The sequence below is a fragment of the Bacteroides salyersiae genome (assembly GCF_031172035.1).
Classification (GTDB): Bacteria; Bacteroidota; Bacteroidia; order Bacteroidales; family Bacteroidaceae; genus Bacteroides; species Bacteroides salyersiae.
Genome location: NZ_CP133452.1, coordinates 5,075,085 through 5,305,770, shown reverse-complemented (window position 1 = coordinate 5,305,770; position 230,686 = coordinate 5,075,085). Strand labels below are relative to the sequence as shown.

The window sequence follows — 230,686 nt, the reverse complement described above, 5'->3', positions numbered from 1 at the left end:
TGTTATGGGATTTCCCGTTGAAGATATGTGGCGGATGTTGTGGTACGAATGAGCAGCATCTTCGGAATTTTGCAGAGATGCTGACTTTGAATAGTGTGCCGATATGCTAATGAAAGAATGAAGAAATGAATAATTAAAGAATGAAAAATTAAAGAATAATCTGTCAATTGGTTGTGTAGAAAAGATATTGGATATATTTCCTACGTTTTACACATTAACAATTATAGCTTCGTTTTCATTCTTTAATTATTCATTCTTTCATTTTTTTATAATCAAAGCGGCATATTGCCGTGTTTTTTCGGCGGATTGGTCTGCATCTTGTTTTCTGTCATGTCTAATGCTTGGATCAAGCGCTTACGGGTCTGTTTCGGCAAGATGATTTCATCGATAAAACCAAGTTCGGCGGCTTGATACGGAGTGGCAAATTTCTCTTTGTATGCTTCCAGTTCTTTGGCTTTGGTTTCTGCATCTGCTTTGCGGAACAGGATGTTTACAGCACCTTCGGCTCCCATTACGGCAATTTCTGCATTGGGATAGGCAAAATTTACATCAGCTCCGGTCTGTTTGGAGTTCATTACGATATAAGCGCCGCCATAAGCTTTGCGGGTGATTACTGTGATTTTGGGCACAGTGGCTTCTGCAAATGCATATACGATTTTTGCTCCGTGACGGATAATGCCGTTGTTCTCTTGAGTATATCCCGGCAGGAAGCCCGGAACGTCTTCAAATGTTATCAACGGTATGTTGAAACAATCGCAGAAACGGATAAAACGGCTTGCCTTGTCGCTGGCATCGATATCGAGCACTCCCGCCAGATAAGCCGGCTGATTGGCAACAATGCCTACCGAACGTCCACCCAGACGGGCGAATCCGATAATGATATTTTTGGCAAAGTAGGGCATTACTTCAAAGAAATATCCATTGTCTACCACGCGTTCGATGATCTCTTTCATGTCATAGGGAACATTCGGATCTGTAGGGACGATGGTATTCAGAGACTCGTCTTCACGATTGATTTCATCTGTACAAGGTTGCTTGCGTGTCTCGTCCATATTGTTTTGTGGCAGGAAAGAGAGCAATTCGCGGATGGACATCAGCAGTTCTTCTTCGCTATTGGCCATGAAGTGGGTCACACCGCTTTTGCTGCTATGCGTCATGGCACCGCCCAATTCTTCCTTGCTTACTTCTTCATGGATAACGGTTTTTACTACATCCGGTCCGGTAACGAACATATGACTTTTCTCTTTTACCATAAAGATGAAGTCTGTCAGTGCCGGAGAGTAGCAGGCACCTCCTGCACAAGGGCCGAGAATGGCGGAGATTTGCGGAATTACTCCACTTGCGATCGTATTCTGGTAGAATATATTGGCATAGCCTGAAAGACTCTCGATGCCTTCCTGAATACGTGCGCCTCCCGAATCATTCAAGGCAATGATCGGTGCACCGTTCTTGAGAGCCAACTGTTGCACCTTTACGATTTTTCTTGCGTTGGATGCCGACAGAGAACCGCCGTATACGGTGAAATCGTATGCATATACGAATACCTGGCGTCCGTCTATCTTTCCGTAGCCCGAAACAACTCCGTCTCCCGGAATCTTATTCTTGTCCATGCCATAGTTGGTACAACGGTGCACCATCAGTTTGTCCAGTTCCACAAACGTGCCTTTGTCCAGCAGCATGTCGATCCGTTCACGGGCGGTCATTTTCCCGCTTTCATGCTGTTTCTCTATCTTGTCGATGCCTCCACCGAGGGAAGCCATACGGTCACGCTCTTCGAACGTGGCATATGCTTTATTCATTTCCTCCATTATTCTATTGTTTCAAGGGTTATCAATGTCTGGTCACCGGTGATGTTGTCACCTTCTTGTACCAGAATTTCTTTAATGCGGCAATCTGAAGTCACTTTGTAATTGCTCTGCATTTTCATGGCTTCGATGACGATGGCTGTTTCGCCGGCTTTCATTTTTTGTCCTGCAGTAACAGGGATTTTTACCACCTTTCCCGGCATTGGCGAGGTGATGCGGTCATTTTGTTCCTCTTCCCCTTTTTTACGCATGCGCAGGTATTTGGCCTGGCTGTCTACGATGTCGATGTTGAAGCTGCTGTAGTGTGTATTCACTTTGTAGCTTTTTCCGTTATCGCTGCGAATCAGTTGGGCATTGGCACTGCGGCCGTCCATAAGGATGTTGCAGGTTCCGTTTTCCGCCATGACGACATCGGCTTCAAACGTTTTTCCGTCAATGGTGAGTACCACCTTGTTATCTTGTTTGCTGACCAGTTCTATTTCGGCCACGCGGTTTCCTATATGAATTTCCATAATTGATGTTATTTATATTCTGAGCACCCCTTTATGCAATCCGAACTCTTTCCACTTGCTGATCGGACGGTTGTCGGCTGCCAGTCCACTGTTGTTCTCTTCAAGGTTCATCAGATAGTCCATGTATGCGGCAATCATGGCAATGTTTTCGGCGCGTTCGCTGGTACGGGTGATGCTTTGTTGCAGCAATTCTCCGTTTTTTGCAATGAATCCCGTGTTGTAGTTTCCTTCTACAAAATCCGGGGTATCCATGATGGCACGCAGGTAGCTGATGTTGTTTTTTACGCCGGTCAGTTTATATTCGTGAAGCACACGGCGCATACGTTCGATGGCATATTCGCGTGTCGTAGCCCATACAATCAGTTTACCGATCATCGGGTCGTAATATATCGGAATCTCATAGCCTTCGTATACGTAACTGTCGATACGTACGCCGATGCCGTTCGGCTCGGTAATTTGCTTGATAACACCCGGACTGGGCATGAAATTCATTTCCGTGTCTTCTGCACAGATACGGCATTCGATGGCATGTCCGCGCTGTCTGATATCCTCTTGTTTTAATTGCATCACCTGTCCGTCGGCCACTTTAATCTGCTCTTTTACGAGGTCCACACCGATTACTTCTTCGGTAATCGGGTGCTCCACCTGCAGGCGGGTATTCATTTCCAGGAAATAATAATTGCGATGTTTATCGACAAGGAATTCAATAGTGCCCGCACCGATGTAGTTTACGGCTTTGGCGGCAGCTACTGCTTTTTCACCCATATCCTTACGGAGCTCCGGAGTAATGAACACCGAAGGGCTCTCTTCTACTATTTTCTGATTGCGGCGCTGAACCGAACATTCGCGTTCGCAGAGGTGAATTACATTGCCATGTTTGTCGCCCAATATTTGGAACTCGATATGATGCGGTTCTTCTACGAATTTCTCCAGATATACCGTATCGTCTCCGAATGAAGAAAGCGATTCGCTCTTTGCCGTGGTATAAGCTTCTTCCACTTCGCCGGCGTTATGAATGAGTCGCATGCCTTTGCCACCGCCACCCATCGATGCTTTCAGCATGACCGGATAACCGATCTTGTTACACAATTCTACGGCTTCTTCCACGCTTTTCAAGTTCTCCTGTGTTCCCGGAACTACCGGTACACCCGCTTCTGTCATTTTGATACGGGCGGATATTTTGTCTCCCATTGCTTCCATGGTTTCCGGTTCCGGACCGATGAAAATAATGCCTTCTTCGCGGCAGCGACGGGCAAATGTTGCATTCTCGGACAGGAAACCGTATCCGGGATGGATCGCGTCTGCATGGCATGATTTGGCCACTTCGATGATTTTTTCTATATTCAGATAACTCTCTTTGGATGCGGCCGGGCCGATGCAGTAAGCTTCATCGGCATAGAGCACATGCTTTGCGGTGCGGTCTGCCTCTGAGAAAACAGCGATACTCGTTATTTCCATCTCCCGGCAGGAGCGCATTACCCTCACGGCAATTTCTCCGCGATTGGCAACTAAGATTCTTTTTATCATATTCATTTCTCAATTAAATGCATATATTAGTGCTTTTCCACCCTGCGGATACACTCCACCCGATGAAACACAGTATTTTTACGATTTGGGGCTTAACAGCGATACTTTCCTTTCTAACCCACGAGACAGGAAAATATATATCCGAATGGCAGGTCTTCTGACTGACTCTCATCTTACAAGCCTTCCCGATGGATTTTTCACCTCCATCAGTGGCACGAATCCGGTTAATTTGTAAGATGTTTCACAGAGCTTCACAGCAGCGGGACTGTCCGGGAGTTACACCCGATTCCCTTTTAATCTTCCTCCGTTGACCACGGATTTCAAACCAATTCGGGCGCAAATATAGAAAATTATTGAATAAAGCGAATCTTTTTTGCACGAAAGTTTGCTTTTTGTGCAATCCGAACTGTGAAAGCATAAGGTCCGGACGTCTGAAATGCCATCTTTTCAATGGCAGGCTTCTATTGACTGATTATACCAGTCGTAAATCATATTTATGTTTAAAAACCTTACAATGCCGGTATTTGTTGGCTGAAGAAACTTTATAGAAAAAGGTTATTATTCTTAAAGTTGAGATTATACAGGTTCTGCTGTCGGATTGTGTATTGTCAATCCGCCGTCTGCTATAATTGTCTGGCCGGTGATGTAACGTGCATCATCTGAAGCAAGAAAGGCAATGGTTGCAGCGATGTCCTGCGGTTCTCCTAAATAGGGAGTTGCACATTGGCTGAGGAAAATGTTCCGTACATCTTCATTCAAATTGTTTAAAGCGGTAGGTGTGAGAACCAATCCCGGGGCTACAGCATTGCAACGGATATTTTTCTTGCCTGTCTGGGTTGCAATATATTTGGTAAGATTGATAACTCCTGCTTTGCTGGCACCGTAAAGCGTACCGTTTGAATCGGCTGTAATACCGCTGATGGAAGCCACATTGACAATGTTACCACCGCCATGTGTTTTCATTACGGGAATGACTAACTGTGAGAGATACATGGTACAGGAAAGGTTTAAATGAAAGGCTTCATCAAAATAGTCTATGTCCAGCTTTTCGATGCTTGTATCTCGTTTCGGGTCGGTTCCACCGACATTGTTTATCAGAATATCGATCTGCCCGTATTCTTTTATAGCAAAAGCAATCAGCTCTTTACAACTTTGTAATTCCGTGGCTGAGAAATAAACGGAACGTACATCTGCTCCTGAAAGAGTCAGTTCGGCAGCAAGTTTGTCTGCCCTTTCTTTTGAGTAATCTGCAATAACAACTTTACCGCCTTCGGAGACGATACGACGGGTGGTTGCTTCGCCTATACCACCGGCAGCACCGGTAATAACAGCTACTTTATTTTCAAATCTGTTCATATGGAATGTTTTTGGGTATTGTTACATTCAAAACAATATGGAAATGGAAAAGATTACTGCTTTAATTTCTCTTTAATATGATTTCCATTTTTTGTATTAAAATAAATATTTATATATTCGCACCATATACAACATCATAAAAGCAACACCGAAGATGAAACCTGCATACAAGAAACTTGAATTTGGAAGTTTTGCAGAAATAGAAGTCTATAAAGCATTTAGCAGTTTAATCGGTTCTGATGAAACGATAGAACGGGAGAAATTTATGTTTGCTGGGGGAACCAGAGGCTATTACGCTGACATTGTGCTCCCTCATGGATGTAAAAGACTGAAAATGCCTCCAAAAACAATTGTGGAAATCAAAGGTACTTTACTGTTTGACACGATACATCGATATCTGGAAATGTATAAGACGAATAAAACGGATTGGGGTGTTTCTGCTTTTTGTATCGTTTATATCAATAGCCATGTTCCAGATGAATTTATTGCAAAATATGACAACAAAGATTTTAGAATTATATCTTTAAATGAGATACTTTGTTCATCTGATACCAACGCTGATACGGTTGAAGAGTTCCATGAAGAATGGGAAGATGAACGTGATAATCTGATAACAAAAGCTCGTGATAAGTTTTCCATTGGAAAGAATACATTGTTTCTTGGAGCGGGAGTCAGCATTGATGCCGGCCTTCCGACATGGGATGAATTGTTGAAAAAGATGTTGCATAAATACAAAAGGCGGAAACACAATATAGGCAGAGGTGATTATAAACGTGTCGAAAAAGTGTGTGCAGGTTCATCTATAATAACTGCACGGTATATCAGAACAGGGTTGGGAGTTTCCACATCTGATAAAGAGTTTGATAACATGATTCATTCTATTTTGTATAAGAAGGTCAATCAATCACAGTTGATTAATGAGATAACTAATATGGTGGTGAGTAACAAAGTAGAAAGTGTTGTAACTTATAATTATGATGACTTGATAGAAATAGAATTATCAAAAAAAGGTGTTCCTAATTTTTCTGTTTTTGGGGGTAATAGGGCTTTGTATGGAGAACTTCCTGTATATCATGTGCACGGTATAGTCACGATGGATGCAAAAAGCGGAATATATTCTACTCCTGTTTTGTCCGAAGAAGATTATCATAATATTTACAAAGAAGCATTTCATTGGTCGAATATTGAGCAGTTACATGCGTTGGACAGGACAACGTACTTTTTTATAGGATTTTCCATGAGCGATCCGAACCTGCGAAGATTGTTGGAAATTTCGCAAAGTAAAGGAGACGGTGGAAAAAATCACTATGTTTTTCTTCGTAGAAGCAATTTTTCTAATGATAGTAATAGAGATATGGAAAATCTTACTATTCTAAAAAATATGATGAACGACTTAGGACTGAATGTAATTTGGTTTAAGGATTTTAATGAACTTCCTCAATTACTAAAAAGAATTTATTAATTCTGCCATTTGCTCGCTTTTCTGCAAAAAGTAGTACGGGGCATTCACTGGGCTTTCAATATGAAATGTGAATGATTATGTTAAATGTTAACTTTTGGAATGCAAAATGTTAATAGAAAGGTTGCAGCATTAAACCATGTTATAATATAGCTTGTATGGGCTCTTAAATTTGCTAATGATGGAAAAGGCAGTATCTTTGTACTGTGTTTTTTTCATAAGTATTAGATTTAAGGTTAACAAGGATTGGTTGCGCGTGATGCGTAGCCATTTTTTGTTTATCAGAATCTATATCCCAGTCCGATTCTGAATGTCGGGTATATTCCCGAATACCCATTGGATGACCTGAAGTAGCCGACTCCTCCTGCCAGGTCGAATAGAAAATGTTTCCACACCCGGCGGAATCCCCAGTACGGAGTGACATTATATATATGTGCAGCTTCCCAGCCACTTGTGATTGCTATTGGAAAAGAATATCCCAAGTTTACGGATAGGTATCCTCCGGAGTTTCCAAAAGTACGTTTGTTTTTCCGGTGTCTTTTTTGCAGGTTATAATAGAAACGCGGTTCGACAGATATATTTCCGCTTATCAGATGGTAGTCTTTGGTTGTGATGTAGATTTCGTTGAGTGAGTTTACGTCCAGACCTAACATCCACCCGTAGGTATACGAACTTCCTGCACTGAAAAGTACTGTTCCGCGAGGAGAGAAAGCATATTCGTAGCTATATGCCAATCCAATGCCGTTTAGCTCAATACTATGACCGGATGTGGTTTGGTTTTGGATGGATTTATCATTGATCTTTCCGTCGGAAGATTCTGCATACGTGGGGCGGCCAACCAGCGAGAAAAACAAGATAATGAAAGATACTTTGTAAAGCGCTTGGAGGCGATAGGGGAGAAACTTAATTTTTTTCATATATTTCTGTTTTCTGTTTATGAATTAAATGTTTTGTTTATAAAGACAGTTTTAAAGTGAGAAGTCCCTATGGCGGCTATTGATTATTTGTCGGAATATCATGATTATTTTCTGATTTATTAAAGAAATGGAAAGCAAAAAGCAATTTATATTGTTATTAGTGCGATGTCGGTCTGCTTTTGGCTGCCTATTTACAAATTTATTAAAAAAAGAATATGAGAAAGAATCTATTGTGTTTTGCAGCGCTGATAAGTGCTTTTTTGTTTGCTTCCTGTTCTGGAGGTAGTAAGAGTAAGTCTGTTTCTGCCACGACGGCAGATGTTGAAAATGCGGCTGAGGTAATTCAGTATTATAATACTTCGCTCAATGTTTTGAGCAATATGGTGAAAGAAAAAGATGTGAATGCAGTTTTGGGATATATGGAACAAAAGGGTAAGGTGCCCACAGTGCTCGCCATTGCTCCGCCTGCTGTTTCGGAAAAAGATACTCTCGCCTTGATGAATCCGGGCAGTTGCTTTAATGAGGCGACCCGGCAGAATTTGAAACAAAGTTATGTCGGGCTGTTCAATGCGCGGACGAAGTTTTATGCAAATTTTGACAGGTATCTGTCTTATCTGAAAGCAAAAGACTATTCTAAAGCCGATAAACTTTTGGATGTTAACTATCAGTTAAGTAAGGAGATGGCTGAATACAAACAGAATGTTTTTGATATTTTGAGCCCTTTCACCGAACAGGCAGAGCAGGTGGTTCTGGCAGATAATCCGTTGAAAGATCAGATAATGGCAGTTCGTAAAATGTCTTCTACAATGCAGAGTATAATCAATTTGTATGCTCGTAGGCCGGTTTTTGAAGGTGCTCGTATCGATTATAAATTAATTGAATTGAAAGATCAGTTAGAGGCTGCTAAGAAACTTCCGGCTATTACCGGAGATGAGAGTGCGATGAAATCTTATCAGGCTTTTCTGGATCAGGTTGAAATTTTTATCAGTAAAGTACAGAAAGTGAGCGAAAAAGCAGAGTATACCGATGCCGATTATGAGATGTTGACCAGTGCATACGAAACGTCTGTCATCTAAATCCTGAAAAAAATGTATCTTTGTACCGGTTTTATACTTTTAATAGATTAAGATTATGAATAAAGTGATTATTAATTCGTATGCGGATTTTGAGAAACTGGTAGGTCAGCAGATTGGAGTTTCTGATTATTTGGAAGTCCCTCAGGACCGTATTAGTCTTTTTGCAGATGCAACGCTGGACCATCAATGGATTCATGTAGATACAGAACGTGCTAAGACGGACAGTCCTTATCACAGTACTATTGCGCATGGTTATCTTACCTTGTCTCTTCTCCCATATTTGTGGAGCCAGATTATCGAGGTGAATAATCTGAAAATGATGATTAATTATGGAATGGATAAGATGAAGTTTGGACAAGCGGTATTGGCTGGGCAGAGTGTTCGTTTGGTTGCAAGTCTTCATTCATTGACTAATCTCCGTGGTGTGGCTAAAGCCGAGATTAAATTTGCTATTGAAATTAAGGATCAACCCAAGAAAGCACTTGAGGGTATTGCCATATTTTTGTACTACTTCAATTAACGAAGTGTGGGTGAGTCTGTGAAGTAATATATCGAAACACCTTGTTTGCTTCTTCGTGATTGGAAAAAAGGGGTACTGTTTACTATTTGAAGTGTGCCCCAAAAGTTTTATGTCTAACTTTTGGGGTGCACTTCATTTTTTGCCTTGTCCACTCTTTTGCCTTGTCCACTCTTTTGCCTTGTCCACTTTTTTGTGTAAATATCAAACTTCAGTATTCAAGTTTTATACTTGATTCCTGTTTTTTTCCTCATTCCATTTTTTCTTTTTAATCTGTGTTTTTTCTGTTCCCACAAAATAGTAGGCAGTAGCCACCAAATAGTGAGCATCCTCTTTTTAACATCGTTAATTTCTTTTTTTTATCCCCTCCTGTATCCGGCCTCCATTTCCCCTTCCTGTCAATATTTGTCACAAGGCTTCTTCCTTTCTCCATCCTGAAAGGCTCCTTTTCTCTATTGAAAAATAGATACATCCGTCTTCTTTCTTAATGTGCTGTTTACCAACCTCTTGTCTTTTCTTCTTTTTTCCCGTAGAGAATCTCCCCGTTCCTCTACGAGTCTCCCTTCCTTCCTCTACGGGTTTCCGTCCTTTTCCCGTAGAGTCTCCTTTCCCTTGTTTCTAATCCGTTACATCCCCCTCTTTCCTCCCTTCCTTTCCCTTTCTCCTTGTGTAATGATAAATGCTTCTCCATGCGGCAACGGATTCTTTTCCATAGACCTTCCCTCCCTTTCAATCCGTTTCTTTCTTCATCGTCCCCTTTTTTCCTTCATTTTTCCCTTTTCACGCGCGTATATATATTATAATGTGTAGCCCTTTTTCCCTTCCTTTCCCTTCCTCTGTTTTTATGTTCTACAACATGTTTCATAATCAGCCCCTTACATATTTATTTTCATTTTATTCAAAAATAAACATTGAAATCTTTTGCTTGTATCGTAAAAAGGCCTACTTTTGCATCCGCTTAGCTGAAGAGCCTGAGCCTGTTTCTTTGACATATTGAAAGCGCATTCTCCAAGTTAACGGTTTAAACAAAAAAACTCCCTGAAAGTTTTGGAAGTAAAACAATAAATTCGTTATCTTTGCAGTCCGGTTCGCAAAAAAAAAGGTCGGTTTGGTGTGTCGGTTCTTTCTTTCCCTTTCGCAAGAGAGTCTTAGAGTAGAAAATCCGCAACCCGAAAAAAAAACTTCCGAAATATTTGGCGGTTTAAAATAAACCCCTTACCTTTGCACCCGCTTTTGAAAACAAAGCAACCATAGTTCTTTGAAATATTGATAAACAATACAAGTAGTACGATTCTGTCTTATTAAGTTATGACAGATTAAAAATTTAGAACCGTCAATGCTTATTAATATAGGTATTTAGAATGACGTCAATAGATTTACGGTATCCTGAACAGAGCAATATACTGCCGCGTTTTAATTGTTGATTCATTAATGATTGATTCGTGCAGTCACAATACTTTTACAATGAAGAGTTTGATCCTGGCTCAGGATGAACGCTAGCTACAGGCTTAACACATGCAAGTCGAGGGGCATCAGGGTGTAGCAATACACCGCTGGCGACCGGCGCACGGGTGAGTAACACGTATCCAACCTGCCCTTTACTCGGGGATAGCCTTTCGAAAGAAAGATTAATACCCGATGGTATAACATGACCTCCTGGTTTTGTTATTAAAGAATTTCGGTAGAGGATGGGGATGCGTTCCATTAGGCAGTTGGCGGGGTAACGGCCCACCAAACCTTCGATGGATAGGGGTTCTGAGAGGAAGGTCCCCCACATTGGAACTGAGACACGGTCCAAACTCCTACGGGAGGCAGCAGTGAGGAATATTGGTCAATGGGCGAGAGCCTGAACCAGCCAAGTAGCGTGAAGGATGACCGCCCTATGGGTTGTAAACTTCTTTTATATGGGAATAAAGGGTGCCACGTGTGGCATTTTGTATGTACCATATGAATAAGGATCGGCTAACTCCGTGCCAGCAGCCGCGGTAATACGGAGGATCCGAGCGTTATCCGGATTTATTGGGTTTAAAGGGAGCGTAGGTGGACATGTAAGTCAGTTGTGAAAGTTTGCGGCTCAACCGTAAAATTGCAGTTGAAACTGCGTGTCTTGAGTACAGTAGAGGTGGGCGGAATTCGTGGTGTAGCGGTGAAATGCTTAGATATCACGAAGAACTCCGATTGCGAAGGCAGCTCACTGGACTGCAACTGACACTGATGCTCGAAAGTGTGGGTATCAAACAGGATTAGATACCCTGGTAGTCCACACAGTAAACGATGAATACTCGCTGTTTGCGATATACAGTAAGCGGCCAAGCGAAAGCATTAAGTATTCCACCTGGGGAGTACGCCGGCAACGGTGAAACTCAAAGGAATTGACGGGGGCCCGCACAAGCGGAGGAACATGTGGTTTAATTCGATGATACGCGAGGAACCTTACCCGGGCTTAAATTGCAAATGAATATGCCGGAAACGGCATAGCCGCAAGGCATTTGTGAAGGTGCTGCATGGTTGTCGTCAGCTCGTGCCGTGAGGTGTCGGCTTAAGTGCCATAACGAGCGCAACCCTTATCTTCAGTTACTAACAGGTCATGCTGAGGACTCTGGAGAGACTGCCGTCGTAAGATGTGAGGAAGGTGGGGATGACGTCAAATCAGCACGGCCCTTACGTCCGGGGCTACACACGTGTTACAATGGGGGGTACAGAAGGCCGCTACACAGCGATGTGATGCCAATCCCTAAAGCCCCTCTCAGTTCGGATCGAAGTCTGCAACCCGACTTCGTGAAGCTGGATTCGCTAGTAATCGCGCATCAGCCACGGCGCGGTGAATACGTTCCCGGGCCTTGTACACACCGCCCGTCAAGCCATGGGAGCCGGGGGTACCTGAAGTACGTAACCGCAAGGAGCGTCCTAGGGTAAAACTGGTGACTGGGGCTAAGTCGTAACAAGGTAGCCGTACCGGAAGGTGCGGCTGGAACACCTCCTTTCTGGAGCGATGCCGTAAAGGGCGTCCATTTCCGGTTCTGAATGTACTACTGGTACTTGTTTATTTATAGCATATAGATCGACCGTCTATATTATATTATAGATAGAGATAAACAAGAGAAAGAAGAAGCCGAGCCGCATGGCGAGGTTGAACTAGTCCTATAGCTCAGTTGGTTAGAGCGCTACACTGATAATGTAGAGGTCGGCAGTTCAACTCTGCCTGGGACTACTTCCGCAAGTCGACGCCTGGTGGATTGCGGGTTTGAAACTAAGTTTTCAACTCTCAACTTCCAACTTTCAACTTGTACGAAGGGGGATTAGCTCAGCTGGCTAGAGCATCTGCCTTGCACGCAGAGGGTCAACGGTTCGAATCCGTTATTCTCCACTCCGCTTCGGATTGCCGGTTGTCAAAGGACGACTGACAGTTTAGGGCAAACGATCTTTGACATGATGTACAAAAAGTAAATTTTAGTAAAGAGCTAAAAGTATATATCAAACCGTAGTGTTTCGATTTTGGATTCCTGATTATTGATTTTTAAATTCTTAATTATTGATTTCAAATCGATCCGGTGATATGAAGAAAGTAAGAAAGGGCGCATGGCGGATGCCTTGGCTCTCGGAGGCGATGAAGGACGTGATAAGCTGCGATAAGCTGCGGGTAGGTGCAAATAACCTTTGATCCGCGGATTTCCGAATGGGACAACCCAACCGGTTGAAGACCGGTTATCTATCCAATGATAGAGGCTAACGCAGGGAACTGAAACATCTTAGTACCTGCAGGAAAAGAAAATAAACAATGATTCCCCTAGTAGTGGCGAGCGAACGGGGATTAGCCCAAACCATGGATGTCACGGCATCCATGGGGTTGTAGGACCACGATGTCGCAAGACATCTGACGAATGGAATCCTCTGGAAAGAGGAGCCGTAGACGGTGATAGCCCGGTACATGAAGTCAGACGAAGCGTAGTGGTATCCTGAGTAGCGCGGAGCACGAGGAATTCTGCGTGAACCAGCCGGGACCATCCGGTAAGGCTAAATACTCCCGAGAGACCGATAGCGAACCAGTACTGTGAAGGAAAGGTGAAAAGCACTTCGAATAGAAGAGTGAAATAGTCCCTGAAACCGTGCGCCTACAAGCGGTCGGAGCTGTTTTAAACAGTGACGGCGTGCCTTTTGCATAATGAACCTACGAGTTACTTTTACTGGCAAGGTTAAGCATCTTGAGATGTGTATCCGAAGCGAAAGCGAGTCTGAACAGGGCGTATAGTCAGTAGGAGTAGACGCGAAACCAAGTGATCTACCCTTGGGCAGGTTGAAGGTTAGGTAACACTAACTGGAGGACCGAACCGATAAGCGTTGAAAAGCTTCCGGATGACCTGAGGGTGGGGGTGAAAGGCTAATCAAACTTGGAGATAGCTCGTACTCCCCGAAATGCATTTAGGTGCAGCCTTGTGAGTTACTAATGTGAGGTAGAGCGACTGATAAGATGCGAGGGCTTCGCCGCCTATCAAGTCTTGATAAACTCCGAATGCGCATTAGTCCTATCACAGGAGTGAGGGCATGGGTGCTAAGGTCCATGTCCGAAAGGAGAAGAATCCAGACCATCAGCTAAGGTCCCCAAATAAATGCTAAGTTGAACTAACGAAGTCAGATTGCTAAGACAGCTAGGATGTTGGCTTGGAAGCAGCCATTCATTTAAAGAGTGCGTAACAGCTCACTAGTCGAGGAGTTTGGCGTGGATAATAATCGGGCATCAAGCATTTTACCGAAGCTATGGGATACGTAAGTATCGGTAGGGGAGCATTCCACTCTGCGTCGAAGGTGAAGCGCGAGCTTTGCTGGAGCGTGTGGAAAAGCAAATGTAGGTATAAGTAACGATAAAGGGGGTGGGAAACCCCCTCGCCGAAAGACTAAGGTTTCCTGATCAACGCTAATCGGATCAGGGTTAGTCGGGTCCTAAGGCTCAGCCGAACGGTGATGCCGATGGCAGAACAGGTTAATATTCCTGTACTACCTTAAGGAGTGACGTGGAGACGGAGTCGTGACAGCGCCGCGGACTGACGGAATAGTCCGTTGAAGGGTGTAGATGTTGATTGCGGCAGGCAAATCCACCGCAAGAGTCGAACCTGATAGTATGGAGCGTTCTTCTGAACAATCCAATAGTGCGTGTAATCATACTCCCAAGAAAATCCGCTAAACTTAATCCTTGAGGTACCCGTACCGTAAACGGACACACGTAGTCGGGTTGAATATACTAAGGCGCTTGAGTGATTCACGGTTAAGGAACTAGGCAAATTGACCCTGTAACTTCGGGATAAAGGGTCCCTGCTGAGAGGTAGGGCGCAGAGAATAGGTCCAGGCAACTGTTTAACAAAAACACAGGGCTGTGCAAAATTGAAAGATCACGTATACAGCCTGACACCTGCCCGGTGCTGGAAGGTTAAGAGGAGATGTCATCGCAAGAGAAGCATTGAATTGAAGCCCCAGTAAACGGCGGCCGTAACTATAACGGTCCTAAGGTAGCGAAATTCCTTGTCGGGTAAGTTCCGACCTGCACGAATGGTGTAATGATCTGGACACTGTCTCAACCGTGAGCTCAGTGAAATTGTAGTATCGGTGAAGATGCCGATTACCCGCGATGGGACGAAAAGACCCCGTGAACCTTTACTATAGCTTAACATTGAATTTGGGTAATTGATGTGTAGGATAGGCCGGAGACTTTGAAGCGGGTACGCCAGTATCTGTGGAGTCGCTGTTGAAATACGGCCCTTTGATTATTTGAGTTCTAACTCGTTGTCACGAGGACACTGTTTGGTGGGTAGTTTGACTGGGGTGGTCGCCTCCAAAAGTGTAACGGAGGCTTCTAAAGGTGCCCTCAGGACGATTGGTAACCGTCCGCAGAGTGTAATGGCATAAGGGCGCTTGACTGGGAGACTCACAAGTCGATCAGGTAGGAAACTAGAGCATAGTGATCCGGTGTTTCCGCATGGAAGGGACATCGCTCAAAGGATAAAAGGTACTCCGGGGATAACAGGCTGATCCCTCCCAAGAGCTCATATCGACGGAGGGGTTTGGCACCTCGATGTCGGCTCGTCACATCCTGGGGCTGGAGAAGGTCCCAAGGGTTGGGCTGTTCGCCCATTAAAGTGGCACGCGAGCTGGGTTCAGAACGTCGTGAGACAGTTCGGTCTCTATCTATCGTGGGCGTATGAAATTTGCGTGGCTCTGACACTAGTACGAGAGGACCGTGTTGGACTGACCTCTGGTTTACCGGTTGTGCCGCCAGGTGCATTGCCGGGTATCTAAGTCGGGATTGGATAAGTGCTGAAAGCATCTAAGTACGAAGCCAGCCACAAGATTAGATTTCTCAGGGTCGTCAGAGACGATGACGTTGATAGGAGGCAGGTGTAAAGGTAGTAATATCAAAGCCGAGCCTTACTAATTGCCCGTTGACTTTCTTTTTGTCACGATGGTTTCATATATACGTTTAGCCTGCTGCTGCTGCGGCTTTTGAATTTACTTTTTTCCGTCATGTCTACCTTATTCAGGTGACTATAGCACCGGGGTTCCACCTCTTCCCATTCCGAACAGAGAAGTTAAGCCCGGTCACGCCGATGGTACTGCGTAACAGTGGGAGAGTAGGTAGTCGCCGTTTTTTTTCTGAAGGATCCCCTTGCAACCCGGAATACGGGGGCAAGGGGATTTTCGCGTTTATTTTGTATGTATCGCAGATTTTCTTATCTTTGCGGCATCAACTTTTATTAATTTAATGTTTAAAGCAAAATTTTTAAGTATGAAAACTAAATTATTTCTGGCTGCTCTTGCAGTTTCATTCTCTTTTGCATTGACTTCTTGTGGTAACAAACCTGCAAATTCAGAGGTGACTTCAGAAACGGTAGAAGTAGAAACGGTAGAAGCTGCTGCGACAGCTCCTTGTTGTAAAGCTGATTCTGCTGCTTGTGATTCGACGAAAGCATGCTGCAAGGACAAAGAAGCATGCTGCAAGGACAAAGCAGATTGCGAAAAGAAAGCAGATTGCGAAAAAAAATGTGACAAAAAGTAAGCTACGGTATTTAAACGTGTAAATGAATGGGAATAAGACATGTATATGTGTTTTATTCCCATTTTTTATTATAGAAATTCACAGGATTTTGTGATATATTTATTGATAAATAGCAATTATTCTTATGGAATGATATTTTTTTGAATAAAAAAGTAACGTTTTATTTGGTGGGAAAGAAATAATCTCTACCTTTGCATCGTCAAAATATAAAAGAAGACAATAACATGAATCAATCATTTATATATATTCTATTGTGTGGTATTATTATTCTACTGGCAGGGCTTAGTGGAAGTGAGTGTCGCGTATAGATGTGTATGATGAAAATATACGAAAGCCTTTCTCACTTCCCGGTGCGAAAGGCTTTTTTGATGATGTATAATCCGATAAAAACAATAAAAAACAATGAGTGACAGATTATTTATTTTCGACACCACGCTTAGGGATGGTGAACAGGTTCCGGGATGCCAGTTGAATACAGTAGAAAAAATTCAAGTAGCGAAGGCGCTGGAAATACTGGGTGTAGATGTGATTGAAGCGGGGTTTCCCATTTCCAGTCCGGGTGATTTTAATTCAGTAATCGAAATTTCTAAAGCGGTGACATGGCCCACGATTTGTGCTTTGACACGTGCGGTGCAAAAGGATATTGATGTGGCGGTGGATGCTTTGAAATTTGCCAAGCGTAAACGTATCCATACAGGAATCGGTACATCTGATTCTCATATCAAGTATAAATTTAATTCGAACCGTGAAGAGATTATCGAGCGTGCGGTAGCAGCAGTGAAATATGCCCGTCGCTTTGTGGATGATGTAGAGTTTTATGCGGAGGATGCCGGCCGTACGGATAATGAGTATTTGGCCCGTGTGGTTGAAGCCGTTATTAAGGCAGGGGCTACTGTAGTGAATATTCCGGATACAACCGGCTATTGCCTGCCCTCGGAATACGGTGCGAAAATCAAATATCTGATGCAACATGTGGCGGGTATTGAGAAAGCGATCTTGTCTACACATTGCCATAATGATTTGGGTATGGCCACTGCTAATACGATAGCCGGAGTTTTGAACGGTGCCCGTCAGGTGGAAGTGACCATTAATGGTATTGGTGAACGTGCCGGAAATACTGCACTTGAAGAGATAGCCATGATTATCAAGAGTCATCATGAAATCGATATTGAAACGAATATCAATACACATAAAATTTATCCGACGAGCCGGATGGTATCGAGCTTGATGAATATGCCTGTACAGCCTAACAAAGCGATTGTCGGACGAAATGCTTTTGCCCATTCATCGGGGATCCATCAGGATGGTGTGTTGAAGAATGTACAGACTTATGAAATTATCGACCCGAAAGATGTGGGCATTGATGATAACTCCATTGTATTGACGGCCCGCAGTGGACGTGCTGCTCTGAAGAATCGTCTTTCTGTGTTGGGAGTGACGCTTGATCAGGATAAATTGGATAAGGTATATGAAGAGTTCTTGAAGCTGGCTGATCGTAAAAAAGATATTCATGATGATGATATTCTTGTATTGGCAGGAGCCGATCGCAGTCAGAACCATCGTATTAAATTGGAATATCTTCAGGTGACGAGCGGAGTGGGAGTTCGTTCCGTTGCCAGTCTCGGATTGAATATAGCCGGTGAGAAGTTTGAAGCGGCCGCCAGTGGAAATGGGCCGGTAGATGCTGCTATTAAGGCGTTGAAACGAATAATAGACCGTCATATGACTTTGAAAGAGTTTACGATTCAAGCAATCAGTAAAGGTAGTGATGATGTAGGTAAAGTACACATGCAGGTAGAATATGATAACCAGATGTATTACGGCTTTGGTGCCAATACCGATATTATTGCCGCATCCGTAGAAGCCTATATCGACTGTATCAATAAGTTCAGCAAATAGACAACAGGAGTTAGAGTATTTCAATCGTAATTTGTAAATTGTAAAATCGTAAATAAACAAATGAATACATTATTTGATAAAATCTGGGATGCACACGTGGTAACTACGGTGGAAGATGGTCCTACACAACTTTATATCGACAGATTGTATTGTCATGAGGTAACCAGTCCGCAAGCTTTTGCAGGATTGCGTGCACGTGGAATTAAATGTTTCCGTCCGGAAAAGATATATTGTATGCCGGATCATAATACGCCGACGCATGATCAGGATAAGCCGATCGAAGATCCTGTTTCCAAAACACAGGTGGATACCTTGACAAAGAATGCGAAGGATTTCGGTCTGACTCATTTCGGGATGATGGATAAAAGGAACGGTATCATACATGTAGTCGGTCCGGAGCGTGGGTTGACTTTGCCGGGTATGACGATTGTCTGCGGAGATTCGCATACTTCTACTCATGGAGCAATGGGGGCAGTGGCTTTCGGTATCGGAACCAGTGAGGTAGAGATGGTATTGGCATCACAGTGTATTTTGCAGTCGCGTCCAAAAACGATGCGTATCACGGTGGATGGAAAACCGGGTGAAGGAGTTACTGCCAAAGACATTGCACTTTATATGATGTCGAAGATGACGACCAGTGGTGCAACCGGATATTTTGTGGAATATGCGGGGGAAGCGATTCGTAACTTGACGATGGAAGGTCGTCTGACACTTTGTAATCTTTCTATTGAGATGGGCGCACGCGGTGGCATGGTAGCTCCGGATGAAGTTACATTCGAATATATCAAAGGTCGTGAAAATGCACCGAAAGGTGAAGAGTGGGAGAAGGCGTTGGCTTATTGGAGAACGTTGAAGAGTGAAGAGAATGCCGTTTTCGATAAGGAGGTGCGCTTTGATGCTGCGGATATCGAACCGATGATTACTTACGGAACAAATCCGGGTATGGGTATGGGAATCACACAATTTATCCCGACTACAGATGATATGAATGAAACGACGAAGGCGTCTTTTATCAAATCTTTGGATTATATGGGTTTTCGGCCGGGAGAGTCTTTATTGGGTAAGAAGATTGACTATGTATTCCTGGGGGCTTGTACCAATGGGCGTATTGAGGATTTCCGGGCATTTGCTTCTCTGGTGAAAGGACGGAAGAAAGCCGATCATGTGATTGCATGGTTGGTTCCCGGTTCTTGGATGGTAGACGAGCAGATTCGGGAAGAGGGATTGGATAAAATTCTGGAAGAAGCCGGTTTTGCTATCCGCCAGCCGGGTTGTTCGGCTTGTCTGGCAATGAATGATGATAAAATACCGGCAGGCAAATATTCCGTATCTACCAGCAACCGTAACTTTGAAGGCCGTCAGGGACCGGGGGCGCGTACATTGCTGGCAAGTCCGCTTGTTGCTGCTGCGGCAGCGGTGACCGGGGTGATTACCGATCCGAGAGAAATGATGAGATAGGATTTTCGATTGGACGATTTACCGTTTACGGTCGAAGTAAGTTCGTAAATCGGGATCGTCTGTGTAAGTCAAAAGTAATATCAATCGTAAATAGTAAATCGTAAATAAAAAAGATGAAAGCAAAATTCAATATACTGACAAGTACATGTGTACCTCTGCCATTGGAAAATGTAGATACAGATCAGATTATACCGGCACGTTTTCTGAAAGCGACGACGAAAGAGGGGTTTGGAGAAAATCTGTTTCGCGACTGGCGTTATGACAAACAGGGAAATAAGATCGAATCATTTGTACTGAATGATCCTACTTATGGCGGTCAGATTCTGGTAGCCGGAAAGAATTTCGGTTCGGGTTCGAGCCGTGAGCATGCTGCGTGGGCCATTGCCGATTATGGCTTTCGGGTGGTGGTGAGTAGCTTTTTTGCCGATATTCATAAAAATAATGAGTTGAACAATTTTGTGTTGCCCGTGGTGGTAACCGAAGAATTCCTGGCAGAACTGTTTGATTCTATTTTCAAGAATCCGAAGACGGAAGTAGAGGTGAACTTGCCGGAGCAGACCATAACCAATAAAGCCACCGGGAAAAGCGAATCTTTTGAAATCAATGCGTATAAGAAGCATTGCCTTATGAATGGATTGGATGATATAGACTTCTTGCTGACAAACAAAGAAAAGATAGAACAATGGGAAAAGGCGTCAAAATAGAAATCATGGACACAACCCTCCGCGACGGTGAACAGACCAGTGGAGTGTCTTTTGTGCCCCATGAAAAACTAATGATAGCCCGACTGTTGCTGGAAGAACTGAAGGTAGACCGTGTGGAGGTGGCTTCGGCACGGGTGTCTGAAGGGGAATTCGACGCGGTAAAGATGATCTGTGACTGGGCGGCCCGTAGAAATCTGCTGCAAAAGGTAGAGGTCTTGGGATTTGTGGACGGTCGTACTTCGCTGGATTGGATTCATGCTACCGGATGCCGTGTCATCAATTTATTGTGTAAAGGCTCGCTGAAGCACTGTACTTATCAGTTGAAGAAAACTCCTGAAGAGCATATTGAAGATATTCTTGCCGTAGTGGATTATGCCAACGAATTGGATATCGAAGTCAATGTGTATCTTGAAGACTGGAGTAACGGTATGAAGGATTCTCCCGAATATGTGTTTCGGATTGTCGATGCATTGAAACAGACCAGTATCAAACGTTTCATGTTGCCTGATACGTTAGGTGTTCTGAATCCGTTGCAGGTGATCGAGTTCATGCGGAAGATGAAGAAGCGTTATCCGGATACCCACTTCGACTTCCATGCTCACAATGACTATGACTTGGCGGTGAGTAATGTGCTTGCTGCCGTGTTGAGTGGCGTGAAAGGGCTTCATACTACCATCAATGGTCTGGGCGAGCGTGCGGGCAATGCTCCTTTGGCAAGTGTGCAGGCTATCCTGAAAGACCATTTCAATGCTATTACCAATATTGATGAGAGCCGTCTGAACGATGTAAGCCGGGTAGTGGAATCTTATTCCGGTATTGTGATACCGGCCAATAAGCCGATTGTTGGTGAGAATGTATTCACACAGGTAGCCGGCGTGCATGCGGATGGCGACAATAAGAGTAACCTTTATTGCAATGATCTTTTGCCCGAACGTTTCGGGCGGATACGCGAGTATGCTTTAGGAAAAACTTCCGGCAAGGCGAACATACGTAAGAATCTCGAAAGCTTAGGACTCGAGTTGGATGAAGAATCTATGAGGAAAGTAACCGAACGTATCATCGAGCTGGGTGATAAGAAAGAACTCGTGACGCAGGAGGATCTTCCGTATATCATTTCTGATGTATTGAAGCACGATGGCATGAATAATAAGGTGAAACTCAAGAGCTATTTTGTGACGTTGGCAAGCGGATTGAAGCCTATGGCTACATTGAGTGTTGAAATAGACGGGCAGGTGTACGAAGAGAGTTCATCCGGTGACGGTCAGTACGATGCTTTTGTGCGTGCATTGCGCAAAATATACAAAGTGACCTTGGGACGTAAATTCCCGATGCTGATAAATTATGCCGTGAGTATTCCTCCCGGAGGCCGTACCGATGCTTTCGTGCAGACGGTCATCACTTGGAGTTTCGGTGAGAAAGTATTCCGTACCCGTGGATTGGACGCTGACCAGACAGAAGCAGCCATCAAGGCTACGATTAAGATGCTGAATATAATAGAAGAATATTAATAATAGTGATAAAAGTGGTTAGTGATAAGTGATTGGCGGAAAACAACCGGTAATTACTATCCGTTAACCGCTTGTCACTAATCACTAATTTACTAATTAACATGGATTTTAAAATTGCTGTATTAGCGGGAGACGGCATCGGGCCGGAGATTTCCGTACAAGGTGTGGAGGTGATGAGTGCCGTTTGTGAGAAGTTTGGACATAAAGTAGATTATGAATATGCTATTTGCGGTGCGGATGCGATAGATAAGGTAGGCGATCCTTTTCCGGAAGAGACTTTCCGGATATGCAAGGATGCTGATGCCGTGCTTTTTTCTGCCGTAGGTGATCCGAAGTTTGATAATGATCCTACTGCCAAGGTGCGTCCGGAGCAGGGATTGCTGGCTATGCGCAAGAAGTTGGGGCTTTTTGCAAATATACGTCCCGTCCAGACTTTTAAATGCTTGGTTCATAAGTCGCCTTTGCGTGCCGAACTGGTAGAAGGGGCTGATTTTCTTTGTATCCGCGAATTGACCGGTGGTATGTATTTCGGTGAAAAATACCAGGATAACGACAAGGCTTATGATACGAACATGTATACCCGTCCCGAGATAGAACGTATTTTGAAGACGGCTTTTGAATATGCGATGAAGCGCCGTAAGCACCTCACGGTGGTAGATAAGGCAAATGTGCTTGCTTCCAGCCGTTTGTGGCGTCAGATCGCACAGGAGATGGCACCTGCTTATCCTGAAGTGACCACAGATTATATGTTTGTGGATAATGCGGCTATGAAGATGATACAGGAACCGAAATTCTTTGATGTGATGGTGACGGAAAATACTTTCGGAGACATTCTTACGGATGAAGGTTCGGTTATCAGTGGTTCTATGGGATTGCTGCCTTCAGCTTCGACCGGTGAAAGTACTCCGGTATTCGAGCCGATTCACGGTTCATGGCCACAGGCGAAAGGATTGAATATTGCCAATCCGTTGGCGCAGATTCTTTCGGTAGCTATGCTTTTCGAGTATTTCGACTGTAAAGAAGAGGGAGCACTGATCCGCCGGGCGGTGGACGCTTCTTTGGATGCTAATGTACGTACTCCGGAGATACAGGTGACCGGTGGTGAAAAATATGGTACGAAAGAGGTAGGAGAGTGGATTGTCGATTATGTTCGAAAGGCAGCCTCTCCCCAGCCCTCTCCGTGGGAGAGGGAGCTAAGTTAGTCTTGAATCGATTCAGAAGACAGAAGAACAAAAGAACATATTTCCTGCATAGCTTTTATAGGTATCTTATTTGTTCTTCTGTCTGAAAAATAGTAATTAGCTCATGGTTAATCAGTTTTGAAGCCTCTCCCCAACCTTCTTCGTAAGAGAGAGCGTACAGATACTATTGTTTATCAATTAGTTACAAAACTAACTTAGCTCCCTCTCCCACGGAGAGGGCTGGGGAGAGGCTGCCGTTTTATATTGTATGTATCGCCGAATAGATCAGGATTCCCACAGTAGTCAATAGTCCGATATAAATGGGAACCTCTGTCTGCCGGGCATTTCTGAAATCTTCTTTTGTCACCTTTCGTAGCAGATAGTACATAAGTGCGGCACCGCACAAACCTACCAGCATCCCTACTATCAGGTCTCCCGGATAATGTAATCCTAAATAGATGCGGGTATAGCAATTGACAGTAGCCCATATACAGATGAACAGGCTGAGCCATCGTTTACGGAACAGGAATACGAGGAAAAAAGCCAAGCCGAACGAATTGGAAGCATGGCAGGACGGGAATCCGAAACCACCGCCCCGTCTTCCGTTGACGATATGTACCAGGTCGGCAATCGGACTTGCCGGATTGGAGGGTCGGGGACGTTCTACGATCGGACGGATAAGGGTGGCGCAAACTTGATCGGCGAATGTGATGGTAAGGGTGATTGCTATCAGGCAAAGCAGGGTAACTTTCCAGTTATAGTTTTTCAATAATACGTATAATATGCCGGCGTACATCGGTACCCATATCCACTTGCCGGTAAAGACCGGCATGAAATAATCACCGAATGTATTGTGCAGCCCGTTCAGATAAAGCAGCAGGCTCTGGTCTGCTTCGGTGAGTGATTGTAATAGTTGGTATGTCATCTTTGTGGTTTTTTAATGTTTATCTTTTAGCGAGGTCGTCGTATAGTTTCTGCAAGTATGCTTTTCCTTTATTCAGATTTTCACCTTGGTGTGTTCCTTCATCCATCGCAACTGTATTTGATTCACAGTTGAATACCACTTCATTATCGGCTGTAACCATTCCGAATATATTGGGGAAAGTGAAAAATGCGAAATGAGGTGAAGACGGATTAAGGATGTTTTTGCTGAAAGTAAAATCATCGTGAGGTAGTCCTAACTGTGCCAGTAAGGTGGCGGCTATGTCGATTTGTGAGCCGTAAGCTGTAATTCTCTGCGGTTCTTTTACCGCACCTCCGGTCAGGATTAGGGGAATGGTATAGCGCTCGGGCGAAAGATGGTCTATACTTTCGGGGTATACACCTAAATGATCGGGTACGAAAAGAACGACACTGTTTTTCCAAAGAGGGGTTTCTTTGAGTTGGCGTACAAAATCTCCGGCACAACTGTCGGTATAGGCGAAAGCATTCAGTTTGGCATTCGACAATTTGCTGTAAGGTACTTCGAATGGCTCGTGACTGCTGGACGTCTGTAAAATCTTGAAAAAAGGCTCCTGTTGCGGTTCGGTCTTTAAGTCTGTCAAGATCCGGTGGAACAGGATGTGATCGTGTACTCCCCATTTACTGAGACGTTCGGAGACGGGAAAATCATTTTGGGAAACGATCTTTTCAATCCCGGTAGATACCAGATACGAACGCATGTTGGTGAAATCGGCATCGCCTCCGTAGTAATATTGCAGGTCGTATCCTGCTTTCTTCAGACTGGCAGGAATGGAAGGAAGACTCTGTGTTTTACGGGTATATTTCATGATACTCGTAGTAGGCTGGGCGGGGTATCCGCTAATGATGGATACCAAGCCCCGGTCGGTGCGGAAGCTGTTGGCATAGAAATGGGTAAACAGGATACCTTCTTTGGCAAATTCGTCCATATTGACCGCTATACCGGGTTCACCACCGAGTGTTTCCATCAAATGTGAAGAAAAACTTTCGAGTATGATCATGATAATGTTAGGACGTTCCGTGTTGAACAAGCGGGGGATGGAATCTGTCACGGGCTTATCCGTCAATTCGGAAAATAAAATATCTGCCTCTTCAGCAGGCATAAAGCGATATTGTTTATCGAAATCCGCCTGTCTGGAAAAGGAATCCAACAGGCTGAAAGCCGGATTGATGGCGGCATGGTTCAACCGTTGGTCGGCACTGAAAAAAACTCTGCCTAAATTCATGGTTGATACGCTGAATCCTCCGCGTATTGGGATAAAAAGCAGACCGGTAGCCAACAGGAGTACTCCGGATACGCTCAAACGGCGATAAGGTATCTTTAACGGACGTTTTTCGTTAACCAGTATCCATGAGAAGACGAAATATAAAAGTGCTGCATAAACCGCCATCGCAAGAATGCCTCCGGCCACCACCCATAGGCTGACGCTGGCAAGAGCATCTTTGGGAGAAGAGAAGAAATAAAACAATGGTGTGGTATCGAGCCGGAAACCCCAATAACCATATAGGCCGAGGTCGCTTATAAATATGCAGGAGAGCAATATGGATATGATGGTGAAATAGATGCGGCGTATCAGTTGTAATATCCGTGAGTCTGTCCATGCGGATGCTATCAGCAGTAACCCGGGAAGAATGGTCAGATATCCTGCCAGTGACAGATCGAGTGGAAGCCCGTGTCCGATTACACTGAACCAGTCCGTCCATGACACCTTATTATATAAGGTATAATAATAAGCCATGAAAATGGGTTTTTGCAGAATAAAGATAAATACAAAAAGAAAATAGGTAGTAATGAATTGTATAAGTCTTCTCTTCATACGATATACTTAAAAAGATTGAACGCAGGCAAAGGTACTATACTTTTCTTTATCTTTGCACATTAACTGATGTAAAACAGTGATAATTATGAAAAAAGTAGCAAAGAATCTGATAGGATTGATCGGGCATACTCCATTGATGGAGCTGTCCGGATATAGCGCCAAGTATGGTTTGGAAGGAAATATTGTGGCCAAACTCGAAGCCTTTAATCCTGCCGGAAGTGTGAAGGACCGTGTTGCGCTTTCGATGATAGAAGATGCCGAGGAACGGGGACTTTTGAAGCCGGGAGCCACCATAATAGAGCCTACAAGCGGTAATACCAGTGTCGGGTTGGCGATGGTAGCTACCATCATTAAAGGTTATCGTCTGATACTGACCATGCCGGAGACAATGAGTCTTGAACGCCGGAATCTGCTGAAAGCGTTAGGAGCGCAGATTGTGTTGACGGATGGTATGGCCGGCATGTCCGGTTCTATTGCAAAAGCACAGGAACTGAAAGCTACGATTCCCGGTTCGGTCATATTACAGCAATTTGAGAACCCTGCCAATGCGGCTGTACACGAACGTACCACAGGAGAAGAAATATGGGAAGATACCGGAGGACAGATTGCTGCTTTCGTTGCCGGGGTAGGAACCGGTGGAACTATCTGTGGTGTGGCTCGTGCATTGAAAAAACACAATTCCGATGTTTATGTAATGGCTGTTGAACCTGCCGCTTCTCCGGTGTTGGCTGGCGGTGTGGCTGCCCCTCACCGGATACAGGGAATCGGTGCCAATTTTATTCCGAAGATTTATGATGCTTCCGTGGTAGATGAAGTAATGGGAGTACCCGATGATGAAGCGATACGTGCCGGGCGCGAACTTGCTGCTACGGAAGGATTATTGGCCGGTATTTCTTCCGGTGCAGCCGTTTATGCGGCGCGGAAGTTAGCGGAACGTCCGGAGTTTGCCGGCAAGATGATTGTAGCATTATTGCCCGATACGGGGGAGCGCTACTTGTCGACGGAGTTGTTTGCATTCGATGCGTATCCGTTGGACTGAATAATTGGCCAATGTGGCAATGTGCCAATATGCCAATTGGGGAATTGAAAGAATGAATTGGATAATTAATAAATTATTCATTGGACATTGGTATATTATATGCATTGGTATATTATTTAGCGCAGCCAATTGGCACATTGGCATATTTGCACATTATTAAATTATTAGTATGATGAAGTCAATCTTTGTTTTTTCCCTCCTCTTTTTCTCTTCTTTGACGGTTTCCGCTCAAACCTATCGTGAACTTTCTGAAAAGGCGATAGACTGTATAGAAAGAGACAGCTTAGCGCAGGCAGAAGATCTGCTGGTACAGGCTATGAAACTCGAACCGTCCAATCCTCATAATGCGTTGCTGTTTTCCAATCTCGGATTGGTGCAGCGTCGGTTAGGACGTTATGATGATGCGCTTCAATCGTATACTTATGCATTGAATATCGCTCCTAATGCCGTACCTATCTTATTGGATCGTGCTGCTATTTATATGGAGAAAGGAATGACCGATCGTGCTTTTCTGGACTATTCCGAAGCGCTCGAGTCCGATAAGGGCAATAAGGAAGCTTTATTGATGCGGGCCTATATCTATACTGTCCGGCGTGATTATAAAGCGGCGCGTCTCGACTATGACCGGTTGTTGGAACTGGATTCTAAGAGTTATGCCGGCCGTCTCGGGTTGGCTACTCTCGAACAGAAAGAAGGCAAATTCCGGGAAGCTCTTGAACTGGTAAATAAATTGCTGGTAGAAAATCCGGATGACGCTACTCTTTATGTGGCCCGTGCCGATATAGAACGGGAGATGGAACATTTGGAACTGGCTCTTGTCGATCTTGAAGAAGCGATTCGCTTGTCTTCATCATTGATGGATGCTTATTTGCTTCGTGGTGACATTTATCTGCTTCAGAAGAGGAAAGCACTTGCCAAAGCCGATTATGAAAAGGCGATTTCTCTCGGAGTACCGCCGTCTGATCTGTATGAGAAGCTGAAACAATGTAAATAAGTTGCTTGGATGCGGGGCGTTTCGTAATTGTGAGATGATCGTCTCATAACTGTGAGACGCACGTTTCTCAATTGAGTGACGATCGTCTCACAACTGTGAAACACTATATATTACCGTATCTTATTCGGTATTTTCCGTTATCTTTCATTTGAATTGACGTATCAGTTCGATGAACTCCTTACCGTACTTTTTCTTTTTATACTCTCCTATACCACTGATACTACCGAATTCCTCGATTGTTGTGGGTTGTGCCATACTGAGCAGGTGCAGTACTTTGTCCGATAAAACTATATAGGCGGGAATTGCTTCTTGTTCGGCTAATTGTTTGCGGAGTCCGCGTAAAGCTTCGAACAAATCTTTGTTCTCAGTTGTTGTTAGTCCCAAAGGCAGTTCTTTATTGACAACCACCTTTTTTCCCCTCCTTTTGGAGGTTGTGTTTTCTTCTCGTCGGATGGCCACTAATTTTGTCTTTTTTCGTCCAAATAGTATGTCATTTCCGATTTCCGTAATTTTCAAATGATTATTTTCATTATATGCAATTTCGAAAAAGCCCATTTGCAGAATTTGTAATAAATAGTCTTGCCAGTCTCTGGCTGAAATATCACGTCCGACTCCAAAAGTTTTTAGCTTTTCGTATCCTCTTTCTACGAGTTCGGAGGAAAATGATCCACGCAAAATGTCAATTAACATGCTTGTTCCTATCTGTTCTCCGGTACGCGCAATTGCACTGAGTGCTTTTTGCACAATTATCGTGCCATCGAACTGTTCCGGAGGGTTTCGGCAAACATCACAATTACCACAATCCTTTTCTACTTTCTCGCCGAAATAGCTCAGAAGAATCCGTCTCCTGCAAATGTTGGCTTCTGCATATTGCTGCATCCGTTGCAGCTTCTCCAGATTGATTGATTGCTGGTTGCTTTCAGTGGCAAATTTAGTGAGCAGGATCAAGTCTCCCAAAGAATAGAAAAGGAGGGTGTCGCTTGGCATTCCGTCTCGCCCGGCCCGGCCTATTTCCTGATAAAAGCTCTCGATACTTTTGGGAAGATTATAGTGGATCACCCAACGGACATTTGATTTGTCAATCCCCATTCCAAAGGCAATTGTGGCGCAGACCACCTGTATACGGTCATTGATGAAATCGTCCTGCGTTGCATCCCGTTGCTGGGTTGAAAGCCCCGCATGATAGACTCCGCAGCGTATTCCGTGTTTCTGTAACATCTGCGCTACGGTCTCTGTTTTACTGCGGCTCATGCAATATATGATGCCGCACTCACCGGCGTGCCGGTCGATAAATTCCAGTATGGTCCTGCTTTTTTCTTTCTGTTGGTATCCCCGTTTCACGGCCAGGCTAAGGTTGGGGCGGTCGAAAGAAGAGATAAACACTTTCGGATCGGTGAGATGCAGTTGGCGTATGATGTCTTCACGCGTGATCTTATCGGCTGTGGCTGTCAGTGCGATAATAGGTATATGCGGGAATACCTGATGTAATATGCCCATTTGAGCATACTCAGGGCGGAAATCATGCCCCCATTGCGAGATGCAGTGTGCTTCGTCGATGGCAAAGAGAGAAAGATGCATATCCCGCAGCAGATAGTCGATTTCGGTGATCAGTTTTTCGGGAGATATATAGAGGAGTTTCAGTTTGCCTTCGATGCAGGCACGCCGCAGATTGGCATTTTCGGTTTCGTCATTGCTACTGTTCAGTGCTCCTGCGGCTATTCCGTTGGCCCGGAGCGTTTCTACTTGGTCTTTCATCAATGATATAAGCGGAGATACCACGACGGCAGTACCTTCGCAAAGCAGCGCAGGGAGTTGGTAGCAGATCGATTTTCCTCCTCCGGTGGGCATTAATACCAGGCTGTCTTTCCGATCCAGTAAATTCTGGATAATCTCTTCTTGCAGGGGGCGGAAACTTTCATAACCGAAGTAGGTTTTCAGTGTTTGGATCATGGTTCGTATTTTGAAACTTTTTGCAAAGGTACTATTTTCTTCGGTCTATCATCTATATTGATAGATGATGGCAGGAAATTAAATAATCTGTGATCGAAAACACCCCCTCCGGAAGTTAAAGTTTCTTATTCTCTATGTTCTTTCTCACAAATTTCATCATTTTGATAGTTCAGTTATAAAAAATATATACTCAAAAGTTGCATATGTGAAAATAATGTCCGAAATTTGTGACATGGAAATATTGCTCCATTGTAGCAATAATTAAAAACAAACCCTAACCAGTTAATTTCAATGAGTAATTTAGAAAACAAAAAACAGGAAGAGACTCCGAAGAAGCGCCCTTATAACTTGAGGGAGAAGAAAGAGAAGAAAGCAGCGTATCGTTCTTTAATCAGACCGGAACTTGCAGATGAATTGTATGACAAGATATTGAATATCGTTGTCGTTCAGAAGAAGTACAGAGATCCTGACTATTCTGCAAAGGATTTGGCGAAAGAACTGAAAACGAATACGCGTTATTTATCCGCAGTAGTTAATTCTCGTTTCGGCCAGAATTATTCTTGCTTGCTGAACGAATACAGAGTGAAAGACGCTTTGCATTTGTTGACAGACAAGAGATATGCAGATAAGAATGTGGAAGAAATCAGTGCAATGGTTGGTTTTGCTAACCGTCAGTCTTTCTATGCCGCTTTCTATAAGAATGTAGGTAAGACTCCTAATGGTTATCGCAAAGAACACCTTGAGAGCAAGAAGTAACAACGTATTTAATATGTAGAATAGAAAAGGAAATATTCCGGGCTGAAAAATCCCGGGATACTTCCTTTTTGTGATTTGGGGCTTCTCCCCAGCCCTCTCCGTGGGAGAGGGGGTGTAGATACTATTTATTATTTATTAACCGGTAATCAAGCTAACTTAGCCCCCTCTCCCACGGGGAAGGCTGGGAAGAGGCTTTCCCCCTTTTTATGAAAAAGCATCTTATTATTTCGATGGCTGTAACCGCTACTGTGCTAACGTCATGCGGCGGTGCCAAAACAACGACTGCCCAGGCAGATAAATTTGATTATACAGTGGAACAATTTGCCGATTTACAGATATTGCGCTACCGGGTTCCCGGATTTGAGGACCTGTCGCTGAAACAGAAAGAATTGATTTATTATCTCACGGAGGCTGCACTCGAAGGACGTGATATCCTCTTTGATCAGAATGGAAAGTATAACTTGCGTATCCGGCGAATGCTGGAAGCCGTATACACTAACTACAAGGGAGACAAGAACAGCGCCGATTTTAAAAATATGGAGACGTATCTTAAACGGGTATGGTTCTCTAACGGCATTCACCATCATTATGGTTCGGAGAAGTTCGTACCTGGTTTCTCTCAGGATTTCCTTAAACAGGCGGTGACGGGCATCGATGCTTCCTTGCTTCCTCTCTCTGAAGGTCAGACAAAGGAGCAATTGTGCGAAGAAATATTCCCGGTGATTTTTGATCCGGCTATTCTGCCTAAACGGGTGAATCAAGCCGATGGTGAAGATCTGATACTGACCTCTGCCTGTAACTATTATGATGGAGTGACTCAGGCGGAAGCGGAAGCTTTCTACAATAAGATGAAAGATCCGAAAGATGAGACGCCGGTTTCATACGGCTTAAACAGTCGTTTGGTAAAAGAGAATGGTAAGATACAAGAGAAAGTATGGAAAGTTGGCGGACTTTATACGCAAGCCATTGAAAAGATCGTCTATTGGTTGAAGAAAGCCGAAGGGGTGGCCGAAGATGAGGCACAGAGAGCTGCCATCGGTAAGCTGATCGAGTTTTATGAGACGGGCGACTTAAAGACTTTTGACGAATACGCCATTTTGTGGGTGAAAGACTTGAACTCCCGTATTGATTTCGTAAATGGTTTTACCGAAAGCTATGGTGATCCGCTCGGCATGAAGGCCAGTTGGGAATCTCTTGTTAATTTCAAGGATTTGGAGGCTACACACCGTACGGAAGTGATTAGCAGCAATGCGCAATGGTTTGAAGATCATTCTCCGGTAGATCCCCGGTTCCGGAAAGATCAGGTGAAAGGAGTTTCTGCGAAAGTGATAACTGCAGCTATCCTTGCCGGTGATCTTTATCCTGCAACGGCTATCGGCATCAATCTGCCTAATGCGAACTGGATACGTGCGCACCATGGTTCCAAGTCCGTAACCATTGGAAATATCACGGATGCTTATAATAAAGCTGCCCACGGTAATGGCTTTAACGAAGAGTTTGTATACAGTGATGCGGAGATCGCACTGATAGACCGGTACTCGGACTTGACGGATGAACTGCATACCGACTTGCACGAATGTTTAGGGCATGGTTCCGGTAAATTGCTTCCGGGAGTCGATCCGGATGCCTTGAAGGCTTACGGTTCTACCATTGAAGAGGCGCGTGCCGATCTTTTCGGATTGTATTATGTGGCTGATCCGAAACTGGTCGAGTTGGGGCTGCTTCCCAGCAATGAAGCGTATAAAGCGCAGTATTACACTTATCTCATGAACGGGCTGATGACACAATTGGTACGTATCCAGCCGGGTAATACGGTGGAAGAGGCACATATGCGTAACCGTCAGCTTATCGCCCGTTGGGTATTTGAGAAAGGTGCTGCCGATAAAGTGGTAGAGTTGGTGAAGAAGGACGGTAAGACTTATGTGGCAGTGAATGATTATGAAAAAGTACGTCAACTTTTCGGCGAGTTGCTGGCGGAGATTCAGCGTATTAAATCTACCGGTGATTTTGCGGCTGCCCGTGCATTGGTAGAAGATTATGCCGTGAAAGTAGATCCTACTCTTCATGCAGAAGTCTTGGAACGCTATAAGAAACTTAATCTTGCCCCATACAAGGGATTTGTGAATCCTAAATATGAGGCGGTAACGGATGAGAACGGGGCAGTAACTGATGTTACCGTAACTTATGACGAGGGATATGCAGAGCAGATGTTACGTTATAGTAAGGACTACTCTCCATTGCCTTCTGTGAATTAGTTGCAAGCTACGAACTGTGAGTGGTACGCGTGGTTAATATGTTGTATATTAGTATTGTAACCTCTGCTTTGTGGTCTGTAACCTGTAACTTGTAACTAAAAAAACAATGGATATAAAAGAACAACTGAAAGATATCAAGACACAACTCCGGCTTTCGATGAACGGGGTTGTGTCTCAAAGTATGCGTGAGAAGGGCTTAAACTATAAACTTAATTTCGGGGTGGAGTTGCCTCGGATCAAAAGTATAGCAGCTGCATATGAGAAGAATCATGAACTGGCACAAACCCTATGGAAAGAGGATATTCGTGAGTGTAAAATTCTTGCAGGATTGTTACAGCCGGTAGAGACTTTCTTTCCGGAAATCGCAGATATATGGGTAGAGAACATGCCGAATATCGAGATAGCGGAGCTTACCTGTATGAATCTTTTTCAACACTTGCCTTATGCTCCGGCCAAATCATTCCATTGGATCGCTTCGGAAGAGGAGTATGCGCAGATTTGCGGTTTCCTTACTATTGCCCGTTTGCTGATGAAAAAAGGGGATATGGCCGAGCGTCCTGCCGGAGAATTTCTGGATCAGGCTGTTTGTGCTGTTCTTTCCGGCAGCTATCATGTGCGTAATGCCGCTTTGCTTGCCATCCGTAAATATATGCAGCACAGTGAAGAACACGCATTCCAGGTCTGCCGTCTGGTAGAAGGCATGAAAGATTCATCCGTAGAAGCCGAACAGGTATTATATAATACGGTGAAAGAAGAGGCCTCTCCCCACCCCTCTCCGTGGGAGAGGGAGCTAAGTTAGTTTTGTAACTAATAATAGACGATAGTATCTGTACTCCCTCTCCCACGGAGAGGGGTGGGGAGAGGCCACATCTTATTTTCATATTATTCTTCATATTATTTTTGCTTTCTATAAAAAAGGCTTAACTTTGTTGGCGCTAATTTCGTGCCGATATGGAAACTCAGAACGTAAAAGATACGGTAAGACAGATATTTACGGAATATCTTAATGCGAACGGGCATCGCAAGACCCCCGAACGTTATGCCATACTCGACACCATCTATTCTATAGACGGACATTTTGACATAGATATGCTCTATTCGCAGATGATGAATCATGAAAATTTCCGGGTCAGTCGTGCGACACTTTACAATACCATCATTCTGCTTATCAACGCCCGTCTGGTTATCAAGCATCAGTTCGGCACTTCTTCCCAATACGAGAAATCATACAATCGTGAAACGCATCATCATCAAATCTGTACCCAATGCGGTAAAGTGACCGAGTTTCAGAATGGAGCGTTGCAGAATGCGATTGAGAATACAAAATTGAGCAGGTTTCAGCTTTCACATTATTCGTTGTATATCTATGGGATATGCAGTAAATGCGATCGTGCCAATAAACGGAAAAAAGTAAGTAACAACAATAAAAAAGAGAAATGAAAGTAGATGTACTATTAGGATTACAATGGGGCGACGAAGGAAAAGGTAAAGTAGTCGACGTACTAACTCCGAGATATGATGTGGTTGCACGTTTTCAGGGCGGCCCGAATGCCGGTCATACACTTGAGTTCGAAGGACAGAAATATGTGCTCCGTTCCATTCCTTCCGGTATCTTTCAGGGAGATAAAGTGAACATTATCGGTAATGGAGTCGTGCTTGATCCGGCTTTATTCAAAGCGGAAGCCGAAGCTTTGGAAGCATCGGGGCATAACTTGAAAAACCGGCTGCATATTTCTAAAAAAGCACATCTTATCCTGCCGACACACCGTATTCTGGATGCTGCTTACGAAGCCGCCAAAGGGGATGCGAAAGTGGGTACTACCGGAAAGGGAATCGGTCCTACTTATACAGATAAGGTAAGCCGTAACGGAATCCGTGTAGGTGATATTCTCGATAATTTTGATCAAAAATATGCTGCCGCCAAAGCTCGTCATGAACAGATTCTGAAGGGTTTGAACTATGAGTATGATCTTACGGAAATGGAAAAGACTTGGATGGAAGGCATCGAATACCTCAAGCAATTCAATCTGGTAGACAGCGAACATGAGGTGAACAATTTGTTGAAGTCCGGCAAGAGTGTGCTTTGCGAAGGTGCACAGGGAACGATGCTGGATATCGATTTCGGTTCTTATCCGTTTGTTACCTCTTCGAACACGGTTTGTGCCGGTGCCTGTACCGGGCTTGGTGTGGCTCCCAATCGTATAGGTGAAGTGTATGGTATCTTCAAGGCGTATTGTACTCGGGTAGGTGCGGGTCCGTTCCCTACGGAACTGTTTGATGAGACTGGTGATAAGATATGTACATTGGGACATGAATTCGGTTCGGTTACCGGTCGTAAACGTCGTTGTGGTTGGATCGACCTTGTTGCATTGAAGTATTCCGTTATGATCAACGGTGTCACTAAGCTGATTATGATGAAGAGTGATGTGCTCGATACATTCGAGACAATCAGAGCTTGTGTAGCTTATAAAGTGAACGGAGAAGAAATTGACTACTTCCCCTATGAAATTAATGATAGTGTAGAGCCTGTATATGCCGAACTTCCGGGTTGGCAGACCGATATGACGAAAATGCAGAACGAAGATGAGTTCCCGGAGGAATTCAATGCGTATCTGTCTTTCCTTGAAGAACAATTAGGTGTGGAAATCAAAATTGTTTCTGTAGGGCCGGATAGAGAGCAGACAATTGAAAGATATACGGAAGAATAAACGGAATTTTAGATAATTCTTCATAAATAGGAAGGGAAACTCTTGTGATATACAAAGTTTCCCTTTATTTTTGGCAAACTATTTGTACAGATACTTGTAGTAATCATTAAAAAAAGAAAGTATATGATATCGTATTGGGTATTATTTATCGGCATTGCCGTAGTGAGTTGGTTGGTACAAATGAACTTGCAGAACAAGTTTAAGAAGTATTCGAAGATACCGACCGGAAATGGAATGACAGGACGCGACGTGGCTATTAAGATGTTACATGATAATGGAATTTATGATGTTCAGGTGACTCATACTCCTGGACAACTGACTGACCACTATAATCCTGCCAATAAGACAGTGAACCTGAGTGAAGGTGTATATGAAAGTAACAGTATCATGGCTGCTGCTGTGGCAGCTCATGAATGTGGACATGCTGTTCAGCACGCTCGTGCCTATGCTCCGCTAACCATGCGCAGCAAGTTGGTGCCTGTAGTGACTTTTGCATCCCAATGGATGACATGGCTGTTGCTTGCAGGTATTTTATTGATAAATACGTTCCCTCAACTTTTACTCGCAGGTATTATTTTGTTTGCCATGACAACGTTGTTTAGCTTTATCACCCTTCCGGTGGAAATCAATGCAAGTAAGCGTGCCTTGGTATGGTTGAGTTCATCCGGAATTACTAATTCCTATAATCATTCTCAGGCAGAAGATGCGCTTCGTTCGGCTGCTTACACTTATGTAGTTGCTGCATTGGGTTCTCTGGCTACATTGATCTATTATGTCATGATTTTCATGGGTAGAAGAGATTAAGCGGAATTTAGACAGGATCTAAGTTTGGAAATATGAATTCCCTCTTTCGGATAAGTTCCGGGAGAGGGAATTACTGTTTGTAGGCTTCCGACAAAAGTAAACCTTTTCATTGAATAATCAATTATTTCCTATAACTTTGCAATCCAAATACATAAAACTGTAAGAATTATGGCAGCAAAACCAAGCATACCTAAAGGAACGCGTGACTTTTCGCCTGTAGAGATGGCGAAACGCAATTATATTTTCAATACGATTCGTGAAGTTTATCACCTGTATGGGTTTCAGCAGATAGAAACCCCGTCTATGGAGATGCTTTCCACATTGATGGGAAAGTATGGTGAGGAAGGGGATAAACTCTTGTTTAAGATACAAAATTCCGGAGATTATTTTTCGGGAATAACGGATGAAGAGTTATTGGGCCGCAATGCTGTGAAGTTGGCCAGTAAGTTTTGTGAGAAGGGATTGCGGTATGATCTTACAGTGCCGTTTGCCCGTTATGTGGTGATGCACCGTGATGAAATTACTTTCCCGTTCAAACGTTATCAGATTCAGCCGGTATGGCGTGCAGACCGTCCGCAAAAGGGGCGTTATCGCGAGTTTTACCAATGTGATGCCGATGTGGTAGGTAGCGATTCGTTATTGAATGAGGTAGAATTGATGCAAATTGTGGATACAGTGTTCACTCGTTTCGGTATTCGCGTTTGTATTAAGATTAATAACCGTAAGATTTTGACAGGTATTGCCGAGATCATCGGTGAGGCTGATAAAATAGTAGATATAACGGTGGCTATCGATAAGCTGGATAAGATAGGTCTTGATAATGTGAATGCCGAGCTGAAAGAGAAGGGAATCAGTGATGAGGCGATTGCCAAATTACAACCGATTATTCTGTTGAGTGGAACCAATGCCGAAAAGTTGGCTACATTGAAGAATGTGCTGGCGGGCAGCGAGACCGGTATTAAGGGAGTGGAAGAGAGTGAATTCATATTGAATACACTTGCGGTTATGGGACTGAAGAATGAAATAGAACTCGACTTGACACTGGCGCGTGGTTTGAATTATTATACAGGTGCTATCTTTGAAGTGAAAGCGTTGGATGTGCAGATCGGTAGTATTACCGGTGGTGGCCGTTACGATAATCTGACCGGAGTATTCGGTATGGCAGGCGTTTCGGGAGTAGGCATTTCTTTTGGCGCCGACCGCATTTTTGATGTGTTGAATCAATTGGAACTTTACCCGAAGGAAGCGGTGAACGGCACGCAACTGTTGTTTGTAAACTTCGGTGAGAAGGAAGCGGCTTTCTCTATGGAGATATTGGCCAAAGCACGTTTGGCCGGTATACGTGCAGAGATTTTCCCGGATGCGGCAAAAATGAAGAAGCAGATGAGCTATGCCAATGCCAAGAATATTCCGTTTGTAGCTATTGTGGGCGAAAATGAGATGAATGAGGGCAAGGCGATGCTGAAAAATATGGAGACCGGTGAGCAGTCGTTGGTTTCAGGGGAAGAGTTGATCAAGGCTCTTTTGAAATAGTTTTTCTCCCCCGTTCTCCTCGGTGCCGGAGATATCTTTCTTCGGTGCCGGACCACTGTCTCCTCAGTGGTGAAGAAGATCCTCCCCGATGCCGGCAAGGTTGAACTGCAGTTCAATTCAGAAGCATCGGGGAGGATTTTTTTATTCCTTTTACCATTCTATTTTATCGAGTATTCCGTTGAGACAGGCGATGGCCACTCCGTAATTGGTCATTGGAATTTTTTGCAGCCTGGCTTGTGCTATCCGGCTGAGGACATACTTTCGGTTGAACATGCAGGCACCACACTGGATTATTAGATCATACTTCTTGAGATCTTTTGGAAAATCATTGCCGGATACGATGTCTATTTGTAATCCTTCTCCTGCTTTTTTGCGTAAAAGACGGGGAAGTTTTACACGGCCGATATCTTCTGACAATGGTGCATGAGTACATGCTTCGGCAATCAGCACATGAGATTTTTCAGTCAGTTTATCAATGGCCGACGCACTGGCGGTGTAGTATTCGATGTCCCCTTTATAAGCGGCGAATAGCACGGAAAAAGAGGTCAGCATGCTTTCTGCCGGTTTCTGTTCGTAGACAGTTTTGAATACCTGCGAATCGGTGATAATCAGTTTAGGAGGGCGTGATAGTGCTTGTAGGGTGGCTTTCAGCCGGTCAGTAGTGCAACTCATCACCGGGCATTTCCGGTCAAGCAATTCTCGGAGTGTCTGTACTTGCGGAAGGATGAGGCGCCCTTTGGGTGCTTGTATGTCTTGCGGCATGACGAGTAGAACGAGATCCCCTTCCGAAACCAGATTCCCCGTGATACTTTGTGTATCGAAATCTTCCGGCAGATGCCGTATGATGGCTTGCGAAATTTCTGCTATGCCTTGATGTGTCTTTGCGCTTACGATGAGAGGATACTGTCCGCTTTTATCTTTGATGCTTTGTGCTTCCTGTTCCGTATCATGCAGTATGTCCGCTTTGTTTAGTAGCAAAATTACCGGAATATTCTTTTCTTTGAGTATCTTGATCCAGTGAAGTTCTTCTTTCATATCCGGGTGGCAGAGCAACAGGGCAATGTCTGTTTTTTCAATAGCCTGCAAAGTACGGGTTATACGCATCTTCCCCAGTTCGCCTTCATCGTCATATCCGGGCGTGTCGATGAAAAGGCAGGGGCCGATGCCGTGAATCTCCATTGCTTTAAGCACCGGATCGGTCGTTGTGCCTGGAGTGTCGGATACAAGGGCGGTATTCTGTCCTGTCAGTGCATTGATCAAGGAGGACTTGCCACTGTTTCGCCGCCCGAAAAGAGCGATATGCAGTCGGTTGGAATTAGGAGTTTTCTGAAAGCTCATACTGATTGAATTATAAAATGATGATTGTCGGTCCGATGTATCTTTCCGTTCGGGAAATATTTCTTGCAAGGACAATACAGGGTAGCACCGGGTGCTACACTAAAACCGAAAGTCTCTTTTCCCATTAGCTATTTCGCTCAGGTTCCGGATGGCTATTTCTTTGATTTTCGGATTAGGTATTCCGGCAGCTTCGGCAGCTATCAACGATTCGCCTTTGATACGGGTGGCGGGAGAGGCATAATCCTCCAGATACTCTTTTAAAGTCATCAAGGCATTCGGTCCGCAGCAGTTGGCTATCTGGCCTGATTTAACCAGTGACATAAACCGGTCGCCTGTTCTTCCGGCCCGATAGCAGGCAGTGCAGAAACTGGGGATGTATCCTAAGTCGAGCAGCCAGCTCACGATTTCGTCCAGTGTACGGGTATCATTCAAATCAAACTGCGCTGAATTTTCGGATAAAGGTTCCGGCACCGCATAACCGCCTACGCTGGTGCGCGAGCCGCCACTGATTTGTGAAATACCTATGTCAAGAACCTGTTGCCGAGACTCTTGTGATTCACGGGTAGAAATAATCATTCCTGTATAAGGTACGGCAATGCGGATCACTGCTACGATGCGGCGGAATATATCATCGGACACGGCATTGGGGAAGTCGGCAGTATCGATGTCATCAGCCGGGCAAATGCGTGGAACACTGATCGTATGCGGTCCTACTCCGAATACGGCTTCAAGATGTTCGGCATGCATTAGCAGTCCGGTAAAGTCATATTTAAAAGTATTCAGTCCGAACAAGACCCCGATGCCCACATCGTCTATTCCTCCTTGCATGGCACGGTCCATAGCTTCCGTATGCCAGGCATAGTTGCTTTTGGGTCCGGTGGGGTGGAGCTTTTCGTAGTTCTCTTTATGGTAAGTCTCTTGAAAGAGGATATAGGTTCCGATACCTGCATCTTTCAGTTTTCTGTAGTTCTCCACCGTAGTGGCGGCTATGTTGACGTTCACCCGGCGGATTGCTCCGTTTTTGTGTTTGATGCTGTATATCGTTTCGATGGATTCGAGAATATACTCCAACGGGTTGAGTATCGGGTGTTCACCGGCTTCCAATGCCAAACGCTTATGGCCCATATCCTGTAGGGCGATTACTTCACGACGAATTTCTTCTTGTGTCAGTTTTTTACGGGCAATCGTTTTGTTTTTCAGATGATACGGGCAATAGGTACAGCCGTTTACGCAATAGTTGGAGAGATAGAGTGGCGCAAACATCACGATGCGGTTACCGTAGAGTTTCTGTTTAATCTCTTTGGCTAAGTGAAAGATACGTTCTGTCAGATCCGGCTGGTCACATTCCAGCAGGAGAGCGGCTTCCCGGTGGGTGAGTCCTTTGCACAGGGCGGCTTTGTCTATGAGTCGCTCTATCAGCGTCCGGTTATTTTTGTTTTCGCGGGCATACTCCAGTGTGTCCAATATCTCCTGATGATTGATGAATTCATCAGCTCGGGAGGAATGGGGGAGGTAAGGTATGGTTTCCATTGTTTTTTAATTATTTAAACGGGTTATCACCGTTTGGGGCATCTCCTCGTGTGGGAAGTACTTTGTAACCGATAGCCTGTAACTGCTTGTTCAGCATGGCAAGACCTTCGGCAGCTTCGGCACCGAGAGAAGCTTTGTTATTATATAATGCATATTTTATTCGTTCTTCGCAAGGCGAGAGGTTAGGCATCACCACGTTGGCACCTGCCAGTATACCTCGTTCGCGCCCGTCGGGTGCAAGGGTGGCCAAGGCCGTAGTAGCCGGAATGAGTGCATCGGGCAGCATCAGCCGGAAGATGGAGAGTAACCGTAAAGTCTGCTCTATGCTTCCCGGCGCGGATGTGCCGAAAGGTGTATCCTGATGAGGGATAAAAGGACCTATGCCGATCATCTGCGGGCGGAAACATTCGATGAACCTGATGTCTTCGATGAGATGATCGGTCGTCTGCCCGGGGCTGCCTACCATTATTCCTGTCCCTGTCTGGTAGCCTATCTCTTTTAACCAATGCAAACATTGTATCCGGTTTTGTTGTGACATTTCTGCCGGGTGCAACAGCTTGTAATGTTCTGCGTTAAATGTCTCGTGACGCAGGAGATAACGATTGGCTCCTGCACGGAAAAAACGCTCGTATTCTTCCCGGGTCTTTTCTCCCAAAGACAGGGTAATGGCACAATCGGGGAAGCGGTTTCTTATGGCGGCTACGGTCTCTTCTACCCATTCGGACGATTGTGCCGCATCTTCTCCTCCCTGCATTACAAAGGTACGGAATCCCAACTCGTATCCTTGCGTGCAACAGTCGAGGATCGTTTCACGGCTGAGGCGATATCGTTCTACTTGTGGATTTCCTTTTCGTATTCCACAGTAATAGCAATTGTTCCGGCAGCAATTGCTGATTTCAATCAGTCCACGGATATAGATATTATTACCAAAACGTGCCTGTGTTACTTTCTGTGCCTGTCGGTGCAGATATGTGGTGACATCGACATGGGTGCAGGTCAGTAGTGCCTTGTATCCCTCGGGCGGGAGGGTATGTTCTTGTTTGAGACGGTCAACCCATATTTTCATAAGATTCTTTGCGTTTAAGCAAGCTCTGTACCAATTGCCGGCGACCGGAAACAATATCGTTGTGCGTACTTGGTCCGGTGATACAACCGCCCTCACAAGCCATTACCTCGATGAATTGTCCGGCGGCTTTGCCCGTTTTGGCGCATGCCCGGAGCAAGGCGATATTCTTTTTGTTTATATCGGACACTTGGATGGCGTTGATCTTGTCGGCTTCTTCTTTCAGGTAAGCTTTTACCGCTCCCATTACACCACCTGCCTGGGCAAATCCGTGTGCTTCGCGCACGGAAGTGTATGCCAGAGAGAAAGGTTGAGCCTGTTCCAACCGGATATCCATACCGTCGAGGATGGAACCTATTTCTTCAAATGTCAGAATGAAATCTACTGCTTCATCACGACGTATCTCCTGACGTTTTGCCACGCAAGGACCGACGAATACGATTTTTGCATCCGGGTGCTTTTCTTTTGCAATACGGGCTGCATAGTACATGGGCGAGCCGGTGGTGGATACGTAAGGTTTCAAATCGGGAATGTGCTTTTCTACCAATTCGATATACGACGGACAGCAGGAAGTTGTCATAAATGCTTGTCCTTCTTCCAGCTTTTCCAGTAACTCATGGGCCTCATTGCTGGTGGTATCCATGGCCCCTTGTGCCACTTCGATCACATCTGTGAAACCGATCTCCTTGAAAGCGCCGTATACGTGTTCTATATCGGTTTTGAACTGTCCGAGGATGGAAGGAGCAATAATCGCTACCATCTTTTCTCCTTTACGTATGTGTTGCAGAACATCGAAGGCTTGTGAGATTTCGAAAATGGCACCGAACGGACAAGCGTTCATACACTTTCCGCAATAGATGCATTTGCTCTCGTCGATGTGTTCGATACCCCGTTCGTCTTTACTGATTGCCTTGACAGGACAAGCTTCTTCGCAAGGCACAGGAATATAGACGATGGCATGGTATGGGCAGCTTTTATGGCAGATGCCACAACTGACGCAAGTGTCATGGTCAATCATTGCTTGTCCGTTTTTCTTAAAACGGATGGCATCTTTGGGGCAGTTCATATAGCAACTGCGTGCCACGCACCCCCGGCAGAGATTGGTTATTTCATAATTGATTTGTACGCAGGAAGAACAGGCTTCATCTATTACGCACAGGATATTCTCTTTAGTACACGTTTCGCGGTCTAATGCCTGACGGGCGTATTCGGACAAGGTAGTCAACTCATCCTTTTCATCTGCCATGTCCAGTCCCAACAAGGGGAGGCATTTGTATTTCCATACAGCGCGCTCTTTATGGATGCAGCACCGTCCCAATGGTTTTGATTTACGGGGGCTCAATTCAATGGGAAGCCGGTCGATTTTGTCTGTTAATTCATCTTTCTTCCATAGTCTTACGAGGTCGGCCAGCAGTTTGTGGCGGACAATCATAACGTTGTTAGTAAATGCCATAATGTCTTTTTAGGGTTGTTAGGGACTGCAAAGATAATGAACAGTTTGCTGAAAAACTAATATTCGTTAAAGATGATTGTCATGCCAACTTCAAACAATTGTAATATCCCATGTGTTTCTTTGCACTCAACCGAATAAATTATTATGATAGGGCTTTTTAATGATTGTTTCCCTCCGATTATGGATGGGGTATCGCTTACTACACAGAATTATGCTTATTGGCTTCATAAAAAAGCCGGCAATGTTTGTGTTGTGACTCCTAAAACACCGGCTGCAAAAGATAAAGAGGCATATCCGGTGTATCGTTATTCTTCTGTTCCCATTCCTATGCGTAAACCGTATCGGTTGGGGTTTCCACGTATTGACTGGCCTTTTCACGAACGAATCAATAAACTCTCTTTTGAACTGGTGCACGCGCATTGTCCTTTTTCATCCGGTTCGCTTGCTCTGAAAATAGCCAAAACGCAGCATATTCCTTTGGTAGCTACATTTCATTCTAAGTACCGTTCTGATTTTGAGAGGGTCATTCCTTGCAAAGCTCTGGTTGACTATCTGATTCGAAGCATTATCCGTTTCTATGAAATGGCAGATGAAGTATGGATTCCACAGGCGGCGGTAGAAGAAACTTTGCGTGAATACGGGTATAAAGGTAAAGTGGAAGTCGTTGATAATGGCAGTGACTTTGCTGGGAATATCCCAGTGGAACAGTTACGGCGTTCGGCAAGGGATAAACTGCGGTTGCCTTCCGATGAATTTATGTTTTTATTCGTGGGACAGCATATCTGGGAAAAGAATCTGGAATTTTTGTTGGAGGCCTTGGCTGAAATCCGAACACTTCCTTTTCGGATGTATTTTATCGGTTCGGGATATGCTGCTTCCGAACTGCGGAGGAAAACAGAGGATTTGTATCTAACGGATAAGGTGATTTTCATGGGAAGTATCACAGAACGTGAGCGGTTGAAGTTGTATTATGCGGCAGCAGATTTGTTTCTTTTTCCTTCTTTATATGATAACGCTCCGTTAGTTGTTCGTGAAGCAGCCGCATTGCATACTCCTTCGTTACTGATCAAAGGTTCCACTTCGGCAGAGGTAATACATGATTCTGTCAATGGATTCTTGAGTGATAACAGTGTTACGGCATATGCATCCCGTATCAGTCAGTTATTAGAGACCCCACAATTGATAGCGGAAGCCGGAGAGGCGGCTTCACACAGTATAGCCCGCTCATGGGAAGATGTGGCAGAAGAGGTATACGATCGGTATGTTAACCTTATCCATCGCAGCGGAAATTGAAAGACGACGTGATGGGTAATACGATAAAAACCTTTAAAATCTCTTATGTGTTTCTGCCTGTTCTTATAGGATTGGTTGTTGTAAGTTGGCTTTTCTATAGGGATTTTAATCCGGAGTTGTTTTCCGGACTTCATTTTTCCTGGCGGATGTGTGGAGGAATCTTATTGGCTTTTTTATTTATATTCGGTAGAGATTTTGGGGCAATGGCACGTTTGCGTTGGCTTAGCGACGATACGCTTACCTGGCGTCAGGTTTTTAATGTGAACATGCTTTGTGAGTTTACTTCGGCTGTTACCCCTTCGGCTGTGGGCGGGGGAAGTCTCATTGTTTTATTTCTCAATAAAGAAGGGGTTGATGCCGGAAAAAGTACGGCATTGATGATTTCCTGTATTTTTTTAGATGAGTTGTTTTTTGTATTTGCTTGTCCTGTTGCATTGCTTTTGTTTTCTTTTGACGAACTTTTTGGCAGTATCGGTGTCATCTCTTCAGGAATTAAAGCATTGTTTTTTATCGTTTATTCTTTGATTGTTTTTTGGACGTTATTATTATATGTGGCTTTGTTTCACCGCCCTGAATGGGTGAAACGTTTGTTACTGGCGGTTTTCCGTATTCCACTGCTTTACCGTTGGAAAGGAGCTGTCGAGACGCTGACTGATAATCTTGTCATCAGCTCTCATGAGATGAGTCATCGTTCATTGCTTTTTTGGCTAAAGGTTTTTGGGATGACTTGCATTTCATGGATGTCACGCTATCTGGTGGTCAATGCATTGCTGGTTGCTTTCACGACAAACGGGCATCAATTATTGGCTTTTGTCAGGCAGCTTATTCTCTGGATTGTGATGACTGTCAGTCCCACACCGGGTGGTAGCGGTGTAAGCGAATATATGTTTCGGGTATATTATGCCGACTTTTTTACTATCGGTGGAATGGCTTTGCTTGTTGCTTTTATCTGGCGGATGATAACCTATTACATGTATCTTTTTATCGGAGTCTGTATATTACCCGGTTGGCTCAGAAAGTTGAAAATGTAAGCGAACTGTCACGTTTCTGTAAGGAAGATGTAAGATTCCGGCTTTATTTTTGTACTATGAATAATCAAAGAAAGAAATTACGATGGGTAAAAACGATTTGGTACGAAAAAGTCATTTTGCTATGGTGAGTACATTGATGGCCATTATAAGTTTGGTATTCCTTTTCTATATGGGTAGTTCGCTTATCGATTTTACAAAGAAGTACCAAAACCGGACGATAGAGATTGCAACTCGATAGAATATAATGGCTGTTACCTATGTGCTTCATATTTATAAAACGTATGTTTTCTCTTCGAAAGGTTTTCTCGGATTGCCCCGTTTTCTCGGATTAATTGATAAAAGGAGAAAGCATAGGATGTGTTTTTTATGCTTTCCCCTTTGTCGGTTGATATATATCGAGTATGTTGAATTGTAGTTAGAACATAAACATGGCTACTCCCACAACACGGTGATTGCTGATGGAATGGGTATCTTTGATTTTTCCGTTTGAAGTATCCATCGAACCATACCAGGCTGAACTGAATGTATATTCAAGTCCGAATTTCCAGTGAGCTACATTGTAAGTCAACTCAGCTCCCACGGTCGTGAGTTGATCGACATCAGTTCCTGTACCGTATAATTGGGTTACAGAATCCCCGGTCCCTAAATTCTTGATATATCCGAGGAAAACTCCCGGTTTCCACTTTTTGCCATATACCACATTCACCCATGAACTGGAGTTTAAGATAGATGCATACTCTTGTTTACCGGTCTTTGCGTCTTTGGATTTTATTCCGTAACCGCCTAACATGGAGGTTTGTGTCAGATTACTTCCTAATACGCTTTTTGCAGCAATAAGCCAGTTTGCATTGCTGTATTTCAGATGTGCTTCGTATGAGAGGGTGGTAATACGTTCGTTTACCTTATAAGTATTATAGTGTTTTTTTTCCGGTGTCGATTCCGGTGTCTCCACTTTTGATTCTGTTCTGGGCTTGATGGATAATAATTCGATACCTGCACCTACCAACCAGTTTTTTCCTTTGTAATCTGCTCCGGCATAAATCTCCGGGATGCAACTGTTTTTAATATAATTCTGGCTTTTTACATTATCCGGACCCACTGACAAGTATTGCGATTGCCAAATGGCAGCACCTGTCAATTGAAGATTCTTGTTAGTGTATTGATACCGTATTTGCGGTGCCCGGCTGAATGGCTGGAAAGGAGCCCCCACCGAGAGGTTTAATATTTGTGGGGAGACATCACCAAACAGGGGATGCCAGGTCTGTCCCATCAGGAGGGCCGACTTGCCCCAATCCAAATTTAGATAGGCATGGCGTACGCGTACAGTGGAAAAAGTGGTTCCCGAACCTCTGAAATCGACTTCCACTTTGGCGGATGTTTTGGCATTTCCCAATTTCGGCCCTGCCACGTCTACTCCCAAACGAGTATATAAAACATAGAAACTGCCGTTGGCTGTAGCATTCAAATCTTTTCCATCTGCATCCGGGAGTTTATCCAATGGATACATATAGAATAATCCGTCCACCGTTTCTTTATTGGCGCGGCTGTTGTAAAATAAATCCGTACGGATTTGCCCATAGAATTTGTATTTGAAATCTTTCTTTTGGGCAAAGCCGTTCATTGTTACCAAAAGGCAAATTGCGAGTAGTAATTTCTTTTTCATATGAATGTGTGCGTAAATGACGTGCAAAGGTACATAATTTATTCCTAATTCGTCAGCCACATCTGCGTCATTTTGTCAGTCTTTCGCTGACAAACAAACATATTTTGATTTTGGCACGGTTTTCGCAATCTGTTTTTCGTTCGTTTGAAACGGACAGATTAATAATATAATTATGTATAACATATAAAACAAAAAAGTAACTATGAACATTAAACCATTGGCAGACAGAGTGCTGATACTCCCTGCACCTGCAGAAGAAAAGACAATTGGCGGTATCATTATTCCTGATACAGCAAAAGAAAAACCTTTGAAAGGTGAAGTTGTGGCAGTAGGTCACGGTACAAAAGATGAAGAAATGGTATTGAAAGTAGGCGATACGGTTCTTTATGGAAAATATGCCGGAACAGAACTCGAGGTGGAAGGTAGCAAATACCTTATCATGCGTCAAAGCGATGTTCTCGCTGTTTTGGGTTAATTAAAATAGTAGATTGTAAATTATTAAATAGTAAATAGAGATGGCAAAAGAAATATTATTCAATATCGATGCCCGTGACCAATTGAAAAAAGGTGTCGATGCTTTGGCAAATGCAGTAAAAGTAACACTGGGTCCGAAAGGACGTAATGTCATTATTGAAAAGAAATTCGGAGCTCCTCACATCACTAAAGACGGTGTGACGGTGGCTAAAGAAATCGAATTGGCAGATGCTTATCAGAATACCGGTGCCCAACTGGTAAAAGAGGTAGCTTCTAAAACAGGTGATGATGCCGGTGACGGAACAACGACTGCAACAGTTTTGGCTCAGGCAATCGTAGCTGAAGGTTTGAAGAATGTAACAGCCGGTGCAAGTCCTATGGATATCAAACGCGGTATTGACAAAGCTGTTGCCAAGGTGGTTGAATCTATTAAGAATCAGGCCGAAAAGGTAGGTGACAACTATGACAAGATAGAGCAAGTAGCTACTGTTTCTGCTAATAATGATCCGGTAATCGGTAAACTGATTGCTGATGCAATGCGCAAGGTCTCTAAAGACGGTGTTATCACTATTGAAGAGGCGAAGGGTACTGACACTACTATCGGTGTGGTAGAAGGTATGCAGTTCGACCGTGGTTATTTATCTGCTTACTTTGTAACCAATACAGAGAAGATGGAATGTGAAATGGAGAAACCATACATTCTGATCTATGACAAGAAAATCTCTAATCTGAAAGATTTCTTGCCTATTTTGGAACCTGCTGTACAGACAGGACGTCCTTTATTGGTGATTGCAGAAGATGTTGACAGTGAAGCATTGACCACATTGGTTGTAAACCGTTTGCGTTCTCAGTTGAAGATTTGTGCAGTGAAAGCTCCGGGCTTCGGTGACCGCAGAAAAGAAATGCTGGAAGATATCGCTATCTTGACAGGCGGTGTGGTTATCAGCGAAGAAAAAGGATTGAAACTGGAACAGGCTACTATCGAAATGTTGGGTACAGCCGATAAGGTTACGGTTTCTAAAGATAATACGACTATCGTAAACGGTGCCGGTGCAAAAGAGAACATCAAGGAACGTTGCGATCAGATTAAGGCTCAGATTGCTGCTACTAAATCGGATTATGACCGTGAAAAATTACAGGAACGTCTGGCTAAATTGTCTGGTGGTGTAGCTGTTCTTTATGTAGGTGCTGCTTCTGAAGTAGAAATGAAAGAGAAGAAAGATCGCGTAGACGATGCCCTTCGTGCTACTCGTGCAGCTATCGAAGAAGGTATCATTCCGGGTGGTGGCGTAGCTTATATTCGTGCTATCGATGTTCTGGAAGGTATGAAGGGTGATAATGCCGACGAGACAACCGGTGTGGAAATCATCAAGCGTGCCATTGAAGAGCCGCTTCGTCAGATTGTAGCTAACGCAGGCAAGGAAGGTGCTGTAGTAGTTCAGAAAGTTCGTGAAGGCAAAGGTGACTTTGGTTATAATGCCCGTATGGATGTTTACGAGAATCTGCATGCTGCCGGTGTAGTCGATCCTGCTAAGGTTGCTCGTGTAGCTTTGGAGAATGCTGCTTCTATTGCCGGTATGTTCCTTACTACCGAATGTGTAATTGTAGAGAAAAAGGAAGATAAACCCGAAATGCCGATGGGCGCTCCCGGAATGGGAGGAATGGGTGGAATGATGTAATATTATCCCATAATTTTAAGAGGAAAGCCGCTTCAGTTTGTTTGAAGTGGCTTTCTTTTTTTTAGTAGTTACACTATTTCTTCAAGTTGTTTCTTATTGCCGTATAAACACGTTTTATACTAACTTTGGCTAACATATTATAATGAAAAAAAGTATCCCGTTTAACGTATGCTAAGAACAGTAATATATTGAGTTGTAAGACGGTCGTTATGTTAAAAATGCTGTGTGAAATAGAAGTTTATTGCTTTTGCAGTAACAATGTTTGCGCAATTTTGTTAACTTTAATCGATGAAATGGTAACCGATTGTATTACAACCTTTAAATTATTGTATTAAATTATGGATAAGATGGAAATTGGCTTGAATGCCGGGAAAGTTTGGCAGTTGCTAAGCAACAATGACAAATGGAGCTACGGGAGCCTTAAAAGGAAATCCGGGCTCAAAGATAAAGAGTTGGGGGCAGCTTTAGGTTGGTTAGCCAGAGAAGATAAAATTGAGTTTGAACAACAAGAAGACGAACTTTATGTTTTTCTTTGTGTAAATGTGTATATCGGCTAATTGATGCTTTTTAGATAGAAAATAAGAGGGTACAGAAAGTCTCTTTAAAAAGACTTTACCCCTGCTACCGATGTTGTGTTGTAGTAGGGGTAAGGTTCTTAGCGAAGAATTTTTTATATATTTTCCGATTCTTATCGGTCTTCTTTCTTTTTATTCATTTTGTTCTCGATGAGGAAAGCGGTAATCAGGCCGGCACCTCCAAAAAGCAGAACACTGGAGCCATAAACGATGCCGACTATTTGTCTCGCATTCCAACTGAGGTCACTGGTAGCAAGATAATCGGGTATGGCAGATGCACAAATAAAAAAGCCAATCAATAACCCCAATCCGATACCTAACATCAGGCAGCCTCCTTTCAATGTACTAAAAGAATAATGGTTGTAAATGGGTAGGGAAAACTTTCCTTTCCAATCGGCTGCTGAAATCTTATCGCCCAATTTTTCAATGATAGCCATGCGTTCTCGTCTGCATGCAAATAGTTCGAACAGTTTATAAATTCCTAATGTAATAATTCCCATGATGAGTGGAACCATAATAAAATCCATCATAATCGTATGTTTTTAAGTGAATAATTTCGTTCTTTGTACTGTTTGACGCGATACAGTGAAAAAGGTTACAGTAAAATTGAATTTATTTATCGGGATGATTCCTGTATCCTAAAAGGTATGGGTCCTGTTTTAATTTTGCTCAAAAGAAGCTGATAAAGCTTTTAAGGGAAAATTCAGACAGACTTTTAGGTTATTTCTGTAACCTTTTTCTGTAAACTGCGTCTAACCGGATATCATGGTACAAAACGAAGAGACACGGTATATTGCACGGATTTTGGATGGAGAAACGGAGTATTTTTCTGTTTTACTCGATCGTTACAGTCGTCCGCTCTATTCGTTGATCGTGCAAATAGTCGGTTGCTCTGAAGATGCGGAGGAGCTTGTACAGGATGTTTTCTTAAAAGCTTTCCGGAACCTGAGTAATTATAAAGGAGAGTGTTTGTTTTCTACGTGGATTTACCGGATTGCTTATAATACGGCCATATCCGCAACTCGTAAAAAGAAGCAGGAGTTTTTCTATGTGGATGAAAATACCATTAACAATGTGCCTGGCGATAAAGCAGACGATATACTTTGTCTGACGGATGATGAAGAACGGATAGCGAAACTAATACATGCGATTGATCGCTTGACTGCAGAAGAGAAAGCGTTAATTACCCTTTTTTATTATGAGGAAAGATCAATGGAAGAGATTAGTGAGATTTTAAAGTTGTCGTCTGGAAATGTAAAAGTGAAGTTGCATCGGACGCGTAAGAAAATCTATTTATTAATGAATGAGGAGAGCCGTTATGGAAACAAAAATCGATAATACATTGAAACAAGTGCTTGAAAAGAGAAAATCCGGAAGTCTGTCTTCCAATTTCACTTTTCGTATGATGGAACAGATACGCGTAGAGGCAGTAAAACAGGAAAGACGGAAAAAGAGGAATCTGCTTTTCTCTTTATTGGCTGCTTTGTTTGTGATGTTGGGTACTTTAGTCTACTATTTGTTTTTTTATTTAGATTTCAGTCCATCGGATTTTATGCTTCATTTGAAGCTGTCTTCAACCTCTTTCCCGTTAATAGCTTTCTATGCTTATATTGCGTTATTGGCTTTGGGGCTTTTAGGGATAGATTATTGGATCAGGAGAAAAAAATCAATATATAAATAGTATCGCATATGAAAGAGATAGACAGATTTGTTAGTAAGTTGGATTTTGACCAGCTTTTAGAAAAGATAAAAGATTGGGGGAAAACTCTTGGACGTACTTCCATGCGTCCTGTGCTTTCTCTTTATTATGTATTGAAGAGTCCTGATACACCCTTGTCAGATAAACTTTTGGTTGTTTCTGCACTCTCTTATTTAATATTACCTGTTGATTTGATATCTGCCCGGCGATTCCCTGTTTTGGGCTGGATAGATGAAATAACAGCTGTAACGATAGCATATAAGAAAGTGAAAAAGCACATAACCCCTGAAATAGAATCCAAAGTAGATAATATTCTGGAAAAATGGTTTCCTGAATTAAAATATGAAATATTACTTTAGTTTATCACCAATAAAGTAAAGAAAAGGCGGCACATGATTTTCTGATGAGATAGAAAATTTTGTGCTGCCTCTTTTTTATTGAGAGGAAAATTTAAACCGGCTCTTAATAGATGTTTGGATAAATAGGATTTATATTTTTCTTAAATGTATTGTTAATATCTTTTAAGGATATGGAAAAATCAAGATATGACACTACCCGTTTTTTCATATTGACTGTCTGATTGTTGGGGAGGTACCAATACCTTAAACAAATTATGTCCTATTATGAAAAACAATCGTAGTTACAGGAAACTATATATCGTTTTCTTTATCATCGTTTTGCAGGGTTATTCTCCTTTGACTTTCTGTCAGGATAATGTTATCGATAGTGGGTTCAAACAGCTTTTTAGCGGTTCACAATTACAGGATCCGGGTAATAAGCGGGATAGTATTGGGCAGTGTATGCAGATGATGTATGAGTATCATTATTATGTTTCATATATTGAGTTCTATGGGTGCGATCATTTTTCATGGTATCCGGCTTTTAATTATCCAGACTTTATGGATTGGCTTTTTAATCAGAAAAAGTAAATAATTAGACTTTTTGTTATTAGTATGATTGGATTTGTTTATCTTTGAAATACAACAATTAAATCTTTTACTTAATTTGACTAAATGACAGGTGTACCTGGAGATTAACTATGACTATGAGTAACAAAAATGATATTATTACGGATAATAATGTCATGATCTATTTGAGAGAAGGAAATGAATATGCCTTTCGTTTTATTTTTGATAAATACTATGATTTCTTATGTATGGTTGCTGACAGTTATCTAAGAGATGAATACATTTCGGAAACGATAGTGGGAGATATCATTTATAATTTGTGGGAAATAAAAGACAATATTGATATTAAGTATTCTCTGCGCTCTTATTTAGTGAGGAGCGTGAAGAATCGTTGTATTAATTATCTGCAGCAGGAATATATTCAACGGGAAATAAGTATTAATCAATATGAGGATAAAGCGGCAATAGAAGAATTATTTTTCATAGAGAACAAGCATCCGTTAGAAAGCTTGCTGGAACAGGAGTTGGAGAATAAAATAAATTCGATAATTAATGAATTGTCTCCCGAATGCCGGGCTGTATTTAAAATGAGCCGGTTTGACGGTATGAAATATGAAGAAATAGCGAGTGAACTGAATATTTCGGTTAATACAGTGAAATATCACATGAAGAATGCATTAGGGAAACTACGGTTAGAGTTGAAAGACTATATACTGTCAATTCTGGTGTTTTTAACGTTACTTTAATGATTTTGAAATAAAATCGTCATATTAGACTACACAAAAGTGCAAACGGATTGTCTTAAGTTATAGAATATGGAAAGAAATATAACAAATATAGATAGTTTGATACTCTCTTTTTTAGAGAGAACCATTTCTTCAGGAGATTTGCAGGTCTTGCGGAAATGGGTAAAGGAGTCTGCCGAAAATAAAGCATACTTTCAGCAGTATGAAGAAGCGTGGTTGCTTTCCGTTGCTTCTACCGATAAAAAGCGTTATCATAAAGAGCTTGCATATCAAAATTTTAAGGAAAAAGTGGATAGAGCTGTAAAAAGCAAGAATAAGATGATTCCTTTAAGGAGGATTCTTTATTATGCGGCATGTATTTGTCTGATTTTTATGGCAGGTATAGGAACTAATTATTTATTGAGTACCTCATCTTCTGAAAAATTGTTGACTTATTCATTGGAAACTCCCCGAAGGGCCAAGTTGAAATTTAATCTTCCGGATGGCAGTATCGTTTGGCTGAATGCTGCATCCACACTTTGCTATAATAATCAGTTTGGAATAACGAATCGGGATTTGTCATTGCAAGGTGAAGGGTATTTCGAAATCAGTAAGAATCCGGAGCTTCCGTTGGTGGTGGTTTCGGGTGAAGCGAAGGTAAAAGTATTGGGAACTAAATTCAATGTGCAGAATTATCAGGAAGATGATGAAATCCGGGTAGCTCTATTGGAAGGCTCCGTTGATTTTCGTGACAGTAGGTTTGATAAATCTATTTTGTTGAAACCCAATCAATTGATAACCTGTAATAAAAGGAGTGGAGTCTTGACCGTCAAAGATATCAATGCTGAATATATGAATGCGTGGATTGATAATAATGTATTCTTTAATGAGGAGAAATTAGGTAATATAGCTAAAATTTTGGAACGGGCATTTGATGTCACCATTCATTTTGACAATGATGATTTGAAGCATTTGATTTTTTATGGTGATATAACTATCGGAGCGGACAATATTGTGCAAATTATGGATATTATGTCTGCTACGAATAAATTTAATTATCATTACGATATGGACAAGAGTGAAATTCGCATTTTCCATTGATGCTTTTTCTCTGTCTGCCTTTATGCTGATTAATTAACACATAGATATTTGTTTATCCGGAATTTGTCGGGGCTGTATTGTTCTGATACAGTCGGTGTGCAATTTCCTAAATAGAATTATTCATGAAAGATCAGCGCAAATTCATTCATTTTCATTGTTTTGTATTTTTGTTTATAATCTATCCCTTTACTCTCTCGTCAACTGAATATCTGACGGTAGGAGGTGAAAAATACGGATGGGAGGTATCTGTTCATCCGGATAGAGGAACCATAAAACAGTTCCGACAATTGATGGGAGATGTTTGGGAAACGATTCCTTTCAGAGATGACAGCTTGGCAGGGCCGGCATGGAGTGGCATGCAATTGTGTCCTTCGAAAAAGCAGCTTTATGTGTTCGAAGCTCATCAGGGTGATATTTATTACACACTTCGATATAAGGCAGCATACGATCATTTGATTGTTGAATGTACTATATCTAATCGGGGAGATGATGTTTTTAGACCTGAATATTCCCGGCTTTTTATAGGAGTTGATTCGGAGATGAAAACATATCCGGATTGGGATACTAAGTTTTTCCCTACTTTGCTGCGTTGTGAGAAGGATTTTGCTTGGGGATATTTTATGTCTCCACGTCAGATCATTATGGGAATCGGGGTCGAAGAACCGGTAGCTTCTTATACATTGAATTATGTATATGAAGGATCGATGGAGTGGAAGTGGGGGCACCAGATAAAGACAGGGAGTCTCGATTTGTTGCACTGCCTGCCTTTGCCGGAGCGGCATCCCCAGAACAATCTTTCACTGAAACCACATGAAACAAGAAAATGGACATTACATTTGGGAGTGGTCGACCGGCTTGCCGGAGTGAAAGAAAAGCTATCTCAATGGATACAGGCTCCGATGATTGAATGTGAGAAATATACGATGGCCGGACACGAAACGAGTCGTTTACTTATCCATAGCCAGAGCGGTTTGGAAAAACTGATCGTAAAAGCACCCGATGGTACGCAGTCTGTTTTGCCGGTTGATGGTGTCGCTGATAATGTATATTCTGCTTTATTTTCTCCTTCTTCACAGAAAGGGCTTTATCGGATTACGGCTACGGCTATCAATGGAAAAACAGCAGAAGCCAGTATTTACATACGCAATCCCTGGTCTTGGTATATGAAGAATGCCCGTGATTTTGTGGCAAGGAATCCACCTCTTTTTTCAAATGGATGTGAAGCTTTTTATGGATATTATACAGCTTTTCTGGGTGCTCGCCATTTTCCGGAGACTTCTGTGGATAGTATACTTGAGAAACGTTTTAACCGTACGCTTCCTTTCTTTATCGATACGTTGACTTGGATTCCTAAATCTGAAGCCGCACCGGACAGGGTACAGAATTTCTCTACGCTCGTTGGAATGCTGGTTGATTTATGGGAGGCTACAGGCGATATCGGTTATCTTGAAAAGGCAGCTCATGTGGGCGATTATTTATGTTCGGAGAAAGTGCAGTCGGAGGACGGTGCGTACCGTTCCAAGGGGACCCATTATACGGCTGTTATTTATCCGGCCAAATCGATGCTTGAATTGGTGGCAGCCGAAAGAGGGCTTATCGGCTCCCCTTTGTGGAAAGAGCGTTATGTACGGCATAAAGAATCGGCAGAAAGGGCGATTGATGATTTATTGCTTCGACTCGATAATATTCAGACAGAAGGAGATATGACTTTTGAAGATGGAATGATAACCTGCAGTGCCTTGCAATTGGCGCTGCGGGCGTTGTTGGAAGGTGATTCTGCAAGACGGGAGCGATATACTTCTGCTGCTGCTTATCTGATGGGCAAGCATCAATGTCTGGAACAGCAGTTAATTCCGGATTGTCGTATGAGAGGGGGAACTTTGCGTTATTGGGAGGCCCTTGATGTTTATTTTGTACCGAATCAGGTAATGAATTCTCCTCACGGCTGGACGGCATGGAAGATCTATGCGTGTTATTACCTTTACCTGTTGACGGGAGAAGTCCGTTATCTATCCGATTTTATGGATACGTTAGGTGCATGTGCTCAATTTATGGAATTGAACGGGCATTTGCGGTGGGGATTTCTTCCCGATCCTTATATCAAAGGTAAGGTTTGTATGGAAAGGACCGACAGGCAACATGATTGGCATCCGGTGGATTCCATCGTCGGAGAACAGTATTTGGATATGATCAGTCCCTGGCTGAGACCGGATAATGAGAATGCCGTTTGTGCATTTGGTGAGCGGGGTGGTGCGGGTGATAACACCATACAGGAGATCTTTAAGGTAATGGAAGAATGTGCTTTGACCTCTGCTTATGTTGTGGCGGATGGAGCCGGCCGGGTTCGGTGTTGGAATTGTACAGCCGAATATGAAGAGGGGATTCTTTGCATTGCTCCCGATGAAGAAACGGTTGTGGGAATACATCTTAATTTATCCGGTGATGTGGAGGTAGAAGTTGTTTTACCGGGTAATCGTATTCGTAAAAGTTGTCCGGCAGGGATGAGATGGATTGGAAATATTCCTTCATTGATAAAATAGAGAAATCGTTGAGGTAGATGGTTTTATTGTTATCTATTCTAATTTTTATAAATGTACTGGAACCATAGTTAGAGAAATTCAAGGTAGCTGTTTGAAAAAAGTGTTACTAAAAAGCGGATTATACTATTCTTTTGATTTTATATTGTCTTTTTTCTGACATGCTATTCTGCAAATTTATTTCAAATAGAAAATGGATTGTATGATAATTCAATATATGACTCTCTCTTTTCTGCATATATTCACTTAATTTGAATGAATATGTTGTTTTCTACATACCTTGACCTTACTATCTTTATATAATAAGTACGGTTCCTCTACGAGAAAATATAAAAGACTCGTAGAGGAACGGCATAAGACTCTACGAGGAGCGACAAAAGCTCTGTAAAGTGGGTATATTGCTTCCTCAAAAATCATGTTTTTGCCCTATCTCCTATCTGATTTTGATTCGTTATTAAGTAGCAAAAAGTGTTATATAGTGCGAGATATGTGTTGATTTGTGTAGTAAATATCTGAAAGTGCAAGGAATGTATTCTGTAGTTGACTCTGAACCTGATAAATTGAAAAGAGACGATTGGAAAATAAAGACGTAATTGCCTCTCTATACATCATTTTTCCCAATAAAAGGATTGTACGGGATTGGAAATATCATTTTGCCAGATTGATATATTGAGGTTTTAAGAAAAAAAGTAAAAATCAGACTACACACATTTCTCTTTTACCTGTCTTTCATATAAACCGGAATATTTAATCTATGTATACAATGTTTTGAAATTCCTACTTAACTGATTTTATCCGTATTAATCTTATTTAATTCTTATGATGAAAAGAAAATTGAGACTGTTTACATTATTGTTGTTCTGTTGGTGCACTTTCATCCAGGCGCAAAATGTATCGCTTAACCTAAAGAATGTAACGGTTAAGGAAGCTCTTGAAGCTGTAAGAAAACAGACCGGAAAGTCTTTTTTCTTTAATGTAAATGATGTCAACATGAATCAGCGTATTACGTTGAACTTTAAAAACGAACCTTTGGAAAAGGCTGTCAAACTTATCCTTGAAGGACAAAAACTGAGCTATGAAATTAAAGACAATCACATCATTCTTTCTAAAGCGCAGGTTGTAAAACAGGTGGGAAACGACTTGGATGTGAGTGGCAAAGTGGTTGATAATGCCGGTGATCCTCTGATTGGTGTGAATGTCGCAGTAGACGGGGTAGGGGTCACAATAACCGATATTGATGGAATTTATCATGTAAAGGTACCGGTAGGCCATACCCTTACTTTTACGTATATCGGGTATAAGCCACAAACCGTAAAAGTGAAAGAAAAACAGAATATTAACATTAGGATGACTGAAGATAGCAAGGCACTGGAAGAAGTGGTAGTAATCGGCTATGGCACGCAGAAAAAAGTCAATCTGACAGGAGCGATCGGTTATACCGATTCGAAGGCGATTGAGAATCGTCCGGTAGCTAACTTAGGACAAGCCATTCAGGGGGCAATTCCGAATTTGAATATATCTTTTGGTTCCGGAAAGCCGGGTGAGACAACCAGTATGAATATTCGCGGTTTTGCATCTATCAATCAGGAGTCCAAACCATTAATATTGATCGATGGCATTGAGGGTAGCATTGATAATCTGAATCCACGTGATGTTGAGTCTATTTCTGTTTTGAAAGATGCTTCTTCTGCTGCCATATATGGTGCCAGAGCACCTTTTGGAGTAGTATTGGTGACTACGAAGAAAGGGAAAGCCGGAAAAATGCAGGTAAATTATAATGGCAGGTTCAGTTTCTCTACCGAAACAACGAAAACCGATTTTATAACTTCCGGATATGATGCGGCCAAGTTAGTGGATGGCTTTATGAGATCTTATAATGGAAACTCTTATACCCGGTATACGGAGGACGACTATAAAGAACTCGAGGCCCGTCGTTATGACAAAACCGAGAATCCGGAACGCCCGTGGACGGTTGTGCAGAATCGCGACGGTGTGGATAAGTATATGTATTATGCTAATTTCGACTGGTATAACTATTTGATAAAATCAAGTCGCCCTACATGGGACAATAATGTGAGTATATCGGGCGGAACTGATAAAATAAATTATCTGGTAAGTGGAAATTTCAATACACAGACCGGTATTTATGCACAAAATCCGGATAAATATAAGACTGGGAATCTGAGAGCCCGTTTGAATGCCGAGGTTAAGTCTTGGTTGTCATTGAATTTTGCAACCAGTTTCTTCTCTTCCAAATATTCGGCTCCGGGATTAGGCCACGGAAACAATTTACCTAATTATACTTTCCATGCAATGCCATTCCTGATGCCTTATAATCCGGACGGAACACACGTATTCAGTAACCCGATTATTGGCCAGCAGCCTACTGATGGAGTCCATATAATGACTGCTGATGGTAATTCTAAATCGGTGGAAGATAAAAAGCAGATGACTTATACCGTAGGTGCTACATTTAAAATATATAAAGGGCTATCTTTTAATGCCAACTACAGTTTTAAGTATAATACGGTTGATTATATGGAGCGTACGGCAAAATCCCAGTTCTCACAATATCCCGGAGTTCTTGAGGATGCCGATGGTTCATTGTTTAAAAATAAGTTGCGTCAGTTGAACGAGAAAGTTTACTATCATAGTGCAGATGCTTATTTCAATTACGAACAATCTTTTGGCGGACACAATTTGCGTGCCGTAGCCGGTTTCAACTATGAGCAGAATGCTTATAAGAGAATCTATGCAACAAAATTGAATATCCAGTCGGATAATTTGAACGACTTTAATTTAGGGGATATCTCGAAGGATGTAACTTTGGAAGGCGGCCAGAATGAATGGGCTTTACTTGGTTATTTCGGTCGTCTCGGTTATGACTGGAAGGGAAAATATCTGGCAGAGTTTAATGTTCGCTGGGATGCTTCTTCGCGTTTTCCGAAAGGACAGCGTTCCGGTACTTTCCCGTCGTTCTCCGCCGGATGGCGTGCAAGTGAAGAAAAGTTCTTTGAGCCGATTCGGAATGTGGTGTCTAATTTAAAAATAAGAGGTTCTATCGGCTCTTTGGGAAATCAGGCAGTAACGGATTGTTATCCTTATCTTCAGACACTGACTATGGCATATTATGACGGATATCTGCTGGATGGTGACAGATTGACCTATGCCAGTGTAACCCCTCCTCCGGCAGGAGACCAGACTTGGGAAACCATTATACATAAGAATGTGGGTATCGATTTGGGATTTTTCAATAACAGGTTGACTTATAGTGCAGATGTGTTTATCCGTGATACCAGGGATATGCTTATTGCAGGTAAAGCCTTGCCGGGTGTTTATGGGACTACTTCACCTAAAGAGAATGCTGCAGATCTTCGTACAAAAGGTTTTGAAATGACGTTGAGTTGGAATGACAGTTTCACCTTGTTGGATAAACCGTTTAGTTACAATGTGTCACTCAGTCTGGCAGACAGTCGTTCGCATATAACGAAATACGATAATCCGTTGAAAGAATTTAGCAAGTCCAACTATTATGTAGGCATGGAAATCGGAGAAATATGGGGATACCATGTTACCGGTTTATTCGGTACGGACGAGGAAGCAAAAGCTTATCAGGAAGCGATAGATCACAGCTATGTTTGTAAGAACATCTTAGAAACCGCTATTGGAGAAAATAAAGGTTTGAAAGCCGGTGATATGATTTTTGCCGATCTTGATGGAAGCGGAAGGATTGATGATGGTAAAAAAACAGCGGACGACCGTGGAGATATGCGCATTATAGGTAACTCAAGACCACGCTATACATACAGTGGAAATTTGGGCTTCAACTGGTACGGTTTCGACTGTTCTGCTTTCTTCCAGGGAGTAGGCCGGCAGAATCGTTATCCGGGAGGCAATGCCATGCTTTTTTGGGGAGGGTTTGCCCGTCCGTATGCCTCATTCACTCCAATTGATTGGGTCGATAATATCTGGACGGAAGAGAATCCGGATGCTTATTTCCCGAGAATGCGTGGATATGCGGCACAGGGCGACCGTTCATTAGCAAAAGTCAATGACCGTTATCTGCAGAATCTTGCTTATTGCCGTTTGAAAAATCTGACGTTGGGATATACGCTTCCTGCCCAATGGACTACGAAGGTAGGAATGGAGCGTGTGAGGTTCTACTTCAGTGGTGATAATTTGTTGACATGGACGAAATTGAAAACCAAATATATAGATCCGGAACAATTCTCGGCCGATGCCGATGCCCGGGTATATCCTTATGCTAAAACATTCTCTTTTGGCTTAGATGTAACTTTTTAATAACCTTCAGTAAGTATGAAAATGAAAAGAGTTAAATATATATATGTAGCAATGTTATTGTTGGGTACAACAAGTTGCGCTGATATGTTAGATAGATTTCCACTTGACTCTCTGGCTCCGGAAACTTATTATAATAATGAAATGGAGTTAAAGAGTGCGACGAATAATTTTTATGGAATGTTTCCGGGTGCTTCTTCCGGTTATGGGGAGAGCGATGATATTGTGTGCGTGTTTACTTTGCCGGAAGCGATCATCGGTTCACGAACGATCCCTACTACCGGTGGCGGATGGGATTGGGGATATTTGCGTAATATAAATTTTTATCTGGAACATTCTCAACGTTGCTCCAATACGACTGTTCGGGAACAGTATGACGGTATTGCACGTTTTTTCAGAGCGTACTTTTATTTTGAGAAAGTAAAGCGATTCGGTGATGTTCCCTGGTACGATAAAGCGATGGCATCGAATGATGAAGATTTGATGAAGCCCCGGGATACCAGAGAGTTTGTTATGGGAAAAATCATTGAAGATATAGATTATGCAATCAAGCATATTTCTGATGCGGCGGAACTCTACCGGGTGACCAAATGGACGGCAATGGCACTGAAATCGAGGATCTGTCTTTTTGAGGGTACATTTCGGAAATATCATGGCATAGCGGGTTATGAAACCTATCTGGATAAATGTATTTCTGTTTCAGAAGACTTTATAACAAACAGCCCTTACTCTATTTATAAAGATGGTGAGAAACCTTATCGTGACCTGTTCTCTTCCATGGATGCGATTTCTCAGGAAGTCATTCTGGCAAGAGACTATGACAAGGGAAAGGCGGTTATGCATGAAGCCAATTATAATACGATGGGGCCTACGTATGGACGTCCCGGTATGAATAAGAAAGTTGTCAACAGTTATTTGATGACCGATGGAAGCCGGTTTACTGATAAAGAAGGGTATCAGACTATGCAGTATTATGATGAAATGCAAAATCGTGACCCTCGTCTGACGCAGACGGTAGTAGGACCGGGCTACACGCGTATTAACAGTACTACGGTCGAATCTCCCAATTTTAGCTCGTCTACTACTGGATACCAGATCATAAAATGGGTGACAGATGCCAGTGGAGACGGCTATATGGGATCTTCCAATGATTATATTTTGTTTAGAGCTGCCGAGGTTTATCTGAACTTTGCCGAAGCAAAAGCCGAGCGTGGAACCTTAACACAAAGTGATCTGGATATTTCAATTAAGAAAATTCGTGATCGTGTAGGAATGCCTAACATCAATATGGCGGAAGCCAATGCGAATCCGGATCCTTATTTGAGTAATATAGAAACCGGATATGCTAATGTAACAGGTGTTAATAAAGGGGTTATTCTTGAAATTCGCCGTGAACGTACTGTGGAGTTGATTCTTGAGGGTTTCAGGTATTATGATGTCATGAGATGGAAAGAGGGGAAAATATTTGAACAACCTTATTTAGGAATGTATTTCCCCGGATTAGAACATGGCGAGGGTGACAATCGGTTTGGTGTGTTTGATATGAATGACGGGACACTGCGTGATAAGGATAAAGTGGATATCTGTATTTATACAGGAAAGAAACCTACGGGAACACTTGTTAAAAATATCCGGAAGTTCTATAAGTTAGGAGATGAATTCCGCTTCACAGACGGACTGAAAGGAAATATCATCGTTCATGATGTGAAAGACGAACCTCGAGTGTGGAGAGAGGACAGAGATTATCTGTATCCCATACCTGTTCAAGAACGGGTATTGACCAATGGAAATATTACTCAGAATCCAAATTGGGAAGACGGGCTTGACTTCTGAAATAAAGGGGGCTATTGATGCCCCTGCTATAAATATCTTACAAATGTTTAACACTTAATTATTTGAACTTATGAAAAGTATTACTTTGATCGGAAAGAGAGTATTTGCTATTGCAGTACTCGCATTTGCAAGTACTTTAGGTTTCGCACAAGAACAAAACTGGAATTTCAACGCGGATGAAACGGCGGATTATGCGGCGTTCTTCAAGCAACCTTCGGCTATTGAGGGAAAATGTAACGCCGAAGTTATGGGAATAGATATTCATAGAGACGGTTTCTCATGGAATGATATGAATACCTGGAAGAATGCGGAAGGCAAAATATGGCATACCTATTCGGCTACATATGCCGAAACGCTGTTTGGGGTATGTGTTAATGCTGCGGCTCCTTTTAATGGTAAAACCAGCAGCTTGTCCTGGACAAATACGGAGGGAGACAATAAGTGGTATCCGGTTTTACCGGTTGTTGAGAATTTAAAAGGAAAGTTGGTTCTGAGAGATTTCAAGGCGACAACCGTACACGTTTCGAATACCCAAATGGATACAGTAAAAATAGCAATGACCAATGCAGAGAATGATTGTTATCTTCATATCAGACGTAATCCTTTTGTGAAGCAAATTGATTTGAGCGGTTCTACCGGAAAGTGCCGTCAACTTGCCGGGTATAGGAATATTCTGTCAGATGAGACAGCTTTCGTCTGCAATGATTGTCGGCAAACAGAATTCCTGGACTGGCTATTAAATCTGGAGGACAACTGTTTCACATATTCCACATTGCCTTTGCATCCGGCTACAGGAAAAGTATTGGGTAGCGGTTATAAATCTCAGTGGAATACGTTGGGCGGCCTTCCTATAGGTTTGAAAAATGACGAGGGAGAATATGAGATAGAAGTGGATGAGGATATCGATCTGTCGGCAGAATACGATGTGCAGGGCAAGCTGACGGCTTATACCTGGAAGAATGAAGATGGCGATGTAATAACCCCGACCTCCGCCGATGCTACCGGTTGGTTTTGTTTTGGAAGCGAGTGTGTGGGAAAAGTATATCGTTGTGAAATGCAGAATGCTGCCTATCCGGCATTAGCTTTGAATACAGTCTGGGTGAAGGTGGTGGACAGCTATTCTACAGGTGTGAATAAAACGGAAAGTGTGAAGATAAAAGTCGGCCCGAACCCTGTTGTGAATGAACTTTCTGTTGTTGCTTCGGATGTTCGAAGCATCGATGTTTACTCAACTACCGGCGCTTGTGTGAAGAGAGCAAACGGTTCTCAGACAATAGTCAATGTGTCTGATTTGACTCCGGGACTGTATTTTGTAAAGGTAACCACTTCAACAAGCGAGGATATTGTCAAAATAATAAAGAAGTAATTACTTTTCAAGTATTCATTGTTTAATGGCCGGCAGGAATTATGCTTCCTGTTGGCTATTGAAAAACGAAAATGTGTTATGAGAAAATATATAATCTTTTGGGGATTCTTATGTTTATGTCTGGAATTGGCGGCTCAGACATACCCTAAAGAGGGGAATGTAATAAGGATTTTAACTTATAATACTCATTATTGTAAAGGCGGGACTGATCCCGGCAGTATTAATGATGCCAATACGAGACTGTTGGCTTCGGTCATTAAAACATTGGATGCCGATGTGGTTTCGTTGCAGGAACTTGACAGTGCGGCAAATAGCAGGGGAAAACGCTATTTACTGGAGCAAATAGGCAAAGCGACCGGACTGAATTACACACCCGTGTACGGCAGTGCGCTCAAGTGGGACGGTGGGAGTGTCGGTTGCGGAAGTCTTATAAAAACGATTTATCCCATAAGTAAAATAAAAAAGATCGCTTTGCCCGGCGACGAGCCACGCATAGCGGTGAGAACCGATTTGGATAAGTTTGTTTTCATAAGTGTTCATGGTGACCTTAATGACACAAAGCGGATACAAGGGGCGAATATAATCAATAACGAACTGGATTATATTCGTAAACCAGTTTTTCTGGCTGGTGATTTGAATGATTGCCACCGTTGGGGAAATGGCGGTATTGCTTTTCCCGTGTATATGGAAAAGTTTACGATAGCCAGTGATACGAAAGGTAATACGGTATGGAACGGCCCGCACGGTGAAGAAGGCGCTGACCAGGGGCTTATCGACTATGTCCTTTTCCATGACTATAATAATTCGAGGATTGAAGTGGTACAGACACATATAGTGAGATCCATAGAGATCAACGGCGCTATCGTCAATCTGCAGAATGTGTCGGATCATTATCCTGTATTTGTCGATATCAGGCTTCCGGGTTCTACGTCGATTGAAAATGTAGAAGGAGAACCGGATTTTAATGTTTATTTTGATGGCGTCAGAGAGAGATTCTGCATACAGGGAGAGATGCCGTTAGAGCAGATAGACGTGTATGCACTGACCGGACAGAAGATGGCGGGCATGAAAGGAGAAAATGTAACAGCAGTGGATGTATCCGGATTATCAAAAGGCGTGTATATCGTAAAAGGATTTTCTGCCGGTAAATCTTTGGTGAGGAAAGTGATAAAAGAATAACCAAGTGATAATAAACAACTAACGACGGTCATGTTTCAAAAAATATTTTTTACATTTGTAATGTCATTCCTTTGTTTTGGTGTGGTTGCTCAGGAATATGAAAAGAAAAGAGGTACCATACGTTTGTTAACTTATAATACGCACTATTGTAAGGGAGCCGCAGACCCGGGAACGATATCGGAAGAAAATGTACATAATCTGGCCCGGATAATTAAAGCTCTGGATGCCGATATTGTAGCATTGCAGGAGCTCGATAGCGCTTCGTTGCATCGGGGAGGGCGGTACCTGTTGAAAGATATTGCAGATGCGACAGGAAGTGAATATACACCGGTGTATGGAAATGCTGCCTCATTCGATCATGGCAGTATAGGCTGTGGAGTGCTGGTCAGGAAAAAGCGGTCTGTCAAAAACATTGAAGTAATTCCTTTGCCGGGAGATGAGGCCAGGGTTGCCGTGAAAATAAAATTCAAGAATTTTGTTTTTATCGGTACTCATTCCGACCTTAATGATGAAAAGCGTAAAGAAGGGGCTGTAACCGTATGTGATTTAGTGAAAGACGAAACAAAACCGGTTTTTCTTGCCGGTGATTTGAATGATTCTCATCGTTGGCCCAAAGGCGGAATATCATTTCCTGTGTGGATGAAACAGTTTAAAATCATAAGTGATACGATCGGTAACTCCATTCCGGGAAGAACGGATGGCGGAGCTTTGATCGATTATGTACTTTTACTTGATAATAAAAAGGCTTCGAAGGTTAAGGTTGGCCAGTCATACATAGTGCGCAGCCTTTCCATTGATGGTAAAAAAGTAGATACAAGTGCAGTTTCGGATCATTATCCGGTTTTTGTTGACGTAAAATTATAAATGTTTGATTTCTTATAGCATGGTCTCTTCCCCCTTGCGAATTTCTCTCTCTCGTAAGAGACATACTGTAAAAAGATTATTGGGATTGAATTCATAAAAAATGTTCTAATGCGGAAAGTACTATTATTCTTCACATCCATCCTGTTTTGTGGATGTTCGATTTCTAAACCCGACCAGCCGGTATATGGGTTGGCTGAACGTCTGTTACCGGCGAATAACTCCTCTTTTGTCTTTGAACAGCTCTCTTCCGATTCTGATTTTTTTGAGTTGGAGCAGACTACAGAAGATAAGATTATCATCAGAGGGAATAATGGCGTCTCGATGGCACGTGGGCTGAATCATTATCTTAGGAACTACTGTCACCGTTCTGTTTCGTGGTGCGGTAATAATTTGTCCGACTTGCCGGAGCCGTTGCCTCCGGTGAAAGAAAAGATCAGGATTGACGCTTCTTTTCCTTACCGCTATTATTTGAATTATTGTACTTATAGCTATTCCATGGCTTTCTGGGATTGGGAACGGTGGGAGGCAGAGATTGACCGGATGGCTCTTCAAGGGATCAACATGCCCTTGATGGCTGTGTACGGAGAATATGCCGTATGGCAGAATACGCTTAGAAGATTGAATTTCAGTGAAACGGATATAGCTGCGTTCCTTCCGGGAGCAGGCTATGAAGCATGGTGGCTCATGGGAAATCTGGAAGGATTCGGCGGGCCCGTGAGTCCGGAATTTATTGCAAGACAGACGGACCTGCAACAGAAAATGTTGAAGCGGATGAGGGAGTTAGGGATGAAACCGGTATTTCAAGGATTTTATGGAATGGTTCCCAATGTTTTGAAAAAGAAATATCCCGATGCCCGTATCAAAGAACAGGGGACGTGGCAAGCTTATCAGCGTCCGGCCTTTTTAGATCCGACAGACCCGCTTTTTGATAGAGTGGCAGCTATTTATTACGAAGAACAGAAAAAATTATTTGGAGATGCGGAATTTTTTGGCGGTGATCCTTTTCATGAGGGTGGCACTTCGGAAGGCATTCATGTAAAACTTGCCGCGCAGAAAATATTGCAGGCCATGCGGAAAGTAAACCCGAAAGCGGTCTGGGTCTTACAGGGATGGCAGCATAACCCGGTAAAAGACTTGATGGACGGGTTGAATCCCGGTGAGACAATCATATTGGATCTGATGGCCTGCGAACGTCCCCAGTGGGGAGGAGTCACTACTTCCATGTTTCATAAGCCGGAAGGGCATCAGGATCACCGGTGGATATGGTGCGCTTTACCTAACTTCGGAGGAAAAACCGGGCTGCATGGAAAAATGAGCAGTTATGCTTCGGGAGCCGTCTTTGCAAAAGAACATCCGATGGGGAGAAATATTTGCGGTATAGGGACTGCTCCTGAGGGTATCGGAACGGTTCCGGTAGTTTATGATATGGTGTATGATATGGCATGGAGAACGGATAGTATCCAGATTCCCCAGTGGTTGACCAATTATACTTATTATAGGTATGGCATGGAAGATACGAACTGTGATAAAGCGTGGAAAATATTATCCGAAACCGTCTATGAATGCCATAATGAGTTGGGCGGACCGGTAGAATCTTATATTTGCGCCCGTCCTGCAGATACGATCGATCATGTGTCTACGTGGGGCAATGCCAGGATATTTTACGAACCTGTAAAGATGGTAGAGGCATGGGAGTTTTTGTATCAGTCGAGAAACCGATTTAACCATTGCGATACCTATGAATATGATCTTGTCGATGTCACCCGGCAGGTTCTATCCGATTATGCCAAGTATCTGCATAAAGAAATGGTAGAGGCATTTCATCAAAAGAATAAGAATGGCTTTATGAAATATAGCACTGAATTTCTGGATGTCATAAAGGATGAAGACCGCCTGCTGTCCACCCGCAAGGAATTTATGCTTGGCACTTGGTTGACGGAAGCCGAAAATGCAGGTTGTACTCCTGAGGAAAAAAGACGCTTCGTTACGAATGCCAAAAGGCTGGTAACGACATGGACCGACAGGGATTCGGATCTGCATGATTATGCCAATAAGGAGTGGAGCGGGCTGTTGAGTGATTTTTATCTTCCCCGTTGGGAGGCTTATGTAACCTATAAAGCCAGTTTACTGTATGGTAAGAAACTTCCTTATCCGGATTTTGCAGAGATGGAAGAGAAGTGGGTTTTGGCAAACTCTACCTATCTTTCCAAAGTGAATCCGGAAGGGACGATACCGGTTGTCGAAGAACTTCATAAACGCTATTATAAAAAAATAGAACAGGCATATCTGAAATAACGAGAACAAATACATTATGATAAAAAGAAATCGATTGAAATTATTGCTTTCCGGTTTTTTACTTTTACCGGGAATGATATTTGCCCAGCAATTGCCTTATAGGCAAAGCTCTCTTCCGATATCGGAAAGGGTGGATGATTTGTTGGGACGCATGACTCTGGAAGAAAAAATAGCGCAAATCAGGCATATCCATTCATGGAATGTATTCAATGGTCAGGACTTGGATATGGAAAAGCTCGGGAAATTTACCGGCGGTGTGAGCTGGGGATTTGTAGAAGGATTTCCATTGACAGGAGTTAACTGTAAGAAGAATATGCAGTTGATACAGAAATTTATGGTTGAGAATACGCGTTTGGGGATACCGGTGTTTACCGTTGCGGAGTCATTGCATGGTTCGGTACACGAGGGATCTACTATTTATCCTCAGAATATAGCCATGGGGAGTACTTTCCGCCCTGAACTTGCTTACCGGAAAGCGGCAATGATCACGAAAGACCTTCATGCACAGGGAATGCATCAGGTATTGGCACCCTGCATCGACGTGGTAAGAGATTTGCGGTGGGGACGTGTGGAAGAATCTTTCGGAGAAGATCCTGTATTATGCGGGTTGTTTGGCATTGCCGAAGTAAAAGGGTATATGGACAACGGTATTTCTCCGATGCTGAAACATTATGGCCCTCATGGTAATCCGTTGAGCGGTTTGAATCTGGCTTCTGTAGAATGTGGGCTTCGGGATTTGCATGAGGTATATTTGAAACCGTTCGAGATGGTGATTCGTAATACTCCTGTGTTGGCGGTTATGTCTACTTATAATTCATGGAATCATGTGCCGAATTCTGCTTCGCATTATTTATTGACAGAGGTATTGCGCGGACAGTTCGGATTTAAAGGGTATGTATATTCGGATTGGGGAGCCATTGAAATGTTGAAGACTCTTCATCGCGTGGCGCATAATTCGGAAGAAGCGGCTATGCAGGCTTTCACTGCCGGGCTCGATGTAGAGGCTTCCAGTAATTGTTATCCTTTGTTGGCCGGCCTGATACAGAAGGGGAAGTTGGATGAGGAGGTTTTGAATGAGTCTGTTCGCCGGGTATTGTACGCCAAGTTTAAAATGGGACTTTTCGAAGACCCTTATGGCGAACAGTATTCTCATAGTGAGATGCATGGGGCAGAAAGCATACGGTTGTCGAAAGAGATAGCGGATGAATCGGTTGTCCTGTTGAAAAACGAGAATGGGCTTTTGCCTTTGAATGCCGATAAGTTGAAGTCTGTTGCGGTGATCGGCCCTAATGCAGACCAGGTACAATTCGGAGATTATACATGGAGTCGTAATAACAAAGACGGCGTTACCCCGTTGGAGGGAATCAGGCGATTATTGGGCGGTAAGGCTACTGTCCGTTATGCGAAAGGATGCGATCTCGTTTCATTGAATGCCGGTGGAATAAAGGAGGCCGTAGAAGCGGTACGGAAGAGTGAAGTGGCGATTCTGTTTTGTGGAAGCGCCAGTGCGGCCCTTGCACGTGATTATAAAAGTTCTACCTGTGGTGAAGGTTTTGATTTGAATGATCTGAACCTGACGGGAGTACAGGGGCAGTTGATTAAAGAAGTGTATGAGACCGGAACGCCGGTAGTGTTGGTATTGGTAACCGGAAAACCGTTTGCCATATCTTGGGAGAAGAAACATATTCCGGCTATTTTGACACAATGGTATGCAGGAGAACAAGCAGGAAATTCGATTGCGGATATTTTGTTTGGAAGCATTTCTCCATCAGGAAGACTGACTTTTTCTTATCCTCAGACTACGGGACATTTGCCGGTATATTATAATTATCTTCCTTCCGACAAGGGCTTTTACAAAAATCCCGGAAGCTATGAATCTCCGGGAAGAGATTATGTGTTTTCCTCTCCGGACGCTCTTTGGGCTTTTGGTCATGGGCTGACTTATACTTCTTTTGTATATAAGAATCTAAGGACAGACAAAGAACATTATGGACTCAATGATACGATATACATTGATGTCGATATTAAAAATACAGGAAAGAGAGAAGGGAAAGAGGTCGTGCAGTTGTATGTGAATGATAAGGTTAGTACCGTGGTAACTCCTGTAAAGCAACTGCGGGATTTTAAGAAAGTGGATGTTGAGGCTGGAAAAACAGAAACGGTGAAACTGAAAGTCGCAGTGAACGATCTTTATATTGTAAATGCCGGAAATAAAAGGGTAGTTGAACCGGGAGAGTTTGAGTTACAGGTGGGGGCTGCGTCAGACAATATTCTTCAATCGAAAGTAGTCTCCGTCGGTGAATTTGTATCCACCGCTTTGGTAGAAGAACAAAAAATACTAAAGAGCAGCAAGACGATTTCCGTTCATGGAGAAGTAAGGGATGTACAGGCCACTTTGATAGGGAAGGTAAATATTTATGCCAAGAGCACGGGAGAACTTCTTGGGAAGAGCGATGACAGGGGCTGCTATCGGATGGATGTAGGGAATAAGGAAGTATTGATATTTAGTAAAAAGGGATATCAGAATCTGGAAGTACCGGTCGATAATCAAGAGGTTGTAAATGTGCGTATGAACTATGGTGACAATTGAAACTGAAAAAATAATTATTAATTAAATCTGTGATATATGAGAATCAAGCCTTTTTGTCTGATACCACTCTTTTCTTTGGTGTTTTTTGCTTGTGGGGAGAAGATGGTTGTGAAACCTTATAATGAAGGTCTTCACATAATTCCCGAACCTGAGAGAATCACTCAACAGACGGGAGAATTTGTTTTAAATCCTAACACGCTTTTTATTATCGATAATGATACGCTCGATGCGGTTGCCGGTTATTTTAAATACAAGATAAAGCAATCTACCGGTTATCAACTTGCTGACGGACAGGAAGCAGAACGGAATTATATTCGTCTGGCTTTGGATACTACTTTAAACCTGAAAGAGGAAGGGTATAAATTAGCCGTGCTTCCTGAAGGAATTTGGGTACGGTCACAGTCCCCGCAAGGAATTTTTTATGGGATGCAGACGGTGATGCAACTTTTGCCTGCCGAGATAGAGAGTGGACAGGTTATAAATAATATTGTATGGGCTATGCCGTGTGTCGAGATAGAAGACGAACCGGCTTATTCCTATCGCGGGATGATGCTGGATGTCAGCCGGCATTTTCATGATGTGGCTTTTGTCAAGAAGCAGTTGGATATCATGGCTATGTTTAAGCTGAACCGTTTTCATTGGCATCTTACGAATGATCATCTGTGGACGATTGAAATAAAGAAATATCCCCGCCTTACCGAAGTGGGTTCAGTGCGTCGTAATGCTGACGGAAGTATACACAAAGGTTTTTATACACAGGAACAGATTAAGGAGGTGGTTGCTTATGCGGCAGAAAGGTTTATAACGGTCATTCCGGAAGTCGAATTACCCGGACATGCTTTGGCCGCTCTGACGGCTTATCCGGAATTGTCATGTACCGGTGGTCCTTTCCAGTTGAGAAACAAGTGGGGGGTGGAAGAGGATGTATATTGCGCAGGTAATGAACAGACCTTTAAATTTTTGGAAGATGTAATCAATGAGGTCGCATCTTTATTTCCAGGTAAATATTTTCATATAGGAGGAGACGAATGTCCCAAAGTGAGGTGGAATGCTTGTCCGAAGTGCCGGAAGCGCATGCGGGATGAAAAGTTGAAAGATGCCCATGAGTTACAGAGTTATTTTGTACACCGGATCGAGAAAGTAGTGTTGGCACATGGCAAGCGCATGGTAGGCTGGGATGAGATTCTTGAAGGCGGACTGGCACCTACGGCGACCGTAATGTCGTGGCGTGGGGAGGAAGGTGGTATCGAGGCCGCTTCCATGGGGCACGATGTGATAATGACACCTGCCAAATGGTTGTATTTGGATTTTGGGCAGGGGAATATCGAAGTGGAGCCTATTACAATTAATTTTAAGACTTTGCTGAGCAAAACCTATCATTACAATCCTGCGTCCGAAAAAATACCGGCGGAACAACGCTCACATGTGATAGGAGCACAGGGTAATATGTGGGCAGAATATGCCGTCAATCCGGATCATACGGAATACATGCTTTATCCGAGACTGTTGGCGGTAGCGGAACTTACCTGGACACCTGCCGATAGAAAAGATTATGCATCTTTTGAACGTCGTCTGGATAATCAATTGGTACGCTTGGACGAACATCATATTCATTATCACATTCCATTGCCCGAAGGGCCGATGGCCGATCGTGTGGCAATTGTCGGTCCGGATACGCTTAGTTTCTCGAATAGCCGCAATCTTCCGATGGTATATACACTGGATGGAAGCGAACCGGCGGTTCATTCCAAACGCTACAGCGCTCCCATTGTTGTAGACGGCAATCAGACTATACGTATTGCAACCCTTCTTTCTTCGGGCAAAATGAGCAGAGTGCGTACGATAGAAGTAGTGAAAGAACCCTTATGGCCGTCTTACAAAGAGAGGACTGAACCGGGAGTGTCTTTGATGTATGCAGAGGGTGATTTTTATTTTGTGAAAGATACGGAAAACGCTGCTTGGAAGGATGAAAAGATAGTAGACGATTTCAATTTGAAACCAGTTTTAGAAGATAAGGGGGCATTCTGCTATACCGGATATTTTGATGTGCCTCAAGACGGAGTCTATTATGTATCTACCGAGATGGACGAGTTGCAGATAGACGGTAAAGTGGTATTGAGTAATGACGGTAAATTGGTACGTCATTCACACACGCGTACATCTCTTGCTTTGGAGAAGGGCAAACACGCTTTCCGATTGTTGTTTATTAACAATAATATTGGCGGATATCCGCGTATTTGGAATAATAAAGGTTTTGTAATGGCCGGGAAAGGAGAAGATTTTCAAACTCCGGTAACTTTGTTTCATTAAGTTTTAGTATTCAGGATAACAAACAGGAGAGCCGATTCCATATGGATGTGGAAACCGGCTCTCTTTTTTTATAAATTTCTTTTCGGGTTGTTTCTTTTAAAAAGAATTCCGTTCCTTTGCATAGGAAAATCAATTGAAGGAAAATATGAGAAGTTTTGCATCCGATAATAATTCCGGTGTACATCCTTTGGTGATGGAAGCACTGGCTTTGGCGAATCAGAATCATGCATTGGGATATGGTGATGACCCTTGGACGGAAGGAGCTGTCCGGAAAATCAGAGAAACATTTACGGCCGACTGTGAGCCCCTGTTTGTTTTTAACGGTACGGGCAGCAATGTCGTTGCCTTGCAGTTGATGACGCGTCCTTATCAATCTATCCTATGTGCCGAGACTGCACATATATATGTGGATGAATGCGGCTCTCCCGTAAAGATGACCGGTTGTCAGATCCGGCCGGTGGCAACTCCGGACGGAAAGCTCACTCCGGAGTTGATTCGTCCATATCTTCATGGCTTTGGCGACCAACATCATTCCCAGCCGGGAGCTGTTTATCTGTCCCAGTGTACCGAATTAGGCACTGTGTATACTCCCGATGAGCTGAAAGCAATTACTTTGTTGGCCCATCAATACGGGATGCGTGTCCATATGGATGGTGCCCGTATTGCCAACGCTTGTGCCGCCCTTCGTCTTTCTCTGAAAGAGTTGACGGTAGATTGCGGGATCGATGTGCTTAGTTTCGGCGGTACCAAAAATGGACTGATGATGGGAGAGTGCGTGGTCATCTTTGATGATGCCTTGAAAGAGGAAGCGCGGTTTATCCGTAAGCAGTCGGCACAATTAGCTTCGAAGATGCGTTATCTCTCTTGCCAGTTCACCGCTTATCTCACGGATGATCTTTGGTTGAAAAATGCATCTCATGCCAATCGTATGGCGCGTAGGCTCTATGATGCTTTGAAAGATTATCCCGGTGTCTGTTTTACTCAAAAGGTGGAAAGTAATCAACTGTTTCTTACTATGCCCCGTTCTGTGATAGACAGAATGCTTGAATCTTATTTTTTCTATTTTTGGAATGAGGAGAACAATGAGATTCGCTTGGTTACTTCATTTGACACGACAGAGGATGATATCGACCGTTTTATTCTTTTGCTGAATTCCTGATATTTTTTTGTTTAAGGATAAAATAATAAAGGTTCGGACTTTCACAGGTGCGAACCTTTTTTTATGATAATTAATTTCGGATTGAAATCTTAAGTTTTGAAATACTTGGAAAATATAACTTGACGTTTTGGAAAATATTCTGAACTTAATGCATATATTTACCGCATAAATACGGCATTGATTTATGACTCACAATGTATCTTTGGGGAATGAGGCTGTGATGACTCATTTATGGCTTTATGGATTGCTGGTTCTAATGGGGGTAGTAATCGTATGTTTATTGTATAAACTTCATGAGTTGCGAAGTAAGGGGGTAAAAGAACGGGATTATCACCGTTTTCTGTTTGACATACTCGATAATCTTCCCTTTCCTGTGATGGTAAAGGATATTGAAAATGGATTCAAATATGCTTATTGGAACAAAGAATCCGAGTTACAGTCGGGCATTAAGTGTGAAGATGCTGTCGGACGTAGTGATTATGACATCTACGGCAAGGAGCGGGGACGGTATTACCGGGCTGTTGATGAAGATTTGGTCAAAATAGGTAAGCCTTATCGTGCAGAGGAACACTATGTCACTACCGATGGAGTCGATCATGATACGATTGTGATGAAATCCATATTTTCCCGTGGGGTGTCCGGTAAGTGGTTGTTGGTAACCCGATGGGAAATCAGTCAGTTAAAAAGATATGAAAGAGAGTTGCTGATTGCCAAAAACCAGTTGGAAAGTGCCATTAAAAAACAGAACTTGGCATTGAAGAGTATTGATTTCGGATTGATTTATATTGATAAAGATTATAGGGTACAATGGGAAGAGACGACGCATCTGAAAAATCTGGTTTCCGGACGGCATTACACCCCCGGAATGATCTGTTATCGGACCAGTGCTTTGCGAGACCAACCTTGTGAACATTGTGCTTTCAAAGAAGCGATCGAGCAGAAAAGAATTGTGCGCCACACCGTACGGGTGGAGGGTGTTGATTTTGAGGTAACGGGCACTCCTGTGTATGCTGATGATAATAAGGAGGTGATAGGCGGTTTGTTACGGTTTGAAGATATTACGGAGAAATTAAAGCTTGACCAGGCGTTGCGGGAAGCCAAGGAGAAAGCAGAAGAATCGAATCGGCTGAAGTCTGCTTTCCTTGCCAATATGAGTCATGAAATCCGTACCCCTCTGAATGCGATTGTGGGGTTTTCCGATATGATTTCCCAAATAGATGATCCGGAGGAGAAGCAGGAATACATGAAGATAATTGCAGTGAATAACGAACTGCTCTTGCAACTGATAGATGATATTCTCGATTTGTCGAAGATCGAGGCGGGTACTATGGACTTTTCTTATTCCACGACTGATGTAAATCAACTGTTAGACTCTATTTGTCAGCAGATGAATCAAAAAGAGCACTCGGCAGATGTGAAGATTGTGTTTACGGAAAGAGTACCGGAGTGTACAATAATGACGGATCGTCTTCGTCTGTCACAAGTGATGATTAATTTTATTAGCAATTCCATGAAGTTTACCGAACGGGGAACCATATCTATAGGCTATCGGTTGGATGAAATAAAAGATGAGATATACTTTTTTTGTAAAGACACCGGCATTGGTATTGCTGCTGATAAAATAGAACAGGTGTTTGAACGGTTTGTGAAGCTGAATACTTTTGTGAAGGGCACCGGATTGGGGCTGGCTATTTGTCGTGTCATTGTAGAGCGTTTGGGAGGAACGATCGGTGCCGAGTCGGAAGAGGGCAAAGGTTCCTGTTTTTGGTTTCGGATGCCGGTGGCTTTGCTTTAGGAATGGGAGTATGAAGATTTCTTAAAAATTGAACCTAAATACTATGTTGGCGTGTTATTTGTGAACGTTTATAGTAGTGAAACGTTTAAAATATAAAAGCATGGCCTATATAGATTATTACAAAATTTTAGGAGTTGACAAAAGTGCTTCTCAAGATGATATAAAGAAGGCTTTTCGTAAGTTGGCCCGTAAGTATCACCCGGATTTAAATCCGAACGACCCGAGCGCAAAGGATAAGTTTCAGGAGATAAACGAGGCTAATGAAGTGTTGAGCGATCCGGAAAAACGTAAGAAGTACGATGAATACGGTGAGCATTGGAAGCATGCCGATGAGTTTGAAGCGCAGAAGCGGGCGCGGCAGCAAGCAGGTGCCGGCGGTGGATTCTCCGGTTTCGGAGGAGGTGATGAGAACGGATATTGGTATTCGTCCGACGGGCAAGGCTTTTCCGGATCAGGTGGTGAAGGATTTTCTGATTTCTTTGAATCCATGTTTGGAGGGCGTGCCAGAGGAGGGCGTAGCAGTGCCGGTTTCCGTGGACAGGACTTTAACGCAGAACTGCATTTGTCTCTTCGTGATGCTGCCGAGACCCATAAACAGGTGTTGACAGTGAATGGGAAGAACGTCCGCATTACCATTCCGGCAGGTGTAGCCAATGGACAGGTGATCAAATTAAAAGGTTACGGTGGCGAAGGTATCAACGGAGGTCCTGCAGGAGACTTATACATCACGTTTGTGATTCCGGAAGATCCTGTGTTCAAACGTCTGGGTGACGACCTTTATATCGATGTTTCGTTGAATCTTTATACGGCCGTATTGGGAGGTGAACAGGAGGTAGATACGTTGAATGGCAAAGTGAAACTGAAAGTAAAACCGGAAACGCAGAACGGTACGAAAGTACGGTTGAAAGGAAAAGGTTTTCCTGTCTATAAGAAAGAAGGACAATTTGGCGATTTAATTGTGACTTATAATGTCAAAACGCCTACTAATCTGACAGATAGGCAGAAAGAGTTGTTCCGGGAATTACAGAGTATGAACTAAAAAAAGAATCAGCACTATGCAGACCGAATTAATTATAGTCAGTGAATATTGTCACAAGTGTCAAATCGAGCCCTCGTTTATTGATTTGTTGCAAGAAGAAGGGTTGATTGAAATCCGGACCGAAGGAGATGAACATTATCTGCTTGTGTCGCAACTTCCGGAGGTGGAACGCTACAGCCGGATGTATTACGATTTATCTATCAATATGGAAGGTATCGATGCTATCCATCATCTTCTGGAGAGAATGGAGGGGATGCGTCGGGAAATGAACTCGCTCCGTAACCAGCTTCTTGTTTATAGAAAGCATGAGCTGGAAGAAACGGAATGGTGAAAAGAAACAGGAAAGGCGGAATGATTACCTATTTAATATGAAAAATGCCCGGCTTGTTGATGAGGCCGGGCATTTTTATATTGGATAATATCGGTTTACCGCTTATTTTCTGTAGTAAGCCAGATCGTCTTTATCGAATTTACGGATAAAGTTGATATGCTTTTCTACTTCACTTTCGGCATAACGGACAAATACTTGTGCAGATGTACCGAACAGTTCTGCGTTTTTAGAAGCATCCTGTACCATCAAGTGTCCCATGATGGTGTAAGCAGCCATTTCTACAAGGCGGCGTGCACAGAAATCGAGTAATTCCTGATCTTTGGCTTCTGTAACTTGCGCTACACAAGCTGCATATTTGCTCGCCATACTCTTCAGGCGATTGTGCAAGCCTTCCATCTCCGGAGCTACTATTGCATTTTCATATTCTTTGATGCGGTTGAGGTAAGCACCGGTCGTTACGTAGCGGATTGCTGCTACTACCTGCAACTGGGTAGTTCCTTCGTAGATAGAAGTGATACGTGCATCCCGGTAGATACGTTCGCAGGCATAGTCTTTCATAAAACCGGAACCACCGTGTATCTGAATACAGTCGTAAGCATTCTGATTGGCAAATTCGCTACCCATACCTTTAGCTAATGGGGTAAAGCTGTCTGCCAGTTTGGCAAAGGTCTTTTGTTCGGCACGTTCTTCCGGAGTCAGTTTACGTTCTTTGGCAATATCATCCAATGCTTTGTAGATGTCGACAAAGCGGGAAGTCTCGTACAATAAAGCGCGCGTAGCATCCAGTTTGGCTTTCATCAAAGACAGGATTTCGGCTACGGCCGGGAACTCGATGATTGCTTTTCCAAACTGTTTACGATCTTTTGCATAGGCCAATGCTTCATTATAAGTGGCCTGCAGGATACCTACCGACTGTGCTGCGATGCCCAGACGGGCACCGTTCATCAGGGCCATTACATATTTGATAAGTCCTAATTTCCGGTCACCGCAAAGCTCTGCTTTGGCATTCTTATATACGAGTTCGCAAGTAGGAGAGCCCTTGATACCCATTTTGTTTTCGATACGGCGAACGCTAACACCACCGTTACGTTTGTCATAAATGAACATGGACAAGCCACGGCCGTCATGAGTTCCCTCTTCCGAGCGTGCCAGTACGAGGTGGATATCAGAGTCACCGTTCGTGATAAAACGTTTCACACCGTTCAGATACCAGCATTGGTCTTTCTCACTGTAGGTAGCTTTCAGCATGACAGCCTGAAGATCGGAACCGGCATCCGGTTCGGTCAAGTCCATAGACATGGTTTCACCTTGGCACACACGGGTGATGTAGCGTTTCTTCTGATCTTCGTTTGCGAATTCATAAATTGTTTCTGCACAATCCTGCAATCCCCAAAGGTTCTCGAATCCGGCATCACTGCGGCTTACGATGTCGGCAGCCATGATGTACGGAGTGATCGGGAAGTTCAGGCCGCCGAAACGGCGTGGCATAGCCATACCCATCAAACCGGCTTTGCGGCAGGCTTCCAGATTGGCAGCAGTACCGCTGGCATAGGTCACACGGTTATTGGCACATACCGGTCCTTCGTGATCAACGCCTTCGGCATTGGGAGCGATGATGTCGCCACATATTTCACCTACAATTTCCAACACTTTGTTGTAGCTGTCCATTGCATCTTCAAAATCTACCGGAGCGTAGTCGAAGTTATCTTTATCTGCATAGTTGCGCTCTTTCAGCTCAACGATTCTCTTCATCAGCGGATGGCTCAAGTGATGCTTGAGTTCCGGCGTATCTAAATAAAAGTTAGCCATTTCTTACTTACTATTTTGTTTATAATACTTGATCATCTTCGGCACGACTTCTTCGATGCTTCCGTTGATTACGTAATCCGCAATCGTATTGATCGGTGCTTCGGGATCGCTGTTGATGGAGATGATAATACCACTTTCCTGCATACCGGCGATGTGCTGGATTTGTCCTGAGATACCGCAAGCGATATACAGTTTCGGACGAACCGTAACACCGGTCTGACCGATCTGCCGGTCATGGTCGATGAAACCGGCATCCACTGCGGCACGGCTGGCACCTACTTCGGCATTCAGCACTTTGGCGAGTTCGAACAACAAGTCGAAATTTTCTTTGGATCCTACTCCGTAGCCACCGGCAATGATGATCGGCGAACCTTTCAAATTGTTCTTTGCCTTTTCTACGTGACGTTCGATTACTTTCACTACATAGTCCGTATCGGCTACATATTTCTTCACATCATGACGGATCACTTCTCCCTTATAATCGGCAGAAAGGATTGCTTTTTTCATCACACCTTCGCGGACAGTCGCCATTTGCGGACGGTGTTCCGGATTCACAATCGTAGCAACGATGTTACCGCCGAAAGCCGGACGGATCTGATATAACAGGTTCTTATAAACTTTTCCTGCTTTTTTGTCTTCATGGTCACCGATTTCGAGTGAAGTACAGTCGGCTGTCAAACCACTGGTCAGTGCGGAAGATACGCGTGGTCCGAGGTCGCGACCGATAACGGTAGCACCCATCAGGCAGATTTGCGGTTGTTCTTCTTTAAACAGATTTACGAGGACGGAAGTGTGTGGAAGAGAAGTATAAGGGTAAAGTCCTTCACCGTCGAATACGTGGAGTTTGTCTACGCCATACGGCAGGATTTGTTTTTCAATGTCTTTGAGACCGCTTCCCACAACTACGGCTTCGAGTGCGCAGTTCAGTTCGTTAGCTAACGAGCGGCCTTTGGTCAGAAGTTCGAGGCTTACATCCGCGATGATACCTTCTTCTATTTCGCAATATACAAATAAGTTATTCATATTTTTAAGTAGTTAGTAGTTGGAATATAGCAGCAAGTAGTAAAAACACTTCTACTGTATTCCGACTTCTTAGCCAATGGTGTGGTTAGCTAACAGTTCAACAATCAGGTTTTCTACATCATGGTCGCTGCCAGTGATCGTTTTACTCTCTTTTGCCTGGAACACGATGTTCTGGATGGTTTTCACCTTGGTCGGTGAACCACTGAGACCACATTGTTCAAGGTCACCGTTTACATCGGCTACACTCCATTCTACGAGATTCAGATAATCGCGTTTATCATAAAGGTCGGTGTAATCCAGATTGCCTTGTTGTTTCTCGGTGACTGTTTTGGCATGTTTGTACTTCTGTACGAGTTTGGCATTACGCGGACGGCAGGGAGCAGCACTTCCGTTAACGGTAATCACGATAGGCAACGGGCCTTCTACCGTTTCAATGCCACCGTCGATGTGACGTTTTACAGTAATGTGTCCGTCGGCTACTTTCAAGATTTCTTCAGCGTATGTAATCTGAGTCAGACCTAACTTTTCTGCCACCTGCGGACCTACCTGTGCGGTATCTCCATCGATAGCCTGACGACCACCGATGATAATGTCACATTCACCTATTTTTTTGATGGCAGTGGCCAGGGCATACGATGTGGCCAATGTATCGGCACCGGCAAATGCACGGTCGGTCAACAGATAACCGTTATCGGCACCACGGAAAAGTCCTTCACGAATAATATCGGCTGCACGGCCCGGTCCCATTGTAAGAATGGTAACGGTGGAGCCCGGATGGGCATCTTTCAATCGGAGAGCCTGCTCAAGGGCATTCAGGTCTTCGGGGTTGAAGATGGCAGGGAGTGCCGCACGGTTAATGGTTCCGTCGGCTTTCATGGCATCCTTCCCAACATTACGTGTGTCGGGAACTTGTTTTGCCAATACAACAATTTTCAAACTCATGTTATTAATTTTAGTATTAGTATTTCTACAAGTTAGTAGCCAGTAGTCGGTAGTAAGGATCTTGCTATCAAACTATCCGGTTAACTATCAGCGTGCAAATTTACGGAAACAGTTGGTTCTGACAAGAAAACCGTTAAGAAAATGCACATCATTAAGGTTTTTGAGCAATTATAGGCTGATTCCAAAGACGAAATAAGCGGTGCTTTCGTAGGGGTTGAAGCCTAACTTTCCGAAAATGGGGAAAGAAAAACGGTTGCTGACCTGTATTTCGCGGGAAATGCTGAGAGCGATATTATTCACATTGAACTTGTCGGCGTATTCGCCCTCCCACGAAGTGAATCCGGCTTCTACAGACAGGTCGAATCCTTTCAGGCTGAAGGGGTAGGAGAATTCGCAATAGCTGGACCAGGCGCGTTTACCGTCTTCGCGATAATCATTACCGGCAAAAACGGTATACCAGGAGGCGGTAAGAGGAAATTTTTCGCTGATGGTATATCCGGCTCCTGCTTCGAATGTATGCCCGCTGCTGTGTGCCGCATAGTTGAAGTAGTCGAATGGTTCCTCTTCGCTTTGCTCAAAATAGTTGGTGACGTTCAGAGTCAGTCTTTTGAACTGGTATTCCAGCGTAAGGTCTATCTCATTGTTTTCGTTACGGAATTCGGTAGAGCCCCATGCAGAGAGGGTGAAACCTCCCATTGTTATACCTAATGTGGGCTGTACGGCGGCATTGCCGCATTTCATACCGCGCCACATGTAGCTGCTCACAAAATCGGCATTGATAAAAATATCTTGTGTGTACGCTGTGAAAGAGTACATGAATAGTAGGAGGGAGAGTATATATTGTTTTTTCATTTTGTCAGAGTTATTTGTTTAGGCTGCAAAGATAGTGGTTTTTGGAAAGTAATTGTACATGTCGTTCTCATTCACTTGAAATATCTGTTTTTTTGTTTTGACCTTTCGAGTTTCGGTAACATGTGTCTTAATACGGTATTTATATTTCTATCCGATAGGACGCATTTGGTAAAACGATTGAAACACTTTTAGCTTGCGTGGAGTTCACAGATAAAAAAGGCCCGTTCGCTGATTCTTTTTTCCGGAGTTTTCCCTAATTCCTATTTTCGTAATATAAATGTAATATGGAGCCGGGACATGGATATACAAACTGCACTTTCCGCATTTTTACCTGTTTCTTTGGAAGAAATGAGCGGTATCCGTCTGATGAACCGTACGGATACGAAATTTGTCACTTCGTTGGATAAATTATCACTTATCCTACAATTTGCCGTTACGGATTATCGGGTACAGGAAGTGGAGGGTACACGAAACATTGCTTATCGTACTGTGTATTTGGATACTTCCGGCAGGGATATGTATATGGCTCATCAGAATGGGCATCGGGTACGTGAAAAGATTCGCGTGCGTACGTATGTATCTTCTGGTCTGACATTTCTGGAAGTGAAGAATAAAGATAATAAAGGAAGAACGGACAAACGGCGTATCCGGGTAGGAAATATACATTCTTTGTATGCCGACGGGGCAGAAGGGTTTTTGGAGAAGCATGCCTGGTATCATTTGTCGGAATTGAAACCATGGTTGGAAAATAATTTTTATCGGATTACATTGGTCAATAAAGCGATGACGGAACGACTCACTATTGATACAGACATCTGTTTCTGTAACCTTCAGACCGGGAAGGAGGCGGCATTGAACAGAATGGTAATCATTGAGTTGAAACGGGACGGAAGAACCTTTTCACCCATTCGTGAAGTTTTGCGTAACCTCCATATACAACCTTCCGGAATAAGTAAATATTGCATGGGCACAGTACTTACTTCTCCTACTGTTAAGCATAATAGGTTTAAGCAGAAGATAAGAGTAGTTGGGAGGATACAGGAAATCGTATTTTAAGATGGAACAACATCCCCATGTTTTACTTTAAAACATCCGGATGTTGTTCTGGAAAACATGGGGATGTTGTTATTCAGAACATGGGGATGTTTTGGAAACTGAATTCTGGAACTGAATTGACAGGTATGATAGATTGCTAACAATGAATATGATAGATTGCTAACAATGAATATGATAGATTGCTAACAATTAAAAATATAATATATGAATGAACTAAGTGAACTTTCTTTTATTGAAACGCCGTTGATGGATAGGATTGGTTTTCTACAACTGTTGTTACGTTTTTTATTCAATCTGTTGGTGGTTTCCGTTATCCTTCGTTGTTTTTACTATCCCAAAAGTAAGCGACGTGATTATTACTTCACTTTTACATTGATCAGTATCAGCATCTTCCTGATGATTTTCCTGTTGGGTAGCGTTAAGTTGAAGATCGGTTTTGCATTGGGACTTTTTGCCATTTTCGGTATTATCCGTTATCGTACAGAATCCATGCCGGTGCGTGAAATGACTTATCTTTTTGTCATTATAGCTATTTCAGTGATTAATGCGCTGGCGGTTGAAATCAGTTACGCCGAGTTGTTGGGTACGAATCTTCTTTTTGTATTCAGTATCTGGCTTTGTGAGAGTAGCCGGTATTTACGGCATGTTTCCTGTAAATTGGTGCAATATGACCGTATCGAATTGATTCGTCCGGATAAAAAAGATGAATTACTGAAAGATTTGCAGGGACGTACCGGACTCGATATTATCCGTGTGGAAGTGGGACATATCGATTTCTTACGCGACTCGGCCATATTGAAACTTTATTATGAACCGGTGAGTGATGAAGTCAATACGATTGATACGCTTATCAGAATACCACGTGAAGATGAATAAGTGGCAGAGTGCAGGAGTAATTATCGTTTTTTTGTGTATGGGGATGGGAAAATTGTGTGCACAGAGCGATGATCTCGGATTATGGGTGAGTGCGGAAGTCAAAAAGAAAATCTTTCCGGGGTTGGATGCTTTTCTTGAAGGAGAATTTCGTTTACGCGACAACCTGAGGGCAGTGGATCGTTGGGGAGGGACAGCAGGACTTTCTTATAGGCTGTTTCCTTTTCTGAAAGCAAGTGCGGGGTATACTTATATTTATTACAATCATCCGGATAAAACGACCAAGAAGGAAAACTATATTCCCGAATACGGATCGCCCAGGCATCGTGTAAATGTATCATTGACAGGAAGCTACAAATGGAACAGGTTTGAATTCTCACTGCGTGAACGGTATCAATATACCTATCGGGTGGGACTTTCCGTACCCAAGTATAATCTTGAAGAACAGATACGGAAAGAGAATGAAGAAATTCCGGCAAAGTCCGTTCATGTTCTTCGTTCCCGGTTGCAGGTGGAATATGATATAAGGAAGAGCCCTTTTAAACCCTATACTTCCTGTGAATGGTATCATTCGCTGAATGGTGAGGGGTTCAAGAAGATACGTTGGACGCTTGGGACATCTTACAAATTGAACAAGAAGAATACGTTTGATTTATGCTACCGTTATCAGAATGAGGCGGATGAAGATGAGGCCGACGGACATGTGATAGGAGTGGGATATTCGTTTAAGTTTTAAGGAGAAGTAACTATGATGATAGAAATGAAAAAGATAAAATTGTTCATTGGTATAGCTGCATGGTTGGCCGTATCTACCTGTTGCTCTACCGATCCGTTTGCCGACTGGGGGACTGAAACCGAAAGCGGTCAGCCGGTACTTCCGGATGGTACGGATACATCGGATGGGGGAAGTGGCTCCTTTGACGGGACGGGCACGTTATTTGATTTTGAGGTTGTCATTGACGATACGGATATGAGTGGTGATGATATAGATGAAACCATTGTAGCGGACAAGGATAATGAGAACTATGATGATTTCATTGAGAACTCGGAATTTTCTTCTACGGTCGAAATAGCTTATTCCGGCACATCAGCAACGGTGATAAGCAATGTTGAAGGGGTTGATATCTCTCAGGACGGGGCGCATGTGGTGGTAACTTCTACTGTGAAGAAAGTAGAATATATACTTTCCGGTGTAACCACCGATGGCTCATTTAAAGTATATAGCGACAATAAGTTCAAGTTGACTCTGAACGGGGTGAATATTGTGAATCCTTCCGGAGCTGCTATCAATATTCAGAGTGGAAAGAGAGTATTTGTGGTTTCTCCGGACGGGACGGAGAATACACTTGTTGATGGTTCTTCTTATGTGTTGACCGATGGCGAAGATATGAAAGGATGCTTCTTCAGCGAAGGACAGCTTATTTTTAGTGGAGGAGGCAAACTGCGTGTTACCGGTAATTATAAACATGGTATATGCAGTGACGATTATGTCAGGTTCCGGCAAGGGAGCCGTGTGACAGTTGTAGGAGCAGTGAAAGACGGTATACACGTCAACGATGCCGTCGTTATTGGGGGAGGAATATTGAATATTACGGCCACAGACGATGGTATTCAGTGTGAGAAAGGTCCGATAAGTGTCACTGGAGGACGGACTACGGTTATTACTACGGGTAATGCTGTTTATGAAGATAGTGATATTTCTTCCTCTTCCTGCATCAATGGCGGCACGACGTTTGCCATGACTGCCGGCACTGTGCTTCTGAAGAGTAGCGGATCGGCCGGGAAAGGCCTGAACTGCGATGGTGAGATATATCTTTATGGAGGTACGTTGCGAGTTGTCACTACCGGGAAACAATACGTATACGGGCGGCTCGACTCTTCGGCTAAAGGCATTAAAAGTAAAAGCAGTCTGACTATAGAAAGCGGTACCATATGGGTGAGAGCGACCGGTGGCGAAGGCAGCGAGGGCATCGAAAGTAAAAATGTGATGACTATTAATGGAGGTGACATAGCCGTATATGCCTATGACGATTGCTTAAATGCCAGCAACAATATTACCATAAACGGAGGAAGTGTCTATTGTTATAGCACTGGCAATGACGGTGTCGATTCCAATGGAACGTTAACCATCACCGGTGGAACGGTTGTTGCTTCCGGTACGGCCTCGCCCGAAGACGGGTTTGATTGTGATCAGAATACCTTTAAAATAACGGGTGGCACTGTTTTAGGTATTGGAGGAGGAACAAGCACGCCTACAGCCAATTCTTGTACCCAACGAAGTGTAATTTACGGTGGTTCCGGTTCGGCGGGGCAATATATCGGTATCCAGTCTTCGGATGGTACAAATCTGATGACTTACATGATTCCGCGTACTTATCAGCAGATGACATTGCTTTTTAGCAGTCCGCAGTTGGAAAACGGTAGTTATACCATTTATACGGGTGGTTCTGTGACCGATGGTTCTTCGTTTTACGGATTGTATACTGGAGCGATTTATGACGGTGGTACGCAAGCGGCAACTTTTACTGCTAATTCAATGGTTACTCAGATCGGTTCTGCTTCCGGTGGTGGTAATCCCGGTGGAGGCGGTGGGCCTGGTGGGGGACCCGGCGGTTGGGGATGGTAATAACAGCCGGATTAGCGATAAAAACATGCCCTTTGTCTATTCTCTTTGCAGAAAGCGGATAAAGGGCTTATATTTGTATCATTCTTATTTTATTAAGCGATGAGACGAATCAACAGACAGCATTTACCGGAGCAGGTTATTTATCTCGTAATCTGGCTTATTGTATTTCTTGTGCCGATTGTGGGTGACTACTATAATGCCGCAACCAGCACGAAGGTTACGTTTAACTGGAGTTTCGTTCGGGTGGCCTGGCTGATGATGCTTCCTTTCTTCTTACTTTTTGTAGCTAATAATTATCTTTTGGTTCCATATCTACTGTTTCGTAAAAAATATGTGGCATATGCATCTTCTTTGCTTGTCATTATTGTTTTACTTTTTGGTATTTATCCGCACCTTGCCCGTCCTCCTTATGACAATCGTTTCAAACAACAGAACCGTCCTCCTATGGAGCAGCGGATGCCGGAAGAACATTCATTTACGAAGCACCCTGCGATGCAGGAACCGTTTTTACAAGGGGAGGATTCTGCGTCTTCTATGCAGCATCCTTCGGAAAGAAATGATCGTGCGGACAAAGGGAGGGGACCGCGTGACAGAATGGAACGCCGGGCTCCCAATGATTTTGACTTACATGCTCCTTTTCCTTTGCCGGGACCTGCGCTTGTACGTATGGCTATGGCCGTCCTACTGGTCGGTTTCAATATCGCCATCAAATTGATGTTTAAATCTCTGCGCGATGAACAGACTTTGAAAGAACTGGAACATAAACGCCTGCAATCAGAACTGGAATATCTGAAATATCAGATAAACCCCCATTTTTTTATGAATACGCTCAATAACATCCATGCTCTGGTAGACATCGATGCAACGAAAGCGAAAAAAGCATTGGTAGAACTTTCTAAGCTGATGCGTTATGTACTGTATGAGACCAGTAATAAGACCATCTTGCTTTCTCGTGAGATACAGTTTTTGGATAATTATATCGAATTGATGAAACTCCGGTATATAAATAAGGTGGGTATTGAAGTTTCTTTACCGCATGAGGTGCCGGAAGTACAGATTCCGCCTTTACTTTTTATCTCTTTTATAGAGAATGCCTTCAAACACGGTGTCAGCTACCGTAAAGATTCGTTCATCCATATTTCTATGGAACTGGATGGAGACAAGCTCCTTTTCCGATGTAGCAACAGTAATCGGCGGAAAGAAGGTGGACAGTATCACGGTATCGGTCTTGAGAATATTCGTAAACGTCTCCGGTTACTTTTTGGAAACGATTATACACTTTCTATTGATGAGACGGACGACTGTTTTAGTGTTTTACTTATAATACCTCTTTTATGATGAAATGTCTGGCTATTGATGATGAACCGTTGGCGTTGGCACAATTATCGGAATATATTTCCCGGGTTCCTTTTTTGTCCTTAGTGAAGTCTTGCCACGATGCATTCGAAGCTATGGATGTATTGGCACGGGAAGAGGTCGATTTGATATTTGTGGATATAAATATGCCCGATCTTAATGGGCTTGATTTTGTCCGTTCGCTGGTGGTAAAACCACTGATTGTGTTTACTACTGCTTATTCGGAATATGCCGTTGAGGGGTTTAAGGCAGATGCGGTAGATTATTTGTTAAAACCTTTTGAGTTTCAGGATTTGCTGAAAGCTGCGGACAAGGCACGTAAGCAATATGAATATCGGCGGATGGATCAGGGTGATACGGAGACAACGTCTCAGGTTAGAAACGGGTCACTGTTTGTGAAATCCGAATACCGGGTGGTACGTATTGATATTGCGGAGATAAAATATATAGAAGGGATGAGCGAGTATGTACGTATTTTTGTAGAAGGGGAAGAAAAACCGATCGTTACTCTTATGAGTCTTCATAAGTTGGAAGAACGGTTACCTGCTCAACAATTTATGCGTGTACATCGCTCTTACATTGTCAACCTTCATAAAATTACGGAAATTTCCCGTTTGCGTATTATCTTTAATGGTAATACTTATATTCCGGTAGGGGAGAATTATAAAGAGCGGTTTACGCAGTATATTGAGAAGTTGATGTAAACGGTTATCGGTTAGTAGAATTGTATAGCTAAAGAAAGAGGGGTACAGAATCTGATGATTTTCTGTACCCCTTTGATGAATATATATGGGTAGGATATTATTTGATACCCAACTTTTTAGCGATATCTTTCGGAAGTGCATCCTTATGTACCAGGATGTTCATCGTCTTGTAAGCAACAAATGCCTTTGAAGCATACCAGATTCCTTTGTATTTACCACTGAGACCCCAAGAGTTCTTTACCATGAAGTATTCTTTGCCATTTTGGTCTTTGGCAATACCATAGATTACCATGCCGTGATCATCGGTGGTTTCCCAGTTGTCAAAAGCTTGTTGGCGCATTTCCTGTGTAACGTTCATTTCCGGCAAAGGGCGTGAAGTTAATTCTTTACGTTTATCGGCAGCTGTCAAACCGGTCCAACGGGCCATATCGGAACCTGTCAGTTCAGCACCTTTAGCAGCATCCGGCATTACAGCGATACCATCGCGGGTAAAGCCTTGTTCGCTTACATCACTCCCCCATGCAAAGGTGTATCCCTTTTTGACGGCATTGTCCATTACAGCCATGAATTCGTCCAGTGGCAGGTTCCATGACAGTCCGTTGCGCCAGTTATCTTGAATTTCAATAGCAAACTGGGTATAGAACGGATGATGGGTATAAGATGTCAGAGATACATAATCGTCCGGGTTTATACCCAATGATTCTGCAAAACTTTTCGGAGTATATTCTTTACCTTTATAAGTGAATTTTTCCGGGCATTGTCCCAGATAAGTATCGTAAATAGCGCTAAGGCCTTGTTGCCATACCGGAGTCAGCTTAGTAAGTTTACCTTTGGCAATGGCATTTGTATATGCTTCGGCCACAGCGTCCAGTTCATTGTGTACTGGTAATGAATCACCGTACATGATGCCCGGCATGGCTTCCTGCGGTACGAGTCCGTAATTTTTCAGACAGTACATGATGTCATAGAAACTTCCACCCGGTGAGAAAGAACTGTCCCCGTGATAGCGAACGTAGTTGCGTGCACGGTCGGTCATTGTATGGTGAACGACGAACATTTCCGAGAGGTCGTATTCGCCTTTTCCCATACGGAGCAGTTCCGATTCAAGAAAACCGAGGGCTGAGAAGCTCCAACAGGTACTCGAACGGTTCTGATTCTTGATAGAGGTAATCGGGTTTTCCTTGACCGTAGTGAAAACGAAGCCTTCTTCTTTTGTGGTGTCTTGAGCCTTCATGTTCATACTGCAAAAGCAGAGTGTTGCTGCAATAAGAATTGTCTTTTTCATTATTATGCTGTTTTTGTTATATTTATGCGACAAAGATACAGCAATATCTTTAAAAAAGAAATAATTATTGTAGTTTTGCCCGGTAGGTTCGTTCGGAAAAAGAGATGTTGAAGAAGAGACTGACTCCTTTTTCTCGCGGCAATCCCGAAGGAATCTTGAATTGGTCGCTGTATTTCAACCCGATAGAGATAATATTACTATTGCGGGTGGTAAAATTGGCTCCCGTACTGATATAGTAGTTTTTTGCTTTTCGTTTGTTAATGGCAACGTAAGGATTGCTTAATCCTGTTCCTAATAGCAATTTTATAGATTTTTTGTACGGATTGTTTATTGTATAGGCTATTCCGGCAGCCAAACGGTGTTGATTGGCAAAGCTGACAGATGATTTTGAAGATTTCATCCGGCTCCAATCAACGTATTTATAATCAGTGGTGGCCATCCAGCGTAAAGAATTATAAGAGAGTCCTACGCCGATAAATTGCGGTAGGTATTGGCTGTATACTTTGGGACTTTTTTCAATTGTTTCCGTACTTGAGGTGCTGCTTACGGTGAGATCATTGTCTTGGGTAAGATGTTGCGAGTAACCGTAGGTAACTCCCATCAGGAAATATTTGTCACGGGTTAAAGGTAGCTTGTATTGCATTCCGAAGTCGGCATAAAATGCATGTTTGGATGAACTTTCCTCTATAATGGTGCTTCCTTGAGTTTCACTTTGCGTGATAGTTCCTGTGATATAAGAGAGATTTACACCGATCGAAATATTTTTACCGATTAGAAAGGCATTGCTGAAGCCTATTTTGGATAGATATCCCGTACCTTCAAAGAAAGAGGAGATGGTAGAGCCGGATGCGCCCTCTATCTCTTGATCCAAAGTGATGGCATATCCTACACTGCTGACGGGAGTTAGGAAAACGGCACCATACCATCGAGGAATGATCCGGCAACCGATACTTAGATTATTCAGATTGCCCACAATAGAGTTGTTGGTGACACCGGTTTGTGTGTATGAATTATAAGCACCCATAAGACCGGCGTCAAATACAAAACGCTGTTCGGTGAGTTCTGTCAGAGATGCCGGATTGGAGGGGTTGATAAACGAACTGCCCCGTAGTGCGATGCCGGTACCGCCAAAACCTGCATATTGACCACCTTCTCCGGTAGAAAGTTCTCCCAAACCAAACATGGATCCGGGGGAATTTGTCATATTTTGTGCTATCAGCCATGCAGGATTGCAAAAGGCAAGGATAAAAAGAACTCTTTTCATGCTGGATTGATTTTTGGAATTAGTAATTATATACTTTATATCTGAGTGTAAGTTTTACCGGATTTGTTGTATGCTGCATATCTCCGAATACAACCCCTTTGAGAGTGGTAAAAAACAGATCGTCAGGCAACATAAGTTTCAGGTTTTTCCGGTTGTAACCGATAGCTCCCAGATTATTTTGCAGGAAAGAGGTGATATCGAAAGAGTAATAAGTATTTTCCGGAGCCATTTCATCGGTGACCAAACTACCGTTTTGTACGGAGGTTCCTAACAAATCGGTGATCACGTCTTCTGTCACATCATTCTCATTGGCGGTATAGAGTATGAGGGTTTCGGGTAATGGGTACTGATCCCCGTGAGTCCCTTTCACCGGATAAAGTTGGAGGGTTGCACTCTCGATGGTTACCAGGTCTCCTTCCCAAAGTAGATTGTTTAAGTGGGGAAATTCTATTTTTATATACAGACCGGTCATTCCTTGCAGATAGCTCTGGTTATCTGTTTTTTCACTTGACAGGGCATTATCCGTACCGCTTTGCAGTAGCGACAGTACCGTACCGTTTCGGTCATGTTTGATTTGAGTGAATTTCAGTGTATTGCTTGGGGTGAATGTCAAAGTCTGTTCGCTTGCCGTTTCTGTTATTATATGGTAGTGCAACCGAATGCAGAGGCTCGAATCATTTACCTGAAACCCATTGACGCAGGTTCCTCCGGCATCGGGTACGAAGGCGAGTCCTTTGAAATATAGCCGGAATTTCTCCTGTGAGCTCATATTATCGGAATTCTCTTGCAACAGGGTCAACCATTCTTTACCCAATTCATCGGGTAGGCGGAAGGATATTTCTTCTTTGTCTTGTCCCGGATGAGGAGTGAAACTGAAGGATGCGAGCGGGGTAGGATTGTAGGGTACGGTAGAGGTGCTATATAGATAGTTGTTGTTTAATTCCATATTTTCCGTGAGTTGATGCAGGTAGATGCGTTGTGCACCGGAGAGCGTGTCTCCCAGATAATTTCCCGAAGCATATAAACGGCAAGTGATGGAATCGAACTGATAAATAGCCTCGTCATCTATAGATAAAGTGTGGACATCGTATTCTACATAAAAAGAACTTCGGATGTCTCCCCAAAGAGAACTGTTATGGTGTCCTATCTGACATATACTATCGCCGGAGGTTGCGAGAGAATCGCTCAGAATCGTACTGAGGGATACAGTGCATGTGTCTGTTATGATGTTTCGTAATGCGCTTTCCACCCATTTGCTTCCTGCGGTGGACATTTCGTCACGACAGGAGAGGAGAATAAGCAGACACAATGAAAATGAAAAGAAAAGAATGAGTCGTCTCATAAGGTTTGTTATAAGTATGTTTATGATCAAATTCTTTTGCAAAACAAGGTCATTTGAAGCCCCTTCCCAAAAAGTATCGACTAATGTCCGGCATTTATCGACTTCATTTTTGTTAGTCGTCGAAATGGAGGTGTTGGTCGATAGTTTTTCTTCACTGTTACTTTCGCCTCTATATTTGCGGACTAATAATTAACGATTAAAACTTGATAGGAAATGAATGTTATGACTTGTTATTCAGTGAAGAACATAGTTGAAAAGCTGTTTTTACTTTTTATGATGGGCTTTGCTTTCTGTGCTTGTGGAGATGATGAATCTTATACGTTAGGCGTATGGCATCGTCGTTCCGATTTTGACGGACTGGCACGTGGCAGCGCTGCGGGTTTTACAATAGCTGACAAGGGATATGTTTGCGGTGGATATACCGGTACTACCTATAAGCGTGTGACCGATTTATGGGAATACGACATTCAGGGTGGTTACTGGACACAATGTGCCTCTATGCCCGATGCGGCAACAGCGCGAACCGGTGCTTCCGGTTTTGCCATAGGCGAGAAAGGATATATCACTTTAGGGCAGGACAATAGTTCGAATTATCTGGCTGATACCTGGGAATACGATCCGGCTACTGATACCTGGACGCAAAAAGATGACTATAAGGGAGGTGCGCGTATTAGTGCCATTGCATTCGGTATAGGCCAATACGGTTATGTGGGAACAGGGTATAATGGAAATTATCAGAAGGATTTTTATCGTTTCGATCCTCAGGCTGCTGCCGGACAACAGTGGGAGATTGTAAACGGTTTCGGTGGACAGAAGCGTCAGGGAGGTACTTCTTTCGTGATCGATGACAAAGCATATATTTGCTGTGGGGTGAATAACGGCTCTTATGTATATGATTTCTGGTGCTTCGATCCTTCAACGGGAGTTTTTACTCAACTGCGGGATATTGCTGATACGAGTGATGATGATTATGATGATGATTACACTTCTATTGTCCGGGCTAATGCTGTCAGTTTTGTAATTGACGGTAAAGGCTATTTGGTGACGGGAGAATATGGTTCTTTATTGAGTAACTATTGGATTTATGATCCTGCTACCGATCTTTGGGAAGGAGAAGATTTGACTGCCTTCGAGGGCTCTGTCCGTAAAAATGCAGTTGCTTTTTCTACCGGCACGCGAGGTTTTGTTGTAACCGGACAAGCCAGCAGTTCTTATTATGACGATACTTGGGAACTTTCTCCATATGAGTATGAAGAAGAATAAAAGACGCACATTGCTTTTTATCGGATTGGTTGTCATCTTGTTGTCAGGAATGTGGTGGTCTTATTATTATGCAGAGAAAAGAAATCGTTATTGTCTGGAAGTGATAAAACTTGATAAGGATCAGGGATATGGATATACAATCAAACAAGGGAAACAGACGGTTATCTATCAACCGTTTGTTCCTGTTTTGTCACAAAGAAAACCATTTAAGACTCCGGATGAGGCTGCTAAAGTTGGAGATTTAGTATTAGAGCGATTGGAATCGGGGCAAGATTTCAGTGTGACGGAAGAAGATTTAAAGAGTTTGGGAATAAAGAAATGATAGTTGTTTTTTCAGCAGGAAAGCGTATCTTTGAAGCGCAAAAGCATTAATCAAAAGAGGAAATAACTATGACTATTGATAATCAGACCGGGCTGGTACTTGAAGGTGGAGGGATGCGTGGAGTTTTCACATGTGGTGTACTCGACTATCTGATGGACCGGAATATTCGTTTCCCCTATACAATCGGTGTTTCTGCCGGAGCATGTAACGGACTCTCTTATATGTCACGGCAACGCGGACGTGCCAAATACAGTAATATCGATTTGTTGGAAAAGTACAATTACATCGGTTTGCGTCATTTGCTCAAGAAGCGAAACATTCTGGATTTCGATCTTCTTTTTACAGAGTTTCCCGAGCATATCCTTCCTTATGATTATGATGCTTATTTTTCGTCTCCCGAACGATTCGTAATGGTGACAACGAACTGCCTGACCGGAGAAGCCAATTACTTTGAAGAAAAACAGGATAAAAACCGGGTGATAGATATTGTCCGTGCTTCCAGTAGCTTGCCGATTGTTTGTCCGATAGCTTATGTGGATGGCATTCCGATGTTGGATGGCGGTATTGTGGATAGTATTCCTTTGCAGCATGCGATAGATGAAGGATATAAAAATAATGTGGTAGTATTGACTCGAAACCGGGGATACCGGAAAGAGAGCAAAGACATTAAAATTCCATCTTTTGTTTATCGTAAATATCCGAAAATACGTGAAGCGTTAAGTCATCGTTGTGCCGTTTACAATGCTCAGTTAGAGATGGTGGAACGAATGGAAGATGAAGGCAAAATTGTTGTAATCCGTCCGCAGAAGCCAGTAGTTGTGGATCGTATCGAACGGGATATTCAAAAACTGACTGACTTCTATCAGGAGGGATATGAATGTGCAAAAGCAATATTCTGACTATTCTTCAATTTGGATAACATATCCTCCTTTGAACACGGCGGCAGGTTGTAGATGCTGCATCCAATCTTTATCTTTATATTCTCCGTCATAATGAGCACGGTCACAACGTCCGTACCACGGTTCGATACAAATGAACGGGGCATTCTTGGCAGGCGGTGACCAAAGTCCTACCACCGGAGTTGTGAACCGCAGGCTTAAGTACGGTTGTTTCTCCTTATTATATAATGTAACTTTTTCCACCTGATTGTTTTCCAAGATCAAGGCATCGCGGTCAAAAGTGTGTGTATCCAATGGAAGGAGTCCGTCTGTCAGTCTTAGAGGATATTCATGTTCCGGGTCGGCACATCCTTTTTCAGAAATGAGTATGTATTTTAGATCTTCTGTTCGGTCGAATCCCAAGTATCCGCGTTCGTTACTTTTCATATCGAATGCCGGAAAATAAAATGCCGGATGTGCTCCTATCTGGAAATGCAACTCTTTGTCTCCTGTATTTTTTACTTCCCAAAGAACTTCTATCTGTTTTCCTTGTATCCGGTATCCTATTTCAAGACGAAAAGGGAAAGGATATCTCCTCCGGCTTTCTTCATTGTCTGCTAAACGATAGCGCAGTTCATCCGGTTGTTCCCGTATCAATTCGAAATTCATATCACGGGCAAAACCGTGTTGGGTCAGATTGTATGTGGCTCCGTCGATGCGGTATTCATTTTCCCATACGCTGCCTACAATGGGGAAGAGCACTGGAGAATGACGTTTCCAGAAAGAAGGATCGGCTTGCCATAGATATTCTTTACCGTTGCAGACGATATTGCAAAGTTCTGCACCATGGGGAGAAACCCGGATGGTGAGTTGTGAGTTGGAGATTGTTTTCATATGGACATTATTTTTATAAAATACAAAGTTAATGTTTTTTCTTTTTGCTTGTTCATGCTATAAGAAAAAGGAGCCGGTCGGTTATTCTTTCGAATCAACTTATGCGTATATGTATACATACCTTTTCTAATGATAAAAAGTTCTCTGTTACAGTGTTAATGTATCAATATTGATAAAGTATGAAACAAATGTAGCATGTCATTTGCTATCTTCGGCAATATCTTTGCCTCAGGATTTTTAGTAGGACAGTTTTATTTTTATATCTTTAATTCTAATATATATGAGTAGAAAAGAAAATTTTGTATTTCGGAGCTGTGTTGTCTATACTCTCCTTTTCATGCAAAAGACCATTTGCAAAATAAATAATAGTTGATGGCATTGTGATTTTTAAGAACGGGCGATGGTATGGTTGTCCGGTGTCTGTTTGTAGAGAAAATATGTTTGTACTATTTTCGGATACTGCTTAAAAGTTCTTTCTTAATTATAATACTTGAAGTGGTATTTCGTTTGGGTATAAGCTTATTACTTTATTTTTTAATATTAGTAAGAATAATTTATTACGTTGGTGTAATTTTTAAATCTATTAAAAAAACATGAAGAAACTTATCTTTAGAACGAAGCGAAGTATGGTAATCTTCCTTTTATTACTTTCTCCGGTTCTTGCCATTGCACAGGTTGTAACGGGAAAAGTGGTATTATTTGATGATAAAGAAGCTTTACCGGGTGTTAATGTACTTGAAAAAGGTACGACGAATGGTACGATCACTGATATTGATGGAAATTATTCTATTCATCTGAAAAATCCGAATTCTACATTGGTTTTCTCGATGGTGGGAATGATAACACAGGAAAAACGTGTTAGCGCAGGTGATAAGGTGGATGTTACATTACAATCCGATCATTATCAGTTGGATCAGGTGGTGGTGACAGGCTATTCGACTCAGAAAAAGTCGGATCTGACAGGTTCCGTAACAGTGGTTTCTGTGGATGATATGATGAAATCGGCAGAAAATAATCCTATTAAAAGTTTGCAGGGACGTGTTCCGGGTATGGAAGTTACCGCCAATGGTAATCCCAGTGGTTCTGCAACGGTACGCATCAGAGGTATCGGTACGTTAAATAATAATGATCCTTTGTTTGTGATCGATGGGGTACCTACCCGTGGCGGCATGCACGAATTGAACTCTAACGATATTGAGAATATCCAAGTGTTGAAAGATGCTTCTGCTGCAAGTATTTATGGTTCCCGTGCTGCTAACGGGGTTATTATTATCACAACGAAAAAAGGAAAAGAAGGCAAGATCAAACTTAATTTTGATGCCTATGTGACTCAGACTTTTTATAATAATAAGTTGGAGGTCATGAATGCGAAAGAGTATGGTCAGGCATTGTGGCAGGCTACGGTGAACAATTCGGAAGACCCCAATAAAAATAATATCGGATATACTTATAATTGGGGGTATGACGATAATGGAAATGCTACTTTGTATGATATGTATTTACCAAAGTATCTCGATACGGACAGGACGATGCTTACCTCTGATACGGATTGGTTTGATGCAGTATCTCAAAAAGGCTTACTGCAATCTTATAATCTCTCGGTGAGTAATGGCAGCGAAAGGGGAGACTATTTCTTTTCTTTGGGTTATCTAAGCAACGATGGTACGTTGAAATATACTTCTTTCGACCGTTTTTCTGCCCGTATGAATTCATCTTATCATATCATTAAAGATGTTTTGACTATAGGTGAGAATTTCTCGGTAAACCGGACATCGGAAGTTCAGATTCCGGACGATAATATTCTGGATATGGCTTTGAAAGCTTTGCCTTTGATTCCTGTACACACAGTGGACGGAACGGGTTGGGGAGGTCCTACAACCGGTATGAATGACCGCCATAATCCTGCACGTTTATTGTATGATAATAAAGATAATAAGTATGCCTATTGGCGCTTGTTCGGTAATGCTTATATTAATTTACAGCCTGTCAAGGGATTGAATCTCCGGAGTAGCTTTGGTCTTGATTATACGAATTATTATAAACGCAATATGGTTCATAGTTATACGACCGGTATGCTGAATAATGATTTGAGTTCCGTCACTTTAGGAGGAACCTATACTACCAAATGGACTTGGAGTAATACTGCGACTTACGCCAAACAAATCGGTGTTCACAGTTTCGATGTGTTGGCTGGTATGGAAATGTACAAAGAAGAGACGATTAACTTCTCGGCATATAAAGACGGTTTTTTGGTAGAGACTCCGGAGCAGATGTGGCCTGATATGGGAATCGGAACATCTAAAGTGACCGGCGGTGCAACAGCTTATGCGTTGCTTTCTTACTTCGGTAAAGCCAACTATGTTTATGACAATCGTTATCTTGCTTCTGTAACGCTTCGCTATGACGGTTCATCCCGTTTTGGAAAGAACAATCGGTTTGGTACTTTCCCGGCATTTTCTTTGGGATACCGAATCAGCGAGGAAGCCTTTATGGAGAAGACAAGAGATTGGTTGTCTGATTTAAAATTGCGTTTCGGATGGGGACAAACCGGTAATCAGGAAACTTCCAATACGGCTGTGCATACGCTTTATGTAACTGACTATGGTACGGGAGATCCTACCTGGACATCATTGAACGGTACTTCTTATGATTTGACCGGTAAAGGCGGGACTTCCCTTCCTTCCGGTTATAAGAAAACCCAACAGGGTAATCCGGACTTGAAATGGGAGACAACGACTCAGACCAATATCGGTTTGGATTTCGGCTTCTTCAATCAGAAGTTATATGGTACTGCTGAATATTACATCAAGAAAACAAAAGATATTTTGGTGCAACCTCCTTATTTGGGAATAATCGGCGAAGGCGGTTATTGCTGGTACAATGGAGCCTCCATGGAGAATAAAGGTTTTGAAGTGAGTTTGGGTTATCGTGATCAGACGCCTTTCGGACTCTCTTATGATATTTCCGGTAATATTTCCGGATATCGCAATAAGGTGACTGAACTGCCGGCAGATGTGGAAAATTCTTATGGAGGAAATGGTAAAGGAGATAATATTTTAGGGCGTCCTATCAATTCGTTTTATGGATATATTGCTGATGGCCTGTTCCGTACGGAAGAAGATATAGCGAAACATGCTACACAGAACGGTGGAGAAGGTCTGGGACGTATCCGCTATCGTGACTTGAACGAGGACGGGAAGATAGATGAAGATGACCGTACTTGGATCGGCTCACCTCATCCGGATTTCATGTATGGTTTGAATATTGAATTGAGTTACAAGAATTTTGATTTGAGTGCATTCTTTTATGGAGTAAACGGTATCGATGTGAATACCTATGCAGTGAAGAGTGAAACAGACTTTTGGAGTATCAATGATGTCCGTTCCAATAAAGGCACACGTCTGTTGGATGCTTGGAGTCCCACTAATCCTGATTCGAATATTCCTGCTATTACGGCATTAAATGCGAACGATGAAGGACGTATGTCTACTTATTTTGTAGAGAACGGTTCTTTCTTGAAACTGCGTAATTTACAATTGGGATATACTTTGCCGCGTAAAATCAGTGAGAAGGCATATATTGAAAAGTGCCGTATCTATGTCAGTGGTCAGAATCTGTTTACTATTAAAAGTAAGAATTTCTCAGGAGTAGACCCGGAGAATGCCGGATTCGGATATCCGATACCGACAACATTCACGGTCGGAATAAATATTGGTTTTTAAGTTCTAAGTATAATGCGAAAACAAACTAACGGAAAAATGAAAAAGATAAAATATATATTGGGTTGCATTGGGACGGCATTGATGTTTTCTGCTTGTTCCGATTTTCTGGACGTAGCCACTCAAAACGGCTTGGATCCTGATCAGGCAAATGATGCTGAAAGATTTTGTAATGCCGCTTACGCTTCATTGATGAATCAGCGTGATGTGAAATTATGGGCTTGGGGAGATGTTCGTTCCGATGATGCTTATAAAGGCGGTGGCGGGACAAACGACGGTTACACGGAGCACTGTTATGAAACGGGTACGCATATCGTAACCACTTTTAACGAGCCGGACGGATATTGGTTTGCGCAGTATTGCGGTATTTCCCGTGTGAATACAGCTCTTAATGCGTTGAACCTTGTATCTGAGAAAGAGTTCCCGAATAAGGTGACCCGACAGGCAGAAATGCGCTTTTTGAGAGGACATTTCTATTTCTTGTTGAAAATTCTTTTCAAGAATATTCCCTTTGTAGATGAAACCGTTCCCGAGCACCAATATCAGTATATATCCAATGTAGCTTTGACTGATGTGGAAATGTGGGATAAGATCATTGAAGATTTTAAGTTTGCATTCGATAATTTGCCCGAAAAGCAGGCTGATTTGGGAAGAGCGAACAAATATGCGGCAGCGGCTTATCTGGCTAAGGCGAATCTGTATAAGGCTTATCGTCAGAATGAGAAATATGAAGTGACTTCCATCGATGCCGGTGATCTGGAAGAAGTAGTGAAATATACAGGAGAGGTTTTGAAGTCGAGTTATGGCTTGGAAACGGACTTTGCCTACAATTTCATGCCGGAATTTGAGAATGGGAAAGAGAGTATTTTCGCCATTCAATTTTCGAAAGATGACGGAACGATGTTCGGTAATCTGAATTTCGCTGATTTCCTTTCTGTACCACAAGGATTGGGATGTTGCGATTTTCATAAACCGAGCCAGAACCTGGTAAATGCGTTTAAGACCAGTAAGGGACTTCCGATGTTTAAAATGACGAATGGCGTATATTCGGAAAACTATGATATTGCCAATTATTCAAAGAGTAAGGCAGCAGATCCCCGTTTGTTCAGTACAGTAGCAATGGATGGTTTCCCTTATAAATATAATGAGGATCTTCTTTTCCAGAATTCCTGGAATCGTAATCCGGAGGTATATGGCAATTTTGCATCTTTGAAAGAGAATGTAGATCCTTCTTGTGACTGTTTTGTCAATCTTTCGCCCTACTATGCCAATTCTATGAATAAGATTCTGATTCGTTTTGCGGATGTATTGTTGATGAGAGCCGAAGCGTTGATTGAATTGAACCGGGAATCGGAAGCGTTACCGTTGATAAATCAGATTCGCCAACGTGCGCAGGATAGTGCCAATGGAATGGTTAATTATAGTGATCCGGACTTGAAACCGGTTATGGAAGTCGCGCTTTATCAGGACGGTAGCAATTGTGTCTGGAATCAGGAGTTTGCACGTTATGCTTTGAGATGGGAACGCCGTTTGGAATTTGCAATGGAAAACATGCGCTTCTTTGATTTGGTTCGTTGGGGAATTTGCAGTGAGACCATGAATAAATATTTCCAATCGGAGAAAGCAAGACGCTCTTATCTGAAAGAGGCTGTATTTACAAAGAACAAAAATGAATATGCGCCCATACCTCAACAGCAAATAGGTTACAGTAAGGATGTATATAAACAAAATTACGGATGGAAATAATCTTAAACAGGCAACTTATGAAAAAGTATTTTAGTTTAATGGCAATAATGTTGTCTGCATGTTGTCTACTCTTGACAGCTTGTGACGACGACAATCGTGAGTCTCTGGATCTTTCACAGGATGTGACTATCCATGAATTTACAATAAACGGTACACAGGGAACAATCGATAATGAAAACATGACGGTTAAAGTGATGCTTCCGCCTAAATCGGAGGTGACTTCACTGACACCTGTTATCGAAATAGCAGACCAGGCTACGGTTACTCCTGCCAGTGGAGAACAACAGAATTTTTCCGGCAATGTGGAATATAAAGTGGTAAATGGCAATCTGTATAACATTTACAAGGTTTCAGTAGAGGTATTGAATGCCCGGATTACAAGGTTTATGCTTAATGGCAGATATCTTGGAACGATCGATGATGTCAATCATACGATTAGTGTGACGGTTCCTACTACTATCGATATTACTAAGTTGATCCCCACCATCGAATATACCGAAGGGGCAACTATATCTCCGGAAAGTTCGAAAATGCAGGACTTTACCAATCCTGTGGTTTATACGCTTACCTATATGAATGAAACCTTTACTTATGAAGTATCGGTCATACAAAGCGATCATGCTTATGCGTTCTTAGGTACGGCCGAAACAATCGAAGGATTAACTAACGCTGATGAAAAGACGGCTGCGGAATGGATGATGGAAAATATTCCGAACAGTAAATATGTTTCATTGGAATCATTGAAGGATGGTTCGACTTCGCTGAATCAGTTTACTGCGGTATGGTTCCATTATGAACAGACCAACACGTTACCTGCCATTGCTGCCAACAAGAATGTGACGAATGCCCTTAAGAATTATTATACCGGTGGTGGTAATGTATTCCTGTCGGGAACCGCTTGCCTTTACACAGGAAGCTTGGGTATCACGCCTTCCACTTATATACCGAATAATCCTTTCGGCAGTTTCGGTGATGCGGAACAAGTGAATGCTCCCGGTGAACTTTGGGGGATCGCCATTACCGGATGCGAAGACCATCCTATCTATAAAGGGGTAACGGTTGACAAAACAACTCAGACATGGCCCGTTGTCTGGCTTATCGGCAAGGAAATATCATGGCGTAGGAACATCGGATGTCCATGGGATCTGGTTGCTCCTTATACGCAGGACTGGTCTGACTGGTCGGCAAAAACAGGAGGTACTCCGTTAGCTTCTTTCAACTGGGATAATGATTGTAATGAGAAAGTGGCTGTTTCAGTCTTTGACGGTGTCGAGGGAGAAAAGGGAACTGCTGTCTGCATCGGAATGCCGTCTTATGACTGGTATTATGAAAAAGAAGACGTATCGGCAAATCCTTATTATTCGAATATAGAGAAGATTACGCAGAATGTTTTCGACTATCTCACAAAATAAATAACAAAATTCAGGGCGGATACATCGCCTGCAAAAGACGATGTATCCCTTTGAACAAACCAGAAACGAACGATTCAGTAATTTAAAATCATAATTATGAAAAGATATATCTATGTTTTGTTTATGTTCATCACTCTTAACCTGTGGGCTTGTAGTGACAGTGAACCGTCTACGGACGGAGGTGGAGAAGAGGTGGTGGATAAGACTACCGATTGTCAGTCGGCCAATGAAAAAGGAGCTTATACGACTTGGTATAAACCGGCAAACGGCTGGGTAGGTGACCCGATACCTTATTATGATAACGGTAAATTCTATATTTTCTATTTGCAGGACTGGCGTTCGGGATATCCTTTTCTGCATCCGTGGCACATGGTTTATTCAACGGATCTTTCCTCTTTTACCTTTGGTGGCGAAACGATACCCTGCGGAAAAGAAGATGAGCAGGATGTGGCTTTAGGCACTGGTGGGGTTATCAAAGATCGTACTACCGGAGAATATTGCGCTTTTTATACCGGGCATCAGTGGAAATGGCAAGAGATGGGAGTGCCTACACAGGCTATCTTGCTGACAACTTCCAAAGACATGAAAACATGGACAAAGAAAGGGGAACATAACTTCTATCTGTCTCTTCGCGGGCAAAGCGGTTATGTGGAAAACGACTGTCGTGACCCGCATGTCTTTTATGATGAGGAAGACGGATTGTATAAAATGGTAGTGACAACCCATACCGATGCCGGGGCAACACTGGCCTTATTTACTTCAAAGGAGTTGCAGAATGCCAAAGCGTGGACGTTGCAGGAACCACTTTACACAGATCCCAATATTTGGGTGATGGAGTGTGCCGATGTCTTTAAGGAAGGCGAGTATTGGTATTTGACGTACTCGGATGTTGCTGACCGTAAAGTACACTACCGTTATGCCAAGTCGCTGAAAGGACCGTGGACGAAACCTGCCAACGATATTTTCGATGGCATTGCCTTTTATGCCGGCAAGACGATGTCGAACGGTACAGAACGTTATCTGGCCGGATGGTGTCCTACACGTATCGGTGATGGCGATGAAGACCAGTGGGGCGGTTCTCTGGTTTGCCACCGCATGCTGTTCAATGCTGATGGAACGATTGATCTTAAACTGCCCGACGGCATTGACAAGAAATTCACGACATTGAAGAAGACAGTACTTATCGATAAATCGGGTAAGGCAGTGAAGAAAGAGGATTCCTATGTACTTTCGGATGTAGCTTCGGTTTCATTCCCGCGTTTAGACAAGACGTGCAAAATAGAGGCAACCGTCAAAGCGACAGGTAATGACGATGCTTTCGGTTTTGCTTTTGGAGCATGTGATGATAAAACGGAAGTTTATTCCATTCGCTTTGATTTGAAAAACAAGCAGTTGGTAATGTCAAAAGATGACTTGACACGTGGCACTACTCCGACACAAACCAATGTTGCACTGACTGTTCCTGCCGACAAGCTGTTTAAGGTGAAAATTGTAGCCGAAAAGTCTGTTTGTGTAATGTATGTGAACGACAAGATTGCATTTTCCAACCGTATCGATAAAATGCCGAAAAATCCGTGGGCAATCTTTACAGACAAAGGAACGGAGATCTCTTTCTCCGATATAAAAGTATATGAATAATCCTTTATTTAATAATTAAAAACATTAGTAACATGAAAAAGACATTTTTACTCATTTCTGCATTTGCAGCCACTACTACACTGTTGGCTCAGGATGATTTAGTGATTTATGGTGATGTGACTCCGGACATTGTATGGAATAATTTTGCCGGTCCTACCAATGTACAGGAGGTTGATAATCCGAGTCCGGACGCTGTGAACTCTACAGCTAAGTGTATCTCGATGAACCGTCCCAAAGAAACGGGAGGTTCCGATGAAATAGGCTGGCCTTGGGAAGGTGCTTTATCCGAAAGTTTCAATGTACCTAATATAGCAGAGTATAATTCGATTTCGATGCTGGTGAAGAAGCCTTATCCGGGTAAAGTATGCCTTGAATTGCAGAGTCCGTCGGGAGGAAGCAGTATGATTTACGCAGAGTATACGGCAACCGATGATTCCTGGCAGAAACTGACATTTCCAATTATCAATGTTTCCGGTCTCGGTGCAACCGGTCTTACTAAAATATTGGTTGAGATCCATCGTGAAGATGAGAACAATAATGATGATTTCGAAGATTGCATCATGTATGCCGATGAAATCACCTTGCATAAGGCAATGCCGGAATTCGGTTTTAACGGCGAAGATAAAATAGCCGGCGGATGGATTCCTTTCCCGGGAGATGAATTCAGCAGAAAGGCGGGAATTGTGGACAATCCGGATAAGACAGGCATTAACGCGACTGACAAATGCCTGTGGATCAAAAGAGAAAAAGGAGATGAAGTATTCTCCGGTGCCATCAATCGCAATCTGAAAGTGACAGATTTGAACAGCTTCAAATGTCTGACGATGATGGTGAAAAAGAGTGTGGCAGGACCGGTAAGCCTGGAACTGCAATCTCCGGGTGAAGAGAAAAAGCAGATTTTGACTGCCGAATATACAGAGGTGGGAAAATGGCAAAAACTCTATTTCACATTCCCGGACAATCTGTTGGAAGGTGCTCCGTTGCAGATCATTATTTTACAGGCACATGTTGTGGATACCAAAGAAGACGATACTTTTACCGAACCGATGGATGTTTATGTAGACGAACTCTATTTATCCAATGACGCAGTGTCTATTCCTCTTCTTTCAAAAGACCCGAACGAGATTGTAAAGACCGAGATCTATGATGTCAGAGGGATGCTTGTCAAAACATTCGGCATGGGAGAAGAAGTATCTGCCGATAATTTGGAACAAGGTATTTATGTTGTGCGCCAGATCGATCAGGACGGAAATGCGACAGTGACAAAATTAATGAATAAATAATCAGGATACACGGAAAGCGAAGGACCCGTATGAAAACCGGGTTCTTTACTTCCCTGTCCGGAACTTTAAGGAATACCGACATGAATTATACACGTTATTTATTATTGCTGTTTGGTGTGATGGCATTGGCGTCTTGCCGACAAGAGAAGCTGGATGTCACATTCAGTTCATTGCTGGAGGAGATGGTTGATTATGAAGAAGCGGCCCGTTTTCCGGCTCTGCCGTTCTCTTGCCGTCAGGAAAGTAGTTATGACCGTCGGTCGATTCATCCCGATTCTGCCGGTTGGTTTGCCAATAATGACGGTTTTGGAATCATCCGTGTGGATACCGTGAACGGGAGAAAAGAAAATGTTCTGTTCGATCAGGACGGTCCCGGCGTTATTACCCGGTTTTGGCTGACAACAATGGATAAACGGGGTGTAATGCGTTTTTACTTTAATCATGCTAAAGATGCCCAATGGGAAATCCCGGCATATGACTTGCTTCGCACAGGATTGCCGATCGGTAGAGAATTTGCCCAAGAACACCCCAACTATACTCCGGATGGAAAGGGAGGAAATACCCTGTTTTTACCGATCCCGTACAGCGACGGATGTAAAGTCACCTTTGAACTGCCGGATTCAATCGAACCGTCCCCCAAATATTATGGAATAAACTATCGTCGCTATCCGGTAGGAACCAAGGTTGAAACGTTCTCTGTTGAGGTAGTAGAAAAGAATAGAGACAAGATATTGTATGTGGACTCTTTGTTGCAGCATTATCCCTCTTATGAAAAGGGAACATTGTTGACCGAATCACAGGAACTGGCTTCAAAAGATTCACTGTCGGTCGTACTGCCGGAAGGTACAAATGCTGTCCGTCTTCTATCGGTGAATATCCAGGTAGATTCCGCCCATTATGAACAAGCCATGCGCGAACAGATTATTAAAATGGACTTTGACGGTGTAGAGACTGTTTTGGTTCCTTTGAGCGATTTCTCAGGAGCCGGTATGGGAGCGCGTAAGTCGGATAGTTGGTATGTATCTGCCGATGGTAAGGGACAAGTGGTCAGCCGTTGGGTAATGCCTTATCAGAAAAATGCAGTTTTCACATTGGTAAATCTTTCCTCCATTGCCGTAAAGGCAGCAGTTGAAATACGCGTGGACAGTTGGCAATGGGATGAGCGCAGCCTTTATTTCCACACTTCCTGGAAACAGGAAAAGGGCATTCATGTAGAAGCCGATCCGGATAATGACGCGGCATGCATAGACTGGAATTTTGCAACCCTGAACGGACGCGGAGTCTATAAAGGAGATGTCTTGTCGTTATTCAACCACACCTTAGCCTGGTATGGCGAGGGAGATGAAAAGATATGGGTAGATGATGATAAAAACTTCCCTTCCCATTTCGGGACGGGTACGGAAGATTATTACAACTGTTCCTGGGCGCCTGTGATTCCTTTCTATACTCCTTTTGGCGGAGCAACACGGGCGGATGCTGAAACGTCTATCGGATATAATACATTCTTCCGGACGCGGAATTTGGATCAGATACCTTTTAACAAGAACCTCCGTTTCGATATCGAGATGTTGAGCTGGATATCCGGCGAAGTGGATTATGCAACCACTGTATATTGGTACGGTGATTTAAATGCAAAGGCAGAAGGGTGCACACCGGTAGAGGTGGTGACGCAACCTTTGTTATCTCAACCGGCCGATCCTGCTGCTTATAAAATAGCAGAAAACGCCATTGAGTTTGAGAAACTGACTCCTGTGGCAAAATCCGGAGAACTGTTTACCGACGGGCAAGGCATGCTTACTTTTTCCGATGGGAAATGGAGCGGTAGCAAGCAGTTGATTTGTACACATGGAAAAGTCGGGAGTTTCATTGAGTATGTGTTTGATGTAACGGAGAATCAGCCATACGATATCATTATTCATGGCACCAAAGCACCCGATTATGGCATCATCGGCTTTTATGTGAATGACCGGAAGTCTCCGGTTGTATTCGATGGTTGCAGCGCTCCTGAATTCGATGTTGCCAATTCCGGCCCGATCCGTCTCGGACGTTATGTTCCGGAAAATGGAAAGATACGTTTAAAAATAGAATTGGTCGGTAAAAACGAAAAAGCTCATGGTACGGGTGGTATTTTCGGATTGGATTGCCTGATTTTGAATGCCGTAAAATAAACGGGGCAATACCATAACGATGATATTGCCATGTATCATTATTATAATTGGATGAATCAAATATTGTATATATCCGGTATCCGTCTTATGTTGGACGGATACCGATGTAACAAATATAACATAGTTTGCAATAAATGTGATAGGTACTCTACGCTATGGCGTCTATCTTTGCAGCAGTAGAATTTAAAATCTTAATACCAAAACAACATGTTTCACTTAAAAGACTCTTGGCGGAAAATCGGAAGAATGCTTTCCTTGTTTATAATAGGAACCACTGCTTCTATTTGTACTTGTCCGGCTATAAATCCTCCTTTCGTGATTAAACATTTAGGCGACGGACAGAGTATCGTCCAGATTGATGAACAAAAAAAATATTTACTTCTTCCGGTAGAAGAGGTTTCGCCCGAAGCGAAGTTGTATATGATAGCCGATAATGACGTGGTGCGCAATATGAATGTACGTCTTGCTATCAATAAAGTAGACTATTTCGTACCTGTTGATCTTACCGGATTTGAGAACAAACATCTTTCTTTCAACTTTCAGCTTATCCCGGATTCGGCTATCTGCTGGAAAGAGATGAAGCTTTCGGATGAATTCGATACTTCCAATCGCGAAGCATTTCGTCCGGTTTATCACTTCACTCCGGCTTACGGTTGGATGAACGATCCCAATGGAATGGTATATAAGGACGGTGTTTACCACCTGTTCTATCAGCATAATCCTTATGGCTCCATGTGGGGAAATATGCACTGGGGGCATGCTACCAGTACGGATCTTGTCAATTGGAAACATCAGGGAGATGCCATTTCTCCGGATGCATTAGGCACTATTTTCAGCGGTTCGTGTGTGGTGGATAAAGATAACACGGCCGGTTTTGGCGCAGGGGCTATCGTTGCTTTCTATACTTCGGCAAGCGACCGTCAGGTGCAAAGCATGGCATACAGTCTGGATAATGGAAAAACATTCAAGAAATATGCCCGTAATCCTATTCTGACATCTACTCAGCGTGATTTCCGCGATCCGAAGGTGATCTGGCATGAAGATACGAAAAAGTGGATTATGATTCTTGCCGTGGGGCAGGAAATGCAGATTTATTCTTCTTCTGATTTGAAAGACTGGACACTGGAGAGTAAATTCGGTGAAGGGCAAGGAGCTCACGGAGGTGTATGGGAATGCCCCGATCTGATAGAGTTGCCTATTGAAGGTACTGAGTTGAAAAAATGGGTGCTTATTTGTAACCTTAATCCGGGCGGCCCGTTCGGAGGTTCTGCTACGCAATACTTTGTCGGGACGTTCGATGGAAAGAAATTCGTAAATGAATCTCCCTCAAAAACGAAATGGATGGATTGGGGAAAGGATCATTACGCCGCAGTGACTTGGAGCAATGCTCCCGAAGGCCGGCACATTGCTCTGGCTTGGATGAGTAATTGGGAGTATGCCAATAATGTACCGACTCGGCAATATCGGAGTGGCAATTCTGTGCCCCGAGATCTTTCGCTTTATACCCATGAGGGAGAAACTTACGTAAAATGCACTCCTTCCCGGGAATTATTGAAATTGCGTGATAAAGGTACAAAGAAACGTACTTTCAAGGTAGACCGTACCTATAATCTGGATAAACTGATTGCCGACAACACAGGCACATACGAAATAGAGATGACCATTAAAAATAAAAATGCAGAGGTCATCGGTTTCCAGCTTTTCAATTCCAAAGGCGAAGAAGTGGAAATGTATTATAATCTCGTGGAAAAGAAATTCTTCATGGATCGCACCAAGAGTGGGGATGTGTCGTTCAGTAAAGAATTTCCGGCTGTGACATCGGCTCCCATAGAGGGGGGGGACGAAATCAAACTTCGTTTGTTCGTCGACAAATCGAGTATTGAAGCTTTTGGCAACGATGGGCGTTTCGCAATGACGAATCTCGTGTTTCCGTCAGAACCTTACAACCGTGTCAGTTTCTATGCCAAAGGCGGTAGTTATAATGTAACTTCATTCACTGTATTTAATTTAGTAGTCAAGTAGTTTAGTAGTCAAGTAGGTAAGTAGTTAAGTAGGTAAGTAGTAAGTAGCAGATACTACGTAAATGTAAGCAAGACATTTCTACTTACCTACTTACCTACTTGACTACTGAACTACTGAATCACTGAATTTCTTACTGCTTAAAAAAACATATCATGGAAAATAGTAAAAATGCTTCGTTATCGAAACTCGTCCCGGTGATGCTTTGTTTCTTTGTCATGGGATTTGTTGATCTTGTAGGGATTGCTTCTAACTATGTAAAGGCCGATTTGAACCTGACGGATTCTCAGGCAAATATCTTCCCTTCATTGGTGTTCTTTTGGTTCCTTATTTTCTCTGTGCCGACGGGCATGTTGATGAACCGTATCGGTCGTAAGAAAACCGTGTTACTTAGTTTGGTGATCACTTTTGCTTCTCTGCTTCTTCCGATTTTTGGAGACAGCTATCTGTTGATGCTTGTTTCATTTTCTCTGTTGGGCATTGGAAATGCCTTGATGCAGACTTCTCTGAATCCACTGCTTTCAACGATTGTCAGTGGTGAGAAATTGGCAAGCAGCCTTACTTTCGGGCAGTTTATAAAGGCTATCGCCTCTTTTCTTGCCCCTTATATTGCCATGTGGGGTGCTACACAAGTGATTCCATCGTTCGGTCTGGGGTGGCGTGTATTGTTCCCCATTTATCTGATTATTTCCATTGTTTCCATTCTGTTGCTGAATGGTACGAAGATCTCCGAAGAGATGGAGGAGGGAAAGCCGTCTACGTTCACTCAGTGTCTTGCTTTATTAGGGAAACCGTTCATTCTGCTTTCCTTTATCGGTATCATGTGTCATGTTGGTATTGATGTCGGTACGAATACTACCGCTCCAAAAATACTTATCGAGCGTTTAGGTATGACGTTGGCCGATGCCGGTTTTGCTACCAGTCTGTATTTTATCTTTCGTACTATCGGTTGTTTACTCGGTTCGTTTATTCTGCGCAAGATGTCTCCTAAAACGTTCTTTGCCATCAGCGTATTTTGTATGTTGGCGGCGATGGTGGGGCTGTTTGTTTTCCATGATCAGACCATGATTTATGTTTGCATTGCTCTTATCGGTTTCGGTAACTCGAATGTATTCTCCATTATTTTCTCTCAAGTATTACTTTACATGCCTAATAAGAAGAATGAAGTTTCCGGATTGATGATTATGGGACTTTTTGGCGGAACTATTTTCCCATTGGCAATGGGGCTTGCTTCCGATGCAGTGATGGGACAAAGCGGTGCGGTAGCGGTGATGACAGTCGGTGTTGTGTATCTTTTATACTATACCCTCCGCATCAAAAAGTAATTTCAATCGTAAATCGTAAATTGTTAAATCGTAAATAAAACAGGTATGAATAACATAATAGTAGGAATGGGTGAGGCACTTTGGGATGTGTTGCCCGAAGGAAAGAAAATAGGGGGGGCTCCGGCGAATTTCGCTTACCATGTATCACAATTCGGTTTCGACAGCCGTGTAGTGAGTGCTGTCGGTAATGATGATTTGGGTGATGAGATTCTGAAAGTATTTAAGGAAAAGCAGTTGAAACATCAGTTGCAGACAGTGAATTATCCTACCGGAACTGTGCAGGTGACATTGGATGACAACGGTATTCCCTGCTATGATATTAAGGAAGGGGTAGCTTGGGATAACATTCCATTTACAGATGATTTGAAACGGCTGGCATTAAGTACTCGTGCTGTATGCTTCGGTTCGTTGGCCCAGCGCAATGAAGTGAGCCGCACTTCGATCAATCGCTTTCTCGATACCATGCCCGATGGTGAAGGACAATTGAAAATATTCGATATCAATCTTCGGCAGGGATTCTTTACCAAAGACATTATCCGTGATTCCTGTCAGCGTTGCAATGTATTGAAAATTAATGATGAAGAATTGGTGGCTATCAGCCGATTGTTTGGTTATCCCGGCATTGATCTTCAAGACAAATGTTGGATTTTGCTGGCTAAGTATAATCTGAAAATGTTGATTCTCACCTGTGGAACAAACGGTAGTTATGTTTTTACTCCGGGAGTCGTTTCTTTCCAGGAAACCCCTAAAGTACCGGTAGCAGATACAGTAGGTGCAGGTGACTCTTTTACCGCGACCTTTACCGCAGCTTTATTAAAAGGGAAAAGTGTGCCCGAAGCTCATAAACTGGCGGTAGAAGTTTCTGCATATGTTTGTACTCAGAGTGGTGCCATGCCGGAACTTCCACAGGTTTTAAAAGATAAACTATAGGATAAGATATAAATGAATTGTGTCGTGATTTGAGAATGTTCGAATCTGACGAATGAAAGGAAGAAAGGTTGGTTTTGGTAAGGAAAAAGTAATACAAATTAGGTTGTTTGTAAAAGGTTGGTTTTCAATAGGTTGGTAAACTTGCTTTTTTCTCGTAGAGTTTCGGGTCGTTCCTCGTAGAGGAGGGTTCTGTTTCTCTACGAGGAACGGGGCAAGTCTCTACGAGAAAAATCCTGTTCGTTTATAATCTTTTACAGTAGTAGAAAGTTTATAGAAAAGAGAATTCTCTTATTATGAAAAATAAGCCAATAATGTATATCTTTTTCCCTTTTTAATTAGGAACATATACTATCTTCTTTTTTAGTCCAGATCCTCCTTAATTACTTCATCAATTTCCTTGATACGTTTCTCCCGTTCTTTTTTGGATTTTACTTTTTGATCTTTGTATCCGGTATCTGTACGTTCGGAAACCTCTTCACTCCATTCTTCGAATTTGTCTATTGCCGGTCGCCCGTTCGGGTCGATGTTTTCTTCGGCAATCGGGGCATTTCTGTTAATCATATCATCCATAACATTTTTGTTTTAATGGTTTGTATGATATACACACTGATGATGAAAAAGTTCCCGGTATCTGTTCTTTTTCATAATCATTCACAGAAAGCACGCAAAGATAAATTTCTTTTGCGATTCATTGTATTATTGCGCCTATACACCAATATTTGCCAGCTAAAAAATAAAAAGTACCAATTCGACTTCTTATAATACACTACTTTAGCATTTGATATTACTATTATCACCGGTGATTCCGGATTTATTTCCATTGGTGGTAAACAGTACGCTCTTTGTCAAGGAGATGTTGTTTTTTCAATACCGGGAGAGGTTCGGGCATGGGACAAAAGTCATCTTCCACAAGGCTATGCACTTATTTTTGAGGAAGAGTTTTTGATTTCATTCTTTAATGATCCTTCCTTCATGCAAAATCTCTCTTACTTTAATCGAAACAGGGCATCTGCTAAAATGGATATTATTGATATCTATACCCGGATTGATAGCTTGGTTCGTAATATTATTGTCGAAATTAATAATGAACAATCAAGAGATGAACATATTTTACGTGCTCTACTCTATGAAATGCTGATGTTTTTGAATCGGGAATATTTGAAAAGTAATGCAGGGATTGAGGAGAATTCACGTCACAGGCATATAGATCGTTTTATGAAATTGGTGGATGAGAATTTCAGAACCCACCATGATACGAAATATTATGCGGATAGATTGTGTATAACCCTTAATTATTTGAATGAAGTCGTTCAACAAGAAATGAAAATCAGTCCTAAGTGCTACATTCCTTTCTTTGATTCTTATTGTATGATTTCTCTTTCCTCTTCCTACTTTTGTGTTATCTATAAATTAAAAGAATAAAAAGATGAAAGAGGTAGAAAAAACGATTGGTAAGCTGATTGATCATCAGAAAATAGCTTTTATTGGTTCCGTCGATGTGGATGGTTATCCAAATATGAAAGCAATGTTGACACCCCGAAAACGTGAGGGGATACGCACCTTTTATTTTACGGCTAATACATCCTCCATGCGAGTCAGTCAATTTTTAAAGGACAATCGTTCCTGCCTTTATTTTTGCGACCATCGTTTTTTTCGAGGGGTGATGTTGAAAGGTACGATGGAAGTATTAACGGATAATGAGCCTAAAGAGTTGATATGGGAAGAGGGCGATACGATGTATTACAAAGAAGGAGTCACTGATCCGGATTATTGCGTTTTAAGGTTTACGGCAACCAGTGGGAGGTACTACAGCAGTTTTAAATCAGAAAACTTTGCTGTTGAGTAGTCTGGCGGTTTATGCTGTTTTTAATTGGTGGATGAATAGAACTTATAGGTAAATTGTTTGAGTGCGGTTTAGTTCTTTCATAAATTAGAGAAACTGTGCCAACAAAGTATATTATTCATATCTTCTATTGACACAGTTGTACTAATATGTTTGGAGAGAGAAGAAAATTATGCTCCTGCTACACGTGGCATTAACACAGGTTCTGCTTTCATTCTCGATTGTAATGCTTTAAGCAACAATTCTGTTTTTATGTCTTTGTATTTTTCGTCATTCCAAAGGTTTATTAATTCGTTTGGATCATTTTTCAGATCAAACAATTCTCCTTCGTTACTATTCATATCGAAAGCCAGCTTATAATGCTTGTCTATATAAGTACAAACATAGAATTTCGTCATTTGGAAACGGTTTTCCACAATTACATGATCCCGAATCTCTTTTTTATTTCCCATAAATACATCTGTTTGATCTATGCCTGTCATACATCTGGGAATTTTTTTACCTGCCATTCCTAAGATAGTAGGTGCAATATCCACTAATGAGATAAGTGCCTGGCTTCGTACACCTTGTGGCATTTTACCTTTATAGGAAGCTATAAATGGAATTTTGACTGCATCTTCGTAATCGAATACTCCTTTACCTACCAAACCGTGATGTCCGATAAATGCCCCATGATCTGTGGTGAATATGATTAAAGTATTGTCTATTTGTCCGTTTTCTTCCAGATGGTCCAGTATTTTTCCTATATAGTGATCCATCATGGAAACCATTCCATAATAAATCGCTTTGTTTTGCTGGAGTTTTTCTTTTGTCCATCGATGCTGTGCAATGCCATGTACCGGATAAGACGGGTTGCCTTCTGCCCAAATAGATTTGTCCGGATTCTCTTCCCGAGTCACCCTATAATGGAGTGGCATGTCAGAGATGTCGTCATTTACAGTTTCTGGAATATCCATATCTTCTGGTTTATACATAGATGCCCAGGGTTCAGGAATCAAATATGGGTTATGGGGATCAAAGAAACTGGCCCAAAGCATGAAGGGTTTATCCCCCTTTTTGTATTGGTCAAGAAGGGCAATGCAACGTTCTGCAATCCAAGCGTCGGTATGATATTTTTCTGGCATTTTCCACGCTCCGTATTGTCCTTTCGGGGCATTTCCCGTAGGAGTACGATACCAATCTCTCCATTTTTCTCCTACCTGATTTTGTAACCATATGGCATAATGTTGCCCTACATGAGGTTCATCAGCATGGTTTCTGGCCAATTCTACATGGTCGAATCCATAGAATGGACCATAAAATTCTTTCCAAAAGTCGAAATCTTGTAGAATCGGATACGCTTCGGCAGACGGATATTCGGCAGTTCCTCCGAGAGGTTGAAAATGGGCTTTTCCGATAAGCGCTGTTTCATATCCGCATTCGGATAAGCAATCGCCTATACATAATTCCGTTTCAGGCAGTTTTGTACCAAGAGCGTAAGCACCGTGTTGACTTGGATAACGCCCTGTGATAATTGAAGCCCGTGAAGGAGTGCTTACCGGATTGCAAGTGTAGGCTTTATCGAAAATGACTCCTTTACTTGCCAATCTGTCCAGATTAGGAGTTTTACATTTAGGATCATTATATCCCATTGCCATCCAGTGATGCTGATCACTGGTAATAAGAAGTATGTTTGGAGAATCTTTCGATATTTTACAATTTTCGTATTCGCCATAGTACTTTTTATACGCTTCATTAAGTTCGGCAGACTGAGCTACAACCAGTTGAGGGAGTAGGATAGTCGCATTTAAAAGCAACGTTTTTTTTGTCATGAGTTATCGTTTTAATTAATTATTTTTCCATTTGATTATTACAGTCTCTTCAGGTGATATCGTAAGCTTATTCGCTGTGGAATGGGCATTTTTATTCGCAAACAAGATGAATGCTTTTCCTTTTCCTCCGACTATATCGACGGTTTGTACAGATGCGGATTTGTTAATAATAAGAGAATACATCGTTCCGTTGCTCTTAAAACTTTTCATCATGACATCTTTATAATGCTTGTCGAAGTGAGGATTGTCATTAAGTATTTTATTGGGGAGTAAACTTACGGTGAGTTTTGATAATTCGGAGAAGTCCTTGGATTCACGTGCTCCTAATGCTATAGGTGAAGGAATCCAAAAGACCTTGCCTTTTCCATATTGATTGATACAAGCGATGCATTCTCCCTCCTTGTCCATTATAGGCGTAGCTTTTGAGGTTTCTATTGTTCCTTTCCACAAATGTGCAGGCAGTTTATAATTATCTTTCTCAAAATCCAGACTAAATAAGTTTTCTTTTATTTTGTATTCGATAGGATAAGATCCGAAAAGATTTTCTAAAGCAAATCCACTGACCACTGTACTATGTGCTTGATAATCATAATATCCCGTTAATCCATCCGCTATTAATGTTCCTCCTTTCTCAACAAATGATTCCAGTTGTTTAATGACCTTATTGTCCAATGCTATTTGGTGAGACAGAATGATGACTTGGTCGGTATAATCATTCAAAGAGAAATCAAACTCTTTGATCTCTTTGAAATTGGCTTGGAGGCCAGTTTCTGACAACGCTTCAAAATATGATAGAGGAGAACACATGACAGCTCCAATACTCCTGCCGTTTCCATTTAGTTTTCCTCTTGTTTGGGCCGCTTCAACCCACATTGATTCGTGATTGTATAGAATTGAAATTCCACTGTTCAAAGTTTTGATGTTCGACATCATTTTTACGTTTTCTGTGATAAATTTTCCTATCGTTGCTGCGGCAATAAGTCTGTCCGATGATTTATTTTTGAAATTTATCATCGCCCATTCTCCCGCTTCCGCAGCAGTACTTCGAGCATTGAAACTCCAAAATATACCACCTTTGGCTTCTGTTGCAAAATTTATCCAAAGCCATTGTATTATTTCTTCCGCAGTAGGACAGAGTGGATTAGCTCCGCTATACAAATTGTTTCCTCCTTGAAGTTCGGTCATCAGCCAAGGTAATTCTCCGGCACCGGAGCGAATTAACTCTGCGTTTGCCGACATCGCTACAGTATATGCTTTACGGGGGAAATATCCAAAATGCCAGCTTGCATGTGCCGACCCTCCTAAACTATTTAAGAAAGTACGCCATGTAGGAAAATCATATAGCCCGGATAACTTGAACACATTATGCGGATTAACATGCAAATCATGTTGTTTGTCATAAAGTCGTACTTGGTTCGCTAACCAATTCAGATACCAATTGTGATAATCGATAATGAAGTTTTCTTTTTCAAAATTTAATACAGGATATCCTTTTTCGTTGTATTCTGAAAAATTGTGTTCTTTTTTCCAGTCCGAGAAACGTTCTTTAGTAAACGGTTCGTTAAAAGGTAAATTGGGTGTACCTGGCTCATTGATTAAAACCCATGCAGCCAAATTTTTATATTGGGAGAAATGGGATACTACGTTTTTTATATAGTCTTCCACTTCTTTTTGGTGCTCGCGTGAATGTGGAAATTTGAATCCTCCCACATCAGTAAACTCTGTATCAGGAAATAAGGTAGCATATACCTTTATATGATATTTGTCCGCTAACTTAAAAGCCCTATCAAACAGTGTAAAATCGTATGTACCACTTGGGGTTTTCATATACTTTCCGAACATACGGATCCGACAAGTGGTCATATTGCTTTCCGCGAGCAATTTGAACCATTGTTCTATTTGTTCCTGAGTTTGTCCGGGTTCGATAAAAATCTGCGCTCCGACAAAAGGAGTACTTTGTTTGCTTATTCTTTCCCCATAAGAGTTAATATAGGGGAATAACATCAAAAATAGAATTAAAAACGCTTTCTTTTGCATACCTTGATTGATTATAATAATTATTTTATTTTTTGTAGGTTTGTTTTATAAATTCTGATGGAAGTATATTAAAATATTCCTTGAATGTTTTTGTAAAATACGAATTACTGTTTATACCCACTTGATACATTACTTCTGAAACAGTATAATCATTGTTCTTGAATAGTTCATAAGCTTTTTCCATTCTTAAATTACGTATTAACGTGGAGATTGGAATATCAGTAACAGCCTTTACTTTTCTGTATAATTGGGTTCTGCTGATATTTAATTCTTCGCAAATATTTGTTATCCCGAATTCGGAATTGCTAATATTGTCGTGGATTAAGCCAATCAGTTTTTCATAAAATTGATTACCGCCCTTATTGTAATCTGTATTTTCTATTTCATTACCGGAATCATATTCCATCAAACTGTTTTTCCTGTATTTGATGATGTTGTTTATTTTTTGAATTAAAATCTCCATGGAAAAAGGTTTGAGAATATAGTCTTCAGCACCACAGTCATATCCTAAAGCGATGTCCTGAGGCGTATCTTTGGCAGACAGCATCAAAATAGGTATGTGGTTGGTCATCATATTACTTTTTACTGCATTGCATAGATCATATCCTGTCTTATTGCCTTCCAAAACTATATCTAAAAGAATCAAATCAGGGATGAATTGTATAATTTCATCAATTGCATCGTCAACATTGTTTTTGCAAATTACATTGAATCTTTCAGCTAAGCAAACAGTTAAATATGTACTCATATCGAGATTGTCCTCTACGATGATTATTGTTGCTTTTGACTCTTGTTTGTTATCATTGATCTGTTCGCGAGTGATAGGTGATATATTCTCTTTTTTAATAAGTTCTTTATCATCATAGTATTCTTTACTGACAGGGATTCTTACAGTGAATAACGTTTGGCCTCCATCCGGATCACTCTTTACCGATATACTACCTTTATGTAGTCTTACCAATTGGTTCACCAATGAAAGACCGATTCCCATTCCTTGATTTTTTTGCCGATTATTTTGATAATAACGCTCAAAAATACGAGTTATGTCATCCGGGGAAATGCCCCATCCTGTATCTTCTACGGCAAATTCTATTTTATCATTGACTTGTGCTGCAAAAACGGTTACACGACCTCCTTTTGAGTTAAATTTTATAGCATTGGATACCAAATTTCCGATGATTTTAACCACTTTATCTTCATCCAAATATCCGATCATATCCGATGATTCACAAACTAAATGAAATTCTATTTGTTGATTTTCAGCAACAGGTCTGAACCGTTCACAGATATCTTCAAGTAGTAATGATATATTGGTTTCTTTTACACATAAAGGTACGACTCCCTCATCTATTTTTTGTAAATCGAGAAATTGGGATACTAAGTTATTCAGATGTTCGATGTTTCTACGCATGATACCCAACTTAGTGGTATTCACCGTTCCTCCTATATCGTTTATTATATCATTAAGCGGAGTTATTATCAAAGATAATGAAGTGCGGATTTCATGTGAAATATTAGCATGAAACTGTAGTTTGGTTTCACTTAACACTTGTTCATGTTCTCTTTGTATATGCTCTATTTGTAAGTCTCGCTTTAGTTTGTATTGTGTAAAATAATACTTAAGTACAAGCAATATGATCATTACCACAAATATCAGATACAATAGATAAGCCCACCAAGTATTCCAAGGAGCCTCTCCTACAGTCAGTTCAATACATCTTTCGTCAGTGTCCCAGATACCATTGATTTCTGTTGCTTTTACATGAAATTTATATTTGCCGGCATCTAAATTATTATAGCTTGCAATACGATTGTCTGATGATGTATAAACCCAATCTTCGTCAACTCCTTCTAATTTATAAGCATAATAGATTTTGTTGGGAGAGGTATAATTGGGGGCAATGAATTCGAAAGAAAAATTATTATTCAAATATGAAATATCGATTTGATCGGCATCAATGATATTGCATTTTAATGGTACACTGGAATTTATTTTTTGATTTGGCTTTACGGATTTATTATAAATCATAAAGCGTATAGTCTGTATTTGTGCATCATTTCTAATATCCTTAATGTCTAATGGGTTGAAATAATTAATCCCATTAATGGAACCGATGTACAAAGTTCCGTCAGCAGCCAGATATCCTGCTTCTGTTAAGCAATTGGAGCACAGGCCATCGCTATAATAATATTCTCGATAATGGCCTGTCTCCGGATTGTAATGTAATAAACCTTGGCTGGTGTTTAGCCAAATGGAATGATCGGAGACTTCAATTACACTTAGTATTTTATGATTGATAAGTTTCTCATGAGGAGCAACTGATATTACATTTGCTTCTAAAGATGAACAATCAAATGAGTTTATTCCTGAATCTGTTGCTACCCAGACATAATTACCGTTTTTAGAAAAACAAATGTCCCAGATATGATTACTTTTGATAGAACTGTTGGTTGTATTTATACTTTGATATTTGATTATGTCAGAAAATATATTCAAAGTGATAACAAATATCCCTTTGGATCGGGAGCCTAACCAAATACGCCCAAGTTTGTCTTTACCCAAGCAAAATATATCTTGCGTATAAGGAGCATTAAAATAATGTACAGAGACAGAAGAGGTAAACAAACCTCTTATTTGGGCTAATTTTCCGGTTCCGCCAATCCATATGGTTCCTTGGTCATCTTCTATAATCACACTCGCTGCAAGTATCTTATTATAGATATCCGTGGGAATACCACTGATTTCATTCAAATTATATAGTTTTTTCCCCTTGTAAATGTACACATTTTTGTTAGTCAATATCCATATGTTTTTCTTGGAATCTTCCATTATAGCATTGAAATTCTGTTTCGAATCTATTGGAAACTTGGTATAAACTCCGTCTTTTAACATATATAAGCCTCCTAATTTTATGCCGATCCATAAATTGTCTGAAGAGTCTTTAGTGATGACGCGTACCAATGGGCGTATTTCCTCTTTTGGCATCAATAGCTTATGAAATGGTAAGGGAGATAAATCAACGATGGCAACGCCATTATGGCCCGAACCTATCCATAGACAATTAGAACGGTCTATGAAAAAATTGCGAATCAAGTTTGATTGGAAGAATGTGGAATTGTTTAAATCTGTTGTTTTCCTAATTTTGAAACTACCTTTTTGATGAGATTCTAAAATGCGTATGCTACTGTTTTCTGTACCGGCAATGTATATTCCGCGTTTCAATTCCTTTATCGCAGTTAGCGGAGTGCTTACATTGGTTTTTACCACTGTTCCTTCATCAATGAGGTAAATTCCTTCATCATGAAGAATAAACAATTGTGAAGAGGAATCACAATAAATATCTCTGGCCTGTTTTATCAGTTGATTTTCATAGCACCCTTTTATGTTTTGATCGGTATCTAAATGATATATCTTATTATTTGTAAGTATCCATATACAGCTTTTGTCTGGAGATAATAGAATACGTTTTATGGTGGTATGCCACAGACTTTCAATTTTTGTTTTTTCATGTACAACCTTATGCAGGCTATCTATATGCAATAAATAAAGTCCGTCCGAGGTTCCGACCCATATTTTATGGTTGTTGTCTTCTATTAAACTTCGGCAATTCTTCCACTTTATGTCAGTAGGTACATGAAAATTGTCAGTATCCTTATTGTAAAAATTTACGCAGGATGTTCCTTCTGTACCTACAATGAGATTTCCTTTTGAATCTTCAAGTATAGCCAGTATTCTATTGTTGGATAAGGAAGTTGTATCATTATTGATGTGGTAGTAATTTTTATAGTTGGTACCATCATATTTACATAGACCATCGTAAGTTCCCATCCATACAAAACCGTTTTTATCTTGAACAATGGAAGTAACGGCTTGTTGCGGAAGCCCTTCATTGACAGAAATAACATGCAAACGCGACGAAAGAATGTCCGCGTTAGCAGTTTGTCCATACGTACTTATTGAGAATGCAGCTAATAGAAAAATGTATAAAATGTAGATCATAATATGATTCGTTCAGGTTCTTAATCTTTTCGCAAAAATATATGTTTTATTATTCTTATCCTATATTCCAAATTTATAATTGGCCCAATGGTTCATTCGAGCAAAAGAAAGACACTTTAGAGCAATGGTGCAGTATGTGAGATTTGTACATTTGCAGCAGTTATTAATCTTATATTATAATTCCATGAAAAAATTATTATTCGCTACCTTATTACTTTTATGTAATTTAATGGTAAATGCACAAATTAAGGTGACTGGTACCGTTTATTCTGAACAAAATCGTGAAACATTAATCGGTGCTACGATTATCATTGAAGGAACCGAAACCGGAACCATCACTGATCTTGATGGTAAATTCTCAATTGTTTGTAGTACTTTGCCTGCTAATATCAAAGTTTCTTATATGGGTATGGATTCTAAAGTCGTGACGGTTAAAAGTCAGAATGATTTACCTTTAAAAATTTATCTGGAAGAAACACAAAATGAAATTGACGAAGTAGTGGTAATTGGTTATGGAACTGTTAAAAAAAGCGATTTAACCGGATCTGTAACTTCCATGAAAGGATCGGATGTTAGTAATTCTCACATGTTATCATTAGACCAGGCAATGGCCGGAAAAATGGCTGGTGTAAATATTACAAACACGAGTGGAGAACCGGGAGCCGGTATTAGTATTCAAATTCGTGGTACTGGTTCTATCAATTCGGATAGCGAACCGTTATATGTCATTGATGGTGCCCCGATATCCAAGGATGCCGGTACCGGAGTTGGCGATCCGAAAGGATTAAGTTCGGCAGTGTTTAATCCTTTATCATCTTTAAATCCGAATGATATTCAATCAATCGAGATTTTGAAAGATGCATCGGCTACTGCAATATATGGTTCACGTGGAGCTAATGGCGTTGTTCTAATAACCACAAAATCCGGTATGGAAGGTAAGCCAGTTGTCTCTTTTTCAACCTATGTCGGTGTTGGAAGTGTGTCCAAGAAAATAGATGTACTGCAAGGGGAAGATTATTTGAATTATATGAAATATGAACGTGAAGATCCGGATTATATAGCAAAATATGATTCTTTACAAAACACTCCGTTCTATGATTGGCAAGATTATCTTTTTAAAAATTCTATTACTCAGGATTATAATATAGGTATACGAGGAGGAACAAAGACAACTAAATATTCAATGAGTGCAGCTTATACCGATCAGTCCGGATTGGTAGAAAATTCCGGATTTGACAGATTTACAATCCGCTCGAGAGTAGACCAAAATATAGGGAAGAGAGCCAAGACGGGTGTTAATATTAATTTTTCGAAGACTTCTCAGGATGGTGTGCCTTCCGGTGGCTCTAAGGATACAGGAGCGGATGTCTTTCAGCAGGTTTTAAGTTATCGTCCGGCAAATGTCCGTTTTAATAGTTCTGATTTTGACTGGGATGGAGAATTGACAGGTGATTATAATCTTCAAACGAATCCTCATGACTATGTAACTACTGTACAGAATAGGCTAAGTAGTGTGAGAACGACTGCTAACGCTTATATACAATATGATGTTATAAAAGATTTGCAGTTCAAAACTTCTTATAATGTTGATATGATTAATACCAACAAAGAGATTTTTTATGGTCCCTCTATTGCAGCTGGTGCTTCTGTGAACGGTCGTGGGGTAAACTCTTGGGCAAAACGCTTTAATTGGTCTTGGGAAAACATACTGACTTATAACAAAGTGTTTAAGAAGCATCATAGTCTTAATGCAATGGTGGGCTATACAATGGAAAAGAATAGTGGCAGGAATTTTTCTATTGAAACTACTGATTATCCAGCCGCTTATTCTGATTTGACAGGTGGCAATGTAGGGCTTGGATTGAATATAATGGCACCTGATGTTAAAGATTATGCCAGTACATTGCTTTCTTATTTGGGGCGTGTGAACTATTCTTATAAGAGTAAATACTTGTTTACGGCAAGTTTCCGTGCAGACGGTTCAAGTAAGTTTCCTAAAGGGAATAAGTTTTCCTATTTTCCTTCAGCTGCTATAGCTTGGAATATTCATCGTGAAAAGTTTATGCAATCCTTAAAAACAATTGATGAATTAAAGTTAAGATTCAGTTATGGGCGTACCGGTAATCAGGGAATACCTGCATATAGTAGTTTGTCTACTTATTCAAATGTGTATTATTCATTTAATGAAAGTGGTGGCATAAGACCTTCTTCTACATTAAAACCCGGTATTGCAGTGGGTTCTATAGCTAATCCTGATTTGACATGGGAAACCACTGAACAATATAATGTCGGATTTGATATGGCATTGTTCAATAATAGGTTATCGTTATCCGTAGATGCCTACTATAAAAAGACTTTTGATTTATTACTCGATAAACCTTTGGATTACACGACCGGTTTTAGCACCATGATGTATAACTCTGGTAGTTTGGAAAATAAGGGAATTGAATTTGTAGTGAATTCTGTCAATATCTCCAACAAGGATTTCTCTTGGACTTCTTCTTTGAATATGTCGTTTAATAGGAATAAAATTCTTGATTTAGGAGAGAATTCGGCTTTGACATTCAATGCAGGCAATATTTATAATGAAGCTTTTATCCTTGAACCGGGGCAGGCAGTAGGAACAATGTATGGGTTTATCTATGATGGAGTTTATCAGTACAAGGATTATAAGAATTTCTATAAAAACAACGATCCATCGCAAGGATTATTATCAATCGAACAATGTCGGGAAATTTATAATCGTGCCAAGAATGGTGAAGAGAAACTGGTGCTTATGGATGGACAACCTAAATATGCAGGGGATGTTCCATTGCCGGGAAGCGCAAAATTTAGAGATGTAGTGGGCGATGATAATAACATTACTACAGATGATAGAACTTATATTGGAAACAGCGAACCTAAATTTACAGGTGGATTTGTTAATAAATTCAATTATAAAGGATTTGATCTGAATATTTTCTTGTCATTCTCATATGGTGGTAAATTGTTTGTGACCAATTATTATCCGGTTTGTGGTTATAATAATCGTAATATATTGCAAAGTATTTATGATGAGGCGTGGAGACCATATAGAGATTCAAACGAATGGCCGGATTATACCATAGACTCATACAAAAACTTAGCATCGAGTTTGTTTGTAGAAAACGGTTCCTATCTTAAGATTAAAGATATTACTTTAGGTTATACTTTGCCAACGTCATGGCTTGAAAAAGTAAAGATAAGCAGAGCTCGTATCTATCTGACAGGCCAAAACTTATTTACATTTACAAAATTTAAGTGGTATGATCCCGAAGTCGCTTCTAATAATCCGATTACGGGTGGTATGTACCGTTTTGTTTATCCAAGTTCAAGAACCATTATTACAGGTCTTTCTATCGATTTTTAAACAACCCTAAATAAATACAAGATGAAAAAAATATATAAATCATTACTGTTTGCTGTAACTCTTACGGTGACTTCATGTGAGATTAATTTCCTGGACGAAAAAATGACGACACAGTTAGGTGGAGATCAAGTTTATACGAAAGTTAGTGATTATGAAATGGCATTGATTGGTATTTATGATATGCTCGGTACACGTAGCTTGCCAACATTAGGTAATGAAATTACCAATTATTTGACCAATTATAATGCCGGACTACCTTTGCTTAACGAGTTGGCGACCGATGAAATGGGGGCCATTACTGCCGGTGCTTCTAAACAATTGATGCTCGAAGAATTGGATAAATGCAAACCGACTCCTCAAAATGGCATTATTAAATCTTTCTATGCCGGTCAATATGCCATGATTAATAGGGCAAATGATTTAATTTTTAATGCAGAAAAGTCTGGCATTGAAAGTGTTATTGTCAACCGTTGTGTTGCTGAAGCTAAATTTTTGCGTGCTCTCTGCTATTACAACTTGACTTCTGTTTTTGGTGGATGTGTGCTTACTACATTGCCAGGGTCGGAACGAGTAGGTGAAAACATGCCGCGATCATCTACTGAGGCAGTATACGGACAAATATTCCAAGATTTGATAGATGCTTATTCTGTACTACCTGTCAGTTTTGCGGCAGAGAAAGAGATGGGACGTGCTACCAGAATTGCGGCTGCGGCTCTTTTGGCACGGGCAAGCTTAACTGCTGCTACGATGGGGAAATATGCTCACATTTCTCCGGATATGGCTTTGGAAGATGGAATAAATTCATATGAATGGGCTAAAAACAAATTTGCCGAATTAATTAGCCAAGCAAAAGACTATGCACAGAAAGTGATAGATGAGGGATATGGAGGTAATGAAGAGGTACTGCTATCTATGTCTTATGCAGATAGTTTTTATCCTTCGGAAAATACTCCTGAAGTTATTTTTGATGTACAGTTTAAAGATGCTTTATCGCAAGAAGAAGGTGGTTGGGTAGGTCAAATATATGGTCCCGGTTCATGGAACTGGGTACTTCCGACAGGCAATGTGGCCAATACTTATATGCCTTATGGAGGAGCTACCATTGCTGATAATTTTCCCAGTAAGCCCACGAAAGAGACGTGTGATATGAGAAAATACAAGAATATAACCAATTTTCAGTATAAAGGTGATGGAACCTTATGGCCTCCTACGGCGGCAAATAAAACTTATAATTTGGGGAAATTTGCGATGGAGAAAAAGCCTGATTATCCTAAACAACGTACACCGATCAATTATGTGGTACTTCGTCTGGCAGAGATGTACTTGGTTTTAGCGGAAATAGAAGCAGAACAGAATGGCGGACCTACTGACAGAGCTTTACGTTTGCTAAATTATGTCAGACGCCGTTCGGCTAATGAGACTATTTTACCGGAAATAACGAAGGAGAATATGGCTGATCCTTCCATTGTAAAACCGATAACAGGCATTACTCCAAAAGACCAGTTGGAAGAGTTCAGAATGGCACTTATGCAGGAACGAATGTTGGAATTTTTAGGAGAAAGCCTGCGCAGGGTCGATTTGATTCGTTCTGGTTGGATGAAAGAGTATCTGGAATATACCAATGTGGAAGATTATGATAAAAATAAATATATATATAAGAGAAGGCAATTTGAAGATTATTCGATTTTTCTTCCGATTCCTTCAAGAGAAATTACAATTACTAATAATGTCATAAAGCAGAATTTTGGATATGGTAATTAGAACTTTAAAAATGATGGTTTCACTTGTTACAAGTGGAACCGTCATACTCCCGTCGGTCGCTCAGGAAGCGGCTTCTAATAAAATTGAAGGTAATCCCAATATTTTATTAATCATGGTGGATGATTTGGGATTGGGTGATTTGTCGTGCCAATATGCTAAAGATGTACAGACTCCGAATATTGACCGGTTGTTTCATCAAGGCGTTCGTATGGACAACTTTTATGCAAATTCATCCGTATCTTCTCCAAGTAGGGCCGGGCTATTGACCGGTTGTTTTCCGGATATGGTCGGAGTACCGGGAGTAATCAGAACTGATCCTAAGGGGAGTTGGGGCTATCTTTCTCCGGATGCTACACTCCTTCCCGAAATGATGAAAAAAGCCGGTTATCAAACTGCAATTATCGGTAAATGGCATTTGGGACTTGAGAGTCCTAATTTACCCAATGAAAGAGGTTTTGATTTCTTCCATGGTTTCTTGGGAGACATGATGGATGATTACAATACGCACTTGCGTAGAGGTTTCAATTATATGCGACTCAATACTGAAGAAATCGATCCTCAGGGACATGCCACAGATTTGTTTACTGACTGGGCGTCCGATTATATATTTAAAGCGAGAAAGCAAGATAAACCATTTTTCCTATATCTGGCATATAATGCACCTCATTCACCGTTGCAACCACCTGTGGAATGGGAAAAAAAGGTTCGTAAACGCCATCCGAATATTTCTGAAACTCGTGGAAAGTTGGTTGCTCTCATTGAGCATATGGATGATGGAGTAGGTAGAGTAATCAACTCTTTAGAGAAAAGCGGACAGTTAGATAATACTCTTATTATTTTTTGTTCGGATAATGGGGGAGATCGGAAATCGGAAGCAAATAACGGCCCTGTAAGAGGAGACAAAGGCGATATGTATGATGGGGGGATAAAAGTGGCTTGTTCTCTATATTGGAAAGGCCATTTGGAACATAGAAGGGTCAATAATTTAGTAATGATGTCGGATATATTCCCTACCTTATGTGATTTAGTTCAACTTCCTGTAAATCATCGGATAGATGGGATATCAGTACTTCCGTTATTGCGTAACCAAGAACAAGTAACTGATGATCGTTATCTGTTTTGGGTACGTCGTGAACACGGTGATATAGGCGGGAAAACTCAAAATGCTGTTAGATACAAAGAATATAAATTACTGCAAAACAGACCTTTTGAACCTTTGCAGTATTTCAATATGAAACAGGATTCCAAAGAATCTCAACCCTTAGAGAAAGATGCCGTATATTCTAAATTGTATAAAGCAATGGTTGAACATTATAGAATATCGGGAGCAATACCTTGGCAAAGACCTTTAACTAAATAAAATCAATGAAGAATATAAATAAAATTGTATATTATTTGCTGATAGCTTCAGCGAATATATTTCTTACTACTGCTCAGCAATTTACCATCGATTTGAATAAGAAATCCTGTGCTAAAGAGGGAATTATTGAAGTTGAACTTAGTGGTGAAAATCCGGATAGTTTGGGCGTATTAAGATATTATCAACTTAATTTACCTAACTATGATAAGGCTGTTTATTATGCACAAGATACTTATTATGATTATTGGCAGGTAAACGGAAACAGAGTACTTCCTTGGATATTTACACCGAATACTATTGGAGATTTGTTTGTGAAACCTGCTTATGGGGTAGACGATCAACAAAACTTGGCATTTAAAAATGCCGGGTTTAAAAATAGGACCAGATATGTATCAAGAAGTGGTTGTTTCATGCAAACTTCACTCAAAGACGGTAATGTACTTGCGTTATTGCCATTGGCTAATTCTGAAACAATATCTGATTTATATGTGACCGATGATGGAAAATTGATTTTGCGTGTAGCAAATTATGGAACACAGTCGGTTTCGGGGAAAGTGCCTGTATTGGCATGGAGCTTTGGAAGTAATACTAATGAAGCATCTTATTTGCTTTTTAGCCGATTACTAAAACATGACGAATATAAAAAGACCATGCGTTTGCGCTATCAGAAAGATTATCCTGAAATGTTTAAGTACTTAGGGTGGTGTACTTGGGAGCAATATAAGAAAGATATTAATTCTGAGTTACTTAAAAATGAAATTATAAAGTTGAAAACTATCGATTTGCCAATCCGCTATGCCATTATTGACGATGGACATCTTTCTTCACGTTCTGCAAAAAATATAAAGAACCAGTTGACAAGTTTTCTTCCTAATGATAAGTTTCCTCAAGGATTTTCTCCTTTACTCTCACTTCGTGAGCCGGATGGTTTGGAATGGATGGGGCTATGGCAGAATTTCAATGGGTATTGGGGAGGTTTTTCACCCGTAAATAATTTCGGAAATGAAATCAATCAATGTTTGCAAACAATTGAAAAGACGGGTTATACGATGCCGCGAATCGATTCAGTGTGTATTTCCAAAGTGTATCATGCATTTTTGGGACAATCGGCATCCGATGGCTTTGATTTTCTGAAAGTAGATTGGCAAGCTGCTAATTTATACATGCAACGATATAGCGAGAATGCGGCAAGAGGTGCTTTTTTAGCATCAAGAATTGTAGATGACATTGCCGATCGCTATTTTTCTAATGGGCTTATCAATTGCATGGCTATGAATAATGCGGTTTTACAAAATACTTATCATACAAATGTTACAAGAACCAGTATTGATTATAAACTGAATAATATGTTCATGGCCAAAGAACATTTGTTGCAATCTTATCATAATGCTCTTTACATATGTCCTACAGTGTGGGGAGATCATGATATGTTCCACTCTTCTGATAAAGTATGTGGTGACATAATGGCTTTGTCTAAAGCCATGTCTGGCGGACCGGTTTATTTATCGGATGCTCCTGATCAAATATCTTTTTCTAAAGTATCACCTTTATGTTATGATGATGGCTTGATAATACGTCCTTTGGCACCTGCTACAGTTATGGAACGTTCGGTATTCACAGCTCCGTTGATTGAACAAGTGCCTTATTATGTTTCTGCACCATTGGAGAATGGAGTTGCTGCAGTTGTTATTTACAATTTGTGTGTGGATTCTGTGACGGTTTCAGGCACGATCGATTCTTCTGATTATTCTATGACAGGAACTTTATTGCAACCCTATTCGGGAAAATGGAAGTTACCCGAAGAAGGACTTTTTTTGTATGATTATGATGCGCATACAGGATATCCTATCGGTAAAAACAAACATAAATTTCAAATATCAGGATTTGATGATAAATTGTATTTCTTTATACCAATATATAAAGGATGGGCGGTAATTGGTCGGACAGATAAATATTTATCCCCAGCTACTGTATCTGATATCAAATATAAAAGAAACTCTTTAGAACTGATATTATCTGAGGCTGGTATTTTTGATTTTTGGATGAAAGAGGGTACCCCTTATGCAGAAAATATTACTTTTACCTCATTGGGAAATGGAATTTGGAGGGCGAATGCCGAGCATATTTCAAATAATAGAATAATAATATTAAAAAAATAATAGAGTGATGAAAAATTTATTATCGATAAGTTCTTGTGTTGCATTTGCCGGATTGACATCCTGTGCAGGAGGTTCAACTTCTGAAAAGCAGATAACTCCCAATATCATATATATTTTAGCCGATGATTTAGGGTATGGGGATATTGGTATTTTGGGTCAAAAAATTATCAAAACACCTAATATTGACAAACTGGCTTCTGATGGTATGATTTTTACTAACCACTATTCAGGAGCACCGGTTTCCGGACCATCCAGATGTATACTGATGACCGGAAAACATTCGGGACATAGCAGTATCCGTGGTAATAAAAGTATTGCCGGAGTGGGAGTGGCCCCCATCAACAATAATGATATTACTCTGCCGGAAGCTATCAAGAATCAGACAAATTATGTCACAGGTATGTGTGGACGTTGGCATTTAGGAGGTGAATTGACCAATCAAACTCCTTACCATCGTGGTTTTGATTATCATTTTGGCAAATTGAGTGCAGATTTTCCAAATCATTATGGGGTATTTATAGATTCTTTGTGGGACCAGAATGGAATACATATATCCTATGATAAGTATTCCAAAAAGAATATTGAGCCTATGTATGAAAATGGGAAATATTACAATCTTACTGAAGAAGAAAATAGTCATCGGCCAATAAATATGGATAGGTTGGTGACTGATAAGGCCAAGAATTTCATAAAGAGTAATAAAGATAATCCGTTCTTTTTATATGTGGCTTATTCTCTGATGCATGCTCCGATGGAATATCATGCTGATATGCCGATAGAGGCGAATGATTGGCCCAAAGAGGAAAGGGCTTTCGCTTCTATGTTGATGAGTCTTGATAAATATGTTGGGGAAATAGTAGCTCAGGTGGATGAACTTGGTTTAGGCGAGAATACGTTAATTGTATTTACCAGTGATAATGGGGCACACAATGAAGGTGGGCATGATTATCGCTTCTTCCACTCGACTGGTGACTATAGAGGATTTAAGCGTGATTTGTATGATGGAGGAATGCATACACCTATGCTCGTGCGCTGGACAGGAACTATTCCAGAGGGATCGCAGACGAATCTTTTGTCCGCTTTTTGGGATGTCATGCCTACTATTTGTGAATTGGCTGGTGCTCCTATTCCGGAACAAACAGATGGGATTTCTTTCGCTCCGACATTGTGTGGTAAAACTCAGGAAAAAGTTCATGATTATTTATATTGGGAATTTAACGAGCGTTCGGAACGTGTAAAACCGAGACATGAATATAAACAGGCTGTGGTATTTGATAATTGGAAAGTTGTCAAATATATTGATGCCGATAAGATTGAAGTGTACCAATTGGACAAAGACCGTTCGGAATCTAATGATGTGGCCAAAGAGCAACCTGAAATAATCGAGAAAGCTTTGCGTTATATGGAAGAGTCTCATCAACAAAATCCGATATTTCCATTGACTAAAGAAGAACGGAATATCAATTAAAAGAAGATGTCATGAAAAAGACAATATTTGCATTAATTATTTGCCTATGTTGCTTAAATAGCGTTTTTGCATTCAAGTATAGTAATACTCCTGCTGGAATGATTTATTTCGCCAGTCATGGTTATGTTGAGAATAATGAAGTTTTAAATAATCCATATATTATTGGGGGATTGTATACAATGCATTGGTCTGTGATAGAGTCGGAGCAAGGTAAGTATAATTGGAAAGAGGTGGATGATTTTGTGAATCGCTGGACAAAGGCTGGAAAAAAGGTCGCTTTGCGTATCATGTGGTCAAGTAGTGGCTATTGGAGAAATCCAGTGGCTGGAAAGCCTACTCCGGCATGGGTATGGAAAGCTGGTGCCAAGTACGCTTATCATAAAGAGAGTAATACTGAATTAGCTTTATTTTGGGATCCGATATTTAGAGAACATGCCATGAATTTTATGAAAGCTGTCAACAAACACTTTAAAAATAATAAGGAGATACTTTTTATCGATGTTACTCCAGGAGCAGAAACAAATCCATATCGTTTTGGAACAATCAATAGAAAAGATCCTCAATTTAAAGAATCTTTTTCAAAAGTTCCGGCCAGTGATGGCCGGACTTACACAGAAGATTTGTGGACAGAAACAATTAAAAGCTGGATAAAGCAAACTGCCAAAGTAATGACTGATATCCCTTGTTTGGTAACGTTGAATCAAGGAAGTCTTTTTGGACGGAATAATTTTCCGGTTTTCGGTCAAACAGCCGTGGATAATGGTATGTATGTCGGTCAAAACGGCATACACGAAAACAGCTATCAGGGAAATGATGCACTAAGAACTAAATTATTTAACCAATGGAAGAATAAGACTAAATTATTCTTTGAGATGGTTCATGCTGCAGAAACGCAAAACACAGGCTCTATGCAAGGAGTTATTGAAGCTGCCAAGCGCATAGATTGTGACTATTTGAATGTGTATCCTCAAGATGTACTTAAATCAACTGTAGGAACCTCCTGCTATAATACAAAATGGGATGAGGCTCTAAAAAATGGCTATAATTATTTCTCATCTAAAGCGAAAGACAAATGATAAGAATAATCCTTTTTTTATTATGTGTTGTTATGGGGAGTGTTTCATGTACCGGAAATACGCCACCTAAGACTTCTCCTTCTATTAAGAATCAGACAAATACGAATGGGGGACTGATTTATTTCGCATCGAAACAACATCGAGACGATTTGGCTATACAAAATCCTTATATTGTGGGGGCGCTTTACACTATTTATTGGAGTGAATTGGAAAAGAGTAAAGGAGAATATGATTGGAGCGAGTTGGATGAATTTTTCAAGAAATGGTCGGCCGGAGGTAAAAAAGTAGCTATACGGGTGATATGGATATCTACAGGACTGTGGCCACATGAAGTGGCGCGTCATCCATCTCCAGATTGGCTTTGGAAGGAAGGGGCCAAGTATTATTATGATGAAAAGACTCAAACGGAGATACCGTTATTTTGGGATCCTATATATAATAAACATGCTCTTCGTCTAATGCAAGCTATTTATGATCGTTATGGGAAAGATCCGAATTTGTTATTTGTATCGGCAACACCTGGATATGAAACATTTCCTTGTCATCCTAAGACCGGTAGTGTAAGCACTAATTTCTTTGAAGATTTTTCAAAAGTCAGAGATAGTCAAGGGCGGGCTTATTCACCGGAATTATGGAAAAGTACTGTCAAGAATTGGATATCATCTATTTCTGCGATGTATAGCGATGTACTTACTTTTGTTTCACTTAATCGGGGGGGGCTGTTTCCTGAAGAAGATTATTTTCAGTTATTTGGTGAATATTCTGTAGAGTGTCATGTGATGGTTGGGCAGAATGGAATAAAAGCTTCAAGTTACCAGAATCAAAATGGTGGGCGTTATAAGCTATTTAGACAATGGAAACAGCAGGTTCCTGTTTTCCAAGAGATGGCATTGGCTTCTGGTAATATAGAAAGACAGGTCGGTTCCTTAATGGGAGTAATGGAAGCGGCAGTAAGAATAGACGCAGACTATTTGAATGTTTATGCCGTCGACGTTCTTAAAGGGACAAAAGGATATAAAGATTATGATCCGTCTTATGAACAAGCTCTTAAGTTCGGATATGAAAAATTACAATTAAAAAAATGATAATTATGCAGGTAAAAAACATTTATCTATTACTGGCTCTTTTATTTTGCTTTTTTTTAAGAATGAACGCTCAAAAAACGGATTATAGCAAGGGACTGCTTTATTTTGCCAGCTATGAAAGCTCTGAGGATGATTTGGTAAAAAAGAATCCATATATCATAGGAGCTGTCAGAACTATAAAATGGGCAAATATAGAGAAAAAGGATGGTGTATATGATTGGAGTTCGATAGATCAGTTTATAGCATCGTGGGCGAAATACAAAAAGAAAGTAGTATTGAGAATGCAGTGGGTAACAAGTGGCTACTGGAAAGATCCGATGTCTAAAACACCGACTCCCGAATGGGTTTGGGAAAAAGGAGCTAAATATGCGTTTCATGCTCCCAGCCAGACGGAAATACCATTATTTTGGGATCCGATATACCAACATTATGCTTTACGATTTTTATCTAAAATAGCAGAACGATACGATAATAATCCAAATATTCTCTTTATTGACATCACTCCGGGAGCTGAAACTAATCCATACCGTTTTCGTTCTATCAATAAAAAGGATCCGGATTTTAAAAAGGTGTTCATGAATATCGAGTCGAGCAACGGATGTAAGTACAGTGAGGATTTGTGGAAAGAGACTGTTTTAGAATGGTTACCTAAAGCTTCTGGTCTATTTAAAAAATTACCGACTGAAGTGGCATTAAATAAGGGCTCTTTATTTGATAATAATAATTTTGAGCTGTTTGGAAATCGGGCTGTTGAATGTGGAATGTATATTGGACAAAATGGACTTTCGGGCAATCGATACTCCGAAAAGGAATCCGCTAAGGTACAGCTACTGTCATCGTGGGCAAAAAAAACAAAGATCTTTTTTGAGATGGTCGGTGCGACATCCAAAGATGTAGGATCCCTTAAAGAAGTAATGGATGCCGCATTCCGTGGAAAATGCTCTTATTTGAATGTCTATGCCAAAGACGTTTTAAAAGGTACTAAGGGATTTCCTGAATATGATAATACCTATGAGGAAGCTCTTGAATATGGAAACTCTTTATTAAAGGAATCTTATTAATATGAACGAACAATGAATAAATTTTTAACTTTGGCAGCCACTTCATTGGCTGCATTGCAAATGCAAGTTGTGGCGCAGGAAACACGCCCCAATATTATATATATCATGTCTGATGATCACGCTTTACAGGCTATAAGTGCTTATGGAAGCAGGCTGGCTAAAGTATTACCAACACCTAATCTCGATAGAATTGCAAATGAAGGGATTCGCATGGATAATTGTTGCGTTACCAATTCTATCAGTGCTCCGAGCCGGGCTTGTATTATGACTGGTCAATATAGTCATAAAAATGGTGTATATACATTGGATGACGGTCTGTTACCAACGCATGACAATTTTGCTAAAGAGATGCAAAAAGGTGGATATCAGACAGCTATTATCGGGAAGTGGCATCTGAAATACGAACCTGCAGGTTTTGATTACTATAATGTGTTACCAGGACAAGGTCGTTACAAGAATCCTGTTTTGATTTCCAAAGAAGAACGGAAAGGAAACACATGCCCTTTTGATAAAACTCCCGGCAAAATCTATCAAGGACATTCTACGGATGTGATAGCGTCTCAGGCTATAAATTGGATGAAAGAGCATAAAGATGATAATCAGCCATTTATGTTGATGTGTCATTTCAAGGCCCCTCATAGAAGTTGGGAATATGCAGAACGTTTTTCAGATTTATTGAAAGATGTGGAAATTCCGGAACCGGAAAATATGTTTGATACTTATGAAGGAAGGGCTTATTACACTAAGTTACAGACAATGAGTTTGGAAGACATGAATGAAAAGGACATGAAATGTGAATTACCGGCTAACTTGTCAAGAGATGAATTTCGAAAATGGGCATATCAACGTTATATGAAAGATTATTTACGGTGTATAGCAGGAATTGATGAGAATGTTGGGCGTATTTTGAAATTCTTAGACGAGAACGGACTTGCTCAAAATACCGTTATTGTTTATACTTCAGATCAGGGCTTTTATTTAGGAGAGCATGGATGGTTTGATAAACGATATATGCAAAAAGAGAGTTTAAATATGCCGTTGTTAATACGTTATCCCAATGAGATAAAGCCGGGTAGTACCAATAAGAGTATCATTATCAATGCCGATTTTGCTCCTACTTTATTGGATTATGCAGGAATTTCAAAACCGAGCTATATGCAGGGTGAAAGTTTCAGAAGTATTTTGAAAAACGGAAAAGAACCTAAAGGATGGCGTGATGCAATGTATTACCGATACTGGATGCATGGTGACCAACATCATCATACTGTAGCACATTATGGTATTTGCACTGAACGGTATAAACTTATTTATTATTATGGTAAGACATTGAACAAGAAAGGAACTCACGAAATGCCTTATACTCCCGATTGGGAACTTTTTGATATGAAACGCGATCCGCAAGAAATGAGAAACTTCTATAATGATAAACGTTATCGGAAAGTAGTCGCTGACTTAAAGGAGAAGCTATATCAATTGAAAAGTGCTTATCAAGATAATGAATAATATAAATCGATGAGAATGAAGAAATTATTTTTAATATTTTATCTTGTATCTTGCACATTAGCTCATGCACAGGTAGTAAAAAATAATTTGTCAATAAATACGGAGAATACTTGTATGGTATTTTCCGTTACTACTGACGATGAGGTAATTTACAGGTATTATGGTAATAAGCTTCGAAACTTGGATGCCTTTTCTTACGAGTTGCGTAAGAATCCTCATCAGCCATTTCCAGCTTTATATCCTACATTTGGGGGGACTACCTCTATAAATCCTGCACTTAAGCTTACTCATGGGGATGGAATAATGGCATCTGAATTGAAATTTTCCGGTATTCGGACAATTCCTGTTAGTTCGGATGTTGTCGAAACTATAATTGAGTTAAAGGATAAATTATATGATATAAATGTCTCTCTTCATTTTAAGGCATATCAAAAAGAGGATATTATAACTCAATATGTCACGATAAAGCATCACGAGAATAAAAGTATAAAAATTGAAAATATTGCTTCCGGCTATCTAAATCTTCATGCGGATCATTATTATCTAAGTCATTTTGCCGGTGCTTGGGCCAATGAAATGCTATTAGAAGAGGAATTACTAACCCATGGGATTAAATCCATAGAGAGTACTAAAGGAGTACGAACGGCACAGACTGAAAATTCGTCTTTTTTAATTAGCATAGATAAAAAGGCGGATGAGTATTCAGGTGAGGTGTATGCTGGTGCATTGGCATGGTCTGGGAATTATAAACTGTCTTTTCAAGTATCGGAAACTGGAAATTTGGATATAGTTGTAGGTATGAATCCATTTGCTTCCTCATTTATTTTAGAACCGGGAGAAGAAATTAAGACTCCTGAAATAATATGGTCTTATAGCTCTATTGGCAAAAATCGCATTTCTCAGAATTTCCATAATTGGAGTAGGCGTTATGCATTAGCACATGGTAACGATCTGCGTCCTATCGTTTTGAATAGTTGGGAAGGTGTATACATGAATTTTGATGAAAAGGATATTTTATCTTTAATAGATGATGCTGCGAATTTTGGGGTGGAGTTGTTTGTATTGGATGACGGTTGGTTTGGTGATAAGTATCCGCGGGATAAAGCTGATTCGGGATTGGGAGATTGGGTAGTAAATAAAAAGAAGTTACCTCATGGTATCGGTTATTTGGCTGATTATGCTGTCAATAAAGGTGTGCGGTTTGGAATTTGGATTGAACCCGAAATGGTGAATCCACGTAGTGTATTAGCAGAAAAGTATCCGGAGTGGATAGTCAAAACAGATAAATATACACCTTATGTGGAAAGGAACCAATGGCTTTTAGATCTAAGCAATCCTGATGTTCAACATTTTGTAGAAGAAACTTTTGATAAAGTCGTATCAATGTCACCTAACATTTCTTATATAAAATGGGATGCAAACAGACATGCAAACAATGTAGGATCTTCTTATCTTCCCTCTGATAAACAGTCTCATTTTTGGTATGAATACACGAAGGGACTTTATAAAGTTTATGAGAAAATAAGAGCTAAATATCCTGATTTATTGATTCAGTTATGTTCCTCTGGCGGAGGGCGTTTGGATTATGGTGCATTAAAGTATCATGATGAATTTTGGCCAAGTGATAACACAAATGCGGTTGATCGTATTTATATTCAGCACGGTACAAGCCATTTTTTTCCTGCTATAGCTACTGCATCACATATTTCTTCAAGTCCCAATCATCAAACAGGAATGTCATTACCTTTGAAATTCAGAGTCGATGTAGCTATGTCGGGGCGTCTGGGTATGGAGCTGCAACCTCGTGATATTACAGGGAAGGAGGTTGATTTTGTAAAACAATCTATTGATACCTATAAAAATATTCGCCTGATAATACAACATGGTGATTTATTCAGATTGTCGTCACCCTATGACAGTAAAAAATGGGCATCATTGATGTATGTGTCTCCCGCAAAAGACAGGGCTGTTTATTTTGTTTATAGTTTGGGCTATCATGTCAGAAATGAATTCTATTGTAAGAGTCTGAAAGGTTTAATGCCACATAAAAAATACAAAGTTAAAGAACTTAATAAACTCAATAAATCTTCTTGTTTTGCCGATGGTAAAATTTTCACAGGAGAGTATTTAATGAATGTCGGAATTCCATTTAATATTTCAAAACCGTATGAAAGTGGGGTTCTATTGCTGGAAGAGGTAAAATGATATTTATATATCATTCCGCCTCATTTGAAAATTTGTATTTGTAAAAAATATTATTCTAATACTGTCATAGATGACTATGAATAAACATTTATCTTTGATTTTTTCTTTATTTCCGATTAGCTGTGTTGTTGGACAAAATATTACTCATGCGACATCAATGCGTCCTAATATAGTCTATATTTTAGCGGACGATTTAGGAATTGGGGATTTAGGTTGTTATGGGCAAAAAATATTGAAAACTCCCAATATAGACCGATTAGCAATGAATGGTATGCGTTTTACCAACCATTATGCCGGTTCTACAGTTAGTGCGCCATCCCGTTGTGCTTTGTTGACAGGTAAGGATATGGGACATGCTTATATAAGGGGAAACAAACATTTACCTGATGCTACATCTATGGGTTACGATTTCCCTTTGGCAAGTAGTGAAAACACTGTTGCAGATTTACTTAAACAGTGCGAATATGTTACTGCATGTGTTGGAAAGTGGGGACTTGGAGGACCAAATAGTGAAGGAGATCCTCGCAAACATGGATTTGATTATTTTTTCGGATATTTAAGTCAGCGCAAGGCCCATCGTTACTATCCGGATTTTTTATGGGAAAATGATAAGCAACTAATGCTAAAAAATCAAGTGTATTCTCCTTATTTGATAACAGAAAAGGCGTTGGATTTCATTGATCGTAATGCTTCTAAATCATTTTTCCTTTATTTTACACCTACACTGCCTCATGCAGAACTAATAGTTCCCAAAGAATCTTTACAGGAGTTTGATGGAAAATTTGATGAAGTTCCATTTTATGGTAATCGCTATGCGGCACAAGCAAAGCCACGTGCTGCTTATGCTGCTATGGTGAGTTGCTTGGATCATGCGGTAGGTAAAATTGTAGGAAAGCTAAAAGAGAAAAATATATTGGAGAATACGATTATCATTTTTTCTTCGGATAACGGCGTACATCAAGAGGGAGGACATGATCCGGAGTATTTCAATAGCAATGGCATTTTTCGTGGAATCAAACGTGATTTGTACGAAGGGGGAATACATACTCCTTTTATTGTGCAGTGGGAAAATGTAATTGCAAAGGGGCAGACCAGTTCGCACATTTCTGCATTTTGGGATTTTCTGCCTACAGTAGCTGATATAGTAGGATGTGATAAACCTGAAAATTGTGACGGAATATCTTTTTTACCAACATTGACTGGAAAAGGAACACAAAGGGAACATGAATATATATATCATGAAACCTATGAGCGAGAAGGTAAACAGTCTATCATTAAAGATGGTTGGAAATTGGTAAGATTGAATATGAAACATCCCCAAAATATAGTAGAAGAACTGTATGATATGAACAAAGATCCGTCGGAGCAAAAAAACTTGATAGAACAGTACCCTAAAATCGCTGATGAACTTAGGAAGTTGGCTATTTCTGTTCATCAATTCAATCCGAATTTTTCATGGTAACATACTTTCTCTGAGTAATTGTAAAACAGTAAATAGAATTTTGTTGGGGGTATGTCAAGGTTCAACTTTAGAGAAAATGATTTTAATCTGAAACTTGATGCCTTTCATCAGTAATAAGAAGAGCTGTATCAACTTTACCTTTGAATAATGATACAGCTCTTTTATGTTTATCAGTTACAATCCTTATCCATCTTTTCGATTTGCTAATGAGGAGGCTTTTTAGAAAATAGATCGTTTTTGAAGCCGAAAAATAAATCTATATATTTGTAGCATAGAGGATATTTCTCGGCAAGACTTAACTAATTATTTTATTCAATTTACGGCTATCAATCAAATATGAAATTCACTGGTTCTGAACAAAAAGGAGTCGGCATGGAACTGGAACAGTACCGTACCCGGCTCGAACAGATGGTTGAAGAGAAATCCAAAGACTTAATTGCCATTCAAGAAAAACTGGAAACAACTAACCGAAGGAAGTTGTTGTTTATCAGTGTGTTGTAGATATTGCAATTGGAACCGGATATACTTACGGCTATGAATATGGCGCTTGCGGAAATTGGCTGCTATACCGGTGTCGATCGTTTGGCGACATGGGAAAACCATCTTGACGGTGTTACCTATGGCAGTACCTATGAATGGTGTAACGACGGTATCGAGCCGGCTATAGATTATCTGCGGAGTATGACTATTGAGGCGGGAAAGCCTTGGTTTGATATGTTCGAAGATAATAATATTATCTGTACATCTGATATTTATTCGCTCGATCCTTTTATTGCTCAGATGCTCGAAGTACAGGGTGTAAAGGCTATTGCTGTTTTTCCGCTTTCACAGTTAGGCGTACACTTCGGTTTTTTTTCTATTTATTTGTAATGCATCTAATTTTATCGTTTTGGGATAAGTAAACAAGGAGTTGTATTTTGTTTGTAATGGAAATGTGATATTCCGAAAGAAATCTTTATCTTTGAATCTCAATACACATTCTACTAACAACTATGAGATATAGGATGAAAATGTTGCGGGAGATGCGGTGGTGTAATTCAGCATTTATGGCCGGTTTATTTTCTTTATTGGTCTTTATAACCGGATGCAAGGAGGATACACCTCATTACGTAATCGGGATGTCACAATGTAGTGATGACAGTTGGCGTCATAAGATGAACGATGAGATATTGCGTGAGGCTATGTTTTATGACGGGGTTTCGGTCGAAATACGTTCGGCGCATGATGATAATAAGAAGCAGATAGAAGATATCCGCCATTTTATTGACAAGAAAGTAGATTTGTTAATTGTGGCTCCCAACGAAGCCGCGCCGATTACGCCGGTGGTGGAAGAGGCTTTTGATAAAGGGATTCCTGTTATTATGGTGGACCGGAAAATTTTGTCTGATAAGTATACCGCTTTTATGGGAGCGGATAATTATGAAATAGGACGGGAAGTCGGTAATTATCTGGCAGCGAAGCTCGGAGGTAAAGGAAATATCGTAGAGCTTACCGGCTTGAGCGGTTCGACTCCTGCTATGGAGCGGCATCAGGGATTTATGAGTGCCATCAGTCATTATCCGGACATTCACCTGTTGGCTAAAGCGGATGCTGCCTGGGAGCGTGAACCGGGACGAATCATAATGGATTCTCTTTTGAAAATTTATCCGAAGATAGATGCTGTCTATTCACACAATGACCGCATTGCACCGGGAGCTTTCGAAGCGGCACAAAAACAGGGGAGAGAAAAAGGGATTGTGTTTGTAGGGATCGATGCCTTGCCCGGAAAAGGAAACGGGGTGGAGTTGGTGTTGGATCATGTGTTGGATGCTACTTTTATCTATCCTACCAATGGAGACAAAGTGTTGGAGATGGCGATGAATATTCTTGAAAAGAAGCCTTTTCCGCGTGAAACTACTTTGGAAACAGCGATTGTCGATCCGATAAATGCTCCGGTGATGAAACTCCAGACGGCTCATATTGCCGATCTTGATGAGAAAATAGAAACGTTGAACGGCCGTATCAGTGGATATTTGTCCCGGTATGCCAATCAGCAGGTGGTACTTTATGGGAGTTTGTTTGTCCTGTTATTGGTAGCCGGACTTTTGTTGGTAGTCTATAAAGCTCTCCGAACTAAAAACAGACTGAATTCTGAACTTTCCAGACAAAAGGCGCAGTTGGAGGAACAACGTGATACTCTTTCGGAGCAACGGGACCAATTGGTTCAACTGTCTCATCAGTTGGAAGAGGCAACTCATGCTAAATTGGTGTTTTTTACCAATATATCCCATGATTTCCGCACCCCCTTGACATTGGTGGCAGATCCGGTAGAACAGTTGCTTGCAGATAAAACGCTTTCCGGCGATCAGCATAGACTGCTGCTTCTTGTTCAGCGCAATGTGAATATCTTGTTGCGCCTGGTCAATCAGATTCTTGATTTTCGTAAATATGAAAATGGTAAAATGGAGTATACTCCGGTTCCTGTCGATTTATTGCAATGCCTTGAAAACTGGAACGAATCTTTTCAGGCGGCAGCACGTAAGAAACATATTCGTTTTTCTTTCGATCATATGCCGGATACAAATTATCGTACCCAAGCTGATGTAGAGAAGCTGGAGCGTATCTATTTCAATCTTCTTTCCAATGCCTTTAAGTTTACTCCGGAGAATGGGAAGGTGACAGTCCGTCTTTTTGCTTTGGAAAAGGAAGGACAACCTTTTTTCCGTTTTACCGTAGCCAATACCGGTAGCCTGATTTCTGCGGAGCATATCCGTAGCATCTTCGACCGGTTTTATAAGATAGATATGCATCATGCCGGATCCGGCATCGGTCTTGCTCTGGTGAAAGCTTTTGTAGAAATGCATGGTGGAACTATACAAGTGGAAAGTGATGAGAAGCAGGGGACGATGTTTACCGTTGATCTTCCATTTTGTTGTTGTACGTCTTCTCCGGATACATCTTCTATGGGTACATCCGGTCATGAGTCTCCTGTCGAATTATTGGAAGGGGAGGAAGAGGAAGAACGGAATTATGATTCTTCCCGGATGTCTGTATTGGTGATCGATGACAACGCGGATATCCGTTCTTATATTCATGGATTGCTAAGTGCGGAATATTCTGTGATTGAGGCGGCTAACGGTTCGGAAGGTATCCGCAAAGCGATGAAATATGTGCCCGATTTGATTATTTCCGATGTGATGATGCCGGGAATAGATGGCATTGAGTGTTGCCGTCGTTTGAAGAGCGAATTGCAGACTTGCCATATTCCGGTAATCTTGCTGACGGCTTGTTCTCTTGATGAGCAGCGTATTCAAGGCTATGACGGCGGTGCAGATTCGTACATATCCAAGCCTTTCAGTTCACAGCTATTGTTGGCGCGTATTCATAATTTGATTGATTCGCACCAACGCCTGAAGCAATTCTTCGGAGATAGGCAAACGTTGGCGAAAGAGGATATTTGTGATCTGGATAAGGATTTTGTTGAAAAGTTCAAGGCTCTTATTGAAGAGAAAATGGGAGACTCTGAATTGAATGTGGAAGATCTGGGTAGAGAAATGGGGTTGAGCCGTGTGCAATTATACCGCAAAATAAAGTCACTGACCAATTATGCTCCTAATGAACTGTTGCGTATGTCCCGTTTGAAACGGGCGGCATCTTTGTTGGCCTCTTCCGGAATGACAGTGGCTGAGATTGCCTATGAGGTCGGATTTACTTCTCCTTCTTATTTTACAAAATGTTACAAGGAACAGTTCGGCGAGAGTCCGACGGAATTTTTGAAACGGAAAGGGACGTGAGGGGGAATGAAAAGAATGAAAGAATGAAAAAATGAGAGGATGAAGGAGTGAACGAAATGAAGGAATTGAGGAATGAAAGATTATAAAGTCAATAAAGAAAAAATGTCTGATGCTTTCTGCCGGGAAGTGTACGGTGTTGTTCGGGATGTGCCTGCCGGAAAGGTTATTTCTTACGGAGAAATAGCCTCTTTATTGGGAAAGCCGCAATGCTCGCGTATGGTAGGGAGAGCCTTGAAACAGGTTCCTTCCGAATTGAATCTGCCTTGTCATCGGGTAGTCAATGCACAGGGAAGGCTTGCTCCCGGATGGGAAGAACAGCGTCTGTTGTTGCAGGAGGAGGGCGTTTGTTTTAGAAAAAATGGAAATGTGGATATGACCCGATGCCTGTGGCATTATGATGAATAACATGAATTTTAAATAATAACAGATTAATCATGAAGAAATTACTATCTCTGCCGCCGAATTTGGTTCATTGCTTTCATGAGTTGGAAGGAGTGGATACTTCGGAATGGTTTTGTACTTCCGATCCCATAGGGGCTAAGTTGGGTTCGGGGGGGGGAACAACTTGGTTGCTGCAAGCCTGTCATGAAAATTATGCTTCCGGAGAGTCCTTCCCGGGGTGGCTGGAAAACGAAAAAAGAATATTGCTTCACGCCGGTGGACAAAGTCGCCGCCTTCCCGGATATGCTCCTTCCGGAAAGATACTGACTCCGATACCTGTTTTTAGTTGGGAACGGGGACAGCGGTTGGAACAGAACTTACTGTCTCTTCAATTGCCTCTTTACGAGAGAATCATGGGTATGGCACCTGAGAAAATACATACGTTGATAGCGAGCGGTGATGTATACATCCGTTCGGAAAAGCCATTGCAGGATATTCCCGATGCTGATGTCGTGTGTTACGGGCTTTGGGTAAACCCGTCGTTGGCTACTCATCATGGGGTATTTGTTTCTGACAGGAAGACGCCGGATATACTTGATTTTATGTTGCAGAAACCTTCTCTTGCAGAGTTGGAGGGGTTGGCCAAAACACATCTTTTCCTTATGGATATCGGGATATGGCTGTTGAGTGACCGTGCCGTAGAACTTTTGATGAAGCGTTCTTTAGATAAAGATACCGGCGAGATAACCTATTATGATCTCTATTCCGATTATGGGCTTGCTCTCGGTAGCCATCCGAAGACGATAGATGAAGAGCTGAATAGTCTTTCCGTTGCCATACTGCCTTTGCCCGGAGGAGAGTTTTATCATTACGGAACAAGTCGTGAGCTTATTTCTTCTACGTTGGCTGTACAGGATAAAGTTCGCGACCAGCGTCTTATCATGCATCGGAAGGTGAAACCGAACCCGGCAATCTTTGTGCAGAACTCTTCTACTGCCATCTCTTTTTCTGCTGGAAATGCGAATCTGTGGATTGAAAACAGTTACGTGGGCAAAGGGTGGAAATTGGGCTCTTGTCAGATAATAACGGGGATACCGGAGAATGATTGGGAGATTTCTTTGCCGGACGGTATTTGTCTGGATGTGGTTCCGATGGGGGAAAATGGTTTTGTAGCACGTCCTTATGGATTGGATGATGTATTTAAAGGAGCCTTGAACTCGCCGCATACGATGTTTACCGGCATTCCTTTTACGGAGTGGATGGAGCAACGTGGTCTGTCGACCGATGATTTCCGGGGACGCATCGATGATTTACAGGCCGCTCCTGTCTTTCCGTTGACCGAGTCGGTAGAGGAACTTGGGGTACTGCTACGCTGGATGACTACTGAGCCTGATCTGGCAGAAGGGCGTGCATTATGGCTGAATAGTAAAAAGTTCTCGGCTGATGAAATTTCTGCACGTGCCAATCTGCAACGGCTCTATGCCCAGCGTACAGCTTTTCGTAGGGGAAACTGGCAGGCGTTGTCGACTAATTACGAGAAGAGTGTTTTCTATCAACTTGATTTGGAAGATGCGGCTCATGGATTTGTAAAACTTGGACTTGAAACACCACGGGCTCTTCCGGACGATGCTGCACAGATGTTGCAAATGCACAACCGGATGTTACGGGCCCGTATTATGGAGTTGGAAGGCAAGCAAGACAGCCGTGAAGAAGAAAAGGCGGCATTCGGTTTGTTACGTAATGGTTTGTTGGGGCAGGTTTGCAAACAAAAGAGCCATCCTGTACTCAATGTTTATTCCGATCAGATTGTATGGGGACGCAGTCCTGTACGTGTCGATGTGGCAGGAGGTTGGACGGACACTCCTCCTTATTCGCTTTATTCCGGTGGAAATGTGGTGAACTTGTCTATTGAGTTGAACGGGCAGCCTCCTTTGCAAGTATACGTTAAGACTTGTAAGGAGCCTCATATCGTACTTCGCTCCATCGATATGGGAGCAATGGAAGTAGTGAATACTTATGAAGAGTTGCAGGATTATCGTAAGGTCGGTTCTCCTTTCTCTATACCCAAAGCTGCACTTGCACTGGCAGGTTTCATACCACAGTTTTCGGAAATCTGCTACGGTTCTTTGCAGGAACAATTGGAGGACTTTGGCGCTGGGATCGAAGTGACTTTGTTGGCTGCCATACCGGCAGGTTCCGGACTGGGAACCAGCTCCATTCTTGCTTCCACCGTGTTGGGGGCTCTTAATGATTTTTGCGGATTGGCCTGGGATAAAAATGAAATCTGCCGTTGTACATTGGTATTAGAACAGTTGCTTACGACCGGTGGAGGTTGGCAGGATCAATACGGTGGTGTATTCTCCGGTGTGAAGTTATTGCAGACGGAAGCTGGATTTGATCAGACTCCGTTGGTACGCTGGTTGCCCGATCAGCTTTTCACAAAACCGGAATACCGCGATTGTCATTTACTGTATTACACAGGCATTACCCGTACGGCAAAAGGAATATTGGGTGAGATTGTTCGTTCTATGTTTCTTAATTCCGGGAAGCATCTTGCGCTGTTGTCCGAAATGAAAGTTCATGCTTTGGATATGAATGAGGCTATCTTACGTGGCAATTTTATGAGTTATGGCAGGCTGGTAGGAAAGAGCTGGTTACAGAATAAAGCCCTTGATGCCGGTACTAATCCACCGGAAGTGGAAAAAATTATTCGTTTGATTGAAGATTACACGTTAGGACATAAATTACCGGGAGCCGGAGGCGGTGGTTATTTATATATGGTGGCAAAAGACCCGCAGGCGGCTGTACAGATTCGTCGGATATTGACAGAATATGCTCCGAACCCACGGGCTCGTTTTGTAGAGATGACCCTGTCCGACAAAGGATTGCAGGTATCCAGAAGTTAGTTATTATCAATTTCCCGTAGCATCTTCCACTTTAGATGCTGCGGGTTTTAAAAAAGATGCTATCTCTCTTGGAGGTGCATTTATTTCCGGATATAGTGAGGCATTTCTCCGGGGAGTTCCATTGATATTTCTACCAGTCCGCCTACTATTCCTTCATTAAACCAGGCAGTTTGATAAATCATCTTCTTGATGCCGTTTTTTTCTATTGTATAGGCATTACTGCCGCCGGTTTGTAGCATTTCATGTATTTTCTCCTGTGACTGTGCGTTGTGACAGGTAAGGAGATTTTTCCCAATTAGATTTCCGTATTTGGCAAACGTTTGGCATGCCTTGTCGTTCATGTAAAGGATGATTCCTTTGGTGTCGCATACGGTTACGGCACAATTCATTTCTTTAGCCCATTCGTACATAGATTCTTTTTATCTTGATTTATGGGCAAAGATACTCTTATTCATTTGAAAGACAAAAAGGGAGAAACTCTGAAATTGCTTCTCCCTATTCAAATATTCGAATAAAATTTATTATTGTACGATCACTTTGCCTGTACTGATGGATTTGCCATCGGATACGATATTATAGATATACATGCCTTTCATACGGTGGGTAGGAATTTTTACCTCTTTACTTGTGATTGCCTGGCGATGAATCATACGACCACTTTGATCACACAATTCAATGAAATTACTCGAAGTTATGTATTCTTCACCTACTTCGATTGTGAATGTTTCATTCTGGCGCACCGGATTGGGATAATTTTTGAAACTGGCGGTTTTGGTGAATTTTACCCCTGATCCCTCTGTGCTTTTATTAATTTTCCAGTAAGTAGTATTAAATACCATTTCTCCCGGATCAGTGGAGTTATTTGTTTCAAATTCATTTCTTATATAGTAATTTTTACCGAATTGAACCAGTTCGATGGTTATTTCCGCACTTCCATATCCAAAATAGGAGTTTATTGCTTCCACTGGGAGAGTACCGAGTACTGCTCCGTCTTCATTCATAACTTCTGCTTTTTGAAGAGAATAGGTAGATTGGTTACCTGTCTTCTCTTTATTGAAAGTACAAAATATATATTCTATTTTATCATCGTCATTGAATAGGTATTGACTCCATATAGAACCACTGTATGCATCATAACCGGTTAATTCATCCAAGTCAAAATCAGCGATGCCGTAAGCTACATCTGCTTCTCGGTCGTAAACGGCATTCTTGACTATAAATTGGTCGGATTTTTTTAATTCGTCATTATAAATATCAACGATGTAGTCTTTACTGCTTTCTGTAATCGTATATAAGAAAGGATTGGCTACGAAAAAGTGTGCTATTTCACTTTTAGCTGTTATGACTATCGGTTCTTCGGTTAAACTTTGTCCTTGTGCATTTATGGCAAGGATACTAAAAACTACAAGTAATAATTTTCTCATAATGATGTTTGTTTATATGATTAATATTTTGTGAATTTAGGCATTTATATTCGGAAAATAAAATGCACTAATTATCAATAGTGTTTATCGGGTATATTTGAGTGTTTATTAGCTCTTATATCGTAGTTATGTTGCAAAAAAAGATTATTTAATTATGTAATTTTTCTTTTTGGGGGAATAAAAGTTTGTGAACAAAGGGTATAAAGATATTGTTTTAAATGATGTGCCGTAACTTCGATACACTCTGATTTGATATTTTCTCGGATTTATGCTTGTGCGGGATTTCACCGATGCGCCAACCATTCTATGTAATTTATTAATCTTTATCGGACAGTAGACAAGCCGAAAATTTCTCGGAATGAGATTTTTGCTGTTGGATTACATGCAGTAATATACGATGTCTGTTTCAATGCAGGCATGGAACATCATTTTAATTATCTAAACCTATTTATGTATGAACAAAATAAACATTAAAGACTTGTATCTTATTTTTGGAAACGAAAAGCAGAAGGCACTTCGCCTGCTGAAAGAAGGTAAAAGTAAAAGTGAAATATTGAAAGCAGCCGGATGTACGATTGCTGTTAGAGACGCAAACCTTTCGATTGACGAAGGAGAAATATTCGTTATTATGGGATTGTCCGGAAGTGGAAAATCTACTTTGTTGCGCTGTATCAATCGATTGATAAAACCGACTTCAGGAGAAGTTATTATCAACGGGACGGATATCTCTAAGGTCTCCGATAAAGAACTGTTGCAGATACGGCGCAAAGAGTTGGCTATGGTTTTTCAGAACTTCGGTTTATTGCCACATCGTACGGTACTGCATAACATTGCTTTCGGACTCGAACTTCAAGGTGTAAAACGGGAGGAAAGAGAGCGAAAGGCTATGGAAAGTATGCAATTGGTAGGATTGAAAGGATACGAGAATCAGATGGTTGGTGAACTTTCCGGTGGTATGCAGCAGCGTGTTGGGCTGGCACGGGCATTGGCCAATGATCCGGAGGTACTGTTGATGGATGAGGCCTTTTCGGCTCTTGATCCGTTGATTCGTGTACAGATGCAGGATGAGTTGCTGGCTCTGCAAGCCAAGATGAAGAAAACCATTGTATTTATTACCCATGATTTGAGTGAAGCCATTAAGTTGGGGGATCGTATTGCTATCATGAAAGATGGAGAGATCGTACAGATCGGTACTTCGGAGGAAATCTTAACGGAACCGGCCAATGGATATGTGGAACGTTTTGTGGAAAACGTGGATCGCAGTAAGATTATTACAGCCGCTTCGGTTATGATCGATAAACCGTTGGTGGCACGTTTGAAGAAAGAGGGACCGGAAGTGTTGATCCGTAAAATGCGTGAACGCAATTTAACGGTACTGCCTGTAGTGGATAATGGGAATATATTGGTGGGAGAAGTCCGGTTGAATGATTTGTTGAAGTTAAGAAAGGAACAGGTGAAGTCGATCGATTCCATCGTACGCCATGAGGTACATTCTGTATTGGGCGATACGATTCTTGAAGATATTCTGCCGTTGATGACAAAAACAAACTCACCTATCTGGGTGGTAAATGAAGACAGGGAATTCGAAGGAGTCGTTCCTCTTTCCTCTCTTATTATCGAGGTGACCGGAAAAGATAAAGAAGAAATTAATGAAATCATCCAAAACGCAATAGACTTATGATAAATATCGGAAAATATATAGAAATGGCCATAAACTGGCTTACAGATCATTTTGCTTCCTTCTTTGATGCGTTGAGCATCGGTATCGGAGGATTTATCGACGGTTTTCAGCATGTACTGTTCGGGATACCGTTTTATATAACCATTCTTGCGCTTGCTATACTTGCGTGGTTTAAGGCTGGTAAAGGAGTGGCAGTATTCACTTTGTCGGGACTGCTTCTTGTTTACGGCATGGGATTCTGGGAAGAGACGATGCAGACACTTGCCTTGGTGCTTTCTTCTACCTGTCTGGCTTTGTTGTTGGGAGTACCGATGGGAATTTGGACGGCAAACAGTGACCGTTGTAATAAAATCATGCGGCCTGTTCTGGATTTTATGCAGACGATGCCTGCCTTTGTTTATCTGATTCCGGCAGTGCTTTTCTTTGGCTTGGGGACGGTACCCGGTGTTTTTGCTACAATTATTTTTGCTATGCCTCCGGTAGTTCGCCTTACAGGATTGGGAATACGGCAGGTTCCAAAAAATGTAGTAGAAGCTTCGCGTTCGTTCGGGGCTACTCCTTGGCAGTTGCTTTATAAAGTACAATTGCCATTGGCGTTGCCTACCATTCTTACAGGGGTAAACCAAACGATTATGATGTCTTTGTCTATGGTGGTGATTGCTGCCATGATTTCGGCTGGAGGACTGGGAGAAGTAGTGCTAAAGGGGATCACCCAAATGAAAATCGGTTTAGGATTTGAAGGTGGTATAGCGGTTGTTATACTGGCTATTATTCTGGATAGGATTACTCAGGGAATAGCCGGGAAAAAGAATAAAAAATAATATAATCAGTTGATGTATGAATAATAAAATAAGAATTATTACAATAGTATTGTTTGCCGTATTTTTGTTCATCTCTTGCGGAGGCGGAGGAGAGAATAAGAAAATAAAGATCGCTTATGCTAACTGGTCGGAGGGGATTGCCATGACTTATATGGTGAGAACCATCCTTCAGGAACAGGGATATGATGTCGAATTACTGAATGCCGACCTTGCCCCGATATTTACTTCACTTTCCCGGAAAAAGGCAGATGTCTTTATGGATGTCTGGTTGCCGGTGACGATGAATGATTATATAGCACAGTATGGAGATAAATTGGAAATTATCGGGGAGGTATATGATGAGGCCCGCATCGGGTTGGTAGTGCCGGAATATGTGACTGTTAATTCAATTGATGAGTTGAATGCACAGAAAGACCGGTTTGGATCAAAAATTATCGGTATTGATGCTGGAGCGGGTATTATGCGCGCTACAGACAGTGCGATAGAGAATTATGGTTTGGACTATAAACTGATGACTTCGAGTGGTCCTGCCATGACTGCCTCATTGAAGAAAGCTATCGACAGGAACGAGTGGATAGTTGTTACGGGTTGGACACCGCATTGGATGTTCGACCGTTTTAAATTGAAGATATTGGAGGATCCTAAAAAGGCTTATGGTGCTGCAGAAAAGATTTATACAGTTGCATGGAGAGGGTTTTCAGAGAAGAATCCGTTTGTGGCCAGGTTTTTCAAAAATATTCGTTTGACAGACGAAGAGATCAGCTCATTGATGACTGCTATGGAGGAAACAGAAAAGACAGAAAAGGAAGCAGCCCGGCAATGGGTTAGTGAACATCGGGAACTGGTGGACAGCTGGATACCGGTGCAGTCACAATAAAAGTGAAAGGCGGAAATCCACGAGGGACTTCCGCCTTTTCTTTATTTAATAAGTCGATTTATTCTAAGTCGATTTATTTATTCAGCAACACCCCAAGCTTGGTTAGCCAAACGCTTGTAGTTGTTGTAACGCCATTTAGCATTGTCTTCAGCAGCCTGGAAGAGTTCTTCTGCTTCTGCAGGATACTGCTTCATTACAGATGCATAACGAACTTCACCTTTCAGGAAGCCCTTGAAGTCGTCCCAGTTCGGTTCTTTGCTGTCCAGCATGAACGGATTTTTGCCTTCTGCTTCCAAAGCTGGGTTGTAACGCCACAAGTGCCAGTAACCACACTTAACAGCTTTTTCTTCCTCTTCCTGGCTCTTACCCATACCGGCTTTCAGACCGTGGTTGATACATGGAGCATAAGCGATGATAAGTGACGGACCGGGATATGCTTCAGCTTCACGGATTGCTTTCAGCGTCTGAGCTTGGTCAGCACCCATAGCGATCTGAGCAACATATACATAACCGTAGGTAGTGGCCATCAGACCGAGGTCTTTCTTGCGTACGCGCTTACCGGAAGCAGCGAACTTAGCGATAGCACCTACCGGAGTAGCTTTAGAAGACTGTCCGCCAGTATTTGAGTAAACCTCTGTGTCGAGAACGAGGATGTTAACGTCTTTGCCGGAAGCGATAACGTGGTCGAGACCACCGTAACCGATATCGTAAGATGCACCGTCACCACCGATGATCCACTGGCTGCGTTTTACCAAATATTGAGTCAGGCCTTTCAACTCTTTGCTAATCGGGCAACCGGCTGCAATACCTTGCTCGATGATAGCTTCGATTTGAGGTGCAAGCTCTTTGGTCTTGTCAGCATCGTACATATTTTCGATCCATGCTTTCAGCACTTCTTTTGCTTCGGCAGGAGCGTTTTCGCCTTCCAGAATCTGGTTGAACAATTTTACGATACGTGCGCGCATTTTCTCGTTAGCGAGTTCCATACCTAATCCGAATTCACAGAAGTCTTCGAACAGAGAGTTAGCCCATGCGGGACCGTGACCCTTTTCGTTGGTGGTATACGGAGTTGAAGGAACTGAGCCGGAGTAGATAGAAGAACATCCGGTAGCGTTAGCAACCATTTCACGGTCACCGAACAATTGAGAAATCAATTTCACGTACGGAGTTTCACCACAGCCGGAGCAAGCACCGGAGAATTCGAACAACGGAGTTGCGAACTGAGAATTCTTAACGTTGGCTTTGATGTCAACCAAATGCTGTTTGCTCTTCACGTTATCGGCACAGTAAGTCCAGTTAGCAGCTTCTGCCAATTGGCTTTCGAGGTGTTTCATGGTCAATGCCTTGCCACCCTTTTTCGGATTACCCGGACAGATGTCGGCACAGTTACCGCAACCTAAGCAGTCGAGAACGTCAACTTGGATACGGAATGTCATACCATCGAATACCTTACCCACAGCTTTTAATGTTTCGAAGTTAGCACCTTTCTGCTCTTCTGCATCGAGTACGAACGGACGGATAGAAGCGTGAGGACAAACGTAAGCACATTTGTTACATTGGATACAGTTTTCCGGATTCCATTCGGGTACGAATGCTGCTACACCGCGTTTTTCGTATTTAGCAGTTCCCTGATGCCAAGTTCCGTCTTCAATGCCTTTGAATGCAGATACCGGCAGCAAGTCGCCGTCCTGTGCATTGATAGGACGAACCACTTCGTTGATGAATGCAGGATCGTTGTTTTCTGCTTTGGCGTCATCGGCCAGGTTAGCCCATGCAGGATCAACCGGCAACTGTTTGTATTCGCCACCACGGTCAACGGCTGCATAGTTCTTATTAACGATATCTTCGCCCTTCTTGCCATAAGATTTAACGATGAATTTCTTCATCTGTTCTACGGCTTGTTCTACAGGGATAACGCCTGTGATACGGAAGAATGCAGACTGAAGGATAGTATTGGTACGGTTGCCCAAACCGATTTCCTGTGCAATCTGAGTAGCGTTGATGTAATATACGGAGATGTTGTTTTTTGCAAAATACTTCTTCACACGGTTAGGCAGATTCTTAGCCAGTTCTTCACCTTCCCAGATTGTGTTCAGCAAGAAAGAACCGTTTTTACGCAAACCGCGGGTTACGTCGTACATATGCAGGTAAGCCTGAACGTGGCAGGCCACAAAGTTCGGAGTGTTTACCAGATAAGTAGAACGGATCGGATTATCACCGAAACGCAGGTGAGAGCAAGTGAAACCTCCTGATTTTTTAGAGTCGTAAGAGAAATAAGCCTGACAGTGCTTATCAGTGTTGTCACCGATAATCTTAACAGAGTTCTTGTTTGCACCTACTGTACCGTCAGCACCCAGTCCATAGAATTTAGCTTCGAACATACCTTCACCGCCCAATGCGATTTCTTCTTCTTGAGGAAGAGAAGTGAAAGTAACGTCGTCTACGATACCGATAGTAAAGTGGTTCTTCGGCATTGGCATAGCCAAATTCTTGAATACAGCGATGATTTGAGCCGGAGTAGTATCTTTAGAACCCAGACCATAACGACCGCCAACGATAACCGGAGCATTTTCCGTGCCATAGAAGCAGTCTTTAACATCCAGATATAAAGGTTCACCGTTAGCACCCGGTTCTTTTGTACGGTCGAGAACTGCGATTGTCTTAGCAGTCTTAGGCACGGCAGCCAGGAAGTGCTTGGCAGAGAACGGACGGTACAGATGAACTGCAACCATACCTACTTTCTCGCCGTTAGCAACGAGGTGGTCGATTGCTTCACGGGCAGCTTCTGTTACAGAACCCATTGCGATGATTACGCGTTCTGCATCTTCTGCTCCGTAGTAATCGAACAAGCCGTATTTACGGCCGGTGATTTTAGAAATTTCATTCATGTACTCTTCTACGATAGCGGGTACTGCTTCATAGTAGTTGTTGCATGATTCACGGTGCTGGAAGAAGTGGTCGGGGTTTTCTGCCATACCACGGGCAACCGGAGACATCGGATTCAGTGCACGGGCACGGAACTCAGCCAAAGCTTCCTGATCGATCAACGGAGCGAGGTCTTCGTTTTCCAGCATTTCGATCTTCTGGATTTCGTGCGAGGTGCGGAAACCGTCGAAGAAGTTCATGAAAGGAACACGGGCTTTGATTGTAGCCAGGTGGGCAACACCAGCCAAGTCCATAACTTCCTGTACAGAACCTTCGGCCAGCATGGCGAAACCTGTCTGACGGGCAGACATTACGTCCTGGTGGTCACCGAAGATACACAGTGCGTGAGAAGCCAGTGTACGAGCCGATACGTGGAATACGCAAGGCAGGAATTCGCCGGCGATCTTATACATGTTCGGGATCATCAAAAGAAGACCCTGAGAAGCGGTATAGGTAGTAGTCAACGCACCTGCCTGAAGAGAACCGTGAACTGCACCGGCAGCACCACCTTCAGATTGCATTTCCTGTACCAATACTGTTTCGCCGAAGATGTTCTTACGTCCTGCGGCAGCCCATTCGTCTACATATTCAGCCATTGTAGAAGAGGGGGTGATGGGGTAGATAGCAGCTACTTCAGAAAACATATACGAGATATGTGCAGCAGCTTGGTTACCATCACAAGTGATGAATTTCTTCTGTTTAGTCATAACTAAAAATTAATATTTAAGTAAATAAATCATTTCAAAATACGGATAAGGGAGTAAATGCTTCTTATAGCTCATGGCGTTTTCATCAAGTATTAGTATAAAAAGCCGAACATCCAGAGAGGTATCTGATTGCCGCGGCCTATTTCCGCTTTTTGCAGGGCATACGTCACGTTAGGATTATTTTTTATTTTAGTCCCTTCGCAGCATATTCTGAACGGCATCACTTCATCCACCATGAACGAAATATTCTTGTCTCCCTTATGCACCTTGTGGTCTTTCCACATGGTATTCACAAAGAAAGTGTCGAGCACATCCTGTTCTTCCACTTTTACCGGATAAATGGAGTACATCAGATTGGAGTTGTGCATCATGATCTTTGACGGCTTCTTGGGAAATTCTTCTCCCTTCGGATAAACCAGATTGATGAGGCGGGCATCTGCCAGATACTTGATGTAATTCATTACCGTAGCGCGTGATGTCTGTATATCGGTTGCCAATTGGCTCACGTTGGGAGCTTTGGGACCGTCTACAGCCAACAAATATAGTAATTTTTTTATCTTTGAAAGATATTTCAGTTCAATTTGTTTGATAAGAAGAATATCTACCTCTACCATCATGTTCATTGTCTTGAGCAGGTTTTCCGAAAAATTACGTTTTTCGAGGAAAAAAGGGTAGAAGCCGTGATGCAGATAATCTTGGAAAAAGTCCAACGGGCGTACTTTGGAAAGTATTCCTTTGGCTATCTGCTCGTGGTTACTGAGTATTTCTTCAAGGGAGTAGGCACGGAATTTCATCCCTGTCTGCAGGTTGAGAAATTCACGGAAAGAGAATCCGCGTAGGTTGTAGCTCTTTACGATGTCGCGCAATTCGAGGTTTTCTTCCTTTAGCCGCATTACCGACGAACCGGTGAAGACAATCTTCAGATTCGGGAAACGGTCATAGCACATACGCAATTCTTTGCTCCAGTCCGGGTGTTTGAACACTTGGTCTATCAACAGCACTTTGCCGCCGCGCTTCTGAAACTCGTTGACGAAATCGACAAGACTATGGCCGGAGAAATAGAAATTGTTCATGTTAATAAAGAGGCAGGAACGGTCCGTTCCGAACTTCTCTTTGGCATACTGGAGGAGGAAAGTGGTTTTTCCTACGCCACGGGTCCCTTTGATACCGATCAGACGGTCACTCCAATCGATTTCGTCCATCAAATCACGACGAACAGGAGCGTTGGTGTGCTCAACAAGGTAAGCGTGTGTGCGGTAGAATGATTCCATTTCTTTTTAGGTTTTTCGGGTGGCAAATATAGTTCTTTTTCTGATAATTGCAAAGTAGAGATAGCAAAATTGTGTTTTTGTTTAGTAACTTTAGTGCTTCTTTCAAGAAGGAGTCATACCGGATGGTGGAACATTGCCGGAGTTTGTCGTTTTGTCAAATTGGTATTTCCATTACTTCAGGAGTGCATTTTATGCGGGTTACGGGACTGTCGAACGGAAATAATGCAGCCATTTCAATTAGCTGTTTGTGTTTTTGCTGCTCAACTTTGTTTATCGAGGGACAAATGTAGTAAAACTTTGCTTGTTTCTGATGATTTGTTTTAAAGAATATCTATTTAGCTTTCTTTTGGTTGTGGAAAATAGGATGTGTAAGCGAGATTGTTAGGCGGCAGATTCGAGAGAGTAAGCGAAATTTGAGGGTGAAAGGAGAATAAAAATAGGTGATGAGAATTGAACACGGTCTAAAATACAGTTCTTCTTGATGCAAAATGCAATTCTTCCCGGTAAAGAATACGATTCTTGTCGGTCTAAAATAGGATTCATCCCGGTACAAAATGCATTTTATTTCGGATCAGAGTGTACTTTTGTGTGTATATTTGCAAAATATTCTTCGGTGATCGGTCTGTTTGCACCTCTTTGTAGGAAGAAGGTGTCAGTAAGAACAGCGATTCAGAGAAAAAAGGATTGGAATATGAAGATAATAAGAACAAAATGACAAAACGGGAGCTTTATCTGTTTAACCCGGACAATGACTTGTCATTGGCAAGCGGAGAGGTGAATTATATGCCTCCTGCCACTGCCAGACGGATGGCGGAGGAGTTGGCTTTATTGCCGGCTTGGTATGCTTCGGCGGGAAGTGCCGTGCTGGCACCTTCAGCCTATAATCTTGCTTTTCTTCGTGAGATGCAGGAGTGTTTGTCTCTACCGGTGGAGTTGGTAACCGAACCGGAAGTAGCTTCGATATCAAATTTGAAGCCGGTGCCTTGGGGATGGAATCCGGCTTTGAAGAGACGGCTCCGGTGTTTGGGGATGCCGGAAACGGAATTGCCTGCTGAGCCGTATCTGGAAAAATTACGGCATTTGTCCCACAGAAGCCAGGCGGTAGAATTATTGCCCCGTTTACAATTGGATGAATCTTTTTGTGGGGAATCTTTTTATCTGACGCAACCGGAAGAATGGTGTCGTTTTGTTGAGAGCCGTGCTTCTTGTCTGCTGAAAGCACCGCTTTCGGGTAGCGGTAAGGGGCTGAACTGGTGTAAAGGGGCATACACTGCTTTTATAGCCGGCTGGTGTAAGCGTGTGGCGGCGCTGCAAGGCGGCGTAATAGCAGAGCCTGTATATAATAAGGTAATCGATTTTGCCATGGAATTCTTTTCGGATGGTGTAGGGAAGGTGGTTTTTGTAGGATATTCCATATTCTCTACCAATGCGAGTGGAGCTTATGATGGCAATCTGTTGTTGCCCGATGAGGAGATTGAACGACGTCTTTCTGCCTATGTGCCAAAGGTATCTTTTGATAGACTGAAACGTAAGTTGGAGGAAGAATTGTCCTCTCGTTTCGGTTCTGTCTATTCGGGCTATCTCGGTGTGGATATGATGGTTTGCCGGTTTCCTTCCGGAGAAGTTGAATATCGGATTCATCCCTGCGTGGAGATTAATCTACGGATGAATATGGGAGTGGTAGCACATTTTATTTATAAAAGGTATGTCATGTCCGGGGCTTCCGGTCGTTTTTTGATTACTTACCATCCGGTTTCCGGTGAAGCTATGCAGGCACACGAACAGATGAGGGCGGGGTATCCGCTTCAATTGAAGGAGGAGAAAGTGGTGGCTGGCTATATGCCGTTGGTGCCGGTCACTAATCGGAGTGCATACCGGGCATGGATCGAGGTGGGGTAGATGGTTATTTACTCTTGCACGGCTTTTCCTTCATTTCCATATCGGTCTACTGCTGTTATGGCAAAGTATACTTTTCTATTCCATGGCTGGAGAGGGGCATAGATGTATTCCGTTCCCCGTATGCCTTGTGCAATGATGTTTTCCGGCCGGGTAGTATCTACCGGATAGACATCCGAAGCATAAACCACATATCTCGGTGCGTTCATTTTGTCGTTGTCTGTGGCTGCTTGCCAAGTTAACGATGTATAGCCGTCTTTCCCGGAAATTACTTTTAGTCCGGACGGTGCACTGGGCGGGACATTGTCCAGCCATGGCATGGCCGGTTGCAGGGCAGGATGAGCATAAAAGTTTTCTGTCAGTTCGTCGTAGATGCCTTGTGTGTTATCCATCAGGTACTTTGCCCGATAATGGGCTTCTCCTGCCAGCTTGTGCTCACGGATAAAGTTGATTTGCCGGTCCACATCCTCCCGTATCCAATTTCCTTCGTCGGGATGCAGGAAGTAGATACCCAATCCCGGTATAATCTGCCGGCCGTTGCATTGTTCCTGCCAGTCGAGTACGAAAGGATAAAAATTGTTCTGTCGGAAATACATCATGGGGTAGATCTGGTCTTGTATACCTTCGCCCATCCATCCTTGCGGATCTTGATATACGGTATGGAAAGCATTCCAGCCACGTGAAGAGTACCGGGAGGTATCTTTGTATTTTCCTACCGGGCAAGTGCTTACCTTTACCCATGGTTTGATCTCTTTTACACCTTTATATATATAGCGCACTATGTCTGTCAGATTGTCTCGACGCCACTGGTCCAGTGTCCTGCCTTTGCCGTAACGGCGGAAGTCATAGCTATCCGGAAAACGGGGCGCATTTTCGGGGTAACGCAAGTAGTCGAAATGTACACCGTCTACATCATAACGGGTTACCACTTCCCGCACCAACTTCATCAGGTATTCTTTCGTAGACGGGTGTCCCGGATTGAGGAAATATTCATTTTTATAGGGAATACATATCTCTTTTCTTTTTTTCGTAACGGATTTATTTCCCAGTTTGGCCACATGCTTTTTGTTTCCCAACGGAAGGGCTACCATCCAGGCATGACATTCCATACCCCGCTTATGACATTCGCGCACAGCAAAAGCCAATGGATCATATCCCGGATCGCCATCTACTTTTCCGGTCAGGATGGAGTTATACGGTTCGATAGAAGATTTGTAGAGCACATCTCCCCGTGTTCGGGTCTGGAATAATACGGTATTGAAATTAGCGGCTTTCAGTTTATCGAGAATTTCTATCAACTCTTCCTGTTGGCGGCGGATACCTGCGGGTGTTGTTGCTTTTGTTTGCGGCCAGTCCAATCCATACACGGCTGTTACCCATGCGGCACGAACCTCATATTTCGGTTGTGCTCCTGCGGGAGTCAGTGACAGAGTGAGAAATAGAAAGAGAAGATAACGGCGCATTACTGTTTGTATTTTGTTATAAATGGCAGCAAAGTTAGTAAAAGTGTCGGTATTCTTGTGCGTTTCATGGGATTATGTTACATTTGCGTCTGTTAAACCAGAAACACGTCATGATTACATTTACGCTGTGCCTGTTGGCACTTATTGTCGGATATTTTACTTATGGACGCTTGATGGAACGGATTTTCGGACCCGACGACCGAAAGACCCCGGCCTTGACAAGGGCCGACGGAGTGGATTATATCCCGTTGCCTACGTGGAAGATTTTCATGATACAGTTTCTCAATATCGCAGGGCTCGGTCCTATTTTTGGGGCGATTATGGGAGCAAAATTTGGTACTTCTTCTTATTTATGGATCGTATTCGGAAGTATCTTTGCCGGTGCTGTTCATGATTATTTTGCCGGAATGCTTTCATTGAGAAACGGTGGAGAGAGTTTGCCGGAGATCGTCGGTCGCTATTTGGGATTGACAACCAAGCAGGTGATGCGTGGTTTTACGGTTATTCTAATGATTTTGGTAGGATCGGTGTTCGTTGCCGGACCGGCGGGATTATTGGCAAAACTGACACCGGAATCACTGGATACGACTTTTTGGATCATTGTGGTCTTTGCGTACTATATCCTTGCTACTTTGTTGCCGGTAGATAAGATTATCGGGAAAATATATCCTGTATTTGCCATCGCTTTGCTGTTTATGGCAGTCGGCATCGTTGTGATGCTTTATGTGTATCATCCGGCATTACCGGAACTGTGGGACGGGTTGCAAAACACGAATCCGGATGCTGCAGCATTACCTGTTTTCCCGATTATGTTTGTCAGCATTGCTTGTGGGGCTATCTCCGGATTTCATGCTACGCAAAGTCCGTTGATGGCGCGTTGTATGACTTCAGAGCGTTACGGACGTCCGGTATTTTACGGGGCAATGATTACCGAGGGTATTGTTGCATTGATTTGGGCGGCAGCTGCCACCTGTTTCTTTCATGAGAATGGAATGGAAGAGAATAATGCCTCGGTTATTGTAGATTCGATCACAAAAGGTTGGCTGGGGGCAGTCGGTGGGGTATTAGCTATTTTGGGAGTTATTGCCGCACCTATTACTTCGGGAGATACGGCTTTTCGTTCGGCCCGTCTCATTGTAGCCGATTTTCTGGGCTTGGAACAAAAAAGTATGCGCCGCCGTTTGTATATTTGTATCCCGATGTTTGTGGCAGCTATCGGTCTGTTGCTTTACAGCTTGAGTGATGCAAATGGGTTCAATATGATCTGGCGTTACTTTGCCTGGGCGAATCAGACGCTTGCCGTATTTACTCTGTGGGCCATTACGGTTTATCTGGTACGTTCAGGAAAACCTTATTGGATAACGTTGATACCGGCCTTATTTATGACGGCTGTCTGCTCCACTTATATTTGTATTGCTCCCGAAGGATTAGGACTTACGCATACCTTGTCGTATATCATCGGAGGAATTTGCACAGGGGTAGGGGTTGCTTGGTTTATCGTATGGAAAGGGCGATCGGCTCTTAAAAATAATAAATGATTAATTTAAACCTGATGAAGAAGTTAAAAAAGTCGACTTGGGTCACTCTGGCCCTTCTTATTTATGTTTCTGTGACGGCGGCTTATTTGTTGCCGCGCAATACGGAAGTTAGTGATACGGAGAAATATATTACTCTTGCGATTTCGTATGTCATTGTTTTTATTCTCTGGCTGGTATTGAGACAAAAGGAGAAGTTACAGCAACGTCGTCGTGAAGAAGAGCATTATACAAATCTAAAGAAATAAGTGTATGAAGAAATTAGTATTGGTTGTTTGTTTGCTGGTAGCCTCGTTAGCTGCCCGGGCACAGTTTGAACAGGGAAAGTGGATTATTAACCCGTCGCTTACCGGATTGAACTTTTCATATAGCAATAGTGAAAAAGCACAGTTTGGTATCGGGGCGAAAGCCGGTGCGTTCCTTGCCGAAGGAATAGCCTTGATGGTGGAAGCAAGTGCCGATTGGAGTAAGCCGATAGATGTTTATACGATAGGAACCGGCACTCGTTTTTATTTTAATAAAACAGGCGTTTTTCTGGGTGCCGGCCTTGACTTGAACCGTTATCGCATGAAAGGCGGTCACACTGGTACCGAATGGGGAGTGGGTATTGAAGCAGGATACGCTTATTTCCTTTCACGTACGGTTACTATCGAACCGGCGATATACTACAAATGGCGCTTCAACGACAGCGACCTGTCTAAATTCGGCCTCAAGGTAGGATTCGGATTCTACTTTTAGAAGAAGAAGCCGCTCCCCAACCCTCTTCGTGGGAGAGGGAGCTAAGTTAGTTTTGTAACTGATTAATAAACAATAGTATCTTTACCCCCTCTCCCACGGAGAGGGTGGGGGAGAGGCCTATAGTTTTTCTTGTAGAAACTGCCCCGTATAGCTGTTTTTGCAGGCTGCTATCTCTTCTGGGGTTCCTGTGGCTACGATATATCCTCCTTTATCTCCTCCTTCCGGTCCAAGATCGATGATATGGTCGGCACATTTTATCATATCCATATTGTGTTCAATGATGATAATGGTATGTCCCCGACGGATGAGGGCGTCGAATGCGTCCAGTAATTTTCGGATATCATGGAAGTGTAGCCCTGTAGTCGGTTCGTCGAAGATAAACAGAGTAGGATCTGCTTTTTCCTGGCTTAAGTAATAAGCAAGTTTCACACGTTGGTTCTCACCTCCCGATAGAGTAGAGGAAGACTGTCCGAGTTTGATATACCCCAATCCTACATCTTGCAATGGAGTCAGTTTTTTAACGATCTTCTTCTGTCCGTGTTCAGTGAAGAACTCAATGGCTTGGTTTACGGTCATCTCCAATACGTCGTAAATGTTCTTTTCGTGGAATTTGACTTCCAAGGTATCCGTTTTGAAGCGTTTTCCGTGACAGGATTCACATTCGAGCACCAAGTCGGCCATAAACTGCATTTCAACGGTAATGGTTCCGTCTCCTTTACACTCTTCGCAACGGCCTCCTTCGCTGTTGAAACTAAAGAATCCGGCTGAATATCCCATCTGCTTGGCTAAAGGCTGTTCAGCCCATAGTTTGCGTATTTCATCGTATGCTTTGATGTAAGTTACCGGATTCGAACGTGAGGATTTGCCAATGGGGTTTTGATCGACGAACTCGATGTTACGCAGGTTGCGGATGTCACCCCCGATCGAAGCAAATTCTCCCGGGCGATCACTGCATTCATCCAGTTCCCGTTTCAATGCCCGATAGAAGATATCGCGAACCAATGTACTCTTTCCCGAACCGGATACGCCGGTTACTACTGTCATTACATTCAATGGGAAACGTACATCAACCCCTTTCAGATTATTTTCCCGGGCTCCTTTTATTTCAATGTAATTATTCCAGGGACGGCGGTGATCGGGTACGGGAATTTGCTCTTCTCCCAACAGGTAGCGTACGGTATGACTGTTGCTGCCTTTTTGCAGATTTTTCATGTCACCTTGGTAGACTACTTCCCCTCCCAGGCGTCCGGCATTCGGACCGATATCGATAATATAGTCGGCTGCACGGATAATCTCTTCGTCGTGCTCTACTACCACTACCGTATTGCCCAATGCCTGTAACTCGCGCAATACATGAATCAAGCGGTCGGTGTCGCGGCTGTGTAATCCGATGCTCGGTTCATCGAGAATATAAAGACTGCCTACCAGACTGCTCCCCAAAGACGTGGCCAGATTGATACGTTGGCTTTCACCGCCGGATAACGAATTGCTAAGACGGTTTAGTGTCAGGTATCCCAATCCTACATCGATGAGAAAACGGATCCGGCTGTTGATCTCCAATAGGATACGGCGGGCGACTTCGGTGTCGTGCGGATCCAGTTGAAGGGTATCGAAAAACTTTTTTAATTCTGTGATCGGCAGGTCTACCAATTCCGATATGCTGTGTCCGCCTACACGAACGTATCCCGCTTCCGGTTTCAGTCGGGTGCCGTGGCACTTGGGGCAGAGTGTCTTTCCCCTATAGCGTGCAAGCATTACGCGGTATTGTATTTTATATTGGTTTTCTTCCAGCATCTTAAAGAAAGCATGGATACCTTCGAAATATTTAGTTCCTTCCCACAACATGCGGCGTTGTTCGTCCGTCAGTTCAAAATAGGGGGTGAATATCGGCAGACCGGCTTTTTCTGCATTATGGATTACCATATCTTTCCATTCCCCCATTTTTTCGCCACGCCAGCATACGATTGCTCCGTCATAAACGGAGAGTGACCGATTGGGCACTACCAGATGCTCGTCAATACCGATTACCTTGCCGAAGCCTTCGCATACGGGGCAAGCTCCTATAGGAGAATTGAATGAGAACATCTGATCGTTCGGTTCTTCGAACGTGATACCGTCGGCTTCGAATTTAGTGCTGAATGTATGTAATTGGGTTGTTCCGTCCGGCAGATAAAAACGCAACATGCACATGCCGTCTCCTTCATACATAGCGGTTTCGGCCGAATCCGTCAGACGGCTGATGGCATCTTTCGTGCCGGCCACCGCCATACGGTCTACCAATAAGTATACCGTGTCCTCTGTTCCCGGTTTGTATTCGTCGATACGGACCATTTCTCCGTTTACTTCGATCCGGTTGAATCCCTGTTTGAGGTCTATTTCTAATTGTTGTTCTATACTACGGTCTTCGCGTAGGAGTATTTGGGTGAGTACAGTATAGCGTGTTCCTTCCGGATAGGAAAGCATACAGTTTACAATATCTTCCGTAGAGTGTTTCTTTACTTCCTGACCGCTTATCGGGCTGTATGTTTTTCCTACACGTGCATACAGTAATCGCAGGTATTCGTAAATCTCGGTCGATGTACCTACGGTCGAGCGGGGATTGCGACTGTTTACTTTCTGTTCAATAGCAATCGCAGGAGGGATACCTTTGATGAAATCACATTCCGGCTTGCTCATTCGTCCCAAAAACTGCCGGGCATAACTGCTGAGACTTTCGACATAGCGTCTTTGCCCTTCGGCGTAAAGTGTATCGAATGCCAGTGATGATTTGCCCGAACCCGAAAGTCCGGTGATAACGACAAGTTTGTTTCGTGGAATATCTACATCAATGTTTTTCAGGTTGTTAACTCTGGCTCCTTTGATCGATATGAAGTTATTTTCTGACATATAATGTTCCTTTCTATAGATGGTCGGCAAAGTTAGCGATTTTATCGGCAGGACGTAGCAGGAAGCGACTTGTCCGACAGGTTAAGATATGTTATAATTTGAAATAAGTCATAACCGGTTGTTAATAAAAGCAGTAATTTAGTCACGACATTAAGTCTTGAAAATAAAAGAATTGGCTTATGAAACGTATTCGGGTTATTTCCTGTTTAGTCATTCTTCTTTTTGCATATAACCTCCCTATACGGAGCATAGACAAAACAAAGAATTTGGAAGTCTTGGCCGATAGTGCCCGGCATTTGTTAGGAAAAAGTGGATTTGTACCGGTGAATACCGCATGGATGCAGTTAGCACGGGATTTAAATGATTCTATTCAAATGGAAGCGGCTTATTCCGAACTGTTCGACCATTATTATCGGTTGGGCGAAGTGGATAGTTTGAGAATTGTGGGATATGAGTTGATGGACTGGTATACAAGGCGTAATAAAAAGGATGAACGTTATCAGTTGTGGCGTCATTACATTCAACGATTGACCGAAAATGGAAAACAAGACGAAGCGATAGCGGAAACAGAACTGCTGAGTAAAGATGCAGAGAAGAATAACAGCCGTTACGGGCAAGCCTGCGGTGAAATGTGTATCGGATATAATCATCGGGTATTCAGTAATAACGTCAAACTCTGTATTGAATATTATAACAATGCTCTTAAGATTTTTGAGGAAGCCAAATACTACGAAGATGCCTACGTGGTTTGCTTGAATATTGTGCAGACTTACCTTGCCCGGCAGGAGTATGAAAACGTGCATTCATACCTCGATCGGTTAGAAAAGATTGCCACGGAAATAAAGACATCGGGAAAAGAGTTGCGTGCTCCTCTTTATATGCGTTTTTTACAGTTTCGTGTCATCGCTACTCTTGCCGGTAAGGGAGAAAATGCTGCCGGAAAATACTTGCATGAGACTGATGAGTTTTATTTGAAACATCCGGATTGCACGGCAAAAGATGCATGGTTCGGATACAAAATCATGTGTTACCGAACCATGGGAAAGGTTGACGATGTTTTGTCTTATCTGGATTCTTTGCAAAACTACCACAAGTCTATCGGGGCCTGTTATCCTTCCAATTTGTTGTTTAAAGCACAATGTCTTGAGTCTATGAGACGGTTTAAGGAAGCCTGTAAAGCCTATACTTACTATAATCAGGTGAATGATTCTGTCCGTTCGGTAGAACTGGACGATAAATTAAGCAAATATACGATTCAGTTTGATGTAGACAAACTACAAATGGAGAAGTTGGAGTTGAGTGCCGAAGTCAACCGGAACCGTTTGATTGCCGTTCTTACGGGAAGTACTTGTATTCTGATTCTGTTGATCATCCTTTCCTATTTTTATATCCGGACATTGGCAATGAATAAGAAGCTCGATGCGGCCAATAAGGCTGTAGTAAAAGCCAGTCGGATAAAAAGCTCTTTTATACAGCATATTACACATGAAATTCGTACCCCTCTGAATTCTATTGTTGGTTTTTCTTCGTTAATAGCTGCCGGTGGTGTGAGCGAAGAGGAGAATAGGGAATATGCCGCACAGATAGAAAGCAGTAATGCTTATCTGCTCGATCTGGTAAATAATGTGGTGGATATAGCCGATATGGATTCTCTGACGGAGGACATGCCTAAGCGTTCTTTTGATGTGGATACCTGTTGCAAGGAGTGTGTTTCTGAAATACTTCCGTCCGTCAAAGAGGGGGTTGAATTGCAATACGTTCTTTCTTTGGCACCGGTAATGATGTTGGCTGTTTATCCGTGGGTGAAACGGGTACTCCTTGCTTTGCTTGCTAATGCCGGAAAATTTACGGAAACCGGTATCATCCGCCTGTCTTATACGGAGGATAAACAGAAACGGCTCGTCCGTTTTATAGTCGAAGATACCGGACCGGGCATTGACGCGCAGTATAAAGAATCCATTTTCGAACGGTTCGTCAAGGTTGATAATTTTACTCCGGGCACAGGGCTGGGGCTTGCCGTCGCCCGTCAGATTATGGATATTGTAGACGGAAAAATATATCTGGATACGACTTATCTGGATGGAGCACGTTTTGTAGTGGAATGGCCTGTCGGATAGTTGGAGATAATTCAGATTGTATTATCTTTGCGGTCATATACATAGATTGAGAATAAACATATGAATCTGAAAACCTTTACTATTTTGTTGGCCTTACTCCTTGCAGTAGGAGTGAAGGCACAGACGCCGGGCAATGCCCATCCGAAACGTGAGTTTCGCGCTGCGTGGATACAGACTGTCAACGGACAATTTAAAGGAATGTCTACTGAAAAAATAAAGCAGACGCTTGTTGGACAACTGAACTCTTTGCAGGGTGCCGGTATTAATGCGATTATCTTTCAAGTACGCCCGGAAGCCGATGCTTTGTATGCTTCACAATTGGAACCTTGGAGCCGTTTTCTGACAGGAATACAAGGTCAGGCGCCTTCTCCTTATTGGGATCCTATGCAGTTTATGATTGATGAATGTCATAAACGTGGGATGGAATTTCATGCATGGATTAATCCTTATCGGACGAAAACCAATCAGAATAACGATTTGGCTGCCAATCATGTTTATAACATTCATCCGGAGTGGTTTGTTACTTATGGCAATCAGTTGTATTTTGATCCGGCTTTGCCCGAAAGCCGTAAACACATTTGTATGGTGATTACCGATATTGTTTCCCGTTATGATGTGGATGCGATTCATATGGATGATTATTTTTATCCTTATCCGATTTCCGGTAAGGATTTTCCGGATGATGCCAGTTTTGCCCGTTATGGCGGTGGCTTTTCAAACAAGGCCGACTGGCGTCGCAGCAATGTCAATATTCTGATAAAGAAGATTCATGAGACGATCCGTGAGATAAAGCCGTGGGTGAAATTCGGTATCAGTCCTTTTGGTATTTACCGGAATGAAAGCAGTGACCCGCTTGGAAGTAAAACGAACGGTTTGCAGAATTATGACGATCTGTATGCAGATGTTCTTCTTTGGGCACGTCAAGGTTGGGTTGACTATAATATACCGCAGATTTATTGGGAAGTAGGACATCCGCGTGCCGATTATGAAACATTGGTCAAATGGTGGGCAAAGAATACGGAAAACCGGCCTCTGTTTATCGGGCAGTCTGTGATGAATACCGTTCAGCATGCCGATCCTGATAATTCTTCAATCAATCAGTTACCGCGTAAGATGGCTTTGCAACGTGCCTATCAGACGATTGGCGGAAGTTGCCAATGGCCGGCCAGTGCTGTAATAGAAAATGCCGGAAAATATCGTGATGCTTTGGTACAGGAATATCACAAATATCCCGCGCTTGTTCCTGTTTTTGATTTTATGGATAATAAAGCACCTGATAAAGTGCGTAAGGTAAAGAAGGTATGGACCGCCGACGGCTATCTGCTTTTCTGGACTGCTCCGAAAGCAGAGGATGAAATGGACAAAGCTGTTCAGTATGTGGTTTATCGCTTTGATAACAAAGAAGATGTTGATCTTGAAGATCCTTCCCATATTGTAGCTGTTACTCGTAATAATTTCTACAAGATGCCTTATGAAAACGGTAAGACTAAATATCGCTATGTCGTAACAGCACTCGACCGCTTGCATAACGAATCTAAATCGGTAAGCAAAAAAGTAAAACTCTAATAAAGGGAGATCGAAAAAGGGAGATGGGAGAATGGAGATGGGAGAAGTAGGCTGTGCTATCACGCTGTATAGTACTTCTTTCCTCTCCATTCTCCCATCTCCTCTCTTTTAATAAAGTATTAGTCCGGCAATTCCGCAAGCAATAATCATTAATATGGGGTTTGCTTTGTATTTTTTTGTTCCTACAAAGGCTATTAGGAAGATGATAACACTCACTACGAATGTATAAGTATCTTTAGTTGGCGAACCAAAGTTTTCTACATTCATAAGTACCAATGCTGCCGATGCAAGTAATCCTACGACTGCCGGCCGTAAGCCGCTAAATACAGATTCTACTACCGGATGTTTCTGATACTTCAGAAAGAATTTACTGATTGTCAACATTAAAATAAATGAAGGTAGTACTACTGCAAAGGTAGCGATAATTGATCCCCATACACTGCCCGTTGATGTAAATCCTACATAGGTTGCTGCATTGATACCGATAGGGCCCGGAGTCATTTGGCTGATAGCCACAATATCTGTAAATTCCTGAGAACTGACCCATCCGTAACGGGTCACCACCTCTCCCTGTATCATAGAGAGCATCGCATATCCACCTCCGAAACCAAAGAGTCCGATTTTGAAGAAAGTATAGAAGAGTTGTAAATAGATCATAAAGTTAGTGATTAATGATTAGACATGAACTGATTATTTTTTTTCAGACAGAAGAACAAATAAGCTGCCTGTAAAGGCTATACAAGAAATATGTTCTTTTGTTCTTCTGTCTTCTGAATCGATTCAAAACCAACTTAGCTCCCTCTCCCACGGAGAGGGCTGGGGGAGAGACTTCGAAACTGGTTAGTAATAAGCAATCAGTGATTAATGATAAGTAGTGATTAGCATTGGCCAATATTGCAGCGCAGCTTGCGTATCACTTATCGCTAATCACTGTTTTAATTTTCCCCATAAGAAACCTCCCACTCCTGCTGCAATGATAATCCAGATGGGGGAGAAGCCTAATAGCCAAATAAGCAATGCCGATACAATGGGAATCCATATTGTATAGCGATTGATTCGGGCGGACTTTGCCATGCTGAATGTTGGAACAGCGATTAGGGCAACTACCGCCGGACGGATTCCTTTGAATATACGTTCCACAATAACATTGTCCTTAAAATTATGAAAGAATAAGGCAATGGCCAGAATAATGATGAATGAGGGTAGTATGGTGCCTAATGCTGTTATTATACTTCCCCGTATCCCTCTTAATTTGTATCCGATGAATATAGAAATATTTACGGCCAGAATACCCGGTGCCGATTGTGAGATGGCTAATAAGTCGACAAAGTCTTCTTGAGCAATCCATTTTCGTTTGGTTACGATTTCGTTTTCTATAAGTGGCACCATCGCATAACCGCCACCGATTGTAAAGGCACCTATTTTAAAAAAGATACCGAATGATTCAAGATAAATGTTCATCTTCTTTATTGGTCTGTTCTTCTTCTTTTCTGGCATACTTGCTCGGGCTTACATTGAAATGCTTTTTGAATACTTCGCGGAAGTATTTGGCATCATTGAAACCTGTCATTTCTGCAATTTCAGTTATGGAATGTTTTCCTTCTCTCAGTAGTTGTGCAGCCCGTTTCAGACGGATTAGGCGGACATAATCTGCCGGAGCCTGATCTGTTAATGCTTTTATTTTGTTATAGAAACTGGTACGGCTCATATTCAGCAATGTGCAAAGCACATCTACGTTGAAAGCTTGATTATCCATATTTTCTTCTACGCTCTTTTTCACTGTGGCAATAAATTGCCAGTCGATATCATCGGAACACTTGAGGCATTTTCCTTCCTCTTCCTCGTCATTCAGTTCTAAGTTGGCATATCTGCTACGTAGCAGAGCACGGTTGGATAACAGATTGACTATGGTTGCCTTCAATATGCCTATGTTGAAAGGCTTCACAACATATTCGTCTGCGCCGATTTTGAGTCCTTCCAATATGTTCTTTTCATCGTTCAATGCAGTAAGCAGGATGATTGGAATGTGTGATGTCTCGATGTCGTTCTTGATTGCTGCACACAGTTCGTCTCCACGCATTTCCGGCATCATGATGTCGGAGATGATAAGTTCCGGCTTATATTCTTTTACGATGGTGAGTGCTTCTTTACCGTTGCTGCACATCTGTATGGTGTACATATCCGAGAGCGTATGTCCCAAATAGTTACGCAGTTCATCATTATCTTCGACAATCAGCAAACGCTGTTGGTTTTCATTATGCTCTTTTTTCGCCTTTTCGTAAATGTCCGGCGTGCCGCTGGTACTGTAGATAGCTTGTTCGTCTTGTACGATCTGGCGGGTTTTTGTTGTCAGATGTGCTTTACGGAATTGTTTATTGTCTTTAGGGAACGTTACTTTGATGATCGATCCTTGGTGTTCGATACTGCTTAGATGGATTTTTCCTTTGTGAAGGTGTACCAGTTTCCATACCAGCATGAGACCAATACCGCTACCTGTCACTTTCGAATTGATGGCATTGCTTCCCCGGAAATGTATTTTGAAAAGCTTCTTTTGTTCATTTGCCGGGATGCCGATACCTGTATCCTTTACTTCAACACTCCAAGTATCGTCATTTTCGCAGACAAATACATGTACACTACCACTTTCGGGAGTGTACTTCAAAGCGTTTGAAATGATATTTTTCAATATCGAATCCATTTTCTCTTTGTCGAACCATACGTTCAGGTAACGGAAATTACTTTCATACGTAAAGTTGATATGCTTCACTGTGGCATAGGGGCGGAATGCATTGAAGGTTTCTGCCATATAGGTATTCAGCTCGTATTCCGATATGTATAGTTCCGAGGAGTATACATCTGCCCGTTCGAAGTTGATCAGATTGGTGGTCAGGCGCAACAATGCGTTTACATTGCGTAGTGCCGTATTGGTATTGGCAATGCCGTCTTTGCTGAGTTGTTCTTTTTCCCGCAGCTCTTCCAATGGCGCTTTGATGAGAGTCAGTGGAGTACGGATATCATGTGCCGTATTGATGAAGAAGTGTATCTTTTCATCAGATACTTTCCTTTGTTTTCTCAGCATGATAAGCCGGATAGCGCTGATACCTATCAGACCCAAGACAACTGCATAAAGTAATAATGCCCACAGTGAAAGCCAGGCCGGTTGGGCTATGATGATTTTCATACTCCGTTCTTCCAGAACTATTTTCCTGTCCTCGTTGGATATGGCTCTCACGTGTAATACATATTCTCCCGGACTCAGATTTGTGAAACGGATTGTGTTTTCGTCATCTGGTTTACTCCATTCGTCGTAGAATCCTTCCATCTTATAAGAATAGAGAATATTAGAAGGATAGTCGTAATTGATGGACGATACTTTTACAGAAAATATGTTCTGGTTATATTTTAATTTAAGGACTTGAGTATCGTCGATATCCGTTTGAAGCGGGGAGTTTTTGTCTCCCGGATAGACGGTCTGATAAAACAGGTTAAAGTCACTGAAAACCATTTTGGAGGAGTAAGTTCTCGGTATCTTCATGTCTTTGTGAAATTCTACCGCTCCGTCTGAACTTCCGAATACAAAGAAACCGTTGCTCCGTAATGTACCTGATTCGGCATTGAAATGAATGGTCATCAAACCTTGTTCTCTGGTCCAGTTATGGAAAGTTCTCAGTTTTGGGACGAAACTGCTCAATCCGTTTTCCGTACTGATAAATATCTCACCATGGTGGTCGGATAGTATGGTGTAGATATTATTGGATATCAATGCACAGTTTTCCGTATGATAATGAGTGAAAAGTTTTACTTTCGGATCGTATATCAATAATCCCGAACCACTGGTTCCTATATAGAGGTTACCATCTTCTTGATACAGTGAGTATATGTAAGTTGACTCGACCGGTAATTTGATGCGTTCGAATCCGCCGGATTCTTTGTCTAACAGATACAATCCGGTGGCTGTGCCGATCCACATTTCGGCACTGTCTTTCTCTACAATGGAGGTGATAGAGTTCAAACCGCTATAAAGACGTATCGTTTTCTTGGTGATGTCGATCCGTTTCAAATTGTAATATCCCCCTGACCAGATATCATTCCGGGAATCTTTCATAATGGTCCGGATATATTTATCCGGGCGTATGTTCAGATGTGAGAACAGGGAAGGAGTGAAATATTCGACAGATAAACTTTTTTTGTTGATTTGATACATACCGGAATTGTATCCTCCTGCCCAGATTATGCCGGGGGCTACCTCACATAAAGTGGTAAAAATATGATTTTTATTGTTTGTGGATTCAAATGAACTGAGAAAAGAGTGCCACTGTTTAGTCTTGGAATAGTAGAGACTGATACCGTTAGTGGTGCCAAACCAAAGATCGCCTTCGGAATCTTCTATGACACTGTTTACCTGATCATTAATCAGTGATTGCTTGTTGCCAATGGAGTGTTTTATCCAGTTATAACCAGAATAGCGATTGTTGCGTACGGTAACCCCTATCGGGTAGTTGGCCAGCCAGATGCGGTCTTCTTCGTCTACATAAATATCGTTGATACTATTGCCGTTCATGGCATTGTTTTTATTATAATCGGCTACGATATAAGGGTTGGCCTGATAGGAGTCAATATTCATTTCGAATACCCCTGCACCATCGGTAGCTATCAGCAGTTCTTTGTTATTTAAGGGCTTGATGGCATTGATGCTGATGTCTGTCAGGGTTATCTGAGGCTGGAAACTTTGTTTGGTATTCATGTCATAGACATAAATACCCCGTTGAAAAGTTCCGATAAATAATTTTTTCGTTTTCTGATCGAAATACAATTCATTAATCTGTACTGCGATTTTATCCAATTTATCACAATGGATGAGTGAAAGCGTACCCTGTTTCAATTCTGCATAGTGTATCCCTTTTTCTGTACCTATAAAGAAGTGTGTTTCGTCTATTTGTGCGATATCCGTAATGGTTTCGTCTATTGCATTGGCTATTTCGGTGGTGTCTTGAGATTTTGTATCATACAGATAGATACTCTTTTCACAACACAACCAGATTGTATGACTGTTGTCGATGTAACTGTAGCTGACAGGTGCCGGCATGTCTTTGTTTTCCACAACGGGGAGTTTGTATACCAGTTCAAAGGTGTCGTGGGCTTTATCGTATCGGTATACTTTTCCTTTTTTCCCTATTTCCCATAATACACCTTCCGTGTCGATGTATAGCCAGTTCAGATTCAGTAAAGAGTTGACTTCTTCTTTGCCGTCCATTAGTTTGTATTGTTTGAACTCTTTACCGTTGTAACGGTCTATACCTTCATGAGTGAGAAACCACATATATCCTTTCCGGTCTTTTTGGATAGAATATACCCGCCTGTTGCTCAGCCCATCTTCTACACCTATGTATTTGTAGATTTGCGCTATACAAGAAAATGGAAATAGTAACAAAATAATAAGCCATTTCTTCATGTTAGTAAGACATTTAGAGTTACAAAACTTAGCTTTAAGGGGGGATGATTGTGTTACAAAATTAAGAAGTATTTTCGATATAACAAAATAAATCAGGAAGATAGGATTCTGTTTTATACTTCTACTTGATTAAAGTGTACAAGGTTTTGTATATTGTGTACATTGTGACGGTTACTTCTTTTAACTTTAGGAAAAGAGAATGCCTGCTTGAAACATTATGTAAAAAAAGCTGTCACTTCATATAGTGACAGCTTTTGAAAATGTTATCTTTAGAGGGATAATCTTTAAAGTCGTATTATTTCATTTTATCTTCCACCCATTTGCGTGCATTAACGAATGCTTCGATCCAAGGGGTTACTTGATCGCTATGGATGCGGTCGGCCGGATAGCATGCGTTCTGCCAAGGGAAGATAGCACGTTCCAAGTGTGGCATCATTGCTAAATGACGACCGTCTGCACTGGCTAAAGCCGCTATTGAATAATCCGAACCGTTCGGGTTGCCCGGATATTCGTCATACGAATATTTGGCGACTACATTGTATTTGTCTTCGCCATAAGGCAAAGAGAATTTTCCTTCTCCGTGGGCTACCCAAATACCTAACTTACTGCCACTTAATGAACCGAACATCACACTGCGGTTAGTCGGGATGGTCAGGCTTATGAAAGTGGATTCGAACTTATGAGAGTCGTTGTGAAGCATCTTACCTTGCTTTTTGTGTTCCGGATTGATAAGTCCCAATTCCATCATCAACTGGCAACCATTACAGATACCTAATGACAGGGTGTCTTCACGGGCATAGAATTTGTCGAGCGCTTCCTTGGCTTTCGGATTGAACAGGAAGCCTCCTGCCCATCCTTTGGCAGAGCCCAATACATCCGAGTTGGAGAAACCTCCACAGTAAACAATCATGTTTACATCTTCCAGTGTCTCGCGGCCACTGATAAGGTCGGTCATTGTCACATCTTTCACATCGAAGCCTGCCAAGTAGAGTGAATAAGCCATTTCGCGTTCACCGTTCGTTCCTTTTTCACGGATGATGGCAGCACGGATACCGCTTGGGGTGCGGCGGTCCGGTGTGATGCCGTATTGAGACAGTTTTCCTTTGAAAGTCGGCATGAATGCGAATTCCAGAGGTTGCATCTTGTAATTCTCAAAACGTTTCTTGGCACAGCCGTTCATGGATTGTTTACGGTCGAGCAGGTAAGAGGAAGCATACCATACGTCGCGCATATAGTCGATACCGAATTGGTAAGTAACCCCGTCTTTCGATACCAGAATGTGGCGTTCGTCGGTTGGCTTACCCAATTTGATGAAGCCTATACCGGCATCTTCCAGGATTTTTTTCACCTCTTCTTTATGTTTATCGGCAATTTGGATCACGATACCCGGATTCTCGGCAAAGAGAATTTTTACCATATCGTTTTCTTTCATTTTGTCTAAGTTGATGTCGAGACCGCCTTCCACATTGGCGAAGCACATCTCGAGCAGTGTGGTGATAAGACCTCCTGCCGAAATGTCGTGTCCTGCAAGGATCAGACCCTTTTTCACTAATTCCTGTACAGCTAAGAATGCATCACGGAAATATTCGGCATCTTGTACGCAAGGTACCTCGTCGCCTACTTTACCTAATGACTGTGCAAAGGCAGAGCCGCCTAACTTCAGTGCATCGAAGCTGAAGTCTATATGATAGAGCGTTGTCTTTTCATTGTTTACCAGTACGGGAGAAACTACTTTCTTTACGTCGGAAACTTCGCCGCCGGCAGAAACGATCACGGTTCCCGGAGAGATTACTTTCTCGCCGTCGGGATATTTCTGAGTCATGGACAAAGAGTCTTTTCCTGTAGGTACATTGATTTGCAGAGCACAGCAGAAATCGCTTAATGCCTTTACGGCTGTGTACAGACGGGCATCTTCTCCCTCTTGAGAGCGGCAGGGCCACATCCAGTTGGCCGATAATGAAATGCTGTCCATACCTTCGGCCATAGGTGCCCATACCAGATTGGTCAGTGCTTCACTGACAGAGAGAATGGAACCGGCTGCCGGATCGGCCAATGCCGCTTGCGGGGCATGTCCGATAGAGGTGGCGATACCTTTTTCGCCGCGGTAGTCCAGTGCTACGACACCGCAATCGCTTAGTGGCAACTGTATTTCGCCCTGACATTGCTGACGGGCTACTTTTCCTGTTACGGAACGGTCTACTTTATTTGTCAGCCAGTCTTTACAGGCTACTGCTTCCAACTGTAATACATTGGTGAGGTATTCGTGCAGCTTAGGTTGTTCATACACAGGCATTTCGTAGTGACGTTCTACGGTTTTGTCTATCATGTAAGTTTTTGGAGACGAACCGAACATCTGGTCTACCGCCAAATCGAACGGACGTATGCCGTCAGCTTGTTGGAAAGCAAAGCGATGGTCGCCGGTCGTTTCACCTACTACGTACATCGGAGCACGTTCGCGTTCGGCAATCTTGCGTACATGCTCGATAGCTTCTTCCTTGATGAGAAGCCCCATGCGTTCCTGTGATTCGTTGGCTATGATTTCTTTGGCAGAAAGGGTTTTGTCGCCGATTGGTAATTTGCTCATATCGATCAGGCCGCCGCATTCTTCTACCAATTCCGACAGACAGTTGACGTGGCCGGCCGAACCGTGGTCGTGAATGGACACTACCGGGTTCTCGTCTTCCTCGCAAAGGGCACGTACCACATTGTTGGCACGTTTCTGCATTTCTGCGTTGGCACGCTGTACGGCATTCAGTTCGATACCGCTACTGTAACGGCCTGTATCTACCGAAGATACCGAGCCGCCACCCAGTCCGATACGGTAATTGTCTCCACCGATTACGACTACTTTATTGCCGGCTTCGGGTTGTCCTTTCAAGCAGTCGCGCTGTGTGCCGTAGCCTACACCGCCTGCCAGCATGATTACTTTGTCGTAGCCGTATATTTCATTGTTTTCCTTGTGTTCGAAAGTCAATACCGAACCGCAGATAAGCGGCTGTCCGAACTTGTTTCCGAAGTCACTGGCACCGTTGGAGGCTTTGATCAGGATTTGTTCTGGGGTCTGATACAACCATTTACGTACAGGCAGGATTTCTTCCCATGAGCGGTCTTCATCCGTACGGGGATACGATGTCATGTAAACGGCAGTTCCGGCAATGGGCCATGAACCTTTACCGCCACCCATACGGTCGCGTATTTCACCTCCTGTACCGGTTGATGCGCCGTTGAAAGGCTCTACGGTAGTGGGGAAGTTGTGTGTTTCCGCTTTCAGAGAGATGACACTTTTAATATCTTTGATTTGGAAGAAATCGGGTTTGGAATGGTCGGCCGGTGCAAACTGTTCCACTACCGGGCCTTCTGCAAAGGCAACGTTGTCTTTATAGGCGGAGATTATTTTATTAGGATTTTCCTGTGTGGTCTTTTTTATCATCTGGAAGAGGGAAGATTCCTGTTCCACACCGTCGATGATAAACGTGCCGCCGAAGATTTTGTGACGGCAGTGTTCTGAATTGATTTGTGCAAAACCGAATACTTCCGAATCGGTCAGTTTACGGCCCAAGTCGTTTTCTACCTTTTTCAGATAGTCCATTTCTTCCTTGGAAAGAGCAAGTCCCTCCTTTTCATTGTACGCTTCTAAATCTTCGATATAGATAATCGGTTCCGGTTGGCGGTTAGTGGTGAATACGTTCTGATCCAACCCTTTGTACATGCGCTGCAGCATAGGGTCGTAATCTGCATTTTCGTCTTTTACCGGGAAGTATTCTTCGATGCGGCTGATACCTTCGATACCCATGTTTTGGGTGATCTCTACGGCATTTGTACTCCAAGGGGTAATCATTTCGCGGCGCGGGCCTACGAAACAGCCTTTCAGGTTTTCTTCACTTTCCGCTTTAGCTTCTCCAAAAAGCCAGCAAAGTTTGTCACTATCGTCCGGGGCGAGCGGGTGGTTGCTCTCTACGGCAATCACACTCTTGGAAGGGGTTCTGAAAAAAAGAATCATGTTTTATATTTACGATTTACAATTTACGATTTACGATCAAAGCTTCTTCATGGTGTTGAAGACAGGCTCCTTTCTCTCTTTCTTGCGGTGCAAAGATAAACAAATTCATTGGTATCTGGAAGTTATGCGTGTTTTTTTCATGGAGGGATCAGGTGGAGTTTTCCGACAGTGCCCGGGTGGGATAAGTACGGCACTTTTCCCGATTATCGTATCAACCCTATCGAAAAAACGTTAAGAACCTATGACTGTCTCATAAAAAAGTGCGATATTTGCGACATGAATCAGATAGGAACAATTCTCGATATATTAATAAAGGGCTTTGCTATCGGCGTTATTGTCTCTGCTCCGTTGGGACCGGTCGGAGTCCTGTGTATCCAGCGTACCCTGAACAAAGGACGTTGGTATGGCTTTGTGACAGGTTTGGGAGCTTCTTTGAGCGATATTGCCTATGCGCTTCTTACCGGATACGGGATGAGTTTTATTTTTGATTATATCGATAAAAATATTTTCTATTTGCAACTGTTGGGAAGCATTATGTTGCTTGTCTTCGGAATTTATACGTTTCGCAGTAATCCGGTCAAGTCCATTCGTCCGGCATCCACTAATAAAGGCTCTTATTTCCATAATTTTGTTACGGCATTTGCCGTCACACTTTCCAATCCTCTTATAATCTTTCTCTTTATCGGTCTTTTTGCCCGTTTTGCTTTCCTGCAGCCCGGGGTTTTGCTTTTCGAAACCATTACCGGTTATCTGGCGATCGCTATCGGTGCATTGGTCTGGTGGTTCGGAATCACTTTTTTTGTTAATAAAGTGCGCAAGAAATTCAATCTGCGGGGTATCTGGATATTGAACCGCATCATAGGCAGTATTGTTATGCTGGTATCGGCAGTAGGGTTAGTGTACACGCTGCTCGGAGAATCGATTTATTGATAATAAAGGAAAATTGAAGAAATGAAGATAGCAGGACAGTTGAAAGAAAAGAATATTGCCGAATACCTTATATATATGTGGCAGGTAGAGGATATGATCCGTGCCAATGGTTGTGATATCGACCGGGTAGAGCAGACGATCATTTCCCGTTATCCGGAAGAAGAGCGTCCGGCCTTACGCGAATGGTACGGTAATCTTATCGGGATGATGCGCGAAGAGGACGTGCGTGAGAAAGGACACTTGCAGATCAATCGGAACGTTATTATCAATCTGACGGATTTACATAATGCTTTGCTTGCATCGCCGAAGTTCCCATTCTATAATGCCGCTTATTTTAAGGCGCTTCCTTTCATAGTGGAATTGCGCAGTAAAAACGGCCGGAAGGAAGAACCCGAACTGGAGACTTGCTTTGAAGCATTGTACGGCGTGATGTTGCTTCGTTTGCAAAAGAAGGAGATCAGCCCCGAAACGACAAAGGCGATAGAGGCTATCAGCGGTTTCCTGTCATTGTTGGCCAATTACTATGACAAGGATAAAAAAGGAGAATTGAAATTAGAAGATTAATATATGAGAATATTAGTAACCGGAGCCAATGGACAACTTGGCAACGAGATGCAGGTGCTTGCCAAAGAGAATCCGCAGCACATTTATTTTTTTACCGATGTCCGGGAACTGGATATTTGCGACGAACAGGCCGTACGTGCATTTGTTACGGAAAATGAAATCGACGTGATCGTGAATTGTGCCGCATATACGGCAGTAGACAATGCAGAGGATAACCGTGAATTGTGTGATAAGCTGAATCATGTGGCTCCGGGATATCTGGCGCGTGCCGCGCAAAGCCGTGGTGCCGCCATTATACAGGTTTCTACGGATTACGTTTTCGATGGAACAGCTCACATCCCTTACAATGAAGACGAACCTACTTGTCCGGCTTCCGTATATGGTTTCACCAAGTTGGCGGGAGAGCAGGCTGTTGCCGAAGGATGCGAGAAGGCGGTTATAATCCGTACAGCATGGCTTTATTCCATCTATGGAAATAATTTCGTAAAGACCATGATGCGCCTGGGACGTGAGCGTGACAATCTTGGGGTTGTTTTCGACCAAGTGGGAACGCCGACTTATGCCAACGATCTGGCATCTGCCATTTATGCTATTATAAATAAAGGTGTAGTGCCCGGAATTTATCATTTCAGCGATGAAGGTGTCTGTTCATGGTATGATTTTACGAAGGCAATTCATCGTCTGGCGGGTATTGTCACTTGCAAAGTACGTCCGCTTCATACGGCGGATTATCCGGCAAAAGCTCCCCGTCCGGCCTATTCCGTATTGGATAAGACAAAGATTAAAACCACTTTCGATATTGAAATCCCGCATTGGGAAGAGAGCCTTGCGCGTTGCGTGGCACTATTGAATGACTAATTTACAATATGGCAGAAAATACAGAAATACAGAGAAGGCGGACATTCGCTATTATTGCGCACCCGGATGCCGGTAAGACATCTTTGACAGAAAAGTTATTGCTTTTTGGTGGACAGATACAGGTGGCCGGTGCGGTGAAAAGTAATAAAATCAAAAAGACGGCAACCTCGGACTGGATGGAGATCGAGAAACAGCGTGGTATTTCGGTAACCACCTCCGTGATGGAGTTTGACTACCGTGATTATAAGATTAACATCCTCGATACCCCGGGTCACCAAGACTTTGCCGAAGATACTTATCGCACACTGACTGCCGTAGACAGTGTTATCATTGTGGTGGACGGTGCCAAAGGTGTGGAGACGCAAACGCGTAAGTTGATGGAGGTATGCCGCATGCGTAATACGCCTGTTATCATCTTCGTCAATAAAATGGACCGAGAGGGAAAAGATCCGTTCGATCTGCTCGATGAGCTGGAAGAAGAACTGATGATTCAGGTACGTCCGCTTTCTTGGCCGATAGAGCAGGGACCGCGTTTTAAAGGCGTATATAATATATATGAGAATAAGTTAGATCTTTATCAACCCTCGAAACAGGTGGTGACGGAGAAAGTGGAAGTCGATATCAACAGCGATGAACTGGACAAGCAGATTGGTGAAACACTGGCAGATAAACTACGTGGTGATCTGGAATTGATTGAAGGTGTTTATCCTGAATTCGATAACGAGACTTATCTGGCAGGAGAATGCGCTCCTGTGTTTTTCGGTTCGGCATTGAATAACTTCGGTGTTCAGGAACTTTTGAACTGTTTCGTAGAGATTGCTCCGAGTCCCCGTCCTGTGCAGGCCGAGGAGCGTGAGGTGGAACCGGATGAACCGAAGTTTACCGGATTCGTTTTTAAGATTACGGCCAATATCGATCCGAATCACCGTTCGTGTATCGCTTTCTGTAAAATCTGTTCGGGTAAGTTTACGCGTAATGCACCCTATTTGCACGTGCGTCATGGCAAGACGATGCGTTTTTCATCGCCTACCCAGTTTATGGCGCAGCGCAAAACGACAATTGATGAAGCGTATGCCGGTGATATTATCGGTCTGCCGGATAACGGAACTTTCAAAATCGGTGATACGCTGACAGAGGGCGAGCAATTGCATTTCCGTGGATTACCCAGTTTCTCTCCGGAGATGTTCAAATACATAGAGAATGCCGATCCGATGAAACAGAAACAACTTGCCAAAGGTATCGATCAGTTGATGGACGAGGGTGTGGCACAGTTGTTCGTCAATCAGTTCAACGGTCGCAAAATCGTCGGTACGGTGGGGCAACTCCAGTTTGAGGTAATCCAATATCGTCTGCTCAATGAATATAACGCTTCGTGCCGTTGGGAACCGCTAAGCCTTTATAAAGCCTGCTGGATTGAAAGTGATGATCCCGAAGAACTGGAAGCTTTCAAGAAGCGCAAATATCAATACATGGCAAAAGACCGTGAAGGGCGCGATGTGTTCCTTGCCGACTCCAATTATGTATTGCAAATGGCACAAATAGATTTTAAGAACATCAAATTCCATTTCACGAGCGAGTTTTAATAATGTGCCAATAGGAGAATATGCCAATGTGCCAATTAGCTGCGCTGTTATAGCGAATGCTGATTGGCACATTGGTATATTATCCCATTATCTCATTAACGCATTCTTTTTATTGGCATATTGTCACATTGGCACATTGTCCTATTGGCACATTATTTCTAATTGCGATTTAGCTTTTTTTATTCTTTTCCTCCTTTATTTTTTCTTCTTTTATTGGTAATTTCGAACGATTTTTTGAAAAAACGATCAAACAACTAATAATTTATTATATGGAAAACTTAGAAACAGCGTTTTTGCTGATGGTAGTCGGTATGGCTACTGTGTTCGTAATTTTACTTATCGTCATTTATCTGGGTAAACTATTGATTTCGTTGGTCAACAAATATGCTCCGGAAGAAGTCGTACCTGCCAAACAGGCTTCCCGCGTTCCTGCGGCTATTCCCGGTAATATCTTAGCTGCCATTACTGCCGCCGTCAATGTAGTAACCCAAGGCAAGGGTAAAGTATCGAAAGTAGAAAAATTGTAAAACACAACTAATTAGGAATATGAAAAAAGAAATCAAATTCAGCTTGGTTTTCAGAGACATGTGGCAGAGTGCCGGAAAGTATGTACCCCGTGTAGACCAGCTCGTTAAAGTAGCTCCTGCTATTATCGAAATGGGATGTTTTGCCCGTGTTGAAACCAATGGCGGTGGTTTTGAACAAGTAAATCTTTTATTTGGTGAAAATCCCAACCGTGCTGTCCGTGACTGGACAAAACCTTTCCACGAAGCCGGTATACAAACTCATATGCTCGATCGTGCTCTCAACGGACTTCGCATGAGTCCTGTTCCTGCCGATGTGCGTAAACTCTTCTATAAGGTAAAGAAAGCTCAGGGTACTGACATCACACGTACTTTCTGCGGATTGAATGATGTCCGTAACATTGCTCCCTCTATTACCTACGCCCACGATGCCGGTATGATTTCGCAATGCTCGCTCTGCATTACCCATTCCCCCATTCACACGGTGGAGTATTACACCAACATGGCTTTGGAATTAATCAAATTGGGAGCCGATGAAATTTGTATCAAGGATATGGCAGGCATCGGCCGTCCCGTTTCTTTGGGTAGAATAGTAGCCAATATCAAGGCTGCGCATCCCGAAATCCCCATTCAGTATCATAGCCATGCCGGGCCCGGTTTCAATATGGCAAGCATTCTCGAAGTCTGTGAAGCCGGATGCGACTATATCGACGTAGGGATGGAACCCCTCTCGTGGGGAACCGGACATGCCGATCTGCTCAGTGTGCAGGCCATGCTGAAAGATGCAGGATTCCAGGTGCCGGAGATCAATATGGAGGCTTACATGAAAGTACGTGCTTTGGTGCAGGAATTTATGGACGATTTTCTCGGTCTCTACATCAGTCCGAAGAACCGCCTGATGAATTCTCTACTGATTGCTCCCGGGCTCCCGGGTGGTATGATGGGCAGCCTTATGGCCGATTTGGAAACTAATTTAGAGTCTATCAACAAATACAAAGCGAAACACAATCTGCCCTTTATGACGCAGGATCAACTGCTTATCAAACTGTTCAACGAAGTGGCTTATGTATGGCCCCGTGTGGGCTATCCTCCTTTGGTGACGCCGTTCAGCCAATACGTCAAGAATCTGGCTATGATGAACGTGATCGCTATGGAGAAAGGTAAAGACCGTTGGGGAATGATTGCCGATGATATCTGGGATATGATTTTGGGTAAAGCAGGACGTCTGCCGGGGCAATTGGCTCCCGAAATTATCGAGAAAGCCGAACGCGAAGGCCGTAAGTTCTTCGATGGCAATCCGCAGGATAACTATCCCGATGCGCTCGATAAATATCGTAAATTGATGAAAGAGCAGAAGTGGGAGACAGGGCAGGACGATGAGGAACTCTTTGAATATGCCATGCATCCTGCACAATACGAGGCTTATAAAAGTGGCAAAGCGAAAGAAGACTTCCTGGAAGATGTTGCCAAGCGTCGTACCGAACGGGATAAATCTCCGTTGGAAGACGCCAAACCGAAAACTCTCACCGTACAAGTAGACGGACAAGCTTATCGTGTTACGGTGGCTTACGGTGATGCCGAACTCCCTGTTGCGCCGGCAGCCACTGCTCCGGCAGGAGAGGGCAAAGATGTACTTTCTCCATTGGAAGGAAAATTCTTCTTGGTGAAAAATGCACAGGAGACGGCTTTGAAAGTAGGTGATGCGGTGAAAGAGGGTGATGTACTCTGCTATGTGGAAGCCATGAAGACCTACAATGCTATCCGTACGGAATTCGGTGGCACGGTGACAGCTATTTGTGTCAATCCGGGAGATACTGTTTCTGAAGATGATGTATTAATGAAGATAGGATAATGAACGAGATATTTGAGAACTTATACGACATGACTGCTTTCAGTAATATCATTGCCGAACCGCAGTTTCTGATAATGTACGCCATCGCTTTCGTTCTGCTCTATCTGGGCATTAAGAAACAGTATGAACCATTGTTATTGGTGCCCATCGCTTTCGGTGTGTTGCTTGCCAACTTTCCGGGCGGTGATATGGGAGTGATCCAAGCGGACGAAAACGGTATGGTGATGGTGAACGGTGTGATGAAGAGCATTTGGGAAATGCCCTTACACGACATTGCCCATGAATTGGGATTGATGAACTTCATCTATTATATGTTGATAAAGACCGGCTTTCTGCCGCCGATTATTTTTATGGGTGTAGGTGCATTGACCGATTTCGGTCCGATGTTGCGCAATCTGCATCTCTCTATATTCGGAGCAGCCGCTCAGTTGGGCATCTTTACAGTGCTGTTAGTGGCTATCCTGATGGGATTTACTCCCAAAGAAGCCGCTTCATTAGGTATTATCGGTGGTGCTGACGGTCCTACGGCTATCTTTACCACTATTAAGTTAGCTCCGCATCTGTTGGGGCCGATTGCTATTGCTGCATATTCTTATATGGCTTTGGTACCGGTAATTATTCCGATGGTAGTCCGTCTGCTTTGCAGTAAGAAAGAGTTGAGCATCAATATGAAGGAGGAGGAGAAGAAGTATCCTTCGAAGACTGAGATCAAGAATCTGCGCGTTTTGAAGATTGTTTTCCCGATTGTGGTGACTACGGTTGTTGCCCTTTTTGTGCCGAGTGCCGTGCCTTTGATCGGTATGTTGATGTTCGGTAATCTGGTGAAAGAGATCGGTAGCAATACGTTCCGTCTGTTTGATGCCGCTTCTAATAGCATCATGAATGCAGCTACCATTTTCCTCGGGCTCTCGGTAGGTGCAACCATGACTACGGAGGCTTTCTTGAATTGGACAACAATCGGTATCGTAGTGGGCGGCTTCCTTGCTTTTGCATTAAGTATTGCCGGAGGTATTCTTTTTGTGAAGCTGTTCAACCTCTTCTCCAAGAAAAAGATCAATCCGCTGATCGGTGCTACCGGACTGAGTGCCGTACCTATGGCCAGCCGTGTGGCAAATGAAATAGCTTTGAAGTACGATTCGAAAAATCATGTGTTGCAGTATTGCATGGCAAGTAATATTTCCGGGGTTATCGGCTCGGCCGTGGCTGCGGGAGTGCTGATTTCGTTCTTGGCGTAAATATTTTTAATATTACCCTTGTTTTATAAGAAAAGTTATCCGGAATATATGAGGATTTCATGAGTCGTTGAAATTGTTCTCTTATATTCCGGATTTCTACTGTATTTTGTTTATTATGGGTGCTTTTATTCTATATTTAAAAAAGACTTTTCTTTAATTTATCAAAGCATTACTTTATAACTAATACATTCAGTCGCATTGTTACCTTTCAGAATATACAAGCCGCTGGGAATATTTGGTTTGATAGAAAAGTTTTTGTTTGTGCTTTGAAAAGTACTTACGGCTTTTCCACTTTCATCATATAAGACAAACTGATACCCTTCGTATCCATATATTATAATTTGATTATCTTTACTGTAAACGGCTTTTGGTGTTTCTATATCGTTGATTCCGGTACCTTTGGATACAGTTATGTGGATTGGTTGCTCTGTAATTACACCATTAGATTCGACAGCTAATGTTATAGTAGTTTCTCCAGCAGATTTAGGAGTAATTACCAATAAGTTGTTTTCTAAAGTTGCTGTGGCTATTGTTTCATTGCCTATGTTTTTCAACGTTTTGGTAATGTTATATGCCAAGTTGTCTTTATCTGTAATTTTTCCTGCTAAATTTATTTTTTGGGTTCCATCATTAATCTTTAGTGATAATGATTCTTCCAAATTATTTATTTCTGGTGCATATTTATCAGGGAAGATCGGTATTGCTTGGAACCAATAATATTGTTTCAATTTGAGTGTCTTTTTCAATTCTCCACTGGTACCATTTACGATATGTATCCAGTTGTGTTCATAGTTAGTGCTACCTCCGCTTTGAGTTGTCATTATCAATAATTCGTCAGTACGATCATCATACCGAAGGGTTCCATAAGTTGTTTGTTTCGTCTCGGGTGCCGATCCTTCAAGTTCTGAGATTGTAAATAAGGGCTTAAGATTATTAATTTCAGTTCCTATTTCGTAACAATAATAGTTTGAGCCTCCTTCCATTATGTTACTTCCACCATTCCAGTAGAGATTGTTTTTTGTACGACTTGCACAGAATGGGGTCGGTCTCCATGCACCCCATGAACAAGTGATTTCTGCACCTTGAGGAAGATTTAATGTTTCTTCAATTTCTAATGTTTCTGGATTTAAACAGTCCAGGGTTGTACTGGATGCTAACCAAACATTTCCGTCGAAGCTCTGTGTGATACCTTGTATGTTTACATTTTCAATACATTTTATAAGTTGGTCAGTTTCTGTATCGATGATATTTGTTCCCTTGTCTTGCTGGATTGCAAACACATATTTTCCAGCTTTTATCATGTCTCCTATTTGTCCATTATATAAGTCAATACCTTGAGTTCCCTCGATAATGTTCCCGACTTTCATGTTTTTGACATCAAAAACGACAACTCCTTTTGTTGTGCCAAGATATATTTTATTAGGATTTACGCCAACAATCGAACGGCCATCGCCTCCACCTATCGTTTCGAATCCTTTTATTTTTTTCAAAGTTTTGGCATCCATTATTACTAAACGTCCACCACCGGGATTAGGATCGCCTGCATCTTCTTCTTGTTTGGATGTAACATATAGATTACCTCCATAAACAATTCCGTAACATGACGTTGCACCGAAAGCTTCTCCTTTGTTTTCTCGTTCATAAACACGATACATTAATTCTTGATCTTTTGTAAGAAAATTCATATCTCCGTTTTCGTGTCCATACCAAGCTTCGTTCAGAATAAATGTTCCATCCTGGTATCCGTCATAAGGGGTACGATCTAAGTCTTTGACTATTAATCGGACTGTAACAGATACTCCACTATTGTCTTGGGCAGTAGCGGTGAGGGTCGTTTCACCTATTTTGTGTGCTACGATATTGTCTTGATAAAAACTAGCTATCTCGTTGTCCTTAATGGTATATTTTACCTTTTTTACAGTTGCATTCTCTGGTAAAATGATTGGAGTGGGACGGTATATGTCTTTATATTCTATTTCGATTTTTCCATCGGTTCCTAATTGAATTTCAGTTACAGGATGGTTGTTGGTAACGTTGACTGTATAGGATGCAATTATGGCATTTTCTCCTGTTGGATACAGACTTTTGGCTGTTATAGTGGCTTGTCCTTCTGTCTCTTTTGTAGTTACTGTACCGGTTTTGGTTACTTGTACTATTTCAGAATTGCTACTTTCATAAGAAATCTGAGTAAATGTGGCATCTTGAGGAGAGATGATTAATTGGTTTACTATATTTTCTCGTATACCGGCCGTGATCATTTCTTTTTCGAAACGGAGATCGGTAATTGTTTTTTTCGGTGCTCCTACCGTTACGCAACATAAATTGGATTCATATTTTATCCAAGTATTTTTATCTATAATAACAGCTTTAATGTAAGTAATGCCTATTCCTCCTGCAAAGACCAATGTACCTTTTTTCCCGTCTGATCCTTTACTTACTTGAGTCAAAATAGTTTTGGAGGTATCTGTATTACCATTTTTATCGCATATATACCAACTGAGGTTATACCCTTTAGGCATATCAGTCTCTCCTGATATGATAGCAGTAATTGTCGGTGGTTCATCACTGAGAATAGTATTTAATGTCTCAGGTAAAGTGACGCTGATTGTTGTTGGCTCATTTGAGGTAAATTGGCCGCTAACGGATGTTTCTTCTGTTATTATTTGTCGTTCTGAAAGAACTCCTCCTTGTATGGTTGCGCAGACAGTAATGGCTAAAAATAGAAATAATATATTTTTCATAAATAACAAATTAATTATTGATTTAGTAAATGTAAGTCATTGATTCCCATTACTTCGGTAGATGTTTCTCCTAACCATCCGCAGTATTGATTGACTCCTGTATATATTTTTATAAAATCCACACCAGGCAGGTGTACTGGATTTCCCTGTTTGTCCACAGCCCATTCTATTTTGAAATTTGATGTATCTTCTTTGTTGAGTCCATTGTCGGCATATCCCCAAGGGTAAGCATATAATACCCAATATTTACCGATTCCGCTTTCATCTTTGGCGTTTTGGGGAAGAAGAGTACCTTCGAATTCCATTTCAGCATCTTCTATCCATAGAGGGTAGTATTCTTGTTTGTGATATCTATTTTTATAAATATATCCTCCTTGCTGCTGGTTGTCTGTCCATAAAATATATTCGGCATCTATATTCCAGAATTGTTCGTCTTCCGGTGCTTCAACAGGTTCGTGACCTTCGTCTGGACGATAATAAGTTATTTTGTAATTTTTGATGGTTTCCTCTTTGTTATATTCGCTTCCTGCCAGTTCATACCATTCGTCATCATCGGCAATACCGTTTTTATTTCGGTCGTAAGCTACCATAACAATTCCTGGTTCACAACTTCCACCTTCTTCGGGAGCATTTGGATTCGGATTGGAATTTGCATAAAAGGCATTTCCCAGAACTTTAAAATCATATTTTCCGGGCACATTTACAATAGTATGATCAAAACCACAGATTACGTAACCGCCATATCCTCCTAAACTTATTAATATTCGTGTGTTATAACCGATTGACTCGAGTGCTTTTCGGTTCATTGTGCTTTGTGTGTCGCCTATTTCATATTTAGGAAGCTCGTTTATGAATTGCCCAGGTGCAGGCTTATATTCTGGCACAGAAGTTATGTAAGGAGAGTAGGTGGTTTCTTCTTGGTTTACAGTAATGGGAAAGTTTAATGTACTGGCTTTTTGCTCTTCATTAATTACTTTTAGAGTAATCGAATATTTTCCGGGATCCAAAGCTATAAACTCTAACTCTTCTTGTGTAGAAATAACAGAATCACCTATACTCCATTGCATGTTGTATTGGTTATTTCCGGATATAGAAGGGAGGATGGAAAGTACTTTACAGCGCGGAGTTTGAAACCCTCCTTCTGGTATGTTGATTGTAATATTCCCATCATCAGTGGTTACTGTGCTGGGTAATTCGGGATCTTCGGAACAGGAAGTTGTACCGATATAGAAAAAAATACTTACTAATAGGCCGGCAGTTAACCGGTGAACTTGATAATGAATCATATAGGTAAGGTTTTTATAATTATATTTTTTATTTATATTTTTTATTTGTGGACAAAAACAAAGTGAGCCGGTATATCTCCTGTAGTAACTGACCATTTCTTTTTTCCTTCTGGAGTAAAGCAATAGAGTGTACCGGGGGATACATAGTCTTTAGCATCTGTTATATAGAACTCTTTTGTTTCCGGATGAACGGCGATGCCGTAAGGCATTTTAATTTGTTTTTCTGTACCATCGGTGATGAGATTGTTGGTGATGATCTCTCTGGTTCGCGTGTCTATCAATGCATAATTGATTTTCCATTCTTCTTCATTAATATAACTGTATTCTGTGCTGTATAGATAGAGATAGTCATCGTCTATGTACAATTCAGAAGCAGCAATATTTAGTGTATCTATTACTTCATCTGTTCGGCTGTCTATGACATATAGATTAGAAGGAACAGTATAATAGTCACCTCGTGAACTGACGTAGAGATTTCCGTAATGATCAGCTTTCAATCTATGTAAGTTGATGGCTACATCTATCTTTTTGGTTTCAGTAAATGTGTTCAGATCGATGACGGAAACAGTACGGTCATAATTGGGTACGCGATATCCTCCGGAATTAGCTACATATAATCTGTTTTCAACAATGACCATCTCTTCCGGTTGATAACCTACTAAGCAAGTTGCTACCACTTGGAGGGTAGTAGTATCTACTTTGGCTACATATCCTAAACGTGCATTTGGGTCTATTTGCACGGGACCGGCATATGAACTGACATAAGCATAGCCCTCATGAAAGGTAATATAACGGCAGTTAGGAATATCAATCGTTCCTAAATGACGGGCATCTTTTTTGTTCATCACTTCGATAAAATGAGAACAGTTGATAACAGCATACAATTTTTCACCATAGATTTGTATATCATTACCTACATCGCCTAATTCCAAGACAACGGAAGGATTGGTTTCTGCATATATATTTTTGTGATAGTAGCCTGTTGCATAGTCCATATAATCTAATGTACATTTATTACTTCCCATGTTTCCTTCGTTTAGCAAATAGAAACCTGTAATAGACTTTATATCCATAGGAGCTTGTACCTGCGTGCCGGTAGATCGTACAAGTACCTCATCTTCCCCCCGACAGGAACATATCAGAAAACAACTTATGGATAATAATAGAATGAATGATAATTTTTTCATGCTAATAATTATATTTGGATGGTAAGAATGAATTTATAGTTGGTACCTGGCATTGGATAGCATTTCACCACTTCAAACTGTTGGTTGAAAAGGTTGTTGACTTCTGCTGTCAATCGGTAGAGAGTATTTCGAATACGAAAACTTCGAGAGAGTGAAATGTCGTTCGTATACCATTCTGGGGCATAATTTTCTGGAATGTTGGCTCGTTGGTCATATCGTTCACCGGTATAAATGAAACTATAATTGACATCCCAGTTTTGCCAACTGGCATTAATAATCAATGAGCCACTGTGCCAGGGGATGTATGGTATTTGATCTCCGTAATATTCTTCTTTGGGATTGGTGAAATCTTGTGCCTTTTGATAAGTATAGGTGAGACGGGTATCAATAGAAAATTGTTTAGGTAATTCCCAGTTAGTTTGTATGGCTATATCTAATCCTCGTATTTCTACCATACCGAGATTCATCATTGTCCAGCGGAACTGATTGGAAGTGGGGACAGCTACTATTTTATTTTTCACTTCATTATAGTAAACATCTGCTTGTAGTTCGATGTTTTTTAACCATTTGTTTTGAAGAATAGGTGCATAAGTAAACCCTAAATTATACTGATTAGTGAATTCGGGTTTTAGTTTTATATTACCAATAAATGTATAATACAAATCGTTTAGGGTTGGCATGCGAAAGATGTTCTTGTAAAAACCTCGTAAATGGAAATTTGTTTTACGTATAGGTTTCCAGGAGGCCACAACGGTGGGAGTGATCTGCTTTTTATTTTCCATAGACATTGTGTCTGTACGAACATGATCGGATACAAATGTACCCAATACACTGGCCTGTAACTTGAACTGTTCGAAGTTCAGAGCACTTGCTATGGAAACAAGTGTGGTGTGACGATTCGGGTAAGGAAATTTGTACAGGTCAGCATCTAGTTTATTCCATTGATAGTCTAATGCAATGGATGCACTCCAATATTTATTGAAAGAGTATAAGTTGGCAACAGAAAGATAAATTTCTTGTTGTCGGTAATGGTTTTCTACGTACATCAAGCTGGCATCTTTATTCGGATCGGCCAGATAATGTAAATAATCATAGGCATATTTCCCATTGACTAATAGTCCGTATTTATCTGAGAAATGTTTTTTAAAAGATGATTGAATAAATAGGTTGGTATCCCATTGGCGGTCTTCATGAAACAGTTTATTCCGGACCATAGCTCCGGGAAGTCCTCTTTCTGAATGATAAAAATAGGCTTTTCCTTTCCATTCACCTTTGTTGATTTTTCCATATAAGCCACTTTCCACCCGGATGGAGTTAACATCTCCATTTTTACGTACTGCGGTTGTATCGTATCCTCCGGTTGTTTTATAGCGATATTTATAACGCCCGGTGGTATACATGTATTCGGAACTTAAAGATGCAGAAAGGCGTTCGTTTAATTTTTGCTCCCAAAGTACGGAAGGATTGATAACTCCGAAGGAACCGGTCTTAAAATTTCCTCGAATATTATATTGTTTGTTTCCATTGAATCTTGGTATACGACTTTGCAAATAAACGGTACCTGCTGATCCGAAATCTTTAGCAGACTGGAATATGGCACTGCGTTGTCCGTTGTATAGGGAAACTGCCTCCATATTGTCAAGAGAAAAACGACCGAGGTCAATTTGCCCATTCTGGGCGTTTCCCAGTTCAATGCCATCGTAAAATATACCAACATGGTTCGTTCCCATACTTCGTATGTTAACGGTTTTTAGTCCACCTATTCCTCCAAAGTCTTTAATTTGCACTCCAGAAAAATAACGTATGGCATCTGCAACAGAATGTACTGATAGTTTTTCCAATTGTTTTCCTTCCATGATTTGTACAGGAATAATTTCTTTAGACGATACTTTAGATGAAGTAATAGTAACTTCATCTATATGATAAATGCGCAACGTATCTATTTTATTTTGTTGCGCATGTAATAATGCATTCAGTGTCAGGAATATTCCTGTGAACCACTTAGCTTTGATTCCCATGCGTTAATTTGTTTGATAATGGTTTATACCTTTAATTATCAAATTGTTTAAGTTATTAGATATATATGAAATAAAGAAGCTGATACTTGTTGTTAAAGTATAGCATTTCCACTTCATAGCTCGTCCTCGAAAGCTATTGAACATATTGCATGGCAGGTCTTCTGACTTGTTTCTATAGTAAACGCCTTCCCAATCGACTCTTGGTCTTTCAGTGGCATGAAGTATGTATTTACTACATTTTAATGAAACACACAGCAACGGGACTGTTCAGGATTCCCACCTGATTCCCTTTTAATTATTATTTCCGTATGCTTGGAAAAAATAAACCAATGCATGGCAAATTTATGAATTTATTAAGAAATAGAGATGTATTATGGAAATTTTATTTTTTTGTTTCATTATCTATTAAAAATTCAATAAGTTATAAATATTATTTGGAAAATCTATTTGTAAAAAATCTTTGTTCTAAGAAGTGATAACTTCGAAGAACAAAGATTTTAGATTTTATTTAAAATTTACTTGGTATCTTATATAATAAACTGCTCGTTATTGGTTAACCGAAGACCTTATATATATTTTGGATACCTCAACTGTACCGTCCTCATAGGTGATTTTGATAATATTAAAGCCTGGTATGGGTTGTGGTAAAGCTGTGCCATTTATTGTATAATACTCTTTTGTATGAACTATTTTTTCAGATGACTGATTTTCTATGCCGACACCACCATTTATTACATTGAATGTAATATTCAATACAGATTCGGAAGTCGTTAATACCAGTGTGTATTTACCGGCAGACAATCTTTCTCCTTCTCTGTTCAGAGTCAGAACATTATCTGCATATGATGCAGTCAGTACCTGGTCATTCACCACTTCGTCCTCAAACTTTAATGTAGCAGAGATGTTGTCTTCCTCTACGATATTACGGTTGAATGTAATAGTGAAAGTTTTTGTATCCTTGTCAATATTTGCTTCTTCTCCATTCCCGAAGTCCATAGACGGTGTAGTTGATACTATTTCCAGTTCAGGTAACCATGGTTCTACATTGAATGTAATATTCAATACAGATTCGGAAGTCGTTAATACCAGTGTGTATTTACCGGCAGACAATCTTTCTCCTTCTCTGTTCAGAGTCAGAACATTATCTGCATATGATGCAGTCAGTACCTGGTCATTCACCACTTCGTCCTCAAACTTTAATGTAGCAGAGATGTTGTCTTCCTCTACGATATTACGGTTGAATGTAATAGTGAAAGTTTTTGTATCCTTGTCAATATTTGCTTCTTCTCCATTCCCGAAGTCCATAGACGGTGTAGTTGATACTATTTCCAGTTCAGGTAACCATGGTTCTACATTGAATGTAATATTCAATACAGATTCGGAAGTCGTTAATACCAGTGTGTATTTACCGGCAGGCAATCTTTCTCCTTCTCTGTTCAGAGTCAGAACATTATCTGCATATGATGCAGTCAGTACCTGATCATTCACCACTTCGTCCTCAAGCTTTAATGTAGCAGAGATATTGTCTTCCTCTACGATATTACGGTTGAATGTAATAGTGAAAGTTTTTGTATCCTTGTCAATATTTGCTTCTTCTCCATTCCCGAAGTCCATAGACGGTGTGGTTGATACTATTTCCAGTTCAGGTAACCATGGTTCTACATTGAATGTAATATTCAATACAGATTCGGAAGTCGTTAATACCAGTGTGTATTTACCGGCAGGCAATCTTTCTCCTTCTCTGTTCAGAGTCAGAACATTATCTGCATATGATACAGTCAGTACCTGATCATTCACCAATTCGTCTTCAAACTTTAATGTGGCAGAGATGTTGTCTTTCTCTACGATATTACGGTTGAATGTAATAGTGAAAGTTTTTGTGTCCTTGTCAATATTTGCTTCTTCTCCATTCCCGAAGTCCATAGACGGTGTAGTTGATACTATTTCAAGGCTGGAGAGCCATGGGGAGATGATAAAGTTCTTCCAATAGTTAGCTTCTTTATAAGCATTGACAGATGTTTCTGGAACAAAAATTATACAGGTTTCCGGTACATTGGTAAATGTGTTACTACTCGCTGTCGGCACAGATTCAGATTTGATATAGATGCATTCTAAGGCGGAACAACCATTGAATGTATAGGTTGCAAGGGATGTAATTATACCATTTGCTACTACTTTCTTCAATTGAGAATTGTTACGGAATAAACTGCTTTCAAGTTTAGTGATACCGCTTCCTAAAGTTACTTCTTCCAGAGAGGAACAATTATAGAAAGCGGAACCTCCTAAAGATGTAATGTTGTCGGAAAGAACAGCAGATGTTAATCCCTTACAGCCATAAAATGCATTTGCACCAATAGTAGTAATTGCATTTGTGATGGGGAGTATCTTTAGTCCTTGACAATTATAGAATGCATAACTACCTATACTCGTGATTTTTTCTGAAAGCTCGACTTTTTCCAGATTAGAGCATCCATAAAATGTATAGTTGGATAATGTAGTTATTCCTGAACCTATCTTTGCATGAGTTATTCCGGTACAGTTTTGGAATACATAGGTTCCTAATGATGTAATTTGGTCAGGTACTTCTATTGATGTTAGTTTGGTACACCCTTTAAATGCATAATTATTAATTTGAGTGATATTAGCGGTTAAAGGAAGTGCAGCTAAAGATGTACAATTTTGGAATGCATATTGTCCAATTGATGTAATGTTCTCAGATAACACAATTGTTGCTAATTTGGAGCAATTATTGAAAGTATAATTAGGAACACTGAAAACTCCGGTACCAAGTGTTGCGGATAAAAGTTCCGTGCAGCCGTCGAAAATGCTGGTGCCCATATCGGTTACACTATTGGGTACTGTTACTGATGTAATAGCTTTGCAGCTTTTGAATGCTCCGTTTCCCAATGTTGTAATGTTTTCGTTTAAGGGGATGTCTTTCAATATAGAACATGAAGCGAAAGCGCTTGCTCCTATTTCTGTTACTGAAGGACATTCGATATTACTTAGCGATGAACATGAATTGAAAGTATAATCTTCAATTTTAGTAATACCAGTACCGAGAACTACTGAACTTAAATTTTTGCAGTTGCTGAATGCATAACTTCCTAAACTGGTAACACTATTAGGAATATTCAGACTTTCTACCGAAACTCCATAAAATGCCCGGCTACCGATTGTTTGTAGACCGTTATTAAATTCGATACTATTTAACGGACAACCATAGAAAGCCCAATCGCCAATAATTTTGGTTGTAGAGGGTAGGGTGAGCGAGGGTAATTGTGTATTTGAGAATGCCCGTTCACCGATTGTTTCAAGAGATGTACCGAATGTTACAGTCGTTAGTTTTTTGCAATCTCCAAAAGCGTAATTTCCGATGGACACAAGTCCGTTTCCGAATGAAACGGATGTTAGAGCTTCGCATTTGTTGAACGCATAGTTACCGAGAGTAGTTACTTTATCAGGTATTGTCAGTGTATTTATTTTGGTACATCCTTCAAATGCATAGTTCCCAATAGTCATTGATGATAATTCCAATGTGGATTGGTTTAATTTTTCTTCCTCAAAAGTAATGGAAGAAAGCTCAGTACAACCTGAGAATGCATAGTTTCCGATAGAAGTAAGATTATTAGGGAAAGTTATCGATGTTAATGCTGTACAGCCGTTGAATGCTACGTCTCCGATAGAGTTGATATGACCTAATTCTACATTGATTAATGATGAACATCCGTTGAATGAACGAACCCCTATCTTTTGAAGTGAGGATGGCAATATGATATTTTTTAGTGTACTACATCCAAGGAAAGTAGAATCGCCTAACTCTGTTATTGAGTTTCCTAAAATAACAGAAGATAGTTTTTCGCAATTCTTAAATGTTGAAGAACCGATGGTTTCTACATTGTCAGGGAGAATGATGTCTGTTAATGCTATACAATTTTCAAAAGCTGCTCGTCCGATACTTTTTAATTTATCATTTACAGTAATGGATGTAAGGGCAGAACATCCACTAAAGGTTTCATCTCCGATTTGTTCTACTTCGTTAGGCAATATAATTGATGATAATGCTGTGCAACCGCTGAAAGCTTTTTCTCCTAAAGTAGTCAGATTGTCCGGAAGGATTATAGAAGTTAATTTGTTGCATCCTTTAAAAGCCATATTATCAATGCCTATGATGGAGTAATCACTACCATTAAGTTTGATCGTAGAAGGAATTGTCAGTAATCCGGAATAGGTTATATATGAATCATCATAGGTGACTATTGCGGTATTAGGTTCGCTTCCAGGAATAGCAGTTATGTTTTTATTTCCTACAGTCAAAGTTACGGTATCAGTGGAGATTTCATCAAGGATATTCTTAACAATGCAATAGTAAGAACCTGCATCTTCAACTGTAACTGACGGAATTGTGTAATGAGGAGTTTTTGCATCAGGTATTGCTATTTCATTTTTATACCATTGATAAACAAGAGTATCTCCTTTAAATTCGGGAGCAAAGGTTGCTGATTCACCAGGTGAAACAACAATACTTTCAGGTTGAATTTTTATTGATGGTGCTGTGGGGCCGTTTTTAGCAGCAGGGGCCATTTCTTTCCATGGTTGAGAACTCATGTTAACAGCAAAATTCCATCCATCCCAACAACCGTCTGTTAATTTTCTGCCTGTGGCGCCTACACCACTGTAGCCCCAGGCACTTTCATCTGAACTTTTTAGCCAATAAGACCAATATCCTTGATACCAGCCTGATTGCCAATAATCTTCTGGGTCAAGGCAAGTGAAACCGTCATATCCATAACCTCCGGTGAATATTACGCCCTCTTCGTCCGGATAGTAAATTTTTCCATCTTTTTGAACGGCAAAGTCGCCACTTTTGTTAACATCATATCCGAGACCTGCAATTGTGGAACCATATGCTGTTCCGGTTTCTGTCATACAGAAAAAACGTGGATCAGCAGCTGCAATATCTCTGATCATTTTCTCTCCTGTAGCTTCACCATCCCAACGATATCCCCATACTAAAGCATTAGTTTCTCCTTCTGCATTCCATTGGATAGCTAATGCGGCTTTATTTTCACCTTCGCCAGTCCAATTTTCAATCATTTCCATTGTAAAAGTACCTTCTGCAATAGCTTTCATTGGTACTAACTGTTTTGCGACAGGGTGAGGTTGACCCTGTACTGAAACTTGGGCAGAAACCTGCCATGTGACAAACAGTAAAAGAATTAAAGAGTAAATTTTTCTCATTTTATCATAGTTTAATATTAAAATAAAAATGTTTCTTTTGTTCAAGATTTACAGGCGTAAGAATTTATCACATAGGTTATAATCTAAAAACAATATTCCGATTATTTGTTGCTTTATTTATACCTCGTAAGTTTTTACTGCTTTGTGCCTCCACAGGCAAAAGCAAACTACACATTCCTACTACACATAGGAAACGTTGGAACATAGTTTTTCCCATTAATATTTCTATTTGATAGTTACTTTTCCATCAAATAGCTTCAAAGAGTACCAATATGTATGAATAACCTTTTCTGTACACAACTTTTTGTGTACAAATCAGTGGATTCATAGCTCGTCCTCGAAAGCTATTGAACATGTTGCATGGCAGGTCTTCTGACTCGTTTCCGTGAATAAACGCCTTCCCAATCGGCTTAGAAGCCTCTCAGTGGCATGAGGTAGTGTTCATCACGCTTTTATGAAACATACAGCAACGGGACTGTTCAGGATTCTCACCTGATTCCCTTTTAATCATTTTTCTGAATGCTTGGGAAAAATGAACCAATGCGCGGCAAAGTTAGAAATTTATTAAGTAATAGAGAGAAAAAAACAGATATTTTTTTAATAGATGTATGCGACAGTAATGTTTGGTAGTTATTCTGTTGATTTGAAAACAGAGTAACTATCAAACATGAAAGTACAGAATACCTTATTCTGTTTCAACTTATTGGAACGAATCGTTCCATCTAATTGAAACTCATGGTTCCATCTAATTGAAACGAATGGTTTTATTATGTTGGAACGGATCGTTTCAAGCTATTTGAAACTGATTGGCACTGTATACCTTTTTATTCACTGATTACTTTTCGGTATTCGGCTACTGCCATTTTGGCTGCAAGATGTGCATTGATAAGGTTAGAATGGGCTTGCGTCCACGAAAGTTGCGCCGAAAGCACATCTACCATGCTTGCTTTTCCTTCATTATAAGAAAAAGTAGCCAGGTCGAGGTTCTCCTCTGCCAGTTCCATGGTTTCTTGTGCAGTGGTTACTTGATGTTCCGTTTCCGTCAATTTGGTGAGGGTGGCAGAAAGTTCTTCGTTGATATTATCTGTCACGTAGCTCTGCTGTAACTTTTGTATGCCTATATAAGCTTTTTGTTGGCGGTTGGCCTTGAAGCGTGCTCCCCAACGGAAGATGGGAATATTTACGTTCATGCCGAGAATGGGGGTGAAAGAGACATCGTAGCCCATATTGGGCGATGCCGTAGCCCAACCGCCGGTGAGGAACATGTTTATTTGAGGATTGTACTGGCTGAGGGCGGCTTTTCGTTGTGCTTCACTTTTCTGTATGTTGACTTCCGTACTTGCGTAGTCGGCGCGGCGTTGTAATACGTCATCCAGGTTCATAAGCGTTACCGGTTCGCAGATCACTCCGATGGCACACAGGCTGTCTACCGGTGCATTCGGATCTTCGCCCATTAATATGTTCAGTTTCTGCAATGCTAACGTATAATTCTGACGCGCTTTGATGTATTGTAGCTCGGCTTCCTTTTTACGGGTAGAGATCATTAACAGGTCTGTACGGCTGATCATGCCGTCATTGAAACGGTCTTGTATGATGTCGAACTGTTGTTTTACTATTTCTTCATACCGGGCGGCGGCTTCCAGCATGGCGCGACTGGCAGCAGCGTTCCAATATACGGCATCGCTCTGATAGTGTATCTGATCCAAAGTGAGTTCAGCATTCAGCCTGTCTAATTTTTCATCCGCTTGCGCTATTTTGTTTTGGGCCCGTAAGGCGCCACCGGTATACAATGGCTGTGCTACAACAAATACCCCCTGATAAGTATGGTTACGGTATTGTCCTGCCGGACCGTCCCATGCATCCATTTCTTTCAGATTCAAGGTGCCTTCGCCTGTAATATCCACTTGTGGCAGGAATCCGGTAAAAGCAATTTTGCGTCCTTCCATGCTTGCCACGCTTTTCAACTGTTGTTGCTTTAGTATCTGGCTATAGTTTTCCACCCGGTCGCGATAGGCTTCACGACTGAGATGTGCCTGCTGTGCTGTGGCATCTATTCCGTAGCACAGCAGTGCAAGTATTAATATCTGAATTCTCATCATCTTAATGTCTATTTATCATTTCTATTTTATTATTTATTCTCATTGTCTGTCATTCCGTTTTGTGCAGGAAGGTCTCCTTTTATTCTGTGAATAGCGCAATAGGCTACCGGAAGTACAAATAATGTCAAAGCCGAGGCTACGAGCAGGCCGCCCATAATAGTAGCTGCCATGCCGCCGAACATGGCATCGAACAGTAATGGCAACATACCCAGAATAGTGGTTCCCGATGCCATTGCTACCGGGACGATACGGCTGACGGTAGCACTGACTACCGCATCCAACGGTGCTTTTCCGGATTTTGTTTCAATATCGATCTGATCGACCAGCACGATGGCATTTTTAATGTTCATGCCGATCAATCCCAGTAAACCGAGAATGGCGAAGAAGTCGAAGGACTTGCCGAGCAGTAATAATCCAAGCACGATACCGATGAAGATAAGCGGCAGCATTAATAAAATGACGATCGGCTTGCGGTAGGTCTTGAACAATAACAGCAATACGGTGAACATCAGGAAGAATGTCAACGGCATGTTTTTGGCTAATGCTTCGTTGGATTCTACTTGGCTTTCCTGTTCTCCGAAATATTTCATGGTGTAGCCTTCGGGCACTTGTATCTCTTTTTGCACCTGCGACCATACTTGGTTGAAGGCAGCAATGGCGTTTATTCCGCGTCGAGGATCGCATTGGGCCATCATTACCATCTGACGGTTATAGTCCTTCACATTCGAGAAGCGGTATTGAAAATCAAAATCCGATACTACTTGCTCCAGACTGGTGGTTTCCGTGCCGGTTCCGAATACGGGTAGTGTGCGCAGGTCGTTTATTTTGAACGAGTCGATTACTGTATTTCCTTTCAGCAGGATAGGTAATACCTGGTCGCCTTTGCGATATTCACCCAAAGTCATGCCATTGGTGCCGATCTGGATGCTTTGTGCCATTCCTTGACGGGATACTCCCAATGGTTGTGCGCGTTCCGGGCTGTATATCGGTTTCCATACCGGAATCTTGTTTCCCCAAGAATTGCGTATGTTGATCAGATCGGGATTGCGGTGCATTATTTCCAGAGCTTTGCTGGTGAGCATTACCAGCGTATCGACATTGTTGCCGATAAAACCGATTTCGATAGCGGCATCTACGGCGGGCGATAATTTGAAAAGACTGGTACGCGTAATGGCATTCGGATAGTTCGCTTTCATGTATGCATCGAAGTTTTCTTCTTGCGCTTTGGTGTATTTACTATCCTTAAGTTCTACCAGTATGTTGCAGAAATTGGGCTTCGGACCAACAGAGGTGGAGGCCAGATAGTAACGCAACGGAGTGCTTCCGAAGGTAATGGATACCTTGTCTACTTCCGGTTGTGCCAGTAGATGTGCTTCAACGGTTTTCATCTCTTTGGCCACTTCGTTGATGTTGTAACCATCGGGGTAGAAAATATCTGCACGGTAATAGGGTTTATCGAGAGAAGGGAAGAAGTTTTGGGGCATCATTCCCATTACTACCAATGAAATGATGAACAGAACCACCATAGAACCGATCGTCAGTACTTTCTTACGAATGAGCACATGCAGGACAGAGGCGAATTTATGATAGAAAGGTTTGTCATACGGGTCTTTGGCACCGGTGGTTGTTTTTGCTTTCAAGATGAAATTACCGAATGTGGTGGTTTGTGTCAATGCCAATATCCAGCTAAGTCCCAGTGAGATAGCAAGGACGATAAACAACGGCTTTACGATTTCTGCCACTGATGAGGGAGCCAGATATAGGGGAAGGAAAGAGCAGATGGCAATGAATGTAGCTCCTAATAGTCCCCATTGCGGACCGGTGGCTCCGTTGATGAGCGCTTTGCGACGGTCTATTCCTCGGGCAATGGCTATTTGTGCGTTGTCTGTCACTACGATGGCATTATCCACCAGCATACCCATGGCGATAATAAATCCGGCCAAGGAAGTCCGGTTTAATCCTACTCCGAAGAAAGACATGATAAGTAATGTGCCGCCGATAGAGAAGATCAGTGAGGAGCCGATGAGCAATCCCGCACGCAGTCCCATCACCAGCATGATAATCACGATCACGATAAGTATGGATTCTATCAGATTGATGATGAATCCGTTGTTTGCATTTTTGGCAATGACATTCTCCAGGTAGAGTGGTTCCAGTTGCATACCCACAGGCATCAGGGGTAGAAGTTCGGCCAGTTTGGTATCTACCATTTCTCCTGTTTGCACTACGTCGCGTTGTGGGTCGGTGGATACACCGATGCCGATAGCACGCTTTCCGTTGACGCGCATGATGGTGGAGGCTGGTTCCATATATCCTTCTTCAATGACGGCAATATCACCAAGCTTCACTTGTCCCGCTTTGGTGGTTATCACCTGATTGCGTATATCGTTTACAGTGCTGTACATTCCGTTGGCAACTACACGCAATTGTTGTTCGCCGGCTTGTATTTCTCCGGTGTTGATAATCTGGTTTTGAGATTGCAGCAAGGAAGCCAGTTGTTTAGGGTCGATACCCATACCTACCAGTTTGTTTACGGAAATAAAGATATTGATTACTTCTGTCTGTACACCGAAGAGGGCCACCTTCATGACACCGTTGGCAGTGACCACCTGTGTTTTAATGCGTTCTGCCCAGTCGCGCATCTCTTCATAGGTGAATCCGTCGTCGGCAGTCAGTCCATAGTAGATACCGAATACGTCACCGAAGTCATCGGATACCGTAGGAACGGATGCGCCATTGGGAAGTTGGGGTTGTATGTTGAGTACTTTTCGTCTTAGTTCGTCCCATTTCTGTGGAATAGAAGAGGCGGCCAAGGAAGGTTGCAACTCAAAGGTTATCTTTGAGATGCCATACATCGACTCGGATTTTATTTTATATACTCCGCTCATACTTTGTATCTCGCGTGAGATAGGTTCTGTAATGAGCCGTTCCACCTCAGCGGGTTCGGCTCCCGGATAGCGTGTCATGATGACCGCCGATTTAATGACGAAAGGTGCATCTTCTTTTTTTCCCAGATTGCTGAAAGAGAAAATCCCTCCGAGGAGCAACACTGCAAGGAAGAAATAAATTACCTTGGTATTATCTAATGAGTATTTTGCTAAATTCATATTATTCAGTAGTTATTATTTAGTAGTTAAGTAGTCAAGTAGTTAAGTAGTAAGTAGTTGGTAGTAAGTAGCTGGTAGTAGATAGTCGGTAGTAAGTAGTCAAGAATTTGTTTACCAGTTTAAAGTTTTACTTATTTTTTTATATGCTGCATAGCTACTTGCTACTTAACTACTTAACTACTTGCTACTTAACTACTTAACTACTTGCTACTTAACTACTTAACTACTTGCCTACTTAACTACTTAATCACTAATTCACAATTTTCACCGTTTCTCCCTCTACCAATTGGTTAACTCCCGCAATGATGACTTTTTCACCGGCCTTTAGTCCTTTGGTAATAAAGGCTTGTGCTTCTCCGGTGGGAGACATAACGCTCACTTCACGGCGGTTTACTTGATTGCCGTTCAATACCCAGACATACATTTTTTTTCCGTTACTTTCGCCAAATATGGCACTTAACGGAACTACAGTCATACTTTCTTCCAAGAAAGGACCTACATTGGCTGAGAATCGGATGCTACAAGTGAATCCCGGTTTTACATCGTATAAAGCACGGTTGAAGGCCGGGTCGTCAATGGTGATGGTCACCGGTATTCCTGTTCCGTCGGTAGATATATCCAAGTATTCCTCCAGCTTGGCATTGAAGGCTTGTCCTCTATAAGTATCGAATTCTACTTGGAACTTTTGATCGTTGGAACGCAGCAAATATAGATAAGCATCCGGAATTGTGAACTTGATACGTAACTTTTTAGTATTAACCAGTTGTACGATGCCTTCGCCGGAGTTTACGCGCTGATAATTTTCTACCAATCGCGTTTCGATAGAGCCGTCAAAAGGGGCGGTCAGCTTCGTATCACGCATATTGTTGGATGATAATTCGAATGCAGATTTAGCTTTCTGATAGTTCGATAGACTTATTTCATATTCTTGAAGTGAGATGGCCTGGCGTGCCAACAGGCGTTTGTTGCGTTCTACTTGGGCGGCAGCTGTCTCGTATGCCGATTTGTCCGCGGCATATTGCAACGCGATGTCTCTGGGATCGATGGCGGCAATCAGTTGCCCTTTCTTTACTTTTTCTCCTTCAATAACCGGTAGGTTGATGATTTGTCCACTCACGCGGAATGCGAGTTTTACATAATCTACAGCTTCTACAATGCCTGAAAAGTCTTTTTTAATTTCCGATCGTGATTCTACAATAGCTGTTTTGACAGGCCGGATAATAGCTTCTTTGTCCTCCTTCTTTTGCCCGCATGCAGTTAGAAACAAACTGAATGACAAGACAATTACATAGTTCTTATTCATACTTTTTATTGATTAAGAGTCGTTTGTCTTACTTATTGAGGTGCAAAGACATAGAGCTTGAAAACTTATAATGGTTTCCAAGTCTGCTTATTGAGAATAATTAGCGATTAATTTCTTCTAATAATTAACTCTTTACCCCTATTGGCATGATAAACAACTTCATAAACAAGTATGTTCAATTCATCTCCTTCTGTCATAGAGATTTTTATTTCGTTTTTTCCGATCTCTACCTGTAGTGTACATCCACGGAAATTTATTTTGAATGTGTATTTATTCCACTTGTCGGGAATGATGGGGTTAAAGCAAAGCATATTGTTTTTTACCTGCATTCCGGAGAAGCCGTGAACGATGGCAAGCCAGCTGCCTGCCATACTGGTGATGTGCAGTCCTTGGCTAAGTTCATTGTTGTAGTCGTCGAGATCCAGTCGGGTAGCATGAAGAAAAAGGTTGTAGGCCTTGTTGATGTCACCTATCCGTGAAGCTAAGATAGAGTGTACATAGGGAGACAGTGAAGATTCATGCAATGTCCGTGGTTCATAAAACCGGAAGTTACGGCGCACGGTTTCATCATCAAAATTAGTATAATACAGATACAATCCCAGTAAAACGTCGCTTTGCTTGATATAACAGGAACGTAAAATACGATCCCATGACCAGTGTTGATTGACGGGGCGCTCTTCCGACGGAATATCGTCTATGGTTTTCAGCTCTTTGTCGAGATAACCGTCGTTTTGTACAAATATTCCTAATTCTTTGTCTTCCGGCAGATACATTCTGTCTATGATCTCCTGCCAATAAGAAGTTTCGGCATATTGAAAATCGGTAATCCTGCGGACACGTGCGTACTCGTCGGGATATTGATGAGCTACCAGTTCCAAAGATTCTATGGTAGATTTTAGGGTCTGTACACACGAGTAGTTGGTATACCAATTATTGTCTACATTGTTTTCATACTCATTGGGTCCGGTGACACCCAGTATCACGTATTTTTGCTTCGGTTGTGAAAAAGAGACGCGTTGACTCCAAAACCGGGAAATGGCTATCATCATTTCCAGTCCGTAGCGGGCAATGAAATCGTTATGACCTGTCATCACCGCGTATTGCATAATTTCATGTACGATGATGTTATTGCGATGTATCTCCTCGAAGGTAATTTCCCATTCGTTATGGCATTCTTCTCCGTTGAAGGTTACCATAGGATAGAGGGCCGCACCATTTTTGAAACCTAATTTCCGGCCATTCTCTATGGCTTTCGGGAGTTGGTTATAGCGGTAGAGCAGGAGGTTTTTGGCTGTTTCTTTCGGGCTGGAGAGCAGGAAGAAAGGGATACAGCAAAGCTCCGTATTCCATTGTGTGTTTCCTCCGTATTTTTCGCCCGTGAATCCTTTCGGTCCGATGTTGAGGCGGGGATCGTCTCCGCGATAGCTCTGGTTGAGTTGGAAGATATTGAATCGGATACCCTGCTGTGCTTCGGGGTCGCCGTCAATGGTTACGTCCATTTCATCCCAGATATTTTGCCATACTTCCCGGTGGTCTTGCAAGAGTTTTTTCCATCCTTGGCTCTTGGCATTTTTACTTTCGGTTACAGCCTGTTCCACAAGTTCCGAGCGGTCGTAATAGAGAGAGGAAAGGATAGCGGTATATTTGATGAGAGTGATCCGTTCACCGGGTTTTACATCGGCACCTGCACTAAAACCGGTCAGTTTTTCCTTTTCTATTTTTATGGGACTGGTGTTTATTTCTTTACTGTTTTTGAAGAGTTGATAAGTCAGGGCACAACAGACCTGTGAATCTTCCCGTTTGGTTTGTGTCCATAGATAGGCATGTTCGTTGGTTGTTTCCGCACGGAGTATGTTCCACATTTTTTCATTGAAATTGGATGTCTCGTGTTTTACATCTCCATTGATATAAGGAACGATTGAAACTTTGCCTTCATAATTTACGGAAGTCACGCTATATTTGATAAGGCATAAATTTTGATTAGCCATGCTGTTGATGTGCTCCACATGTATTTTCAATGTGTTTCCTTTGGGAGAGGTCACTTCAAAGTCACGATAGGAAATACCCTCTTTCATGTCGAGCTTTCGTTCGAATTGCTTTATGTCCCATTGCGAAAGGTCTACTTCTTCATCGATCAGCCTTAAATAAATTCCACTCCAGTCGGGAGCGTTCGGAATACGCGAAAAGAAATGTGGATATCCGTTTTTCCACCATCCCACTCTTGTACGGTCTAAAAAGCTGATGCCTGCCACATAAGAACCTTGTAGACTGTCACTACTATAAGTTTCTTCAAAATTACCCCGTTGTCCGAATCTTCCGTTTCCTAAGCTGAATATACTTTCCGAAGCACGTAGTTTATCTGCGTGAAAGCCTTCTTCTATGATATTCCATTCGTCGGTCTTGAGAAATTTTTTCATGGCATTCTATCTCTAATAATTATGTTGGTGCGGGAAAGATACAAAAAATGTATTAGAATAGTGTGCCGAAGATCGAAATCTTATTATATATTTTACTTTATATACTACAAAGGGCATGAAGATTGCGGTTAAAATATGCCCCTTCATGCCCTTTGTAGTATATATAGCGCTTCTTTATGAATTTTTATTCTTCATGGTGTGCTATGGTTTCTTTAATGAAAAATACACAAATGGCGCCTGCAATGAGCAAGATACCTGCCAATACAAGCATGTTTACCTGATGGCCTCCCACCAGATGTAATAAACCGCCTCCGACGACTGCTGCCACAATTTGCGGTATACAGATCGTTCCATTGAATAATCCCAAGTAGGCTCCCATGTTTTTACCGGATATTGAATTTGTCAGGATAGTGAAGGGCATTGCTAACATAGCGGCCCAGGCACATCCGATAAGTAGATAGGATATGAATAGTAAATATTGGTCGGTGAAGAAGAGAGTGGATATGAAACCGATTCCACCGAGTACCAAGCTGATGGAGTAAGCTATTTTGCGTACTTTGAACAAAGGTAAAATAACGGCCCATATCACGGAGCCGATTGCTTGTACTGCAAACAATACGCCTACCCAGTTGCCTGCCGCCTGATAGCCTTCGGCTTGCACATCGGTGGTATTCCATACCGTGTCGGCTATTGCACCGTTCGTATAAGTCCACATATACATAAATGCCGCCCAACAGAAGAATTGCACCAAACCGACTGTCCAAAATACTTTCGGGGCATGTTTCAGTAGATGAAGGAAATTGCTTTTCTCTTTCTTTTCATCAGCTGTGATACCGTGGAATTCTTCAAATTTTTTCGGGGGCATCTCTTTTACTTTCACCGTAGTATAAATGACGCAGAGAATCAGGATGGCCGCTCCGATGTAAAACGAATAGATCACAGAATCGGGAACTGTTCCTTTGTCGGCTATATTGCTGATACCTATCCAGGTAAAGATAAACGGAAACAGATAGCCTACGAGACTGCCCGCATTGCACAGGAAGCTTTGGATGGAGTAGGCGAGTCCTTTTTGCTTTTCGTTGACCATATCTCCTACAAGCATTTTGAAAGGCTGCATGGCCATATTTATGGAAGTATCCAAGAACATGAGCGATACTAATCCGAAAATCATGGCTGTGCTTACTGCCATTCCAAAACTTCCGGCATTAGGTAGCAGGCACATCACTAATACGGCAATCAGCGAACCTACGAATAAATAAGGAATACGTCGTCCGAAACGTGTCCATGTTTTATCGCTGGCCGAACCGATGATCGGTTGTATGATGATACCTGCCAACGGAGGCAAAATCCAAAAATAACTGAGACTGTGAGGATCGGCTCCCAATGTGGCAAAGATACGACTGATATTAGCACTTTGCAGGGCATAGGCAATTTGTACGCCGAAGAATCCGAAGCTGATGTTCCACAACTTCCAAAAACTTAAATCAGGTTTTATTTTCATGGTAGTAATAATGTGCCAATATTCCGATGTGCAAATATGCCAATTGAGATACGGCACTCTCTTTTATTAGTTAATTATTTTATTTTCTCATTCTTTCATTTTTCTCATTTTCTCCAATTGGCACATTAGTACATTGGCATATTGGCACATTATTTTGTCGTTCCCCGTACTACCAGATTGGTTCTTACAATTTTATTTGTACTTTTTGAGTTGGGATTATCCTCTATTTTATCGATAAGGATATGGATAGCGCTTTTTCCAACTTCTTCTCCATGTTGTTCTATGGTGGTCAGCTTGGGATCAGTGCTTTGTGCAATGGCTCCGTCGGTAAACCCACAAATCGATACTTCATCAGGAACCTTCAATCCTACCAGTTTGCAGGAGTATAAGATACCCGAAGCCGTTTCGTCATTAATGGCAAAAAAACCGTCCGGGCGGTCTTCTCTTTCCAGTAAGTCGGGAGTGATGGCAATAGCCTGTTCACGCGTATCACAAAGTTTGATCATACTTTCATCTACCGGGATTTTGTACTTCTTCATGGCATCTAAGTATCCGTTTCTCCGGTTCTTGGATATTTCGAGATGGGGTGCGGCGCTATAAAAGAAGATACGTTTACAGCCGGTCTGTATCATGTACTCTACGGCAGAAAACGAACCGGCATAATCGTCTACTACTACCCGTTCGGTGTTAATGCCCGTACAAATCCGGTCGTAGAAAACGATCGGGATATTATTATCGAGTAATTCTTGATAATGATCATATTGGGATGTATCTTTGGCAAGTGAAGTAATCACTCCGCAAACCCTTGCTGCAAGGAAAGAATGGACTATCTTTACTTCCTGCTCGTATTTTTCGTTGCTTTGTGCCACGAGGATGTTGTATCCTGCCTGGGAAGCCGTTTCTTCAATGCCGCTTAATACACAGGAAAAGAAGTGGTGCACTAATTGCGGAATAATGACTCCAATTGTATTGGAACGGCTTGTACGCAAGTTTAATGCCAATGCGTTGGGCTTATAATTATGTTCGCGCGCGTACTTATGTATTGCTTCTCTTGTCTCTTGACTGATATCCGGATTATCCTTCAATGCCCTTGAGACGGTGGAAGGTGATACCCCTAATTCGCGGGCGATGTCTTTGATGGTAATTTGCGGTTTACTCATTTGTATCTATTAGTTTCAGTCAAAGGTAATTAAATTCGAGATGCGCGCCAAGTGAATATTCTCTAAGCTTTGTTCTCAGATTACAAAAATAGTGCAATTGATAATAAACTTTCTGTTCGCTGGTCATTTCTGTGATAGAATAAAGTGCAAACGTTTGCATATGCGTGGGTAGTTTTTGATTATAAAATCAAAAGTCTCGGTTATAGATTATAAATAAGGGAATAGAAGTTTTTTATTTGGCAAGAGGAACTTTATAGCCGATTAAACAATTTTTTTTCTTTGAAAATCTCCTCTAATTTGATAAAGACTGACAGGCTATTTGTTCACTCCACAATGTCGGATTGCTGTTTATTGCAGTGCAAACGATTGCGTAGTTGCAAGTGCCGTTTTTCATCTTTTCTCATTCTTTTCGTGGTTAATAGCCCTATTTTTGTTTCGTCGTTAAAAGGGAGTTGGCGTTACATTCCTGTTTCGATTAAGAGAAAATTATATTAATTTATATTGTTAACTTTAACTTATTAAATGCATGAAGCAAGTTAATCTTAGAATCTATCAAACGATTCTGCCCTTGTTATTCGGGCTTTTCTTGTCATTAGGCGCTTTTGCACAGCAGGTCTCTGTTAAGGGGCATGTGAAAGATGCAACAGGTGAACCTGTCATTGGTGCAAATGTGTTAGTAAAAGGAACTACCAACGGTGCCATTACCGATTTGGATGGTAACTTTGTTTTGAATGCTCCTCAAAACTCTACTATTGTTGTATCTTTTATCGGTTATAAAACTGTAGAGGTGAAAGCTGCTTCCTCAGTGGTAGTTACCCTTGAAGATGATTCACAAGTGCTGGATGCAGTTGTGGTAATTGGCTATGGTACGGTGAAGAAAAACGATGCAACAGGTTCGGTGACAGCTATTAAACCGGATAAGATCAGTAAGGGTATGACTACGAATGCACAAGACATGATGACGGGTAAGATTGCCGGTGTCAGTGTGATTTCCAATGATGGTACACCGGGTGGCGGCGCTACGATTCGTGTACGTGGAGGTTCTTCTCTGAATGCCAGTAACGATCCGTTGATTGTTATTGACGGATTGGCAATGGATAATGATGGAGTAAAAGGACTTTCAAATCCTTTGTCCATGGTAAACCCGAATGATATTGAGACATTTACAGTCTTGAAAGATGCTTCGGCTACTGCTATTTACGGTTCGCGTGCATCTAATGGTGTAATCATCATTACTACCAAGAAAGGTGCTGCCGGATCGGCTCCCAAAGTTTCTTATGATGGAAATGTGTCTTTCGGTATCAGACGCAATTCGCTGGATGTGATGAGTGGTGATGAATTCCGTGAATATCTGTCGGGTGTATATGGTGGAACGGATAAGATCCCTTCACCGGGTTTAGGCACGGAAAATACCGATTGGCAAGATCAGATTTATCGTACAGCTATAAGCCATGACCATAATGTGACGGTTTCCGGTGGATTGAAGCATATGCCTTATCGCGTATCATTGGGGTATACCAATCAGGAAGGTATTGTGAAAACTTCTAATTTTGAGCGTTTTACTGCCAGTGTGAATGTGGCTCCTTCATTTTTCAATGATTATCTGAAATTTAATGTGAATGCCAAAGCAATGGTGGCTAAAAACCGCTATGCCGATGGTGGTGCGATCGGAGCTGCTGTAGCGATGGATCCTACACAGCCAGTGTATGGCGATGGCGAAAAATTTGATACATTCGGTGGTTTTTGGCAGGCTATCCCCACTCAGGAGGAAGGCAGTCTTCCCTATGGTGACCCTAATTGGCTGTATACTAAAAATGCAAATGCCACTCAGAACCCGTTGGCATTGCTTGAACTGAAAGATGACCGGTCGAAAAGTAAGAGTTTCGTAGGAAATCTGGAGGCTGATTATAAGTTCCATTTCTTCCCTGATATGCGTATTCATGCCAATGTCGGTGCCGACTATTCGGAAGGACGTCAGAATACCGTTATCTCTCCGTATTCTTATTCTAATCATTACTTTGGATGGGATGGCTCGGAATATAGCTATAAATACAATCTCTCCGGAAATGTTTACTTGCAATATTCCAAGACATTGGAAAATCATTTTATTGATGTGATGGTAGGTGCCGAAGAACAACATTTTCACCGTACCGGCTATTCTGTAGGACAGGGTACCCGCCAGGATAATGGTGAGGCTTACAATCCTACTCTTCGTAAGAACAGTGCATTTGGATATCACAGTACGCTGGTCTCTTTCTTCGGTCGTTTGAACTATACTTTATTGGACCGTTATCTGTTTACTGCTACTTTCCGTCGCGATGGTACTTCCCGTTTTAGAGAACATTGGAGCAATTTCCCGTCGGTAGCTTTGGCTTGGAAGGTAAAGGAAGAAAAATTCCTGAAAGATGTAGATGTATTGTCTGACTTGAAAGTCCGTGTAGGTTGGGGTATTACCGGCCAACAGAATTTGGGAGATAATCTGGACTTCCCGTTTATGCCGCTTTATACGGCCAGCGGTAATGGTGCTTACTATCCGTTGGGTGATATTTATTATACAACTTCACGCCCGAAAGAATATAATAAGGACCTGAAATGGGAAGAAACCACCACTTACAATGCCGGTTTTGACTATGCTTTCCTGAACGGACGTATTTCGGGATCGATCGATTATTACTATCGGGAAACGAAAGACTTGATTAATACCGTAAAGATTGCCGCCGGAACGAATTTCAACTCACGTCTGATAAGTAACATCGGTTCGTTGAAAAACACCGGTCTTGAATTTACGATTAATGCTAAGCCGATTGTAACAAGAGATTTTACATGGGATTTGGGATATAACATTACTTGGAACAAAAATGAAATCACGAAACTGACAGGTGGTGATGATCCTGATTATTTTGTAGCAGCCGGCGGCATATCCAAAGGTACAGGTGCTAATATTCAGGCACAGAAAGTTGGTTATGCGATTAATTCATTCTATGTATATCAGCAGGTTTATGATAAAGACGGTAAGCCTATTGAAAATACATTTGTCGACCGTAATGGCGATGGTATCATCAATGCTTCCGATAAATATATTTATAAGAAACCTGCCGGTGATGTATTGATGGGTTTGACTTCGAAAATGATTTGGAAGCAGTGGGATTTCAGTTTCTCGTTGCGTGCGAGCTTAAATAACTATGTATATAATGATGTATTGGCTGCAAATGCAAGTATGGGTACTATCTTTTCTAATGGTGCCTTTAGCAACCGGCCGATTGCAGCTGTACAGTTAGGCTTTAGCGGTGAAGGTGATTACTATTATTCTGACTACTTTGTACAGAATGCTTCTTTCCTGCGTTGTGACAATATCTCTTTGGGATACTCTTTTAATAACTTATTTAAGAGCCCGGCATACGGGGGAATAAACGGACGTATTTATGCAACGGTACAGAATCCGTTTGTAATTACAAAATATGACGGACTTGACCCGGAAATAGGAACCGATAGTAATAAGAATATGGGTATTGACAATAATATCTATCCGCGTCCTACGACCTTCTTGCTCGGACTTAGTCTTCAGTTTTAATTAGTAACCTAAATAATTGATTATATTATGAAATTTAGATATTTAAAATCATTGATTCCTGCCGCACTCTCCTTATCGTTGACCTTCGGTATGGTGTCTTGTGTTGGTGATTTGGATATAAGTCCGATTGACCCGCAGGTGAGCGGTAATTTTTCTCAGGATGAAGTTTTCACCAAACTTTATGCTTCATTGGTATTGACAGGTCAACAAGGACCTTCCGATAAGCCGGATATTGCTTCGGACGACGAGGGGAATACGGCTTTTTATCGTGTGATGTTCACCGTTAACGAATATGCTACCGATGAAATGATCTGGACTTGGATGGATGCCGGTATCCCCGAGTTGATTTTTATGAGGTGGAACTCTTCTCACGGTACTATTGAGATGTTGTATAACCGTTTGGCTTATAACATCACTCTTTGTAATTTCTTCCTTGACCAAGTAGAGGGACAAACGGATGAGACAACAGTGAGACAACGTGCTGAAGCTCGCTTCCTCCGTGCACTGTATTACTATTATTATATGGATCTGTTCGGAAAAGCACCATTTAAAGAACACTTCTCCGAAGAGTTGCCGGTAGAAAAGAATCGTGCAGATTTGTTCGCTTACATCGAAAGTGAATTGGATGCGATTGAAAATGATATGTACGAACCGGGTAAAGCTCCTTATGGACGTGCCGATAGGGCAGCCAACTGGTTGCTGCGTGCCCGTATGAATCTGAATGCAGAAGTGTATACAGGTACTGCGCAATGGGGTGAAGCTGCTGAATATGCAACGAAAGTGATTGGATCGGGATATGATTTATGTGATAATTACAAAGAATTATTTATGGCCGATAATGGTGAAAATCCGGAGGCACGAAAAGAGATTATTTTCCCGCTTCGTCAAGATGGTATCCGTACAAAATCTTATGGCGGTTCTTTCTTCCTGGTAGCTGCCACCCGTATTGCGGGGATGCCGTCGTGGGGAACCAATGCTTCTTGGTCATGTATCCGTGCCCGTAAATCTTTGGTGGGCAAATTCTTTAAAGATCCGGAAAGAGCTCCTTTGACTGAAAGTACGGACGAATTGATTGCTGCTGCAAAAGACAGTCGTGCCCTGTTTTACTCAGGTAAGGGTGGCGGAGAGCGTCAGGTTACTTTGGAAACGGTTACTAAATTTACCGATGGATTCTCGGTTGTGAAATGGACGGGACTTACTTCTACCGGGCAGAATAGTAGTGACCCGGATGTACCCGATACTGATATTCCTCTTTTCCGTCTGGCTGAGGCTTATCTGATTCGTGCGGAAGCTAACTTGCGTCTTGGAACAGTTGCTATGAGCGATATTGCAGAAGACTTGAATGTATTGCGTCGTCGTGCCGATGCAACGGAATTTGAAAGCGTGACATTGGATGATATTCTTGATGAAAGAGCCCGTGAGTTATATTTCGAAGGATTCCGCCGTACGGATTTGATTCGCTATAATTATTATACAACGAACAGATATCTGTGGGATTGGAAAGGTGGCGAAGCTGAAGGCACTTCGGTAAGTTCTATCTATAATGTTTATCCGATTCCGGCAGCAGATATTACTGCCAATCCGAATATGCATCAGAATACTGGTTATTAATCGTTTATTCATCATTTAAAACGCTTATTATAATGAAAAAGATATATAGTATATTCATGATGGGTCTTGCCGTACTTGCTTTCTCGGCATGCGAAAGCGATAGAGACAGTAACCCCACGTTATTGGAGCCTGATACATTCGTGTTGAATGTTCCACCTTATGCCGAGAACAATGTATATGATTTGGAAAACTCGGAAGCTATTGAGTTTACATGCTCACAGCCGGACTACGGTTTCCCGATTGCCACTACTTATACTGTGCAAATGGCACTTGATGAAAATTTCACAGAAGATAATGAAGAGGCCGGAACGAAGGTCAACTATGTGACGCTTTCCACTAAATATACTTCTACAAAAGTGAATGTAGATGCGGTTGAGTTTGCATTGGGATTGGTTGAGTTGTGGGGAATTGCAGGCTCCGGTGAGCTGCCCGACACTCCTATAACCCTGTATGTTCGTATGCAGGCAGCCCTGACTTCTAATGGGAGTGGTGCATGTACTTCTAATGTGATTAAATTACCCAGGGTATTGGGATATAAGGCAGAGGCTCCTGTCACGTTGCCGGAAACGATGTATCTTATTGGTGGCTTTGCAGAATCCGATTGGAATACATGGCTGGAGATGACTCCGGTGACAGGCAGTACGGGTAAATTCTCACGCGTGGTAACTTTTGGTGCAGGTGCCGCCGGTACAATGAAGTTCAATATGAATCCGGGTTGGGATGGAAACCAGGTAGCCTACTTTGACGGGCTGGTTCCGGAAGAGTCTAAAAAACTGGCAGATGTCAGCGGAGTAGACGATGGTAATGGCGGTTTGAATATTCAAATCGGAAATGCCGGTACTTACGAAGTGGTGGTAACTGTTAAAGTTGCCGGAACCAAACTTGCCTATACTCTGGACTTTTACGAAGCAACGGCTGAATAACTTTTGTAATTTTAAAACGAATAAGAAACATGAAAAAGATATCATTATATATGTTTTCTCTTCTGGTGCTGGCTGGTTTTTCGGCTTGTGACGAAGATTATACGGACTGGGCCAATCCCCAGTCCAATCCCCAGGAGGAATCTAAGAGTGGCATTACTGCACAGGTAGCGGGTGTAACTTCGGAAGTCGTGATGGATACGTATGCAGAGGATTCTGTAGTAATTGCCAAGTTGGAGTCTCTGTCCGGTTCGGACGAAATCGTAGGTTATAAATTGCAATTGGCAGGCAATGATAAAACATTAGACATTCCGTTTGCCGAAAAGGATGGAGCTTTGAAAGTGGATGCTGCGGAACTGGAATTGCTGACGATGCAATTATACAACAGCCGTCAGGCTGTGGCGCGCGATATAGCAGTGAAAGTGGGAGTTTCTGCAATGGCTTCCGATAATCAGGCTGTTTCTGTCGATGTGGCTGATATTAATATGAAAGTGACTCCTGTCACTCCTCCTGCGATGGAAGATGAGTATTATGCTTTGGGAGATATCTCTTCGTGGGATTTGGCCGGAGCTTTGGCTTTTACACGTGATGCGGACGATGATGCCATCTTTACGCTGGAGTTTACAAACGAAAAGGAAGACAAGGCTAATTTCAAAATATTCCCGAAATCAGGAGCTGCCGGAAGCATTGATTGGAACAAGGCATTGGGTGCAATGAAAGACGGGGATGCTTCTGCATCCGGCCTACTCGATTTTACGGATCAGAAGGGGCAACAGGCTGGAGCTATCGGTCTGGAATTGCAAGGAAAGGTAAGAATTACGATCAACGTAAAAGATTATACATACACAATTAAAGAAGTAAGCGATTTGCCCGAAACGATGTTTATCAACGGCTCTGCTTATAGCTCGGATTGGAATTGGAATGATGCTTGCCAGATGATTCCTGTGACTCAGACTCCCGGTATGTTCTGGAGTATGCAATATTATAATGCCGGTGAAGAAATCAAATTCTCTCCGGTGGCCGGTTGGACAGGAGATTTCGGCTTCTCTACAGATATAGTAACTCCTGCTGCCATCGAACTCGCCGGATTGACTGATAAGGGTGGTAATATTCTGATTGGCATTTCCGGTTGGTATATAGTGGTTGTTACTGTCGATAAAGTAGGTGGCAAGAAAGTTGAATTCTTGAGACCGGAGGTCTATCTTTTAGGTGGATTGGTTAATGGCAGTTGGAACTGTAATGAAGAAACATTATTTACTGTACCTGCAGATAAAAACGGTGATTTTGTCTCTCCTGCTGCTACTGCAGACGGGGTAGCGCGTATCTGTTGTACAGTGGCCGGAACTGGTAATTGGTGGAAGAGCGAATTTACGTTGGATATGAAAAACGATGCTTCGATTGTTTATCGTGAAAACAAGCAGGTTGGTGATAATCTTGGAGAACTGGGTTATGAATGTCCTGTAAATGCCGGTCAGAAAGTGTATGTGAACTTCACGAATGGTAACGGAACAGTAAAATAGGCATTTGTGAATAAATAAATGAATATGGAAAGGCTGTTTCTGTGACCGGAAGCAGCCTTTTATGATAAATAAGGAGGAATTTATGAAACGATCTTACGTTTTGTTAGGATTTTGCATTTGGGTAATGTTCATTGCAAAGGCTCAAATAGTGACAACGAACCCTGCCTTTCCTATCGAAGGAAAGGCGGTGACCCTCATTTTTGATGCTGCACAAGGTACTGCCGGATTAAAAGGTTATACGGGGGATGTATACGCACATACGGGTGTCATTACAGATCAGAGTGAAAAAGAATCTGACTGGCGATATGCTTCGGATTGGAATGTGAATGTTGCAAAGTACAAGATGACTTCTTTGGGCAATAATAAGTGGGAACTGAATATTACCCCTGATGTTCGTAGTTATTATGGCGTTCCTGCCGGTGAGAAAATTCTGAAAATGGCATTTGTCTTTCGTAGCTCAGACGGCAAAAAGGAGGGAAAAGATACCGGTGGCAAGGATATTTTTGTGGATATACATGAAACAGGACTGACGGTTCGTTTCGATCAGCCTTCCGGAATTGCGACCTTGAATAGCGGAGAAACACTGGCAATGAAAGCATCGGCTTCTATGGTGGCAGACATGAAACTGTTTGTTGGTAATGAACCGATAGCAACTCAAAGCAATGTGAAAGAGATCACTGCCGAGCATACTTTTTTGCAAGCCGGTAATTTCGAGATACGTGTGGAGGCTTCGATTGGCGGACAAACGGAGACAGCTACACGGACGGTGAACGTGTTGGGTGAGACAGTGCAGGCGCCGCTTCCGGCAAATGTACGACCGGGTATTAACTATTTGAGCATTCACGAAGCTACTCTTGTGCTTCAGGCACCCAAAAAGAAGACTGTTCATGTGGTAGGTGATTTTAATGATTGGAAATTATCGCCGGAGTACCAATTAAAACAAGACGGAGAGTTTTTTTGGATTACGTTGAGTGGCTTGGAGAGAGAAAAGGAATACGCTTTTCAATATGTGGTGGATGGTACTATTTATATAGCCGACCCGTATGCGGATAAAGTTCTCGATCCGTGGAATGATTCGTATATTCCATCTACTGTATATCCTGATTTGAAGCCTTACCCGACGGGGAAAGCCGAAGGGATTGTTTCTGTGCTTCAGACAGGACAGACGCCTTATCAATGGCAGGTAACGGATTTTAAAAAGCCGGACAGGAATCAATTAATGGTATACGAGATGCATATTCGCGATTTTACTTCCGAACATTCCTTTAATGCGGCGAAAGACAAATTGCCCTATTTGAAACAGTTGGGAATCAATGCCATTGAACTGATGCCGGTTAATGAGTTTGAAGGGAATAGCAGTTGGGGATATAATCCTTCGTTTTATTTTGCGGTGGATAAGTATTATGGAACTAAAAACGATATGCGGGCTTTTGTTGACGAATGCCATCGGCAAGGGATAGCAGTGATTATAGACTTGGTATTGAATCACAGTTTTGGGCAGTCTCCATTCTATTTGCTCTATCGTGAGGCGGATGGGACTCCGTCGGCAGATAATCCCTGGTATAATCAAAAGTCTAATATTCCTAATGCTGCTTTGCAGTGGGGATATGATTTTAATCATCAAAGTACGTATACCCGTGCGTTGGTGGACAGTGTGGCCGGTTTCTGGATGAAAGAGTATAAAGTGGATGGTTTTCGATACGATTTTACTAAAGGATTTTCCAATACTTCGCAGGATACATGGGCCAATAAATATGATGCGGAACGTATCGCAAACTTGAAGCGGATGTCTTCGGAAATCTGGAAAAGGAATTCGGATGCTTATGTTATTATAGAACATCTGACGGAGGGTACTACGGAAGAGAAGGAATTGGGAGAGGCCGGCATCATGCTTTGGAGAAACATGAATCATGCGTATTGTGAATCGGCTATGGGATGGCCGGATAATTCTAATTTCTCAGGATTGTATGGAGGTACATCCAATATGCCTGTAAACAGTTTGATGGGATATATGGAAAGCCATGATGAAGAACGTACTTCTTTTAAAGCTTGGAAATGGGGGATTGAAAGTATAAAAGGTGGTGAAGCAAGTGCGAACCCGACGACTGATAATAATTTGGAGAACCGGATGAAGCAACTTGCTACGAACGCTGCTTTCTTCTTTACCGTTCCGGGACCTAAAATGATTTGGCAATTCGGAGAATTGGGATATGATTATTCAATAAATAGTAATTCGGACGGTACGGTTGTCGATGATAATGGTGCTTATCGTACTGATCCCAAACCTCTTCGCTGGGATTATTTGGAGAATTCCGCACGTAAAGAGTTGTATAATGTTTATAGTAAATTGATGGATTTGCGTCTGTCATATCCCGAACTTTTTTCCCCTGATGTTATTTTTAGCTGGAAAGTGAGCGGCAATACAAATTGGAATAACGGCCGTTTTATAACTATAACTTCAGGAGATAAAAGAGTGGTTGTTGTCGGGAATTTTACCGCTGTCCCGGGTAATTATTCAGTAACATTTCCGCAAACCGGTACTTGGTATGATCTGATGGATGAAAACGCTACGTTGAATGTAACGTCGACAACTCAAAGTGTACTTGTTCCTGCCAATGAATTCCGGCTGTATACTAATTTTAAGCCGGCATTGACGGGAATTGAGGAGACTGTTGTCGATTCAGCGAGTCTGCAAGTGTATTATGATAGCAATTTGGATGAGTTGATCATAAACACAAAAGCGGTTTGGGTTGAAATCTATTCCGTTAACGGTATGATGGTACAGCGACAGAAAAACGTGTCTTCTTTGGGGCTGTCAGTGCTGCCATCGGGGCAGTATGTGGCTCGGATAAAAGACAATAAGGGAAAAGTGGAATCTTGTAAGATTATTAAGTGAAAATAATGCTTCCCTTATATGCCAATGGATCTTTCGGCACAATAATACTGCCTTTTGATACATTGGCATATATTATTATGGGGCAAGGATTAATGAAATTGAGACGGACTATTCAATAAATAACTTTATTGTACGGGTTCGAATGACAGGGAACTTTTAGTATTGGTGGAATTTCATCCCCCCTGTATAACGAAAAAGAGGAAATTCTTAATTGGAATTTCCTCTTTTTCTATCTCTTTAAGAAGAGTAGATTATTTTTTCTTGCGGTCACCGTAACGGCTCATGAACTTATCAACACGACCTGCTGTATCCACCAATGTAGATTTACCAGTATAGAACGGGTGAGAAGTATTAGAGATTTCTATCTTCAGTAACGGATAAGTTTCACCTTCAAACTCGATGGTTTCTTTCGTGTTTACTGTAGATTTTGACAAAAACATATCGCCATTTGACATATCTTTGAATACTACCGGACGGTATGATTCTGGATGAATACCTTTTTTCATTTCAGTATTTGTTTTTTAATTATTATATCGTTTACTATTTGGTAAGAATAGTGTAATGGTCATTTTCAGTGCGCAAAGATAATGCTTTTCCGTGAAATAGAAAAAAGTTTTTGAAAAAAACGAGCTATCTCACTTTTTTTTTAGACTTTTGCAGAAAACAAAGAGATTTATTGTATGAAGAAATTGATTGTAACAACTGTTATCCTGCTGTTTGCAGTAATTGCCGGACAAGCTCAGGAGAAGAAAAAAGGATTGTATAGCGTAGCTTTTTATAATCTTGAAAATCTGTTTGATACTATTCACGATGCCGGTAAGAATGATTATGAGTATCTTCCCGATGCACCGAAACGATGGAATACAGAGAAATATGTGTCAAAGTTGAAAAATCTCTCGAAAGTGATCAGTGAACTGTCACGGGATAAAGTTCCGGAAGGACCTGCTGTTATCGGAGTGGCGGAGGCAGAGAACAGACGTGTTTTGGATGATCTGGTCGGCCAGCCGGCACTGGCTTCCACAGGATATCGTGTCGTACATTATGAAGGGCCGGATAAACGGGGGATTGATTGTGCGCTGCTGTATGACCCGAAACAATTTACAGTTTCATCCAGCAAGTTGGTTTTGTCGCAGCCTTTTGAGGGTGATACGATACATAAAACACGTGGATTTCTCATCGTGAATGGAAAACTTGCCGGTGAGCCGGTCTGTTTTATTGTTAATCACTGGCCTTCACGCGGGGCGGCCGAACCTGTACGGATTCATGCGGCACGTCAGGTGCGTACCTTGACAGACTCACTGCAACGTGAGAATAAGAAATTAAAATTGATCGTAATGGGGGATATGAACGATGACCCGATGGATAATAGTATGTTGACTCTTGGAGCCAAAAAATACAGGAAGGAAGTCGGAAAAGGGGATTTTTTCAATCCCTGGTGGGAAACGCTGGAGGATAAGGGAGTAGGAACGTTGCTTTATCGGGGTAAATGGAATCTTTTCGACCAGATTGTACTATCTTCTGCGCTATTGAAGAAGAAAGGATTGAAATATGATCATAACGAAGTTTTTATTCGCGAATATCTTTTTCAGCAGGATGGAAAATACAAAGGTTCTCCTCTGCGGACACACGGGGGAAAACTGTGGCTGAACGGTTACAGTGATCATTTGCCTACCATTATTTATCTGAAGAAATAAAAACCGTCTTTGCTACATCGGGATTACAATCAACTCTTAAATGATATTGAATACTACAAAATAGGATTGATTTGTACTCTGTAGCGGGGATATTTCTTACGCTTTGGTTTTGTATTAAAACTATTATGTGTACTTTTGCGTAGAATTTTTATTCACTAACAATAAACTTTTAAACAAAATGGTAAATTACAAAGATTTAGGATTGGTAAACACCAAAGAGATGTTTGCTAAGGCTATCAAAGGCGGATATGCTATTCCGGCTTTCAACTTCAACAATATGGAACAGATGCAGGCTATCATCAAGGCTGCTGTAGAAACAAAATCTCCGGTTATTCTTCAAGTTTCTAAAGGTGCTCGCCAATACGCTAACGCGACTTTGTTGCGTTACATGGCTCAGGGTGCTGTAGAATATGCAAAAGAATTGGGTTGTGCGCATCCCGAGATTGTTTTGCATCTTGACCACGGAGATACTTTCGAAACTTGTAAGAGCTGTATCGATTCCGGTTTCTCTTCAGTGATGATCGACGGTTCTCACCTTCCTTATGAAGAGAATGTAGCTTTGACTAAGAAAGTGGTGGAATATGCTCATCAGTTCGATGTAACTGTAGAAGGAGAACTTGGTGTATTGGCAGGTGTAGAAGATGAAGTTTCTTCAGATCACCACACTTACACTGACCCGGAAGAAGTAATCGACTTCGCTACACGCACAGGTTGCGATTCATTGGCTATCTCTATCGGTACTTCTCACGGTGCTTACAAATTTACTCCGGAACAGTGTCATATCGATCCGAAGACAGGTCGTATGGTTCCTCCTCCTTTGGCATTCAATGTATTGGACGCTGTAATGGAAAAACTTCCGGGATTCCCTATCGTTCTTCACGGATCATCTTCAGTTCCTCAGGAAGAAGTTGAAACGATCAACAAATACGGTGGTGCGCTGAAAGCTGCTATCGGTATCCCTGAAGAAGAATTGCGTAAAGCTGCCAAATCTGCTGTTTGTAAGATCAATATCGACTCAGACTCCCGTTTGGCTATGACTGCTGCTATCCGTCAGGTATTTGCTGAAAAACCGGCAGAGTTCGATCCGCGTAAATATCTGGGACCGGCTCGTGACAACATGGAGAAACTGTACAAGCATAAAATTATCAATGTGCTTGGTTCAGACAACAAGTTGGCTCAGTAAGAAATTATTTGAGATAAGAGAAGCTGTACCTGTATCGGGTACAGCTTTTTTTTGTCATTTATTTCGATAATCTTGTGTTTATGAAAAAGAATTTGTATATATTTGTGGTTTACAATAGATAATTGCTTTGACACACATGTCATTATCCGGTGATAATAGAGTGAAAGCATCACACACGAGTATATGGAGAAACTTCCGGAGAAAGATTCTTTTTGCTTCATTGAGGTATAATTAATCAGAAGGGAGTCAGGAGAAGAATCCGGCGGATGTTATCATCCAATAAACATTGCACTTCTAAGCCGGCTTTTAACATGAGAGTAGAGAAAAATAAAGACTGTTTCTTTTTTGAGGCGGTTTTTATTTTTTTATATCGTATCGTTTTCTGCTTTTAGTAATCGTGAAAAAATAAGTTGTGACAGTGTCAATCAAAATCCATATACTTCCATCAATTAGCAACTCTTGTCTGCTTGAAGACGTAGCATCTTTTTCAAAAACACATAGCACCTTTTAAAAAAAGATGTAACAGGTTTCAACGGGAAGATGTGCAGGTTTCAAAAAAAGATGTAGCATCTTTTTTCCGGTGAATGTTTTTTTATTCTTCAGAATATTTCTTCTGTATATTTTTTACCCCTTTCACCAACTTCACCTTTTGGGCTTTATTGCTTTGTTCATCGGTAATACGAGGTGAAGGCACGCCCCGCTTTCCGGCCTCTTTGCAAATGTCTCCCAAGCACCGGGCATGCGGGTCGTAAGCATTAGGCATACGGGTGGTGAGCACCGGCTATACGGGGAGTGAGCACTATTGTCGGGAAACCGGGGCGTGCCTTCACCCTGTATCACCGATAAATAGGGAGCTTGATTAAAAAAGGTGAAGCCGGTGAAGGGGGTAAATTCTATATGAATAATGTACCTCGATGAACAAAAAAACTACACTCTTAAAGTTTTGTGTCCAACTTTTGGGATACAGTTCAAAATCGTCCCTTAGGGGAAGTTCTTAAAATGAAATGACCCGATCAACCGGAACATATGTGCCAAGTTATTTTTTAAGCATTACTTAATCGCAGTTGCCATATAAAAAAAGAGAGACACTGCTTGTCTCTCTTTTTCCTCTTTTATGTATATTAATTAATCATTCTTGGTGTTATTTCTCTATGGAAATATTTCAATCACCAAAGATTCTCTTGGAGACATCGTCAGTTCACCGTCCAGATTAATGATTCTTCCGGTTAGAATATCCTTTCCTTGGGCATGATCTTTTAGTATCTCTTTATAGTATTTTAGTGGTAGGGTCGTTGCTTCATCCGTACCATTTAACATTACAAATACAGTTTTGCCGTTGTATTGGCGGGCATATGCATATACTCCATGTTGCACCATGAATTGCGTCATATTACCTTTGGCAATTACTTCGTTTCCTTTGCGCCAATTCAACAATGTTTTATAGAAGTTGTAACATTCATTTTGTAATTTAGTGCGTCCTGCGGCTGTCAGTGCATTCGCTTTGTCGTCACTCCAACCACCGGGGAAGTCCTTACGTACATAACCGTCACTCTTACTCTTCACGCCATTCATCATGATTTCTGTGCCGTAATATAATTGTGGAATGCGGCGGGTAGTCAGTAATAGGGTAGAGGCCTGTTTCAACATAGGGAGATTGTCGCCTTCACCTAAAAAGCGGTCTGTATCATGGTTTTCGATAAATGCCAACACCGAAGTTGGATCGGGATATAAGAAATCATAAACAAAGTTGTTGTATACACGGTCCAATCCTTTGAACCAGGTTTCCGTTTGTTCATTCTTGGCGGTATTAATCTTATCGAAGAAGCTGAAATCCATTACGGTTTTCAGGTTACTGTTTAAAGGGGCAGATAGCTTTGAGTCTTTCTGCCACCAGGCTGTATAAGCCGGTTCTGTTACCCAGGTTTCTCCAACAGTATTGTAATTGGGATATTCCTCATTCAATTCTTTCATCCAGTTACTCATGGCATCGTAGTCTGCATACGGATAAGTGTCCATGCGGATACCATCGATATCGGCATATTCAATCCACCAGAAACTGTTTTGTACTAAATATTTGTAGACATGCGGATTCTTTTGATTTAAATCGGGCATTACCGTTACGAACCAGCCGTCGTTCATCTGGTCAAAATCATATTTGGAAGCATAAGGATCCACGTGAGGGGTCAGTTTGAAGGAGGTCTGCACAAAATTCTTCTCGTGGTCGGGGTTGTTGAAGAAATCTTTTGAGGGCATGTCTTTGATCCAAGGGTGTTCTACTCCGCAGTGGTTAAAAATCATATCCATTACGATCTTGATGCCCCGGTCGTGAGATTTGGCTATCAATTGGCGATATTCTTCGTTCGTACCGAATCGGGGATCTACTTTGTAATAATCCGTAGTGGCATAGCCGTGATAAGAACCACCTTCCATGTTGTTTTCCAAAACCGGAGTGAACCAGAGAGCCGTAACACCCAGATCCTCGAAATAATCCAAATTTTGCTCAATACCTGCCAAGTCACCTCCATGACGGGCATTCGGATCATTGCGGTCTACCTTATACGGAGACATACCGTCGATGTTGTCATTTTCCGGATTGCCATTTGCAAAACGATCCGGCATGAGCAGATAAAGGGCGTCGGAAACATCGAAACCTTTGTGTTCACAACCTTTCTTATTACGGGCTTTCAGTTCATATTCTTTCACCAGTTTCTTCTTGCCGATGGTAAAGGTAAGCGGAAATTTGCCGGGTTTCACATCTTTATCCAGATGAAGATAAACGAGCAGATAATTATTGCTTTCCAACTTCACTGTACTACTGAGTGAGATTCCGGGATAGTTTACGGAAACGGAAGCGTTACCGATACCTTCGCCGTAAATCATTAATTGGAGTTCCGGATTCTTCATGCCGGCATACCAAAAAGGCGGGTCGATTTTGTTCACATTCATAGCTGCATAAGTACTAAGAGACAGTAGGAAAGAACCTAAAATAAAAAAGAATTTCTTCATGATATTAGCGTGTTATAGATTTTAACGGTGCTAATATAGGACAATTTATCGAGATGTCCTTTTCTTTCTTTTCGTGTATTCCTTATATATTTATGCAAACGTTTTCATTCCTTGGATAAAGTACCGTTTTTAAAGAAATCTTCTTCTTTCGCTTTCTGTTTCAGTTTCTTTAAAGTTTCCATAGCCGACCGGTAATAATATTCCATATTGACCTCTACTTCCCCTTTTTTATTTATCTCTATGGCTGTCTCTTTGGTGTCTTTGGGACGTGTTTTTAAAAACACTTCCAGATAATGCGTTGCATTCTTGTTGTCTTTCATGAAAAGATAGTCGATGGCAATGTCATAAAGAAGTTTATGGTTGGTCTTATCGTATTTGTATTGGTCTTTTGCTGCTTGTATGGCTTTGGCCGGTTCTCTTCCTAACCTGCAACAATCGCGCAAGCCTTTGTAGAGACGCGTCATCGCACTGTCTTTGGGCAGACTCAAATCAATGGCAGTTTCTAAATATTCGATTCCTTGTTTTTTCCAGGATGTCTTTGCACAGGCACGTCCCAGATAATAGAGCAGGTTTACATTTTCGGGATCATATTTGCGGGCTATCTCGAGCATGTCGTGCGCCTCATAAAATTTTTCAGTGGCATAGTAACTTACTCCTAAATAATAGTATGTATGAAATGAACTGTCCCGTTGTCCTACCAGATATTCATATCGCTTGATTGCCATAGGGTAATCTCCCGAGAGGCAATATGCCTGTGCATTTTGGCGGTTTACCACAACGTTGGTGGTATCGGCTTCACGATATTTTTCTGTTGCTTCGATGGCGTATTCGTAGAATTGCATCGCGTTGTAAATTTGTCCTAATTTGGCGGCTGCCAGATAGTCGTCGGGATATTTGTCTTGAATGACATGATAGCATCCCAAAGCAGCATCCAGAAAACCTGTCCTTCCTTCCAAACTTTGTGCTTGCAGGTGTAATATTACTGCCGAACTGTCTGTTTCTGCCAGTACACTGCTTTCTCCGAATGCTTCTTCATATTGTTGAAGATTGCATAACAGGCTAATGTATTGAATGCGTACATATTTATTGTCCGGATGAATATCTATTGCTTTTTGATAATATTTCAGTGCATCCTGGTATTTAGCCGATTGCTTGCAACATTCGGCTGCTTCGATGAAAGCCCGTTGGTTTAGGCTGTCACCGGCTATGATCTGCCGAAAGGTATGGAGTGCTTCTGCATTGCGACCCAATGATTTGAGTGCTTTTCCCTTTTGAAACAGTAGTTCGGTAGTCGGCTGTTCTTTGTCAATCAGCATGATTGCCTTTTCGTAATCATAGTTGTTCATTGCTTCTTGAATTAGCTTCGTGTGCTGTGCAAATAATGTATTGCAGGTACCGAGAAGTAAAAAAAGGATAAGCTGTTTCATGGTGTATAGGGTTGTTGTGTTTTTATTATTGAGTGCAAGTTAACAAAAAGATTACTTTTACGAAATTTTCGTAGAACCTTTTAGATAGATTAACGTAAATGTTACGCAATTGAGAGTTCAATGCGATGTTTCGTGATAGATGATGATATACCAAAAGAGGGTGTCGAAACTCTCATAAACTAAAAATCACTCTCGCCACAGGTGTAGCGAGGGTGATTTCGATAAAAGGGGAGTTTTGACACATGCCCTTTTCTTAATTTATAATACTCACTTTTTTACATAAGGAAGCCCAGTAAGATACCGGCAGCAACCGCTGAACCGATAACCCCTGCTACATTCGGACCCATGGCATGCATCAGCAGATAATTGGTTGGATCATATTCCAAACCCACAACCTGTGAAATACGTGCTGAGTCGGGAACAGCGGATACACCAGCATTACCGATCAGAGGGTTGATCTTGTTATCTTTCTTAAGGAAGAGATTGAATATTTTCACAAATAATACTCCCGCAGTGGTAGCAATGATGAATGAAAGAGCACCTAAGATAAAGATTTGTACAGAACTCCAAGTTAGGAATTCAGATGCTTGTGTAGAAGCACCTACCGTCAGTCCTAATAAAATAGTGATGGTATCGATCAATGGTCCACTGGCTGTGTTGGCTAAACGACGTGTCACACCACTTTCTTTCAGTAAGTTACCGAAAAACAGCATACCAAGCAGAGGCAGACCTGAAGGTACAAGGAATGTTGTAAGCAGTAAACCTACAATTGGGAAAATAACCTTTTCTGTATGGGATACGGTTCTTGGTGGTTTCATACGGATTACACGCTCTTTTTTGGTGGTCAGCAGACGCATAATGGGCGGTTGTATAACAGGAACCAATGCCATGTATGAATAGGCTGATACAGCAATAGCACCCATCAGGTTTGGAGCCAGTTTGGATGAAAGGAAGATAGCCGTTGGGCCGTCAGCACCACCGATAATACCGATAGCACCCGCTTGGTTAGGCTCAAAGCCCATTAGAAGAGCGATGATGTAAGCACCGAAAATACCGAACTGAGCAGCAGCCCCGATTAACATTAGTTTTGGATTGGATATCAATGCCGAGAAGTCTGTCATGGCTCCAATACCTAAGAATATAAGCGGCGGATACCAACCGGAGGTTACTCCTTGGTAAAGTATATTCAATACAGAACCCTCTTCATAGATACCGATTTTTAGACCGGCTTCCATATTGAAAGGAATATTACCGATGAGAATACCAAAACCGATAGGGATGAGGAGCATTGGTTCAAACTCTTTGGCTACTGCCAGATAGATAAAAAAGAGTCCGACTACCAGCATGATAAGATGTCCCGGGGTTGCATTGGCAAAACCCGTATATCCCCAGAAATCAATAAGGTTATTCCCCAAAAATGATAAGAAATCTCCCATAATTATTCAATGATTACGAGGTCTGTACCTTCCAATACAGAATCTCCTTGTTTAACTTTGATTTCTGAAATTTTTCCATCCTTGTGTGCATTGATATTGTTTTCCATTTTCATTGCTTCAAGGATAATTACGGTTTGTCCTTTTTTCACGGTATCGCCTTCCTTCACCCTGATGTCGAGAATAACTCCGGGCAGTGGAGATTTTACACCGTCTTTTTTTCCGGTAGTTCCACCAACTGGTCGTTGTACAACCGGGGCACCGTTATCTGTTTTCGGAGCGGCGGCAGGACGGGTTACCGGTTTGGGAATGATAGTGGCTTTTACGGGTTTGTCAAGCTCTACTTTGTAAGGAGTACCGTTTACTTCAACGTTTACGATATTCTCTTCCGGATCGTTTACTGTAACATTGTAGAGGTTTCCGTTGATTTTATATTTATACTGTTTCATTGCTTCAATTTATTAGAGTTAATAATTATCTTTTCGGTGTCTGACGCAAAGTGTAAATTTTGGAACTCCAAGGTGAGTAAGTACGCTTCAC

Annotated in this window: 154 protein-coding genes, 2 tRNA genes, 3 rRNA genes, 1 pseudogene and 3 riboswitches (2 of these 163 only partly in view); of the genes and pseudogenes, 106 read left to right on the top strand and 54 right to left on the bottom strand. The window is 42.0% G+C overall.

Annotated features, from left to right (window positions below; translation table 11 throughout):
• On the top strand, nucleotides 1-110 hold the 3' portion of the coding sequence (locus RB604_RS20335) for a homocysteine S-methyltransferase family protein (protein WP_007482445.1). It extends 844 nt beyond the left edge of the window; 110 of the gene's 954 nt are visible here — the last part of the coding sequence; the start codon falls outside the window, past its left edge; the stop codon is at nucleotides 108-110.
• Nucleotides 111-272: 162 nt separating this feature from the next.
• On the opposite strand, the gene RB604_RS20330 is transcribed toward RB604_RS20335, so the two are convergent.
• The 4 genes from RB604_RS20330 to hdhA all read right to left on the bottom strand — a co-directional run bounded on the left by RB604_RS20330 (nucleotide 273) and on the right by hdhA (nucleotide 5,200).
• On the bottom strand, nucleotides 273-1,808 hold the full coding sequence (locus RB604_RS20330) for an acyl-CoA carboxylase subunit beta (protein WP_085930831.1): 1,536 nt from the start codon (nucleotides 1,806-1,808) through the stop codon (nucleotides 273-275).
• On the bottom strand, nucleotides 1,808-2,317 hold the full coding sequence (locus RB604_RS20325) for an acyl-CoA carboxylase biotin carboxyl carrier protein subunit (RefSeq protein ID WP_005933184.1): 510 nt from the start codon (nucleotides 2,315-2,317) through the stop codon (nucleotides 1,808-1,810). The genes RB604_RS20330 and RB604_RS20325 overlap by 1 nt, the downstream gene beginning before the upstream one ends.
• Nucleotides 2,318-2,329: 12 nt before the next feature.
• A complete protein-coding gene (gene accC / locus RB604_RS20320) occupies nucleotides 2,330-3,844 on the bottom strand; it encodes an acetyl-CoA carboxylase biotin carboxylase subunit (protein WP_005933180.1) in 1,515 nt (504 codons plus the stop codon).
• Nucleotides 3,845-3,974: 130 nt separating this feature from the next.
• A riboswitch (cobalamin riboswitch) is annotated at nucleotides 3,975-4,190 on the bottom strand.
• A gap of 230 nt (nucleotides 4,191-4,420) precedes the next feature.
• Nucleotides 4,421-5,200, bottom strand: coding sequence for a 7alpha-hydroxysteroid dehydrogenase (gene hdhA / locus RB604_RS20315; RefSeq protein WP_007482447.1), 780 nt, complete (start codon nucleotides 5,198-5,200; stop codon nucleotides 4,421-4,423).
• Nucleotides 5,201-5,354: 154 nt separating this feature from the next.
• Here hdhA and RB604_RS20310 point away from each other — a divergent pair, with 154 nt between their 5' ends.
• Nucleotides 5,355-6,662 carry an SIR2 family protein gene (locus tag RB604_RS20310; protein ID WP_007482448.1) on the top strand — a complete coding sequence of 436 codons (1,308 nt, stop codon included), beginning with the start codon at nucleotides 5,355-5,357 and terminating at the stop codon, nucleotides 6,660-6,662.
• Between the two features lie 278 nt (nucleotides 6,663-6,940).
• On the opposite strand, the gene RB604_RS20305 is transcribed toward RB604_RS20310, so the two are convergent.
• A complete protein-coding gene (locus tag RB604_RS20305) occupies nucleotides 6,941-7,576 on the bottom strand; it encodes a hypothetical protein (RefSeq protein ID WP_055294881.1) in 636 nt (211 codons plus the stop codon).
• A 215-nt stretch (nucleotides 7,577-7,791) separates the two neighbouring features.
• Between RB604_RS20305 and RB604_RS20300 the strand changes: the two genes are divergently transcribed.
• The 13 genes from RB604_RS20300 to leuB all read left to right on the top strand — a co-directional run bounded on the left by RB604_RS20300 (nucleotide 7,792) and on the right by leuB (nucleotide 22,985).
• A complete protein-coding gene (locus RB604_RS20300; protein ID WP_007482450.1) occupies nucleotides 7,792-8,652 on the top strand; it encodes a DUF6845 domain-containing protein in 861 nt (286 codons plus the stop codon).
• Nucleotides 8,653-8,707: 55 nt separating this feature from the next.
• Nucleotides 8,708-9,172 (top strand): MaoC family dehydratase, encoded by a 465-nt coding sequence (locus RB604_RS20295; RefSeq protein ID WP_005933164.1) that lies wholly within the window; start codon nucleotides 8,708-8,710, stop codon nucleotides 9,170-9,172.
• A 1,458-nt stretch (nucleotides 9,173-10,630) separates the two neighbouring features.
• A 16S ribosomal RNA gene (locus tag RB604_RS20290) occupies nucleotides 10,631-12,153 on the top strand.
• Between the two features lie 153 nt (nucleotides 12,154-12,306).
• Nucleotides 12,307-12,380: transfer RNA gene (locus RB604_RS20285), tRNA-Ile, on the top strand.
• Between the two features lie 82 nt (nucleotides 12,381-12,462).
• A tRNA-Ala gene (locus RB604_RS20280) sits at nucleotides 12,463-12,536 on the top strand.
• Nucleotides 12,537-12,728: 192 nt separating this feature from the next.
• Nucleotides 12,729-15,613: ribosomal RNA gene (locus RB604_RS20275) — 23S ribosomal RNA — on the top strand.
• A gap of 82 nt (nucleotides 15,614-15,695) precedes the next feature.
• A 5S ribosomal RNA gene (gene rrf, locus RB604_RS20270) occupies nucleotides 15,696-15,806 on the top strand.
• The 16S, 23S and 5S rRNA genes sit together here with 2 tRNA genes alongside, the layout of an rRNA operon.
• A gap of 138 nt (nucleotides 15,807-15,944) precedes the next feature.
• On the top strand, nucleotides 15,945-16,214 hold the full coding sequence (locus RB604_RS20265; protein ID WP_007481356.1) for a hypothetical protein: 270 nt from the start codon (nucleotides 15,945-15,947) through the stop codon (nucleotides 16,212-16,214).
• 402 nt (nucleotides 16,215-16,616) lie between these two features.
• Nucleotides 16,617-18,113 carry a 2-isopropylmalate synthase gene (locus tag RB604_RS20260; RefSeq protein ID WP_007481357.1) on the top strand — a complete coding sequence of 499 codons (1,497 nt, stop codon included), beginning with the start codon at nucleotides 16,617-16,619 and terminating at the stop codon, nucleotides 18,111-18,113.
• Between the two features lie 60 nt (nucleotides 18,114-18,173).
• Complete coding sequence (gene leuC / locus RB604_RS20255) at nucleotides 18,174-19,571, top strand: 3-isopropylmalate dehydratase large subunit (protein WP_007481358.1); 1,398 nt, start codon at nucleotides 18,174-18,176, stop codon at nucleotides 19,569-19,571.
• A gap of 113 nt (nucleotides 19,572-19,684) precedes the next feature.
• On the top strand, nucleotides 19,685-20,275 hold the full coding sequence (gene leuD, locus RB604_RS20250; RefSeq protein WP_007481360.1) for a 3-isopropylmalate dehydratase small subunit: 591 nt from the start codon (nucleotides 19,685-19,687) through the stop codon (nucleotides 20,273-20,275).
• Nucleotides 20,254-21,783, top strand: coding sequence for a hydroxymethylglutaryl-CoA lyase-like TIM-barrel protein (locus RB604_RS20245; RefSeq protein ID WP_007481362.1), 1,530 nt, complete (start codon nucleotides 20,254-20,256; stop codon nucleotides 21,781-21,783). Before leuD ends, RB604_RS20245 begins: the two co-directional genes overlap by 22 nt.
• A gap of 101 nt (nucleotides 21,784-21,884) precedes the next feature.
• Nucleotides 21,885-22,985, top strand: coding sequence for a 3-isopropylmalate dehydrogenase (gene leuB / locus RB604_RS20240; protein ID WP_005929391.1), 1,101 nt, complete (start codon nucleotides 21,885-21,887; stop codon nucleotides 22,983-22,985).
• A 238-nt stretch (nucleotides 22,986-23,223) separates the two neighbouring features.
• Here the strand turns inward: leuB and RB604_RS20235 are convergent, their stop codons facing one another.
• Nucleotides 23,224-23,889 (bottom strand): phosphatase PAP2 family protein, encoded by a 666-nt coding sequence (locus tag RB604_RS20235; RefSeq protein ID WP_005929393.1) that lies wholly within the window; start codon nucleotides 23,887-23,889, stop codon nucleotides 23,224-23,226.
• Nucleotides 23,890-23,908: 19 nt separating this feature from the next.
• Complete coding sequence (locus RB604_RS20230) at nucleotides 23,909-25,741, bottom strand: LTA synthase family protein (protein ID WP_172680703.1); 1,833 nt, start codon at nucleotides 25,739-25,741, stop codon at nucleotides 23,909-23,911.
• Nucleotides 25,742-25,829: 88 nt separating this feature from the next.
• Here RB604_RS20230 and cysK point away from each other — a divergent pair, with 88 nt between their 5' ends.
• Together cysK and RB604_RS20220 are read left to right on the top strand one after the other, a co-directional pair.
• Entirely contained in the window at nucleotides 25,830-26,783 is a 954-nt protein-coding gene (cysK, locus tag RB604_RS20225) for a cysteine synthase A (protein ID WP_309007098.1), read from the top strand.
• A 172-nt stretch (nucleotides 26,784-26,955) separates the two neighbouring features.
• The gene (locus RB604_RS20220) at nucleotides 26,956-27,777 is read left to right on the top strand and encodes a tetratricopeptide repeat protein (RefSeq protein ID WP_007481371.1); all 822 of its coding nucleotides are present in this window, start codon (nucleotides 26,956-26,958) and stop codon (nucleotides 27,775-27,777) included.
• 144 nt (nucleotides 27,778-27,921) lie between these two features.
• On the opposite strand, the gene recQ is transcribed toward RB604_RS20220, so the two are convergent.
• Nucleotides 27,922-29,727 (bottom strand): DNA helicase RecQ, encoded by a 1,806-nt coding sequence (gene recQ / locus RB604_RS20215; RefSeq protein ID WP_007481373.1) that lies wholly within the window; start codon nucleotides 29,725-29,727, stop codon nucleotides 27,922-27,924.
• A 291-nt stretch (nucleotides 29,728-30,018) separates the two neighbouring features.
• Between recQ and RB604_RS20210 the strand changes: the two genes are divergently transcribed.
• From RB604_RS20210 to hisS, 7 genes are all read left to right on the top strand, one after another.
• Complete coding sequence (locus RB604_RS20210) at nucleotides 30,019-30,483, top strand: helix-turn-helix domain-containing protein (RefSeq protein WP_005929403.1); 465 nt, start codon at nucleotides 30,019-30,021, stop codon at nucleotides 30,481-30,483.
• Between the two features lie 206 nt (nucleotides 30,484-30,689).
• Nucleotides 30,690-32,738, top strand: coding sequence for a dipeptidyl-peptidase 3 family protein (locus RB604_RS20205; protein ID WP_044094046.1), 2,049 nt, complete (start codon nucleotides 30,690-30,692; stop codon nucleotides 32,736-32,738).
• Between the two features lie 106 nt (nucleotides 32,739-32,844).
• On the top strand, nucleotides 32,845-33,537 hold the full coding sequence (locus RB604_RS20200) for a DNA alkylation repair protein (protein ID WP_005929406.1): 693 nt from the start codon (nucleotides 32,845-32,847) through the stop codon (nucleotides 33,535-33,537).
• Nucleotides 33,538-33,689: 152 nt separating this feature from the next.
• Nucleotides 33,690-34,178: a Fur family transcriptional regulator gene (locus RB604_RS20195; protein WP_005929409.1), complete on the top strand. Its 489-nt coding sequence runs from the start codon at nucleotides 33,690-33,692 to the stop codon at nucleotides 34,176-34,178.
• Nucleotides 34,175-35,446 carry an adenylosuccinate synthase gene (locus tag RB604_RS20190; protein WP_005929411.1) on the top strand — a complete coding sequence of 424 codons (1,272 nt, stop codon included), beginning with the start codon at nucleotides 34,175-34,177 and terminating at the stop codon, nucleotides 35,444-35,446. Before RB604_RS20195 ends, RB604_RS20190 begins: the two co-directional genes overlap by 4 nt.
• A gap of 123 nt (nucleotides 35,447-35,569) precedes the next feature.
• Entirely contained in the window at nucleotides 35,570-36,250 is a 681-nt protein-coding gene (locus tag RB604_RS20185) for a zinc metallopeptidase (protein ID WP_005929414.1), read from the top strand.
• A gap of 168 nt (nucleotides 36,251-36,418) precedes the next feature.
• Nucleotides 36,419-37,783 (top strand): histidine--tRNA ligase, encoded by a 1,365-nt coding sequence (gene hisS, locus RB604_RS20180; protein ID WP_005929417.1) that lies wholly within the window; start codon nucleotides 36,419-36,421, stop codon nucleotides 37,781-37,783.
• 150 nt (nucleotides 37,784-37,933) lie between these two features.
• Here hisS and hydF read toward each other — a convergent pair whose 3' ends face one another.
• The 4 genes from hydF to RB604_RS20160 all read right to left on the bottom strand — a co-directional run bounded on the left by hydF (nucleotide 37,934) and on the right by RB604_RS20160 (nucleotide 43,167).
• Nucleotides 37,934-39,121 (bottom strand): [FeFe] hydrogenase H-cluster maturation GTPase HydF, encoded by a 1,188-nt coding sequence (hydF, locus tag RB604_RS20175; protein WP_055295651.1) that lies wholly within the window; start codon nucleotides 39,119-39,121, stop codon nucleotides 37,934-37,936.
• Between the two features lie 99 nt (nucleotides 39,122-39,220).
• Nucleotides 39,221-40,651 (bottom strand): [FeFe] hydrogenase H-cluster radical SAM maturase HydG, encoded by a 1,431-nt coding sequence (hydG, locus tag RB604_RS20170; RefSeq protein ID WP_007481381.1) that lies wholly within the window; start codon nucleotides 40,649-40,651, stop codon nucleotides 39,221-39,223.
• A gap of 10 nt (nucleotides 40,652-40,661) precedes the next feature.
• Nucleotides 40,662-41,717 (bottom strand): [FeFe] hydrogenase H-cluster radical SAM maturase HydE, encoded by a 1,056-nt coding sequence (hydE, locus tag RB604_RS20165; protein WP_007481384.1) that lies wholly within the window; start codon nucleotides 41,715-41,717, stop codon nucleotides 40,662-40,664.
• The gene (locus RB604_RS20160) at nucleotides 41,701-43,167 is read right to left on the bottom strand and encodes a monomeric [FeFe] hydrogenase (protein WP_021936009.1); all 1,467 of its coding nucleotides are present in this window, start codon (nucleotides 43,165-43,167) and stop codon (nucleotides 41,701-41,703) included. The genes hydE and RB604_RS20160 overlap by 17 nt, the downstream gene beginning before the upstream one ends.
• A 144-nt stretch (nucleotides 43,168-43,311) precedes the next feature.
• On the opposite strand from RB604_RS20160, the gene RB604_RS20155 reads away from it, so the two are divergent.
• On the top strand, nucleotides 43,312-44,460 hold the full coding sequence (locus RB604_RS20155; RefSeq protein ID WP_005929428.1) for a glycosyltransferase: 1,149 nt from the start codon (nucleotides 43,312-43,314) through the stop codon (nucleotides 44,458-44,460).
• Between the two features lie 11 nt (nucleotides 44,461-44,471).
• Nucleotides 44,472-45,491: a lysylphosphatidylglycerol synthase transmembrane domain-containing protein gene (locus RB604_RS20150; RefSeq protein ID WP_007481388.1), complete on the top strand. Its 1,020-nt coding sequence runs from the start codon at nucleotides 44,472-44,474 to the stop codon at nucleotides 45,489-45,491.
• 415 nt (nucleotides 45,492-45,906) lie between these two features.
• On the opposite strand, the gene RB604_RS20145 is transcribed toward RB604_RS20150, so the two are convergent.
• On the bottom strand, nucleotides 45,907-47,154 hold the full coding sequence (locus tag RB604_RS20145) for a DcaP family trimeric outer membrane transporter (RefSeq protein ID WP_044094066.1): 1,248 nt from the start codon (nucleotides 47,152-47,154) through the stop codon (nucleotides 45,907-45,909).
• A 202-nt stretch (nucleotides 47,155-47,356) separates the two neighbouring features.
• Here RB604_RS20145 and RB604_RS20140 point away from each other — a divergent pair, with 202 nt between their 5' ends.
• The 3 genes from RB604_RS20140 to RB604_RS20130 all read left to right on the top strand — a co-directional run bounded on the left by RB604_RS20140 (nucleotide 47,357) and on the right by RB604_RS20130 (nucleotide 49,864).
• On the top strand, nucleotides 47,357-47,629 hold the full coding sequence (locus RB604_RS20140) for a co-chaperone GroES (RefSeq protein WP_005929439.1): 273 nt from the start codon (nucleotides 47,357-47,359) through the stop codon (nucleotides 47,627-47,629).
• Between the two features lie 40 nt (nucleotides 47,630-47,669).
• Nucleotides 47,670-49,307 (top strand): chaperonin GroEL, encoded by a 1,638-nt coding sequence (gene groL, locus RB604_RS20135; protein WP_005929441.1) that lies wholly within the window; start codon nucleotides 47,670-47,672, stop codon nucleotides 49,305-49,307.
• A 338-nt stretch (nucleotides 49,308-49,645) separates the two neighbouring features.
• Nucleotides 49,646-49,864, top strand: a complete 219-nt coding sequence (locus RB604_RS20130; protein WP_025819875.1) for a winged helix-turn-helix domain-containing protein — start codon at nucleotides 49,646-49,648, stop codon at nucleotides 49,862-49,864.
• A 131-nt stretch (nucleotides 49,865-49,995) separates the two neighbouring features.
• Here RB604_RS20130 and RB604_RS20125 read toward each other — a convergent pair whose 3' ends face one another.
• Nucleotides 49,996-50,409: a DUF6249 domain-containing protein gene (locus RB604_RS20125; RefSeq protein ID WP_005929447.1), complete on the bottom strand. Its 414-nt coding sequence runs from the start codon at nucleotides 50,407-50,409 to the stop codon at nucleotides 49,996-49,998.
• Between the two features lie 238 nt (nucleotides 50,410-50,647).
• Here RB604_RS20125 and RB604_RS20120 point away from each other — a divergent pair, with 238 nt between their 5' ends.
• From RB604_RS20120 to RB604_RS20030, 19 genes are all read left to right on the top strand, one after another.
• Entirely contained in the window at nucleotides 50,648-51,220 is a 573-nt protein-coding gene (locus RB604_RS20120) for an RNA polymerase sigma factor (RefSeq protein ID WP_007481394.1), read from the top strand.
• Nucleotides 51,201-51,563 carry a hypothetical protein gene (locus tag RB604_RS20115; RefSeq protein WP_025819878.1) on the top strand — a complete coding sequence of 121 codons (363 nt, stop codon included), beginning with the start codon at nucleotides 51,201-51,203 and terminating at the stop codon, nucleotides 51,561-51,563. Before RB604_RS20120 ends, RB604_RS20115 begins: the two co-directional genes overlap by 20 nt.
• Nucleotides 51,564-51,571: 8 nt before the next feature.
• Entirely contained in the window at nucleotides 51,572-51,940 is a 369-nt protein-coding gene (locus RB604_RS20110; RefSeq protein ID WP_007481396.1) for a YkvA family protein, read from the top strand.
• Between the two features lie 264 nt (nucleotides 51,941-52,204).
• A complete protein-coding gene (locus RB604_RS20105) occupies nucleotides 52,205-52,510 on the top strand; it encodes a hypothetical protein (RefSeq protein WP_005929458.1) in 306 nt (101 codons plus the stop codon).
• Between the two features lie 116 nt (nucleotides 52,511-52,626).
• A complete protein-coding gene (locus tag RB604_RS20100) occupies nucleotides 52,627-53,235 on the top strand; it encodes an RNA polymerase sigma-70 factor (RefSeq protein WP_025819883.1) in 609 nt (202 codons plus the stop codon).
• A 69-nt stretch (nucleotides 53,236-53,304) separates the two neighbouring features.
• Nucleotides 53,305-54,315, top strand: a complete 1,011-nt coding sequence (locus RB604_RS20095; protein WP_005929464.1) for a FecR family protein — start codon at nucleotides 53,305-53,307, stop codon at nucleotides 54,313-54,315.
• A 122-nt stretch (nucleotides 54,316-54,437) separates the two neighbouring features.
• Nucleotides 54,438-56,855, top strand: a complete 2,418-nt coding sequence (locus RB604_RS20090) for a hypothetical protein (protein ID WP_055295653.1) — start codon at nucleotides 54,438-54,440, stop codon at nucleotides 56,853-56,855.
• An 816-nt stretch (nucleotides 56,856-57,671) separates the two neighbouring features.
• The gene (locus tag RB604_RS20085) at nucleotides 57,672-61,154 is read left to right on the top strand and encodes a TonB-dependent receptor (protein WP_055295655.1); all 3,483 of its coding nucleotides are present in this window, start codon (nucleotides 57,672-57,674) and stop codon (nucleotides 61,152-61,154) included.
• A gap of 15 nt (nucleotides 61,155-61,169) precedes the next feature.
• Nucleotides 61,170-62,984, top strand: coding sequence for a RagB/SusD family nutrient uptake outer membrane protein (locus RB604_RS20080; protein ID WP_055295657.1), 1,815 nt, complete (start codon nucleotides 61,170-61,172; stop codon nucleotides 62,982-62,984).
• Nucleotides 62,985-63,054: 70 nt separating this feature from the next.
• Nucleotides 63,055-64,350, top strand: a complete 1,296-nt coding sequence (locus tag RB604_RS20075) for a T9SS type A sorting domain-containing protein (RefSeq protein ID WP_055295659.1) — start codon at nucleotides 63,055-63,057, stop codon at nucleotides 64,348-64,350.
• Nucleotides 64,351-64,428: 78 nt separating this feature from the next.
• Nucleotides 64,429-65,529, top strand: coding sequence for an endonuclease/exonuclease/phosphatase family protein (locus RB604_RS20070; protein WP_005929479.1), 1,101 nt, complete (start codon nucleotides 64,429-64,431; stop codon nucleotides 65,527-65,529).
• Between the two features lie 30 nt (nucleotides 65,530-65,559).
• Nucleotides 65,560-66,393 (top strand): endonuclease/exonuclease/phosphatase family protein, encoded by an 834-nt coding sequence (locus RB604_RS20065; protein ID WP_005929482.1) that lies wholly within the window; start codon nucleotides 65,560-65,562, stop codon nucleotides 66,391-66,393.
• 108 nt (nucleotides 66,394-66,501) lie between these two features.
• On the top strand, nucleotides 66,502-68,688 hold the full coding sequence (locus RB604_RS20060) for an alpha-N-acetylglucosaminidase (protein WP_055295661.1): 2,187 nt from the start codon (nucleotides 66,502-66,504) through the stop codon (nucleotides 68,686-68,688).
• A 16-nt stretch (nucleotides 68,689-68,704) separates the two neighbouring features.
• Entirely contained in the window at nucleotides 68,705-71,278 is a 2,574-nt protein-coding gene (locus tag RB604_RS20055) for a glycoside hydrolase family 3 N-terminal domain-containing protein (RefSeq protein ID WP_055295663.1), read from the top strand.
• Nucleotides 71,279-71,314: 36 nt separating this feature from the next.
• A complete protein-coding gene (locus RB604_RS20050) occupies nucleotides 71,315-73,588 on the top strand; it encodes a family 20 glycosylhydrolase (protein WP_021935995.1) in 2,274 nt (757 codons plus the stop codon).
• Nucleotides 73,589-73,733: 145 nt separating this feature from the next.
• Nucleotides 73,734-74,747, top strand: a complete 1,014-nt coding sequence (locus RB604_RS20045) for a threonine aldolase family protein (RefSeq protein WP_005929494.1) — start codon at nucleotides 73,734-73,736, stop codon at nucleotides 74,745-74,747.
• A 184-nt stretch (nucleotides 74,748-74,931) separates the two neighbouring features.
• Nucleotides 74,932-76,542, top strand: coding sequence for a PAS domain-containing sensor histidine kinase (locus RB604_RS20040; protein ID WP_055295665.1), 1,611 nt, complete (start codon nucleotides 74,932-74,934; stop codon nucleotides 76,540-76,542).
• Between the two features lie 100 nt (nucleotides 76,543-76,642).
• Nucleotides 76,643-77,581 (top strand): DnaJ C-terminal domain-containing protein, encoded by a 939-nt coding sequence (locus tag RB604_RS20035; protein WP_005929500.1) that lies wholly within the window; start codon nucleotides 76,643-76,645, stop codon nucleotides 77,579-77,581.
• 16 nt (nucleotides 77,582-77,597) lie between these two features.
• The gene (locus RB604_RS20030; RefSeq protein ID WP_005929503.1) at nucleotides 77,598-77,912 is read left to right on the top strand and encodes a chaperone modulator CbpM; all 315 of its coding nucleotides are present in this window, start codon (nucleotides 77,598-77,600) and stop codon (nucleotides 77,910-77,912) included.
• A gap of 102 nt (nucleotides 77,913-78,014) precedes the next feature.
• Here the strand turns inward: RB604_RS20030 and RB604_RS20025 are convergent, their stop codons facing one another.
• The 4 genes from RB604_RS20025 to RB604_RS20010 all read right to left on the bottom strand — a co-directional run bounded on the left by RB604_RS20025 (nucleotide 78,015) and on the right by RB604_RS20010 (nucleotide 82,538).
• Entirely contained in the window at nucleotides 78,015-79,721 is a 1,707-nt protein-coding gene (locus RB604_RS20025) for an acyl-CoA dehydrogenase family protein (RefSeq protein WP_007481417.1), read from the bottom strand.
• A 3-nt stretch (nucleotides 79,722-79,724) separates the two neighbouring features.
• Entirely contained in the window at nucleotides 79,725-80,744 is a 1,020-nt protein-coding gene (locus RB604_RS20020) for an electron transfer flavoprotein subunit alpha/FixB family protein (RefSeq protein ID WP_005929509.1), read from the bottom strand.
• A 69-nt stretch (nucleotides 80,745-80,813) separates the two neighbouring features.
• The gene (locus RB604_RS20015) at nucleotides 80,814-81,686 is read right to left on the bottom strand and encodes an electron transfer flavoprotein subunit beta/FixA family protein (RefSeq protein ID WP_005929512.1); all 873 of its coding nucleotides are present in this window, start codon (nucleotides 81,684-81,686) and stop codon (nucleotides 80,814-80,816) included.
• A 168-nt stretch (nucleotides 81,687-81,854) separates the two neighbouring features.
• Nucleotides 81,855-82,538, bottom strand: a complete 684-nt coding sequence (locus RB604_RS20010; protein ID WP_007481420.1) for a hypothetical protein — start codon at nucleotides 82,536-82,538, stop codon at nucleotides 81,855-81,857.
• A gap of 297 nt (nucleotides 82,539-82,835) precedes the next feature.
• Here RB604_RS20010 and RB604_RS20005 point away from each other — a divergent pair, with 297 nt between their 5' ends.
• The 6 genes from RB604_RS20005 (at nucleotide 82,836) to RB604_RS19980 (ending at nucleotide 89,153) form a co-directional block, all read left to right on the top strand.
• Nucleotides 82,836-83,594, top strand: a complete 759-nt coding sequence (locus RB604_RS20005) for a polyphosphate polymerase domain-containing protein (protein ID WP_007481422.1) — start codon at nucleotides 82,836-82,838, stop codon at nucleotides 83,592-83,594.
• Between the two features lie 204 nt (nucleotides 83,595-83,798).
• On the top strand, nucleotides 83,799-84,470 hold the full coding sequence (locus RB604_RS20000) for a DUF4956 domain-containing protein (RefSeq protein WP_005929522.1): 672 nt from the start codon (nucleotides 83,799-83,801) through the stop codon (nucleotides 84,468-84,470).
• On the top strand, nucleotides 84,463-85,203 hold the full coding sequence (locus tag RB604_RS19995; protein WP_055295667.1) for a DUF2490 domain-containing protein: 741 nt from the start codon (nucleotides 84,463-84,465) through the stop codon (nucleotides 85,201-85,203). Before RB604_RS20000 ends, RB604_RS19995 begins: the two co-directional genes overlap by 8 nt.
• A 24-nt stretch (nucleotides 85,204-85,227) precedes the next feature.
• Nucleotides 85,228-87,093 (top strand): carbohydrate-binding domain-containing protein, encoded by a 1,866-nt coding sequence (locus RB604_RS19990; RefSeq protein WP_172680706.1) that lies wholly within the window; start codon nucleotides 85,228-85,230, stop codon nucleotides 87,091-87,093.
• A gap of 99 nt (nucleotides 87,094-87,192) precedes the next feature.
• Nucleotides 87,193-88,431, top strand: coding sequence for a sensor histidine kinase (locus RB604_RS19985; protein WP_005929531.1), 1,239 nt, complete (start codon nucleotides 87,193-87,195; stop codon nucleotides 88,429-88,431).
• Entirely contained in the window at nucleotides 88,431-89,153 is a 723-nt protein-coding gene (locus RB604_RS19980; protein ID WP_005929534.1) for a LytR/AlgR family response regulator transcription factor, read from the top strand. Before RB604_RS19985 ends, RB604_RS19980 begins: the two co-directional genes overlap by 1 nt.
• A 97-nt stretch (nucleotides 89,154-89,250) precedes the next feature.
• Here the strand turns inward: RB604_RS19980 and RB604_RS19975 are convergent, their stop codons facing one another.
• From RB604_RS19975 to RB604_RS19965, 3 genes are all read right to left on the bottom strand, one after another.
• Entirely contained in the window at nucleotides 89,251-90,438 is a 1,188-nt protein-coding gene (locus RB604_RS19975) for a C1 family peptidase (protein ID WP_007481432.1), read from the bottom strand.
• Nucleotides 90,439-90,502: 64 nt separating this feature from the next.
• A complete protein-coding gene (gene bamG / locus RB604_RS19970) occupies nucleotides 90,503-91,702 on the bottom strand; it encodes a BamG family beta-barrel-assembly machinery protein (protein WP_021935988.1) in 1,200 nt (399 codons plus the stop codon).
• A 19-nt stretch (nucleotides 91,703-91,721) separates the two neighbouring features.
• Complete coding sequence (locus tag RB604_RS19965; RefSeq protein WP_021935987.1) at nucleotides 91,722-93,044, bottom strand: DUF4270 family protein; 1,323 nt, start codon at nucleotides 93,042-93,044, stop codon at nucleotides 91,722-91,724.
• Between the two features lie 222 nt (nucleotides 93,045-93,266).
• Between RB604_RS19965 and RB604_RS19960 the strand changes: the two genes are divergently transcribed.
• The 3 genes from RB604_RS19960 (at nucleotide 93,267) to RB604_RS19950 (ending at nucleotide 95,528) form a co-directional block, all read left to right on the top strand.
• Nucleotides 93,267-94,307, top strand: a complete 1,041-nt coding sequence (locus tag RB604_RS19960; RefSeq protein WP_373133479.1) for a Kelch repeat-containing protein — start codon at nucleotides 93,267-93,269, stop codon at nucleotides 94,305-94,307.
• Nucleotides 94,294-94,629 carry a DUF4907 domain-containing protein gene (locus RB604_RS19955; protein ID WP_224203363.1) on the top strand — a complete coding sequence of 112 codons (336 nt, stop codon included), beginning with the start codon at nucleotides 94,294-94,296 and terminating at the stop codon, nucleotides 94,627-94,629. The genes RB604_RS19960 and RB604_RS19955 overlap by 14 nt, the downstream gene beginning before the upstream one ends.
• A gap of 68 nt (nucleotides 94,630-94,697) precedes the next feature.
• A complete protein-coding gene (locus RB604_RS19950; protein ID WP_007481441.1) occupies nucleotides 94,698-95,528 on the top strand; it encodes a patatin-like phospholipase family protein in 831 nt (276 codons plus the stop codon).
• Here the strand turns inward: RB604_RS19950 and RB604_RS19945 are convergent, their stop codons facing one another.
• The gene (locus RB604_RS19945; protein WP_005929555.1) at nucleotides 95,529-96,401 is read right to left on the bottom strand and encodes an aldose 1-epimerase family protein; all 873 of its coding nucleotides are present in this window, start codon (nucleotides 96,399-96,401) and stop codon (nucleotides 95,529-95,531) included.
• A gap of 593 nt (nucleotides 96,402-96,994) precedes the next feature.
• On the opposite strand from RB604_RS19945, the gene RB604_RS19940 reads away from it, so the two are divergent.
• The 9 genes from RB604_RS19940 to RB604_RS19900 all read left to right on the top strand — a co-directional run bounded on the left by RB604_RS19940 (nucleotide 96,995) and on the right by RB604_RS19900 (nucleotide 112,641).
• On the top strand, nucleotides 96,995-100,123 hold the full coding sequence (locus tag RB604_RS19940; protein WP_005929559.1) for a SusC/RagA family TonB-linked outer membrane protein: 3,129 nt from the start codon (nucleotides 96,995-96,997) through the stop codon (nucleotides 100,121-100,123).
• Nucleotides 100,124-100,159: 36 nt separating this feature from the next.
• A complete protein-coding gene (locus RB604_RS19935) occupies nucleotides 100,160-101,866 on the top strand; it encodes a RagB/SusD family nutrient uptake outer membrane protein (protein WP_025819129.1) in 1,707 nt (568 codons plus the stop codon).
• Nucleotides 101,867-101,883: 17 nt separating this feature from the next.
• The gene (locus RB604_RS19930) at nucleotides 101,884-103,278 is read left to right on the top strand and encodes a DUF4960 domain-containing protein (RefSeq protein ID WP_005929563.1); all 1,395 of its coding nucleotides are present in this window, start codon (nucleotides 101,884-101,886) and stop codon (nucleotides 103,276-103,278) included.
• Nucleotides 103,279-103,374: 96 nt separating this feature from the next.
• Nucleotides 103,375-104,916, top strand: a complete 1,542-nt coding sequence (locus tag RB604_RS19925) for a glycoside hydrolase family 32 protein (RefSeq protein ID WP_005929566.1) — start codon at nucleotides 103,375-103,377, stop codon at nucleotides 104,914-104,916.
• Nucleotides 104,917-104,948: 32 nt separating this feature from the next.
• Nucleotides 104,949-106,199: a T9SS type A sorting domain-containing protein gene (locus RB604_RS19920; RefSeq protein WP_005929569.1), complete on the top strand. Its 1,251-nt coding sequence runs from the start codon at nucleotides 104,949-104,951 to the stop codon at nucleotides 106,197-106,199.
• A gap of 80 nt (nucleotides 106,200-106,279) precedes the next feature.
• Entirely contained in the window at nucleotides 106,280-108,367 is a 2,088-nt protein-coding gene (locus RB604_RS19915; protein ID WP_005929572.1) for a glycoside hydrolase family 172 protein, read from the top strand.
• Between the two features lie 207 nt (nucleotides 108,368-108,574).
• A complete protein-coding gene (locus tag RB604_RS19910) occupies nucleotides 108,575-110,389 on the top strand; it encodes a glycoside hydrolase family 32 protein (RefSeq protein WP_005929575.1) in 1,815 nt (604 codons plus the stop codon).
• Nucleotides 110,390-110,541: 152 nt separating this feature from the next.
• On the top strand, nucleotides 110,542-111,711 hold the full coding sequence (locus RB604_RS19905; protein WP_005929578.1) for an MFS transporter: 1,170 nt from the start codon (nucleotides 110,542-110,544) through the stop codon (nucleotides 111,709-111,711).
• A gap of 45 nt (nucleotides 111,712-111,756) precedes the next feature.
• Nucleotides 111,757-112,641, top strand: a complete 885-nt coding sequence (locus RB604_RS19900; protein ID WP_005929581.1) for a carbohydrate kinase family protein — start codon at nucleotides 111,757-111,759, stop codon at nucleotides 112,639-112,641.
• Between the two features lie 360 nt (nucleotides 112,642-113,001).
• On the opposite strand, the gene RB604_RS19895 is transcribed toward RB604_RS19900, so the two are convergent.
• The gene (locus RB604_RS19895; RefSeq protein WP_005929583.1) at nucleotides 113,002-113,211 is read right to left on the bottom strand and encodes a hypothetical protein; all 210 of its coding nucleotides are present in this window, start codon (nucleotides 113,209-113,211) and stop codon (nucleotides 113,002-113,004) included.
• A gap of 447 nt (nucleotides 113,212-113,658) precedes the next feature.
• Here RB604_RS19895 and RB604_RS19890 point away from each other — a divergent pair, with 447 nt between their 5' ends.
• Together RB604_RS19890 and RB604_RS19885 are read left to right on the top strand one after the other, a co-directional pair.
• The gene (locus RB604_RS19890) at nucleotides 113,659-114,063 is read left to right on the top strand and encodes a hypothetical protein (RefSeq protein WP_229103615.1); all 405 of its coding nucleotides are present in this window, start codon (nucleotides 113,659-113,661) and stop codon (nucleotides 114,061-114,063) included.
• 4 nt (nucleotides 114,064-114,067) lie between these two features.
• Entirely contained in the window at nucleotides 114,068-114,487 is a 420-nt protein-coding gene (locus RB604_RS19885) for a pyridoxamine 5'-phosphate oxidase family protein (RefSeq protein ID WP_055295675.1), read from the top strand.
• Nucleotides 114,488-114,654: 167 nt separating this feature from the next.
• Here RB604_RS19885 and RB604_RS19880 read toward each other — a convergent pair whose 3' ends face one another.
• The 3 genes from RB604_RS19880 to RB604_RS19870 are packed head-to-tail and all read right to left on the bottom strand — an operon-like array spanning nucleotide 114,655 to nucleotide 122,332.
• Entirely contained in the window at nucleotides 114,655-116,295 is a 1,641-nt protein-coding gene (locus RB604_RS19880; protein ID WP_007481453.1) for a sulfatase family protein, read from the bottom strand.
• A gap of 15 nt (nucleotides 116,296-116,310) precedes the next feature.
• The gene (locus RB604_RS19875; protein ID WP_224203358.1) at nucleotides 116,311-118,299 is read right to left on the bottom strand and encodes a beta-galactosidase trimerization domain-containing protein; all 1,989 of its coding nucleotides are present in this window, start codon (nucleotides 118,297-118,299) and stop codon (nucleotides 116,311-116,313) included.
• Nucleotides 118,300-118,357: 58 nt separating this feature from the next.
• A complete protein-coding gene (locus RB604_RS19870) occupies nucleotides 118,358-122,332 on the bottom strand; it encodes a hybrid sensor histidine kinase/response regulator transcription factor (RefSeq protein WP_055295678.1) in 3,975 nt (1,324 codons plus the stop codon).
• 184 nt (nucleotides 122,333-122,516) lie between these two features.
• On the opposite strand from RB604_RS19870, the gene RB604_RS19865 reads away from it, so the two are divergent.
• The 15 genes and pseudogenes from RB604_RS19865 to RB604_RS19795 all read left to right on the top strand — a co-directional run bounded on the left by RB604_RS19865 (nucleotide 122,517) and on the right by RB604_RS19795 (nucleotide 147,920).
• On the top strand, nucleotides 122,517-125,720 hold the full coding sequence (locus RB604_RS19865) for a SusC/RagA family TonB-linked outer membrane protein (protein ID WP_122282073.1): 3,204 nt from the start codon (nucleotides 122,517-122,519) through the stop codon (nucleotides 125,718-125,720).
• 21 nt (nucleotides 125,721-125,741) lie between these two features.
• Nucleotides 125,742-127,481 (top strand): RagB/SusD family nutrient uptake outer membrane protein, encoded by a 1,740-nt coding sequence (locus RB604_RS19860; protein WP_005929604.1) that lies wholly within the window; start codon nucleotides 125,742-125,744, stop codon nucleotides 127,479-127,481.
• Entirely contained in the window at nucleotides 127,471-128,841 is a 1,371-nt protein-coding gene (locus tag RB604_RS19855) for a sulfatase family protein (protein ID WP_055295680.1), read from the top strand. Before RB604_RS19860 ends, RB604_RS19855 begins: the two co-directional genes overlap by 11 nt.
• A gap of 5 nt (nucleotides 128,842-128,846) precedes the next feature.
• Nucleotides 128,847-131,000 carry a Sip1-related alpha-galactosidase gene (locus RB604_RS19850; protein WP_055295682.1) on the top strand — a complete coding sequence of 718 codons (2,154 nt, stop codon included), beginning with the start codon at nucleotides 128,847-128,849 and terminating at the stop codon, nucleotides 130,998-131,000.
• A 7-nt stretch (nucleotides 131,001-131,007) separates the two neighbouring features.
• Nucleotides 131,008-132,468, top strand: coding sequence for an arylsulfatase (locus tag RB604_RS19845; RefSeq protein ID WP_055295684.1), 1,461 nt, complete (start codon nucleotides 131,008-131,010; stop codon nucleotides 132,466-132,468).
• Nucleotides 132,469-132,479: 11 nt separating this feature from the next.
• Nucleotides 132,480-133,544 (top strand): beta-galactosidase, encoded by a 1,065-nt coding sequence (locus RB604_RS19840; RefSeq protein ID WP_005929616.1) that lies wholly within the window; start codon nucleotides 132,480-132,482, stop codon nucleotides 133,542-133,544.
• Nucleotides 133,541-134,629, top strand: a complete 1,089-nt coding sequence (locus tag RB604_RS19835) for a beta-galactosidase (RefSeq protein WP_007481461.1) — start codon at nucleotides 133,541-133,543, stop codon at nucleotides 134,627-134,629. Before RB604_RS19840 ends, RB604_RS19835 begins: the two co-directional genes overlap by 4 nt.
• 62 nt (nucleotides 134,630-134,691) lie before the next feature.
• A complete protein-coding gene (locus RB604_RS19830; protein WP_224206327.1) occupies nucleotides 134,692-135,690 on the top strand; it encodes a beta-galactosidase in 999 nt (332 codons plus the stop codon).
• Nucleotides 135,691-135,702: 12 nt separating this feature from the next.
• Entirely contained in the window at nucleotides 135,703-137,193 is a 1,491-nt protein-coding gene (locus tag RB604_RS19825) for a sulfatase family protein (protein ID WP_005929627.1), read from the top strand.
• 9 nt (nucleotides 137,194-137,202) lie between these two features.
• Nucleotides 137,203-139,398, top strand: coding sequence for an alpha-galactosidase (locus RB604_RS19820; RefSeq protein WP_055295686.1), 2,196 nt, complete (start codon nucleotides 137,203-137,205; stop codon nucleotides 139,396-139,398).
• A gap of 76 nt (nucleotides 139,399-139,474) precedes the next feature.
• The gene (locus RB604_RS19815; RefSeq protein ID WP_055295713.1) at nucleotides 139,475-140,860 is read left to right on the top strand and encodes an arylsulfatase; all 1,386 of its coding nucleotides are present in this window, start codon (nucleotides 139,475-139,477) and stop codon (nucleotides 140,858-140,860) included.
• Between the two features lie 336 nt (nucleotides 140,861-141,196).
• Nucleotides 141,197-141,718: pseudogene (locus RB604_RS19810) on the top strand (hypothetical protein); the annotation flags it as partial.
• Nucleotides 141,719-141,906: 188 nt separating this feature from the next.
• Entirely contained in the window at nucleotides 141,907-144,633 is a 2,727-nt protein-coding gene (locus tag RB604_RS19805; RefSeq protein ID WP_316936662.1) for a hybrid sensor histidine kinase/response regulator transcription factor, read from the top strand.
• Nucleotides 144,634-144,705: 72 nt separating this feature from the next.
• Nucleotides 144,706-145,038: an MGMT family protein gene (locus RB604_RS19800; protein ID WP_025819132.1), complete on the top strand. Its 333-nt coding sequence runs from the start codon at nucleotides 144,706-144,708 to the stop codon at nucleotides 145,036-145,038.
• 29 nt (nucleotides 145,039-145,067) lie between these two features.
• Entirely contained in the window at nucleotides 145,068-147,920 is a 2,853-nt protein-coding gene (locus tag RB604_RS19795) for a bifunctional fucokinase/fucose-1-phosphate guanylyltransferase (RefSeq protein WP_055295693.1), read from the top strand.
• 80 nt (nucleotides 147,921-148,000) lie between these two features.
• Here the strand turns inward: RB604_RS19795 and RB604_RS19790 are convergent, their stop codons facing one another.
• Together RB604_RS19790 and RB604_RS19785 are read right to left on the bottom strand one after the other, a co-directional pair.
• A complete protein-coding gene (locus RB604_RS19790; RefSeq protein ID WP_005929654.1) occupies nucleotides 148,001-148,330 on the bottom strand; it encodes a PAS domain-containing protein in 330 nt (109 codons plus the stop codon).
• A 111-nt stretch (nucleotides 148,331-148,441) separates the two neighbouring features.
• Nucleotides 148,442-149,344, bottom strand: coding sequence for a T9SS type A sorting domain-containing protein (locus RB604_RS19785; protein WP_005929656.1), 903 nt, complete (start codon nucleotides 149,342-149,344; stop codon nucleotides 148,442-148,444).
• 454 nt (nucleotides 149,345-149,798) lie between these two features.
• Between RB604_RS19785 and RB604_RS19780 the strand changes: the two genes are divergently transcribed.
• The 3 genes from RB604_RS19780 to RB604_RS19770 are packed head-to-tail and all read left to right on the top strand — an operon-like array spanning nucleotide 149,799 to nucleotide 152,723.
• Entirely contained in the window at nucleotides 149,799-151,025 is a 1,227-nt protein-coding gene (locus RB604_RS19780; RefSeq protein WP_005929657.1) for a quaternary amine ABC transporter ATP-binding protein, read from the top strand.
• Nucleotides 151,022-151,846 (top strand): ABC transporter permease, encoded by an 825-nt coding sequence (locus RB604_RS19775; protein WP_005929659.1) that lies wholly within the window; start codon nucleotides 151,022-151,024, stop codon nucleotides 151,844-151,846. Before RB604_RS19780 ends, RB604_RS19775 begins: the two co-directional genes overlap by 4 nt.
• Nucleotides 151,847-151,862: 16 nt before the next feature.
• Nucleotides 151,863-152,723, top strand: coding sequence for a glycine betaine ABC transporter substrate-binding protein (locus RB604_RS19770; protein ID WP_005929661.1), 861 nt, complete (start codon nucleotides 151,863-151,865; stop codon nucleotides 152,721-152,723).
• A 77-nt stretch (nucleotides 152,724-152,800) separates the two neighbouring features.
• On the opposite strand, the gene nifJ is transcribed toward RB604_RS19770, so the two are convergent.
• Together nifJ and RB604_RS19760 are read right to left on the bottom strand one after the other, a co-directional pair.
• Nucleotides 152,801-156,355, bottom strand: coding sequence for a pyruvate:ferredoxin (flavodoxin) oxidoreductase (gene nifJ, locus RB604_RS19765; protein WP_005929663.1), 3,555 nt, complete (start codon nucleotides 156,353-156,355; stop codon nucleotides 152,801-152,803).
• A 92-nt stretch (nucleotides 156,356-156,447) separates the two neighbouring features.
• The gene (locus RB604_RS19760; RefSeq protein ID WP_005929664.1) at nucleotides 156,448-157,626 is read right to left on the bottom strand and encodes an ATP-binding protein; all 1,179 of its coding nucleotides are present in this window, start codon (nucleotides 157,624-157,626) and stop codon (nucleotides 156,448-156,450) included.
• 711 nt (nucleotides 157,627-158,337) lie between these two features.
• Between RB604_RS19760 and RB604_RS19755 the strand changes: the two genes are divergently transcribed.
• Nucleotides 158,338-159,525: a hypothetical protein gene (locus RB604_RS19755; protein ID WP_055295716.1), complete on the top strand. Its 1,188-nt coding sequence runs from the start codon at nucleotides 158,338-158,340 to the stop codon at nucleotides 159,523-159,525.
• Nucleotides 159,526-159,533: 8 nt separating this feature from the next.
• Here RB604_RS19755 and RB604_RS19750 read toward each other — a convergent pair whose 3' ends face one another.
• Nucleotides 159,534-160,985 (bottom strand): glycoside hydrolase family 10-like protein, encoded by a 1,452-nt coding sequence (locus RB604_RS19750; protein ID WP_055295695.1) that lies wholly within the window; start codon nucleotides 160,983-160,985, stop codon nucleotides 159,534-159,536.
• Between the two features lie 110 nt (nucleotides 160,986-161,095).
• Here RB604_RS19750 and RB604_RS19745 point away from each other — a divergent pair, with 110 nt between their 5' ends.
• The 3 genes from RB604_RS19745 to RB604_RS19735 are packed head-to-tail and all read left to right on the top strand — an operon-like array spanning nucleotide 161,096 to nucleotide 163,258.
• Nucleotides 161,096-162,523 (top strand): carbon starvation CstA family protein, encoded by a 1,428-nt coding sequence (locus RB604_RS19745; protein ID WP_055295697.1) that lies wholly within the window; start codon nucleotides 161,096-161,098, stop codon nucleotides 162,521-162,523.
• A gap of 14 nt (nucleotides 162,524-162,537) precedes the next feature.
• A complete protein-coding gene (locus RB604_RS19740) occupies nucleotides 162,538-162,768 on the top strand; it encodes a hypothetical protein (protein WP_025819133.1) in 231 nt (76 codons plus the stop codon).
• Nucleotides 162,769-162,772: 4 nt separating this feature from the next.
• Entirely contained in the window at nucleotides 162,773-163,258 is a 486-nt protein-coding gene (locus tag RB604_RS19735; protein WP_007481477.1) for an outer membrane beta-barrel protein, read from the top strand.
• Nucleotides 163,259-163,375: 117 nt separating this feature from the next.
• Here the strand turns inward: RB604_RS19735 and uvrA are convergent, their stop codons facing one another.
• Nucleotides 163,376-166,144 carry an excinuclease ABC subunit UvrA gene (gene uvrA, locus RB604_RS19730; protein ID WP_055295699.1) on the bottom strand — a complete coding sequence of 923 codons (2,769 nt, stop codon included), beginning with the start codon at nucleotides 166,142-166,144 and terminating at the stop codon, nucleotides 163,376-163,378.
• Between the two features lie 179 nt (nucleotides 166,145-166,323).
• Between uvrA and RB604_RS19725 the strand changes: the two genes are divergently transcribed.
• Entirely contained in the window at nucleotides 166,324-168,261 is a 1,938-nt protein-coding gene (locus tag RB604_RS19725; protein ID WP_055295701.1) for a sensor histidine kinase, read from the top strand.
• A 60-nt stretch (nucleotides 168,262-168,321) separates the two neighbouring features.
• Nucleotides 168,322-169,827 (top strand): glycoside hydrolase family 10-like protein, encoded by a 1,506-nt coding sequence (locus RB604_RS19720; RefSeq protein WP_005929689.1) that lies wholly within the window; start codon nucleotides 168,322-168,324, stop codon nucleotides 169,825-169,827.
• 108 nt (nucleotides 169,828-169,935) lie between these two features.
• On the opposite strand, the gene RB604_RS19715 is transcribed toward RB604_RS19720, so the two are convergent.
• The 4 genes from RB604_RS19715 to purL form a co-directional block, all read right to left on the bottom strand.
• Nucleotides 169,936-170,484, bottom strand: coding sequence for a chromate transporter (locus RB604_RS19715; RefSeq protein WP_005929691.1), 549 nt, complete (start codon nucleotides 170,482-170,484; stop codon nucleotides 169,936-169,938).
• Nucleotides 170,485-170,754: 270 nt separating this feature from the next.
• Nucleotides 170,755-171,288 carry a chromate transporter gene (locus RB604_RS19710; protein WP_005929693.1) on the bottom strand — a complete coding sequence of 178 codons (534 nt, stop codon included), beginning with the start codon at nucleotides 171,286-171,288 and terminating at the stop codon, nucleotides 170,755-170,757.
• Nucleotides 171,272-175,279, bottom strand: coding sequence for a hybrid sensor histidine kinase/response regulator transcription factor (locus RB604_RS19705; protein WP_055295703.1), 4,008 nt, complete (start codon nucleotides 175,277-175,279; stop codon nucleotides 171,272-171,274). Before RB604_RS19705 ends, RB604_RS19710 begins: the two co-directional genes overlap by 17 nt.
• Nucleotides 175,280-175,574: 295 nt before the next feature.
• Nucleotides 175,575-179,279 (bottom strand): phosphoribosylformylglycinamidine synthase, encoded by a 3,705-nt coding sequence (purL, locus tag RB604_RS19700; RefSeq protein WP_055295705.1) that lies wholly within the window; start codon nucleotides 179,277-179,279, stop codon nucleotides 175,575-175,577.
• 276 nt (nucleotides 179,280-179,555) lie between these two features.
• Between purL and RB604_RS19695 the strand changes: the two genes are divergently transcribed.
• The 7 genes from RB604_RS19695 to RB604_RS19665 all read left to right on the top strand — a co-directional run bounded on the left by RB604_RS19695 (nucleotide 179,556) and on the right by RB604_RS19665 (nucleotide 186,825).
• Nucleotides 179,556-180,209, top strand: coding sequence for a LysE family translocator (locus tag RB604_RS19695; RefSeq protein WP_005929702.1), 654 nt, complete (start codon nucleotides 179,556-179,558; stop codon nucleotides 180,207-180,209).
• 21 nt (nucleotides 180,210-180,230) lie between these two features.
• Nucleotides 180,231-180,773: a DUF4924 family protein gene (locus RB604_RS19690; RefSeq protein ID WP_005929704.1), complete on the top strand. Its 543-nt coding sequence runs from the start codon at nucleotides 180,231-180,233 to the stop codon at nucleotides 180,771-180,773.
• 3 nt (nucleotides 180,774-180,776) lie between these two features.
• On the top strand, nucleotides 180,777-181,631 hold the full coding sequence (gene rfbD, locus RB604_RS19685) for a dTDP-4-dehydrorhamnose reductase (protein WP_005929706.1): 855 nt from the start codon (nucleotides 180,777-180,779) through the stop codon (nucleotides 181,629-181,631).
• A gap of 8 nt (nucleotides 181,632-181,639) precedes the next feature.
• Nucleotides 181,640-183,214, top strand: coding sequence for a peptide chain release factor 3 (locus RB604_RS19680; RefSeq protein WP_005929710.1), 1,575 nt, complete (start codon nucleotides 181,640-181,642; stop codon nucleotides 183,212-183,214).
• A gap of 269 nt (nucleotides 183,215-183,483) precedes the next feature.
• Complete coding sequence (locus tag RB604_RS19675) at nucleotides 183,484-183,741, top strand: OadG family protein (RefSeq protein ID WP_005929713.1); 258 nt, start codon at nucleotides 183,484-183,486, stop codon at nucleotides 183,739-183,741.
• 19 nt (nucleotides 183,742-183,760) lie between these two features.
• Nucleotides 183,761-185,590 (top strand): biotin/lipoyl-containing protein, encoded by a 1,830-nt coding sequence (locus RB604_RS19670; protein ID WP_055295707.1) that lies wholly within the window; start codon nucleotides 183,761-183,763, stop codon nucleotides 185,588-185,590.
• Nucleotides 185,590-186,825: a sodium ion-translocating decarboxylase subunit beta gene (locus RB604_RS19665; RefSeq protein WP_005929719.1), complete on the top strand. Its 1,236-nt coding sequence runs from the start codon at nucleotides 185,590-185,592 to the stop codon at nucleotides 186,823-186,825. The genes RB604_RS19670 and RB604_RS19665 overlap by 1 nt, the downstream gene beginning before the upstream one ends.
• A gap of 161 nt (nucleotides 186,826-186,986) precedes the next feature.
• Here RB604_RS19665 and RB604_RS19660 read toward each other — a convergent pair whose 3' ends face one another.
• The 11 genes from RB604_RS19660 to RB604_RS19610 all read right to left on the bottom strand — a co-directional run bounded on the left by RB604_RS19660 (nucleotide 186,987) and on the right by RB604_RS19610 (nucleotide 210,885).
• Nucleotides 186,987-189,566 (bottom strand): DUF5074 domain-containing protein, encoded by a 2,580-nt coding sequence (locus RB604_RS19660; RefSeq protein ID WP_005929721.1) that lies wholly within the window; start codon nucleotides 189,564-189,566, stop codon nucleotides 186,987-186,989.
• A gap of 14 nt (nucleotides 189,567-189,580) precedes the next feature.
• Nucleotides 189,581-190,852, bottom strand: a complete 1,272-nt coding sequence (locus tag RB604_RS19655) for a PKD-like domain-containing protein (protein ID WP_007481492.1) — start codon at nucleotides 190,850-190,852, stop codon at nucleotides 189,581-189,583.
• 41 nt (nucleotides 190,853-190,893) lie between these two features.
• The gene (locus RB604_RS19650) at nucleotides 190,894-192,039 is read right to left on the bottom strand and encodes a YncE family protein (RefSeq protein ID WP_005929727.1); all 1,146 of its coding nucleotides are present in this window, start codon (nucleotides 192,037-192,039) and stop codon (nucleotides 190,894-190,896) included.
• A gap of 8 nt (nucleotides 192,040-192,047) precedes the next feature.
• Nucleotides 192,048-194,057, bottom strand: a complete 2,010-nt coding sequence (locus tag RB604_RS19645) for a TonB-dependent receptor (RefSeq protein ID WP_055295709.1) — start codon at nucleotides 194,055-194,057, stop codon at nucleotides 192,048-192,050.
• Nucleotides 194,058-194,191: 134 nt separating this feature from the next.
• A riboswitch (cobalamin riboswitch) is annotated at nucleotides 194,192-194,404 on the bottom strand.
• 199 nt (nucleotides 194,405-194,603) lie between these two features.
• A complete protein-coding gene (locus RB604_RS19640; RefSeq protein WP_309007042.1) occupies nucleotides 194,604-199,190 on the bottom strand; it encodes a leucine-rich repeat protein in 4,587 nt (1,528 codons plus the stop codon).
• Nucleotides 199,191-199,643: 453 nt separating this feature from the next.
• A riboswitch (cobalamin riboswitch) is annotated at nucleotides 199,644-199,856 on the bottom strand.
• A 266-nt stretch (nucleotides 199,857-200,122) separates the two neighbouring features.
• Nucleotides 200,123-201,397, bottom strand: coding sequence for a TolC family protein (locus tag RB604_RS19635; RefSeq protein ID WP_055295758.1), 1,275 nt, complete (start codon nucleotides 201,395-201,397; stop codon nucleotides 200,123-200,125).
• 29 nt (nucleotides 201,398-201,426) lie between these two features.
• Nucleotides 201,427-204,504, bottom strand: a complete 3,078-nt coding sequence (locus RB604_RS19630) for an efflux RND transporter permease subunit (protein ID WP_055295756.1) — start codon at nucleotides 204,502-204,504, stop codon at nucleotides 201,427-201,429.
• A 250-nt stretch (nucleotides 204,505-204,754) separates the two neighbouring features.
• Nucleotides 204,755-205,807, bottom strand: a complete 1,053-nt coding sequence (locus RB604_RS19625; protein WP_007481502.1) for an efflux RND transporter periplasmic adaptor subunit — start codon at nucleotides 205,805-205,807, stop codon at nucleotides 204,755-204,757.
• Nucleotides 205,808-205,914: 107 nt separating this feature from the next.
• Nucleotides 205,915-208,224: a family 65 glycosyl hydrolase domain-containing protein gene (locus RB604_RS19620; RefSeq protein ID WP_055295753.1), complete on the bottom strand. Its 2,310-nt coding sequence runs from the start codon at nucleotides 208,222-208,224 to the stop codon at nucleotides 205,915-205,917.
• A 184-nt stretch (nucleotides 208,225-208,408) separates the two neighbouring features.
• Nucleotides 208,409-209,725, bottom strand: coding sequence for an SLC45 family MFS transporter (locus RB604_RS19615; RefSeq protein WP_055295751.1), 1,317 nt, complete (start codon nucleotides 209,723-209,725; stop codon nucleotides 208,409-208,411).
• A 149-nt stretch (nucleotides 209,726-209,874) separates the two neighbouring features.
• Entirely contained in the window at nucleotides 209,875-210,885 is a 1,011-nt protein-coding gene (locus RB604_RS19610) for a LacI family DNA-binding transcriptional regulator (protein ID WP_005929752.1), read from the bottom strand.
• 526 nt (nucleotides 210,886-211,411) lie between these two features.
• On the opposite strand from RB604_RS19610, the gene RB604_RS19605 reads away from it, so the two are divergent.
• From RB604_RS19605 to RB604_RS19585, 5 genes are all read left to right on the top strand, one after another.
• A complete protein-coding gene (locus RB604_RS19605) occupies nucleotides 211,412-214,456 on the top strand; it encodes a SusC/RagA family TonB-linked outer membrane protein (RefSeq protein ID WP_007481507.1) in 3,045 nt (1,014 codons plus the stop codon).
• Nucleotides 214,457-214,483: 27 nt separating this feature from the next.
• Nucleotides 214,484-216,067, top strand: coding sequence for a starch-binding outer membrane lipoprotein SusD (susD, locus tag RB604_RS19600; RefSeq protein WP_005929759.1), 1,584 nt, complete (start codon nucleotides 214,484-214,486; stop codon nucleotides 216,065-216,067).
• Nucleotides 216,068-216,099: 32 nt separating this feature from the next.
• Nucleotides 216,100-216,990: a SusE domain-containing protein gene (locus RB604_RS19595; RefSeq protein WP_005929761.1), complete on the top strand. Its 891-nt coding sequence runs from the start codon at nucleotides 216,100-216,102 to the stop codon at nucleotides 216,988-216,990.
• A 29-nt stretch (nucleotides 216,991-217,019) separates the two neighbouring features.
• The gene (locus RB604_RS19590; protein ID WP_005929763.1) at nucleotides 217,020-218,507 is read left to right on the top strand and encodes an Outer membrane protein SusF domain-containing protein; all 1,488 of its coding nucleotides are present in this window, start codon (nucleotides 217,020-217,022) and stop codon (nucleotides 218,505-218,507) included.
• An 82-nt stretch (nucleotides 218,508-218,589) separates the two neighbouring features.
• Entirely contained in the window at nucleotides 218,590-221,403 is a 2,814-nt protein-coding gene (locus RB604_RS19585; protein WP_055295761.1) for an alpha-amylase family glycosyl hydrolase, read from the top strand.
• 251 nt (nucleotides 221,404-221,654) lie between these two features.
• On the opposite strand, the gene RB604_RS19580 is transcribed toward RB604_RS19585, so the two are convergent.
• Entirely contained in the window at nucleotides 221,655-221,909 is a 255-nt protein-coding gene (locus RB604_RS19580; RefSeq protein WP_005929768.1) for a type B 50S ribosomal protein L31, read from the bottom strand.
• A gap of 174 nt (nucleotides 221,910-222,083) precedes the next feature.
• On the opposite strand from RB604_RS19580, the gene RB604_RS19575 reads away from it, so the two are divergent.
• Entirely contained in the window at nucleotides 222,084-223,097 is a 1,014-nt protein-coding gene (locus RB604_RS19575) for an endonuclease/exonuclease/phosphatase family protein (protein ID WP_005929770.1), read from the top strand.
• Between the two features lie 178 nt (nucleotides 223,098-223,275).
• Entirely contained in the window at nucleotides 223,276-224,280 is a 1,005-nt protein-coding gene (locus RB604_RS19570) for a class II fructose-bisphosphate aldolase (RefSeq protein WP_005929773.1), read from the top strand.
• 592 nt (nucleotides 224,281-224,872) lie between these two features.
• Here the strand turns inward: RB604_RS19570 and RB604_RS19565 are convergent.
• The 6 genes from RB604_RS19565 to RB604_RS19540 all read right to left on the bottom strand — a co-directional run.
• A complete protein-coding gene (locus RB604_RS19565; RefSeq protein ID WP_129648710.1) occupies nucleotides 224,873-225,058 on the bottom strand; it encodes a hypothetical protein in 186 nt (61 codons plus the stop codon).
• A 371-nt stretch (nucleotides 225,059-225,429) separates the two neighbouring features.
• Nucleotides 225,430-227,286: a glycoside hydrolase family 13 protein gene (locus RB604_RS19560; RefSeq protein ID WP_055295749.1), complete on the bottom strand. Its 1,857-nt coding sequence runs from the start codon at nucleotides 227,284-227,286 to the stop codon at nucleotides 225,430-225,432.
• A 104-nt stretch (nucleotides 227,287-227,390) separates the two neighbouring features.
• Complete coding sequence (locus RB604_RS19555; RefSeq protein ID WP_055295747.1) at nucleotides 227,391-228,713, bottom strand: tetratricopeptide repeat protein; 1,323 nt, start codon at nucleotides 228,711-228,713, stop codon at nucleotides 227,391-227,393.
• A 275-nt stretch (nucleotides 228,714-228,988) separates the two neighbouring features.
• A complete protein-coding gene (locus RB604_RS19550; protein ID WP_005929780.1) occupies nucleotides 228,989-230,149 on the bottom strand; it encodes a sodium ion-translocating decarboxylase subunit beta in 1,161 nt (386 codons plus the stop codon).
• A gap of 2 nt (nucleotides 230,150-230,151) precedes the next feature.
• Nucleotides 230,152-230,595, bottom strand: a complete 444-nt coding sequence (locus RB604_RS19545; protein WP_055295745.1) for a biotin/lipoyl-containing protein — start codon at nucleotides 230,593-230,595, stop codon at nucleotides 230,152-230,154.
• A gap of 25 nt (nucleotides 230,596-230,620) precedes the next feature.
• A protein-coding gene (locus tag RB604_RS19540; protein WP_007481520.1) for an OadG family transporter subunit crosses the window boundary here: on the bottom strand, nucleotides 230,621-230,686 show its final stretch. It continues 849 nt past the right edge of the window; 66 of the gene's 915 nt are visible here — the last part of the coding sequence; its start codon lies off the right edge, out of view — the gene reads right to left on this strand; its stop codon occupies nucleotides 230,621-230,623.

What these genes read in the sequence shown, in the direction of transcription:
- RB604_RS19850 (WP_055295682.1), top strand. Translation starts at nt 128,847, where the DNA reads ATGAAGAATATAAATAAAATTGTATATTATTTGCTGATAGCTTCAGCG.
- RB604_RS19905 (WP_005929578.1), top strand. Translation starts at nt 110,542, where the DNA reads ATGGAAAATAGTAAAAATGCTTCGTTATCGAAACTCGTCCCGGTGATG.
- RB604_RS19800 (WP_025819132.1), top strand. Translation starts at nt 144,706, where the DNA reads ATGAAAGATTATAAAGTCAATAAAGAAAAAATGTCTGATGCTTTCTGC.
- RB604_RS20065 (WP_005929482.1), top strand. Translation starts at nt 65,560, where the DNA reads ATGTTTCAAAAAATATTTTTTACATTTGTAATGTCATTCCTTTGTTTT.
- RB604_RS20160 (WP_021936009.1), bottom strand. Translation starts at nt 43,167, where the DNA reads ATGGCATTTACTAACAACGTTATGATTGTCCGCCACAAACTGCTGGCC.
- hydG (WP_007481381.1), bottom strand. Translation starts at nt 40,651, where the DNA reads ATGGAAACCATACCTTACCTCCCCCATTCCTCCCGAGCTGATGAATTC.
- RB604_RS19645 (WP_055295709.1), bottom strand. Translation starts at nt 194,057, where the DNA reads ATGGGAATCAAAGCTAAGTGGTTCACAGGAATATTCCTGACACTGAAT.
- RB604_RS20050 (WP_021935995.1), top strand. Translation starts at nt 71,315, where the DNA reads ATGAGAATCAAGCCTTTTTGTCTGATACCACTCTTTTCTTTGGTGTTT.
- RB604_RS19720 (WP_005929689.1), top strand. Translation starts at nt 168,322, where the DNA reads ATGAATCTGAAAACCTTTACTATTTTGTTGGCCTTACTCCTTGCAGTA.
- RB604_RS20000 (WP_005929522.1), top strand. Translation starts at nt 83,799, where the DNA reads ATGAATGAACTAAGTGAACTTTCTTTTATTGAAACGCCGTTGATGGAT.
- RB604_RS20235 (WP_005929393.1), bottom strand. Translation starts at nt 23,889, where the DNA reads ATGACATACCAACTATTACAATCACTCACCGAAGCAGACCAGAGCCTG.
- RB604_RS19690 (WP_005929704.1), top strand. Translation starts at nt 180,231, where the DNA reads ATGAAGATAGCAGGACAGTTGAAAGAAAAGAATATTGCCGAATACCTT.
- RB604_RS19680 (WP_005929710.1), top strand. Translation starts at nt 181,640, where the DNA reads ATGGCAGAAAATACAGAAATACAGAGAAGGCGGACATTCGCTATTATT.
- RB604_RS20230 (WP_172680703.1), bottom strand. Translation starts at nt 25,741, where the DNA reads ATGAAGAGAAGACTTATACAATTCATTACTACCTATTTTCTTTTTGTA.
- RB604_RS20090 (WP_055295653.1), top strand. Translation starts at nt 54,438, where the DNA reads ATGAAAGATCAGCGCAAATTCATTCATTTTCATTGTTTTGTATTTTTG.
- RB604_RS20150 (WP_007481388.1), top strand. Translation starts at nt 44,472, where the DNA reads ATGGGTAATACGATAAAAACCTTTAAAATCTCTTATGTGTTTCTGCCT.
- RB604_RS19630 (WP_055295756.1), bottom strand. Translation starts at nt 204,504, where the DNA reads ATGAATTTAGCAAAATACTCATTAGATAATACCAAGGTAATTTATTTC.
- RB604_RS19575 (WP_005929770.1), top strand. Translation starts at nt 222,084, where the DNA reads ATGAAGAAATTGATTGTAACAACTGTTATCCTGCTGTTTGCAGTAATT.
- RB604_RS19695 (WP_005929702.1), top strand. Translation starts at nt 179,556, where the DNA reads ATGAATCAGATAGGAACAATTCTCGATATATTAATAAAGGGCTTTGCT.
- RB604_RS19975 (WP_007481432.1), bottom strand. Translation starts at nt 90,438, where the DNA reads ATGAAAAAGACAATTCTTATTGCAGCAACACTCTGCTTTTGCAGTATG.
- RB604_RS19570 (WP_005929773.1), top strand. Translation starts at nt 223,276, where the DNA reads ATGGTAAATTACAAAGATTTAGGATTGGTAAACACCAAAGAGATGTTT.
- RB604_RS20105 (WP_005929458.1), top strand. Translation starts at nt 52,205, where the DNA reads ATGAAAAACAATCGTAGTTACAGGAAACTATATATCGTTTTCTTTATC.
- groL (WP_005929441.1), top strand. Translation starts at nt 47,670, where the DNA reads ATGGCAAAAGAAATATTATTCAATATCGATGCCCGTGACCAATTGAAA.
- RB604_RS19790 (WP_005929654.1), bottom strand. Translation starts at nt 148,330, where the DNA reads ATGTACGAATGGGCTAAAGAAATGAATTGTGCCGTAACCGTATGCGAC.
- RB604_RS19985 (WP_005929531.1), top strand. Translation starts at nt 87,193, where the DNA reads ATGAGACGAATCAACAGACAGCATTTACCGGAGCAGGTTATTTATCTC.
- RB604_RS19660 (WP_005929721.1), bottom strand. Translation starts at nt 189,566, where the DNA reads ATGAAAAATATATTATTTCTATTTTTAGCCATTACTGTCTGCGCAACC.
- RB604_RS20305 (WP_055294881.1), bottom strand. Translation starts at nt 7,576, where the DNA reads ATGAAAAAAATTAAGTTTCTCCCCTATCGCCTCCAAGCGCTTTACAAA.
- RB604_RS20110 (WP_007481396.1), top strand. Translation starts at nt 51,572, where the DNA reads ATGAAAGAGATAGACAGATTTGTTAGTAAGTTGGATTTTGACCAGCTT.
- RB604_RS19775 (WP_005929659.1), top strand. Translation starts at nt 151,022, where the DNA reads ATGATAAATATCGGAAAATATATAGAAATGGCCATAAACTGGCTTACA.
- RB604_RS19545 (WP_055295745.1), bottom strand. Translation starts at nt 230,595, where the DNA reads ATGAAACAGTATAAATATAAAATCAACGGAAACCTCTACAATGTTACA.
- RB604_RS19925 (WP_005929566.1), top strand. Translation starts at nt 103,375, where the DNA reads ATGAAAAGATATATCTATGTTTTGTTTATGTTCATCACTCTTAACCTG.
- RB604_RS19550 (WP_005929780.1), bottom strand. Translation starts at nt 230,149, where the DNA reads ATGGGAGATTTCTTATCATTTTTGGGGAATAACCTTATTGATTTCTGG.
- RB604_RS19950 (WP_007481441.1), top strand. Translation starts at nt 94,698, where the DNA reads ATGACTATTGATAATCAGACCGGGCTGGTACTTGAAGGTGGAGGGATG.
- RB604_RS19940 (WP_005929559.1), top strand. Translation starts at nt 96,995, where the DNA reads ATGAAGAAACTTATCTTTAGAACGAAGCGAAGTATGGTAATCTTCCTT.
- RB604_RS20195 (WP_005929409.1), top strand. Translation starts at nt 33,690, where the DNA reads ATGGAAACTCAGAACGTAAAAGATACGGTAAGACAGATATTTACGGAA.
- RB604_RS20120 (WP_007481394.1), top strand. Translation starts at nt 50,648, where the DNA reads ATGGTACAAAACGAAGAGACACGGTATATTGCACGGATTTTGGATGGA.
- RB604_RS20045 (WP_005929494.1), top strand. Translation starts at nt 73,734, where the DNA reads ATGAGAAGTTTTGCATCCGATAATAATTCCGGTGTACATCCTTTGGTG.
- RB604_RS19825 (WP_005929627.1), top strand. Translation starts at nt 135,703, where the DNA reads ATGAATAAATTTTTAACTTTGGCAGCCACTTCATTGGCTGCATTGCAA.
- RB604_RS19780 (WP_005929657.1), top strand. Translation starts at nt 149,799, where the DNA reads ATGAACAAAATAAACATTAAAGACTTGTATCTTATTTTTGGAAACGAA.
- RB604_RS20005 (WP_007481422.1), top strand. Translation starts at nt 82,836, where the DNA reads ATGGATATACAAACTGCACTTTCCGCATTTTTACCTGTTTCTTTGGAA.
- cysK (WP_309007098.1), top strand. Translation starts at nt 25,830, where the DNA reads ATGAAAAAAGTAGCAAAGAATCTGATAGGATTGATCGGGCATACTCCA.
- RB604_RS19625 (WP_007481502.1), bottom strand. Translation starts at nt 205,807, where the DNA reads ATGAATAAGAACTATGTAATTGTCTTGTCATTCAGTTTGTTTCTAACT.
- RB604_RS19590 (WP_005929763.1), top strand. Translation starts at nt 217,020, where the DNA reads ATGAAAAAGATATCATTATATATGTTTTCTCTTCTGGTGCTGGCTGGT.
- RB604_RS19855 (WP_055295680.1), top strand. Translation starts at nt 127,471, where the DNA reads ATGGTAATTAGAACTTTAAAAATGATGGTTTCACTTGTTACAAGTGGA.
- RB604_RS20010 (WP_007481420.1), bottom strand. Translation starts at nt 82,538, where the DNA reads ATGAAAAAACAATATATACTCTCCCTCCTACTATTCATGTACTCTTTC.
- RB604_RS19965 (WP_021935987.1), bottom strand. Translation starts at nt 93,044, where the DNA reads ATGAGACGACTCATTCTTTTCTTTTCATTTTCATTGTGTCTGCTTATT.
- RB604_RS20210 (WP_005929403.1), top strand. Translation starts at nt 30,019, where the DNA reads ATGAGTAATTTAGAAAACAAAAAACAGGAAGAGACTCCGAAGAAGCGC.
- leuB (WP_005929391.1), top strand. Translation starts at nt 21,885, where the DNA reads ATGGATTTTAAAATTGCTGTATTAGCGGGAGACGGCATCGGGCCGGAG.
- RB604_RS19865 (WP_122282073.1), top strand. Translation starts at nt 122,517, where the DNA reads ATGAAAAAATTATTATTCGCTACCTTATTACTTTTATGTAATTTAATG.
- RB604_RS19895 (WP_005929583.1), bottom strand. Translation starts at nt 113,211, where the DNA reads ATGGATGATATGATTAACAGAAATGCCCCGATTGCCGAAGAAAACATC.
- leuC (WP_007481358.1), top strand. Translation starts at nt 18,174, where the DNA reads ATGAATACATTATTTGATAAAATCTGGGATGCACACGTGGTAACTACG.
- RB604_RS20100 (WP_025819883.1), top strand. Translation starts at nt 52,627, where the DNA reads ATGAGTAACAAAAATGATATTATTACGGATAATAATGTCATGATCTAT.
- RB604_RS19665 (WP_005929719.1), top strand. Translation starts at nt 185,590, where the DNA reads ATGAACGAGATATTTGAGAACTTATACGACATGACTGCTTTCAGTAAT.
- RB604_RS19820 (WP_055295686.1), top strand. Translation starts at nt 137,203, where the DNA reads ATGAGAATGAAGAAATTATTTTTAATATTTTATCTTGTATCTTGCACA.
- RB604_RS19920 (WP_005929569.1), top strand. Translation starts at nt 104,949, where the DNA reads ATGAAAAAGACATTTTTACTCATTTCTGCATTTGCAGCCACTACTACA.
- RB604_RS20070 (WP_005929479.1), top strand. Translation starts at nt 64,429, where the DNA reads ATGAGAAAATATATAATCTTTTGGGGATTCTTATGTTTATGTCTGGAA.
- RB604_RS19585 (WP_055295761.1), top strand. Translation starts at nt 218,590, where the DNA reads ATGAAACGATCTTACGTTTTGTTAGGATTTTGCATTTGGGTAATGTTC.
- accC (WP_005933180.1), bottom strand. Translation starts at nt 3,844, where the DNA reads ATGATAAAAAGAATCTTAGTTGCCAATCGCGGAGAAATTGCCGTGAGG.
- RB604_RS19705 (WP_055295703.1), bottom strand. Translation starts at nt 175,279, where the DNA reads ATGAAGAAATGGCTTATTATTTTGTTACTATTTCCATTTTCTTGTATA.
- RB604_RS20220 (WP_007481371.1), top strand. Translation starts at nt 26,956, where the DNA reads ATGAAGTCAATCTTTGTTTTTTCCCTCCTCTTTTTCTCTTCTTTGACG.
- RB604_RS20185 (WP_005929414.1), top strand. Translation starts at nt 35,570, where the DNA reads ATGATATCGTATTGGGTATTATTTATCGGCATTGCCGTAGTGAGTTGG.
- RB604_RS19990 (WP_172680706.1), top strand. Translation starts at nt 85,228, where the DNA reads ATGAAAAAGATAAAATTGTTCATTGGTATAGCTGCATGGTTGGCCGTA.
- RB604_RS20085 (WP_055295655.1), top strand. Translation starts at nt 57,672, where the DNA reads ATGATGAAAAGAAAATTGAGACTGTTTACATTATTGTTGTTCTGTTGG.
- RB604_RS19845 (WP_055295684.1), top strand. Translation starts at nt 131,008, where the DNA reads ATGAAAAATTTATTATCGATAAGTTCTTGTGTTGCATTTGCCGGATTG.
- RB604_RS19615 (WP_055295751.1), bottom strand. Translation starts at nt 209,725, where the DNA reads ATGAAAATAAAACCTGATTTAAGTTTTTGGAAGTTGTGGAACATCAGC.
- RB604_RS20060 (WP_055295661.1), top strand. Translation starts at nt 66,502, where the DNA reads ATGCGGAAAGTACTATTATTCTTCACATCCATCCTGTTTTGTGGATGT.
- RB604_RS19755 (WP_055295716.1), top strand. Translation starts at nt 158,338, where the DNA reads ATGACAAAACGGGAGCTTTATCTGTTTAACCCGGACAATGACTTGTCA.
- RB604_RS19770 (WP_005929661.1), top strand. Translation starts at nt 151,863, where the DNA reads ATGAATAATAAAATAAGAATTATTACAATAGTATTGTTTGCCGTATTT.
- RB604_RS20330 (WP_085930831.1), bottom strand. Translation starts at nt 1,808, where the DNA reads ATGGAGGAAATGAATAAAGCATATGCCACGTTCGAAGAGCGTGACCGT.
- hisS (WP_005929417.1), top strand. Translation starts at nt 36,419, where the DNA reads ATGGCAGCAAAACCAAGCATACCTAAAGGAACGCGTGACTTTTCGCCT.
- RB604_RS20095 (WP_005929464.1), top strand. Translation starts at nt 53,305, where the DNA reads ATGGAAAGAAATATAACAAATATAGATAGTTTGATACTCTCTTTTTTA.
- RB604_RS20015 (WP_005929512.1), bottom strand. Translation starts at nt 81,686, where the DNA reads ATGAGTTTGAAAATTGTTGTATTGGCAAAACAAGTTCCCGACACACGT.
- RB604_RS20310 (WP_007482448.1), top strand. Translation starts at nt 5,355, where the DNA reads ATGAAACCTGCATACAAGAAACTTGAATTTGGAAGTTTTGCAGAAATA.
- RB604_RS19915 (WP_005929572.1), top strand. Translation starts at nt 106,280, where the DNA reads ATGAATTATACACGTTATTTATTATTGCTGTTTGGTGTGATGGCATTG.
- hydE (WP_007481384.1), bottom strand. Translation starts at nt 41,717, where the DNA reads ATGAAAATATGGGTTGACCGTCTCAAACAAGAACATACCCTCCCGCCC.
- RB604_RS19560 (WP_055295749.1), bottom strand. Translation starts at nt 227,286, where the DNA reads ATGAAGAAATTCTTTTTTATTTTAGGTTCTTTCCTACTGTCTCTTAGT.
- RB604_RS20075 (WP_055295659.1), top strand. Translation starts at nt 63,055, where the DNA reads ATGAAAAGTATTACTTTGATCGGAAAGAGAGTATTTGCTATTGCAGTA.
- RB604_RS19740 (WP_025819133.1), top strand. Translation starts at nt 162,538, where the DNA reads ATGAAGAAGTTAAAAAAGTCGACTTGGGTCACTCTGGCCCTTCTTATT.
- RB604_RS19945 (WP_005929555.1), bottom strand. Translation starts at nt 96,401, where the DNA reads ATGAAAACAATCTCCAACTCACAACTCACCATCCGGGTTTCTCCCCAT.
- RB604_RS20035 (WP_005929500.1), top strand. Translation starts at nt 76,643, where the DNA reads ATGGCCTATATAGATTATTACAAAATTTTAGGAGTTGACAAAAGTGCT.
- RB604_RS19960 (WP_373133479.1), top strand. Translation starts at nt 93,267, where the DNA reads ATGACTTGTTATTCAGTGAAGAACATAGTTGAAAAGCTGTTTTTACTT.
- RB604_RS19785 (WP_005929656.1), bottom strand. Translation starts at nt 149,344, where the DNA reads ATGAGAAAATTATTACTTGTAGTTTTTAGTATCCTTGCCATAAATGCA.
- RB604_RS20205 (WP_044094046.1), top strand. Translation starts at nt 30,690, where the DNA reads ATGAAAAAGCATCTTATTATTTCGATGGCTGTAACCGCTACTGTGCTA.
- recQ (WP_007481373.1), bottom strand. Translation starts at nt 29,727, where the DNA reads ATGATCCAAACACTGAAAACCTACTTCGGTTATGAAAGTTTCCGCCCC.
- RB604_RS19860 (WP_005929604.1), top strand. Translation starts at nt 125,742, where the DNA reads ATGAAAAAAATATATAAATCATTACTGTTTGCTGTAACTCTTACGGTG.
- RB604_RS20200 (WP_005929406.1), top strand. Translation starts at nt 32,845, where the DNA reads ATGGATATAAAAGAACAACTGAAAGATATCAAGACACAACTCCGGCTT.
- bamG (WP_021935988.1), bottom strand. Translation starts at nt 91,702, where the DNA reads ATGAAAAGAGTTCTTTTTATCCTTGCCTTTTGCAATCCTGCATGGCTG.
- RB604_RS19745 (WP_055295697.1), top strand. Translation starts at nt 161,096, where the DNA reads ATGATTACATTTACGCTGTGCCTGTTGGCACTTATTGTCGGATATTTT.
- RB604_RS19670 (WP_055295707.1), top strand. Translation starts at nt 183,761, where the DNA reads ATGAAAAAAGAAATCAAATTCAGCTTGGTTTTCAGAGACATGTGGCAG.
- RB604_RS19640 (WP_309007042.1), bottom strand. Translation starts at nt 199,190, where the DNA reads ATGAAAGCTATTGCAGAAGGTACTTTTACAATGGAAATGATTGAAAAT.
- RB604_RS20190 (WP_005929411.1), top strand. Translation starts at nt 34,175, where the DNA reads ATGAAAGTAGATGTACTATTAGGATTACAATGGGGCGACGAAGGAAAA.
- RB604_RS20260 (WP_007481357.1), top strand. Translation starts at nt 16,617, where the DNA reads ATGAGTGACAGATTATTTATTTTCGACACCACGCTTAGGGATGGTGAA.
- hdhA (WP_007482447.1), bottom strand. Translation starts at nt 5,200, where the DNA reads ATGAACAGATTTGAAAATAAAGTAGCTGTTATTACCGGTGCTGCCGGT.
- RB604_RS20055 (WP_055295663.1), top strand. Translation starts at nt 68,705, where the DNA reads ATGATAAAAAGAAATCGATTGAAATTATTGCTTTCCGGTTTTTTACTT.
- RB604_RS20145 (WP_044094066.1), bottom strand. Translation starts at nt 47,154, where the DNA reads ATGAAAAAGAAATTACTACTCGCAATTTGCCTTTTGGTAACAATGAAC.
- RB604_RS19610 (WP_005929752.1), bottom strand. Translation starts at nt 210,885, where the DNA reads ATGAGTAAACCGCAAATTACCATCAAAGACATCGCCCGCGAATTAGGG.
- RB604_RS19620 (WP_055295753.1), bottom strand. Translation starts at nt 208,224, where the DNA reads ATGAAAAAATTTCTCAAGACCGACGAATGGAATATCATAGAAGAAGGC.
- RB604_RS19635 (WP_055295758.1), bottom strand. Translation starts at nt 201,397, where the DNA reads ATGATGAGAATTCAGATATTAATACTTGCACTGCTGTGCTACGGAATA.
- RB604_RS20265 (WP_007481356.1), top strand. Translation starts at nt 15,945, where the DNA reads ATGAAAACTAAATTATTTCTGGCTGCTCTTGCAGTTTCATTCTCTTTT.
- RB604_RS19655 (WP_007481492.1), bottom strand. Translation starts at nt 190,852, where the DNA reads ATGATTCATTATCAAGTTCACCGGTTAACTGCCGGCCTATTAGTAAGT.
- RB604_RS19750 (WP_055295695.1), bottom strand. Translation starts at nt 160,985, where the DNA reads ATGCGCCGTTATCTTCTCTTTCTATTTCTCACTCTGTCACTGACTCCC.
- RB604_RS20295 (WP_005933164.1), top strand. Translation starts at nt 8,708, where the DNA reads ATGAATAAAGTGATTATTAATTCGTATGCGGATTTTGAGAAACTGGTA.
- RB604_RS19795 (WP_055295693.1), top strand. Translation starts at nt 145,068, where the DNA reads ATGAAGAAATTACTATCTCTGCCGCCGAATTTGGTTCATTGCTTTCAT.
- RB604_RS20020 (WP_005929509.1), bottom strand. Translation starts at nt 80,744, where the DNA reads ATGAATAACTTATTTGTATATTGCGAAATAGAAGAAGGTATCATCGCG.
- RB604_RS20080 (WP_055295657.1), top strand. Translation starts at nt 61,170, where the DNA reads ATGAAAATGAAAAGAGTTAAATATATATATGTAGCAATGTTATTGTTG.
- RB604_RS19910 (WP_005929575.1), top strand. Translation starts at nt 108,575, where the DNA reads ATGTTTCACTTAAAAGACTCTTGGCGGAAAATCGGAAGAATGCTTTCC.
- hydF (WP_055295651.1), bottom strand. Translation starts at nt 39,121, where the DNA reads ATGAGCTTTCAGAAAACTCCTAATTCCAACCGACTGCATATCGCTCTT.
- RB604_RS19840 (WP_005929616.1), top strand. Translation starts at nt 132,480, where the DNA reads ATGAAAAAGACAATATTTGCATTAATTATTTGCCTATGTTGCTTAAAT.
- RB604_RS20325 (WP_005933184.1), bottom strand. Translation starts at nt 2,317, where the DNA reads ATGGAAATTCATATAGGAAACCGCGTGGCCGAAATAGAACTGGTCAGC.
- RB604_RS19885 (WP_055295675.1), top strand. Translation starts at nt 114,068, where the DNA reads ATGAAAGAGGTAGAAAAAACGATTGGTAAGCTGATTGATCATCAGAAA.
- RB604_RS19650 (WP_005929727.1), bottom strand. Translation starts at nt 192,039, where the DNA reads ATGAAAAAATTATCATTCATTCTATTATTATCCATAAGTTGTTTTCTG.
- RB604_RS20300 (WP_007482450.1), top strand. Translation starts at nt 7,792, where the DNA reads ATGAGAAAGAATCTATTGTGTTTTGCAGCGCTGATAAGTGCTTTTTTG.
- RB604_RS19675 (WP_005929713.1), top strand. Translation starts at nt 183,484, where the DNA reads ATGGAAAACTTAGAAACAGCGTTTTTGCTGATGGTAGTCGGTATGGCT.
- leuD (WP_007481360.1), top strand. Translation starts at nt 19,685, where the DNA reads ATGAAAGCAAAATTCAATATACTGACAAGTACATGTGTACCTCTGCCA.
- nifJ (WP_005929663.1), bottom strand. Translation starts at nt 156,355, where the DNA reads ATGACTAAACAGAAGAAATTCATCACTTGTGATGGTAACCAAGCTGCT.
- RB604_RS19760 (WP_005929664.1), bottom strand. Translation starts at nt 157,626, where the DNA reads ATGGAATCATTCTACCGCACACACGCTTACCTTGTTGAGCACACCAAC.
- RB604_RS19875 (WP_224203358.1), bottom strand. Translation starts at nt 118,299, where the DNA reads ATGTTATTCCCCTATATTAACTCTTATGGGGAAAGAATAAGCAAACAA.
- RB604_RS19725 (WP_055295701.1), top strand. Translation starts at nt 166,324, where the DNA reads ATGAAACGTATTCGGGTTATTTCCTGTTTAGTCATTCTTCTTTTTGCA.
- RB604_RS19605 (WP_007481507.1), top strand. Translation starts at nt 211,412, where the DNA reads ATGAAGCAAGTTAATCTTAGAATCTATCAAACGATTCTGCCCTTGTTA.
- RB604_RS19580 (WP_005929768.1), bottom strand. Translation starts at nt 221,909, where the DNA reads ATGAAAAAAGGTATTCATCCAGAATCATACCGTCCGGTAGTATTCAAA.
- purL (WP_055295705.1), bottom strand. Translation starts at nt 179,279, where the DNA reads ATGATTCTTTTTTTCAGAACCCCTTCCAAGAGTGTGATTGCCGTAGAG.
- RB604_RS19555 (WP_055295747.1), bottom strand. Translation starts at nt 228,713, where the DNA reads ATGAAACAGCTTATCCTTTTTTTACTTCTCGGTACCTGCAATACATTA.
- RB604_RS19735 (WP_007481477.1), top strand. Translation starts at nt 162,773, where the DNA reads ATGAAGAAATTAGTATTGGTTGTTTGTTTGCTGGTAGCCTCGTTAGCT.
- RB604_RS19870 (WP_055295678.1), bottom strand. Translation starts at nt 122,332, where the DNA reads ATGATCTACATTTTATACATTTTTCTATTAGCTGCATTCTCAATAAGT.
- RB604_RS19935 (WP_025819129.1), top strand. Translation starts at nt 100,160, where the DNA reads ATGAAAAAGATAAAATATATATTGGGTTGCATTGGGACGGCATTGATG.
- RB604_RS20125 (WP_005929447.1), bottom strand. Translation starts at nt 50,409, where the DNA reads ATGGATTTTATTATGGTTCCACTCATCATGGGAATTATTACATTAGGA.
- RB604_RS20155 (WP_005929428.1), top strand. Translation starts at nt 43,312, where the DNA reads ATGATAGGGCTTTTTAATGATTGTTTCCCTCCGATTATGGATGGGGTA.
- RB604_RS19930 (WP_005929563.1), top strand. Translation starts at nt 101,884, where the DNA reads ATGAAAAAGTATTTTAGTTTAATGGCAATAATGTTGTCTGCATGTTGT.
- RB604_RS19815 (WP_055295713.1), top strand. Translation starts at nt 139,475, where the DNA reads ATGAATAAACATTTATCTTTGATTTTTTCTTTATTTCCGATTAGCTGT.
- RB604_RS19995 (WP_055295667.1), top strand. Translation starts at nt 84,463, where the DNA reads ATGAATAAGTGGCAGAGTGCAGGAGTAATTATCGTTTTTTTGTGTATG.
- RB604_RS19955 (WP_224203363.1), top strand. Translation starts at nt 94,294, where the DNA reads ATGAAGAAGAATAAAAGACGCACATTGCTTTTTATCGGATTGGTTGTC.
- RB604_RS19715 (WP_005929691.1), bottom strand. Translation starts at nt 170,484, where the DNA reads ATGATCTATTTACAACTCTTCTATACTTTCTTCAAAATCGGACTCTTT.
- RB604_RS20030 (WP_005929503.1), top strand. Translation starts at nt 77,598, where the DNA reads ATGCAGACCGAATTAATTATAGTCAGTGAATATTGTCACAAGTGTCAA.
- rfbD (WP_005929706.1), top strand. Translation starts at nt 180,777, where the DNA reads ATGAGAATATTAGTAACCGGAGCCAATGGACAACTTGGCAACGAGATG.
- susD (WP_005929759.1), top strand. Translation starts at nt 214,484, where the DNA reads ATGAAATTTAGATATTTAAAATCATTGATTCCTGCCGCACTCTCCTTA.
- RB604_RS20115 (WP_025819878.1), top strand. Translation starts at nt 51,201, where the DNA reads ATGGAAACAAAAATCGATAATACATTGAAACAAGTGCTTGAAAAGAGA.
- RB604_RS20245 (WP_007481362.1), top strand. Translation starts at nt 20,254, where the DNA reads ATGGGAAAAGGCGTCAAAATAGAAATCATGGACACAACCCTCCGCGAC.
- RB604_RS19835 (WP_007481461.1), top strand. Translation starts at nt 133,541, where the DNA reads ATGATAAGAATAATCCTTTTTTTATTATGTGTTGTTATGGGGAGTGTT.
- RB604_RS19880 (WP_007481453.1), bottom strand. Translation starts at nt 116,295, where the DNA reads ATGACAAAAAAAACGTTGCTTTTAAATGCGACTATCCTACTCCCTCAA.
- RB604_RS20140 (WP_005929439.1), top strand. Translation starts at nt 47,357, where the DNA reads ATGAACATTAAACCATTGGCAGACAGAGTGCTGATACTCCCTGCACCT.
- RB604_RS19710 (WP_005929693.1), bottom strand. Translation starts at nt 171,288, where the DNA reads ATGAACATTTATCTTGAATCATTCGGTATCTTTTTTAAAATAGGTGCC.
- uvrA (WP_055295699.1), bottom strand. Translation starts at nt 166,144, where the DNA reads ATGTCAGAAAATAACTTCATATCGATCAAAGGAGCCAGAGTTAACAAC.
- RB604_RS20040 (WP_055295665.1), top strand. Translation starts at nt 74,932, where the DNA reads ATGACTCACAATGTATCTTTGGGGAATGAGGCTGTGATGACTCATTTA.
- RB604_RS19980 (WP_005929534.1), top strand. Translation starts at nt 88,431, where the DNA reads ATGAAATGTCTGGCTATTGATGATGAACCGTTGGCGTTGGCACAATTA.
- RB604_RS19890 (WP_229103615.1), top strand. Translation starts at nt 113,659, where the DNA reads ATGGATATTATTGATATCTATACCCGGATTGATAGCTTGGTTCGTAAT.
- RB604_RS19830 (WP_224206327.1), top strand. Translation starts at nt 134,692, where the DNA reads ATGAACGCTCAAAAAACGGATTATAGCAAGGGACTGCTTTATTTTGCC.
- RB604_RS19805 (WP_316936662.1), top strand. Translation starts at nt 141,907, where the DNA reads ATGGCCGGTTTATTTTCTTTATTGGTCTTTATAACCGGATGCAAGGAG.
- RB604_RS20130 (WP_025819875.1), top strand. Translation starts at nt 49,646, where the DNA reads ATGGATAAGATGGAAATTGGCTTGAATGCCGGGAAAGTTTGGCAGTTG.
- RB604_RS19900 (WP_005929581.1), top strand. Translation starts at nt 111,757, where the DNA reads ATGAATAACATAATAGTAGGAATGGGTGAGGCACTTTGGGATGTGTTG.
- RB604_RS19595 (WP_005929761.1), top strand. Translation starts at nt 216,100, where the DNA reads ATGAAAAAGATATATAGTATATTCATGATGGGTCTTGCCGTACTTGCT.
- RB604_RS20025 (WP_007481417.1), bottom strand. Translation starts at nt 79,721, where the DNA reads ATGGCTAACTTTTATTTAGATACGCCGGAACTCAAGCATCACTTGAGC.